This window comes from Streptococcus anginosus subsp. whileyi MAS624 (genome assembly GCF_000478925.1).
Lineage (GTDB): Bacteria > Bacillota > Bacilli > Lactobacillales > Streptococcaceae > Streptococcus > Streptococcus whileyi.
In genome coordinates, this window is sequence record NZ_AP013072.1 from 560,390 (window position 1) to 791,075 (window position 230,686).

Below are 230,686 nucleotides of genomic sequence, written 5' to 3' on the forward strand. Positions count from 1 at the left end.
GACTTTAATATAGATGAAATGGGAATTTCTGTTGAAGAATTATTGCAGATTATCCATAGGCATGCAGAGATTAAGGATATGAGTAAGCTTCGCAGAGAATTATCGACTTACATCATGGGTAATCAAGAAAAACAAGAACTAGGAGGATATGGTTTGGTAGATTTACTGGAAAGAAAATTAATAAGGCAGATAGAGTGTGTGCCTGATTGGAAGAAAGCGATTCAAGTGGCATCTGCTCCATTGCTGGAACAAGGTTATATCCACCAATCTTATGTGGAAGGGATGATTGATTCGGTGGAGCAAATGGGACCATATATTGTACTGGCACCAAGGGTTGCTGTTCCACATGCATCGCCTGAATACGGAGTTGATAAATTGGGAATTAGTTTATTGCAACTCAAACAACCTGTGGATTTTGATATAACAGATGAAGGAGATGAGGAAAAGCAAGTTCAACTAATTTTTGTCTTGGCTGCAGTTGATTCGACTTCTCATTTGAAGTCGTTACAGGAGCTGGCAATGATTTTGGATGATGAAGGAGTAGTAGGGAGCTTAATTAGGGCGGAAACAATTGATGAAATACTATGCATCATCACAGAAGCAATTGAGAAAGGAGAAAGCTATGATTAAAATTGTAACAGTTTGTGGAAATGGTATCGGCAGCAGTCTTTTGCTACGTTTAAAGGTGGAAGCAATAGCTAAAGATTTGGGTATCGAAGTGGAGGTAGAGTCTTGTGACTCAAATGCTGCAGTCGGAAAAGGTGCCGATCTTTACGTAACAGTTAAAGAATTTAAAGATATTTTTCCAGTAGAAACCAAAGTCTGTATTGTCAAAAGCTACACAAATCGTAAGAAGATTGAAGCAGATTTGGTTCCAGTTTTAGAAGAAATGAATCCTTAATAAGAATGGAGGTTTTATGATGAATGGAGTACTGACTTTTTTACAAAATATTTTGAGCGAACCTGCGTTTTTGATGGGCTTGATTGCCTTCGTTGGCTTAGTCGCTTTGCGCACTTCGAGTCACAAGGTGTTGACAGGAACATTAGGACCTATTCTAGGGTATTTGATGTTAGCTGCTGGAGCGACTGTTATCCAACAAAACCTAGCTCCTTTGGCTACTTTGATTGACCAAGGCTTTGGCATTACAGGGGTTGTACCAAATAATGAAGCTGTAACTTCGGTAGCTCAGAAGATTTTAGGTGTTGAAACCATGTCTATCTTGATTGTTGGCTTGGTTTTAAATATTTTGTTTGCACGTTTCACGCGATTCAAATATATCTTTTTAACAGGACACCATAGTTTCTTTATGGCTTGTCTTTTGTCTGCAGTATTAGGAGTGATTGGCTTTAAAGGAATGGCTTTAGTTGCGGTTGGCGGCTTTATTCTTGGGGCCTGGTCTGCAATTTCGCCAGCTATCGGGCAAAAGTATACTCTGAAAGTCACCGATGGAGATGAGATTGCTATGGGACATTTTGGTAGTCTGGGTTACTATCTGTCAGCTTGGATTGGTTCTAAAGTTGGCAAAAACAGTCCCAGTACGGAAGAATTGCATATCTCTGAGAAGTGGAGTTTTTTGAGAAATACAACCATTTCGACAGGCTTGGTAATGGTCGTATTTTACCTCATTGCAGTTGTAGCCTGTCTCATCAATAATCCTAAAACTGTAACAGAATTAGCAGCAGGAAAAAATCCGTTCATCTTTGCTATTGTAGGCGGTTTGACATTCGCAGTTGGTGTCGCTATCGTTTATGCTGGTGTTCGGATGATTTTGGCAGATTTGATTCCAGCTTTCCAAGGTATCGCAATGAAATTGATTCCGAATGCTGTTCCTGCTGTGGATTGTGCTGTATTCTTTCCTTATGCTCCGACGGCTGTTATTCTCGGTTTTGCTTTTAGTTTCCTTGGAGGTTTGCTTGGTATGTTCGTGTTAGGAGCAATTGGTGGTGTTTTGATTGTTCCTGGTATGGTGACTCACTTTTTCTGTGGAGCAACTGCTGGAATATTCGGAAATGCAACAGGGGGGCGACGTGGAGCTATTTTGGGATCTTTTGTAAATGGCTTGTTTCTAGCCTTTCTTCCTGCAACGCTCTTACCCGTTTTAGGAAAATTGGGTTTTGCAAATACAACGTTTGGCGATTTTGACTTTGGCGTATTTGGAATTTTGCTGGGTAATGTTGGAAATTCCATTGGACAAATCGGTGTTTATCTGATTGTAGCGGTTTTAGTCGTTGTTTTACTGTTACCATCCATCATTACAAAGGGAAATACAGCTTTAAATAATATTTCTGAAGAATAACATAAAGGAGAAAAATATGGTTAAAACATTATCTATTAAAGTTTACTCAGATGGTGCGGTATTGGATAAGATGTTAAAGGATTTAGAGTCTGGGTTAGTATCAGGTTTTACGACCAATCCTAGTCTAATGAAAAAAGCGGGCATTACAAGTTATGTAGAATTTGCCAAAGAAGTGTTGACAAAGATTACAGAATTTCCAGTGTCATTTGAGGTGTTTTCAGACGAGATGGAAATCATGGAGAAAGAAGCGGAATTCTTAGCTTCTCTCGGTGAAAATGTCTATGTGAAAATTCCGATCATCAATTCTCGAGGTGAATCAACTCTTCCTCTCATTGATCGATTAACATCTAAAGGAATTAAAGTTAATGTGACAGCGGTGTTTACTGTAGAACAAGTCAAGGAAATTGTGCCAGTTTTAAAGGCAGGACTGCCGTCAATCGTGTCTGTCTTTGCGGGGCGGATAGCTGATACAGGTGTGGATCCGATACCGATTATGAAAGAATCTTTGACTTTATGTCATCAAAAATCTAGTGTGGAATTGCTGTGGGCGAGTCCACGAGAAGCATACAATATTTATCAAGCAGACGAGTTAGGTGTAGATATTATCACTTGTACACCAGATTTGATTCAAAAATTATCTCTCAATGGCAAAGATCTATATGAGTATTCATTGGAAACTGTTCAGATGTTTCTCCGTGATAGCACTAGCTTAGGGTTTAAGATAATAGAAGAATGATGTGCAAATACTTCATCTTAAGTCTGATTTTTAGCACTCTTGCAAAAAGAGTGCTAATTTTTTGAGTTTTTGTCTTGACTTTGGTGTGGAAGAGTGTATAATAGAATCATGAGTTAGCACTCAAGTCGGTTGAGTGCTAATTGAGATTGGAATCTTGATTGGAGGTGATGCCGTGGTCACGGAGCGTCAAAATGAGATTTTGAATTTGATTATTGATATCTTTACCAAGACCCACGAGCCAGTCGGATCCAAAGCGCTACAAGAGTCAATCAAATCAAGCAGTGCGACGATTCGTAATGATATGGCTATTCTTGAAAAACAAGGTCTTTTAGAAAAAGCACACACATCAAGTGGACGTAAGCCTAGTGTTGCAGGTTTTCAATACTTTGTCAAACATTCACTTTCCTTTGATCGTCTCGCTGAAAATGAACTCTATGAAGTGATAAAGGCATTTGATCGTGAATTCTTCAAGTTAGAGGATGTTCTTCAACAGGCAGCAGATGTTCTTTCAATGTTGAGCGGATGTACAGTGGCAGCACTTGATGTAGAGCCAAGTCAACAACGCTTGACTGCTTTTGACATCGTGATTCTCAGCCAACATACAGCTTTAGCAGTTTTCACTTTAGATGAGTCCAATACGATTACCAGCCAGTTCGTGATCCCCCGTAATTTCCTACGAGGTGATTTGGTTCAGCTGAAAGAATTGATTCAAGATCGTTTTTTAGGACAAACAGTTCTTGATATTCACTATAAAATCCGAACAGAGATTCCTCAGATTATCCAGCGTTATTTTACAACGACCGACAATGTTCTGGATCTTTTTGAGCATATCTTTAGTGATATTTTCAAAGAAAATGTCATTGTGTCTGGGAAGGTAAGATTATTAGATTTTGCAGATTTAGAGAGTTATCAGTTCTTTGATCAGCCCCAAAAAGTAGCTTTTGAGCTTCGAGATAGTTTAGCTGAAGATCAAATGCAGACGGTGCGCGTGGCAGATAGCAGAGAAAGCAGTCTGGCTGATTTGACTCTAATTTCCAGCAAATTCCTGATTCCTTATCGAGGTTTTGGGGTGCTGGCAGTTGTTGGTCCGGTTAATCTTGATTACCAACGGCTGGTCAGCCAGATGAATGTTGTCAACCGTGTGCTGACCATGAAATTGACTGATTTTTATCGATATCTGAGTAGTAATCACTATGAAGTCCATTAATTATAGTATAAATATTCCTAAAAAGGAGGTGCCTTGTGGCAAAACATAAACAAGAAGAACATCCAGAAGATGTAGAAGTAAAAGAGGAAGCTGTAGAAACAGCTGAGCAGGTTGAATCAGTAAGTCCTGAAAAAACAGAATTAGAACTAGCCAATGAGCGTGCAGAAGATTTTGAAAACAAATATCTCCGTGCTCACGCTGAAATGCAAAATATTCAGCGCCGTGCTAATGAAGAACGCCAGCAGCTGCAAAGATACCGCAGTCAGGATCTGGCAAAAGCTATCTTGCCTTCGTTGGACAATTTAGAGCGAGCTCTGGCTGTCGAAGGGTTGACGGATGATGTCAAAAAAGGCTTAGAGATGGTGCAGGAAAGCTTGATTCATGCTCTCAAAGAAGAAGGAATTGAAGAAATCGCAGCGGACGGAACGTTTGATCATAACTATCACATGGCCATTCAAACAGTTCCAGCTGACGACGAGCACCCAGCTGATACCATTGCCCAAGTCTTCCAAAAAGGCTACAAACTCCATGACCGCATCTTAAGACCAGCAATGGTGGTTGTTTATAATTAGGCGGTAAGTCAGAAATCTGTGATTTCGTTGACGCACCCCCGCAAGGGTGATTAGGCTGGTCACGAGCGTTTGCGAAGTGAACTGCCAATCAGCTACTGCGTAAAGCTTGTCCGAAACGACAGTAAACTATGAAAGAAGATAAGAGGCAAGCCGGAGGCTTGCAAAACCGATATTTTCCGCCGTGGTGAAAGTTTCAGTAGCTTGTGCTACTGAAACAGGGGATTTTTGAGACTTTAGGCTCAAAAATAAGTGATGAAATCCCGTAGGGAGTTGCTCACGTCCCCACCACTTAAGGGAAATATCAAGAAGAAATTTTAAAAAGAGGAAATAAGAAAGGATTTGAACCCGAACGAAATGCTCGGAAAATAGATAAACCGCCTGGCATTCATCGAATGTTTCGTTGGTTCCCTAATTTTCAGTCGCATTGTCGGCGTTCTTGGTATCATTATTATGTCTAAAATTATCGGTATTGACTTAGGTACAACAAACTCAGCAGTTGCAGTTCTTGAAGGAACTGAAAGCAAAATTATCGCAAATCCAGAAGGAAATCGCACAACTCCGTCTGTCGTATCATTTAAAAATGGTGAAATCATCGTTGGTGATGCTGCAAAACGTCAAGCAGTGACAAACCCAGATACAGTGATTTCTATCAAATCAAAAATGGGAACTTCTGAAAAAGTTTCTGCTAACGGAAAAGAGTACACTCCACAAGAAATTTCAGCCATGATTCTGCAATACTTGAAAGGCTATGCTGAAGATTACCTTGGTGAAAAAGTAACCAAAGCAGTTATCACAGTTCCTGCTTACTTCAACGATGCGCAACGTCAAGCAACCAAAGACGCTGGTAAAATCGCTGGTCTTGAAGTAGAACGGATTGTCAACGAACCAACAGCAGCGGCCCTTGCTTATGGTTTGGACAAGACAGATAAAGAAGAAAAAATCTTGGTATTTGACCTTGGTGGTGGTACATTTGACGTGTCAATCCTTGAATTAGGCGACGGTGTCTTTGATGTATTAGCAACTGCAGGGGACAACAAACTCGGTGGTGACGACTTTGACCAAAAGATTATCGACCACTTGGTAGCTGAGTTCAAGAAAGAAAATGGTATTGACTTGTCAACTGACAAGATGGCTCTTCAACGTTTGAAAGATGCAGCTGAAAAAGCTAAGAAAGACCTTTCTGGTGTAACGTCTACTCAAATCAGCTTGCCATTCATCACTGCGGGAGAAGCTGGACCTCTCCACTTAGAAATGACCTTGACACGTGCGAAATTTGATGACTTGACTCGTGAGCTTGTGGATCGCACAAAAGAACCTGTTCGTCGTGCATTGTCTGACGCTGGTCTTAGCTTGTCAGAAATTGATGAAGTTATTCTTGTTGGTGGTTCAACACGTATCCCAGCCGTTGTGGAAGCAGTAAAAGCTGAAACTGGTAAAGAACCAAACAAATCTGTAAACCCTGACGAAGTGGTTGCTATGGGTGCTGCTATCCAAGGTGGTGTGATTACTGGTGATGTTAAAGACGTTGTCCTTTTGGACGTAACACCGTTGTCACTTGGTATCGAAACTATGGGTGGTGTATTTACAAAACTTATTGACCGCAACACAACGATTCCAACATCTAAATCACAAGTGTTCTCAACTGCTGCTGATAACCAACCAGCTGTGGATATCCATGTTCTTCAAGGTGAACGCCCAATGGCAGCAGATAACAAGACACTTGGACGTTTCCAATTGACAGACATTCCTGCTGCACCTCGTGGTATCCCTCAAATTGAAGTAACATTTGATATTGACAAAAATGGTATCGTGTCTGTTAAGGCTAAAGACCTTGGTACGCAAAAAGAACAACATATCGTTATCCAATCGAACTCAGGTTTGACAGATGAAGAAATTGACCGCATGATGAAAGATGCAGAAGCAAACGCCGAAGCAGATAAAAAACGTAAAGAAGAAGTAGATCTTCGTAACGAAGTGGATCAAGCTATCTTTGCAACTGAAAAGACTATCAAAGAAACAGAAGGCAAAGGCTTTGATGCAGAACGTGACGCTGCTCAAGCTGCTCTTGATGAATTGAAAAAAGCCCAAGAAAACAACAACTTGGATGACATGAAATCAAAACTTGAAACACTCAATGAAAAAGCGCAAGCTCTCGCTGTGAAACTTTACGAACAAGCGGCTGCAGCCCAACAAGCTCAAGCAGGAGCAGAAGGAACAAGCCAAGCAAATACAGGCGACAACAAAGGCGACGATGTCGTAGACGGTGAGTTTACGGAGAAGTAATTATGACTGAAAAAATCATTTTATCAGGTAGAACTGAACAAGAATTATATAAAGAATTTTGTAATTTAGCATGCAATGATTTAGAAGGTGCAAAATCTAAAATACAACAATTTTCTGATGATGAATTACGTATATATCAAGAAATAATCTTATCTGTAAGTGAATCAGCTAATGATTTGGAAACTAAACAGCTACCATTTTTATTGGCTCTTATGACCATTATAAATGTAATTCCAAACAATGTAGTGAAAGTGATACTTATGTTTCTTGTAGTAGGTATATGGGTAAAATTTCTTAAAACAACCATTTATAGTGGTACAAGAATTAAAATAAAAAGGCTTCTTCGCTTTTTAAAAGATCTATAATTTCAGAATGCAGAGGTTGCCTCCCAACCTCTGTTTTTCGGTAAGATGAGTTACATCTATAATTTTACAAGAAAGGAACTGAACCCGCCCTAAATGCTAGGTGAAAAAGATAAATTCTCTTGTGAGCGTCGCTCACGGCAAGAATTTCCTATTTTCACTGTGCATTTTACGGGCTTGGTATCTTATATGAACAATACTGAATTTTACGACCGTTTAGGCGTTTCTAAAAATGCATCTCAGGATGAGATTAAGAAAGCCTATCGGAAATTATCAAAAAAATATCATCCAGACATCAATAAAGAACCGGGTGCTGAAGAGAAATACAAAGAAGTCCAAGAGGCTTATGAAACCTTGAGTGATGAGCAAAAACGGGCAGCCTATGATCAATATGGTGCTGCGGGTGCTAATGGAGGCTTCGGCGGTGGAGCTGGCGGTTTCGGTGGCTTTGATGGTTCTAGCTTTGGTGGCTTTGAAGATATTTTCTCTAGCTTCTTTGGTGGGGGTGGTGCAAGTCGCAATCCCAATGCACCTCGTCAAGGAGATGACCTTCAATATCGGGTCAACCTTAAGTTTGAAGAAGCGATTTTTGGCACGGACAAAGAAATTAAATACAATCGTGAGGCAACCTGCCATACTTGTCACGGTTCGGGTGCGAAACCAGGAACTAGCCCAATAACTTGTAGTCGTTGTCACGGATCTGGTGTCATCAATGTGGACACGCAAACTCCACTTGGCATGATGCGCCGTCAGGTGACATGTGATGTCTGCCATGGACGCGGACAAGAAATCAAAGACCCTTGTCAAACCTGCCATGGGACAGGGCATGAAAAACAAGCCCATAGTGTTCATGTGAAAATCCCTGCAGGTGTTGAAACTGGTCAACAAGTTCGTTTGTCTGGTCAAGGTGAGGCTGGTTTCAATGGTGGACCGTACGGAGATCTATATGTTGTCGTTCAGGTGGAGTCAAGTGATAAATTTGAGCGGGATGGCTCGACCATTTATTACAAACTGAACCTCAACTTTGTTCAAGCAGCCTTAGGTGATAGCGTTGAAATTCCGACTGTTCACGGAGATGTGGAATTAACCATTCCAGAAGGAACGCAAACAGGCAAACGATTCCGTCTTCGTGGAAAAGGAGCGCCAAGCCTTCGTGGTGGTAGCATGGGAGACCAATATGTCACGGTCAACGTTGTGACACCGACAGGACTTAATGACAAACAAAAAGCAGCATTGAAAGATTTCGCTGCTGCCGGAAATATAACCGTCACTCCTAAAAAGAAAGGCTTCTTTGATAAAATGAAAGATGCCTTTGAAGGAGAATAAAATAAATGGGGATCAGTTTTTCTGTTCTCCATTTTTTGTAATGATATGCTGTGTCTTCATATCCAATTCGTTTAAAATTTGTGGAATGAAATTTGGAAATACCTGGTGGGCTTCTAATTCTTGGACAGGAATCCAGTGGACTCTTTCGATACCTATTTGGTTTTGGAATTGTTTTCCTTTTGGTTTCATAAGATAGTATAGGCAAATTTCATGGCAATCTAACCCTCTTAAGACACCGCTTGAATTTGAAAAGAAATTTTCATGAAGACAGACCAAGCGGTCAATTTCATACTGTTGTCCAGTTTCTTCCATAACCTCTCGAAGGACAGCTTCTTCAGTTGTTTCGCCAAATTGAACAGCTCCACCAACGGAGTAATGATAGTCTTCAGTAGGACTACTCATGAAGCAAATAGCTCCTTCTTCAATAATGATAGCGGCTGATCGATAGCGAAAGCGTTGATGCCCGTTTGAGTAACTAATATCTTCTGCCATTTGGTTCCTCCTTAGCTAATTAAGTGTATAGTCTTTTGTCGGTCTTGTCAAGTCCAATCTGTACCCGGACAGATTTGCTTTTACAGTCTTGCGAGGGGCTTTTTTTCTTGTTACAATAAACACATGACACGATATAAAGCGATTATTTCTTATGACGGTCATGATTTTGCTGGTTTTCAGCGGCAACCTCATGCTCGCAGCGTCCAAGAAGAGATTGAAAAGACTTTAACTAAAATCAACAGGGGAGAACTGGTAATCATTCATGGAGCTGGACGCACAGACAGCGGTGTTCATGCTTTGGGGCAGGTTATTCATTTTGATTTGCCACAAAAAAGAGATGAAGAAAAGCTACGCTTTGCGCTCGATACACAAACACCAGAAGATATTGATTTTATCAGCGTAGAAGAAGTAAATGAGGATTTTCATTCTAGATATTGGAAACATAGTAAGACCTATGAATTTATAGTAGATGTTGGACACCCTAAAAATCCTATGATGCGCCATTATGCAACCCGTTATCCCTATCCGCTTGATCTGAGTTTGATTGAAGCAGCTATTGCAAAGTTAGAAGGAACCCACGATTTTACAGGTTTCACAGCTTCAGGGACTAGTGTGGAAAATAAAGTTCGGACGATTACAGAAGCACGCTTAGACTTTGATGAGAAACGCAACTTTCTGATTTTTACTTTTTCTGGTAATGGATTTTTATATAAGCAAATTCGCAATATGGTCGGAACGTTGCTGAAGATCGGCAACGGTCGAATGCCAGTTGAGCAGATTGATAGAATTTTAACAGAGAAAAATCGTCATTTGGCTGGACCAACAGCAGCACCAAACGGACTTTATCTAAAGGAGATACGATATGAAGAATAACTTTATTTTAGCTATATCAGGGAATGATATTTTTAGTGGCGGCGGACTGCATGCTGATTTAGCAACCTACACGGTCAACCGACTGCATGGTTTTGTGGCGGTGACTTGCTTGACCGCTATGACAGAGCAAGGTTTTGAGGTTATTCCTGTAGACACGACCGTCTTTGCTCAGCAGCTCAATTCTCTCAAGGATGTACCTTTCTCAGCCATTAAATTGGGGCTTTTACCCAATGTAGAAGTGGCAGATTTGGCTTTAGATTTTGTGAAAGCTCATGCAGAGACTCCTGTTGTGTTAGACCCTGTCTTAGTTTGCAAGGAAACCCATGATGTGGAGGTTTCGGCACTTCGAGATGAGCTCATCAAGTTTTTTCCTTATACAAACATTATCACGCCTAATTTACCAGAAGCTGAACTCTTGGCTCAAAAAGAGTTGCGAACATTGGAGGATGTCAAAGAAGCGGCTAGACATCTCTATTCTTTGGGGGCTAAATCCGTTGTTATCAAAGGAGGAAATCGCTTAGATATTCAAAAAGCAATTGATGTTTACTATGACGGAAAACAATTTAAAATTTTGGAATCGCCTGTTTTAGACAAAAATAATACCGGAGCGGGTTGCACCTTTGCTTCTAGCATTGCCAGTCAGCTATTACTAGGAAAATCAACTTTTGAAGCTATTCAAATTTCTAAAAAATTTGTTTATCAAGCTATCCAACATTCAGATCAATATGGGGTTGTTCAATATGAAAAAAAATCAGACATATAAACTTGTTCTTTTGTCCATGATTGCTGCATTGACAGTTGTTTTGGGCTATTATTTGAAAATTCCAACACCAACGGGGATTTTAACTTTCCTTGATGCAGGAATTTTCTTTACTGCCTTTTATTTTGGTAGAAAAGAAGGAGCAATCGTCGGTGGTTTAGCTGGATTTCTTATTGATCTGATTTCTGGTTATCCTCAGTGGATGTTTTTTAGCTTGCTCTTTCATGGTCTACAAGGCTATTTTGCTGGTTTTAAAGGGAAAAGTCGCTATCTCGGTTTGGTGTTGGCTACGCTTGTTATGGTAGGAGGTTATGCTCTCGCTTCCACGATTATGCATGGTTGGGGATCAGCTTTTCCAGAAATATTTCCTAACTTTTGCCAGAATACCTTGGGAATGATTGTCGGAGCTATTTTGAATAAATTGTTGGCAGATGTTTTGAAAAAATAAAGTAAATGAGGGGCGTTGTGCCCTTTTTACTTTTAAGAATTTCAGTTTGTAAAAGCGATAAAAATCATTTATAATACAATTAAAACGAGGTGAAATCATGGATTTACAAGAATTGAAAAAACAAACACAAATCATTTTAACAGATGTTTTAGAAAAATCAGCTCTTTCTTCCGGTGATATTTTTGTACTGGGCTTGTCTTCCAGTGAGGTGATTGGAGGACATATTGGAAAAAATTCCAGTCAAGAAGTGGGAGAAGTTATTGTAAAAACTATGCTGGAGTTGTTATCCGAGCGTGGTCTTTATTTAGCTGTTCAAGGTTGCGAACATGTGAATCGCGCTTTGGTCGTGGAGAAAGAATTAGCGCAAAAACAAAACCTGGAAATTGTCAATGTCTTGCCAACTCTTCATGCTGGTGGAAGTGGTCAATTAGCAGCTTTTAAATATATGAACAGCCCAGTTGAAGTGGAATTTATTACGGCTCAAGCAGGGATGGACGTCGGAGATACGGCAATTGGTATGCATATTAAACACGTCCAAATTCCAGTACGACCAATTTTACGAGAACTAGGAGAAGCGCATGTGACTGCGCTTGCCAGTCGTCCAAAGCTAATCGGTGGAGCGCGAGCTGCTTACCAAAAAGATAAAATTCGGAAAGCATAAAGAGCAAAATCAGCAAATGGACGGAAAAATCGTTAAATTTTTCATTAGAAAATTTGTGAAATAACGTGTATTTATGGTATAATTGATTGTATTCAATAAATTTTAAGGAGAAATGACAGAATGTCTGTATCATTTGAAAACAAAGAAACAAATCGCGGAGTTTTGACATTTACAATCAGTCAAGAACAAATCAAGCCAGAATTGGATCGCGTGTTTAACTCAGTTAAGAAAACTCTGAATGTACCAGGTTTCCGTAAAGGTCATCTTCCTCGTCCGGTGTTTAACCAAAAATTTGGGGAAGAAGCTCTTTACCAAGACACACTGAACGCCCTTCTCCCAGCTGCTTATGAAGCTGCAGTTAAAGAAGCAGAAATTGAAGTTGTTGCCCAACCACAATTTGACGTAGCTTCTATGGAAAAAGGTCAAGATTGGACTATTACCGCTGAAGTGGTTACAAAACCTGAAGTAAAATTAGGTGAATATAAAAATCTAGAAGTGTCTGTTGATGTCTCTAAAGAAGTATCTGACGCAGATGTAGACGCAAAAATTGAACGCGAACGCAACAATTTAGCAGAGCTTGTATTAAAAGAAGACAAGGCTGCTAATGGCGACACAGTTGTGATTGACTTTGTTGGAACAGTTGACGGCGTTGAATTTGACGGCGGTAAAGGAGATAACTTCTCACTTGAACTCGGAAGCGGTCAATTCATTCCAGGTTTTGAGGATCAATTGGTTGGACATGCTGCTGGTGAAACAGTAGAAGTAAACGTGACATTCCCAGAAGACTATCAAGCAACAGACCTTGCAGGTAAAGATGCTAAGTTTGTTACAACCATTCATGAAGTCAAAGAAAAAGAAGTTCCAGAACTAGATGATGAACTAGCGAAAGACATTGATGAAGATGTTGAAACACTTGACGAATTAAAAGAAAAATACCGCAAAGAATTAGCTGAATCAAAAGAAATTGCTTTTGATGACGCAGTCGAATCTGCAGCGCTTGATCTTGCAGTAGAAAATGCAGAAATCGTTGAGTTGCCAGAAGAAATGGTTCACGAAGAAGTTCACCGCTCTGTAAATGAATTCCTTGGAAACATGCAACGTCAAGGTATTTCACCAGATATGTATTTCCAAATTACTGGTACAACGCAAGAAGATCTTCACAAGCAACATGAAGCTGATGCTGAAAAACGTGCTAAGACAAACCTTGTGATTGAAGCTGTTGCGAAAGCAGAAGGATTTGAAGCAAGTGATGAAGATATTGAAGCAGAAATTGCTTCTCTTGCCGCTGATTACAATATGGAAGTAGAACGCGTTCGTCAACTTCTTTCAGCAGATATGTTGAAACATGATATTGTGATTAAAAAAGCCGTTGAATTGATTACAAGTACTGCAAAAGTAAAATAATCGAGCGATAACATAAGGCAAGTTCAGTCAGAGAATTGGCTGGATTGCCTTTTTGCTTCTTTTTATATAAAAGCGGAAGTCATTTTGGTAAAAATGGTGATTTTCTTGAATAGAGGATAAAATTCTTTTGACGAAAGAAGATTTTTATCGTACAATAAAAAGTAGCGAAAAATTCAATAAATTAAATATTTGAGAGCCAACAGGGCAGAAACCCTCAGACTTAAAAGGAGATCGACTTTGGAATTAGAAGTATTTGCTGGACAAGAAAAAAGTGAACTTTCTATGATTGAAGTAGCGCGTGCTATCTTAGAAACGCGTGGTCGTCATCATGAAATGTATTTTAATGATCTTGTCAATGAAATTCAAAATTACCTTGAAAAATCAAATAGTGATATTCGTGAAGCCTTGCCACTTTTTTATACAGAGCTAAATGTAGACGGCAGTTTCATTCCTCTTGGAGATAACAAATGGGGCTTGCGTTCATGGTATGCGATTGACGAGGTGGATGAAGAAATTATCACACTTGAAGAAGATGATGAAGAAACTCCGAAGAAACGGAAGAAGAAACGTGTGAACGCCTTTATGGACGGAGATGAAGATGCCATTGATTACAATGACGATGATCCAGAAGATGAAGACTCATACGAAGCAGACCCTGCCCTTAATTATGACGAGGACAATCCGGACGACGAGAAGAGTGAAGTTGAAGCGTATGATGCTGAAATCAATGAAATTGCACCTGATGATTTAGGTGAAGAAGTCGAACTCAATGAAGAGGACGAAGATTATTCTGACGATGAAGTAGATGGAGAAGATGAAGAATAGTCAAATTTAATGATATATTCTTATTTTCTTATTTGACAAAAGTTTTATTCTGCGATATTATAATATCGGGCACTTCTTTTAAGAAGTCGAAGCTCCCTAGCTCTAGGGAGCTATTTTTGTTTTGCTATTCATGAACACGTCTTAAAAAGCAATGGACGTTGTATTTTAGATAAGGAGTATTTATGGCAACAAAATATATTTTTGTTACAGGTGGTGTAGTTAGTTCGATCGGTAAAGGGATTGTGGCAGCAAGTCTTGGTCGTCTTTTGAAAAACCGTGGTCTTAAGGTAACCATTCAAAAGTTTGACCCATATATCAATATCGACCCAGGAACGATGAGTCCTTACCAACATGGGGAAGTGTTTGTGACGGACGACGGTGCAGAGACAGACTTGGATCTGGGGCACTATGAACGCTTTATTGATATTAACCTAAATAAATATTCAAATGTCACAACGGGTAAGATTTATAGTGAAGTTCTTCGAAAAGAGCGCAAAGGTGAATATCTTGGAGCAACTGTTCAAGTCATTCCACACATTACAGATGCTTTAAAAGAAAAGATTAAACGCGCTGCAACGACAACCGACTCTGATGTGATTATCACAGAAGTGGGGGGGACTGTTGGAGATATTGAAAGTTTGCCATTCTTAGAAGCTCTTCGTCAAATGAAGGCAGATGTCGGTGCAGATAATGTAATGTATATTCACACGACATTGCTTCCTTATCTGAAAGCTGCTGGGGAAATGAAAACGAAGCCCACTCAGCATTCTGTAAAAGAATTGCGTGGTCTGGGTATTCAACCGAATATGCTGGTCATTCGCACTGAAAAGCCAGCAGGTCAAAATATTAAAAATAAATTGGCGCAATTTTGTGACGTAGCACCAGAAGCAGTGATTGAGTCGCTAGATGTGGAACATTTGTATCAAATTCCGCTGAATTTGCAAGCACAAAACATGGACCAAATCGTTTGTGATCACTTGAAGTTGGACGTGCCAGAAGCAGATATGACAGATTGGTCTGCTATGGTTGATAAAGTCATGAACTTGAAGAAACAAGTGAAAATTGCGCTTGTTGGGAAATATGTGGAACTACCAGATGCTTATATCTCTGTTGTAGAAGCTCTCAAGCACTCTGGTTATGCCAATGATGCAGAAATCAAGCTGAATTGGGTCAATGCGAATGATGTCACAACGGAAAATGTCGCCGAATTGTTGAAAGATGCAGACGGTATTATTGTGCCAGGTGGATTTGGTCATCGCGGAACCGAAGGAAAGATTGCGACCATTCAATATGCGCGTGAAAATGATGTGCCAATGCTTGGAATTTGCCTTGGTATGCAGTTGACTTGTGTTGAGTTTGCTCGCCATGTACTAGGATTTGAAGATGCTAATTCTTCAGAATTAAATCCTGATACGAAGTACCCTGTTATTGATTTGATGCGTGATCAGATTGATGTAGAAGACATGGGAGGTACGCTTCGCTTAGGACTGTATCCGTCTAAGTTGAAACGTGGTTCCAAAGCTGCTGCAGCTTATGACAATCAAGAAGTTGTTCAGCGTCGTCACCGCCACCGCTACGAATTTAACAATGAATTCCGTCAACAATTTGAAGACGCAGGATTTGTCTTCTCAGGAGTTTCACCTGATAATCGTCTGGTGGAAATTGTAGAAATTCCAGAAAATCAATTCTTTGTGGCGTGTCAATACCACCCAGAATTATCCAGCCGCCCTAATCGTCCAGAAGGACTTTATACGGCTTTTGTCACAGCTGCGGTTGAAAATAGTGAAAAATAATAGAATGGGACAGGCTTCCATGATTGGTATCACAATCTGGAGCCTATTCCAATCTTTTTAATATCTTTTATAAATAGAAAGTCTTATCAGTATAACAAATTGGTGCAAGATTTTAAATGAAATCTACAACTAGATTGTCATAAAAAGCAGTGGTTTAGTAATAAAATAAGACTTTTTGCAAAGGATTTAATAGTTAATTAATTCTCTAAATTATTATCCGGAGGTAGATCATGATGAAGTTTATACTTGATGAAAGTATCGTAGCGCTTGGAATTAAAAATGTGGTAATTGGCATTGCCAAAAATGTAGATCCACATGCGCCTTTATCCGCTTCATTTTTGAAAAAGCAAAAAGAGATGGAAAAGTGGGCATTGAATTGCGATATCGATGAGGTGTCTGATGCTCCAGTCATTCAAGGCTACAAAGATTTGTTGCAAAGTGTTGGACGTAGTGTCAAGAAGAATCCTCCTACCGTTTTGGCGCTTATTCGGAATATTCGACATCGTGGTTCTATTCCACATATTAACAGTATTATTGATATTTACAATGTCGAATCTTTGCATTCTTTACTAGCTATTGGTGGACATGATTTGGATAAAATAGAGGAGCAGATAGAGTTTACTGTTAGCCAAAATGAAGACGTTTTTCTGCCGATTTTATCTACGGAAAAACACGTTTCTCCCACGGATTACGTCTATCGTGACAAGAAAGGTATTCTAGCGTGGTTGGACGTTCGTGATGGAGAACATTATAAATTTGATGATGAGACAAAAAATGCCATTTTTATCATTCAAGGAAATGCTCATACATCTGTTGAAATGCGTTTAGAAGCACTCAATCGCATTGAGAACGATTTAGCAGAATGTATGCCGAATCTGGATTTTGAAACGTATGTCATTCACCCAGAGGGGAAATAACCTAAAAAGCAATGTATCCATCAATAAGATACGAGAAGCAAATCTGTTTTTTGAAGGCATTTGGAATACAATCACATTTTTTAGTAAAAGATTTGTTTGAAAATTCTTTACTTTTTAGTAAGATATAGTATAATTAGAATATATCATAGTTTTCGGAGGTACCTATGAAAAAAAGTAAAATTATTGCAGTAGCAGGGGTAGCCCTACTAACTGCTGGTTTTTTAACAGCTTGCTCGGGTTCGAAATCAAACTCGGCTGAAACAAAATTTGGTTATGTGTATTCTGGTGATCCAGAAACTTTGGATTATGTAACGTCAGGAAAAGCAACCACTAGCGATCTTGTGACAAATGGAGTTGACGGATTGTTAGAAAATGACAAATATGGAAATCTTGTACCATCAATGGCTAAGTCATGGACTGTATCAAAAGATGGTTTAACCTATACTTATAAACTTCGTAAGGGTGCCAAATGGTACACATCAGAAGGGGAAGAATACGCAGAAGTTAAAGCGCAAGACTTTGTAACTGGTTTGAAACATGCTGCCGATAAAAAATCTGAGGCGCTTTATTTGGTTCAAAACTCAATTAAAGGTTTAGATGCTTACGTGAATGGTCAAACAAAAGACTTTTCAACGGTAGGTGTGAAAGCAGTTGATGATTATACTGTTCAGTATACATTGAACAAGCCAGAACCATATTGGAATTCTAAGACAACCTCTGCCATTATGTGGCCAATCAATGCCGAATTTTTGAAATCTAAAGGAAATAAATTTGGTCAATCAACAGACCCTAACTCAATCCTTTATAATGGACCATTCTTGATGAAAGCTATCACAGCAAAATCTGCGGTAGAATATGTGAAAAACAAACATTATTGGGATAAAGATAAAGTAAAAGTTGATAGCATTAAACTTGCTTACTATGATGGTCAAGACCAAGACTCATTGGCTCGTAATTTCAAAGATGGGGCATACTCATACGCACGCCTCTTCCCAACAAGTTCAAACTTTGCAACTTTTGAAAAACAATTCAAGGACAATATCTATACAGCAGAAGCAGGCTCTGGAACGGCTGCTTTAGCCCTTAATATTGACCGTCAATCTTACAACCATACGGCTAAGAAAACAGATGAAGAAAAAAATTCAACGAAAAAGGCATTGTTGAACAAAGACTTCCGTCAAGCTTTGAACTTTGCACTTGACCGCGAATCTTATGCAGCACAAGTAAATGGTAAAGATGGTGCTGCCACAGCAATCCGTAACATGTTTGTACCATCAAATTTTGTTCAAGTTGGTGAAAAATCATTTAGTGATGTTGTAGAAGAAAAATTAGCAAGCTATGGCGATGACTGGAAGGGTGTCAAACTAGCTGATTCACAAAATGGCTTGTACAATCCAACAAAAGCAAAAGCAAAATTTGCAAAAGCAAAAGAAGCTTTGCAAGCTCAAGGTGTGAAATTCCCAATCCATTTAGATGTTCCTACTGTAGAAACTTCTAAGAACTATGTTGCTCGTATGCAATCTTTGAAACAGTCTGTTGAAAAAGTACTTGGTAAAGAAAATGTTGTCATGGACTTGAACATGATGTCAGAAGATGACTTTAACAACGTCACTTACTATGCTCCAAATGCAGCTGGCGAAGATTGGGATATCTCAGGCGCTGTTGGTTGGAGTCCCGACTATCAAGATCCATCTACTTATCTTGACATTTTGAAATCAACATCTTCTGATAATACGAAAACTTGGTTTGGATTTGACTCTGGTAGTGAAAATGCTGGTGCTAAAGCAGTTGGCTTGGACGAATATAATAAATTAGTCGATGAAGCAGGTGCAGAAACAACAGACATTGCAAAACGTTATGAAAAATATGCAGCAGCACAAGCTTGGTTAACAGACAGTTCACTTGTCTTACCAACAATGGCTTCAACTGGTGCAGGAACATTTGTGTCACGTCTTCAACCATTCTCAGGTGCGTTTGCACAAACAGGTAGCAAAGGTAGCTCAACCTACTATAAATACATTAAAGTCGGTAAAGATGCTGTTACGAAGAAAGACTATGAAGCAGCTAAGAAGAAATGGCAAAAAGAAAAAGTTGAATCTAACAAAAAAGCTCAAGACGAATTAGCTGATCATGTAAAATAATACAATGATAAAAGCAGGTAAAACTCACTAAAAGGTGAGGAAAACCTGCTTTTTTTATTTCTAAAGGTTAATAGATTAATATAAACCTTATTAAATCAGCTTTCAAAATATGTCATAAAATTTAGAAAATTCTATTTACTTTTTACTGTTTGTGTGCTAGAATGTATAAAAATAATGATTTTGGGAGGAATATTCATGAAGAAAAGTAAAATCATTACCCTTGCAGCGCTAGCCTTGCTTGCAACAGGAGCTCTAGCAGCTTGTTCTAGCTCTAAAACAAGCTCGGGGAACAAAACATTCTCATATATTTATGAGCAAGATCCAGATAACCTGAACTATTTGACAACTGGGAAAGCAGCTACTGCAAATCTTACCAGTAATGTCATTGACGGACTCTTGGAAAATGACCGTTACGGAAATCTAGTTCCTTCTGTAGCGAAGGATTGGACAGTCTCCAAGGATGGCTTGACTTATACTTATACACTTCGTAAGGGTGTGAAATGGTACACATCAGAGGGTGAAGAGTATGCAGAAGTTAAGGCACAAGACTTTGTGACAGGCTTAAAATATGCTACGGATAATAAATCTGATGCTATTTACTTGGTGCAAGATTCTGTTAAAGGCTTGGATGCTTACATGAAGGGTGAAAATAAAGATTTCTCTTCTGTCGGTATCAAAGCAGTTGATGATTACACGGTTCAATACACGCTTAATCGACCAGAAAGCTTTTGGAATTCTAAAACAACAATGGGCGTTCTAGCACCAGTTAATGCAGAATTTTTGAAATCAAAAGGCAATAAATTTGCACAAGCAACAGACCCATCTAGTCTTCTTTATAATGGTCCATACTTGCTGAAATCTATCACAGCGAAATCGTCTGTTGAATTTGCTAAAAATCCAAACTACTGGGATAAGAAAAATGTGCACATTGACAACATCAAGCTGTCTTACTATGATGGTCAAGACCAAGACAAACTTGCTAAAGGATTTAGTGATGGCTCATTTACCAATGCTAAAGTATTTCCAACTAGCCCAAGTTATGCTTCTGTCAGCAAGAAATACAAAAACAACATCGTTTATACTCCACAAGATGCAACAACTTACTTAGTAGCTACAAATATTGATCGTCAATCTTACAATCACACTTCAAAGACAACAGATGCTCAAAAAACTTCTACTAAGAAAGCTTTGCTAAACAAGGATTTCCGTCAAGCGATTACCTTTGCATTTGACCGCACTGCTTATGCATCACAGGTGAATGGTAAAGACGGTGCGACGAAGATGCTCCGTAATCTCTTTGTACCACCAACGTTTGTTCAAACAGATGACAAGAGCTTTGTAGAATTGGTCAAAGAAAAATTGATTGGCTACGATGAAAGTTGGAAAGATGTCAACTTAAATGATGCGCAAGATGGGCTTTATAATCCAACTAAAGCTAAAGAAAAATTAGCGAAAGCGAAAGCAGCGCTTCAAGCAGATGGCGTTCAATTCCCAATCCACATTGATATGCCAGTTGACCAAACAGCAACTAATAAAGTTCAACGTGTGCAATCATTGAAACAATCTATTGAAAAAAATCTTGGGAAAGAAAATGTTGTGATTGATATTCAACAAATGTCTAAAGACGACGTGAATAATATCACTTACTTTGCCGAATCCGCAGCGGCAGAAGATTGGGATCTTTCTGATAATGTTGGTTGGAGTCCAGACTTCCAAGACCCATCTACCTATCTTGATGTTATCAAACCTTCAAGCGGTGAAAGCACTAAGACCTATCTAGGATTTGATGCAGGCACGAACAACGCTGCTGCAGCACAAGTTGGTATGAACGAATATGAAAAGTTGTTGAATGAGGCTGAAAAAGAAACCAACAATACGAATGCACGCTATGAAAAATATGCTGCAGCCCAAGCTTGGTTGACTGATAATGCATTGGTCATTCCAACAACAACACTAACGGGTCGCCCAATTCTTTCTCGTACAGTACCATTTAGTAATGCCTTTGCTTGGTCAGGAAACAAGGGAAATAGTGAAACAATTCTCTATAAATACCTTGAAATCCAAGATGAGCCTGTGACTCAAAATCAATACAAGAAGGCAATGGAAAAATGGAATAAAAAGCGCACAGAGTCTAATAAAAAGGCTCAAGAAGAACTTGCAAATCATGTTAAATAATTGAAAAAAATTAGATAAAATTTAACAGAAAAACAAAAAAAGTTCAATTATGATAAAAATATTCTGACAATTGATTTTACAATTAACCAGAATTGTGATATAATTTTAAACAATCAGTTTAAAAATTGAAGGTATTCTAAAATTGAAAATAGGTATTTGTCGTGACGCGTGGCATTTCTCTATCAGTTCCTTCGGTCTTGGCTGACAGGTTATGTTTAATAACTTAACCATAGTTATTAAAGTGGAATATCTGATGTGACTCATGCTGAATCATTAAAATACAAAAAGAATTAGCAGATCATGTAAAATAAACTTCTCATCAGAACTTTCTCTAACAGGAGGGAAAGTTCTTTTGGGATTTTAAAGGAAACGGTAAATGAAGAAATATATTTTTATGCGTATCTTACGCTCTTTAGTATCTATTTTCATGGTAACAACGCTGACTTACACCATTATCTATACCATGGTGCCTAGGAAGTTGATTTTCAAACAGGATCCAAACTATAACAAAATAGCAACAACTCCTGATAAAAAGACCAATTACGAAAATACGATTTTTGAGCGCATGGGTTACATTGACTACTATGATACGAAGGAATTGCAAGAAAAAGCTAGTAAAGAGAATTCCTCTGTAACAGTAGAACCTACTAATGCAAATAAAAAAATCTATGAAGCTTACATCAAAAAGCTGGGACGCGGTTGGAAATTGCAGCAATTTAAAGAAAGCAAGCAATTTTATGCAACTCGTGAAGTTCCAGTCTATGAACGCGTTCTTGGTTTCTATGGTAATTTGATTCAAATTGACCATACAGGTGCTGTGAAAGATGCTTCTAATCCGAATTTGAAGCGTTATATTCGCATTGAAAATGATCCTGCTATTGGTTGGTCTGTTGTTGGTTCTGGAACGAAACATAAATATTTATTATATTTCAATAGTCAGTTTCCATTTATCCACCAAAATTTTGTAAGATTAAATCTAGGAACTTCTTATCCGACCTATGCTAATCTTCCTGTTTTACAGGTTATTTCACAAGGGCAAGGTCAAACGAAGACATCAGAAGTTCAATTTCCAACAGGAAAGAAAACATCATCTGTTAATATTTATACACGTACATATAAGTCTCCAAAGCAAGCCGATGCACGCGATGTTGCTAATTACGGAAAAGATGATCCTTATACGGCGACAGAGAGCAATTATCAATATCCATCTATGATTGTGAGCTCTTCTATTGTTGGGTTGATTGGTTTGGCCTTGTCATACTTAATCGCCGTTCCACTTGGATCTTATATGGCTCGCTTTAAGAATACATTGTTTGATAGTATTTCAACCGGTGCTTTGACTTTCTTAATGTCACTGCCAACTATTGCCTTGGTTTATATCATTCGCTTGATTGGTTCAGCGATTGGCTTACCTGATTCATTCCCTATTTTGGGAGCAGGTGATTGGCGCTCTTATGTGTTGCCGGCAGTTATTCTTGGACTCTTGAGTGCGCCTTGGACAGCAGTGTGGATTCGCCGTTATATGATTGACTTGCAATCACAAGATTTTGTTCGTTTTGCACGTGCAAAAGGTCTTTCTGAAAAAGAAATTTCTAATAAACATATTTTCAAAAATGCTATGGTGCCACTTGTATCCAGTATACCTGGTGCTATTATCGGAGTTATCACAGGTGCAACTTTGACTGAAACAGTCTTTGCTTTCCCTGGTATGGGTAAGATGTTGATTGACTCTGTTAAAGCTTCAAACAATTCTATGGTCGTTGGTCTTGTCTTTATCTTTACTTGTCTTTCTATCTTCGCTCTTCTATTGGGTGATATTCTGATGACAGTACTTGACCCACGTATTAAATTAACATCAAAAGGAGGTAAATAATGGCTACAATTGATAAGACTAAGTTCCAATTTGTCAAACGCGATGATTTTGCCTCTGAAACAATTGATGCTCCAGCCTATTCTTACTGGAAGTCAGTTATGCGTCAGTTCCTAAAAAAGAAATCAACAGTTATCATGTTGGGAATTTTGGTCGCTATTATTTTGATGAGTTTCATTTATCCGATTTTCTCAGATTTTGACTTTAACGATGTCAGCAAGGTGAATGATTTCGGTGCGCGTTATATTAAACCAAACGGTCAATATTGGTTTGGTACAGATAGCAACGGGAAATCTCTTTTTGACGGAGTATGGTTTGGAGCTCGTAACTCCATCCTCATTTCTGTCATTGCAACCGTGATTAACTTAGTTATTGGTATTGTGATTGGTGGTATCTGGGGAATTTCAAAAACCGTTGACCGTATCATGATGGAAGTGTACAATATCATTTCTAACATCCCATCTCTCTTGATTGTCATTGTCTTGACTTATTCAATTGGTGCTGGTTTCTGGAACTTGATTTTTGCTATGACCATCACAGGTTGGGTTGGGATTGCTTATACGATTCGTATCCAAATTCTACGTTATCGTGATTTAGAATACAACCTCGCCAGTCGTACATTGGGAACGCCAACGCTTAAAATTATTGTGAAAAATATTATGCCACAGTTGGTTTCTGTGATTGTTACAACTGCTTCACAATTACTTCCAAGTTTCATTTCATACGAAGCTTTTCTGTCTTTCTTTGGTTTGGGACTTCCTGTGACGGTGCCAAGTTTGGGACGGTTAATTTCAGATTATTCACAAAACGTGACAACAAATGCGTATCTTTTCTGGATTCCATTGACAACCTTGATTTTGGTTTCTCTTTCATTGTTCGTTGTCGGTCAAAACTTAGCGGACGCTAGTGATCCACGTACACATAGATAGGAGTAAATATGACACAAGAAAAAAATGTAATATTGACTGCTCGCGATATTGTCGTGGAATTTGACGTTCGTGATAAAGTCTTAACAGCCATTCGTGGTGTTTCGCTTGACCTTATCGAAGGTGAGGTTCTTGCACTTGTAGGAGAATCTGGTTCTGGTAAGTCTGTTTTGACAAAGACATTTACAGGAATGTTAGAGGAAAATGGTCGAGTTGCTCAAGGAACGATTGATTACCGTGGACAAGATTTGACAAAATTGAAGTCTAATAAAGATTGGGAACCTATACGCGGTGTTAAAATTGCAACAATCTTCCAAGATCCGATGACGAGTTTGGATCCTATTAACACAATTGGTAGCCAAATTACAGAAGTGATTATCAAGCATCAAAAGAAAACGCCAAAAGAAGCAAAAGAAATGGCTGTTGACTATATGAATAAGGTCGGCATTCCTGATGCTGAAAAGCGTTTTAATGAATACCCATTCCAATATTCAGGAGGAATGCGTCAACGGATTGTTATCGCTATTGCGCTTGCTTGTCGCCCTGATATCCTTATCTGTGATGAACCAACGACAGCGCTTGACGTTACGATTCAGGCACAAATCATTGATTTGTTGAAATCTTTGCAGCAAGAATATGAATTTACAACTATTTTTATCACCCACGACCTGGGAGTGGTAGCAAGTATTGCAGATAAGGTTGCGGTTATGTATGCTGGTGAAATCGTTGAATACGGAACAGTAGAAGAAGTCTTTTACGATCCACGTCATCCTTACACTTGGAGTTTGTTATCTAGTCTGCCTCAGTTGGCAGATGATAAGGGTGAGTTGTATTCAATTCCTGGAACGCCGCCATCTCTTTATTCACATTTACAAGGAGATGCATTTGCCTTGCGTTCAGATTATGCTATGGAAATTGATTTTGAAGAGAAGCCACCTCAAATATATGTAACGGATACCCACTGGGCAAAAACATGGTTGTTACATGAGAATGCTCCAAAAGTGAATAAGCCAGCTGTTATTGATGATTTACACGAAAAAATTAGCTCAAAAATGGGCTTTGCCCATTTAGACGCCTAGGAGGAAGGAAATGCCTGAAAAATTAGTAGAAGTTAAAGATTTGGAAATTTCTTTCGGTGAGGGAAGCAAGAAATTTGTTGCTGTTAAAAATGCTAATTTCTTTATCAATAAAGGAGAAACGTTTTCACTTGTAGGAGAATCTGGTTCTGGTAAAACGACAATTGGTCGTGCGATTATTGGTTTAAATGATACGAGTCATGGAGAGATTTTCTTTGAAGGGAAAAAAATCAATGGCAAAAAATCAAAAGAAGAAGAGTCAGAAATCATTCGTAAAATTCAAATGATTTTCCAAGACCCTGCTGCTAGTTTGAATGAACGTGCGACAGTTGATTATATCATTTCGGAAGGCTTGTATAATTTCCATTTATTTAAAGATGAAGAAGAACGCAAGAAAAAAGTGAAAGATATTATTCATGAAGTTGGATTGTTATCAGAGCATTTAACACGTTACCCGCATGAATTTTCTGGTGGTCAACGTCAGCGGATTGGGATTGCCCGTGCGCTTGTTATGGAACCAGATTTTGTCATTGCAGATGAGCCGATTTCAGCTTTGGACGTGTCTGTGCGCGCGCAAGTTTTGAATCTTCTTAAGAAATTCCAAAAAGATCTAGGTTTGACCTATCTTTTCATTGCCCATGATTTATCAGTTGTACGTTTTATCTCAGACCGTATTGCTGTTATTTATAAGGGTGTGATTGTAGAAGTGGCTGAAACAGAAGAACTCTTCAATAATCCAATCCATCCTTATACGCAGTCATTGCTATCTGCTGTCCCAATTCCAGACCCAATATTGGAGCGGAAGAAAGTATTGAAGGTTTATGATGCTGCTCAACATGATTATTCAGTAGATAAGCCAGAAATGGTTGAAATTCGTCCAGGACACTTTGTCTGGGCTAATAAAGCAGAAGTTGAAAAGTATAAAAAAGAATTGTAAATAGATCTTCAACTTTGTTGACAATTAAAGAGGTTAAATAAGAACTTAGTCTCTAGTTAAAATTAAGGAATGAACGACAATAAAAAAGCTTAAAACCAACGTTTTTGATAACATGGTTTTGAGCTTTTTTACTATTTTTGAGCTTTTATGCTATACTAATTTTAGTAGAAAAAAGGAGAAATGTTATGTATCAATTGATTGCGTTTGATATGGATGGAACACTTTTGACTAGTAACAAAACGATTGCCAAAAGCAGCGTTGAAGCGATTGGGAGAGCTCAAGATGCTGGTAAACAAGTTGTACTTTCAACAGGACGCTCTTTGTCAGAACTGCTTCCTTATGGAGATGATTTGCGCAGGATTCGCTATGCTATTCTTGCAAGTGGTGCATTGATTTATGATTTGGAGGCTAAATGCGTTTTAGCTAAGCAAACCTTGCCTGCTATAGCAGTGGATAAGGTGAAGGCGATAGCAGAAGCTCAAGATTTGATGCTGGTTTGTATGATTGACGGACAAGGCTATCTTCAAAAATCACATTTTGAGAATATTGCTAACTATTATATGGAAATTTATACTGAACTTTATGATAAAACAGCTATCTTGGTGGATAATATTTACGATTTGTTAGCTAAGGAGAGATAGCATTTTGACAAAATCAATATTTATCACTTTACGGCAAGGGATCGAGATCAATCGTATGAAACTTTATTGTCTGAAAAGATAACGATGATAAAAGCTGAAGTAAGTGGTCTTGAACTAACAGCGCAAGGAGTTGAAAAGGGGCAGGGTTTAGCTCACCTTGCTCAAAAATTAAATCTTCCTATGGAGCAAATCATTGCTGTTGGGGATGCTGACAATGATGAAAGCATGATTCGCGAAGCAGGTTTTGGTGTTGCTATGGGAAATGCCAATGAGAATATCAAAGGTTTGGCAGATATTATTGTGGCAGATAACGACCACGGTGGCTGTGCGCAGGCTATTGATGATGTGCTTCTGGCAGATAAAATATAGGAACAACTAATAAACACTAACCCCCACTTAAGATTTCTCAATACTTAAGTGGGGGGTAACTATCTCACAGTATTAAATACTCTTTCCTGAAGAGAGGTGGACGGGAAGAAAGTAGCCGGTTGTCACAACTTCTTCACCAGCAATTTTTCGAAGCAACAAATCTACCAGTAAACAAGCTATATCTTTCAATGGTTGCTGTATAGTGGCTAGTTGGGGATAGTAGTTTTCTACAAAATAAGTTCCGTCGTAACCGATGACTTTTAGATCCTCTGGAATTTTGATTTCCAATTCTTGAGCGACTTTCATGATTAAAATGGCTGTCAGATCATCTGAAGCAAAAATGGCATCAGGTTTTCTATGTTTTAAAATATTTTTGATTTCCATTTCTTTGCGAATAGGAGAGAAGTCACTTGATACATTGATAATTGGTGCATCAGGTAGAATGGAAGCAAAACCTGCATGGCGGAGACCTGTCGGGGAGTTTGAATTATCGTTTCCGGTAATCATAATGATATTTTGGGCACCGGATTTGACCAAGGTTTTTGCAGCCAAGACACCACCAGCATAGTTGTCTGAAGATACAACAGGAATGGAAGGGGATAAGTTGCGGTCAAAAGAGATAATGGGAGCTGTTACACGGTCATAATCAGAGATGCCTAAGTTGTGGCTGCCTGAGATAATGCCATCCACTTGATTGGCTTCTAGCATCTCCAGATACTCTTTTTCCTTGCTTGAATTGTGCTCGCTATTGCAGATGATTGTCTTGTAGCCTCTTTTGAATAACTCATGCTCTAATTTGTCAATGAGTTCGGCATAAAAAATGTGACTGATATTTGGGAAAATCAATCCAATCAGTTTAGCGGATTTTCCTTGTAAGCTACGAGCGAGATTATTGGGCTTGTATCCCAACTCGCGCATAGCCTCATTGACTTTTGTAATCGTTTTTTCTGAGAGGTAGCCTTTTTTGTTAATTACACGGGATACAGTGGTTGGGCTGACTCCAGCAATTTTTGCAACATCAGTTAACTTCGCGACCATAATCTAATTCATAGTAAGTTCCAGTTGGATTTCCCTCGCTGATAAAAATACCGTTTTGGTTTTCATGAGGGAAAATGCGACCTGAAAATACTTTTTCTCCTTTGTTAATAAAAATTTCAAAAACTGATTTATCAATGAAGATAGTAGCAGTTGTAGCTTGGTTTTCAATCGTACAACTACGAACGGTACCAAATTCAAGAGCGTATTGCTCACCGGCTTGACTACGGTCAACCGTTACTTGACCATTTTTGATGTCAAAGCGAATGCGTAGCCCTTTATGCTCTTGATCTGCAAAAAGGACGATTTCAGCTTGTGAATCAGCTGTAAATTCTAGTTCTAATTCATAGCAGTTCTTTGTTTGCGCTTGATTAGCAAATGTTTGGCTATTATCTGTGCGCAAGGATGTGATAGCTGGGACAGGGTATTGATAGAGTTTACCGTCTTTTAGGGTTAATTCTTTGACCAAAGAGAATGTTCCTTGGTGGTCGAAACGGTCGGATGGATAGGCAATATCTGGTAATCCTAGCCAGCTGACAGCTAAGGCACGTCCGTCAGGAGTATTGAAAGCTTGAGTGGCGTAGCATTCAAATCCATAATCTAAATTTTGCAGAGGACTAGGTTCAATAATTGTTGCTTTCTTTGTGTCAAACGATTGACCTATTTTATACATATTTGGATAAATATTGTCATAAGGAGTGACTTTTTTTGATAAACCTTGAGGACAGTAGAGCAAAATTGGCTTATCATCAATAAAGACAAGATTTGGACATTCCATCATGTAGGCGGTGTTGTCATTTTCAAAGTCTAAATTACCGACTTCCTCCCAGTTTGTATAATCGTTGTCAACCGCTTTATAAAGCTTGATATAGCCTTTTTTGTCAAGGTTTTGTTCCCCAACAATGGCGTAAAATTGTCCGTGGTAGTTAAAAATCTGAGGATCACGAAAATGATCTGTAGCGTCCTGAGGTTGTTCAATCAAGACTTTGTTTAGTTTTTGAATATGTCCGTCTTTGTCCAGCAAAGCGCCGATTTGGTAAGGGTGACGAACCCAATTCTCATCACGGACATTTCCAGTATAGAATAGGAAAAGTTTGTCGTCAAACTGCATAGCAGAGCCAGAGTAAGCACCGTGACTGTCTAATGGGGTGTCTGGCAGAACACGAACACCGGTTTCTGTGAAGTGTACGAGGTCATCACTTTCCAGTTGTACCCAAGACTTGAGCCCATGAGTTGCACCAAATGGAAAATTTTGATAGAAGACAATCCATTTTCCGTCAAAATAGGAAAAACCATTTGGGTCATTCAGCAGTCCCGTATCAGGCTCTACGTGGTAGGTAGCACGCCAAGGCGACGTAGCGATTTTATCTTTTATCTGTTGGATTTCATTTTCAGTCCATTGTTCATAGCGTTTGTAACGTTGTTTAGTAGTCCAAGCCAATCTTTTGTCCTCCGAGATAGTTTTCTTACTTATATAGTAAACGTTTTCTCTGAAAAAATCAACTTTTTAATAGAAAAAAATAAAATTTCTGCAAAACGCTTGACATATTTTAAAATCATGTTAAAATAATAGTCGTAGGAGCGATTAAATCGCTTTCATAAAAGTTAATTATTTTCAATAAGGAGATGCAAATGGAAAATAAGGACATTGCAAAAGCAGTCATTGCGGCCATTGGCGGATGTGACAATGTAAGTAGTGTTGCTCACTGTGCGACCCGTCTGCGTGTCATGGTCAAAGATGAAGCTAAGATTGATAAAGACAGAGTTGAGAATCTTGAAAAGGTTCAGGGAGCTTTCTTTAACTCAGGTCAATACCAAATTATCTTTGGTACTGGTACAGTGAATAAAATCTATGATGAAGTGGTAGCGCTTGGTTTGCCTACGTCTTCAACTGGTGAGCAAAAAGCAGAAGCAGCTAAAAAGGGAAATTGGTTCCAACGTGCCGTTCGTACATTTGGTGACGTATTTGTACCAATCCTGCCAGCAATCGTAGCAACAGGTCTTTTCATGGGGATTCGTGGTGCGATTAATAACGATACGATTCTTGGATTATTTGGAACAACTTCAAAAGCCTTTGCTGCGTCAGACTTCTATACTTACACAGTTGTGTTGACAGATACAGCATTTGCCTTCTTCCCAGCTTTGATTTCTTGGTCAGCTTTCCGTGTATTCGGTGGGAATCCAGTGATCGGTATTGTACTTGGTTTGATGTTGGTAAATACCGCTCTTCCAAATGCTTGGGATGTAGCTTCTGGTGCTGCAAAGCCAATCATGTTCTTTGGTTTCATTCCAGTAGTTGGTTATCAAAACTCAGTATTGCCAGCCTTCTTCATTGGACTACTTGGTGCGAAACTTGAAAAATGGTTGCATAAGAAAATTCCAGATGTGCTTGATTTGCTTGTTGTGCCATTCTTGACCTTCCTTGTGATGTCAGTTCTTGGACTCTTTGTCATTGGTCCAATCTTCCACTCACTTGAAAATGTCATTCTTGCTGCGACAAAAGCTATTCTTGCCTTACCGTTTGGCTTAGCTGGTCTCATCCTTGGTGGTGTGCATCAGCTTATCGTGGTAACTGGTGTTCACCATATCTTCAACTTACTAGAAGCACAATTGATTGCAAATGAAGGAAAAGATGCCTTTAATGCAATCATCACAGCTGCTATGACTGCCCAAGCGGGTGCAACTCTTGCAGTTGGTGTAAAAACAAAATCTAAAAAACTAAAAGCTCTTGCCTTCCCGGCTGCTCTCTCTGCAGGTCTTGGAATTACTGAACCAGCTATTTTCGGGGTAAACTTACGTTATGGTAAACCATTTGTACTTGGTCTTGTTGCCGGTGCTGCTGGTGGTTGGTTAGCTTCTATTCTTGGACTTGCTGGTACTGGATTTGGTATTACTATTATCCCAGGTACGCTTCTCTATCTGAATGGTCAAGTTCTTCAATATATCTTTATGGTACTTGTAACTACTGGTCTTGGATTTGGTTTGACTTACGCATTTGGTTACAAAGATGCTGAAGAAGAAGTGACTGAAGCAAAAGAAGTAGTAGAAGCTAATGAAGCAGCTGCGCCAGTCCTTTCTGATGAAACAATCGTTTCTCCAATCGTTGGTCAAATGGTTGACTTGAAAGATGTCAATGATCCAGTATTCTCTAGCGGTGCTATGGGACAAGGAGTTGCGGTGAAACCTAGTGAAGGTGTTGTGTATGCTCCTGCGGATGCAGAAGTGACAATCGCATTTGCAACTGGTCACGCTTACGGCTTGAAAACGGCAAAAGGTGCTGAAATCTTGATTCACGTAGGTATTGACACAGTTTCTATGAACGGTGACGGATTTGATCAAAAAGTTGCTCAAGGTGATAAGGTGAAAGCTGGCGATGTTCTTGGTACATTTGATGCTGCGAAAATTGCAGCCGCTGGTCTTGATGATACAACTATGGTGATTGTTACCAACACAGCTGATTATGCTTCTGTTACTCCTGTTGCAGAGGGTACAGTAGCGAAAGGCGATGCTGTGATTGAGCTAAAAGCCTAACCGTATAATGTGATAAGAGGCTGAGCAAAAAGGTTCAGCTTCTTCACTTTTGGTTAACAAAACACATTAACACAGCGGTTGATTGTTTTCTTTACTCCCTTCACGTCTCAAAGTTGTCAATCAACTGTGCAGGGGTGGGAAACGAACTCTTTCCAGTTCTTTCCCACTCCCTTTTCTTTGAAAAAGAGAAGAAAAAGTAAGATTTTTACTCAGAAGTCATACGATGATATGCTATAATGAATAGAGAAGAAAACAAAATAAAAAGAGGTTTTGAAATGACAAAATTGTATGGAAGCCTAGAAGCTGGTGGTACAAAATTTGTGTGTGCGGTTGGAGATGAAAACTTTGAAGTAATTGAAAAAACACAATTTCCAACGACCACACCGATTGAAACGTTGGATAAGACGATTGCATTTTTCTCTCGTTTTGAGAATTTAGCTGGTCTTGCGGTGGGTTCATTTGGTCCGATTGACATTGATCCTAATTCAAAAACGTATGGTTTTATTACAACGACACCTAAACCACACTGGGCAAATGTCGATATTGTCGGTGCTTTGCGACGTGCTTTAAATGTACCGATTTACTTTACGACAGATGTTAATAGCTCTGCTTATGGTGAAGTAGTGGCACGAAATAATGCAGGCGGACGCATTGAAAATCTAGTTTACTATACGATTGGAACGGGAATCGGTGCTGGTGCCATTCAGCGTGGAGAATTCATCAGTGGAACGGGTCATCCAGAAATGGGGCATTATTATGTTGCAAAACACCCAATGGATGTAGAAAAAGAATTTAATGGAGTGTGTCCATTCCATAATGGCTGTTTAGAGGGATTAGCTGCTGGACCTAGTTTAGAGGCCCGGACAGGCATTCGAGGTGAAAATATTGAACTAAACAGCTCTGTTTGGGATATTCAAGCCTATTATATTGCGCAAGCAGCAATTCAAGCGACAGTGACTTTTCGACCAGATGTGATTGTCTTTGGTGGAGGTGTTATGGCGCGACAGCACATGTTGGATCGCGTTCGTGAAAAGTTCACAGTTTTGTTGAATGGTTATTTGCCTGTTCCAGATGTACGTGATTACATTGTAACGCCAGCGGTTGCAGGAAATGGGTCAGCGACACTTGGAAACTTTGTCTTAGCTAAAAAAGTCAGCGAAAAAAACAAAGGATAATTGAGTAATTGAGAGCAAGTGAGTGAATATTGAATAAGCTTGCTCTTTTTTTGACATAAGGAAGAAAATGATTAAACCAATTGTAAAAGATATGTTGGTTTTGCAGCAGAAAGCACAACCAGCAAGCAAAGAAGATGTCGGAATTGGGCAAGATTTGTTCGATACCTTAAGAGCGAACCAAGATAAGTGTGTCGGAATGGCAGCCAATATGATTGGAGTTCAAAAACGCATCATTATATTGATGTACGACGTGATTCCTGTTATCATGTTCAATCCTATTTTGAAAAGGAAGTCATCTCCTTACCGAGCGGAAGAGTACTGTTTATCACTTGCGGGGAGTCGCTTGACAACTCGTTATAAGGAAATTACAGTTGAATATTTGGATCAACATTGGCAAAAACAAACGCTGACTTTGAAAGATTTTCCCGCACAAATCTGCCAGCATGAACTGGATCATTTGGAGGGGATTTTGATTTAATGACCTGAAAACTCAGCTTTTATAGTACTGGGTTTTTAATTGGTCAAAAAATAGTTCTCATAGGAACTTTTTTCTTGACATTCGTTTGAATTATAGTAAAATAGTTCTCATGAAAACTAATTGGTTCTCTAGCGAACTATTTGAAAGGAAATCAAATGGAAAAACCATTATTAGAATTCAAGCGATTTGGACGGAAGACACATCTGATGATTCAAAAAATTGCCAAAGAGCGAGGGATTGAATTTATGGCGGGTCCACAAGGGCAAGTATTGCATTTTGTGAATCACCGCGAAGACTGTGATAAGATGACCTTTATTAAAGATATTGAGCAGGAGTTGGGCATTACTAAGTCCGTTGCCAGTAATTTAATGAAGCGAATGGTGAAGAATGGCTTGATTTATCTGGAAGTGAGTGAAGCAGATAAACGCGCTAAGATTATTCGTTTAACGCCGGAATCAAAAGAGCGCATGAATAAAATTCGTGATTTTTTTGATGAAATGGATCGTTGCCTATTGACAGATATTTCAGAAGAAGATTTGGTTACTTTTTTTCAAGTGATGGGGAAATTTTACCAGAATATTGAAAAATTAGAAAAAGGAGAAGCGAATGTTTAAATTGTTTAAACGTTTAACTGTCAAAGAAGTAGGGATGATTGTCATCAGCATCTTGTTTACTTGTTTAACAGTTTATTTAGAATTAGAGGTTCCAACTTATATTTCAAAAATTACGGAACTCCTACATACGAAAGGAACGGTCGTTTCTGATTTGTGGAATCCGGGCTTGAAAATGATTGGATTGTCATTTGCTAGTTTTCTCAGTGCTGTGGTAGTTGGTTTTATTGCGGCTAGATTGGCAGCTAGCTTTACAACGAGCTTGCGCTCAGATATTTTCAATCGTGTACTGGATTATTCAAATGCTGAGATTAAGAGATTTTCTATTCCAAGTCTTTTAACGCGGACAACCAATGATCTTACGCAAATTCAGCTTATGATTACTATGGGCTTGCAAGTCGTGACTCGTGGGCCGATTATGGCGATTTGGGCGATTACAAAAATCATTGGGAAATCAGAATACTGGTTGTGGGCAGTTATTGTCGCAGTTATTGTGAATATTATCATGACAACAGTTCTGATGACGCTTGCCTTTCCAAAGCAATCCGTTATTCAACGGTTGACTGATAAGTTAAATAGTATTACGCGTGAAAGTCTAACAGGGATTCGTGTTGTTCGGGCTTATAACGCTGAAGACTATCAAGATGACAAGTTTGCAGGAGCTAATGATGAAGTGACTCGTTTGAATCTCTTTGTCAGTCGTCTCATGGCGATTTTAAATCCAATTATGATGGGGATTTCGAGCGGCTTGACTTTGGCGATTTATTGGATTGGGGCTTACTTGATTCAAGACGCAGCCTTACCAGAACGTTTGCCAATTTTTAGTGATATGGTCGTCTTTATGTCTTATGCCATGCAAGTGGTGATAGGCTTCATGCTTATGGGGGCTCTTTTTATCATTCTACCTCGTACCTTGGTGTCTGCCGGACGGATCAATGAAGTGCTTGATTTATATTCAACGATTGAGTCTCCAACAGAGCCAAAAATAGCGAAAGATGTCAAAGGTGAAGTGGTATTTGACAATGTATCTTTCCGCTATGCTAAAAATTCTGAGGCTGTTATCGAACATGTTAGCTTTACAGCTAAAGCAGGTGAAACCGTAGCTTTCATTGGATCAACTGGTTCTGGGAAATCCACTTTAATCAGCTTAATTCCTCGTTTCTATGATGTGACAGAAGGAAAAATTTTAGTGGATGGCGTAAACGTCAAAGATTATCAGCTGGAAGATTTGCATAATAAAGTTGGCTACATTCCACAAAAAGCTGTCCTCTTCTCTGGTGATATCAAGAGTAATTTAGACTTTGGGCAAAGCAATGAAAGCCCATTGGATGACGAAAAAATGTGGGCTGCATTGGACTTGGCACAGGCGAGATCATTTGTTGAAGAAAAAGAAGATGGTTTGCAATCTGAAGTTGTGCAAAGCGGTACCAATTTCTCTGGTGGGCAAAAGCAACGTTTGGCGATTGCGCGTGCACTTGCTCGCAAGCCTGAAATTTTGATTTTTGATGATTCATTTTCGGCGCTGGACTATAAGACAGACCGCATTTTGCGGGAAGAATTAGCGAAAAAAGTGAAGGATACAACTAGATTGATTGTGGCGCAACGGATTTCAACGATTATGGATGCCGATCAGATTTTGGTACTGGATAAAGGAAAAGTAGTCGGTCAGGGTACTCATAAAGAATTGCTGGCAACGACCGCAGTTTATCAAGAAATTGCTTACTCACAATTATCAAAGGAGGAATTGGAAAATGGAAAATAAAAAATCATCTTTATTTAGCCAAGTGGAACCCTATATCAAAGGATTCCAGTTTCCCTTGCTCGTTGCATTTGTGGGAGTAATACTATCTAGTGTTATCACGGTTTATGGTCCGGTCAAATTAAAAGAAATTACCAATCTCATCACAGAAGGAATGAGAAGTCGGATTGATCTGAAGGCTATCTCTAATATTGCTCTTTTCTTAGCAGTTTTATATGTGGTGGGTGCTGTATTAAATTATATGCAATCCTTTATTATTTCGTCCGTCGTTCAGCATTTTTCAAAACGTTTACGGACAGCCATTGCGGAGAAAATTAATAAATTACCCTTGCGGTATTTTGATAGTCATTCGCAAGGGGACACTCTTTCACGAGTCACTAATGACGTGGATACTGTTGGACAATCGCTGAACCAAAGTTTAGGAACAGTGATTTCATCAAGTTTGCTTCTCATTGCTGTTCTCTTTATGATGTTTTATAACAACGTGGTTCTATCCTTTGTAACGATTGGATCGGTTTTGATTGGTTTTGTCTTTGTTGCGTTGATTATGGGCAAATCACAACGGTTTTTCCGCACACAACAAGAGAATCTTGCTAGTGTCAATGGATATGTGGAAGAGATGTATTCTGGTCACAATGTCATTGTCAGCTACAATGCTGCAGAGGAATCTAAAGCAACCTTTCAAACGCTCAATACCAATCTTTACAACAGCATGTGGAAATCACAATTCATTTCAGGGATTATGATGCCGCTTATGATGTTTGTAGGGAACTTCGGTTACGTTATGGTTGTTTTGGTTGGGGCGAGCATGGCCTTGAATGGCGATGTCACTATGGGAACGATTGTTGCCTTTATGGTATATGTACGGATTTTCTCTCAACCGTTGTCACAAATTGCACAAGGGATTACTACTCTTCAACAAGCTAGCGCTGCTATGGGACGCGTATTTGAATTTTTAGCAGAGCCTGAAATGGAAAATGATGAGCACAAAGCGCAACAACTCACGACCCTAAAAGGAGATGTTACCTTTGATAAGGTATTCTTTGGTTATAATCCAGATCGAACGATTATTCATGATTTCTCTGCCAATGCAAAAGCAGGGCAAAAAATTGCCATTGTCGGTCCGACCGGTGCTGGGAAGACGACCATTGTCAACTTGCTCATGAAATTTTATGAGATTGATAAGGGGCGCATTACAATTGACGGTGTTGATACGAAGCAAATGAAACGTTCTGAGGTACACGATGCCTTCTCCATGGTTCTCCAAGACACTTGGTTATTTGAGGGAACGATTAAAGAAAATTTGATTTACAATCAGAAAAATATTTCTGACGAAGCAGTTGTGGCAGCTGCCAAAGCTGTTGGGGTTCATCACTTCATCAAGACTCTACCAAAAGGATACGATATGGTGCTGGACGATACAGTAAGTCTTTCTGTGGGGCAAAAGCAATTGCTGACCATTGCGCGTGCCCTTCTTAAAGATGCTCCGTTGCTTATCTTGGACGAAGCGACTTCATCTGTTGATACGCGGACAGAAGAATTGATTCAAAAAGCGATGGATAAACTAATGGAAGGACGAACTTCCTTTGTCATTGCTCACCGTTTGTCAACAATTCGTAATGCTGATTTGATTTTGGTCATGCGTAATGGTAATATCATTGAACAAGGAAATCACGATCAATTGATGGAAGAAAATGGCTTCTATGCTGATCTTTACAATAGTCAATTCGATGAAGACGCAGAGTATGCGTAAAGGAAATGACAAACGATAAATTACAATAGGGACTCTTTCTAGTCAAACTTTGACCGGAAAGAGTTTTTTGTTATTAAATTTTTGAAAAAGTATAATCTTTATATATAAAAGACTAGACATTTAATAAAAACTGTGCTATACTAATTTCAATGATAGGTAATTTGTTAATAAAAACTTACCTCATATACAAAATTTTAAGGAGAAATTTCATGACAAAAGCGTTAATTATCTGTGCAGCAGGGATGTCTTCTTCTCTCATGGCTAAAAAGACAACTGAATACCTTCAAGGTCAAGGACAAGATATTACTGTTGAAGCAATTGGAGCAACAGAAGGAAATAAAGTAATTGAATCTGCCACATTTGATCTTTATTTAATTAGTCCTCAAACAAGAATGTATTTCAAACAATTTGCTGACCTCGGAGAAAAAGTTGGACGTCCAGTTGTTCAAATTCCACTTCAAGCCTATGTTCCAATCCCAACAGGAGTCGCAGCTCTGGCTAAAGTAGTCACAGACAATCTATAAAGAGGATGTTATGAATACAGAAGAATTACAAGTAGTAGCATTTGAAATCATTCTTCATAGTGGAACTGCGCGTGCAACAGTACACGAAGCATTTGCAGCGATGCGACTTGGTCACTACGATGAAGCTTCTCAAAAATTGGAAGCCGCGAATACAGAATTGGTTGAAGCACATCACGCACAGACGAAATTGTTGCAAGATTACGCAAGTGGCGTTGAGATTAAGATTGAGATCATCATGGTTCATGCACAGGATCATTTGATGACAACAATGACATTACGTGAAGTGGCATTAGAGATGTTTGAATTATATAAAAAGTTAGAAGAAAAATAATTTATTTATAAACCTCCTAAGAATAAACTTATAGTGTTTGTGTGAATTAGTTACATGTTATAGGTTTATTTTTTATCTTTTATTTAGCATAAACTCCCCAAGGTATCGGAACCCTTGGGGAGTTTTGTCATATTTAATCTTCAAAACCGTTTTTGTCAGACAACTCTTTAAAGAAATAACCTGATTTTTTAATCGTTCGTTTTCCTTTCTTATCAAGGTCAACGGCAATGAGACCATAGCGATTTTTGTAGGCATTGCACCAGGACCAATTGTCCATACAAGTCCAAAGATGATAGCCGATGCAGTTAGCTCCTTCTTCAATGGCTTGGTGTAGGTAACGGAGGTGATCTTTGATGAAGTCAATACGGTAGTCGTCCTCAATTTGACCATTGGCGTTGATATAGCGCTCCTCACCTTCGACGCCCATGCCGTTTTCTGAGATATAGCAAGGAAGATTTCCATAGTTATCACGGACATTCATCATAATATCATAAATTCCTTTTTCATAGATTTCCCAACCGCGATAAGGGTTCATTTTTTTACCTGGCATATCGTAGTAGTCAAAGAAATCATCTGGCATAGGATTCTGCGGGTCTTTATCGGCAGGGTTTTCCTTTGCTTTAACTCGGCGTGGCTGGTAATAATTGACACCAAGCAAGTCAATGGTATTTTCTTTAATGGTCTGCAAATCTTCAGCTGTGTATTCTGGCATCATATCCAATTCTTTAATGATAGCAATCAAATCAGCAGTGTATTCGCCTTTGATGGCAGGATCTAAGAAAGAGCGATTAAAGAAAGCATCTGCAATTTGAGCAGCTTTGACGTCTTCAGGATTATTCTCATCACGCGGATAGCTTGGGGTTAAGTTGAGGATAATCCCAATTTTACCATCTTGCTTTTCGTGATAGGCTTTGACAGCTAAGCTGCTGGCGAGCATTTCGTGAAAAGCCACTTGTACAGCGTGTTTCATGTTGATTTCATTTGGATAGTGGAAATTGTAGAGGTAACCACCTTCGACGGGGACAATGGGTTCATTGTGAGTGAACCAATATTTGACGCGATTACCAAATAGGGCAAAGCAAGTTCTTGCAAAGTTTACATAAGCATCAACCGTTTCTCGATTAAGCCAACCGCCTTTTGCTTGTAGTGCCATTGGCATGTCAAAATGGTATAAGTTAATAAATGGTTCAATCCCATTTGTAATCAGTTCATCAATGAATGAATTGTAAAAATCTACAGCTTTTGGATTAACAGCACCAACGCCTTCTGGGATTAGACGACTCCATTGGATAGAAGTGCGGAAAGAATTGTGTCCAGTTGCTTTCATTAGTTGCACATCTTCTTTGTAATACTGATAATTATAGGAAGCTTTATCAGGTCCAATATGGTTGAAGAATTTTTCAGGTTCTTTGTTGTACCAATAGTCCCAGATATTCTCTCCTTTTCCATCGCCGTCAAATCGACCTTCTGTTTGCGGTCCACTGGAAGCAGTTCCCCAAAAGAAGCCTTTTGGAAATGTTAAAAATGTCATATATTTTCTCCTTTTTAAAAATAGTCTACAATATAATACTATACTTTTTTAAAAAAAGTCAATCTTTTATATAAAAAGTATAGACATTTTAAAAAAAGTATAGTATAGTTAGAGTATCAAAAAAGAAAAAGAGGGAAGATTGATGAACAAGTTTCTAGATCAAATCGGTGATAAGTTGTTGCCATTGGCAAACAAACTCGCTTCCAATCGTTATTTGGCTGTTTTACGAGATGCCTTTATGCTCTCCTTTCCATTAACGATGTTTGGCTCAATTGTAGTCGTATTTAACAATTTGCCGTTTTTCAATGATGCAACGAAAGCTACTTTGTCTAATCTATTTGGCAGTGGACAAAATGCAACGATGGCAATTATGACAGTTTTTGTAACGTTTGGTATTGGCTATTATTTGTCTAAGAGTTATGAAGTTGAAGGGATTTTTGGTGGAGCTATTTCCTTTTCTAGTTTCCTTCTTTTGACACCGTTTTACACGATGACGGATAGAGGAGCAAAAATTTCAGGGGTTCTTAGTTTAGATCGTTTAGGAGCCAAAGGGATGTTTCTCGGGATGCTTGTTGCATTCTTAGCAGCAGAAATCTATTGCTGGGCGACGAAAAAAGGTTGGCAGATTAAAATGCCAGATAGCGTTCCGCCTGCAGTAGCCAAATCATTTGCGGCTTTAGTTCCTGCCATGTTAACTCTAGTGGTGTTCCTGTTTATCAATGCTGGTTTGACAGGATTTTTCAATGCAAATCTTCATGACATTATTTACAAGGTTATTCAAATACCATTGGTTGGATTGGGTCGCAGTATCTGGGCAACTTTGCTTGCAATCTTCTTTGTGCAATTTTTATGGTTCTTTGGGCTTCATGGACAAACTCTTGTCAATTCTGTCATGGATCCCATTTGGAATACCTTGATGTTGGACAATTTGGAAGCTTATCAAGCCGGCAAGCATTTACCGCATATCATTTCAAAATCGTTTATGGAAACATTTACTGTAGGACTTGGTGGTTCAGGTATGACCTTAGCAGTTGTCATCATTATGGCTTTTGTTCTGAAAAAGAAAATGTATAAGGACGTGGGTCGCTTGGCATTAGGTGCTGGAATTTTCAATGTTAACGAACCAGTTATCTTTGGTTTGCCAATCGTGTTGAATGCGACTATTTTGATTCCATGGGTCTTGGCACCAATTATTGTTACTGCATTTAACTATATTGTGATGGCCTTGGGGATTGTTCCGGCTCCAACAGGAGTGGCAGTTCCTTGGACAGTGCCCATATTCTTTAGCGGAATACTAGCAACCAATTCTATTTTAGGAGGTATTCTTCAATTGGTGGATATGGTCATTGTAGGTCTTATCTGGTATCCATTCCTTCGTACGCTGGACAAACAACCTGATTCTGTATTATAATGAGATGAATGACAGATTTGCAGGAGCTATCATATGCCTAAATACGAAGAAATAGCAAATATACTTCGAGATAGAATCGCAAATGGAGTCTACCCAGTAGACTCCATGTTGCCTATTCAGTCTGAATTATCAAAAGAGTTCGGTGTTAGCCGAATGACTATAAAAAAAGCTGTTGAGATTCTAACCATTGAGGGATTGATTTTTTCCAAACAAGGAAATGGAACAAGAGTGTTAAATTCCTCTTTTTGGGATAAAGAAGATTCAAAATTTCGCTTGAATAATTACAATGGCTTGAGTCAAGATTTCAAAAATGATGACCGAAAATTAACGAGCCAGATTATTCAGTTTGCAGTTGAATTCCCAGAAGCCGAGATTGCAGAGCGCCTGCAAGTGGAAGTGACGACGCCAGTTTATAAAATCATACGTTTGCGTTTGATTGATGAGAAGCCCTATGTGTTGGAACACACTTATATGCCGTGTGATTTGGTGCCAGGATTGGATGAGAGTATTTTACTTCAGTCTGTCTATGCTTATTTATGGGATGAATTAAACTTAAAATTTGCCGGAAGTTATCGCCATATCACAGCTGAAAAGCCAGATGAATATGATAAAATGTACCTGGACTGTCAAAATGACGATCCACTTTTGCAGGTTGAACAAGTTGTTTATCTCGAAAATGGGCGTCCGATTGAGTACTCGAGAAGCCGCAATCGCTTTGACACGAGAGGGTATTCGCTTTTAGATGTTAAAAATATTTAAGTCATTTGTGCAATATTAAAGGAGGAAATGATGTCAGAACCATTATTTTTACAATCTGTTATGCAGGAAAAAATCTGGGGCGGAACGAAGCTGCGAGATGAATTTGGCTATAAAATTCCCAGTGATAAAGTAGGCGAATACTGGGCGATTTCGGCTCACCCGCATGGCGTATCAACGATTAAAAACGGTCGCTTTGCTGGTATGGGCTTGGATCAGCTCTATGCAGAACACCGAGAGTTATTTGGTAACAGCAGCGAGCCTGTTTTTCCGCTTTTAACCAAAATTTTGGATGCCAATGATTGGCTTAGTGTTCAGGTTCACCCAGATGATCATTATGCTATGGAGCACGAAGGGGAGTTGGGAAAAACAGAGTGCTGGTATGTGATCGCTGCAGATGAAGGAGCAGAAATCATCTATGGGCACAATGCCAAGTCACGAGAAGAGTTGCGCCAGCAGATTGAAAAGAAAGAATGGGACAAACTATTAACCAAGGTGCCAGTCAAGGCTGAGGATTTCTTCTATGTTCCAAGCGGTACTATGCACGCCATTGGATCAGGTATTTTGATTTTAGAAACGCAACAGTCTAGCGACACTACCTATCGTGTCTACGACTTTGACCGAAAAGATGATGAAGGCAATCTGCGTGAGCTGCATTTTGAAAAATCCATTGATGTGCTCAATATCGGTGCGCCGGCCAATAGCCGACCAGTTACTGTGAAAGCAGATGATTTGCAATCAACCCTTTTGGTTGCCAGTGATTTCTTTGCCGTTTACAAATGGGAAGTGTCAGGGAAAGTGGATATCGAGAAAACAGCTGCTTATTTGCTAGTAAGTGTGCTAGCAGGGCGAGGTGTGCTGACCGTAGATGGAGAAACGTATCCAATCGCAAAAGGAGACCATTTTATCCTACCAAGCGATGTGGAAGAGTGGACTTTCGAGGGGAAAAACCTTGAAATGATTGTTAGTCATCCGTAATAGCTTTTATAGAACATCAGAGGTTGAGGAAATTCCTTGACCTCTTTTATCATAAGACAAAGCATTATGGCATAGTTCTCTACTGTTCTACAGATTTTTAAAGCTATCTATGAAACAATTCTAACTGTATAATCCTTATATTTTTGCAGAAATTATCAGTTATATTAAAAAATGATGTCATTTTCAGAAAACGTTGATAGTATTTCAAAAAAGCGTTATAATGGCTGATATTGAAAAATTTAGGAGAAAAAGATGTTTTCCAAGTTGAAGAATATTTTTATTGGTCGACCTTTGAAATCAAGCGATGAGGGAGAAGAAGGGAACTTATTAACAAAACTGCAAGCTCTGGCTATGTTGTCAAGCGATGCTCTATCTTCGATTGCCTATGGTCCTGAACAAGTTGTTTTGGTTTTGGTATCCGTATCTGCTGGCGCGATTTGGTGGTCGTTACCAATTGGTATTGTGGTGCTGATTTTGCTGGCCAGTTTAACCATTTCATATCGTCAGGTGATTCATGCTTACCCACAAGGCGGTGGGGCTTATATGGTTACAACGGAAAATCTTTCACCAAAAGCTGGTCTAGTTTCAGGTGGTAGTTTGCTAGTTGATTATATGTTGACAGTAGCGGTATCTGTTTCGTCTGGGGCGGATGCGATTACGTCAGCAATTCCTGCTTTGCATCCGTACAATTTGCACATTTCGATTATTTTAGTGTTGGTTTTAATGCTAATGAACTTACGCGGACTGCGAGAATCTGCGGTTTCTCTGATGATACCAGTCTACTTGTTTATTGCAAGTACTGTTTTCTTGATTGGCTTTGGTTTATTGCAATTATTACTGGGGAACTTATCCTACCATGCAACAGCTCCTATCGGAAAATCTATTTCAGGTGTCAGCTTAGTGCTCCTGCTACGCGCTTTCACGAGTGGTTCGGCTTCTCTGACAGGTGTGGAAGCTATTTCAAATTCTGTACCATTTTTCAAAACACCCAAAGCTGAAAATGCAGCGAAAACCTTGGCAATTATGGCAGCCATTTTAGGTTTCATGTTTGCTGGCATTACCTTTTTGAATTACTGGATTGGAATCGTTCCGGTAAAAGGTGTTACAACGCTCGCTCAAATGGCGCAAGCTATTTTGGGAAATTCACCTGTTGGACGACTTCTATTTTATATATTCCAACTGTCAACAGCGCTTATCCTTGCTGTAGCGGCTAATACAGGTTTTTCGGCCTTTCCCATGTTATCCTACAATATGGCAAAAAATAAATATATGCCACACATGTATATGGAAAAAGGAGCACGCCTTGGTTATTCAAATGGGATTCTGACTTTAGCTATCGGTGCTATTCTTCTTTTGCTAATTTTTAATGGGAATACTGAACGGCTCATTCCACTTTATACCATTGGTGTATTTGTGCCTTTTGCTCTTTCTCAAACGGGAATGGTCGTGCATTGGCGCAAGCAGTATGGAAAACATTTCTTGAAATATTCAGTAGCAAATATTTTAGGCGCTGGGATTTGTTACACCATTGTAGCGATTTTGCTACTTTTTCGTTTGCGAGATATTTGGCCATTCTTTCCGATTATCATCGTTTTATTATGGATTTTCTTGAGTATTAAAAATCATTACAATAAAGTGGCGAAACAGCTGCGTTTGAATGAAGAAATTGAACGCGTAGACTATGCAGGAAATCTGGTTTTGGTGCTTGTTGGAAATGTCACGCGTGTTAGTGTCGGTGCGATGAATTATGCGCGTAGCATTGGTGATGAGGTGATTGCCATGCATGTATCTACCAAAGAAACACAAGAAAAAGATGAAGAAGTAGCCAGTGAATTTAAACAATATTTTCCGGATATTCAATTTGTAAATGTGGAAACAAGCTACCGTAATATCATCAGACCAACCGTACAGTATGTGACAAAAATCGCTCGTGGTGCGCAGAAGAAAGGTTATACCGTAACAGTGCTAGTACCACAATTCATTCCAAATCATAGTTGGCAAAACATGCTACACAATCAAATGAGCTTGAAATTGAAATATTTCCTCAGATGGCATGAAAATGTCGTTGTAGCCAGCTATTCTTATCACTTAAAAGAGTAAGAACATAAAACGGCAGTTTTGAATGGAACTGCCGTTTTATCCTTTTATTTTCTTGAAAGATACAGTGAAAAATGCTATAATGAAAAGAACATTTTAAAATAAGAATTATTACAAGTAAGGAAAGAAATGGCAAATATTTTAAGAACAATTATCGAAAATGATAAAGGTGAATTAAGAAGATTAGAAAAAATGGCAAAGAAAGTCATGGCGTATGAAGATGAAATGGCTGCTTTGTCAGATGAAGCTTTGAAAGCAAAGACGGATGAATTTAAGCAACGGTATCAAAATGGCGAGTCATTAGATGACTTGCTTTATGAAGCTTTTGCGGTTGTTCGTGAAGGGGCAAAGCGCGTGTTGGGCCTCTTCCCATACCCCGTACAGATTATGGGAGGGATTGTCTTGCACCATGGAGATGTACCAGAAATGCGTACTGGAGAAGGAAAAACTTTGACAGCGACCATGCCGGTTTATCTGAATGCATTATCTGGTGAAGGTGTCCATGTTGTTACAGTCAATGAATACTTGACAGAACGTGACGCAACTGAAATGGGTGAATTGTACTCTTGGTTGGGACTTTCTGTTGGTATTAACCTTGCTGCAAAGTCATCAGCAGAAAAGAAAGAAGCCTATGCTTGCGATATTACCTATTCAACGAATGCAGAGATTGGGTTTGATTATTTGCGCGACAATATGGTAGTGCGTGCTGAAAATATGGTGCAACGCCCACTTAACTATGCTTTGGTTGATGAAGTGGACTCTATTTTGATTGATGAAGCTCGTACACCTTTAATTGTGTCCGGACCAACTTCGTCTGATACAAATCAGCTTTATCATATGGCGGATAGCTTTGTAAAATCATTAAATAAAGATGATTATATTATTGATGTTCAGTCTAAAACTATTGGACTTTCTGATTCGGGGATTGATAAGGCAGAAAGTTATTTCAAACTAGAAAACCTGTATGACATTGAAAATGTAGCACTGACTCATTTTGTTGACAATGCTCTTCGTGCAAATTATATTATGCTGTTGGACATTGACTATGTGGTTAGTGAAGAACAGGAAATTTTGATTGTTGACCAATTTACAGGTCGGACAATGGAAGGTCGCCGCTATTCTGATGGACTCCACCAAGCAATTGAAGCAAAAGAAGGTGTGCCAATTCAGGATGAAACGAAGACTTCGGCTTCTATCACTTACCAAAATCTATTCCGTATGTACAAGAAATTGTCAGGAATGACAGGGACAGCTAAGACAGAAGAGGAAGAATTCCGCGAAACTTATAACATTCGAGTAATTCCAATTCCTACCAACCGTCCGGTGGCTCGTATTGATCACCCAGACCTTCTTTATCCAAGTATTGAATCAAAATTTAAAGCAGTTGTCCAAGATGTGAAAGCTCGTCATGAAAAAGGACAACCTGTACTTGTTGGGACAGTTGCTGTTGAAACGAGTGATTATATTTCTAAAAAATTAGTCGAAGCTGGAGTTCCTCATGAAGTATTGAATGCGAAAAATCACTATAAAGAAGCGCAAATCATCATGAATGCCGGGCAACGTGGTGCGGTAACGATTGCAACCAATATGGCTGGTCGTGGTACAGATATTAAGCTTGGTGAAGGGGTTCGTGAACTTGGTGGACTTTGTGTTATTGGTACAGAACGACATGAAAGCCGTCGTATTGATAATCAGCTTCGTGGTCGTTCAGGTCGTCAAGGAGATCCTGGTGAATCACAATTCTACCTATCACTTGAAGATGAGCTTATGCGTCGCTTTGGATCGGAACGGATTAAAGCTGTTTTGGATCGCATGAACCTTAGCGAAGAAGAGTCTGTCATCAAATCTCGTATGCTGACGCGCCAAGTAGAAGGAGCTCAAAAGCGTGTTGAAGGGAACAACTATGATACACGTAAACAAGTCCTTCAATATGATGATGTTATGCGTGAGCAACGTGAAATTATCTATGCGCAGCGCTATGATGTCATTACGGCTGATCGTGATTTGGCACCGGAAATTCATGCCATGATGAAGCGAACAATCAACCGTTTTGTGGATGGCAACAGTCGTGCAGAACAAGATGAAAAATTAGAAGCAATTGTTAATTTTGCAAAATACAATCTTGTTCCAGAAGAATCTATTGAAATCGCAGATTTAGAAGGCTTGTCTGATGAAGATATCAAGGCTGATTTATACAAACGTGCCTTGGAGGTTTACGATAGTCAAGTGGCGAAACTTCGCGATGAGGATTCCGTCAGAGAATTCCAAAAAGTTCTGATTTTGCGCGTCGTGGATAGCAAATGGACTGATCACATTGATGCTTTGGATCAACTTCGGAATGCAGTTGGACTTCGTGGTTATGCTCAAAATAACCCAGTCGTTGAATACCAAGCTGAAAGTTTCCGTATGTTTAATGATATGATTGGTTCGATCGAATTTGATGTGACGCGTTTGATGATGAAGGCTCAAATTCACGAGCAAGAACGTCCACGTACGGAGCATCATATCAGCACAACAGCGACACGCAATATTTCAGCACAAAAATCAGGCTTACCGAGCGATATTGATTTGACAAAAGTGAAGCGCAATGACTTGTGTCCATGTGGTTCTGGTAAGAAATTTAAAAATTGTCATGGACGCCACAGATAAGTAGTGTAAAGAGGGGAAGATTATGACATTTAAGGCAACTAGCGAGCCAATTGATGTAGCAAAGGTTCGTAATTTATCAAAGTTAGAAGGAGAGGCTTTAGCTAAAAAAAAGGCACGAGATCGTGAGTTAAATGCCATTATCCGTGGAGAAGATGACCGCATTCTGTTGGTCATTGGTCCGTGTTCTTCTGATAATGAAGCGGCTGTCCTAGAATATGCAAAGCGCCTATCTGCCCTCCAAGAAGAGGTGAAAGACCGTATTTTCATGGTTATGCGCGTGTATACAGCTAAGCCTCGCACCAATGGCGATGGTTATAAAGGATTGATTCATCAACCGAATGCTAAGGCTGCTCCAAGCTTAATTAATGGGATTAAGGCTGTCCGGAATTTGCATTATCGTGTTATTACGGAGACGGGAATGACGACAGCTGATGAAATGCTCTATCCAGAAAATCTTCCTTTGGTAGATGAGTTGATTTCATATATGGCAGTTGGAGCTCGTTCTGTGGAAGATCAGCAACACCGTTTTGTCGCTAGTGGGGCTGATGTTGCGACCGGTTTGAAAAATCCTACGTCTGGCAATCTCAATGTCATGTTTAACGGGATTTACGCAGCGCAAAACAAGCAAAGTTTCTTGTTTGCTGGTAAGGAAGTAGAAACTTCAGGAAATCCTTTGGCACACGCTATTCTGCGTGGTGGGCTTGATGAGTATGGAAAAAACATTCCAAACTATTACTATGATAATTTGCTGGATACGATTGACCAATATGAAAAAATGGGTTTGGAAAATCCTTTCATCATCATCGATACCAATCATGATAACTCTGGTAAGCAGTATTTAGAGCAGGTGCGGATTGTCCGTCAAACCTTAATCAATCGTGACTGGAATGAGAAAATCAAAAAAGTTGTACGCGGCTTTATGATTGAGTCTTACTTAGAAGACGGCCGTCAAAACGAGCCTGAGGTGTTTGGAAAATCCATCACAGACCCCTGTTTGGGTTGGGATAATACAGTCAGATTAGTCAAGGAAATTTACACTACCCTATCTAAAAATGAAAAATAAAAAGGATGGAGTTGAGACTAGTCTCAACTCTTTTTAAAAAGATGATTAAAGGACATGGTATTGATATAGAGGAAATTTCTTCTATTCAAAAAGTTTATGAAAAAAATGCTCGCTTTGCTAAGAAAGTTTTGACAGCCGCAGAATTTGACCGATTTGAAAAACTGACTGGTAAGCGAAAAATGGAATATTTGGCGGGGCGTTGGTCTGCTAAAGAGGCTTTTTCTAAAGCGTGGGGGACTGGTATCGGCTGTGTCACTTTTCAGGATTTAGAAATTTTAAACGATGAAAAGGGAGCGCCTATTTTTAGCAAATCACCTTTTTCTGGCAAGGTCTGGGTGTCACTCAGCCACACAGATAATGTCGTCACAGCTAGTGTTATTTTGGAGGAACATCATGAAAACGAGTAATCATCGGCCTACTAAGGCTATTGTTGATTTGGCTGCTATTCAATTTAATATTAAACAAATTGCAGCGCATATTCCAGACAATGTAGAAAAATGGGCTGTTGTCAAGGCAGACGCCTATGGTCACGGTGCAGTTGCTGTTACGCAATCTATTGAGCCAATTGTGGATGGCTTTTGTGTTTCCAATATTGATGAAGCAGTAGAGCTGAGAGAAGCTGGTATTTCAAAAAAAATTCTGGTTCTGGGAGTATCAACTATCCAGTCTGTTCCGTTGGCAATTAAATACAAGATTACTAATACGGTGGCTAGTTTAGAATGGATTGATTTGCTTTTGAAGTCAGACATAGACCTAACTGGACTGGTTGTTCATATAAAAATTGATTCTGGAATGGGGCGGATTGGTTTTCGAAATAGCCAAGACGCTCAAGAAGCGATTCATCGTTTGGAAAAGGCAGGTGCTCAGGTCGAAGGAATTTTCACCCATTTTGCGACAGCTGATGAAGCAGATACGCAAAAATTTGAGGCACAGTTAGCACGTTTTAAAGAAATTTTAGGGCAATTAGAAACTATTCCACCGATTGTTCACGCTAGTAATTCGGCAACGACTCTGTGGCATAGTGAGACGATTATGAATGCAGTCCGTTTGGGCGATGTCATTTATGGGCTTAATCCAAGTGGAACCGTTTTGGAGCTGCCTTATGACATCAAACCAGCTCTTTCATTGGTTTCAGAATTGGTTCATGTCAAGCAATTAGAAGTAGGGGCAGATGTAGGGTACGGAGCTACTTATACAAGTGATAGTCTACAGTTTATTGGAACGATTCCGCTGGGCTATGCTGATGGCTGGACGCGAGATATGCAAGGCTTTAATGTTTTAGTTGACGGGAATCCTTGTCCCATTGTTGGACGCGTATCTATGGATCAGATTACTGTTCGTTTACCTCAGTTTTATCCTATTGGAACGTCAGTTGTCCTTATCGGTGAAAGTGGTAAAGAAGCTATTTCTGCAACAGATGTGGCAGAAAAACGGGAAACCATCAATTACGAGGTGGTTTGTTTGATCAGCGACCGCGTCCCTAGAGTTTACAAAGAATGAGTTGAAATCTAAAAGTAGTCGGAAACAATCCAAAGAGCTATTGGAGGGTGTCTGTTTTAGCCTGCTTTTATAAATTCTTAAGAAACAGAACTGAAAGAGGAATTATGAATTTACACCAACCTTTAACGGTTCTGCCGGGTGTAGGACCGAAATCTGCTAAAAAGTTTACTAGGCTGGGAATTGAAAACCTACAGGATTTACTACTCTATTTTCCATTTCGCTATGAAGATTTTAAAAGTAAGAATGTGTTAGAACTGGAAGATGGTGAAAAGGCGGTTATCTCAGGACTTGTCGTTACGCCAGCTAACGTGCAGTATTATGGCTATAAACGTAATCGTCTACGTTTTACTATAAAACAAGGCGAAGTGGTGCTTGCAGTCAATTTTTTTAACCAACCCTATCTGGTAGACAAAGTGGAGGTTGGTTCAACCATTTCTATTTTCGGGAAATGGGATAAAGCAAAAGCGAGTCTGACAGGTATGAAAATCTTAGCACAAGTGGAGGATGACTTACAGCCTGTCTATCGAGTGGCACAAGGGATTAGTCAAGCTAGTTTGGTGAAAGTCATTAAGACAGCTTTTGACCAAGGCTTAGAACTTCTGTTGGAAGAAAATCTGCCTCAAATTCTGCTGGAGCGCTATCAGTTAGTGGAACGCAGTCAGGCCGTACGAGCAATGCATTTTCCAAAAGACTTAACAGAATACAAACAAGCCTTGCGTCGGGTCAAGTTTGAAGAGCTTTTTTACTTTCAAATGCAGTTACAGGTCCTAAAGAGCGAAAGCAAGAATGCGAGTCAAGGGTTAGCTATTCCTTGGCGAGATGATTTATTAGAAAAAAAGCTGACACTGCTACCTTTTGAATTGACAGCTGCCCAGAAGCGGAGTCTTGATGAAATTCTACAAGATATGCAAGCACCAACCCACATGAACCGGCTTTTGCAAGGAGATGTCGGTAGTGGAAAGACGGTGGTTGCAGGTTTAGCCATGTATGCTACCTATACGGCTGGTTTTCAGTCTGCTCTTATGGTACCGACTGAAATTTTGGCAGAGCAGCATTTTGATAGCTTGAGCCAACTTTTTCCTGAACTACGGATAATTCTGTTGACAGGAGGAATGAAGCCGACAGAACGCAGACAAGCACTAGAAGCGATTGAGGCTGGTCAGGTAGATATGATTGTCGGTACTCATGCTTTGATTCAAGAAAGTGTGACATATCATCAGCTTGGTCTGGTGATTATTGATGAACAGCACCGCTTTGGAGTGGGACAGAGACGAATTTTGAGGGAAAAAGGAAATAATCCTGATGTGCTCATGATGACTGCAACGCCCATTCCTAGGACGCTTGCTATTACTGCTTTTGGTGATATGGATGTGTCAATTATTGACCAAATGCCAGCTGGGCGTAAGCCGATTATCACTCGTTGGGTCAAGCATGAGCAGCTGGAAGTAGTTCTGGATTGGTTGAGGAAAGAGCTGCAACGAGGTGCTCAGGTCTATGTCATCTCTCCTTTGATTGAGGAGTCGGAAGCTCTGGATCTGAAAAATGCTATTGCTTTGGAAGAGGAATTAAAGGCTTATTTCGGTGACAAAGCACAAGTAGCTCTGCTACATGGTAAAATGAAGAGCGAAGAAAAAGATACCATTATGCAGGATTTTAAGAAAGGAAAAATTGACATTCTGGTTTCCACGACTGTTATTGAAGTCGGTGTCAATGTCCCCAATGCTACGGTCATGCTAATCATGGATGCGGATCGATTTGGGCTCAGTCAGCTCCACCAGTTACGTGGTCGGGTAGGACGTGGAGACAAGCAATCTTATGCGGTTCTCGTGGCTAATCCTAAGACAGAATCCGGCAAGAAACGCATGAAAATCATGACGGAAACGACTAACGGTTTCGTCTTGGCTGAGGAAGATTTGAAAATGCGTGGCTCTGGTGAAATCTTCGGCACGCGTCAATCAGGGATTCCAGAGTTTCAAGTGGCGGATATTGTAGAGGATTATCCAATTTTAGAGGAGGCCAGAAAAGTCGCCAGTCAAATTGTGTCCACTCCTGATTGGCGAACGAATGCAGATTGGCATATTGTAGCGCTTCATTTGGACAAGCAGGACTACTTGGATTGATTTTAGTTTATCATCATATATAAACCAAAAAACTTCACCATTTGGATGAAGTTTTTTAAATTAAGTTTTCTGAAAGAAATCTATAAGCCTGCTTTAAGTTTTTCGGGCTATACTAAATTCATCAAAAAGAAAGAGGTAAGTCCAATGACAGTAAACATTAAAGTACATTATAACAAAACATTCAAAAAATCAGGAAAGGAATCAGAAATATATGGCAAATAACTAAAAACAAAAGAGCTAAAAACTTTTTTTCATAAATCTCCTAAACATAAAATATCCTAAGAAGCTTCGAAATATCGAAGCTTCTTATCTATGTAAAATTAACCTTCAATATAGTTTCTTAAGGCTTGTCCTCGCAGCCCAGCATTCAGAGCAATCAAGAGTTTGATACGAGCTTTAGGAGCATTGAGTTCTTTCACAAACATGATTCCTGATTCGTGTAACTTCACGCCGCCCCCTTCATAAGCGTAAACTGGCTCTGCAATGCCGTTAAAGCAACGAGATACAAGTGCAATTGGCAGTCCAGAATTCGCAAGTTGGCTGAGCTTTTGGGCAACTTCTTGTGGCAGATTTCCAGCACCAAAGGCTTCAACGATGAGACCGTTTATCTTTTCCAAGTCTAGCATATCAAGCAGTTCAGTTTTCATTCCAGCATAGGCTGGGATAATCGGTACTAACCCAGAAATTTTATCTAAATGAAAACGAACGCGTGGTTCAGCTGTTTTGAAATAGAGGATTTCTTGCTTCATAATCAGTCCGAGTGGTCCATGAGTTGGCGTTTGAAAAGTGCTGACATTGGTTGTATGCGTTTTGGTCACGTATTTGGCAGCATGGATTTCATCATTCATAACCACCAGAACGCCTTTTCCGCGTGCTTTGTCATCACTTGCTACACGAAGTGCAGATAAGTAATTGTAGACTCCGTCACTTCCCAGTTCATTAGAGCTTCGCATAGCACCAGTTAAGACGACAGGAATATCTGGAAGTTCCATGGTATCCAAAAAATAAGCTGTTTCTTCCAGAGTGTCCGTTCCATGAGTAATGACAACCCCGTCAAAATGCTTCCCATCTGTCTTGATTTTTTGATACAATTGCAGCATGTGCTGTGGTGTTATGTGAGGGCTAGGAATATTGAAAACATCAAGAGCCGTCACTTGAATGCCTTCTAAAGGAACTGCAACATGGTTCATGGGATTGTGTTCGTTTGTGATGACTTTTCCAGTAGTGTCCGCCTGCATGGAAATAGTACCGCCAGTATGTAAAACTAAAATTCTTTTGGTCATAAGTGAGCTTCTCCTGAATCTATGCTATAATTATTGTATCATAAAAGAAAGAGATGAGAAATGAATGGAAATCAAAGCAGTCTTTTTTGATATTGATGGGACGTTAGTAAATGATAGTCGGACGGTCTTGAAATCCACAAAACAAGCGATTCATAGTTTAAAACAGCAAGGTATTTTAGTTGGTTTAGCGACAGGAAGAGGTCCATTTTTTGTCCAATCTTTTATGGAGCAGTTGGATTTGGACTTTGCAGTAACCTATAATGGACAATATATTTTTTCAAAAGAGAAAGTCATTTCTGCCAAGCCAATTGATAAAACCAGTTTGCGTCACCTGATTCAGTATGCTCGCCAGCATAAAATAGAAATCTCGTTTGGAACAAAATCAGGAGTGATTGGCTCAAAAATCATGAGTTTTGGCATGAGCAAGTTTTCTCAATGGACCAGTCGTTTTGTTCCGAAAAAGATGACACACTTGGTCAATAAAAGTTTCAACAATGTGGTTAGCAAGGCACTTCCTCAACGGCAGGATGATTTATTGAAATCCATTCAAGAGCCGATTTATCAAGTACTGATGCTGGCAACACCAAAAGAAACACAAGCTATCGAAGCGGATTTTCCAGATTTAAAGTTTACTCGTAGCAGTCCTTTCGCAGCTGATATCGTCAATCAAGGAATGTCAAAGTTAGAAGGAATTAAGCTGGTCGGAAAAGAATACGGTTTTGACATCAATCAAGTCATGGCTTTTGGTGATTCTGATAATGATGTTGAGATGTTAGCGGGCGTTGGCATGTCTATTGCCATGGGAAATGGAACCAGTCGAGTGAAAGAAGTTGCAAAACACACAACCAGTAGCAATAGTCAGGATGGGATTCATAAAGCTTTGGAACACTTTGGCATTTTAGCGAGTGAAAAAGTCTTTATCAGTAGCGACCACCACTTTAATAAGGTCAAAGAATTTCATGGGATAATGGATGAATGCACGCAGGAAGAGCCCATCCTGTGGACAACAGAGGGTGCTCGTCATCGTGCAGGCTTCAAGGTAGAAGAATTAGTGGAATTTTTGCGGGCAGCTAGTCCTTCTGAAGAGGTCTTTGAACAGTCTGTTCAATCTTTGCACGAAGCTGTGGACAAAGCTGCTGAAAAAGTCAAAAAGAAGAGCAAAGCAGAGATGTCCTTAGTTGGGCAAGTAGATGCGTTGATTGATATGTTATATTTTACCTATGGCAGTTTTGTGTTAATGGGAGTGGATCCGGAATACTTGTTTGAGATTGTCCACCGAGCCAATATGGGTAAACTCTTCCCAGATGGCAAAGCGCACTTTGACCCAGTTACTCATAAAATTTTAAAACCAGATGATTGGGAAAAAAATTATGCACCGGAACCTGCTATCAAAAAAGAGCTTGAACGTCAAATTCAAGCCTATCAACGAAATTGTGAAAAAAATGAAGAATAAAAAAGAGGAGAGACTGGTTTATGCCAATCTCTCTTTATCTTTGTATTATAATGTTTTTTCCTTATCACGAACAACAAGCAAGTCAACTTTTGCGTGACGCAAGATGTATTCAGATGAAGAGCCAACTAGTAACCGTTCAAAGGCGTTGAGCCCAGTAGCACCAACCATGATGAGGTCAACTTTTTGTTCTTCTGGAATATCTGTTGCAAGAAGGGTTTTCGGATTTCCCATTTCAACAACTGTGACAACATTTCCCACACCAGCTTCTTTGGCTTTTTCAGCATATTGATCCATGAGTTTTTTTGCGTCTTCTTGTAATTCTTCATAGACTTCTGCATCAAATGTAGAAACGCTTTGCAAGGCACGTGTATCAATTACATGGGCAATCGTTAGGCGTGAATTATTTCTCAGCGCCACATTTACGCCCTTTTCAAAAGCAAGCTCAGCTTCGTGAGAACCGTCAACAGCGACCATAATGTTTTGATATCTTTGTAGCATAGGAATACCTCCATTCTTTCTTTAGTTATATTGTAACCCTTTACATGAAAAAAGTAAAGCATTTTCATGCAGACTTTACAAGAAGTTTTTTAGATTTTTTAGAAAAATTGCGTTATAATAAATTGACTCTTTTGAAATGAGGAAAAATTCGATGAAAGAATTTAATAAATCAACAAAATTAGAACATGTGGCTTATGATATTCGTGGTCCCGTCTTAGAAGAAGCTATGCGGATGCGTGCAAACGGTGAGAAAATCCTTCGGTTGAACACAGGAAACCCAGCTGAGTTTGGTTTTACAGCGCCAGATGAGGTGATTCATGACTTGATTATGAATGCGCGTGATAGTGAGGGATATTCTGACTCGAAAGGGATTTTTTCTGCTCGGAAAGCTATTATGCAATATTGTCAATTGAAAAATATTCCTAATGTTGATATTGAAGATGTTTACCTTGGAAATGGGGTTAGCGAGCTGATTGTCATGTCTATGCAAGGTTTGTTAGATAATGGCGATGAGGTATTGGTTCCGATGCCGGATTATCCACTCTGGACCGCAGCGGTCAGTTTAGCAGGAGGAAATGCAGTTCATTATCTTTGTGATGAAGCGGCAGATTGGTATCCAGATATTGATGACATCAAATCAAAAATTACCTCTAATACAAAGGCTATTGTCGTTATCAACCCAAACAATCCGACAGGAGCCTTGTATCCTAAGGCAGTGTTAGAAGAACTTGTTGAAGTTGCGCGGCAAAACAACTTGATTATTTTTGCGGATGAGATTTATGACCGTTTAGTGATGGATGGTGAGAAACATACGGCTATCGCAAGTTTGGCTCCTGACCTTTTTTGTGTCAGCATGAATGGCTTGTCTAAATCGCACCGTATCGCGGGTTTTCGTGTAGGGTGGATGGTGCTATCTGGACCAAAATATCATGTAAAAGATTATATTGAAGGGCTGAATATGCTATCCAATATGCGGTTGTGTTCAAATGTCTTATCTCAGCATGTGGTACAAACGTCACTCGGCGGTTATCAATCAGTCGATGAATTGTTGCTTCCTGGTGGTCGTATTTATGAGCAACGGAATTTTATTTACAAGGCTATCAATGAAATTCCGGGTTTGTCGGCAACCAAACCTAAAGCGGGGCTTTATATTTTTCCCAAAATTGATAGAGAAATGTATCGAGTAGATGACGATGAGCAATTCGTGCTGGATTTCTTAAAGCAAGAAAAGATTTTACTGGTGCATGGACGGGGCTTTAATTGGAAAGATCCTGATCATTTCCGGATTGTTTATCTGCCTCGTGTAGATGAGTTAGCACAAATCCAAGAGAAGATGACTCGTTTCTTAAAACAATATCGACGATGATAAATGGCAGCCATTTGGCTGCTTTTTGTATCAGGCGTAGGTATCTCCGTTTTTATAGAAGTAACAAAGCATAATTGTACTTCAATAAACAATTTTCAGATAATTGTTGAAGATTAAAGCGCTTTATGGTATAATCAATAAGATTATATGCGAGGTAAATTATGGCAAACTTATTAGCAAAAACAAGAAAAATAACATCTATTTTGCGTCGTTCAGATGAGCGATTGCAGGATGAACTACCTTATAATGCAATTACCCAACAATTAGCTGAAATTATGGATTGCAATGCTTGTATTGTAAATAGCAAGGGTCGTCTTTTGGGGTATTTCATGCGCTACAAGACAAACAATGATCGTGTGGAAGCATTTTATCAAACGAAAATCTTCCCAGAAGAGTATGTTCGCACCGCAAATTTGATGTATGATACTGAGGCCAATCTTCCAGTCAATCATGATTTATCTATTTTTCCTATTGAGACAAAAGATGAATTTCCAGATGGCTTGACGACAATTTCACCAATTCATGTTTCTGGGATTCGTTTAGGGACATTGATTGTTTGGCGCAATGATAAAGAATTTGACGATGATGATTTGATCTTGGTTGAAATTGCAAGTACAGTGGTTGGTATTCAGCTACTCAACTTCCAACGAGAAGAAGATGAAAAAAATATTCGACGTCGAACAGCCGTAACTATGGCTGTAAATACTTTGTCTTATTCAGAACTACGAGCTGTTTCTGCTATTTTAGGTGAATTAAGTGGCAATGAAGGACAGCTAACAGCTTCAGTGATTGCAGATCGTATTGGCATTACGCGCTCAGTGATTGTCAATGCTCTACGTAAACTAGAAAGTGCAGGCATTATCGAAAGTCGTTCTCTAGGAATGAAAGGAACCTATCTTAAAGTTCTTATCCCCGATATCTTTGAAGAGATTAAAAAGCGAGATTACTGATGACAAAAGCATTGATTTCGATTGATTATACGGTGGATTTTGTGGCAGATGATGGCAAGTTGACAGCTGGAGCTCCAGCTCAGGCAATTTCTGAAGCTATTGCCCAAGTGACCGAGGCAGCTTTTGAGCGAGGAGATTATATCTTTTTTGCCATTGATGCCCATGACGAAGGAGATACTTTCCACCCGGAAAGTAAACTCTTTCCACCACATAACATCAAAGGCACTAGTGGACGTAACCTTTATGGACCGTTGGCGGATTTTTATCAGGAGCATAAAGCAGATTCTCGCGTCTTTTGGATGGATAAACGGCATTATTCAGCTTTTTCAGGAACAGATTTGGATATTCGTCTGCGAGAAAGAAAAGTTGACACGGTGATTTTGACTGGTGTTCTGACGGATATTTGCGTTCTCCACACAGCTATTGATGCCTATAATTTAGGGTATCAAATTGAGGTGGTAGAGTCTGCTGTAGCTTCTCTTTCGGAGGAAAATCATAAATTTGCACTAAACCACTTGCAAAATGTTTTAGGTTCGACTATAATAGATAACAATTTAAAAGTAAAAAAGCAGTAGAGTAGGTTTGTTGACTTGAACAGAGAGTGCTGAAAGCTGAGAGTAGCACCAAGGAAGCAAAATCCGAAGAACATACTGTCAATGATATAATGGTTTTTTCTATGCTATTTATGGTAAAGGATGATATTGTTTAAAACTATTATATCGTTGCAAGAAATTTGTGTGAATCAAAGCGCAAACGTCTGCTCACGTTACGAGCTAGAGGTTGCAATGCAACGAATAACAGTGGTACCACGGCTTTCGTCTGTTTTACAGGCGGAAGCCGTTTTTCTATAGCTCTGAATGTTTTAGCGTTTAGAGCTAAGGTATGCTCAAAGCTGTTGTCAAGAAAACTCATGGTTTGGAACTGACAGAAGCTTTTCCAACTATCAGTTATGAAGAAGCCATGAACCGCTTTGGTACAGATAAGCCAGATACGCGATTTGGTTTGGAATTAAAAAATCTGACCAATCTCTGTCAGGATAATCCCTCTATTTTGCTCAAACAGGCTTTTGCTCGTCATGAAGAATTATGGGGCATTTGTGTTCCAAATGCTGCGGATTCTTTCACGAAGAAGCAGCTCAGTCATTTCTATCAAGAAATGAAAGAATTTGGAGCTAGTAGGTTTACTAGTCTTAAGGTGGAAGCAGGTGAACTTCAAGGGGATTTGGCTTCGACTTTTGAGGCAGAAGCAGCTGCTTTCATAGACCGATTTGAAGCGCAAGACGGTGATTTGCTCTTACTGGTCATCGCCAAGAGAAGACAAGCTCAAGAAGCCTTGGAGCACTTGCGATTGGAGATTGCCAAACAATTAGACTTAATCGATCAGAGTCGACTGGACTTCCTTTGGGTGCTGGATTGGCCTTTGCTAGAGTGGAATGAGGAGCAAGAACGCTATCAAGCCATGCACCACCCATTCACCCAAGGAATTTTTGAAAATGAGCAAGAAGATTTAACTTCAATCAAAAGCCATGCCTATGATATTGTCCTTAATGGCTATGAAATTGGGGGCGGTAGTTTACGGATTCATGATCGAAAGAGTCAGGAAGCCATGTTTGAACTCTTGGGCATGGAAAAAGAAGATTACGAGCGTGACTTTGGCTTTTTCTTAGAAGCGCTTGATTATGGTTTTCCGCCGCATGGTGGCCTAGCGTTGGGCTTGGATCGACTGGTCATGATTTTAGCTGGTGAAGAAAATATTCGTCAGGTCATTGCCTTTCCTAAAAATGGAACTGGTTTTGATCCTATGCTAGAAAGTCCTAGCCAAGTAGATGCGAGTCAAGTGAAAGAACTTCATTTGGAATTGAAGAACTAAGCCTATTTGTGATAAAATAAGAAGATGATTGTTTTTCGGCTATGCTGAAAAATAAAAGAAGAGAAAGGAAACAGAGATGAAAATTACTCAAGAGGAAGTAACGCATGTTGCCCACTTGTCAAAACTAGCTTTTTCACCTGAAGAAACGGCAGAATTTGCGACAACTTTGTCAAAAATTGTGGACATGGTGGAGTTGTTAAATGAAGTTGATACGACTGGTGTGCCTTTTACATCAAATGTTGCAGAAAATGTTAACTATATGCGTGAAGATGTAGCAGTTGCAGGTTGGAATCGAGAAGAACTTTTCCAAAATGTTCCTGAAAAGGAGCGAGGCTATATCAAAGTGCCTGCTATTCTAGATGACGGAGGAGATGCCTAATGACTTTAAACCAAAAAACAATTGAAGAATTGCATGATCTCCTTGTCAAAAAGGAACTTTCAGCAGTTGAGCTGACGAAAGCTACTCTGGAAGATATTAAGAGTCGAGAAAGTTCCGTTGATAGCTTTATTACGATTAGTGAAGAAGAAGCATTGGCACAGGCAGCAGCAGTAGACGCGAAGGGAATTGATGCAGATAATTTTATGAGCGGGATTCCACTGGCTGTTAAGGACAATATTTCTACTAAGGGGATTTTAACGACAGCTGCGTCAAAAATTCTTTACAATTATAAACCAATTTTTGATGCAACCAGTGTAGAAAAACTCCATGAGAAAGATATGATTGTCATTGGTAAGACCAATATGGATGAATTTGCCATGGGCGGCTCCAGTGAAAATTCTTATTTTAAGACTACGAAAAATGCTTGGGACGCTACAAAAGTTCCCGGTGGTTCATCTGGTGGTTCAGCGACAGCAGTTGCTTCTGGTCAAGTTCGCCTGTCTCTAGGTTCTGATACCGGTGGTTCGATCCGTCAGCCAGCTTCCTTTAATGGAGTGGTCGGACTGAAGCCAACTTATGGGCGTGTTTCTCGTTTTGGACTCATTGCTTTTGGGAGCTCGTTGGATCAAATTGGACCTTTTTCTCGGACGGTTAAAGAAAATGCTCAGCTTTTGGGCGTAATTGCAGGAAATGATAAAAAAGACTCAACCTCTTCTCAACGAACTGTTCCTGATTTCACTAGTAAGATTGGTCAAGATATTAAAGGATTGAAAATTGCTCTTCCGAAAGAATATATGGGCGACGGGATTGATGAAAAAGTCAAGGAACGCATTTTAGCGGCTGCCAAGCATCTGGAAAGTTTGGGAGCGATTGTTGAAGAAGTTAGCCTGCCCCACAGCAAATACGGGGTAGCAGTCTATTATATCATCGCTTCTTCTGAAGCCAGCTCTAACTTGCAACGTTTTGACGGGATTCGTTATGGCTATCGGGCAGATGAGATTGAAAACTTAGAAGATGTTTATGTCAAGTCTCGTAGCCAAGGTTTCGGTGAGGAAGTGAAGCGCCGGATTATGCTCGGAACGTTTAGTCTATCTTCTGGTTATTACGATGCTTATTTCAAGAAAGCAGGTCAAGTTCGGACGCTCATTATGCAGGATTTTGCCAAGGTCTTTGAAAAGTATGACTTGATTTTGGGACCAACTGCGCCGACGGTTGCTTACGATTTAGGAACTCAAAGTCACGATCCAGTAGCTATGTATTTGGCTGACCTTTTGACCATTCCGGTCAATTTAGCAGGGCTTCCTGGCATTTCCATTCCAGCAGGCTTTGCGGATGGTCTGCCGGTTGGGCTGCAATTGATTGGAAATCATTTTGATGAAGAGACGATTTACCAAGTAGCAGCTGCTTTTGAAGCAACGACAGACTACCACAAGCAAAAACCAGTCATTTTTGGAGGTGAAAAATAATGAACTTTGAAACGATTATTGGACTAGAAGTCCACGTTGAATTAAAAACAAATTCAAAAATTTTCTCACCAGCACCAGCTCATTTCGGAGAAGATCCAAATACCAACACCAATATCATTGACTGGTCTTTCCCAGGTGTCCTGCCAGTGATGAACAAGGGAGTTATTGATTACGGTATCAAAGCTGCTCTGGCGCTCAATATGGATATTCATCAAAAAATGCACTTTGACCGCAAGAATTATTTTTATCCAGATAATCCTAAAGCCTATCAAATTTCTCAATTTGATGAGCCGATTGGCTACAATGGCTGGATTGAGATTGAACTAGAAGACGGTACGACTAAGAAAATTCGCATTGAGCGGGCTCATTTGGAAGAGGACGCTGGCAAGAACACTCATGGCAGCGATGGTTATTCTTATGTTGACCTTAATCGTCAAGGGGTGCCTTTGATTGAGATTGTTTCAGAAGCTGATATGCGCAGTCCAGAAGAAGCTTACGCTTACTTAACGGCGCTCAAAGAAATTATCCAGTATACGGGTATTTCTGACGTCAAAATGGAAGAAGGCTCCATGCGCGTGGATGCCAATATTTCTATCCGTCCTTATGGCCAAGAAGAGTTTGGAACCAAGACAGAATTGAAAAATCTTAATTCCTTCAATTTTGTTCGCAAGGGCTTGGTTTTTGAGGAAAAACGTCAGGCTGAGATTTTGCGTAGCGGTGGTCAGATTCGTCAAGAAACTCGCCGTTACGATGAAGCAACAGGTGAAACTCTTTTGATGCGGGTCAAGGAAGGTTCAGCTGATTATCGTTATTTCCCAGAGCCAGATTTACCAAACTTTGAGATTGATGACAGCTGGATTGAGGCGGTGCGTTCAGATTTACCAGCCTTTCCAAAAGAACGTCGGGCTAAGTACAAGGCAGATTTTGGATTGTCAGACTATGATGCCAAGCAATTAACAGCAACGAAGAACATCTCAGATTTCTTTGAAGCTGCAGTGACAGCGGGCGGAGACGCAAAATCTGTGTCAAACTGGCTCCAAGGTGAGGTCGCTCAGTACCTCAATGTGGAAGGTAAAACCATTGAAGAAATCGATTTGACACCAGTCAACTTGACTGAAATGTTGAGTTTGGTGGCAGACGGTACGATTTCCTCTAAAATTGCCAAAAAAGTCTTTGTTCATTTGGCGAAAAATGGTGGTTCAGCCAAGGAATACGTTGAAAAAGCTGGCTTGGTGCAGATTTCTGATCCAGCGCAGCTATTTCCAATCATTCAGGACGTTTTTGCTAACAATGAAAAAGCCATCAACGACTACAAGGGTGGTAACAAAAATGCAGCCAAATCCCTGATTGGTCAGCTCATGAAAGCTACCAAAGGTCAAGCCAATCCACAAGTAGCTCAAAAGCTGCTTAATGAGGAATTGGCGAAGTTGTAAAATCTAAAAAATCAGTCGTTTTGGCTGATTTTTTGTGATATAATCATAAAATGGAAAAGTTTAGGGGTAAGATATGTCAAAAATAACCAAAGGAACCATTTTAACGTTAATAGCGGGAATTGCATGGGGCTTGTCTGGGACGAGTGGTCAATACTTGATGGCGCATGGATTTCCGGTTTTAGTTTTAACAAATGTCCGACTTCTAATCGCAGGGGCTTTGTTGGTATTGTATATGGTGCTAGCTAATCGTAGAAAATTGATTGAAATGATAAAAGACCGAAAAGCAATAATGTCTTTAGCACTGTTTGCTTTGTTAGGATTGTTGCTCAATCAATTTTCTTATTTGAAGTCTATTTACGAAAGCAATGCAGGAACGGCTACTGTTTTACAATATGTCTGTCCGGTTGGAATCCTTGCTTACACTTGTCTCAAAGACCGTGTTGCACCTACTGTGACAGAAGTATTGTCTATGATATTAGCGGTTGGTGGTACTTTTTTGATTGCCACTCATGGACAACTCAATCACTTATCTGTCACGCCTGCAGGACTGTTCTGGGGACTGTTTGCGGCATTCACTTACGCTTTGTATATTCTTATTCCGATTCAGTTGATAAAGACATGGGGCAGTATTCCGGTGATTGGAGTGGGGATGATGTTCGCAGGCCTTGTTCTGACACCATTCAGCGGTATCTTGCATTTTCATTGGCGATTATCCATGGAAGTGTATCTAGCTTTAGCTGGGATTATTTTAGTGGGGACAATTCTCGCCTATACACTATTTCTCAAAGGAACCAGTTTAGTCGGACCTGTAAAATCAAGCCTTCTAGCGGCTGTTGAGCCTATATCGGCTGTATTTTTTGCCTTTCTCATTATGCACGAGCAATTTTATCTCGTAGATTTTGCTGGTATGTTTATGATTTTATCAGCAGTTGCCTTGATTTCTATAAAAGATTTGATATTAGAAAAAAGGAAAGGAATCTTATAAAAGGCAGAGCGAATCGCATTGCTCTGTCTTTCATTTTGAAAATAATTGCCAAAAGAAGTCGATGATGTATGTCAAACCGTAAGTATAGATGACAAGCGTGATGGGTTTGCACAAGACAATAATAATCATATATTTTTTAAAAGTCATTTTCGTAAGAGCAGCCAGCATACAGAGGAAGTCTGCTGGACTGATAGGCCAAATCATCATAAAGATGAAAAAACGTTCAAAACGATTGTCCTCGTCCAGCCAACCGATATACCTGTCGTAGGTGTGTTTGCTGACGACCGATTGGACAAAAGCGGGTCCGTAGGTACGTGCTAGGTAAAAAATAATAGCACAGCCGATGACAATTCCAACATAATTATAAATGGTTCCAATGATATGACCATAAATAAAAACACCAGCAACCGAAGTCAAAGCTCCAGGAATAATAGGAACAACTGTCTGTAGGATTTGCAGGAAAATAAAAAGTGGTGGTCCCCAAAATCCAGCCTGCTTAATAAAGGCGGACAGGGTTTCTTTAGATTGTAAAATGCCAGTATAATAGGCCCAGATACAGAAAATTACTGTTCCAACTGCTCCAACAATAGAAGCCCAGTTGATAAATTTTTGTAAAAGAGGGGAGACGGCAGTCATTTTCTTACTCGTATTTGCCATAAGTTCCTCCGTGTTAAATTCTCTATTCTTACTATAACATTTTTAAACATTTTTTGGCAAATTGTACATAAAATCGATGAAAAGATCTAGGGTGCGAAAACCTTTTTTTTATGTTAAAATAGGTAGAAGTATAATGTTTGGAGAGAAATGTGGCAATTGAAAACTACATGCCTGATTTTGCGATTGAGGCAGTTTATGATTTGACAGTTGAAAGTTTAAGAAAACACGGTATCAAGGCTGTTTTGGTGGATTTAGATAATACTCTTATCGCATGGAACAATCCCGATGGAACACCAGAAATGAAGCAGTGGCTTCACGATGTGCGAGATGCAGGGATTCGAATCATTGTGGTATCTAATAATACCAAAAAACGAGTGAAGCGAGCAGTTGAAAAATTTGGAATTGATTATGTTTGTTGGTCTATGAAGCCTTTTACTTGGGGGATTAATCGTGCGTTAAAGGAATTCCATTTTGAGAAAAACGAAGTGGTCATGGTAGGCGATCAGCTTATGACAGATATTCGAGCTGCTCACAGGGCTGGAATTCGTTCGATTTTGGTCAAGCCGCTGGTTGAGCATGATTCAATAAAAACTCAGATTAATCGGGCGCGTGAGCGGAGAGTTTTGAAAAAAATCACTAAAAAATATGGAATGATTGAATACAAAAAAGGAATTTAAACATGGAAGATATTCTCTGTATTGGGTGTGGAGCACCGATTCAGACAAAACACAAGGACAAGATGGGCTATACTCCTCAGTCCGCTTTGGAAAAGGGACTGGAGACAGGCGAACTGTACTGCCAGCGCTGTTTTCGTCTCCGTCACTACAACGAAATTACTGATGTGCAGCTGACAGACGATGATTTTCTTAGACTTCTCCACGAAGTGGGTGACAGTAATGCTCTCGTAGTCAATGTAGTAGATATTTTTGATTTTAATGGTTCGGTCATTCCAGGTTTACCACGCTTTGTGGCTGGTAATGATGTGCTGTTAGTTGGGAATAAAAAAGATATTCTTCCCAAGTCTGTTAAGACTAGCAAAGTGACCCAATGGTTGACAGAGAGGGCTCACGAGGAGGGTCTGCGTCCTGTTGATGTGGTTCTGACTTCAGCTCAAAACAAGCAAGCCATTAAAGAACTAATTGAAAAGATTGAGCAATATCGGAAAGGCCGAGATGTCTATGTGGTCGGTGTAACTAATGTTGGTAAGTCAACGCTAATCAATGCTATTATTCAGGAAATCACTGGGGATAAGGACATTATCACCACTTCCCGTTTTCCTGGCACTACTTTGGATAAGATTGAGATTCCTCTGGTTGATGGTAGTCATATCTACGACACACCTGGAATTATCCACCGCCACCAAATGGCTCATTATTTATCTGCTAAAAATCTCAAATATGTCAGCCCGAAAAAGGAAATCAAGCCCAAAACTTACCAACTCAATCCTGAACAAACCCTCTTTTTAGGAGGCTTGGGACGCTTTGATTTTGTGTCGGGTAACAAACAAGGTTTTACTGCTTATTTTGACAATGAACTCCAATTGCACCGCACCAAACTTGCGGGAGCGGGAGAATTTTATGAAAAGCATGTTGGTTCTTTGCTAACACCGCCCTCTAAAAAAGAAGTGGCAGATTTTCCGCAGCTAGTCAAGCATGAGTTGAAAATTGAAACCAAAACAGATGTAGTCTTTTCAGGTTTGGGCTGGATTCGTGTGATAGGACCAGCACAGATTGCAGTTTGGGCGCCAGAGGAAGTAGCAGTGGTGACCCGCAAAGCCATTATCTAAGAAGAAATGGCTGTTAGAAAAATAAAGAGAAGACAAACGAAATAAGAAACAAAAGAGGAATCTATGTCATTAACATCTAAACAGCGAGCTTTTTTAAATAGTCAAGCTCACAGTCTCAAACCAATCATTCAGATTGGCAAAAACGGCCTCAACGACCAGATTAAAACAAGTGTCCGTCAAGCTCTAGATGCTAGAGAATTGATTAAAGTGACTCTTCTGCAAAATACAGATGAGAATATTCATGAAGTAGCAGAAATTCTCGAAGAAGAAATCGGCGTGGACACTGTTCAAAAAATTGGTCGTATTTTGATTTTGTACAAGCAGTCTAGCAAAAAGGAAAACCGCAAAATTTCAGTAAAGGTAAAAGAAATTTAGAGGAAGTAGCCTATGGCAATTGAATTACTGACTCCTTTCACCAAGGTGAAGTTGGAACCAGAAGTAAAAGCAAAAAAAAGAAAGCAAGTTGGGATTTTAGGTGGAAATTTCAATCCAGTTCACAATGCCCATTTGGTCGTAGCTGATCAAGTTCGTCAGCAATTATGTTTAGATCAGGTCTTGCTGATGCCTGAGTATGAGCCACCACATGTTGATAAAAAATCAACGATTGATGAGAAGCACCGACTGAAAATGCTGGAGTTGGCAATTGAAGGCATTGAAGGTCTGGGAATTGAAACCATTGAGCTGGAGAGAAAAGGGATTAGTTACACCTATGATACGATGAAATTTTTGACGGAAAAACATCCAGATACAGATTATTATTTCATCATCGGAGCGGATATGGTAGATTACCTTCCCAAGTGGCATCGGATTGACGAATTAGTCGATTTGGTTCAATTTGTTGGGGTTCAGCGCCCCCGCTATAAAGCAGGAACATCTTATCCAGTTATCTGGGTAGATGTGCCGTTGATGGATATTTCTTCGAGTATGGTTCGAGCTTTTCTGGCTCAAGGTCGGACGCCGAATTTTCTCCTACCCAAGCCAGTTTTAGACTATATTGAGAAAGAAGGGCTTTACAATGGGATATGAAACTTATGTGGGAATTTCTCGTGAGCAACTTTTAGTCAAAATGCAGCAGCTTTTACCAGAGAAACGTTTTAAACATTGTCTGGGAGTGGAACAAGCAGCGATTGACTTGGCAGAGCGCTTCGGAGTAGATGTAGAAAAAGCTGGTTTGGCAGGTCTGCTCCATGATTATGCGAAAAAGCTCTCTGACGAAGAATTTCTGGCGCTGATTGATAAGTATGCTCTGAATCCAGCGTTGAAAGATTGGGGAAATAATGTCTGGCATGGCATGGTCGGCATTTATAAAATTCAGGAAGATTTAGGGTTGACAGATCCAGAAATTTTACGAGCTATTGAGATTCATACTGTAGGTTCTGCTCAGATGTCGGATTTGGACAAGGTCGTTTATGTTGCGGATTATATCGAGCCTAATCGGAACTTTCCAGGAGTGGAGCGGGCGCGTGAAATTGCTCACGTTTCGCTCAATCAAGCTGTGGCTTATGAAACGGCACATACAGTGGAACACTTGGCACACAAGGGCTTGCCTATCTTCCCACAAACTATTGAGACTTATAATGCGTATGTTGGCTTTATGAAAGATGATAAATGAAAACAGCTCTGTTAGTGATTGATATTCAAACAGCCTTGATAGAGGCTAAACTGTATGCTGTTGATAACTGCTTGTCTGTCTGGCAAAAAGCAATCGCCACTTGTCGTGAGAAAAACATTGAGGTGATTTACGTCCGCCACAATGACGACGAATTACTGACAGGAAGCCATGGCTGGGAAATTTACGGAGCTATTGCTCCAGAAGCTGACGAGAAAATCTTTGATAAGCATTATAATAGTGCTTTTAAAGAAACTCATTTACAGACTTATCTGGATAGCCAAGCTATTGAGCGGCTGATTATCATTGGCATGGCAACGAATTATTGCATTGATACGACTGTTAAGGTGGCGTTTGAATTTGGCTATAATTTGGCAGTTGTTAAAAATGGCACGACCACCTTTGCTGAAAGAGAAATTACAGCAGAACAATTAATGCAGCACTATGAAAACACTTGGAATGGACGTTTTGCCCAAGTGGCGGACTTAGAAGAAATTTTAAAAGAGGATTAAATGGATAAAAAAGAATTACTAGAATTGGTTGTCAAGGCAGCTGATGAAAAACGAGCAGAAGACATTACTGTGCTAGATTTGCAAGGATTGACGACGATGACAGACTATTTTGTCATTGCCAGCTCTATGAATAGCCGTCAACTAGAAGCGATTGCTGATAATATTCGTGAAAAAGTCACAGAAGCAGGGCAATCAGCTAGCCATGTAGAAGGAGACTCTGCTGGAGGCTGGGTGCTTTTGGATCTAGGCGAGGTGGTTGTTCATATTTTTTCTGAGGAAATGCGGAATCACTACAACCTTGAAAAACTTTGGCATGAAGCAACAGGTGTTGATGTTGCTGCTTTGTTGGAAACAAATAAAGGGTAAGGCTGGGGAAATTCCTCGGCCTTTCAATGACTAGAAAGGACAAGTGCCGTTTCGGTGCGATTTAATGTATGACAACTTATGAAACCTTCGCATCAGTCTATGATGCTATTATGGATGATAATCTTTATGATAAATGGACCGATTTTTCGCTCCGCCATTTTCCAAAAAATAAGAAAAAGCTCTTAGAATTAGCTTGTGGAACAGGAATTCAATCCGTACGCTTTGCCAAAGCTGGCTTTGATGTGGCAGGACTTGATTTGAGTGACGAGATGCTTGAAATCGCTCGTAAACGTGCCAAAGAAGCAGGTGAAGCCATGGAATTCAAACAGGGGAACATGCTTGATTTATCGCATGCTGGGAAATACGACTTGGTGACTTGTTACTCTGATTCAATTTGCTACATGGCCGATGAAGTTGAAGTCGGTGATGTCTTTCAGCAAGTTTACAACTGCTTGAATGAAGGTGGCGTTTTCATTTTTGATGTGCACTCAACTTACCAAACTGATACCGTTTTTCCTGGTTATTCTTACCATGAAAATGCTGATGAATTTGCCATGGTTTGGGATACATACGCCGATGAGGCGCCCCATTCAGTTGTGCATGAGTTGACCTTCTTCTTGCAAGACGAAGACGGGCGCTTCACACGTTACGACGAAGTCCACGAAGAACGCACGTACGAAATTCTGACCTATGATATTTTACTAGAACAAGCTGGATTTAAAACTGTTAAGGTCTATGCAGATTTTGAAGACCAAGCACCAATAGAAACAAGCAAGCGTTGGTTCTTTGTGTGTGAGAAGTAGGGGGAAAGAAAGCTTCTCGAAAATGGTGGGCTTTTTCTTTTGTGGTTAGTTTGCTGTGGTATAATAGAAGTATTAAGTTGAAGTAGGTATTCTCTGAATTAATTTCTATAATTATTAGCGAATTGTTGGTTGTGCACGAGTGAAAGGAATCTAGCGATGCAAGAATTAAGAATAGATAGACACGAAGCTCAATATAGATACTATATTAATAGTCTCTTAGAGTTAGACCCAACTGATAAGGAGGTTAAACTGATTTATGATATCAAATTTTTAACTCCTTTTGTAGGAGCACTAGTTGCATCCTTTTTGAATAGCCAAGAGTATCATGTGATAAGTGAAATTAATGATGAGGGAAAGCAATCAGCTAGTTATGCGAAGAATAATAATTTCTTCCATTTTGCTGAAAGTGACAAAAACATTGATAATAGAAACAAGGATTTTTCAGGTTCTTTCACTCCTATTATGAAGACACCATTGGATACTTATTATCGAGCTGAGGATAATATAGTTGAAAATGTCTCTAAAAAAATTTCTAATGTATTATCTGCTGGTAATGATAAGGTATATAGAATTTTAGAGTATATTATTTCTGAATTATTCAGAAATATTCCGGAACATTCCCAATGTCTTGAGGGGTGGCACTGCTCACAGCATTGGGTACATGATGATTATATTGAAGCCGAGATTGCTTTAATTGATTATGGAAGAGGTTTTCGAGAAAGTTTAAACTCTACAAGTAAATTTCAAGTATTAGACGATGTTGAAGCGATACGACTAGCTTTAGAACCTGGTATAACTGCTGGTATCGTAGATAAGTCACATCTACGCGAAGGTGAAAAAACGGAATACCTTAATTCAGGTTATGGGCTATATGCTATTACAGAACTCTGTAAAGTTTTAAAAGGTCAATATGTTATTGTGTCCAGGGGGGCTATAGCAACTAAAAATGGTATTGAATATTTACGGGGAAATCTAGTCTTTCCAGGTACAGCTATTAAAATTAAATTAAGAATTCCCAATAAACTTAGCTATGATACTTTCAATTCAATATTACAAGGAATTATAAAAAAAGGTCAACATAGCTCTAAGTCAATAAAGGGAGCAATAAATATTGCTTCACCTAAGTCGAGAAGCATGGGAAATTATTAATTGATAATATTGCTTCTTTTATGCGGATACATTTATATATATACTAAGGTATATGGATACTTTTTCAGTTTTTGGTACCCTGAGCGCTTTACTTAAGCAACAAAATTATTTTAGAATTGATGATATTGATATCTTTGACGGAAAAGTAGTAATTTTAGCCATTTTTTGAATTAATAAAAGAATCTTGTATGAATTTGTAAAGGAATGTTTTATGGTTAGTACCAAAGAGTTAAAATGTTATTTTTATCAATTAAATTCAAATTTTGAAATTAGACAAAAGATAAATAGCTATTTTTCAAAGTTAGCAAATCAAAAAAAAATTAAAACAGAAACAATTTCTGATTTTAGCTACTATATCAAACATGATATTGTCAAAAAGGAGGAATACGTCTTATTTACAATCGCTAAAGTTGATACTCTTGAGGAAGTTAAATTAGATGATGTTGAAACTCAGGAAAGAAGTATTATTGATAAAGAAGAGACACAAGGATTAGCTAAAGATGCTCAATTTCTTTATAATTTTAAATCTGGAATATTAGTGCAGAAACGAGGTCAAGGACAAATAAATATAAAAGATTTTCAAATATTTATTTCTCAAAAACTTAATATTGACGATAGTGCATTCAAATTTTCACTTATTAAAGATGAAAATGGTTTAAAAAAACTTGATAGTCTTAATCAAATTCACGACTTTGTTTTAAATGTTTCGATTCCAAAACAATTATCTCTTTTTGCAGATGATGTTGACGGCATCAATTCTGGTATAGAGTTAGCTAAAAAAATGCAAGGAGACAGTGTAGATATTGCTATACATGGTGAAAGTTTATGTAAGCGAACTATAATTGATTCTGTTAAATTAGTAGGAGAATATCGTAAAAATCAAAATATGAAAGTAACCTCTCTTTCAATATATGGTGATAATGAAGTTATTGATTTGGTAAAATATAAGTTACAATATTACAAGAAATATTGTATAGATGAATTTTCGACAGAAGATATATATTCTTTTTTAGAAGAAGCATATGCCAATAAAAAAGATTATTTGAATTATTATGAAAATGAAGATAGTTAAAAGAAATATTCTAAAAATTGGTTACATAATAGTAGTTTTCTTTTTATGGAATGCCAAAGTGTATATAACTGATGTAAATAATATAAAAGAAATTTCAGCAGCTTTTCAAGAAATTTTTATTTTCTTGTCAGGATCATTTTTAGCAATAGTTGGTGTAAACTCTTTTTTTCCTGAAAATAGGTTTATTAGGTCTTTGAGACAATTGAATGTAGATTTACATTTACTTAAGAAATTTATTAATTTAACATTTTTTTCCATTGTTTTAGTTTTTTTGCCTTCTTTTTTGTTATTTTTTGATAAAAAAGATAATTCAATTTTAGGAAGAATACTGATAATTTTTGAAATAGTGGTATTTCTAATATTTTGTGTTGAATTAATTAAATTAGCAGTTCAAGTCAGAAAAATATTTAAACAAACGATTGAAGCTGAAATTACTGAAAGAAAAAAATAGTTGTAAAAGGAGCACCACATGACCATCACAGGCATTATCGCAGAATTTAATCCCTTCCACAATGGTCACAAATACTTGCTAGAGCAGGCTAAAGGTTTGAAAATTGTTGCCATGAGTGGCAATTTTGTCCAACGTGGTGAGCCTGCGATTGTGGATAAGTGGACACGCGCGGAAATGGCTCTGCGAAATGGCGCTGATTTGGTGGTTGAATTACCATTTTTGGTGGCTGTTCAGTCAGCTGACTACTTTGCACAAGGAGCAGTAGATATTTTAGAACGCCTTAGTGTGAATAAGTTGACCTTTGGCACGGAAGAGGTCTTAGATTATCAATACTTTTCACAGATTTATGGGGATAATCGACAGAAAATGGTGGACTACATACAAGATTTGCCAGATGATTTGTCTTATCCACAGAAAACGCAGAAAATGTGGGAAAAGTTTGCTGGTGTGAAATTCACAGGCAATACACCCAATCATATTTTAGGGCTTTCTTATGCCAAAGCTTGCGCGAATAAGGCTATCGAGCTTCTCCCAATCAAACGTCAGGGAGCTGGTTATCATTCACAAGAAGAAAATTTAAAATACGCCTCTGCTACGGCTCTTAGAGAGCGTCTTAATTGTCCAGATTTTTTGGAGAAATTTACCCCGGCTCATGAACTGCTGATTCAGTCTCCCAAAGTGACCTGGTCAGCACTCTATCCTTTGCTGCGTTACCAGATTATCAGTCATCCCGATTTGACGAGTTTTTATCAGGTTAATCAAGAACTTGCGGTGCGCTTGCAGGAAGCAGTGAAAACCAGTTATAGCGTAGAGGAGTTGGTCGAACAAGTCGCAACCAAGCGATATACGAAAGCACGAATCAGACGAATTCTGACTTATATTTTGGTCGGTGCAAGAAATGATCAGTTGCCTAGCGGTATTCATATCTTGGGCTTTACTCAAGCAGGTCGAGAACATCTTAAAAAGATGAAAGGGAAAACAGACTTCATCAGTCGCATCGGTCAAGAACCATGGGATTCCTTAACCCAGCGAGCTGATTGTATTTATCAGCTAGGGAACGCCCAACTAGAGGAGCAGAATTTTGGGAAAATCCCGATAATAGTAGATTGATACAAAATTATTTTATAGAGCTAGACATTGTCAATAATTTGCTAGTGAAATTCAACCTGACTTGTGATATAATAAGAAAGATTGAAAAAGTGAAAATCTAAAGGAGAATATCCAATGGGACGTAAATGGGCCAATATTGTGGCAAAAAAGACTGCCAAAGATGGTGCAAACTCAAAGGTTTATGCTAAATTTGGTGTTGAAATCTATGTAGCAGCTAAAAAAGGAGAGCCAGATCCAGAATCGAACTCAGCTTTGAAATTTGTTATTGAACGTGCGAAACAAGCGCAAGTGCCAAAGCATGTCATTGACAAAGCACTGGATAAGGCAAAAGGAAACACAGACGAAACCTTTACAGAGGGGCGTTATGAAGGGTTTGGACCAAATGGTTCTATGCTCATCGTTGATACACTAACTTCAAATGTCAACCGTACGGCAGCCAATGTTCGCTCTGCCTTTGGTAAAAACGGTGGAAATATGGGAGCAAGTGGCTCAGTTTCTTATATGTTTGATAATAAAGGTGTGATTGTGTTTGCAGGAGACGATGCAGACAGTGTTTTTGAACAACTGTTAGAAGCAGATGTAGACGTAGATGATGTAGAAGCAGAAGATGGAAGCATTACAGTTTATACAGCACCAACAGACCTGCACAAGGCTTTGACGGCTCTCCGTGAATCTGGTGTAGAAGAATTCCAAGTCACCGAATTGGAAATGATTCCGCAATCTGATGTGACCTTATCAGGTGAAGACTTAGAAACATTTGAAAAATTGTATGCTGTTTTGGAAGATGACGAAGATGTCCAAAAGATTTATACAAATGTAGAAGGATTTTAATAGTGAAGAAAGAGGTGGTAGGACAGAAGTAAATATTTTTAATTTTTACTTCTGTCCTACCACCGCAAGGTTGCTTAGATACTCTTCTGAGCTTAAAAAGCAAATGAAGAGTCCGACAGCTACTGCGTCAAGAGTTTTTTACTAATACAGATTGAGACTGAGATAATTTTGTCCCAGTCTCTTTTTTTGTTACTTACTAATCTCTCAGTGTTTTTTAAGAAATTTAGTTATAAGACCGTATGTATGTTTAGCTAGTATCTTCTTTACTTTGATAGAGTAGACATGGAGTTTGGTAGAAAAGGTGGCTAGCTAATAATATGTAGTTGAAGAGTGAGGTTGGTTTCCAAGACTGCTTGTTGTAGCTTAGTTTATTCTAAAAATTCAAATAAGGAGCGTAAAAAGCAGACAAACCAGTGATAAACTATAAGTTGAGAGAAGTAAACTATTGGTCGATTGAGTTTGTAAGAAAAGGTGCTACAATATAATTAGCAAATGGAGGGAGGAAAAATCTGATGAAAAAACAAACACTAGGTATGATGATTTCATCATTAAGGAAAGCAAAAGGGATGACACAATTAGAACTGGCTGAAAAGATGGGGGTCACTGATAAGGCTGTTTCAAAATGGGAAAGAGATTTATCCTATCCAGATATTAATACCATTCCTAAATTAGCAGACCTGTTTGATACATCGGTAGATGAGCTGATGCAAGGACAGACAGTGATGAAAGAAAACAAGAAAAATAGAAAATCTGATATTGTTGACACCGTGTTGAGAGGACTTGGAGTATCCATGGGGATTGTTGTAGTGGTTTTATCTGCTTTAGGAAAAGTGGACACTAAGGCTGCACTGACAATGCTTGGACTTGGTTTAGCCAGCCTTTCTATTTCCTCACTAAAGGATAGAAACGAATGAGAATAATTGTTAAAGGCGTTGGTGAAATAACTATCGCCTTTTCTGGTAAGTTTTCATATTCAGGTCATCTAGAGATTTTACATGGGGTTATATTACAATGGTAATAAGATTCTCGCAAGTGTCTGGGAACAGGGAAAAAGAGGAGGGGAAAATGGACGCTTTTAAGCATATCAATCCTAAGTTTTTAGTATGGTAAAGAATTATTCGGGTGCACAATTTGTCAAAGACCTTGTAGCTAGATTATCGTGGCAATTATTGCCTTACCATTGTCAATTGCTTTAGCGATTGCTTCGAGGGTCAATCCAGAGCAAGATGTTTATACAGCTGTTGTAGTTGGTTTTTTCATTCCCTTTTTTAGGTGGGAGTCGTGTTCAGATTGGTGAGCCAACAGCCGCTTTGGTTGTTATCATTTATGGAATTATTGCGCAGTATGGTCTATCTGGTCTGACAGTGGCTACTTTCTTAGCTAGCCTTATGCTCATTGGCATAGGTTTGTTGCATTTTGGTGATCTGATTAAATTTATTTCAAAGACCATCACTGTTGGATTTACCCTTGGAATCATCGTTGGACAAATCAAGGACTTCTTTTGTCTGAACAAGGTAAAAATGTCTTAATTCTTCGTATGCGCAGTGTGTCTGCAATGGATATTTCGGGGTTGGATGCTCTTGAAGAGATCCTTGGCAAATGTCAACGAACAACCTTACCATATCATGGAAAAAGCAAGCTTTATTGATAGAGTTGGTGCAGACAACTTTTGTGCTAATATTGATGTCGCTTTAACGCGCGCAGCTAGTTTAGAAAAGTAATTGAGTTTTCCACTATTCGTCAAATGTATCAATGTTTGGTAAAAATCTGATTTCGCTTAGCGTTCCTTGATAAAGAAAAACTATCACTTTGATAAAAATCAAATAATAGTCAAGAAGGAAAATATTTGATATGATAAGACTTATCTTAATGAAAGAGGTTATTATAGGAATATGAAAAAAGTGTTGAAATATTCTTCTTTAGCAGCCCTTGGTTTTTTGACAATAGGAGCTTTAGCAGCGTGCTCCAATTCAAAATCAACGACTTCATCTGGAAAAACAGAAATTAAAGTCGCAACGAATGCTTCACCCAAACCATTTAACTATGAAGAAAATGGTAAATTAACAGGTTATGAAATCGAAGTAGTTCGTGCAATCTTCAAAGATTCTGACAAATACAAGGTAAAATTTGAAACAACAGAGTGGTCAGGTATTTTCGCAGGTCTGGATAGTGATCGCTACCAAATGGCGGTCAACAATATCAGCTATACAAAAGAACGTGCAAGAAAGTATTTGTATGCAGCTCCAACTGCTAAAAATCCAAACGTTTTAGTGATAAAAAAATCTGATAAAAGCATTCAATCGCTGGATGATATTGGTGGCAAGACAACAGAAGTTGTACAAGGGACAACGACTGCAGCACAATTAGAAAAATACAATCAAGAACATGTTAGCAATCCAACGAAAATTAGCTATACAAAAGCAGATTTTCAACAGATTATGAGTCATTTAAACGACGGTAAGTTTGATTATAAGATTTTTGATAAAATTGGTGTTGAAACAGTCATTAAAAATCAAAAACTGGACAACTTGAAAGTGATTGATTTACCAAGTGATCAACAACCTTATGTTTATCCGCTTTTAGCAAAAGGACAAGATGAGTTGAAAACATTTGTTAATAAGCGCATTCAAGAGTTGTATAAAGACGGAACTTTGGAAAAATTATCCCAAAAATTCTTTGGCGGTAGTTACTTGCCAGCGGAAGCAGATGTGAAATAAGAGAATGTAAAGCCAGCTAGTTTCAAAGTTTCAGCTGGTTTTCTTACACAAAGGGTATAGTTATAGTTTATAACTATACCCTTTGTTATGAAATAACAATTTGTCAATCAGGTAAATATGTGCGATACTATTTTCATAAGATTTTTAAAGGAGACAGAAAATGAAATTGAAAAAATGGTTTGGAATAACGGCTCTAGCAGCTGCAGCAGTGATTGGCTTAGCAGCTTGTGGTTCAGGAAATAAAAGTGATAACGCCAAAACGGTTAAGATTGGTGTGATGACAAAGAGCGACTCAGAAGAAAAACGCTGGGACAAGATCCAAGAATTGTTGAAAAAAGACAATATTAAATTGGAATTTACAGAATTTACGGACTACTCGCAACCAAATAAAGCGGTTGCTGATGGTGCAGTGGATATCAATGCTTTCCAACATTACTATTTCTTGAACAATTGGAACAAGGAAAACAAGCAAGACTTAGTCGCAGCTGCTGAAACTTATATCTCACCCATTCGTCTCTACTCTGGTACCAAAAATGGAAAAAATAAATATACAAAAGTAGACCAAATTCCAAATGGTGCAGAAATTGCGGTTCCAAATGATGCGACAAATGAAAGTCGGGCGCTTAATTTATTACAATCTGCAGGATTGATTAAATTAGACAAGTCTGGAAATGAATTGGCAACTGTGGCAAATATCAAAGAAAATCCGAAAAAATTGAAAATTACAGAATTGGATGCTAGTCAAACAGCTCGCTCATTGACTTCAGTAGATGCAGCCGTTGTAAACAATACATTTGTAACAGAAGCAAAATTGGACTATAAAAAAGCCTTGTTCATTGAACCGAAAGATAAAAATTCAAAACAATGGTTTAACATCATTGCAGCTAAAAAAGATTGGGAAAAATCTCCAAAAGCAGATGCCATTAAGAAACTCATTAAAGCTTATCATTCAGATGAAGTGAAAAAAGTGGTTGAAGAAACATCAGATGGTTTAGACCAACCGGTTTGGTAATCTTTATTTCATTAGCTGTATTTCAGTCTAAAAACTCAGTTGGAATTACCGACTGAGTTTTGTCGCCATTCTATAAGGAGAAAATATGACATTTTCAAGTGAAGAAGAGCAAATTAAAAAATTTGAACAAGATATAGTAACACAAGAATATATCGCCATTTTACGAACTTTGATTGCTAAAAAATCAATCTTCGCTCAACAAGTCGGTTTACAAGAAGTGGCTGCTTATCTAAAAGAAATCTTTACAAGAGCTGGTGCGGAGGTGGAATTAGATGATAGCTATACAGCGCCATTTGTGATAGCGAAGTTTAAAAGTTCAAACCCTACAGCTAAGACAATTATTTTTTATAATCACTACGACACGGTTCCGGCAGATAGCGATCAGATTTGGACAGATGACCCATTTACCTTATCTATTCGAGACGGTGGCATGTATGGTCGCGGAGTAGATGATGACAAAGGACATATTATCGCGCGTTTGACGGCTATGCAAAAATATTTACAAAAGCATAAAACGTTACCTGTCAATGTCATTTTTATGATGGAAGGAGCAGAAGAGTCTGCTTCTGTTGATTTAGAAAAATACCTAGCCAAACACAAGGTGCTTCTGCAAGGGGCAGATCTTCTCGTTTGGGAACAAGGAATTAAAAATTCTTTGGGTCAACTAGAAATTTCTGGTGGGAACAAGGGAATTGTGACCTTTGATATGAAGGTCAAAAGTGCGGAAGTGGATATTCATTCTAGCTTTGGTGGTGTGATTGATTCGGCTTCTTGGTACTTGTTGAACGCCCTTGCTAGCTTGAGAGATAAGGATGGATGTATTCAGGTAGAAGGGCTTTATGATCAAGTAATCACACCTAATCAACGAGAGTTAGCTTTAGTGGAACAATACGCTCAGCGCAGTCCAGAAGAAGTAGAAACTATTTATGGTTTGGAATTACCTTTATTACAAGAAGAGAAAAAATCTTTTTTAAATCGAATTTTCTTTGAACCATCTTTGAACATTGAAGGAATTACTTCTGGTTACCAAGGTCAAGGAGTGAAGACGATTCTTCCGTCAGAAGCTTCGGCAAAAGTAGAGGTTCGCTTAGTGCCAGGACTGGAACCACATGGAGTATTGGAACTGATTCGCAAACAACTCGACAAAAATGGTTTTGATAAGGTAGAATTAGTTTATACTTTGGGAGAAATGAGCTATCGTAGTGATATGAGTGCGTTGCCGATTTTAAATGTCATTGAATTAGCTAAGAAATTCTATCAAAAAGGAGTTTCTGTCTTACCAACCACAGCAGGTACAGGACCGATGCACACGGTATTTGAAGCACTTGAGGTACCAATGGTCGCCTTTGGACTTGGAAATGCGAATAGTCGAGACCATGGCGGTGATGAGAATGTACGCATTTCAGATTATTACACCCATATTGAATTAGTAGAGGAGCTGATTGTAAGTTATGAGTAAAGAAATGATTCAATTCGAGCATATTGACGTAACTTTTCAACAAAAGAAACGTCAGATTCAAGCAGTTAAAGATGTGACACTTCATATTCAAGAAGGAGATATTTATGGAATTGTTGGCTATTCTGGAGCTGGGAAATCAACCTTGGTGCGTGTGATTAACCTTTTGCAGGTACCCACAAGTGGAAAAATTATTGTAGATGGGGATGTTCTTTTTGACAAGAAAGTAACCTTAACAGCCGAACAGCTGCGCCGCAAACGTCAAGACATCGGCATGATTTTTCAACATTTTAATCTGATGAGTCAATTAACAGCAGAAGAAAATGTCGCTTTTGCATTGAAACATTCTGGCTTATCAAAAGAAGAAAAGAAAGAAAAAGTGCGTACACTGTTGGAGTTGGTCGGCTTAGCCGATCGTGCTGAAAATTATCCTTCTCAGCTTTCTGGAGGGCAAAAACAGCGGGTTGCAATCGCGCGTGCCTTGGCAAATGACCCCAAAATCTTGATTTCTGATGAATCAACCTCTGCCTTAGATCCAAAAACAACTAAACAAATTTTAGCTCTTTTACAAGATTTAAATCAAAAGCTAGGATTAACAATTGTTTTAATCACCCATGAAATGCAAATTGTTAAAGACATTGCCAACCGTGTCGCAGTTATGCAGGACGGTCAATTGATTGAAGAAGGTTCTGTCTTGGATATTTTCTCTAATCCTCAGCAAGACTTAACCAAAGACTTCATCTCGACTGCAACAGGAATTGATGAAGCTATGGGCAAGATTGAGCAACAAGAAATTGTCAAACATTTGGCGAAAAATAGTCTCTTGGCGCAAATGAAGTACGCAGGAACCTCTACAGATGAACCTTTGCTGAATGAAATTTACAAACATCATCAAGTTACTGCCAATATACTTTATGGGAACATTGAAATTTTAGGTGGAACGCCTGTCGGGGAACTGGTCGTTGTTTTATCTGGTGAAAAGGAAAATCTAGCAGCAGCTAAAACAGCTATTCGTGAAGCTGGTGTTCAATTGACAGTATTGAAGGGAGAAGCATAGATGGAAAATTTTATTCAAACATACTTGCCGAATGTTTATCGAATGGGTTGGAGCGGTCAAGCTGGCTGGGGAACGGCTATTTACTTGACATTGTATATGACAGTCATTTCTTTTATTATTGGCGGATTGTTAGGCTTAATTGCAGGGCTTTTTCTTGTTTTGACTGCTCCAGGTGGTGTCTTGGAAAATAAAATAGTTTTTTGGATTTTAGACAAAATCACGTCTATCTTCCGCGCCATCCCATTTATTCTTTTGTTAGCTGTGCTTTCACCTTTTTCGCACTTGATTGTGGGGACTAGTATTGGACCGAACGCAGCCATTGTACCTCTTTCTTTTGCAGTATTTGCTTTCTTTGCTCGCCAAGTTCAAGTTGTACTCGCTGAGTTAGACGGCGGTGTTATCGAAGCTGCTCAGGCAAGCGGAGCGACTTTCGGTGACCTAGTTGGTGCCTATCTGCGTGAAGGTTTGCCAGATTTGATTCGTGTGACAACAGTCACTCTTATTTCTCTCGTTGGCGAGACTGCAATGGCTGGTGCTGTCGGTGCTGGAGGAATCGGGAATGTTGCGATTGCTTATGGCTTCAATCGCTATAATAACGATGTAACTATTTTAGCAACGGTTATTATCATTGTACTTATCTTTGCTATTCAGTTTGCTGGTGATTTTTTGACTAGAAAATTAAGCCATAAATAAGATAGCTGAGATGATTGTTAGAGATAAACAATAAATATATAGAAAAATGATATAAAAGTTCTATGATAATAGGTCATAGAATTTTTAGTTTATACATATTTTATCTTTCGTATGACTAGCGCAAGTATTTAGCAGTTTACAGGAGATAAGAAAGAGGAGGAAGGAAAAATTGAAAGAAAAAGGTTAAGAAAATAAAAAAAGATGAAAAAAGGTATTGACAAGAAGAGGAGGAGGTGATATACTAAGATAGTTGTCGCTTGAGGGGCGACAAAGACCTTTGAAAACTGAACAAGACGAACCAATGTGCAGGCGACTGTTTAAGAAGACAGTCCGTCAAACATTAAGAAGAAACAATAAATCTGTCAGTGACAGAAATGAGTGAGAGCTCAAACTTTATATGAGAGTTTGATCCTGGCTCAGGACGAACGCTGGCGGCGTGCCTAATACATGCAAGTAGGACGCACAGTTTATACCGTAGCTTGCTACACCATAGACTGTGAGTTGCGAACGGGTGAGTAACGCGTAGGTAACCTGCCTATTAGAGGGGGATAACTATTGGAAACGATAGCTAATACCGCATAACAGTATGTAACACATGTTAGATGCTTAAAAGATGCAATTGCATCGCTAGTAGATGGACCTGCGTTGTATTAGCTAGTAGGTAGGGTAAAGGCCTACCTAGGCAACGATACATAGCCGACCTGAGAGGGTGATCGGCCACACTGGGACTGAGACACGGCCCAGACTCCTACGGGAGGCAGCAGTAGGGAATCTTCGGCAATGGGGGGAACCCTGACCGAGCAACGCCGCGTGAGTGAAGAAGGTTTTCGGATCGTAAAGCTCTGTTGTTAAGGAAGAACGAGTGTGAGAATGGAAAGTTCATGCTGTGACGGTACTTAACCAGAAAGGGACGGCTAACTACGTGCCAGCAGCCGCGGTAATACGTAGGTCCCGAGCGTTGTCCGGATTTATTGGGCGTAAAGCGAGCGCAGGCGGTTAGAAAAGTCTGAAGTGAAAGGCAGTGGCTCAACCATTGTAGGCTTTGGAAACTGTTTAACTTGAGTGCAGAAGGGGAGAGTGGAATTCCATGTGTAGCGGTGAAATGCGTAGATATATGGAGGAACACCGGTGGCGAAAGCGGCTCTCTGGTCTGTAACTGACGCTGAGGCTCGAAAGCGTGGGGAGCGAACAGGATTAGATACCCTGGTAGTCCACGCCGTAAACGATGAGTGCTAGGTGTTAGGTCCTTTCCGGGACTTAGTGCCGCAGCTAACGCATTAAGCACTCCGCCTGGGGAGTACGACCGCAAGGTTGAAACTCAAAGGAATTGACGGGGGCCCGCACAAGCGGTGGAGCATGTGGTTTAATTCGAAGCAACGCGAAGAACCTTACCAGGTCTTGACATCCCGATGCTATTTCTAGAGATAGGAAGTTTCTTCGGAACATCGGTGACAGGTGGTGCATGGTTGTCGTCAGCTCGTGTCGTGAGATGTTGGGTTAAGTCCCGCAACGAGCGCAACCCTTATTGTTAGTTGCCATCATTGAGTTGGGCACTCTAGCGAGACTGCCGGTAATAAACCGGAGGAAGGTGGGGATGACGTCAAATCATCATGCCCCTTATGACCTGGGCTACACACGTGCTACAATGGCTGGTACAACGAGTCGCAAGCCGGTGACGGCAAGCTAATCTCTGAAAGCCAGTCTCAGTTCGGATTGTAGGCTGCAACTCGCCTACATGAAGTCGGAATCGCTAGTAATCGCGGATCAGCACGCCGCGGTGAATACGTTCCCGGGCCTTGTACACACCGCCCGTCACACCACGAGAGTTTGTAACACCCGAAGTCGGTGAGGTAACCGTAAGGAGCCAGCCGCCTAAGGTGGGATAGATGATTGGGGTGAAGTCGTAACAAGGTAGCCGTATCGGAAGGTGCGGCTGGATCACCTCCTTTCTAAGGAAAACGGAAGCCATTGAGTTTGTCTTGTTTAGTTTTGAGAGGTCTTGTGGGGCCTTAGCTCAGCTAAGGAGAACGCCAGTTCGCCTTTGTCGAAGCGTTAGCGCACGACAGGGACCAGCGGTAACTTAACAATAGAGTATCGCGAAAAAATAAAATAGAGTACAACTATGTATTGTACGGGGCCTTAGCTCAGCTGGGAGAGCGCCTGCTTTGCACGCAGGAGGTCAGCGGTTCGATCCCGCTAGGCTCCATTAGGATAGAATCCTACTGAACTTAATAAAGAAGTGAAGTTGAATACGAGACTAACTTCTTAGGAAAAAAGATAAACTTCCTTGTGTTCATGGAACACAGCGTCAGTTTCCTATTTTTCTACAGAAGTTTTCGCAAGCGAACCGTCTCTGAATATCCTAAATTTAGCACATTGAAAATTGAATAACGATATCAAATAGTAACAAGAAAATAAACCGAAACGCTGTGAATATTAATGAGTATATGACTGAGAGGTCAAAAATAAGGTTAAGTTAGTAAGGGCGCACGGTGGATGCCTTGGCACTAGGAGCCGAAGAAGGACGTGACAAACGACGAAATGCCTTGGGGAGCTGTAAGTAAGCGTAGATCCAGGGATGTCCGAATGGGGGAACCCAACAGGTAGATGCCTGTTACCCGTATCTGTTAAGGATATGAGGAGGAAGACGCAGTGAACTGAAACATCTAAGTAGCTGCAGGAAGAGAAAGCAAAAGCGATTGCCTGAGTAGCGGCGAGCGAAAGGGCAAGAGGGCAAACCGAGAAGTTTACTTCTCGGGGTTGTAGGACTGCGATGTGGACTTAAAGATTATAGAAGAAGACCTTGGGAAGGGTTGCCAGAGAGAGTAAGAGCCTCGTATTTTAAATAATCTTTATACCTAGCAGGATCCTGAGTACGGCGGGACACGAGGAATCCCGTCGGAAGCTGGGAGGACCATCTCCCAACCCTAAATACTCCCTAGTGACCGATAGTGAACCAGTACCGTGAGGGAAAGGTGAAAAGCACCCCGGGAGGGGAGTGAAAGAGAACCTGAAACCGTGTGCCTACAACAAGTTCGAGCCCGTTAATGGGTGAGAGCGTGCCTTTTGTAGAATGAACCGGCGAGTTACGTTATGATGCGAGGTTAAGTTGAAGAGACGGAGCCGTAGGGAAACCGAGTCTGAAGAGGGCGCCATAGTATCATGATGTAGACCCGAAACCATGTGACCTACCCATGAGCAGGTTGAAGGTGAGGTAAAACTCACTGGAGGACCGCACCAGGGCACGTTGAAAAGTGCTTGGATGACTTGTGGGTAGCGGAGAAATTCCAAACGAACTTGGAGATAGCTGGTTCTCTCCGAAATAGCTTTAGGGCTAGCGTCGACAGAAAGATTCTTGGAGGTAGAGCACTGTTTGGGTGAGGGGTCCATCCCGGATTACCAATCTCAGATAAACTCCGAATGCCAATGAATTATGGTCGGCAGTCAGACTGCGAGTGCTAAGATCCGTAGTCGAAAGGGAAACAGCCCAGACCACCAGCTAAGGTCCCAAAATAATTGTTAAGTGGAAAAGGATGTGGGGTTGCACAGACAACTAGGATGTTAGCTTAGAAGCAGCTATTCATTCAAAGAGTGCGTAATAGCTCACTAGTCGAGTGACCCTGCGCCGAAAATGTACCGGGGCTAAAACAATTTACCGAAGCTGTGGATCCTTTAGGGGATGGTAGGAGAGCGTTCTATGTGTGGTGAAGGTGTACCGTGAGGAGCGCTGGAACGCATAGAAGTGAGAATGCCGGTATGAGTAGCGCAAGACAGGTGAGAATCCTGTCCACCGTAAGACTAAGGTTTCCAGGGGAAGGCTCGTCCGCCCTGGGTTAGTCGGGACCTAAGGAGAGACCGAAAGGTGTATCCGATGGCCAACAGGTAGAGATTCCTGTACTAGAGTATAGAGTGAAGGAGGGACGCAGTAGGCTAACTCAAGCGTGCGAATGGAAGAGCATGTCTAAGCAGTGAGGTGTGATAGGAGTCAAATGCTTCTATCTGTAACATTGAGCTGTGATGGGGAGCGAAGTTTAGTAGCGAAGTGAGTGATGTCACACTGCCAAGAAAAGCTTCTAGCGTTAATTTATACTCTACCCGTACCGCAAACCGACACAGGTAGTCGAGGCGAGTAGCCTCAGGTGATCGAGAGAACTCTCGTTAAGGAACTCGGCAAAATGACCCCGTAACTTCGGGAGAAGGGGTGCTGGCTTAAAGTCAGCCGCAGTGAATAGGCCCAAGCAACTGTTTATCAAAAACACAGCTCTCTGCTAAATCGTAAGATGATGTATAGGGGGTGACGCCTGCCCGGTGCTGGAAGGTTAAGAGGAGTGCTTAGACGTAAGTCGAAGGTATGAATTGAAGCCCCAGTAAACGGCGGCCGTAACTATAACGGTCCTAAGGTAGCGAAATTCCTTGTCGGGTAAGTTCCGACCCGCACGAAAGGCGTAATGATTTGGGCACTGTCTCAACGAGAGACTCGGTGAAATTTTAGTACCTGTGAAGATGCAGGTTACCCGCGACAGGACGGAAAGACCCCATGGAGCTTTACTGCAGTTTGATATTGAGTGTCTGTGCCACATGTACAGGATAGGTAGGAGCCAAAGAGATCGGGACGCCAGTTTCGATGGAGGCGATGTTGGGATACTACCCTTGTGTTATGGCCACTCTAACCCGGATAGGTGATCCCTATCGGAGACAGTGTCTGACGGGCAGTTTGACTGGGGCGGTCGCCTCCTAAAAGGTAACGGAGGCGCCCAAAGGTTCCCTCAGATTGGTTGGAAATCAATCGCAGAGTGTAAAGGTATAAGGGAGCTTGACTGCGAGAGCAACAACTCGAGCAGGGACGAAAGTCGGGCTTAGTGATCCGGTGGTTCCGTATGGAAGGGCCATCGCTCAACGGATAAAAGCTACCCTGGGGATAACAGGCTTATCTCCCCCAAGAGTTCACATCGACGGGGAGGTTTGGCACCTCGATGTCGGCTCGTCGCATCCTGGGGCTGTAGTCGGTCCCAAGGGTTGGGCTGTTCGCCCATTAAAGCGGCACGCGAGCTGGGTTCAGAACGTCGTGAGACAGTTCGGTCCCTATCCGTCGCGGGCGAAGGAAATTTGAGAGGATCTGCTCCTAGTACGAGAGGACCAGAGTGGACTTACCGCTGGTGTACCAGTTGTTCTGCCAAGAGCATCGCTGGGTAGCTATGTAGGGAAGGGATAAACGCTGAAAGCATCTAAGTGTGAAACCCACCTCAAGATGAGATTTCCCATAACGTTATGTTAGTAAGAGCCCTGAGAGAAGATCAGGTAGATAGGTTAGGAGTGGAAGTTGTGTGAGCAATGGAGCGGACTAATACTAATAGCTCGAGGACTTATCCGAGAAATAAATTCATTGAGAAGCAGCGCAAGGTTTAGCCTGTAGCATTTGAGGCGTTATTCAATTTTGAGTGTGTTAGATACTCAGCAGTTAAGTGACGATAGCCTAGGAGATACACCTGTACCCATGCCGAACACAGAAGTTAAGCCCTAGAACGCCGGAAGTAGTTGGGGGTTGCCCCCTGTGAGATATGGTAGTCGCTTAGCAAGGATAGGAAGTAGAGATACTTCCTTTTTGGGAGTTTAGCTCAGCTGGGAGAGCATCTGCCTTACAAGCAGAGGGTCAGCGGTTCGATCCCGTTAACTCCCATTTCTTTAAGCGGAAAAGCTTAATAGGTCCCGTAGTGTAGCGGTTATCACGTCGCCCTGTCACGGCGAAGATCGCGGGTTCGATTCCCGTCGGGACCGTTTTAGTGTATAGAGATACATTAGAGAGACTCGTTAGCTCAGTTGGTAGAGCATTTGACTTTTAATCAAAGGGTCACTGGTTCGAGCCCAGTACGGGTCATAGTCACAGGCGGGTGTGGCGGAATTGGCAGACGCACCAGATTTAGGATCTGGCGCTTAACGGCGTGGGGGTTCAAGTCCCTTCACCCGCATAGGAGATAAGCCGGCTTAGCTCAGTTGGTAGAGCATCTGATTTGTAATCAGAGGGTCGCGTGTTCAAGTCATGTAGCCGGCATTAAAGGAAAGAAGCGAATGCGAACGTAGTTCAGTGGTAGAACATCACCTTGCCAAGGTGGGGGTCGCGGGTTCGAACCCCGTCGTTCGCTTGAGGAAGCCGGGGTGGCGGAACTGGCAGACGCACAGGACTTAAAATCCTGCGATTGGAAACAATCGTACCGGTTCGATTCCGGTCCTCGGCATAGGAAAGAGCACCTTTAGCTCAACTGGATAGAGTACCTGACTACGAATCAGGCGGTTAGAGGTTCGACTCCTCTAGGGTGCATAGAGATGAAGTCTGAAGGCTTCGGTTTTTCTGTCTATACGGGAAGTAGCTCAGCTTGGTAGAGTACTTGGTTTGGGACCAAGGTGTCGCAGGTTCGAATCCTGTCTTCCCGATTAATTGATTGATGTATGTTTTAAATAAATATTAGTTTTTAGTATCTGGTGGGATTCGTCTCTCCTTTTTTCTTTTTTCATCGATATTAATTGTGTAGCGGGTTAGTCTAATTTAATATCAAGAGAGGATATCTTCGTTCTCTTTTTTCATATATCCAAAACAGTGAAGGTTTTATATCCCCTCTAAAGGGATTGTTATTTCTAGTGAAAGTTGGAAGATGGATTAAATCTGTCTTAAATTGGAATTCATTGCTCTTCCAATGAAGAACTTAGTCGTGTTTTTCTATTAAAATCATATACAAAAAGCTCTATAGTATCTCCGAAGTAGGGTTACCTTACTAGAGATATTATGGAGCCTTTCTTTGTTTTAAAAGTCTGAATTATTATTTACCAAATAAATGGGAAAAGACGATATCTAACCTTTTGGCAGTAGTCCTTATAGGTTTCTCCAAAATGCTGATTGAGAACCCTTTCTTCTGTTCGAATACGGATAGCGTAGGCAATGCTCAAAATAATAAGAGTAATGAGAATACTTAAGATATTTAATGTTACAAAAGATAAGCCTAAAATGGAAAGAATGCTTCCAGTATAAGCAGGGTTGCGAACGAGACTATAGGGTCCACTGCTAATTAATTTTTGAGTATCAGTGGTCTGAACATTTAGTGTAAATGCTTTGCCAAGATAATGAATAGCATATAATCTAAAAATAATACCGAAAATCATCAGAAAAATACCTAGGTAAATCCCCCATTCAGGAAGTAGGTAAGGTTTAATAGGATTATTCAGCATGGCTATGGATAACACAACACTGGCAATAATAATGTATCTTGTCCCCTGATCCTTAGAATGATTTGAGGTGTTTTTGCTGGTCTTGTTTTTAATAAAAAGTTCTGTTAACCCCCATAGAACGAGTAAACAATAAATGATGGTGCTTTGATAGTGAAACATTATAAACCTCTTTTCGTTATTTCAGCTCTAACCAAGAGTCCTATAAAAGACATCAATCTCATATTTAGTTAGAAGTGATTTTCTGAGAAATGAACTGATATATATCATCTTGAGGTGGCTAAAAGAACTTTCACAGAAAATAAAAATGGCCACTCAATTGGTTGTTAGACAATTCTAGGTTTACCTCCGTAGTGTCAGCTAAAATAATTAGTTCATTTGTGGGTGATATTCAAGTGAGAAGAATGTAGACGATTTTTAAATGACTCATTTACATTATTACCGCCAAACCTCATTACTTGCAATATCCACTTGCATAATAGTTGGATTCCAAATGAGATGACAATTATCGAAAGGTTACAATGTTAACGTAGTACATTTTAGCCAAAACTATTATTTTTCAATGGTAATGCTATGACAACAAGAATTTCTGAAAATAAGTCTTTCTTTACCGTAGTGCCAAGTATTTGTTGCCATTTTTGAAACGAATTCATTAGTATATCAATAAAAAGTATAAATTGAATCTGTTGCTGTTATGATAGTTTTCTGTTTATTTACCAATTAGAAATTTAAAAACCTATCATTTCAGAGGAGTATTGATATTCCCTACAATCTTTAATGAAAATGTGGCCTATAATTGAGGTGGATTTGAGGTATTCGGGGACAACAGTTAAAGTATCAATTGCAAATGCTCTTGCGGCACAATATGTATGTAGGTGAGACAGCAATCATTGGAATACATGCCCATAAAACAGAACGTTGAATCTAATTCCACTTGCATTGAACGACTTTTAGATAGAGCAGGTAGTGGGTATTGGAGCAAATCAAGCTTGCTTACAATCTCAGAAGCTGTAACTGGTGTCAAGGGAAATATAGATAGATTTATTGATGTGGTCAAAAATAGATATAGATAAGAAATTTAATTTATGTTATGATATAAGTGTAATAAAGGAGAGAAAATGCAGAATAACTTACTGGTATTACAGTCAGATTTTGGTTTGGTAGATGGGGCTGTATCGGCAATGGTCGGCGTGGCCTTAGAGGAATCTCCAACGTTAAAAATACATCATTTGACCCATGATATTACACCTTATAATATTTTTGAGGGAAGTTATCGTTTGTTTCAAACGGTGAATTATTGGCCAGAAGGGACAACGTTTGTCTCTGTTGTGGATCCAGGCGTTGGTTCGAAGCGTAAAAGCGTGGTTGCCAAAACTGTGCAAAATCAGTACATAGTCACGCCAAATAATGGGACACTTTCTTTTATCAAGAAACATGTGGGAATTGTTGCAATTCGTGAGATTTCGGAAGTGGAAAATCGACGAAAGAATACGGAACATTCTTACACGTTTCATGGTCGTGATGTTTATGCTTATACTGGTGCGAAGTTAGCAAGCGGACACATTACTTTTGAAGAAGTGGGCCCAGAATTGAGTATAGATGAAATTGTAGAAATTCCTGTTGTGGAAACGACAATTGGGAATGATTTTGTTAGTGGGGCTATTGATATTTTAGATGTTCGTTTTGGTTCGCTATGGACGTCTATTACACGTGAGGAATTTTATACTCTTAGTCCTGAATTTGGTAATCGGTTTGAGGTCACGATTTATAATAACGATATGCTGGTCTATCAGAACCAGGTGACTTATGGGAAATCTTTTGCGGATGTACGGATTGGTCAGCCGATTTTGTATATCAATTCTCTTTATCGTGTTGGTCTGGCGATCAATCAGGGGTCTTTTGCGAAGGCCTATAATGTAGGAGTCGGAGCGCAATGGAGTATTGAAATCAAGCGGATTGAAAAATAAATAATAAAGGAGATTATTATGAAAAATAATTCAATAAGAAGTGTTGTCGCAACGGGTATTGGAGCAGCCCTCTTCGTCGTTATTGGAATGATTAGCATTCCAACTCCTGTGCCAAATACCAGCATTCAATTGCAGTATGCTTTGCAGGCCTTGTTTAGCGTGATTTTTGGTCCGGTTGTTGGATTTTTAACGGGCTTCATCGGGCATGCCTTAAAGGACTCTTTGCAATATGGAAATCCTTGGTGGTCATGGGTGATTGCCAGCGGTTTGTTTGGTTTGATTATTGGGCTGTTTCAGAAAAGAATCCGTGTTACGCAAGGAATTTTTGAAGCAAAAGATATTGTATCGTTCAATGTGATTCAACTGTTGGCCAATGCTGTGGTATGGATTGTCATCGCGCCGCTAGGTGATATTTTGATTTACAATGAGCCTGTAAACAAGGTGTTTGTCCAAGGTGTTGTTGCAACGATTTCTAACGGTTTGACCGTTGCTATTGCAGGGACAGTGCTTTTGCTGGCTTATGCCCGCACGCAAACCAAATCAGGAAGTTTGAAAAAAGATTAGTGACAGGAAGCGGGAGTGAGACGGAGCGAAGGTGTGAAAATGTTTCTTCCTATTCTCACCACTGCGTTGTTGGTTTATTCACAGTATGCTTTGAAGCTGGAGATGTTTGTACTGCCCCCAAAAAGTTAGACAAAAAATATTAGTGAAAGGACTTAGTTCTGTACTGCACAGGACTAAGTCCTTTTAGTTTAGTTTTGCTCCGTTTATTGTTGTAATAAACAATATAAGTTGCAATAGCTTTCTCCAGCTCCTCAAGCGATTGATAACTCTTCTCATAACCGTAGAACATCTCCGATTTGAGGATGCCAAAGAAGGACTCCATCATCCCATTGTCTGGACTATTGCCCTTGCGAGACATAGATGGGACAATTCCTTTCGCTTCTAAGAATTGATGATAAGACTGGTGCTGATACTGCCAGCCTTGGTCACTGTGGAGAATGGTTCCCTTGTAGGTTTCAGCAGGAAAAGCCTTGGCTAACATTGTTCTGACCTGGTTCAAGTCAGGTGAACGTGACAAGGTAAAGGCAATGATTTCACTATTATACCCATCTAAAATAGGAGACAGGTAGAGCTTTCCATTGACGTTTGGTAAGGCAAATTCGGTTACATCTGTATAGCACTTCTCATAAGGCTTAGAAGCTTGAAATTGACGCTGAATGAGATTCTCAGCTTTCTTACCAATCTCCCCCTTGTAAGAAGAATACTTCCGTTGACGACGAATTCGAGCTTGTAGTCCCATCACTTGCATCAATCGCTGAACTTTCTTATGATTAACGTGAAAGCCACGATTTTTCAGTTCAAGATGAATCCGACGATAACCATAGTTTCCCTTGTGCTCATCATAAATCAATTGAATTTCAGCTTTTAACTCTTGATTCTTGTCTGGTTTGTCCAGCTGTTTTAGCTGGTAATAGTAAGTTGCACGAGAGAGTTTAGCTATGGCTAGTAGGAAACTTAATCGGAATCCTCCCTTGACCATCTCTCTAATTGTCTCTGCTTTTCGTGCTGTAAGGTTTTGTCCCTTAAGCGTAACTCCCTCAACTTTTTTAGATAGGCATTCTCCGTTCTAAGACGCTCGTTCTCTTCTTGAAGTCGCTCTAGTTCCGTCATTTCTTCCCAAGTTTTCTTTTTCTTACGTCCCATCTTTGGTGGTCTCCCTCTTTGTTTCTCAACAATAGTATAGCCGTTTTTCTTATATTGTGCCAGCCAATTTGGGAGAGTCCCCCTGTTAGGAAGGGCAAAATCGAGAGAGACTGACAATTGAGAACGCCCTTCAAGAAGAACTTGATGAAGGATTTTTTGCTTTAGTTCAGGAGAATAATAAGTCTTCTTACCTCTCTTGACAATGCCTACTCCATGCCTATCAATCAGCCGAATCAGATATTCGATCCCTGACTGATTGAAGTTAAACTGTTTTGATAATGACTTGAGAGTTGCGCCGCTTTTTCGCAAGTAATAGATTTGAACCTTGTCTTCATAACTTAATTTCATAAAAATAACACCCTAAAAGTTAGAGTTTTCTTGTCTAACTTTTGGGGTGCAGTTCAGTTTGTTCCAGCTTTTTTATTTTTAATTTCAATAAAATATCACACAAAATGTAATTTATATATTGCATTTTATATAATATAGTGTATAATAGTAGTGAAGAAAGAGAGTGGATCATGAAAATCATTCAAAAAGCAAGAGATTTTTATTTTCAGGGGTCTCAGTTTTAGTTGCTTAACCCATGATTTCACTCTGCACGTTACAAAGAAAAATGGTTCTGACTCAGAGGATAAAGAGAATGGCAAAAAATCTTAAACTAAAAATAGCTCGGGTCGAGCATGATTTGACCCAGGGAGATTTGGCAGATGCGATTGGTGTCACGCGACAAACGATTGGTTTGATTGAAGCGGGGAAATACAATCCTAGTCTCGGTCTCTGTATTGCAATTTGTAAACGATTGGATAAAACATTAGATCAATTATTTTGGGAGGAGTAATCATGAACTTCATTAAACGTCAGATTTTAGATGAGCGAGAAGAGCAACTGACCAATAAAGCAGGAATGGAAGCTTTTAGTTTTCTGATGACTAGTAATCTTATCTTTTATATTGGAAGTATTTTTATCCATTCGGGGAAGGTCTATACGCAACTATTCCTGTTCTCAAGTCTCATTGCATTCCTATACTTTTTGGAGCGCTGCCGGCGGCTAGGAGCCAATTATTTCAATAGTTTTACCTTCACTATTTGGGGTGTTATGGCAATGACGGCTTTGGTAACGGTTGTGATTTTGGTGCAGAATTTTCAAGTCAATCATGCTATTTATCAGAATAATCCATTGCATGCCAAGTTTTTAGTTGTGATTCCGATTACGTTTCTGATTTACCTTCCGATTATGATAGTGTTCAATCTGATACTAGAAGTTGTTGGAAAATGGCAGAAGGTGCGATTTGAGAAATATTTAGCGGACTTAGAAGATGAATCCTGAAAGGAGATGTATCATGAGCAAAATAAAGGATTATTTTGGTGGCGAAAAGGACGAGCGTATTCGGCAAGGGACATACAAGGCTGAAGCCTATGCGTTTCGATTTTTACTTGTATTTTTGATAATTGCAATCAGTATCAAATTTTTCTTTCTGAATTCTCCAATAGAAGGTTATGTTGATGAATTAGCAGCGGTTTTGATTGCTGGGAGTATTTGTTACTTTGTATTGTGGAGAGAAAGAATTGTTGAAAAGAGCTTGGGAATTTTGACGACATTATTCCAATCATTCTTGCTGACAATTCTCAGTGGGTATTATCATTACCATTTTGGTGAATTGCATTATAAAAATCGTCCGACGAGTGATTTTATCCTATTTCTATTTGGAAGTTTTATAACCTATCTGTTAGTGCTGGGTGTGTTCAATTGGTTTTTAAATAAATACAATCAACACCGACGAGATAAGATTGATATGGAAATGGAAGATTCTGAATAAAAGAGGACGGAACTCCTTTAGGAGAGAAACAGTTCATTATTAGGATACAGAGGCAGGGAGCATATTGTCCCTGCCTTGCTTTATAATCGCAAAATGCCCTATGATTGAGCTTTTCATTTGCTTTTTAGGTTTAAGAAAGCACTTAATGAGAAAAATATTGTCTGGGTAAGCTGTCCGAGGGTCAGACAGAGTAAGTGAGTTTTAGTTCATGTCATCCGAGGTTCAGACGGAGCAAACTGGTTTTGGTGCATGTCATCCGAGGCTCGGACGAAGCAAACTGATTTTGGTTCATATCGTCTGAGGGTCGGACAGAGCAAACTGGTATTGCTTCATGTCATCCGAGGTTCAGACGGAGCAAATTGATTTTGGTTCATGTCATCCGAGGTTCAGACGGAGCAAACTGATTTTGGTTCATATCGTCTGAGGGTCGGACAGAAGAAACGAGCTTGGGTTTGCTCCGTCGACCGGGTCGACTATTTTAACCATTGCCGCACTTTCTCAGTAACCGTGTAGGGTCGGCAAGAAGCTGAACGCTTCTTGTTTGGTCAGATTTTTTCACGTTCAAGGTTTAATTTTGCGACAGTGTTCGCGGACTTCAAAATTGATTTTCATCTTATTTTCTTTTGTGCTACAATAGAATGAGTAAGTACACGAGGAGAAGTGGATGATTTTAGAGGAATTTGATGAAAATCGTCAGGCGATTATCAATCCAGAAGATTTGGTGGAGGCGCTACCGAATTTTCCAGAAACAGTGGTGTCTTGCTTTGCCCGTGAGACCTTTAAGCGCATGCTGGCTGATTTTCAGCATGAGCTATTGACCTCCACTTCCATGGCAAATATTGAAATTCCCATTTACAAGGTTATTATAAAAGGTAAGGCAATCGCCGTGTTCAATTCACCGGTCGGGGCGGCTGCCTGTATCGCTATTTTGGAAGATTTGATTGTCTTTGGAATGAAGAAGCTGGTTCTTTTTGGAACATGTGGCGTTTTAGATGAAACGATTAGGGAAACGTCTATCATTGTTCCTCATGCGGCTATTCGTGATGAAGGAACTAGTTACCATTATCTGCCAGCTTCTGATGAGATAGAGGTGAATGTTGGCCTGCACGATTTTTTAACATCATTTTTGACTGACAAGGGAATTTCTCATACAGTTGGAAAAGTTTGGACGACAGACGGCATTTATCGGGAAACGGCTGCGAAACTCCGTAAGCGAAAAGAAATGGGTGCTGTTTGTGTAGACATGGAATGTTCAGCAGTTGCAGCTTTGGCAGCTTTTCGTGAGATTTCCGTTTGCCATTTCTTTTATGCGGCGGATCACTTGTCAGAAGAAGCCTGGGATATGCGCAATTTAGCCAATCATGCAGACCTAGATGAAAAAGACAAAGTGGCTAACTTGGCAATGCAAATTGCCCTTGCTTTATAGAGAACATGCTATGAAAAAACCAATTATTCAATTTGAAAACTTTAGTTTTCAGTATCAAGCACAGACAGAACCAACCTTGAAAAATGTTGATTTGACGATTTATGAGGGCGAAAAGGTCTTGATAGTCGGCCCTTCTGGTTCGGGAAAGTCCACTCTTGGACAATGCTTAAATGGCATTATTCCAACTATTTATCATGGAGAAATGACTGGGAAACTGTGGATTCAAGGGAAGTCTGCGTTTGGCAGCAGTATTTATGACCTGTCCAACCTTGTCAGTACCGTCTTGCAAGATACAGACGGTCAATTTATCGGGCTGAGTGTCGCGGAAGATCTGGCTTTTGCTTTGGAAAATGACATGGTTAATTTGCCAACGATGAGAGAAAAGGTTCATTTGTGGGCAGAGAAATTGGATTTGTTATCGCTGTTACACCAGCGTCCCCAAGACTTATCTGGTGGGCAGAAGCAGCGGGTCAGTTTGGCTGGGGTGCTGATTGACGAAAGTCCGATTTTGCTCTTTGATGAGCCTTTGGCAAATTTAGATCCGAAGTCGGGACAGGATACGATTGAGCTGATCGATCAGATCCATGCGGAAGCAGGAACGACAACGATTGTTATCGAGCACCGTCTGGAAGATGTGCTGTATCGGTCTATTGATCGGATTCTCCTCATCAATGACGGACAAATTCTCTTTAACGGCAGTCCTGATAATCTGCTGCATACGCAGTTATTAGCCGAGAATGGAATTCGAGAGCCGCTTTATCTGACCACCTTGTGTCAGCTTGGTTTTCAGCTGGAAAATTCTGCACAGTTGGCAAATTTAGCACAGATAGATGTCTCTACTGTTCAGTTTTCGGGTGAAAAATTTTCTATTCAAAAACCACAAGTACAGGATGATTTGCTGGAGTTGAAAAATGTCCACTTTGCTTACGGTGAGAAAAAGGTTTTACAAGATATTGATTTTACAATCTCTAAAGGCGAAAAAATTGCTATTGTCGGGAAAAACGGTGCTGGAAAATCCACGTTAGCCAAAGCGCTCTGCCAGTTTATCGCAACAGAAGGAAGCTATACTTGGCAGGGAAGAGACATCAAAGGCGACTCCATTAAGGAGCGGGCAGAACGGATTGGTTACGTTTTGCAAAATCCAAATCAAATGATTTCCACGACTATGATTTTTGATGAGGTTGCCTTGGGCTTGAAGTTGCGTGGGATTGCAGAAGATGAGATAAAAGAGCGTGTATTGGCTGTGCTGAAAACCTGTGGTTTATATGAATTTCGGCATTGGCCCATTTCTGCTCTGTCTTTTGGGCAAAAGAAGCGGGTGACCATTGCTTCGATTTTAGTGTTAAATCCAGAGATTATCCTTTTAGATGAGCCAACGGCTGGCCAAGATCAACGCAATTATACAGAAATCATGAATTTCTTAGATGAGTTGAACCAAAAAGGGCATACGATTATCATGATTACGCATGATATGCAGCTGATGTTGGATTATTCTGACCGAGCGGTTGTGATGTTGGATGGTAAGATTCTGGCGGACAAATCACCGGCTGAAGTTTTGACAGATAAGACTTTGATTCATGCAGCGAACCTCAAGGAAACGTCTATCTTTTCCTTGGCTGAGAAATTAAACGTTGATCCACTCGCTTTAACAGAATTTTATATGCAAGAAAGGGAGGAAAGCCATGCTTAATCAGCAAAAACTTATTGGTTACCATGCGGGAACGACCTTTTTGCATCGCCTATCCGGAGCGAGTAAGTTACTGTTTTTCATTTTGGTATCAACTGCAGCGATGATTAGTTACGATACTCGCTTGCTGTTGGTCATTGCGATTGGCTCACTCTTTCTTTTTAGAGTTTCGAACACTCATTTTAAAGATGTATCGTTTGTTTTGGCTTTTGCAGGTATTTTTGCCGCTTTGAATCTTATCATGGTTTATCTGTTTGCTCCTCAGTACGGAGTGGAGATTTATGGCCAACAGACGGTCTGGTTCAGCGGATTAGGCAGTTATACCGTAACTGCGCAGGAAATCTTTTATTTGTTTAATCTGTTCTTGAAATATCTCTGTACAATTCCTTTGGCAGTTATTTTTCTAATGACCACTCACCCTAGTCAGTTTGCGTCCAGTATGAATCAAATCGGAATTCCTTATAAAATTGCCTATTCTGTCAGTTTGACGCTGCGCTATATTCCTGACCTGCAGGAGGAATTTTACCTGATCAGAATGTCGCAAGAGGCACGTGGCCTGGAATTGTCCAAAAAAGCAAAATTAAGCCAGCGCATCAAAGGGAACCTGCGAATCATTATTCCATTGATTTTTAGCTCACTGGAGCGGATTGATACGATTGCAACAGCCATGGAATTGCGCCGTTTTGGTAAAAATAAGAAGCGGACTTGGTACACTTATCAGGCTTTTCAGAGATTGGATATTGAAGTGATTTTGCTGGCTATTTTATTTTTACTACTCAGTTTTTTACTCTTTTTTGTTAATCACGGTCGCTTTTACAATCCTTGGCTATAAACGAAAATTGAAATGTACATAGGAGGAAGAAAATGATTGCATTGGTAACAGGAGCTTCAGCTGGTTTTGGTGAAGCTATTTGTCGTCGCTTGGTGGCAGAAGGTCACCGAGTGATTGGAGCAGCGAGAAGATTGGAAAAGCTGACACAACTTCAAGAGGAGTTGGGTTTTGAAAATTTTTATCCGCTTCAAATGGATGTGTCGGATACAAAAAGTGTGGATCAGACTTTAGAAAGTTTGCCGGAGGATTGGCGAACGATTGATATTTTGATCAACAATGCAGGTCTGGCATTGGGCTTAGACAAGTCCTATGAGGCAGATATGCACGATTGGCTAACGATGATTCAGACCAATATTATTGGTTTGGTTTATCTAACACGTCAGATCCTACCGCAAATGGTAGAGCGAGATAGCGGATTAATTATCAATCTAGGTTCGACTGCTGGAACGGTTCCTTATCCAGGTGCCAACGTCTATGGAGCTAGTAAAGCTTTCGTGAAGCAATTTTCTTTGAATTTACGTGCTGATTTGGCAGGGCACCATATTCGTGTTACTAACATTGAACCCGGTCTTTGTGAGGGAACAGAATTTTCAACTGTTCGATTTAAAGGGGACGATCAACGAGCTGGAAAATTGTATGAGGGAGCTCATGCTATTCAGCCAGTTGATATTGCCAATACTGTTGCTTGGATTGTTGGACAGCCTCCTCATGTTAATATTAACCGGATTGAAATCATGCCTGTTTCACAAACGTTTGGAGTGCAGCCTGTTTTTCGAGAAGAATAGATGAGATAGAATGGGGAGAATATGACAGAAATAAACCTTTTGTTTTCAATCGATGATCGCTATGTCGAGCAATTTAAAACAACCTTGTATTCCGTTTACCTAAATTCACCGTCAGCTTTGCTGCATTTGTTTGTTTTGCAAAAAAAATTGTTAAAAAGGAATGTGGAGATTGAGGAATTTTGTGAGGCACTAGGGATCATCTATGAACCAGTCGTGATTGGGGAAAAAGCATTTGAGGACGCCCCCAGCACTGATCGGTATCCAGAAACAATCTACTATCGCTTGCTGGCACATGAATACCTTCCTAAAAACTTAGACAGAATTCTTTACCTAGACGCAGATATTTTATGTCTGAATGATATTTGTCCTCTTTACAAACTAGAGATGGGGAATGCCTTATACGCTGCGGCTAGTCATGGATCAGATGCCAATATGACAGATTTAGTCAATAAGATGCGTTTACAGAATTTTGAGGCAGAAAGTTACTATAATTCAGGAGTTTTACTTATGAATTTGACCAGCATTCGGAAAGAAGTGAAGCGTGAAGCTATTTTAGATTACATTGCTCAAAACAGTTTTAAACTCTTTTTACCGGATCAAGATGTGCTGAATGCTTTGTATGGACATTTGACAATTCAGATTCCAGATGAATTGTATAACTATGATGCACGCTACAATGTGCTATATTATGCTCGGAGTAAAGGAGAGTGGGACTTGGATTGGGTGATTGAGAACACCGTTTTTCTTCACTTTTGCGGTCGAGATAAGCCTTGGCTGAAAGAATACCACGGACGCTATGCCGCGCTTTACAAGCATTACCAACATCGCAGCCGAAAAGTTGGCAGATAAAAACGAAACCAACCAATTAAAATGGTTGGTTTTTCTTTTTATAACGGCCGTTTATTAGGAATTCCTGCTTTGCGTGGGTATTTATTGGGAGTTTCTTTTTTCTTGCCAACAACCGTGATATACCGCGGGTCGCCATTGGGGAGTTGGTAATGAATGTTTTTTTCGACTTTGCTGAAAAGAAGGCTAAGCGCGGTTTTTGCTTCTGTTAATTCCTCAGGAGCATTGCTAGCTTTGAGCGCTAAAAGACGCCCGCCAACTTTAAGAAAGGGAATGGTCAGCTCGGCTAAGATCTGCATACGAGCAACAGCGCGTGCAGTTACAATATCAAACTGGGCGCGGAAGTCTTTATCTTGAGCAAAATCTTCTGCCCGACCATGATAAAAATGAACGTTTTCCAAACCTAACTCGTCAGCCAAGTGATTTAAAAACAGAATACGCTTGTTTAGAGAATCAATAATCGTCACATCTAGTGCTGGATAAAGGATTTTCATAGGGAGACTCGGAAAACCTGCCCCTGCTCCAATATCCAATAGTTTGATATTTTGGTTTTTAATCCGTCCCTGCAAAATTGGCGCAATGGAATCATAGAAATGCTTGAGATAGACTTCTTTTTTGTCAGTAATAGCTGTCAGATTGATTTTTTCATTCCATTCAACGAGAAGTTCAAAATAGTGTTCAAATTGCATTTTTTGTTGGTCTGTAAGTTCAATCTGCTGCTGTTTTAAGAGTTCATAAAATTCTTCGGGTATCATCATTTGTCCTTATTTGTATTTCTTGCTTCTATTATACCAGATAATCAGAAGAGAATCTGTAAAATTTCTCTTTTGAAGAAGTCTAAATTTTTATTCTTTTCATTTTTCTGGTATAATGTCTATAATAAATTTAAAGGAGAATGACTATGTGGATAATTATTTTAGCTATTGTAGTGGTACTAGTGCTGTTTGTAATTGCTAGTTACAATGGTCTTGTCAAAAGTCGTATGCAAACCAAAGAAGCATGGAGTCAGATTGATGTTCAATTGAAACGTCGAAATGACTTGCTACCAAACTTGATTGAAACGGTCAAAGGGTATGCCAAATATGAAGCATCAACGTTTGAAAAAGTAACAGAACTGCGTCGGCAGGTAGCTGCTGCAACAACTCCAGCAGAAGCTATGAAAGCAAGTGATGCCTTGACGCGTCAGATTTCAGGAATTTTTGCTGTTGCAGAAAATTACCCAGAATTGCAAGCAAGTACAAATTTTCTAAAATTGCAAGAAGAATTAACTAATACTGAAAATAAAATTTCGTATTCTCGTCAACTTTATAATAGCGTAACAAGCAATTATAATGTGAAGTTAGAAACATTTCCAAGTAATATTATTGCTGGAATGTTCAGTTTTAAGCCAGCAGATTTCTTGGCTGTTCCAGAGGAAGAAAAATCCGTACCAAAAGTTGATTTTAGCGGTTTAGGTGACTAATATGCTCTTTGATCAAATTGCTAGTAATAAAAGACGAACGTGGGTTCTCTTGATTGCATTTTTTGCTCTCTTAGCGATTATTGGTGCTGCAGTTGGCTATTTGTGGTTCGATTCGATTCTTGGCGGAGTGCTGATTGCCTTTATCATTGGAGGGATTTATGCTTTTAGCATGATTTTTCAGTCTACTGAGGTTGTCATGTCCATGAATGGTGCTCGACAAGTCACGGAAGCTGAGGCTCCTGATCTTTATCATGTGGTAGAAGATATGGCGATGGTAGCCCAAGTTCCTATGCCACGAGTGTATATTGTTGAAGACTCATCACCCAATGCTTTTGCAACAGGCTCAAAACCTGAAAATGCGGCAGTAGCAGCGACAACAGGTCTGTTGAATATGATGAATCGTGAAGAATTGGAAGCTGTTATTGGACACGAAGTGAGTCACATTCGTAATTATGATATTCGAATTTCAACGATTGCAGTAGCGCTTGCTAGTGCGGTAACGATGTTATCGAGCTTGGCAGGGCGTATGATGTGGTTTGGTGGAAGTGGTCGCAGACGTGATAGCCGAGATAATGATAATGGTTTGGGCGTTCTAATGTTGATTTTATCGCTCGTTGCGATTATATTAGCTCCTTTAGCAGCAACGTTGGTTCAATTAGCCATTTTTCGTCAGCGTGAATTTTTAGCGGATGCTTCAAGTGTAGAATTAACTCGCAATCCACAAGGGATGATTAATGCTCTCTTGAAATTAGAAAATAGCGATCCTATGCATCATAAAGTTGATGATGCTAGTGCAGCTCTCTATATTAACGATCCGAAAAAAGAAGGTGGCTTGCAAAAATTATTTTACACCCACCCACCGATTTCTGAACGGGTTGATCGTTTAAGAAAAATGTAAAAAGATTGAGATAGATTCCTATGATTGTGTTGCAATCATGACTGTCTATCCCGATCTTTTTTGCTGTTTTACAATATAAGTGAAAGCAATCTAGCTTTATTCCTATCTTTTCTTAATGAGAGTAGGAGAGATATGATACCGCATCCTGTAAACACCATCCAGGTGATTTTCATATTCCAAATAGCTAGACTGGTAAAAATCATCGTTCCTAGTGGAATAGAGAACGAAAAGAGCAAACTAAGAAAACTAGAAGTTTGAGCTAAAACATCTGAAGGTAGTTTGCTGAGAAGCAGGCTGTTAATTTTAGGATTGACCTTCCCTGCAATATACATCATAAAGAAAATAACAAGTAATCCTAGAAAAACAGGTAGATGATAGAAATTGATAACCCCTAAAATAGGAATTGTTAGAGAAGCCCAAAGAGCTAATTTATTGATCGATAATTTGCTAAAATAATCATTTGGGGTAAGACTAGCAGAAATAACTCCTAAAATAAACGTCGTTTCAAAGATTAGTAAAGATTGGCTGAAAGAGAGACCAAATAAAGGATGATCCAATAAATACAAATTATAAAGAGCCATAATAGAGCCACCTAGCGCATTAAGGATGAGCACCTGTAATAGTAATTTGAAAAAATTAGTAGAACTATCTTGCTCAAAAATTAATTTAGAACTTTGATACATCTGTTTGAATTGCTGCTTTAGCGGAGTCATCTTTCCTTGTTCACGTTGAACGATTTCGTGGATCAAACGGTGACGGACAAAGTAGAGTGTTGTAGAAGATAGTAGAAAAGACAGGGCATTGATAAGAGCGACTAGAGTGAAGTTTTGATTGCTAACAGTTAATAGCCAAACACCAAGAGCTTGTCCAGCAAGATTGCATAGATAGGTGAGGAGTTGTGTGAAAGAAAAAGCTTCCATCATATCTACATCAGCAATATTCTTTTTCAAAATAGGCATTTGTAGTCCACTACGATAGTCGCTGATAATATCTGAAAGGATATTGATGAGACAAACGGTTGAAAAGGCAATATAGGTACTAGACTTTGTCAAAATAGCTACCGCAGTAAAGACGAAAGCTTGTACATACCCCATATGAATGAGCCAGCGAGCTTTCTGAATTGTTTTATCCGCTTGCATACCGATAAATATCGTAAAAAATGTTGGAACAAGAACGATAAAGTTTGCAATTCCTACAGCAAACTTTGGATGTGGCAGACTAGAAGCAAAAACAACAAAAACAATATTATAAATGGAAGAACCTAGAATATTGAACATGCGTGACAAGCTGATAAAAGCGAATACTTTATTTTTGAAGATGAGTTTCATCCTAATCTCCTTTTTATTTGTTGCAATGATTATAGCAGGAACGAGCCTGATTTCAAGGCATTTTCTGTAAGTGGTAATAAAGTATAAGTAAGTGAATGGTATAGTAAAGTAACTTGCAAGTGAACTTTATGTCTTTTTTCAAAAATGGTATAATAAAACTAGAAATCTAAATACAAACGAGGAAATCATGTTACATATTCAAGAAATTCGTAAAAATCCAGATGGTCTTACTTTTGAGCAAGGTTTTGATTTGACACAAGAATTACAAATGCGCAATCCAGAAATTTTGAATGTCGCAGATATTGTTGCAAGTGGAAAGGTGCAGTATGAAGATGGCCTTTACTTTTTAGATTATGATTTGTCTTATACCATTACACTAGCGTCCAGTCGTAGCATGGAACCGGTAGATCAAAAAGAAAACTACTTGGTGAATGAGGTTTTCTCTGATGCACATAGTGGGAAAATGGATCAAGATTTGATAGCTGATGATTTGGTGTTGCCGATTGAAAATGAAGTAATCAATCTAGCCGAAAGTGTGGCAGATAATATTTTATTGCATATTCCACTTAAAGTGTTGACGTCCGAGGAGAAAGCGAGTGACTGCATGCCTTCAGGAAATGATTGGCAGGTCATGACTGAAGAAGAGTATCAAAAAAGTAAACAAGCGCAAAAAGAGAAGAATAGTCCGTTCGCCAGTTTGCAAGGCTTATTTGATGAAGAGTGAACCCCTCTTTAACATTGGTTTTTAGCAACAAATCCTTTATTTTCACGCATAAAAATGATAAAATAAAACAAACTAAAAAGAGGAGTACAAAATGACAAAAGCGAATTTTGGTGTTGTTGGTATGGCCGTCATGGGTCGTAACCTTGCCCTTAATATTGAATCTCGTGGCTATACAGTAGCAATTTACAACCGTTCAGCGAATAAAACAGAAGATGTGATTGCATCTCACCCTGAAAAAAACTTTGTTCCAAGTTATGATGTGGAAAGTTTTGTAAATTCTATTGAAAAACCACGTCGTATCATGCTCATGGTCAAAGCTGGTCCAGGAACTGATGCAACGATTCAGGCACTTTTACCTTTCCTTGATAAGGGAGATATCTTGATTGACGGTGGAAATACTTTTTATAAAGACACCATTCGTCGTTCAGAAGAATTGGCGAATTCAGGAATCAATTTCATCGGAACAGGTGTATCCGGTGGTGAAAAAGGTGCGCTTGAAGGACCGTCTATCATGCCTGGTGGGCAAAAAGAAGCTTATGAATTAGTAGCAGACGTGTTGGAAGAAATTTCAGCCAAAGCACCAGAAGACGGTGCGCCATGTGTGACTTACATCGGTCCAAACGGTGCAGGTCATTATGTAAAAATGGTTCACAATGGGATTGAATATGGTGATATGCAATTGATTGCGGAAAGCTATGATTTAATGCAACACTTGCTTGGATTTTCAGCAGCAGAAATGGCTGACATCTTTACAGAATGGAATAAAGGTGAGTTGGATAGCTATCTGATTGAAATCACTGCTGATATTTTGACTCGTAAAGATGATGAAGGTCAAGATGGACCAATCGTTGATTACATTTTGGATGCGGCTGGAAATAAAGGAACTGGTAAATGGACGAGCCAATCAGCTCTTGACTTTGGTGTGCCGCTTCCGCTCATTACAGAGTCTGTCTTTGCACGCTATATTTCTGCTTATAAAGATGAACGTGTGGCTGCAAGCAAGGTTCTTCCAAAACCAGCTGCATTTAAATTTGAAGGAGACAAAGCTGAATTGATTGAAAAAATTCGTCAAGCCCTCTACTTCTCAAAAATTATGTCTTATGCACAAGGTTTCTCACAATTGCGTGTAGCATCTAAAGAGCAGGATTGGAATCTTCCGTTTGGTGAAATTGCTTCTATTTGGCGTGCTGGTTGTATCATTCGTGCTCGTTTCTTGCAAAAAATTACAGATGCATACGGACATAATCCAGATCTTGCAAACTTACTGCTTGACGAATATTTTATGGACGTCACTGCCAAATACCAACAAGCTGTTCGTGATGTAGTGGCGTTGGCTGTTCAAGCAGGTGTGCCGGTACCAACGTTCTCTAGTGCGATTGCTTACTTTGATAGCTATCGTGCAGAAAACTTGCCAGCCAATTTAATTCAAGCGCAACGCGATTACTTTGGTGCGCATACGTATGAACGCAAGGACAAAGAAGGAATTTACCACTATTCTTGGTATGATGAAAAATAGGATAGGCTATGGCGAAGCGGATTTTATTAGTTGAGAAAGAAAAAAAATTAGCGCAATTTATTGGCTTAGAATTACAAAAAGAAGGTTATCGGGTTGATCTTTTCGAAACGGGAAAAGATGCTTTGGCGTCTGCGAGAGCTAATCAATACGATTTATTCCTGTTGAATTTTACGCTTGACGATATGACAGGAACAGAATTTGCCGCACAATTAAGTGTGATAAAGCCTGCTTCGGTCATCATTGTATTGGATAATCGTGATAATATTCTTCAATATACTGAGGAAATCCAACGCTTTGCTGTTGCTTACATGGTAGAACCATTCATTGTGACGGACTTAGTTGAAAAAATTTCTGCCATTTTTCGTGGGCGTGATTTTATTGACCAGCATTGTAGTCAGATGAAAGTTCCAACATCTTATCGGAATCTTCGGATTGATGTGCAAAATCATACAGTTTATCGAGGTGAAGAAGTGATTGCTTTGACTCGAAGAGAGTATGATTTATTAGCAACATTGATGGGAAGTCATCAGGCTTTAAGCCGTGAACAGTTGTTAGAACGCGTGTGGAAATACGAAGGAGCTGTTGAAACAAATGTTGTCGATGTTTATATTCGCTATCTTCGTAGTAAAATTGATATAGCGGGGCAAAAAAGTTATATAAAAACCGTGCGTGGTGTTGGTTATGCTATGCAAGAATAACTCTGAGGTGCAGGAAATATCGTTTTTCTGCACTTTTCTAATGGGCGTATTTCCCTAGTCTATTACAATTTGTAAGCAAGAAATAGGAAAAATTTTTAAAATATTATATAAAAACGCTTTACAAAATAGAAATATATGATATAATTAAAGAGTCAAATAAATGCAAACGTTTGCGGAAAGCGCTTGCGGAAAATTTTATAAGGAGATATGAATGATGAAAGAGACATTCAAAAACATATTCAGTTTCGAATTTTGGCAAAAATTCGGAAAAGCTCTGATGGTCGTTATCGCAGTAATGCCCGCGGCTGGTTTGATGATCAGTATTGGTAAGTCAATTCCAATGATCAATCCAAACGTAGCTGCTCTTGTTACAACAGGCGGTATTCTTGAGCAAATTGGTTGGGGAGTTATCGGAAACCTTCACATTTTGTTTGCATTAGCTATTGGAGGTAGCTGGGCAAAGGAACGTGCTGGTGGTGCATTTGCAGCTGGTCTGTCCTTTATCTTGATTAACCGTATTACTGGGGTTATGTTTGGTGTGACTTCAGATTTATTGGCAAAAGATGGTGCAACTGTTCGTACTTTGTTTGGCACTTCAATCAAAGTAGCTGATTATTTTGTAAGTGTACTGGAAGCCCCAGCTCTTAACATGGGTGTTTTCGTTGGTATTATTGCCGGTTTTGTGGGAGCAACAGCTTACAACAAATATTATAATTTCCGCAAATTACCAGATGCACTCTCATTCTTCAATGGGAAACGTTTTGTACCATTTGTCGTTATTTGGCGCTCAGCTGTTGTAGCGATTATTCTTTCAGCTGTTTGGCCAGTTATTCAAACAGGTATTAACTCATTTGGTATCTGGATTGCCAACTCACAAGATACAGCGCCATTCTTGGCACCATTCTTGTATGGTACTTTAGAACGTCTCTTGCTTCCATTTGGTTTGCACCACATGTTGACGATTCCAATGAACTACACTTCAATTGGTGGTACGTATGAAGTATTGACTGGTGCAGCGAAGGGAACACAAGTATTTGGTCAAGACCCACTTTGGTTAGCTTGGGTGACAGACCTTGTAAACTTGAAAGGTTCAGATGCGTCTCAATATCAACATCTTTTAAACAGCGTGACTCCAGCTCGTTTTAAAGTTGGACAAATGATTGGTTCATTTGGTATTTTGATGGGTGTTGTATTTGCTATCTATCGTAATGTTGATGCAGATAAAAAGCATAAATACAGAGGGATGATGACTGCAACAGCACTTGCAACATTCTTGACAGGTGTGACAGAACCAATTGAATATATGTTCATGTTTGTTGCAATGCCTCTTTACTTAGTGTATGCAGTTGTGCAAGGGTTAGCCTTTGCAATGGCTGACGTTGTTCACTTGCGTGTTCACTCATTTGGTTCTATCGAATTCTTAACTCGTACCCCACTTGCAATCAACGCTGGTTTGGGTATGGATATTGTGAACTTTATTTGGGTAACAATTCTCTTTGCAGTGATAATGTACTTCATTGCAAACTTCATGATTAAGAAATTTAACTACGCAACTCCAGGACGTAATGGTAACTATGAAACAGCTGATGGAGAAGATGGTGATTCATCTGCTCAAGCTGGTGGCAAAGTAGCTGAAGCTTCTCAAGCAGTAAATATTATCAACCTTCTTGGCGGACGCGCAAATATCGTTGATGTAGATGCCTGTATGACACGTCTCCGTGTGACTGTCAAAGATGCTGAAAAAGTTGGTACAGAAGAACAATGGAAAGCTGAAGGAGCAATGGGCTTGGTGATGAAAGGCCAAGGTGTTCAAGCCATTTATGGTCCGAAAGCGGACGTTCTGAAATCTGATATTCAAGACTTACTTGACTCAGGTGAAGTGATTCCCGAAACTCTTCCGAGTCAAATGACAGCTTCACAAGCAGCAGAAGTGAGCTACAAAGGTGTAACAGAAGAAATTGAAACGGTTGCTGATGGTGAAGTTATTGCTATCTCTGATGTCAAAGATCCTGTCTTTTCACAAAAAATGATGGGTGACGGATTTGCTGTTGAACCTGAAAATGGAAATATCTACTCACCAGTAGCAGGTACGATTACAAGCATTTTCCCTACAAAACATGCTCTTGGTCTCTTGACTGATAGTGGTCTTGAAGTGCTTGTTCATATCGGACTTGATACGGTCAGTCTTGAAGGTAAACCATTTGAAGTGCATGTTGCAGAAGGGCAAAAAGTTGCAGCAGGTGATCTTCTTGTGACAGCTGATTTAGAAGCTATCAAAGCAGCAGGTCGTGAAACTTCAACAGTTGTTGTCTTCACAAATGCACAAGCTATTAAATCTGTAACTGTTGAAACATTCGGCAAAGTAGCAGTGAAAACAGTTGTTGCTAAAGTAGAATTGTAAATAGAAAAGAGAAATCATGGCAAAATTCCTGACTTTAAATACTCATAGTTGGATGGAAGATGAGCAAGGAAAAAAGCTAGATCAACTAGCTGAGCGGATTCTTCAAGAAAAATATGATGTCATTTGCCTGCAGGAAGTCAATCAAGAAATGGAGTCTGAACAGGTTGTTCAGGCTCCATTTTATTATGCGGTAGATGGCGCCATTGCGATTCATAAGGACCATTTTGCGTGTTGTTTAGTTGAAAAATTAGCTAAGAGAGGTCTCATTTATCATTGGTCCTGGGCTTATAATCATATTGGTTTTGATCGGTTTCATGAGGGAGTCGCTATTTTATCCTTAAAGCCGTTGAAACCAAGTGAGTTATTGGTTTCAGATGCCAACGATCCAACGGATTATCACACTAGAAAAGTACTTTTGGTGGAAACAGAAGTAGATGGACGGCTTGTAACGGTGGCTTCCTGTCATTTTTCTTGGTGGGACAAAGGCTTCCAAGAAGAATGGGTACAAGTAGAAAAAGAATTGTTGCAGCGCGATATGCCTCTAGTATTGATGGGAGATTTTAACAATCCCGTCGGTTATGAGGGTTATCGGCACATTCTAAAAAGTCCGCTTGCTCTGCAAGACAGTCATGTTGTTGCGGCTACAGTCATTGGTACAGCAACAGTTGAAGGCGATATTGCCGGCTGGGCTGAAAACAAGGATGCTCTAAAAATTGATTATATCTTTACGAGTAAAGATTTTAACGTTAAAAAATCTGCTGTTGTTTTTGACGGCAAAGCAACACCTGTCGTTAGTGACCATTTTGGGTTAGAAGCAGAAGTTGCATTTTAACAATCAAAAACGGGAAGTTCAAGATAAAACTTCCCGTTTTTGATTGTCATTCTTTAGAGGTGTGGCGTTTTCCAGCATTGATAGCATCGGCTTCAGTCATGGTGACTACTCTGTCAAACCGTGTATTGCGTGGCATATTATCTATACTGTACCAATAAACCTCAGCAGTTCCGTTACGAGCTACATAAACGGTTCGTTCCTGCTGTTGAGCTTCTTGTACTGCAGCGGCCTCTTGTTGTCGCTGCGCTTGAGCAGCCGCAGCTTCTTCTTGTTTTCGTTTTTCTTCCGCTTGTTTAGCTATTTCTTGTTCTTTTGCTGCTTTTTCCGCTTCCTTTTTCTTCTCTTCCTCAGAGGCTTTCTCCTTCTTTGCCTGTTTCTCTTTTTTACCTAGAGCAATATATTGCTCGTTTTCTTTTTTGTAGGAGTCAAACTCATTTTTTAATGCTTTGTAATCTTTAGCGGCTTTTTCATTGCTTTTTGTTAATTTTTGAATCTGTACTTTATATTCTTCTCTATTTTCGCGCTGGTTTCCTTTGGTAGAAAAGGAAACCAACAAAAGAACAATTAAAGCTAGAATAGCAATATTCTTTTTGTCTTTAAAAAAGGCAACAGAAAAAAATCTTTTCATCATAATTCTCCTTAAAATGATAACGTTTACAATTTATTATATAAAATTTTTTGAGAGAAGTAAATAGGATAACGGATTATTATATGTTTTCGTGAGGAAGTTCCTATCTTTTGTTATTTCTTAAAACATGGTATAATGAAGTATTAAGAATTCAGGAGGGAAGCAGATGCGTTGTCCTAAGTGTGGTGGTAGTAAATCAAGTGTTATTGACAGTCGACAAGCAGAAGATGGCAACACAATCCGTCGTCGGCGTGAGTGTGATGAATGTCAGTATCGCTTTACGACTTATGAACGTGTAGAAGAACGGACGCTCGTTGTCGTTAAAAAGGATGGCACGCGGGAACAATTTTCAAGAGATAAGATCTTTAATGGAATCATTCGTTCGGCGCAAAAACGTCCTGTTTCTAGTGATGAGATTGAAGCAATTGTTAGCCGAATTGAGCAAAAAGTGCGCAGTAGTAATGAAAATGAGATCGCAAGCGAGTATATCGGTGGTTTGGTTATGGAAGAGTTGGCGGATTTAGATGAAATTACTTATGTTCGTTTTGCTAGTGTTTATCGTAGCTTTAAAGATGTGAGCGAGCTGGAAAGCCTCTTGAAACAGATTACAAAAACAGCGAAAAAGAAAAAGGAACAATAGATGAAACCGAATGATCAATTTTCTTTTGTGAAGAATAATCTGATTAGTCAGGACAGCACCAATTTGATTCGTCTGTATTTGCCAATTTTAGGGTTTCATGCAACCTCTATCTATCAGTATTTTCTTGCTTTTTGGGATAATGGAAAATCATCTTATACTTTTGGGCACATTTTGAATCATCTCAATCTGGGGATGAATGCCTTGCAAAAAAGTTTAGAAATGTTGTCCGCTATGCAGTTAGTAGAGCTTTATCATACGGAGAATCATTTTCAGGTCTATTTGCAGCCCACATTAGCGTCTGGTGAATTTTTAAGCAATCCCGTTTATAGACGCCTGCTAGAAAAGAAGATTGGTGAAGCTGCAGTAGAAGCTTTGTTGCCTAGTCACCCAAGTGGTGAGAAGCAAGATGTGAAGCTGTCAGAGATTTTTCAAGTGGAAGATGCAAAGGTAGAGCCGCAATCAAAACAGAATCATTTTGACTTGGATTACTTTAAACAATTGATGGCGCGAGAAAACTTGCGTTTTGAAAACGAAAAAGAAGATTTGCTGGTACTCTTTGCTATTTCAGAGCAACAAAATTGGACTTGGTATGAGACCTATTTGTTGGCTAAGGAAACGGCTGTCGGTCATGTGATTTCAACCAAGCGAATGAAGCAAAAATTAAATCAAAAGCCTGCTGCAAGTGGATTTTCTAATGCTGAACAAACGATTATTCGAGAGGCTAAGAGTAGGTCAGCCATGCAGTTTTTGGCAGAAATCAAAAAAACAAAGCATGCGACAATCACACGAGGAGAACGTCAGTGTTTGCAAGAATTGGCAAATTTGGGACTGTTAGATGAAGTGATCAATGTGATTTTGCTATTGACTTTTAACAAAGTGGATTCGGCTAATCTCAATGAAAAATACGCTTTGAAAGTAGCAAATGACTTTTCATATCAAGAAGTGTCATCGGCAGAAGAAGCAGTTTTGCGGATTCGTGAACGAAATCAACAACCAAGCAAAAAAGCAAATCAAACGGCTACTTCAAAGAGCAATGTTCCCGACTGGAGCAATCCTGACTATAAGAATGAAACAAGTGCTGAAAAGCAGGCTGAGCTAGAGGAGCAAAAGAGAAAACTTTTAGCGAAATTAGACCAAGGAGGTGACTAGATGGAGAGTGTTGGACAAACGATGGCGCATAGGAAACAAGCTCGTCAATTTGACTATGAAGAGTTGGTGAAACAAATCGTTGCCGATCCAGATGTGGCGGCTTTTATCCAGTCTGAGCGATTGACACCTGCTGAAATCAAACGAAGCATTTCTAAGTTTAATCAGTATATTTCGGAGCGAAACCGTTTCTTGCTAGGTGATAAAGCGTATATTGCCAAAGGCTATAAGCCGATATTGGTGAAGAATGAGGGGTATGCAGACGTTTCTTATGAAGAAACTCCAGAACTAGTCGAAGCGCAGAAACAAGCAACTATCAATGCACGGTTAAATTTAATTAGTCTTCCGGCTAGTCTCAAGGAAGCTAGTTTGGCAAAAGTGGATTTGGACGATGTTGGTCGTTATAAGGCTTTTGAGTTGCTGACGAATTTTGTGGCAGATTATCCAAACTACAAAAAAGCGATTTACCTTTATGGTGATTTTGGTGTGGGAAAAAGTTACATGATGGCAGCCTTAGCACATGATTTGTCGGAAAAACGCAGTGTTTCCACGACCTTGCTTCATTATCCTAGTTTTGTTTTGGATGTAAAGAATGCTATTTCTTCTGGTCTGGTTAAGGAAAAGATTGATGAAGTAAAAGTAGCGCAAGTATTGATTTTGGATGATATCGGTGCGGAGCAATCAAGTCCGTGGATGCGAGATGAGATTTTGCAGGTTATTTTACAGCACCGGATGCAGGAAAATTTGCCAACTTTCTTTACATCGAATTTTAATTTTGTGGATTTGGAACGGCATTTTGCGACATCCAAAAACGGAGATGAAACTTGGCAGGCTCGTCGGGTCATGGAAAGAATAAAATTCTTAGCAGAGGAAGTTCGTCTGGAAGGAGAAAATCGCCGATGAATGAAACGATTGATTTGATGAAAAAGCATACTTCTGTTCGTCGTTTTACAGAGGAGCAAATTTCAGATGAAGATTTGAAAGCGATTATTGACGCTGGTCGAGCAGCCTCCAGCTGGAAGAACTTCCAGTCTTATTCGATTATTGTTGTTCGCAGTCAGAAAAAGAAAGCAGCCTTGTTTGATTTGGTGCCTCAGGATGCTATTCGTCAGTCGTCTGTTTTTCTTCTTTTTATCGGAGACCTCAATCGAGCTGAGAAAGGTGTGCGACTTCACACAGATGCCTTTTACCCACAAGGAGTGGAGAATCTTCTGATTAGTTCTGTTGATGCTAGTCTGGTCGCGCAGAATACTCTTTTGGCGGCTGAAAGCTTGGGATACGGCGGGGTCATTATTGGCTTGATTCGCTATGCTTCTAGGGAAATAGCAGAGCTGTTTAACTTACCAGATTATACGTACCCTATTTTTGGAATGGCTTTGGGAAAGCCGGATCAGCACCATGCTGTTAAACCACGCCTGCCGTATGAAACAGTCGTTTTTGAAGAAAACTATCAAGAACAGGACACGTCTGTTATTCAGGCTTATGATCAGGTTCAGGCAGACTATGCTGGGAAGCGTGCAACAGATACGTGGAGCGAACGGTTGACGAATCAATTTGCTCAAAAGCCCAATCCTGCTAGTCAGAATCTATTACAAGACAAGAAATTATTGTAAAATAAAGGGAGTGAGACAAAAATCGCTCATTTCGAAACAATTCGATTTTGTTGGCTCACCCTGCACAGCTCGAAAGGTTTGGGAAACCTTCCGAGGTTGGAAATAAACTCAAGTAAAGCTTGACATCAAAAGGGTGTAAAAGTTGATTTATCAGCGTATTAGACCCCACTTAGCAGTGTTTTGTTGGCACTAATTGCTTAAAATCAATAGAGTTTCTCCAAACCGCTGCGCCCTGTAATTATAACTACATAAACAAGCGAAGCTGAGCATTTTGTCCCAGCTTCTTGGAACAGAAAGAGGAACACTATGGCTTTACCAACCATTGCCATTGTCGGCCGTCCTAATGTCGGCAAATCAACGCTTTTTAATCGGATTGCCGGGGAGCGGATTTCGATTGTTGAGGATGTTGAAGGAGTAACCAGAGACCGTATTTATGCAACGGCTGAGTGGCTGAATCGCAAGTTTAGCATGATTGATACAGGCGGGATTGATGACGTAGATGCACCTTTTATGGAGCAAATCAAGCACCAAGCAGAGATTGCTATGGAGGAAGCGGATGTCATCGTTTTTGTGGTGTCTGGAAAAGAAGGTATTACAGATGCGGATGAATATGTGGCTCGTATGCTCTACAAGACCCACAAGCCGATTATTCTAGCGGTTAATAAAGTAGATAACCCAGAGATGCGTAGTGAAATTTTTGATTTTTATGCGCTTGGTTTGGGTGACCCTTATCCCGTTTCTTCTGTTCATGGGATTGGCACGGGGGATATCTTAGATGCCATTGTGGAAAATCTCCCCAATGAAGAAGCAGCTGAAAATCCAGACATGATTAAATTCAGCCTCATCGGTCGTCCCAATGTCGGCAAGTCTAGCCTAATCAATGCGATTTTAGGAGAAGACCGTGTGATTGCTAGTCCTGTGGCTGGAACTACTCGTGATGCGATTGATACGGTCTTTACGGACAATGAGGGACAAGAATTTACCATGATTGATACAGCGGGTATGCGTAAGTCAGGTAAGGTCTATGAAAATACAGAGAAGTATTCTGTTATGCGAGCTATGCGAGCCATTGACCGTTCCGATGTTGTGCTCATGGTGCTCAATGCTGAAGAGGGGATTCGCGAGTATGATAAGCGGATTGCTGGTTTTGCTCATGAAGCAGGTAAAGGAATTATTATCGTTGTTAACAAGTGGGATACGCTGGAAAAAGATAACAAGACCATGCAAAATTGGGAAGCCGATATTCGCGACCAATTTCAGTATCTCTCTTATGCACCGATTGTCTTTGTATCAGCTCTGACTAAGCAACGTTTGCATCAATTGCCAGGCATGATTAAGAGAATTAGTCAAAGTCAAAATACTCGCATTCCGTCAGCTGTTCTCAACGACGTCATCATGGATGCCATTGCGATTAATCCGACACCGACCGACAAAGGCAAACGGCTGAAAATCTTCTATGCGACACAAGTTGCGACCAAACCGCCAACCTTTGTTATTTTCGTCAATGAAGAAGAGCTCATGCACTTTTCTTATATGCGCTTCCTAGAAAATCAAATCCGCAAAGCTTTCGTATTTGAAGGGACACCAATTCATCTCATTGCCAGAAAGCGGAAGTAGGGCGGAACTAACTAAACAAGGCTGAACATAAAAATAGTAGAAGTGGTACAGTAGATAACTAGTCTAACGTACTTATGTGAGAAAGAAATATAAATTGGATAAATATTGCTAAAGTGGTGCTCATTGGAATTGCAAGTGCAGCTTATGTGAATATTCATTATGATGATAGAAAGTACAAACCGTTTGGTTTTCGCTATTGGTTATCACTTTTTAGTTTGATAGTTGTAGGAATTGCACATCTTTTCTTGGCTGCTATAACATTGGGCATCATTTGGTTGATGATAACAAAATTCTCTCTACTTTTACTGGGAATTTGGCTCCTTTTAGTATTCTTAGTAATAGGAAATACAATATTGCTAGTCGGTTTTATGAAAGTGTTGATTGCACGCACTAAATGCTATAAAAAGCTCAACGAGGACATTTTCTAAAAGAAAGCGAGGAGAACCTTGCTTTTTTTCTTTATGCTGAAAATATGGTATAATGAATAGATAAAATAAAGGTGGTACTTATGGCAAAATTGATTCCTGGGAAGATTCGGACGGAAGGAATTGCCCTTTACGAAGCAGGGAAAATTGAAATTCTCAAAGTGAAAGATCAGATGATTTACAGCCGAGTGGAAAGTCACAATCTGCGATATAGCTTGGACGACGAAGCCATTTTTTGTGCCTGTGATTTTTTTCAAAAAAAGAAATATTGTGCTCATCTTGCAGGATTAGAATATTTTCTAAAAAATGATCCTGAAGGGAAAGTCGTTTTGGCAAATCTGGAAGAAGAACAGACAACTTCAGAAGAAACTCAAACGAAGGTCTCTTTTGGCAGTCTCTTCTTGGATAAAATCCTCCAGACAGAAGAAGTAGCCGTTCACTATGAACTGTCTGCGGTCGGGCAAGAAGATGATTATACAGGACAATTTTTGTGGACCTTGCGCATCAGTCGTTTACCAGATGAGCGCTCCTATGTTATCCGGGATATTCGTGCTTTTTTAAAGATTGTTGAAAAAGGCGATTATTATCAAATCGGCAAGCACTATTATGAAAAAATGCAATTGGCTGCTTTTGATGAAGCTAGTCAAGAGGTGATCCAGTTTTTACGAGGACTTGTTTCTTATCAGCAAGATCAAGATGCTTCTTTTATCTTTCCAAATGCAGCTAGACATCTTTATTTTCCGTCTAGTCTGTTTGAAGAAGGCGTAAATCGACTCATGAATTTACCACATTTTCGCTTAGAATACAGTCTTTATGACTATGACAAAATCTTTTTCCAAGATTTGCATGCTGAAGTAGGCATCTATGATTTTACAGTAGAGGAAAATTTGGATTATTTTGAACTCACCATTACAGAGCAAAATTATAAAATCTTGTATGGTGGTGACTTTATTTTTTATGGGGATCATTTCTATCAACTGACGGAGCAACAAAAGCGGATGATTCAGGTGATTCGAGAATTGCCTGTGGATACCGATCGCAAAAAACGCCTTCAATTTGATACAAGCGATCAAGCAAAACTAGCTTCAGGACTATTAGAATTTGGCAAAGTCGGCTCTATTCACGCACCGGAAAGTCTGGTGATTCATACGTTCACTCCGCTGTTTGATTTCGAGTTATTGGATACTCAGGAAATTCGTCTCAAAATCCAGTTTGATTATGGAAATCGTGTTGTGGATACTCGTTTTATGTTGGAAGAATTGCCATTTGCCAGCGATTTTCAGTTAGAACAAAGGGTTTTTCAACAAGCTCTATCTGCTGGTTTTGAAGCAGATTTCACAAGCACTCGTCCGCCATTGCAACCACAAGAAATCTACTCCTTTTTCACGGCGACTCTGCCTCATTTTAGGCGCTTGGGAAAGGTATTTGTGGCAGAAAACCTGACAGCCTTGTACCAAGTGGAAAGACCAGCAGTTTCTGTTCAGACAAATGGTGGATTGTTGGATATCGGGTTTGACTTTACAAGTATTGACCAGACAGAAGTAGACGATGCGTTAGAAGCTCTTTTTTCGGCTAATGATTATTTCATTAGTCGCTCTGGCAAGGTGCTCGTTTTTGATGAAGAAACAAAAAGAGTCAGCAAAACCTTACAGGATTTACGAGCTAAAAAAGGAAAAGGGGGTATTTTTCGGACGCAGCGAATTGCTGCTTATCAGCTATCTGAATTGTTTAAAGATCAAGAAAAAGTTAGCTTTTCGGAGGAATTTCGCCATTTAGCCTTTGATTTGACGCATCCAGAGGAATTTGCGCTACCGACGTTAAAAGTGGCAGCAACTTTGCGTGACTACCAAGAGACTGGCGTTAAATGGATGTCTATGCTTTATCGTTACGGATTTGGCGGTATTTTAGCAGATGATATGGGGTTGGGAAAAACCCTTCAAACTATTGCCTTTTTAAGTAGTCAGCTAAAAAAAGAGACCAATGTTTTGATTTTGGCTCCGTCTAGTTTGATTTACAATTGGCTGGATGAGTTTGCGAAATTTGCACCAGAAATGGATGTAGCAGTCATTTATGGATTAAAGCCAGTCAGAGATAACTTGATTGCAGAAGGTCATCAGGTGATGATTACAAGCTATGCTTCTTTCCGTCAAGATGTTGAAGAATATAGTCAATTGAACTTTGATTATCTCTTTTTAGATGAAGCGCAGGTCATGAAAAATGCACAGACCAAGATTGCTCATCATCTACGAAATTTTGAGGTCAAAAATACCTTTGCTCTTTCTGGAACACCGATTGAAAATAACCTCGGCGAATTATGGTCTATTTTTCAAATTGTTTTGCCAGGATTACTACCTAGCAAAAAGAACTTTTTGAAACTGCCTGCAGAAACTGTCGCTCGTTTTATCAAACCATTTGTCATGCGGCGGAAGAAAGAAGATGTCTTGCAAGAATTGCCAGATCTCATCGAAGTGTCTTATCGCAATGAACTGGCAGATAGTCAAAAGGCTATCTACCTAGCGCAGTTAAAACAAATGCAGGAGCGCGTGCTTGCTTCTACAGAGGAAGAACTCAATCGCAGCAAAATGGAAATTTTATCCGGCTTGATGCGTTTGCGCCAAATCTGTGATACCCCAGCGCTCTTTATGGAAGATTATCATGGAGAGAGTGGTAAACTAGAAAGCCTGCTAGAGCTGCTAGAACAGATTCAGACGGGAAACCACCGTGTGCTCATCTTTTCTCAATTCCGAGGCATGCTCGACATTATCGAAAAAGAATTGAAAAAGATGAAAATGGAGATGTTTAAAATTACAGGCTCTACCCCAGCAAAAGATCGCCAAGAGATGACAAATGCTTTCAACAATGGGGAAGGAGACGCTTTTCTAATCTCCCTAAAAGCTGGTGGTGTTGGCTTAAACCTGACAGGTGCAGATACCGTTATTCTAGTTGACCTTTGGTGGAATCCAGCAGTAGAGTCTCAGGCAATTGGTCGAGCTCACCGTATGGGTCAAGAAAGAAATGTAGAAGTCTATCGCCTGATTACGCGAGGTACAATCGAAGAAAAAATTCAAGAGTTGCAGGAAAGCAAGCGCCATCTCGTATCAACTATCCTAGATGGAACAGAATCCCGTAGCAGCCTAACCGTTGCTGAAATACGAGAAATTCTAGGAATTTCTACAGAAACACTTGAAAAATAGCACCAATAGGTTATAATGAGGTGTTGAAAGGAAATGTGCTAATGAAAGAAAAAACTTTTCCATTGATTTCTGATGATGAGATTATGCTATCAGAAATGCCGCGTATGAATCTTTACGATGAAAGCGATCTTATCAGTAATATAAATGGTGACTATGTTGATAAAAATTATTTAGAATGGGAACCAATTGTAAAGAAAATTGCAGACAGTCAAGTAAAAGAAGGAAAAGCTTACCAAGCAACTTCAGCTATTCCGTCTGATGAAGTCGCCAAACCTGCCCCAAAAAGTTATGCAGAATTGGCTAGAGAAGAAGCCAGAGCGGATTTGAAAAAGAAACGTTCAGCAGCTTATTTGACATCGGATTTTACTGCTAAAAAGCGCTCTTATCCTGCTGTTACGAATAGTAACACAGCTATTTCACATCAACCAACAGCATTTTTCCAAAAGGAAAATGGTAGTGAACTGGCAAAATACAGTCGGAATTTGAAACAGGACCAATATATTTTGGCAGATATCAAGACGGTGCCTTCTGTACATCAACCAAATGAATTACCCAAAAAAGCTAAAAATAATTATGACTTTTTAAAAACAAGTCAAATTTACAATAAAAAAGAATTGCAAAGCCAAAGAGAGCGCCGGATAGCGCAAGAGCTAAATTTAACACGGCTGGAAGAAAAATAATCGAACGTTGACAAGAGCAATTATTTTTGTGTGAACTTGGTTTCACTAAATTTAACGCTCTTAGTATTTAAGGAGAAATTATGACAAAAACCTATCATTTTATCGGGATTAAAGGCTCTGGAATGAGTGCCTTAGCATTGATGCTGCATCAAATGGGACATCACGTTCAGGGAAGTGATGTGGAAAAATATTATTTTACACAACGTGGCTTAGAACAAGCAGGGATTAAAATCCTGCCTTTTGACGAAAAAAATCTTCAAGCAGATGTAGAAGTCATTGCAGGAAATGCTTTCCGTCCGAATAATAATATTGAAATTGCCTACGCTGATGCAAATGGAATTTCTTATAAGCGCTACCATGAATTCCTTGGAACCTTCATGCGTGATTTTGTCAGCATGGGAGTGGCAGGTGCACACGGAAAGACATCAACGACGGGTATGTTGGCACACGTTTTGTCAAACATTACGGATACCAGTTATCTGATTGGTGACGGGACGGGGCGCGGCTCTGCAAATGCGAAATACTTTGCATTTGAAGCAGATGAATACGAACGTCATTTTATGCCTTATCATCCCGAATATTCAATTATCACGAATATTGACTTCGACCACCCAGATTATTTCACCAGCTTAGAAGATGTTTTCAATGCTTTTAATGATTATGCTAAGCAAGTTAGCAAAGGGTTATTTGTTTACGGTGAAGACAAAGAATTGCGCCGGGTCACAGCTAACGCTCCTATTTATTACTATGGCTTTAAGGAGGGTAATGACTTTATCGCTCATGATTTACTTCGTTCTACAACGGGTTCTAGCTTTAAAGTCTCTTTCCGTGGCGAAGAATTAGGAGAATTTAAGATTCCTAGCTTTGGTCGTCATAATATTATGAATGCAACAGCAGTTATTGGTTTGTTATACACCGCTGGATTTGATTTGAATTTAGTTCGGGAGCATTTAGTCACTTTTGGTGGTGTGAAACGTCGCTTCACTGAAAAAGTGGTCAATGGGACGACGATTATTGATGATTTTGCGCATCATCCAACTGAAATTATTGCGACTTTGGATGCAGCTCGCCAGAAATATCCAAGTAAAGAAATTGTTGCGATTTTCCAACCACATACTTTTACCAGAACCATTGCACTTTTGGACGAATTTGCCGAAGCCTTGAACCAAGCCGATGCTGTTTATTTGGCGCAAATCTATGGTTCTGCGCGTGAGGTGGATCACGGAGATGTCAAAGTAGAAGATTTAGCTGAAAAAATTATCAAAAAGGCAGAAATTATTACTGTTGACAATGTTTCGCCATTGTTAGAACACCCAAATGCTGTTTATGTTTTCATGGGAGCTGGGGATATTCAGACTTATGAATATTCTTTTGAACGTTTGCTATCCAATTTGACAAGCAATGTCCAGTAATCTAATACCACAAGTCACCCTTCGAGAAGCTTCTTTGGAAGATTGGAAGGCAATCGTTGCGATTGAGGAGGCGAATTTTTCCACAGAAGCAGCTGGTGCAGAAACAATCCAAAAATGGATTGAACAGGGTCAAACGAACTTTTTAATAGCGGAATTAAATGAGAAAATAGCTAGCTACCTTGTAGGGTCAGCCGTTTTTTCACGTCATTTGACAAAGGAAATGATAGACAATTCGTCAAAGTGGCAGCAAGATTCTGATTTTATGACGATTCAGCGCTTATCCAGTCATCCAGATTTTAAAGAGCAGGGACTGGGAACTTTGCTTTTAGCTGCTTGCAAAGAAATAGCTGTTGCACAAAATCAGAAAGGCCTTCAGCTGGTTTGTTCAGATGATTTGATTTCTTACTACGAAATGAATGCTTTCATAAATGAAGGAATTTCTGAAAGGGGAGATAGCCATGCTATTTTACATGAATTCGTTTGGGAAAATCCATATTTTAAGGAGGGAAAATGAAGATTAGACAGGCAAATTTATCAGATTTGGATGCTATTACGACTATTGAATGGGAAAACTTTGGACCAGAAGAAGCTCTGAGTCGAGATATTTTAGAAGCCCATATCCAAAAACTAACAACCAGTTTCTTAGTAGCTGAACGAGACGGTCAGATTTTAGGATACCTTGAAGGACCTGTTCGTCCAGAACGCCATTTAGTAGATCAATCCTTTACTTCTGAGGTAGAAGATTATAGTCATTTGACAGACCATTATATTTCGTTGACCAGTTTATCTATTGCTAAAAATGCTCAAAATATGGGGTTAGGTAGAAGTTTGTTGAATGCAATGAAGGATATTGCTGTTCGCGACCAGCGTTTGGGAATCAACTTAACCTGTCATGATTACTTGGTCACTTACTATGAAAAACATGGTTTTATCAACGAGGGTGTATCCCAATCTACTTATGCAGGTGAAGTTTGGTATGATATGCTTTGGAAAACTCCCAAATAGTGGAGAAAAGAATTGATTATTCTGTAGGATGCTTGAAAGAAAGGCATTCTCTTATTGCTTTTCTTTACCTTTTAAGATATAATAGTAGGGATATTGAACAAGGAGGTCAACTATTTGGCTGAAGATTCACAAGAAAAAGAAGGGCTGAGTTTTAAAGAACAGATTCTGCGCGACTTGGCTAAAGCAAAGGGAACTGAACAACCAAAACCTGTAGAAGAATCTAATGACTTGCAGGAAAAGTTAGGTTTGGGTCAATCTGTGCTTCCTTCTGCACAAGAAGAAGAGAAAGCAACCGCTTCTGAAACGGATATACCAAAAGTTCAAAAAGAAGAAAGTGGCGAACCAGAGCCAGCTCCTTTAGAAAGTCCTCTTCCAACCGTTGAACAAATAGAAGCCGAAGCAGTAGCTAGGGAAGAAGAAAAAGAGTTTAATACTCATACGACGAAAGTCCCTGTTTCTTACCCAACCAATCAAGCGGTTGAAGAAAGTAAAGCTCCGGAAGAATTGGTTCGACCTGTAGTTTACGGAACGGAGCAAGACACAAAGAAACTTTCCCGTTCAAATCGGACTGCTCAAACGATTAACACGAAGAAGCGTCAAAACAAAATCGCCGGAAAAATCGTCAAAACGGTCTTAATTTTACTGCTTTTAGGGATTGGTTTAACTGGTTTCTTTGCTTATCACTATGTTACCTCAGCTTTACAACCAGTTGATGCGAAAAATACAAAGTATGTGACGGTTAAGATTCCGACTGGGTCTAGCACCAAAGCAATTGGAACGGTCTTGGAAAAAGCTGGTTTGATCAAAAATGCTCAGATTTTTAGCTATTATGCTAAGTTTAATAACTATGCAGATTTCCAATCGGGTTATTACAATCTGCAAAAGAGCATGAGTTTGGATACGATTGCTAAAAAGCTACAGCAAGGTGGAACGGATACTCCGCAGGATCCCTCAATTGGAAAATTGACCATTCCAGAAGGATATACGATTGACCAAATTGCAAAAACGATTGCGAAGTTGAAGAAAAATAAATTGTCTTCGGATACGTTCTTAAAGAAAGTGCAAGATGATAATTTTATCACTCAGGAAGCTACAAAATATCCAAACTTATTAGGCAATTTAGCTAAAAAAGAGAGCGGTGTTAAGTATCGCTTAGAAGGCTATCTTTTCCCTGCTACTTACAATGTGACCGACAGCACAACTGCTGAAACGCTCATTGACCAAATGTTAGCAGCAATGGATAAAACCATGTCGCAATATTATGATGTTTTAGCTTCAAAGAACTTGACTGTGCACGATGTTTTGACAATTGCGTCCTTGGTTGAAAAAGAAGGTTCAACAGATCAAGATCGAAAAAACATCGCAAGTGTCTTTTACAATCGTTTAAATCAAAATATGCCTTTGCAAAGCAATATTGCAATTTTGTATGCTCAAGGAAAGCTTGGTCAAAAGACAACCTTAGCAGAAGACGCTGCGATTGATACTAATATTGATTCGCCTTACAATGTTTATAAAAATACCGGTTTAATGCCTGGTCCTGTAGACAATCCTAGTCTTTCTGCTATTGAAGCGACTGTCAATCCAGCCAAAACGGATTATCTTTACTTCGTAGCTAATACAGAAACAGGAAATGTTTATTTCGCAAATACCTATGAAGAACATGAAAAAAATGTTCAAGAACATGTTAATAGTAAATTGACACAATCAAGTAGTTCAAATTAAAAAAGCGGGACAAAATCGTAACTTTTAAAACTTGATTTTGTTCTACTTCTGATCAATGATGTATAAGTCTAAAAAGATTGCTACAAGTGTATTTTAGACTAGATGAAGAATGCACCTTGCAAAGCAAGCGAATATTAAAAAGAAGCTGGGACGAAAGTCTCCAGCTTCAAAGTATAAAGTATATAGTTATAATAAACCAACGGCGCAGCTACTGATTGCTCAAAGCATTGCTTTGAGGTGGCGGATAGAACTTGTAAAGCAAATCTCAAAGTTGTTTGCTTTTGAAGCTCGGAAGAACACTTTTGACAAAAACTTTGTTTTCTTTATCCACCACCTCAACAGTCTCCCAGACTGTTGAGCAACCCTGCGGGGGTGAGACTAGGAACTAAAATTTTCAAGATGAGTTCTGTCCCACTCCCTCTTTATTTTAAAAATAGAAAGAAGAAAAAACAATGGCAGAAAAAACTTATCCCATGACCCTTGAAGAAAAGGAAAAACTTGAAAAAGAATTAGAAGAATTAAAACTAGTTCGCCGTCCAGAAGTGGTAGAACGTATTAAAATAGCTCGTTCTTATGGTGACTTATCAGAAAATAGTGAGTATGAAGCAGCCAAAGATGAGCAGGCTTTTGTTGAAGGACAAATCTCAAGTCTGGAAACTAAGATTCGTTACGCTGAAATTGTAAATAGCGATGCAGTGGCACAAGATGAAATTGCTATCGGTAAGACCGTTACGATTCAAGAAGTTGGTGAAACGGATGAAGAAGTCTATATGATTGTGGGTGCAGCAGGAGCAGATGCTTTTGCTGGAAAGGTTTCTAATGAAAGTCCTATTGGACAAGCTCTAATTGGCAAGAAAACAGGCGATACTGCTACAGTTGAAACACCTGTGGGCAGTTATGATGTAAAAATCCTAAAAGTCGAAAAAACAGCTTAAAAAATAAAGGATTGGGATAGGTTGATGGCTGCGATAGCAACTATGAAACCTGTCCCAAATTCTTATCTATTTGATACAAAGTTTAGAGGAGAAAAATATGTCCCGTAAATCTCAAGTAATTTTAACTAATATGTGTCTGATTGAAGACGATCAGAATCGCATTGTCATGCAGATTCGTGACCCCAAGATGTATTCTTGGTCAGGAGCAGCTTTACCTGGTGGACATATAGAAGAAAAGGAGAGCCTCCACCAAGCAGTTGTGCGTGAAATTTATGAAGAAACGGGACTAACAATCCATCATCCTAGACTGGTTGGTATGAAACATTGGTACACGGCAGAAGGCATTCGTTATCTGGTCTTTCTTTATCGCACAAATGAATTTTCAGGACATCTCCGCTCATCAGAAGAAGGTGAAGTTAAGTGGGTGGCGCGTGAAGAGTTGGACACTCTCGAATTGGCTTATGATTTAAAAAATTTGCTACGTATTTTTGATGATAAATCGTTGTCAGAATTGTTTTATAGTGAACGCTTAGAAAATGATTTTGTTCGTGAATTTTGGTAAGTTTATTTTGAAATGAGAATATTCTGTCGTTCAAGTTGATATTTGAAGTTTACTGTTTTATCGGAACACGAAATATTCCTACATGTAATTATTTGAATCATTTTATAAATTTTTTTGCCCTAATCGTTGATTTGTAGTAGTAATATTAGCAAATCTTGTCCTTTATCAGTCAGAGAATACTGGGTGTGGAGCGGCCATGTTTTAAAGTCTTCTCTAGCGATAAGCTTGTGTTGCATTAGGTCGTCTAAAGAGCGAATTAGCATAGTTTTTGTGATGCCTTCTACTTCACGTTGTAATTGGTTAAAACGTATCGGTTCGTGCTTCGAGATGCTCCAAAAGATCTGGAGTTTCCATTTTCCTGAAAGAGCATCCATGACGCTAGTTAAACCGCAGTTCCAATTTGGTTTTGTTTGCACAGTCTTTCTCCTTTTAAGTAGGTCACAAAAAAGTGCCTACTGTTTTTTTCTCGTTAACTCTATTATAATAAAGCTATCTTAATAAAACAAGGAGGCTTATAATGAATAACTATTTACACTTTTTAGATGAGCGTGTATCCGTTCGGCAGTTTGATCCTGATGCCATTTTATCAAACGATCTTATCAAGGAAATGCTAAAGCATGCTAGCTATGCTCCATCCAGCAACAATTTCCAACCTTGGCGCGTTGTGGTTGTTAAAAACAAGAAAAAGCAAAAAGAGCTAAAGAGACTATCAGCTCACCAACCACAAGTTGAGACAGCTTCAGCGGTATTTCTTCTGTTTGGGGATAAAGAGTCCTATAATTTAGAGAGATGGCAGGCTTTTCATTTGAAAAAAGGAGTCATTACAGAGGATAATGCGGCTGAACGCACTAATAGAATTCGTCAGTATTTTGCTCTTCACCCTGAAGACAAGGAGATTGAGGGATTGCGATTGGATGTTGGTCTATTTGCTATGAATCTCATGCAGGTGGTGCGAGCTTTTGGCTATGATAGCGTACCTATGTGGGGTGTTGATTTTGAGGCAATAAAAACTTATCTCAAAGTACCGAATGATTGGGAACCAATTTTGATGCTGCCAGTGGGAAAGGCCTTGCAGGCGGGTTATCCACATGTGAGAAAGTCTGTTGAAGAATTTGCCGAAATCATTGAATAGAATAATGTTGTGAGTAATAAAAACATAATATACTATTCAAAGATGACTAACTCAAATATGTGTAAGGCTAGCTTTTGGATTTGTCCAGTCGCTTTATAGATGATAATGCTACAAGATTATTTAATTTCATTATCTTGCAATAATAAATAGATAAAGAGATATGATATCGATAATTGAGAGTATAGGTAATTTAGTTAAGAGTGAAAAAATATTTAGCAAGTTCGACCTATTTACGATAACCTTACAAATTTATTCCATTGAATTAATAAAATGAAATTCCAATACTTCTAATTTATTTCTTTCAATATAGAGACAAATTACTTTTTCAAGTAATCAAGCTTGCTCAATGTTTAAAAATAGCAACGGAACTCTAACTAAAGTATTCATTATTATTGTAAAAAGAAAAACTGAAGAAAAGTCCCTGAAACAGACTTTTCTTCAGTTTAAGCTGGAATGATTGTTCCAGCTCTTTTGTTTATCTTGAACGTTGTTTTCCAGCGTTACGATTTTTCTTTTTATTTTGTTTTCTATTTTCAATAACGGCCTGTGCTTGAGGTATCACATCTTTTTTACGACCAGAATTTTTAATGGCTTTAGGTGGATTATTTTTGTATTCTTCAGCTACGCGTTTTCTGAGCTGAGGACGGATGTAATGATTGATAATCAATTGTTGGATAATCATGATGAAACCACCGACTACCCAGTAAAGTGTAACACCTGCTGGAGCTGTGAACGAGAAGATGACAATCATGAGCGGACTCATATACATCATTTTCTTCATTTGCTCTTTTTGAACCTCATCAACGCCGACAAGGGTCAAAGCAGATTGAATGAAATACAGAATTCCGACGATAATGGTGAGAAGAATGCTGGCTTTTCCGAGTGGAATTCCTAGGAATACACTCTTAGCTACTCCTTCAGTATATTGAGCAGAGAAGTAAAGGGCAGAGAAAAATGGCAATTGAATCAGGAGAGGAAGACATCCGATACCTCCGAGCATATTGACACCATTTTCTTTTTGAGCAGCCATGAGTGCTTGCTGAGCAGCCAGTTTTTCTTCTTGTGTTTCCGCATTCTTCATGCGTTCTTGGATAGGCTCAAAAATAGGCTTCAAGTAATTCATCTTTTCTGATTGATAAGTTGATTTCCAAGACTGATAGAGTCCAAGTGGAAGGATAATCAGGCGCACAATCAAGGTAACGATGATAATGGCCATACCAAAACCAAGTCCCATATTATTAGCAAAATACTGAATGGCAAGGCTCATTGGTCTTCCGATAATATCCCAGACAAATCCAGCAGGCTTACCATCTTTTACTTGCACACATCCTGAGAGGAGCAGAAGCATAGATAACCCTAATCCTGAGAATAAGATACGATTTAATTTTTTCACGTGTTTGTTTCCTTTTTCTAAAAAATAATACCTTTCTATTCTACTGTTTTTTTCCTAAATATACAATAGTTCTTGGGACCTAATTTGCAATTTTAAAATCTGAATAGGAATCAAAATTAGCCATTGTGACATCTAAATAGCTGACTTTTGAAAATGGCGTTGGTCCTTTGCGGATTTCTTGGATAAATTTTGCCATGAGTGCAGGATTCTTCGCTTGTGCTAAAATCTCTACAGTTCCGTCTTCATTATTCCAAACGCGCCCTGTGATACCGCCGATTTCTGTGGCAAGTGTGTAAACACCCCAACGAAAGCCGACACCTTGCACGCGACCTTGTGCGATCATTCTTACTTTTTGCATGTGAGCCTCCTTTTTGTGATATAATAGTTCTATGAATATTATAACCTCAAAAGCTAATAATGTGGTAAAAAATACTAAAAAATTACTTCAAAAAAAATATCGGAAAGACTCATACTTAATTGAGGGCTGGCATTTATTTGAAGAAGCAGTCAATGCACAAGCTAACATTCAGCATATTTTTGTTTTAGAAGAATTTGTCGACAGAGTGCAGGATTTTCCTCAAGTTCATGTAGTGACAGCAGAAATTTTGGCGGATTTGGCTGATTCCAAAACACCGCAGGGCATCGTGGCAGAAATTGCTTTTGAAAAACAGATGCTTCCTTCCGTTCTCAAAGGGAAATATCTTTTTTTAGAAGATGTGCAAGATCCGGGGAATGTGGGCACGATTATCCGAACAGCTGATGCGGCTGGTTATGACGGGGTGTTTATTTCGCAGCATTCAGCAGATATTTACAATCTGAAAACTCTACGCTCCATGCAAGGCAGTCACTTTCATTTGCCTATTTACCGAGTAAAAACAGCAGATTTTCTTGACCTTGCTAAACAGGCACAATTGCCGATATTGGCAACAACGCTTTCAAAAGATTCGATGGATTATCGGAAGTTAGCACCACTGTCGAATTTTGCTCTTGTGTTGGGAAATGAAGGACAGGGCATTAGTTCTGAAATGGCAGAAGCAGCTGATTACCTCATTCATATTTCGATGAAAGGACAAGCTGAGAGTTTAAATGTCGCCGTGGCAGCAGGTATTCTCATCTTTGCTTTAAGCTAAAATTTAGAAATATATTTATAATTAGAAGCACATGGAGGTGGTTCTATGCTTTATAAAGAAGACAAAGAGTATATGGAGCATGTTGGACAATTGATTGCTCAACCACGCGTCCAGAAATTAAAAACCATAACACACCATATTTATTCCAATCGCTTGGAGCATTCGATTCATGTTAGTTATACGAGCTATAAAATTGCTAAAAAATTAGGTTGGGATGCAAAAAGTACCGCGCGTGGTGGTCTTCTGCACGATATGTTTTACTACGATTGGCGGGAAACGAAATTTAATAAAAGCCATGCTTGGGTACACCCTCGTTTAGCAGTACGAAATGCACGGAAAGTAACCAATTTAAATAAAGTAGAAGAAGACATCATTATCAAACACATGTGGGGTGCAACAGTAGCACCACCACGGTATAAAGAAGGCTATATTGTCACTATGGTGGATAAATACTGGGCAATCAAGGAAGCCATGGCGCCAGTTCGGAAAAGAATGGCTAAAAGAAGACTTTTCCATCGAAAAATGTTAAAATCGTAACATATCATAATAAAGGAGAGAGCTTATGAACAATACAGTTATTCAAGAAAATAGTGGTATCAATAGTTTTTATGCAAAAGTATACTCTTTAGTTGGAATGGGGATTGGTATTTCTGCTCTTGTATCAGCACTAATGCTGACCATCTTTCAAGATGTGATTTTGTCTGTCATGACAGGAAATACTTGGATTTTTTACTTAGCAATTTTTGCTGAGCTGATCCTTGTCTGGGTAGCTTCGGGCATGTCTGCTAAAAACAATCCAGCTGCATTGCCAACTTTTCTAGTTTATTCGGCTTTAAATGGTTTTACGATTAGTTTAGTGTTGGCTCTTTACACACAAGCAACAGTTTTAGCAGCCTTTGTTACTTCTTCTGCAATGTTTTTTGCGATGGCACTGATTGGCAAATTTACTAAGAAGGATTTGTCTGGTCTAGGCAGAGCTTTTATTGCAGGGTTAATTGGAATTATCATCGCTAGTTTGGTGAATATTTTCCTTAAAAATTCTGGACTGGATTTCATCATTAGTATTATTAGTGTGATTATCTTTTCTGGTTTGATTGCTTGGGATAATCAACGAATCCGCTATGTCTATGAGCAATCGGGAGGAAATGTAGCAGCTGGTTGGGCAGTTTCATTGGCCTTGAGCTTGTATCTTGATTTTATCAATTTATTCCTAAGTATTCTTCGTATTTTTGGAAGAGATAATTAAACGTAAGAATATCAGAAGTTGGACTGGTTCCAGCTTCTTTTTTTATGGCTATGGCTTCTTCTTTTATGATATAATAAAGCAAATGAAAAGAAAGTATGAGACTTGCTATGAAAGAACCATTTCTTAGTCGCGAAAAGTTAGCTGAAATCACTGCTCAATTTCCAACTCCATTTCATTTGTATGATGAGAAAGGAATTAGTGAGACAGCTCGTGCGCTTCAGAAAGCCTTTTCTTGGAATCAAGGATTTAAAGAGTATTTTGCAGTGAAGGCAACTCCGAATCCAACTATTTTGAAAATCTTGAAAGAAGAAGGCTGTGGAGTAGATTGTGCCAGCTATGTAGAACTTTTGATGAGCCAAAAAGTAGGTTTTTCAGGAAATGACATGATGTTTTCGTCCAATGACACGCCTGCAAAAGAAATGCAATTTGCGCGTGAATTGGGAGCTACTATCAATCTTGATGCTTATGAAGATGTTGCATTTTTACAGGAAGTGGCGAGCATTCCAGAAATCATTTCTTGCCGCTATAACCCAGGCGGTGTATTTGAGTTGGGAACAGATATTATGGATTCTCCAGAAGAAGCCAAATTCGGGATGACCAAAGAACAACTCATCCAAGCATTTAAAGATTTAAAAAATTTGGGCGTTAAAAAATTTGGGATTCATGCCTTATTAGCTTCTAATACTGTTATGAATCATTATTATCCTGAATTAGCCCATCAGCTATTTGAATTAGCCGTTGAGGTCGTAGCTGAGACCAATGTGGATCTGGATTTTATCAATCTTTCAGGCGGAGTAGGCGTTCCTTATCGTCCAGAAGAAAAAGCAAATGACATTTTAGCGATTGGACAAGGAGTTCGTCGAGTTTATGAGGAAATTTTAACACCTGCAGGCTTAGGAAAGGTTAAAATTTTTACGGAACTGGGACGTTTTATGCTGGCCCCTCATGGATTGTTGGTGACGAAAGTATTGCATAAAAAGAAAACTTATCGCACTTACATTGGTGTAGATGCTTCAGCAGTAAACCTGCTGCGCCCTGCTATGTATGGCGCTTATCACCATATTACAAATATAGACCATCCAGACGGACAGACAGAAATAGTAGATGTGGTCGGCAGTCTTTGCGAAAACAATGATAAATTTGCCATTCAGCGCGAACTGCCGATTACCAATATTGGAGATACCTTGGTGATTCACGATACAGGAGCACATGGTTTTTCAATGGGCTATCAGTACAATGCTAAACTTCGTTCAGCTGAAATTTTACTGGAAGAAGACGGCGGTGTACGAATGATTCGGCGTGCTGAAATACCAGAGGATTACTTCGCAACTTTGTATGGCTTTGATTTTGAAAAATAGACAATTTTTGATATAATAAGAAAATGTAAAAAGGGAAAAGAGGATTACATATTTATGAATTTACTATTAGCTATTTTGTTGATTATTGTGGCTTTTTTTGGTGGCATGCTCGCTGGAATGTATCTAGTTCGCAAACAAATTGAAAAAGAATTTGCAGACAATCCACGTTTGAATATTGATGCGGTTCGTACAATGCTATCTGCAAATGGACAAAAACCAAATGAAGCAAAGGTACAACAAGTGTATCGTCAAATTAAAAATCAACAAAAAGCAGCACTTGAAAATGCTAAAAAGAAAAAATAAGCTGTTAAAACAGTATAAAATTTGATTTTTAAAGAGATAAATGAATGGGGATTTGGGACTTGCACCCAGTCCCTTCTTTAGAAAGAAGAACTTATGGATAATCGACCAATTGGTTTTTTAGACTCAGGAGTGGGCGGTTTGACAGTTGTTCGTGAATTGATGCGGCAGCTTCCACATGAGGAAGTGATTTATATCGGTGATTCTGCACGTGCGCCTTATGGACCAAGACCAGCAGATCAGATTCGCGAATATACATGGCAATTAGTGCAATTTCTTTTAACTAAAAATGTCAAAATGATTGTTCTTGCCTGCAATACAGCTACTGCTGTGGTTTGGGAAGAAATCAAAGAAAAATTGGATATTCCAGTTTTGGGAGTGATTTTACCGGGAGCTAGTGCAGCAATTAAAGCCTCTCAACATGGGACGATTGGCATTATTGGAACGCCAATGACGATTCAATCAGATATTTATCGGCAAAAAATCGAACGTCTCTTACCGGAAGTGGAGGTGACAAGTCTTTCTTGTCCCAAGTTTGTCCCACTGGTAGAGTCTAACGAGCTGTCGTCTAGCATTACGAAAAAAGTGGTCTATGAGAGTTTGATGCCGTTAAAAGGTAAGGTAGATACTTTAGTGCTAGGCTGTACGCATTATCCTTTGCTAAAACCAATCATTCAAAATGTAATGGGACCAACAGTGAAACTGATTGATAGTGGAGCAGAATGCGTGCGGGACATTTCTGTTTTGCTCAATTATTTTGAAATCAATCACAGCAGAGAAGGAGAACTTCCTCAACACCGCTTTTTTACAACAGCAAATGCGAAAAGTTTTGCTGAAATTGCAGAAACGTGGTTAAATAAAGAAATAAATGTGGAGCATGTGACCTTATGAGTAGCAAAATTTATGAGTATAAAGATACCCAAGATTGGTATGTTGGAGAATGGTCTCCCTATGGTGGTGGATTCTATTTTAAAGATGTCGTTTCAGAAGAATTGAGTCGCATGGAAGAAGGGCTCCGTCAATTAGTAGTTGAAGAGCAGTCTTTTTCTGTTGCAGTGATTCAATATAATTCCATAATGTCTTTTGTTCAATTTGTCCTGCAAATGATTAATGAAAATCAAGATTCACAGTTTCAGGCACAATTTCACAAGGGCGCTATTCTGATTACGGAAAAGGGACAGTTAGTTTTAGTGCATTTGCCTAAAAATGGGATTCAGCTGAATGATTTCTTTTCTCAGAAAAACTTGTCAGGTTTGACAGTCGGAGATACGATTTTAGTCGCTACTCGCAATGAAGGAAAAACTGCTGAATTTCGTAAAATATTTGAAAAATTAGGCTACAAAATTGAAAACCTGAATGACTACCCTGATTTGCCAGAGGTAGCAGAAACTGGGATGACTTTTGAAGAAAATGCTCGTTTGAAAGCAGAGACCATTTCTAAGCTGACTGGCAAAATGGTATTGGCGGATGACTCAGGCTTAAAAGTGGATGCACTAGGTGGTCTTCCTGGAGTTTGGTCTGCTCGCTTTGCTGGAAATGATGCAACAGACTTAGAAAACAATGCAAAATTGCTACATGAATTAGCAATGGTTTTCGACTTGAAAGATCGCTCTGCGCAGTTTCATACCACTCTGGTAGTGGCAAGTCCTGACAAAGAAAGTCTGGTCGTAGAGGCTGACTGGCCAGGCTATATCAATTTTGAGCCGAAAGGTGAAAATGGATTTGGCTATGATCCTTTATTTTTAGTAGGTGAAACAGGCAAAACATCTGCAGAATTAACAATGGAAGAAAAAAACGCTCAATCACATCGAGCTCAAGCAGTTCAAAAATTAGTGGAGGTATTTCCAACATGGCAAAACAAACCATCATCGTAATGAGTGATTCTCATGGAGATCGTGCTATTGTAGAAGAGATAAAGACCTATTATCTAGGAAAAGTAGATGCTATTTTTCATAATGGTGATTCTGAGCTGCCAAGTGATGACGAAGTGTGGCAAGGAATTTACGTTGTAGCAGGGAACATGGATTTCTATGGTGGGTATCCAGACCGTTTAGTGACAGACTTAAACGGCACCATTATTGCGCAAACTCACGGACATCTTCAACAGATCAATTTTGGTTTTCAAAAATTGGATCTCTGGGCACAAGAGGTAAATGCAGATATTTGTTTGTATGGGCATTTACATATTCCAGATGCGTGGATGGAAGGAAAAACACTCTTTTTAAATCCAGGTTCTATCAGCCGACCGCGCGGTGTTATCAATGAGCGACTTTATGCTAAGGTAGAGATTAGTGATGATGCATTTCAAGTGGACTATTATACGCGTCAACACGAACTGTATTCTCGCCTATCAAAGGAGTTTACTCGATGATTGCCAAAGAATTTGAAAATTTTCTCTTACAGCAAGAAGATACTTTTTTAACACCGGCAGAAAACTTGGCTGTTTTAATTGATACTCACAATGCTGATCATGCTATTTTGTTGTTGAGTCAGATGACCTATTCGCGAGTACCCGTTGTGACAGATCAGAAAAAGTTTGTTGGAACTATTTCGCTGACAGATATCTTGTCTTACCAAATGCAGCATGAAATCCCTGATGAGGAATTTATGACAACGGATATTGTTCACATGGCGAAAAAAGATGACCTGACAGTCGATCCGGATTTTACATTGACAGAAGTGCTGCATAAGTTAGTAGACGAGTCCTTCTTGCCAGTTGTTGATCGGGACAATACATTTCAAGGAATTATTACACGCAAATCTATCCTAAAAGCAGTTAATGCTCTTTTGCATAGTTTTGCGAATGAATACGAGATTCATCCAAAATGAAAGAAGAAATAACAACCTTTTTAGAAGGAAAAAATTTATCTGATAATTCAAAAACAGCTTATTTTTATGATTTGGAGCAATTCGTAGATGTGACCCATGCAAAAATTACAGAGACCAATCTGCGGATTTACCAAGCTTCTATCGCTGACTTCAAACCTTCTGTTCAAAAACGAAAATTATCTGCTGTCAATCAATTTTTGCATTATTTATATAAGCAACGATTGATTTCAGACTTTTATCGTTTGGAGTTGCCAAAAGTGGGAATCCCGAAAGAACATGATGCGGAAATTTTGGATTTGTCTGATTTTTATGCAGATACAAATCAATACAACGGTCGTTTAATTGCCTTACTTATTCTAGAAATGGGGCTTTTACCAAACGAAATTTTGCAGTTGAAGGTAGCAGATGTCAATCTGGATTTTCAGATTATTCGCATTGAGAAAGCAGGTCAAAAGCGCATTGTGCCCATTCCAGACCAGTTGATTGGAGAACTGGAAACAACTCTGGAAGGAACTTATTTGTTAGAAAAGAATGGGAAAAGCTATTCGCGGCAATGGGGCTTTCGTCAATTAGAAGCTTTTTTGATTGAAAAAAAACAAGCTGCTTTATCAGCTCAGAGTTTGCGGGAGCAATATATTTTACGTCAGCGAGAAAAAGGTGTAGAAATATATGAAATTGCGCGCAATTTAGGCTTGAAAACAATGATGACATTGGAAAAATATAGATAATGGACATAAAAATTAAAGATTTTGAAGGCCCATTGGACTTATTGCTTCATTTGGTGTCAAGATACCAAATGGATATCTATGATGTGCCGATTACAGAGGTCATTGAGCAATATCTGGCTTACGTAGCGACGCTTCAAGCTATGAAGTTAGAAGTGACGGGTGAATACATGGTAATGGCAAGTCAGCTCATGTTGATTAAAAGCCGAAAACTCTTACCCAAAGTAGCTGATAGCTTAGAAACTGAAGAAGATTTGGAGCAAGATTTGCTTTCTCAAATTGAGGAATATCGGAAATTCAAATTGTTAGGTGAGAAAATGGCGGAGCAACATGAAGAACGAGCTCTTTATTATTCCAAACCTAAAATTGAATTGGTGTATGAAGATGCAACATTGCTCCATGATAAGACAACGATTGATTTGTTTTTGGCTTTTTCTAAATTGATGACGCAAAAAAGAGAAGAATTTGCTCAAAGTCATACAACGATTGTCAAAGATGAATATAAAATCGAAGACATGATGGATGTGATACGTGAGCGCTGTTATTCTCAAGAAAAACTTGCTCTGCAAGCCATTTTTTCAGAAACAAAAGATATGAACGAAGTGATTACCTTATTTTTAGCGACATTGGAATTAGTAAAAGTTCAGGAAATTCAAGTGATACAAGAAGAAAATTTTGGGAATATTTATCTAATAGGAAAAAGAAATGAGTAAGTTAGCAGAGATTGAAGCCCTGCTCTTTGTAGCGGGCGAGGACGGCTTGCGTGTCCGTCAACTGGCAGAGCTCCTCTCTATGCCTCCTACGGGAGTGACACAGAGTTTGGAGAAATTGGCAGAAAAGTATCAAAAAGATGAAGATTCAAGTCTTGCCTTGTTAGAGACGTCGAATACTTATAAAATTGTTACCAAGCAAGATTTTGCTGAATTGTTGCGGGAATATTCAAAAGCCCCTATCAATCAAAGTTTATCAAGAGCTGCCTTGGAAACTTTGTCCATTATTGCTTATAAGCAGCCTATTACGAGAATGGAAGTGGATGAGATTCGTGGGGTCAATTCTAGTGGTGCGATTTCAAAGTTGCAGATGTTTGACTTGATTCGTGAAAATGGAAAAAAAGAAGTGCTAGGGCGCCCAAATCTTTATGTGACAACGGATTATTTTTTGGATTATATGGGAATCAATAGCTTAGAAGAATTGCCAATAGTAGAAGAGACAGAGTTAATAGCAGAAGAAAGTCAGCTATTTACTGAAAGGATAGAGGATGAGAATCAATAAATATATTGCCCATGCTGGGATTGCGAGCCGTAGAAAGGCAGAAGAGTTGATAAAACAAGGGCTTGTCACTGTGAATGGACAAGTTGTTCGTGAGTTGGCGACGACGATTAAGTTAGGTGATCGTGTTGAGGTCAGTGGTCAGCCGATTTACAGTGAAGAAAAAGTGTACTACCTCTTAAATAAGCCACGGGGTGTTATTTCAAGCGTGACAGATGACAAAGGTCGTCAAACAGTAGTTGATTTGTTACCAAATGTCACAGAGAGAATCTATCCAGTTGGTCGACTTGATTGGGATACGTCAGGTGCTTTGATTTTGACAAATGATGGCGATTTTACAGATGAGATGATTCATCCGCGAAATGAAATTGATAAGGTCTATGTAGCTCGTGTCAAGGGGGTGGCTGATAAAGAAGTTCTCCGTCCCTTGACCAAAGGTGTGGAAGTTGATGGCAAAAAAACCAAACCAGCGGTTTACGAAATTCTGAAAGTAGACCCGGTTAAGAATCGTTCGGTTGTTCAGTTGACCATTCATGAAGGACGAAATCACCAAGTGAAAAAGATGTTTGAAGCTGTTGGCTTGCAAGTAGATAAACTTTCTCGTACGCAATTTGGTCATTTGAATTTAACTGGTCTTCGTCCGGGTGAAGCTCGCCGTCTCAATAAAAAAGAGGTCAGCCAGTTACATAACCTAGCTGTGACGAAGAAAAAATGATGAAAAAAATCTTTATCGCACCAGTGCGTTTTTATCAAAAGTTTATCTCGCCAGCCTTTCCACCTTCTTGTCGCTATCAGCCGACTTGCTCAAATTACATGATTCAAGCGATTGAAAAGCACGGTGCTAAAGGTGTCTTAATGGGAATTGCACGTATTTTGCGTTGTCATCCTTGGGCAGAAGGAGGAGATGATCCTGTACCAGATGTTTTTAGTTTGAAGCGCAATTATGCAGAAGACAAAGAAAAAGGTTGAGACGCATCCTCTATAAAGAGGTCAACCAGAGATTCTTTATAAAATACTATAACTTAATAGTACAAATAAGAAAAACGAATAATTTTGACATTCTAACTAACAGAAAATCAAAGTTGCTCGTTTTTTGTATTTCTCGCTGGCCTTTTGTTGCTGGTTCATCTCATACTCAATGAAAATTGAAAAGTTTTAAAGGCATTCGCTGTGTGAAATCTAACTATCTTTTCTATAAAGTCAGCTTAGACGAACGATTAAACTATCTTGAATCTACTTCGTATTTACTCTTCATTTAAAGATTGATATAATAATCATGAAAGCGCTTGTAAATTTAATTTTAAAAAGGAGAACAAATGGTTTTGGAAACAAGAAATATTGCTATTCAAGGTACTTATGGTGAGCGATTCCAGCATTGTTGGGGATGCGGTCCTAAGAATGAGTCAGGCTTACATTTAAAAACTTATCCTAGTCTAAACGGAACTAGCTGCATTAGTAAGATAACACCAGCTCAACAGTATACCGGTGGTGTTCCAGCTAATCTATTCGGCGGTATGATTGCCATGATTTTTGACTGTCATGGTACCGCTTCAGCAGCCTGGTTTGCTCATCAAAATAAGGGCTTAGATTTGACAGAAGAAACGGTCATTGGACGATTTATCACAGCTCGCTTGGAAATAGATTATAAAAGTCCAACGCCCATTGATGAGGAAATTACGGTTATCTCTCGACTTGAAAAACTAGGCCAAAGAAAAGCCATTGTGGCAATGGAGATGACAGTAGCGGGTCAGGTGCGTGCCAAAGCTAGAATGGTAGCAGTCGCAGTGAAAGATAACATGTAGTATGTTTCGAAGATGAGACTACGCACTAAATTGTGGTTTCATTTAGTTCCTATACGGTAAACTTTAAAATAGTGCAAAAATGCTTTCTCTATAATATAATCAGAGTGAAAAATTATGGAATGTTAATTTGTCTCTAACATTCTTTTTTGTGTTTAAATAGAATCATCATAGCTTATCTGATAAGAAGTAGATAGTAAACCAATCTCAGCTGAGAATGAGTAAGAGTTATTGTTGCTTTTTGAGATGAACACAATAAATTGCTAATCACAAAGATCTCACTAGGATTACACACCTAATGAAGATTTTATATTGGTTTGCATGGTTTTTTAAGCAAGTGTAGCAAAACCATGGAAGGTATTTTAGGATTTATCTATTTAAAATTTTTTTAATTATCTGAATAGTTATATGTTTAAACTGGGAAGGATAATATCTAAAAGTTCCCATTTTTCTCAGGACATAACCATTGAAATTTTGTTTAAAACGAAGTACACTGTCAGAACCATCAAAATGACCAGTAATACCCAAAAGGTTGTAACAGGGAATACCTCGCTTGATTGATTCTCGCATTACATAATCTTGCAAAAGAGCGGGTGCGTAGAATTTGTTAAATTCAGGATAGGATTCAGAAAAGAGATAGACCGTTTCTTGGGGAGTGTATACAAAAAGACTGCCAGCTAATATTGTACTTTTGTCTCCATACTTTTTTAATAGTTGGTATGCTTCGTTTTTTCATATTTCAAACGTTTCAAATTGACTAGATAGTTCTCGAAATTGATTCAGTTTTTTTTTCAGAGGAATGGTTGTTTTCTTCAAGATAATCTTGTAGTAATTTAATCTTTTTAGATAATTCATTCTGATTATTTTGTAAATGCTCCAGATAATTTTTGAAATTTATGCTCGCTATAATAAATTCTGCATTGCTTCCAAAGCTATCATAAAATTTTTCATAATAATCTAAAGTCTTATCATTATAGTTGCGACGTTCAGAAGTTGATGAAGTAATCTGCTTAAATTTATAAAGCTCATTACGTTTAAGTTTATGCAGTTCTATACCAAATGTTTTAGCCTTTTTGACTAATGATTTTCCTTGTTTAGTAAAAGACTTTAGTAATGTTTCTTCTGTTAAGTCATCTAGGTCTTTTACAAAATGCCAATCACCTTCACCTCCAGGATAGTCCTTTTGCAAGCCATCAAATTGGTAATTCAGGTTGGTGAGCATAGATACAAGTTCCTTCTTTTCTGTACTAATGGGATCGCCTTTACTATTGAAGACTTGATAAATATCATAGGGTTTCACAACCAGCTCTATAGCATTTAATTGTTTTGCATAGATTTTTAACTCTTCATAGAATTTAGGCAAGAGCTCATAATTAGTGACAACAGGCCCAGAATTGATTTCTAGGTATAGACCACCTGTCATTTTTGTACTAAATAATAATGCTGATACTTGTAATTGATTGTTATCAAAGAAGCCAATGAACTCAACATTATATCCTCTTTTTTTCAATAGAATAGACATTTCTACGGATTGGATAAAGGATTTTCGTTTCGCTTTTTGATAATGTTGCTTAAATGCTTCTTTAGTAATTATTTCTAAAGGCATTGTTCTGTACTCCTTAATCATTTGTAGGTTAATAAACAGAGCTGGTGAAGCTACAGAATAAAATTATTTCTTATTTGAAAACGTTTTTATTTTGAACCATTTTATCACCCAGAATTTAACCTTGTCAAAATATTTGCTCTTGAATTTTAATATTGTGAGACTGTTGACTTACAAAATTTTGTATTTACAAAAGAATAGACAAACGAAGCCATAGGAAATTCAGGTTTCTTACGGCTTTTATTTATGACTTAGTTGATAAAAGAAAATAAAATAACAATCCAAAGGAGCATTTCCTCTAGAAAACAAAAGACAAACCTACCAAAATGGTGGTTTGTCTACAGTCTGAGATATTAGTTTTATGACCAGCGTTTAGGCGATATGCTATCGTTTGGACCATGTCTGTGGCATAAAGAGCAGGATCATTGGGTAAATCTCTAAACGCCCTGCAATCATGGCAAGAGAGAGTAAGAGTTTGGAAATAGGACCAAAGATGGCAAAGCTATCAGTTGTTCCTAACATTGGCCCAATGTTGTTGAAACAGCTAAGAACGGCACTGACGACTGTCATTAAGTTATTATTATCTAAACTAACGATGAAAATGAGAAAGATGATAATCATCGTATACAAAACGAGATATTTTAAAATTTTATGCTGAGTGTCTTTGTCAATGACACTATGATTGACGTGCAGAGTCAATACACGCTTTGGTGAGAGGGTGGACAATACTTGATTTTTAGCAATGCGAACTAGCATTAAGCAACGAACTACCTTTAAACCGCCGGCGGTTGAACCAGCAGAACCTCCTATGCACATGAGAATGAGGAGGATGAACTGAGAAAAGAGTGGCCAAGCCGTGATGTCTCCAAAACCAAAGCCGGTTGTAGTAATAATATTAGAGACTTGAAAAAATGAAATCTCCAAAGTTTGAGAGAGGTCTTGATAGATATGAAAGACATTAAGGCAGATGAAAATCGTTGCAGATGCTACAATAATGAGATAAGTTCGCAATTCTTCATCGCCAAAGGATGCTTTAAATTTCCTCAATAGTAAAAAGTAATAGAGATTGAAATTCACTCCAAAGATAAGTACTCCAAAACTGACTAGATACGTAATGAGAGAGCTGTTATAGTGAGCAATACCATCATTGTAAACTGCGAAACCTCCTGTTCCCGCTGTTCCCATGGCAATGATAAAACTATCAAATAAAGGCATTCCTGCCAGATAATAAATCACTACAAAAATAGCGAAAAGTGCTAAGTACAGCAAATAGAGAATTTGTGCAGTGTCCTTTAATTTAGAGACGACTTTACCAAAGACAGGACCGGGAACTTCCGCTCGCATCACCTCCAAATGGCTATTTTTATTATTTTCCATAATAGCAAGAGCAAAGACGAGTACTCCCCATACCTCCGATTAAGTGGGTAAAACTACGCCAAAAGAGTAAGGAATGTGACAAAACAGAGACGTCTGGTAAGATAGAAGCTCCAGTTGTTGTAAAGCCTGAACTGATCTCAAAGAAAGCGTCGATGAGATGAGGAATTTGTCCTGAAAAAACAAAAGGAAGCGCCCCAAAGAAGGACCAAAGTATCCAGCATAAGGCGACAATTAAAACCCCTTCCTTGGCATAAATGTGATGATTTTTAGGCTTAACAGCACTACCTAAAAGTCCAACTGCCAAGAGAATGCCAATTGTAGCGCTAATTGAGAGCAGGTTTTGATTGGGTTCATGATAGATAAATGCTACAATGAGGGGAATCAGTAGCAGTCCTGCTTCAATGATTAACAATTTTGAGAGGAGGAAACGAATCATACTTCTATTCATGGCTTACCTCTCTAACAAATCATATATTTGCGTGATATTTTGGATTAGTGTCGTGACGATGATTTGGTCGCCTATTTGAATGTGGTCTTCCCCCGTTGGGAAAATAGGTTTTCCATTTCGGATAATGGCAGCAATCAAGACACCTTTTTTCAGTTTGAGGCTGGAAAGTGGTCTTCCAGTCATTTTATTTTCTTCCTTTATTTGAAATTGCAGGGTTTCGATTTGTCCATTGGCAAGGTGGTGCATGGCTTGTAAATCAGAATATTGGGCATTCACACGTCCGCGGACAAAGTGCATAATCGTGTCGACAGCGATTCTCTTTGGTGTTACAATGCTTGAAAATTCCTGACTGTCAATGATTTCAAGCAAGCTAGTTCGATTGACTTTCGTGATATTTTTTTGCACGCCCATGCTTTCAAGGAACATCGATGAAATGATATTTTCCTCATCGACACCAGTCAAAGTGGCAACAGCATCATAGTGTTGCGCACTTTCTTCTAGCAGAATGTTTTTTGCAGTACCGTCACCTTGAACGATATGTAAATGTGGAAATTCTTGGCTAAACCATTCAGCATGCTTTGGATTGATTTCAATCACTTTCAGTTTGATTTTGCTATTTTTTAGAATATTGAGTAGGTAATAAGCAATCTTCCCTGCTCCAATGAGCATCAAACTTTTTATAACTTTTGGTCGAACGAAATTATGGAAAAGAATAACATCCACCCGATTTCCAGTGACATAGATTATATCATTCTGCAAAATGGTAATTTCACCATCTGGAATGAGCAATTGTCCATTGCGGTTAATGGCACAAATCAAGACATTGCCAAATTTTTTGCGAAATTGAGACATGGTCATCTGACAGAGGTCACTATTTTGCTTAACTTTAAATTCCATTAAGCTGACGCGTCCATTGGCAAATCGCTCAACAGAAAGCGCATTTGGAAATTCAATGATATTTGCAATATAGCGTGCTGCTAGCAATTCAGGGTTGACTATGAGAGAGAAACCAAGGATATTTTTTTCTTTAAAATAAGAATTTGAATACTCTGGGTTGCGAACGCGAACAATCGTTTCTTTTGCTCCCATTCTTTTAGCCAACACAGCTGATACCATATTGACTTCGTCATGCTCTGTCATGGCAATAAAAATATCGCAATGCGCTACATCAGCTTGCTCTAAAATTTTAAAATTGGCACCGTTACCAACAATGCCCATAATATCATAACGCTTGGTGATGCGATTCAGTACGGCTTCGTTTTGCTCAATGAGAATCACATCGTGTTTTTCAGCCACAAGTGAACGACAAAGTGCAGAGCCTACTTTACCGCCACCAACGACAATAATTTTCATGTTATACCTCCCAAGTATCCTATCCTATCATACTTTTTTTTACTAAAATTTCATCACTTTGAAGAAAGAAAAATGCATATTTTGTTTAAATAAGGTATTCTGATGAAACCGAGAAGATAAATTTTAAAAAATTACCAAATAATTAGGTTTTTTTATTGACATGTACAAAGAAAGTGATATACTAAAAAAGTACCTTCATTGATTTACCTCAAACCTGTTGTGATGTAAGTTAATGATGTCTTAACCACGCTGTCTGCTGAGCTTGACTCCGGGCAGTGTGGCTATTTTTTTGCTTGATAGCAATCATAGTTCACTAAGATAGATGAGAAGGCTATAACATATGACAACATTTCAAAATCACATTGTTCTTTTTGAACCACAAATTCCTCAAAATACAGGAAATATCGCACGGACTTGTGCGGCAACCAATTCACCTCTTCATATCATTTTACCAATGGGATTTCCGATTGATGACCGTAAGATGAAACGAGCTGGCTTGGATTATTGGGATAAGCTGGACATTACTTATTATGACAATTTAGAAGAGTTCATGAGTAAAATGGATGGACAATTGTATTTGATTTCTAAGTTTGCGGAGAAGGTTTATGCGGAAGAAAATTTTGCAACTGCTGGAAATCACTATTTCATGTTTGGGCGTGAGGATAAGGGATTGCCAGAAGATTTTATGCGTGATCATTCTGAAAAAGCCCTGCGTATTCCTATGAATGATGAACATGTCAGAAGTCTGAATTTGTCAAATACAGTTTGTATGATGGTGTATGAAGCCCTGCGCCAGCAAGATTTTACAGGATTAGATCTAGTACATCACTATGCACATGACAAATTAAAATAGGATTTCTTAAAAGAATGGACGACATCGGATAAAATGCTTGCTCTAGCAGGCTTTTTTTGTTATGATTAAAGGGTCTTCAGGGCAGGGTGAAATTCCCGACCGGCGGTAATTTGCAGCTGTTGACAATCTTTTGTTTTTATATAGCGTTGTAGTTTCTTTGTGTACCTTTGAAACGCCACTTCATTTAAAAACAAAATCTTTGCCAACTGGATAGCTGTTTTAAGTCCGCGAGCGTAAGCTGATGTGGTGCAATTCCACAACCGACAGTACAGTCTGGATGGGAGAAGACGAAAGGCAATGAAGAAGGTCTAAAAGTACAGCTTTTAAATTTTATTTAAGGAAATTTTCTTATACTATTTCAAAGGTTCCGTTGATTTAGAGAAATCGTTCTTCAGCAAGCCTTCCAGCTTCTCTAATTTTTATAAATTGGAGGAACCTGTTATGACACATACACGCAAAATGGCTGTTGTTGCCATTCTTTCAGCAATTTCATTTTTGCTGATGTTCTTTGATTTCCCGATTTTACCGGGGGCTAGCTTTTTAAAGCTAGATTTCAGTATTTTACCAATCTTACTGGGATTAGTGGTGCTGGATTTAGGTGGTGCTTTGAGCATTTTATTGGTTCGTTCGGCGCTCAAACTGCTGCTGAACAATCAAGGCGTCAATACTTATATTGGCTTGCCGATGAATATCATTGCGGTTGCTGTTTTCGTAATTGCTTTTGCTTTGATTTGGAAAAAAGAGCAGACAACCGTTCGTTTTCTAATCGCTTCTGTGGTGGGGACGCTCGGATTGACCTTGGCAATGCTGATTCTCAACTATGCCTATGCTATTCCACTCTATGCAACATTTGCTAATTTTGATATTTCAAAGATTCTGGGCGTGGCAAACTATCTATTTGCAATGGTCATTCCATTTAATCTATTAGAAGGTGTGGTTTTTGCAGTTGCTTTCTGGCTGATTTATCTGCTTTTGAAACCAATTTTAATCAAGTATGAAAAATAAACAAACGTTTTTAACCAAGGGCTCTTTTGCCCTTTTACTTTTTGTGATTTTAGGATATGTTGTCAAGTTTCATCCTAATTATTTAAAAGGCTTTGATTGGCCAATTCAGACAATTTTGCGTGGGGATTTACCAGATTCTTTGACATTTTTCTTTTCTAACGTGACAAGTCTAATCAACATACCCGTTATTATAACTTGGGTTGTAGTTTTAGTTGGTCTTTTCCTTTATAAAAAATGGTGGAGTGAGGCGATTCTTTTGGCTGGAAATCTTGCTTTGACGGGAATTTTAGTGGCTCTTTTGAAAAATGTCTATCAACGTCCTCGTCCTACGATCCAACATTTAGTAGAAGAAGGTGGATTTTCTTTTCCGAGTGGACATGCCTTGGCTTCGACATTAGTTGTTGGGGCGTTAGTGATTATTGTGAGCCAGCGCGTGAAAAATCGTCATCTCAGACATTTGCTGCAAGTGTTACTCATGGTATTCATTCTTACAATCATGACATCTCGCGTTTATCTAGGAGTTCATTATCCAACAGATGTTTTAGGAAGTCTTTTCTTAGGTTTAGGGATGTTGCATATTGAATTTCCTTATTATGATAAGTTGCGCTTCCAATGGCGTTTTATAAGAAAACAAAATTAGGTTGTCACAAGGGAAATGCTGATGAATAAAGTATTGAATGAAAAATTAATAAATCAAATTTTATCAGTTGTAGCCTGCATTCCTGTGGGAAAAGTGGCTACCTATGGACAAATTGCGCAGTTGATAGGGCGAGAAAGAAATGCTCGTTTAGTGGGGCGCGTGCTGTCTCAAGCAGAACTTTATGGGAAATTTCCTTGCCATCGTGTGGTTAATTCCGCAGGACGCTTAGCGCCAGCGTGGGAGGAGCAGAGACATCTCCTTTGGGCCGAAGGAGTGACTTTTAAAACGAATGGCTGTGTGGATTTGAAAAAGCACCAATGGAAGCCAACGGACATTAGTAAAGTGTAAATGGAACTCCGAACGCGAGTTCTGTTTTATTTTGTGGTACAATGAAAGTTATGAAACCATATAATTCGTTAAATGCTTATTATCGAAAACTATTTGGAGAGAAGACCTTTAAAGTTCCGATTGATGCTGGCTTTGATTGCCCTAATCGAGACGGAACGGTAGCTCATGGTGGCTGTACTTTTTGTACGGTATCTGGGTCAGGTGATGCCATTGTAGCACCAGAAGCACCGATTCGTGAGCAATTTTACAAGGAAATTGATTTTATGCATCGAAAGTGGCCTGAAGTCAAGAAATATCTAGTTTATTTTCAAAATTTCACCAATACCCATGATAAGGTGGAGGTCATTCGTGAGCGATATGAGCAAGCCATCAATGAGCCAGGAGTTGTAGGTATTAACATTGGAACCAGACCAGACTGCCTGCCTGATGAGACGATTGCTTATCTAGCAGAATTATCTGAACGCATGCATGTGACGGTAGAGCTGGGCTTGCAGACGACTTATGAAGCTACTTCGCAATTGATTAACCGCGCACATTCCTATGAATTATATGTTGAAACGGTTCAACGTCTGCGGAAATTTCCAAAAATCGAGATTGTCTCCCACTTAATCAATGGCTTGCCTGGTGAAACTCATGAAATGATGATAGAAAATGTTCGCCGCTGTGTGACAGACAATGACATTCAAGGGATTAAATTACATCTTTTGCATTTAATGACCAACACACGCATGCAACGAGATTATCATGAAGGACGCTTGCAGCTGCTTAGCCAAGATGAGTATGTTTCTATTGTCTGTGATCAATTAGAAATAATCCCTAAACATATCGTCATTCATCGAATTACAGGGGATGCGCCACGAGATATGTTAATTGGCCCTATGTGGAGTCTCAATAAATGGGAAGTGCTAAATGCGATTGAGCAAGAAATGAACCGTCGTGGCAGTGTTCAAGGATGTAAGGCAAAGGAGCAGCGATTTATATGTTAAGACCATTGCAAATGGCACATGCCTTTTTATCAGAAGTCATAACCAAAGAAGATATAGTCGTAGATGCTACTATGGGAAATGGATATGATACTCTTTTCTTGGCACAATTAGCTAAAAAAGTCTATGCTTTTGATATTCAAGAGCAAGCTATTGAGCAAACCACCAAGCGCTTGGCAGAAGCTAAATTGGACAATGTTGAACTGCTTTTGACAGGTCACGAAAATGTGGCTCAATATGTTGAAAGTATTAAAGCAGCTATTTTTAATCTAGGCTATCTTCCGTCGGCAGATAAAACAGTGATTACGCAGCCACATACAACTATTCAGGCTTTGGAAAAATTATGTCAGCGTTTAGTAGCTGGCGGTCGGATTGCAATCATGATTTACTATGGGCATGCAGGTGGCGATGTGGAGCGAGATGCAGTTTTAGACTTTGTTAGTCAATTGCCGCAGCAGGAATTTACTGTCGCCCTTTATAAAACAATCAACCAAATCAATCAGCCCCCCTTTTTAGTGATGATTGAGAAATTGAAAATGACCTAAGTGGAGAGAAAAATGGATAAGCAATATCTACATGAAAAATTGAGCTGCTTGCGCAGTCAATATCTAGATTCAACCAATGGAGAAATCTTAGCAAAGCAAGTAAATGATGCGCAGATGAGCAAAAAAATGCTTCGGATTAAAAAAAAATTAGTCAATCTTGAAATGGAGCGCTGTCAAAAAATGATTGAGCATCGCGATTTATCGAAAATAGAGCAAAAAATCTCCGAGCAGAAGATGCTTTTTGAAAAATGCTGTAGGCAAAAATAAAGGAGGAAAAGGTGGACTTACTCCTTTATATTATTATCTTTTTATCTGTTCTGATTGTTTCAAATGCCACCAACAAGCTATTTCCAAGCTTGCCAACGCCACTCATACAAATTCTATTAGGGATTGGCTTGGGATTTTTCATTCCAGTTGGAACGTTTCATTTAGAGACGGAGCTGTTTCTAGCTTTAATCATTGGACCGCTACTGTTTCGAGAAGCAGAAGAAAGCGATATTACCAGTATTCTTAAGCATTGGAAGATTGTTATTTATCTGATTTTTCCAGTTATTTTTCTATCAACTTTTAGTCTTGGCTTTTTGTCACATTGGCTATGGGTGTCCCTTCCTCTTGCAGCTTGTATCGCAGTTGGAGCCGCCTTGGGTCCGACTGATTTAGTAGCTTTTGCGTCCTTATCTGAGCGCTTTACCTTTCCAAGACGTGTAGAAAATATTTTGAAAGGGGAGGGCTTGCTAAATGATGCGAGTGGTTTAGTTGCCTTTCAATTTGCCCTGACGGCTTGGACAACAGGGAAATTTTCAGCTCAGGAAGCCAGCACCTCACTTATCCTTTCAATCATTGGCGGTTTTATTGTGGGTGGTCTAACTGCTTTTTTAAATCGTCAGTTGCAAAAGCTGCTGTATACGGTGCGAGCTTCAGACACAGCAGGAGAGTTGTTGTTAGAATTAAGTTTACCGTTGCTGACATTCTTTTTGGCCGAAGAACTCCATGTATCAGGAATTATTGCAGTGGTTGTGGCAGGGATTTTTAAGGCTAGTCGTTTTAAAAGGATTACTTTATTAGAAGCTCAAGTTGATACCGTGACAGATACGATTTGGAAAACTGTCACATTTATGCTGAATGGAGCGGTCTTTGTCATTTTAGGAATTGAGTTAGAAACGATAGCTGAACCCATTTTGAAAAGTCCGGTTTATGATAATCTTCGACTCCTTCTGACAATTCTTTTACTGACGATTGTGCTATTTGCCATTCGTTTTGTCATGATTTATGGCTTTTATTTCTGGAGAAGTCTGCGTTTGAAAAAGAGAATGTCGAAATATTGGAGAGACATTGCTCTGTTAACTTTTTCAGGCGTGAAAGGAACGGTGTCTATTGCGACCATTCTCTTGATTCCAACAGCGTTAGAACAAAAGTATCCTCTCTTGCTTTTCTTGGTGGCTGGGGTTACGTTGCTTAGTTTTTTGACAGGGCTTGTAATATTACCTCGTTTATCAGAAAACAAAGAAGAATCATCCGACTACCTCATGCATATTGCTATTTTAAATGATGTTGTCCAAGAATTGGAAGAAGATTTGAAACATACCAAAGTTAAGGCTCCGCTTTACGCGGCTATTGATAATTATCATGGACGAATCGAGCATCTTATCCTAGAGCAGGAAGGAAAATCTGTTCAAAAAGATTTGACAGATTTGCAATTGCTGATGCTGAGTATTGAAAGTGACGGCTTGGAACAAGCCTACGAAGAAAGAAAAATAAGCAACCGTGCCTATTCCATTTACCAACGTTATTTATGGAATATGGAGCAAAGAATCAACCGCAACCTTGCTTCGCGCTTCACTTATTTTTTGATCAGCTTTTTCAGAATGACTCGCTTATTGCTGCATGAGATTGTTACATTTGGCTCTACTTTCCGTAATTGGCTCAATCAAGATAGAGCAAAGCCTAGTAAGGCTGAAAGAGAAGAGATTGCCGAACTGTATCTAGCCAATACAGAAGTAATTATCGGGAGTTTAGAAAATCTGAAGGGTGTTTATAATACTGCGCTTATCAATTTCTTGCAAGATTCGCGCATTCGTGAGACAGCAATTATTGAAAGCAGTGCTTTTATTGAACGGGTTATCACGCGTATCAAACCGAATAATATCAAGGAAATGCTACGAGGCTATTATTTGGAGCGGAAGATTATTTTTGAATATGAACACGAAAAGCTGATTTCAGCTAGTTATGCAAAATTTCTCCGTCAAAATGTCAATAATTTAGAAAATTATTCTCTCAAAGAAACCGCCAATACATTACCATACGACATGATGAACTATGTCAGACAGAAATAAAACGGGAGTGGATTGAGCACTTAGTTGCGAATTCACTCTTTTTTAAACAAAAAAATAAGCCTTGACAGGCTTATTTAGTTGGGATGGATATTTCAATGAGGTTTGTTGAATAGAGTGTCTTAATTCGAGAAGCATCAATCGATTTTGTATCAATTTTTCGTTTCAAAAAAAATTCTCGAATTTTTTCAACTTCTTGTTCGCGAATGGCGCGGTGTTTATTTGAAATCAGAATTTCATAATGAAAAGGTGCTTGCGTAAAGACGACGTCTGTATTTCCAGCGGAAAAAGTCTCAACTAGTGTAGCATCTGTACTTTCTAATTGACTTTGTACAAGGCTTGCATGGCTGTTTGTCGTGTTAATAAGCTTCATCTGACTTCCTCCTATATTCTATTCCTATTATAGCACTTTTTCATAAAAAATGTGAACAATTTCTCATACTTTATGATTCTTTTTTCACATTTCAATTCCCCATTTATGACTGCCACGTTTTAGTTTGGAAATAGCTTCTTCGATTGGAAACCAGGCGAGCTGATTAAAATCTTCTAAAGGTGCCTGCGATTGCTCATACTGGCTTACTTCATAAATGTAAGCAGGGTTATAAAAATAGGTATCGCGGTGGCGAGAATAAAAATATTCATCTGCTTGTCCGTAATATTGACCGATTTGAGCAGTAAAACCAAGCTCTTCAATCAGTTCACGTTTTAAGGCAGTTAAGCGATCCTCATCTTGCTCAATCTCGCCTCCGGGCAAGAACCAAGCGCCGTTGGGGGCTTGCACTAAAATTATCTTTTCTTGCTTTTCATCTGGAATAACTGCATAAACGCCATAGCGATTCACATATTGAACGTCTTCTTGCTTTTCTCCAAAAGTTGCGACTGTCATATCGTTTCCACTCTTTCTTATATGCTACTAATATCATAATGCAGAAATCAAGTGCTGTCAAGGCTTTCAAGCATTTTAAGGTTCAAATTTGAAAATATCTGCTGTGTATAAATTGAGCACTTTTTCAAAGAGAAGACGGAAAAGAATGGCAACGACTGTTGGGATGACAAGCCAAGCTAAGATTGCCAGTCCCATGGAAAGTCCGCCTGTAACAGAAGCGAAGAGTCCAGTCAGACCAACTAATCCAAAACCTGCTGATGCAGGCGTCCCGGTAATGGTGAAGAGGGGAACCAATAGTCCAGTTACAACAGAAGTTGCAATGATAGGAACATAAGAGATTGGATGTTCAAAGACATTGGTCATCATCATTTTCATTGAACCAAGGGCGACAGCAGCAGTTACACCAGGTTTATTGACGAAGAATGAATGAACAACAAGTACGATACAAGTTGTTCCGACCCCCATAGCAGAAGCACCGGCAGCGAGTCCATTTAGTCCAATGGCAAGACCGATTGCAACTGTTGAGATTGGAGCCACGATTAAGATAGCAAAAGTAACACAGATGAGAACACTCATTAAGTAAGGCTGAAGATCCGTAAAGTAGATAATTCCCTGCCCGATTAAGCTAGAAATCATTTTGACATAAGGAAGTGTAAATAGCCCCACAGTCGCAAGAAGCGATCCAACGATTGGCAGAAGAACGAAATTAAAGGATTCAAATTTTCCTTCTAGCCAGAGCAATACGAGAACGCTAAGGGCACAAATTAGCATGACATTGATAATGTCCCCTGTACCGGTCGTGTAGAATCCAGTAACCATTTTGTTTGCAGTTGCGGTAATTTCAGCAGGGGCTTTTTGCTTTTGGAGATATCCTAATAACTCTGTAGCACCCGCTAATTTACTAGAAGCACCAGAACTAACAAAAGCAATGGCTGTCAGAAGCGCAGCTTTCATTCCTTTGAAATTAAATTCCAAGGCAACCAGCGTTCCAATTACGGCAGATAAAGTGGCTTGGAAAAGAACGTTAGCCACATTCCAAGTTGCAAAGAAAGCATTATTTTTGAAAAAGTCTAAAGAGAAAATAATGGCAAAGATACAGTTAGGAAGCAAGGCTACGATAACACCAATTGCGGTTCCGTTTAGAACTTTATGCAAAAATGATTTAGGGGTAAGTGATGCGGTTGTGTTTTCTTTTGTCATAAAAAACTCCTTTATTTTTGAAAAATAAAATCCGCCCAATCCCAAATGAGAATAAGGCGGAGTCATGTAAAAATGGAGATGATTATCCCATTTTAAAACGGTAGCTACGCCTTGATAAGATACTATAAATAATGATAATAATATCTATAATCAACATAACGTAACTCCTTTTTTATTTTTCTTGTTGTCTATTATAACATCTTATTCCAAAAAAACAATAGAAAAATTGAAATTTTCTGATTATTTTGAAAAAACAGAATATCTATTATAAAAAAATATGGGAAAACAGAAGAAAAATCTTCAAACAAATTTTGCTTTTATATAAAAGTTGACACCAGGCGACAAGTTTCTTCTGACGATGAACCACAAACCTTCGCGAAAATGGATGCTTTCTGTCAAGAAAATGGGTTAAAACGCTGCACAGCATATCATCGTGAAATTTATTTGAACAATAAAAATCGCACTGCTCCAGAGAAACTAAAGACAATTTTGAGATATAGTGTTCAGTAACTAAAAAATCACTCCCTAGATTTCTAAGGAGTGACTTTCATGCTTAATTAGCATTGTTATCTGCTGGTTTTTGGATTTCTTTGTCGGCTTCATTTTCAGCTTTTTTAGACGATTTGATGACAATTTTACCGTTGCTTGTCATGACAGCCTTGAGTTCTTTTTCACTTGGGTGTTCAAGGTAGTAGTCAGTAATGGCGTCTTCGATGTGATCTTGGATTGTCCGACGCAGAGGACGAGCTCCCATTTTCGGATCGTAACCCAAGTCAACTAATTTTTCCTTGACTTTGTCTGTCACGTCTAGGTGAATGTCATTTGTTGCAAGTCGTTCATTGACATCTTTTAGCATCAAGTCTACGATTTTTAAGAGATTTTCCTTATCAAGGGACTTAAATTCGATAATACCGTCAAAGCGGTTCATAAATTCTGGACTGAAGAAGTTGCCCAATTCACCAAGAACAGAGTTAGTCCGTCCTTCACGCGCTGCACCAAATCCGACGTTTGCTTCAACTTTTCCAGTACCGGCGTTGGAAGTCATAATGATAATCGTATCTTTGAAACTGACTGTCCGACCTTGTCCATCTGTCAGACGTCCGTCATCCAGTACCTGCAAGAACATGTGCATGACATCTGGGTGAGCTTTTTCTATTTCATCAAGTAAAATGAGAGAATAAGGATTACGACGTACACGTTCTGTTAATTGTCCAGCTTCTTCGTAGCCAACGTAACCTGGAGGCGCTCCGACGAGTTTTGCTACGCTATGTTTTTCCATATACTCACTCATATCAAAACGAATCATGCTGTCAGCTGAACCAAAGAGCTCAATCGCTAGTTGTTTAGAAAGTTCTGTTTTGCCGACACCGGTTGGCCCAACAAAAAGGAAAGAACCAATTGGTCGGTCTGGTGTACCTAGTCCAACTCGATTACGGCGAATGGCCTTCGCAATTTTATCAACAGCATCATCTTGACCAATGACATGAGCTTTCAAATCATCGGCTAGACTAATCAGTTGCGATTGTTCCTTTTCTTTTAAGTCACCAACTGGGATATTTGTTTTTTGCTCAATGATATACTCAATGGTTTTTTCACTGATGATAGGCGTGTCTTGGTTTACCATTTTATTTTGCTGCATTTCTTTGTATTTAGCAATTTGGTCACGGAAATAAGCAGCTTTTTCAAAATCCTCATCACGAGTAGCTTGTGCCTTGAGGTTTTCAGCTTCTACCAATCGTTGATCAATGACTTTTGGATCTACAAAGTTAAGTGTCAGATTCATCTTAGAGCCTGCTTCGTCTAGCAAGTCAATGGCCTTATCAGGCAAGAAGCGATCTTGGATATAACGATTGGACAAGACAGCTGCTGCTTCAATGGCATCGTCTGTGTATCTGACGTGGTGATAGTCTTCGTATTTCTTTTGAATACCTTTGAGGATAGTGATCGTTTCTTCAACTGTTGGTTCATCAACTTTTACAGGCTGCATACGGCGTTCCAGTGCAGCATCTTTTTCGATAATCCGGTATTCATTGAGAGTTGTGGCACCGACTAATTGGAGTTCACCGCGAGCAAGTGCTGGTTTTAGGATATTTCCAGCATCCATATTTCCATCGCCAGCAGAACCAGCTCCAACGATTTCATGGATTTCATCAATGAATAGAATCACATCCTGACGAGAACGGATTTCCTCCATGAGTTTTTGCATTCGTTCTTCAAATTGACCACGGATACCAGTTCCTTGCACTAGGCTGACTACATCTAAACGGATGACTTCTTTTCCTTGGAGTTTATGTGGAACATCACCGTCCACAATCTTCTGGGCCAAGCCTTCTACAACAGCTGTTTTACCGACACCGGGTTCTCCTATGAGGACTGGATTGTTCTTTGTTCGACGGTTGAGAATTTCAATGACGCGGACGATTTCCTCATCACGACCGATGACAGGGTCAATTTCACCGCGCCGAGCAAATTCGGTTACATTGATACCAAATTCTTCTAGGAGGCCTTTAGGCTGTTGCGGAGCTTGCTGGCGTGCACCTCCACCTTGATTGGAACCGTAACCTCCATTGCCGTAACCGCCTCCAGATTGAGTCGGAGGGGTTTGTGGTTCTTGATGATTTTGGAAATTTCCAAGATTATTAAAGAAATCATCAAACGGGTCTAAGTTGTTTTGATTATTCATATTGGTCATTCCACGAAACAGAGCATTATTGGGGTCTGTTTTCATGATTTGATAACAATTTTGACAGAGGTCAACTTGGTGTTGTTTTCCATTCACATTTGTGTAAAGGTGAATGGTTGATTCATTTATTTTACAATTTTGACAAAGCATGTGCTACCTCTTTCTTTTAAAATTTGTTTGGCTGACGCTAATTGGTCAATAATAGTCAAAGTTCTCAGTTTTATTATAGCAGTATTCTAAAACATTGCAAGAATAAAGTGTTAAAAGACAGATTTTTGTACTGAAGCGTTTTATTTTGTGTTAAATTTATCAAAAACAGGGCTTTTACTGGTATTTCATCTTTCATTTGTGGTAAAATAGTAACGTATAAATGAATAGGAGAAGGAAAATGGAATCACATTTAGTAAGAATTATCAATCGTTTAGATGCTATGACAAAAGATGGCGGCAATTTGAAACGCAATTTTGAGCGTGACGGAGTTGTTGTAGCAGAAGTAGCTTATAGCTATGACGAAGAAAATGGCTCAGTATTCACTCTTCGTGATGTAGCAGCGCGTGAAACTTATACATTTGACAGTATTGATTTGATTGCTATGGAAATTTATGAATTGTTGTATTAATTTGCTAGTCTCTAATAAGATATCCTCTAGGCACCTGCTTAGGGGGTATTTAATTTACAATAATTTTTATTTATCTATCTTAGAATTGTCAGAAATTCTTAGAAAAAAGTGGTATACTAATAATGATAGTAAGCATATGTCTTGACAAACAGAAAAGGAGAGAGTATGGATTTATCTCAAATGAAATTAGTAACAGAATATGAAATGTCGGAATTGATTTAGAGGAAGCGAGCGTCCGTCATTTAGCAGATTTAGGGATTAAGATAGGAAGTTTTATTCAAATCATTTCAAAAACAAACGACACAGCTATTCTCTTAGTTCGAGCTGCGAGGATTGCCTTGGATAATTCTATTTTGAAAAAGCTGGATGTTGTGCCAAAGGGCAGTAGCAAATCTTCTTTTCCTTTATCTGAGTTGGCTGTTGGAGATGTGGCATACATTGAAGCAATTCATGCGGATGGTGCTTTAAAACGGAGGCTGATGGATATGGGTTTGACGAAAAACACAAAAGTTCAGTTGCAGAAAGTCGCACCATTAGGTGATCCATTAGAAATTAAGTTGAGAGGTTACGATTTGACGTTGAGAAAGTCAGAAGCGAGTCTGGTTAGTGTTGTGAAAAGCGAAAAGGGAGCAAAAGGATGAAAGAATTAGCGCTTGCGGGAAATCCGAATAGTGGAAAGACCAGTTTATTTAACATTCTAACCGGTAGTAGCCAGCATGTGGGAAATTGGCCTGGTGTCACTGTCGAGAAGAAAAGTGGTCTGTTTCGTAAAAATAAAGATATTATTATTCAAGATCTACCGGGAATTTACTCGTTGTCGCCTTATACTTCTGAAGAAGTGATTAGTAGAAATTATCTTTTAAGCGGTAATGCAGACGGGATTTTGGATGTAGTTGACGCAACCAATTTGGAACGAAATCTATACTTGAGCTTGCAATTGATTGAGACGGGGATTCTGGTTGTGCTGGCTTTAAATATGAGCGATGTCGTTGTCGTTGAAAAACAAGGGAAATGGATCGATACGACTAAATTAAGTTATCAGCTAGGTGTACCAGTCGTTGCGACTAGTGCTTTGAAAAAAACAGGGATTGACCAAGTTATGCGGCAGGCCTTGCGAGAAATAGAGCGCACGGATGAAACGATCTATCCTATTTACGATAGTCATTTTGAAGCGGCTTTGTCAGAAATTATCCGTATTTTAGGAAATGCAGTGCCTCAAAAACAAGCTCGTTTTTATGCCATTAAGCTTTTTGAACGCGATAAAGAATTATCTGAACAGCTGGTATTGTCTGATTTTCAAAAAACAGAGATTGAAGATGCGATTCGGATTACGGAGGAAATCTACACTGAAGACGCAGAAACCATTGTTGTTAATGCGCGCTATGAGTTTATTGAGTCAGCAGTCAAAATGGCGCTGCAAGCTGATGTCAATCAATTGAGTTTGTCGGATAAGATTGACCGTATTGTGACCAATCGTTATTTAGCCTTGCCAATTTTTGCAGTTGTTATGTGGCTGGTCTATTTTCTCTCCATTCAAACGATTGGAACGATGGGAACGGATTGGACAAACGACATCCTCTTTGGAGAATGGATTCCAAATGGTGTTAAATCATTGCTAGAGCAATTAGCTGTAGCCGACTGGCTTCAATCTTTAATCATTGATAGGATTATCGCAGGCTGCGGAGCTGTGCTAGGCTTTGTGCCTCAGATTTTTGTCTTATTTATCTGTTTGGGTATCTTGGAAGACATCGGCTATATGAGCCGGATTGCCTTTGTGATGGATCGAATCTTTCGGCGGTTTGGTTTATCTGGGAAATCTTTTATCCCTATGTTGATTTCGACGGGGTGTGGCGTTCCTGGTGTCATGGCGAGTAGAACCATTGAAAATGAACGTGACCGTAGAATTACCATTATGACAACAACCTTTATGCCTTGTTCTGCCAAGTTGCCGATTATTTCCTTGATTGCAGGGGCATTTTTTCCTAGCAATATTTGGATTGCACCAAGCGCTTATTTCGTCGGAATGGGAGCCATTGTCTTATCAGGGATTGCTTTGAAAAAGACGGCAATTCTGTACTGCCCCCAAAAAGTTAGACAAAAAATATTAGTGAAAGGATTTAGTTCTGTACTGCACAGGACTAAGTCCTTTTAGTTTAGTTTTGCTCCGTTTATTGTTGTAATAAACAATATAAGTTGCAATAGCTTTCTCCAGCTCCTCAAGCGATTGATAACTCTTCTCATAACCGTAGAACATCTCCGATTTGAGGATGCCAAAGAAGGACTCCATCATCCCATTGTCTGGACTATTGCCCTTGCGAGACATAGATGGGACAATTCCTTTCGCTTCTAAGAATTGATGATAAGACTGGTGCTGATACTGCCAGCCTTGGTCACTGTGGAGAATGGTTCCCTTGTAGGTTTCAGCAGGAAAAGCCTTGGCTAACATTGTTCTGACCTGGTTCAAGTCAGGTGAACGTGACAAGGTAAAGGCAATGATTTCACTATTATACCCATCTAAAATAGGAGACAGGTAGAGCTTTCCATTGACGTTTGGTAAGGCAAATTCGGTTACATCTGTATAGCACTTCTCATAAGGCTTAGAAGCTTGAAATTGACGCTGAATGAGATTCTCAGCTTTCTTACCAATCTCCCCCTTGTAAGAAGAATACTTCCGTTGACGACGAATTCGAGCTTGTAGTCCCATCACTTGCATCAATCGCTGAACTTTCTTATGATTAACGTGAAAGCCACGATTTTTCAGTTCAAGATGAATCCGACGATAACCATAGTTTCCCTTGTGCTCATCATAAATCAATTGAATTTCAGCTTTTAACTCTTGATTCTTGTCTGGTTTGTCCAGCTGTTTTAGCTGGTAATAGTAAGTTGCACGAGAGAGTTTAGCTATGGCTAGTAGGAAACTTAATCGGAATCCTCCCTTGACCATCTCTCTAATTGTCTCTGCTTTTCGTGCTGTAAGGTTTTGTCCCTTAAGCGTAACTCCCTCAACTTTTTTAGATAGGCATTCTCCGTTCTAAGACGCTCGTTCTCTTCTTGAAGTCGCTCTAGTTCCGTCATTTCTTCCCAAGTTTTCTTTTTCTTACGTCCCATCTTTGGTGGTCTCCCTCTTTGTTTCTCAACAATAGTATAGCCGTTTTTCTTATATTGTGCCAGCCAATTTGGGAGAGTCCCCCTGTTAGGAAGGGCAAAATCGAGAGAGACTGACAATTGAGAACGCCCTTCAAGAAGAACTTGATGAAGGATTTTTTGCTTTAGTTCAGGAGAATAATAAGTCTTCTTACCTCTCTTGACAATGCCTACTCCATGCCTATCAATCAGCCGAATCAGATATTCGATCCCTGACTGATTGAAGTTAAACTGTTTTGATAATGACTTGAGAGTTGCGCCGCTTTTTCGCAAGTAATAGATTTGAACCTTGTCTTCATAACTTAATTTCATAAAAATAACACCCCAAAAGTTAGAGTTTTCTTGTCTAACTTTTGGGGTGCAGTTCATTCTCGGTGGTGTTGTGGCACCTTTTATCATGGAGTTGCCGAGTTACCACCTGCCACAAGTCAAAACGGTTTTGCGCTATGCTGGTCAAAAGGCTTTGAGTTTCATCAAACGAGCTGGAACGATTATCTTTGTGACTAATATTTTCATCTGGTTTGCTAGTTCCTATAACTTTAGCTTACAGGCGGTCGAAACAGAAAATAGTATTCTAGCTACCTTAGGAAAAGGATTAGCTTGGATCTTTACTCCTCTTGGATTTGGTAATTGGCGAGCAACTGTAGCAGCTATTACCGGCTTATTAGCTAAAGAGACGGTGATTTCGACTTTTGGAATTTTGTATAAAGTGACTGATGCGACAGAGACTACGAAAGAACTATGGAACAATCTCCAACAGCATTATACGGCACTTTCCGCCTATTCATTTCTTGTCTTTAACTTGCTTTGTGCCCCTTGTTTTGCAGCGATTGGTGCGATTCATCGCGAAATGGGCAATGCGAAGTGGACGTGGATTGCTCTATCTTTCCAAACATTACTGGCTTATAATGTCAGTCTTGTGATTTATCAGTTTGGTCAAGCGTTGCTATATGGAAAAGGAATATCTTCTGGAACTATTTTTGCTCTATTCGTTGTAGTAGTTGGTCTCTATTTCATCTTTAGAAAACCACGTAAAGAAAAAATAGAAGTTATCACTTTAGATAATCTGACACATCAAACAGTATAGGAGAAATCATGTCCACGATTATTGTATTTATCATTATTTTAGTTTTAGCTGGTGCAGCGCTGCACCACATCATTAAGGGGAAGGGCAACTGTGGCGATTGTGACTGTCAATGTGAAATCAAAGAAAAAATGAGACAAAAATAAAGAGAAAACTAAAAATATGACAGAGGTTGTCAGGTCATTTGTTATATGATTTATTAAAAAAGGAGAACACAACATGGTAAGACCTACTAGCAAGACTGAGTTGATTAGTGCAGCAACACAGCAATATGCAAAGCTACAGTCATTGATTTCCCGATTAACAGAAGAAGAGTTGAATACCACATTTGATTTTTCAAAAGATGAGAAACGGAAAGAAGCTCATTGGAAGAGAGATAAAAATCTTAGAGATGTTCTCATTCATCTTTATGAGTGGCAACAATTACTTCTCAATTGGGTGTATTCCAATCAAAATGGTGTCGAAAAATCGTTTTTGCCAGCACCTTATAATTGGAGAAGCTATGGTGAGATGAATGTGGCATTTTGGCAAAAACATCAACAGACACCGCTAGAAAAAGCAATCAAGTTGCTTCATCAATCACAGGAAAAAGTGCTAACCCTGGCTGAAACCTTTACAAATGAAGAGCTGTTTTCAAAGAGCGTTTATAAATGGGTTGGTGGGAGTACTCTTGGCTCCTACTTTGTCAGCTGCACATCCAGTCACTACGACTGGGCTATGAAGAAGCTGAAAGCACATCAAAAGAACTGTAAAAATCAGTAAACAATCAGTATGGTTGGGAGCAAAAATACAAACAACAATGCTCAAGCGAGCCAAATCCACAGTAGCTCATCTCGTCCGCTGGGCTGACGGAGCCAATCAAAACAGTCTCATCCTGTTCGCCGGGCTGACGGAGCAAACCAAAAGTAGTTCATCTCGTCCGCTGGGCTGACGGAGCAAACCAAAAGTAGTTCATCTCGTCCGCTGGGCTGACGGAGCAAACCAAAAGTAGTTCATCTCGTCCGCCGGGTTGACGTGGTAAACTAAAAGTAGTTCATCTCGTCCGCCGGGCTGATGGAGTAAACCAAAAGTAGTTCATCTCGTCCGCCGGGTCGACGTGGTAAACTAAAAGTCATTTATCTTTTCGACTAGGTCGACAGATCCAATCCAAAGCGGTTTATTTTATCGACCAAGTCGACAAAGCGAACCTCACGTCATTTCATCCGAGAGTCAGTCCAGCTGTCTATAAAATAAATCAGTCCGTCAACTTAGCTGACGGACCGATTTTGTCTGAATTCATTGATATCTTATTTGCTGTTATCTCCCATTAGTAAGTCTTTTGGTTGCTTACTAAGGAGCGTGATTGAAGCAATGAGGACGGAAACGATGATGATGGCAAGTCCAAAGATGACCACCTTGGTCATATCATCAGGAGATACATGTACATTGAGGCTAGTGAGGGTCTTGTTAAAGCCATCCACTTCAGCCCCGCCTCCAAGATTGGCGCTCTTACCTTCTCGAGCTAGTTTTTCAGTAATACCACTGGTAACTTGTTTTAAAATGCTATTTCCCATCACCTTGCTGACAGCACTACCTGCAAAGTAAGCACCAATGAAGCTAAATATACTTACAAAGAGAACTTCTGTGATAAATTGGAAGAAAATCTTTGTTTTGCTAATTCCCATTGAAAGCATGATTCCCATTTCTTTTCTACGACCATTGATCCATAAGAACAAGACTAGCGTAAGAACAATCGCTCCAAAGATTAGAGTTCCGATTAAGAGGTTTCCAGTAACGCCGTAAATACCGTTAATAGAAGATTGAAGTGCTGGGAAGTTGCTTGTGCTCTTAACAAGGGTGTAGGCTTCCCAATCAATAGATGATATTTCTTTTACTTTCGCCATTACTTTATCAATATCTTGGCTACCGTTTACAAAGAAAGTAGCATCTTGATAAATAGCGTTTTTATCCGTTGAACCTTGTAAAGTTTTAGTCGTTTCTAAGTCTGTGATAAAGGTATTTTCATACAATTCTTGAGGACTAGAAACGCCTCCTTTATTTTTCCCGTCAAAAATTCCGATAACTGTCACTTTAGTCGTTTTATTAGCTTTGCGAACGTTATCATAGTCATAAGTATTCGATTTTATATTAATCGTATCGCCGACTTTAAGTTTGTTCTTTTCTGCAAAATCTTTATGAATTAAAGCAACATTTTTGTCATTTTTGTTGATATGTCTACCTTCAACTAGTTTGAAGGTTTCCGCAGTAAATTTATCATCTTTAGATGAATCGTTGATACCTGTTGCCATAATGGCACGGCCGAATTTTTGTTTTCTATCTTCGCTTTCAAAGTCGGTTTCTCCAGATTCAACCAATTGGTGATCAATTAAGTCAGCGACAACATTCATTCGTTTGATGTAGCCAGAGATACCTTTAACTTTTTCCACAGCTTCGATATCTTCGCCTTTAAGATTTCCTGCTCCGCGAGGGGTACCTTGGTTCACTTCGCGGTTAATCTGCATTGAGAAACTGCTAGTGATATTTTTGAAAGTCTCTTTTGAAGCAGCGTCTGTTGCATTTTTAACAGCAATGCTGCCTAAGGTTAAGGTAGAGATGGCTAGCAGGATGAAAAAGATAATCAAGCTTTTGATTTTCTTGCGCCAGACATAAGCCAAAGCGTTTTTTATTGGTAACATATCATTTCTTCTCCTTGGGGTATCATTTCGCTTTCTTAGTGACTTCCACTAAGTTTTTATTTTTTAATTCGAGGACAACATCTGCTTGATCAGCCAGCTCTTTGCTGTGTGTCACCACAATGACACATTTATTCTTCTCTTTGGCAGAGGTGATAAGAATGTCAATAATGTCCATGGCAGTAGCAGCGTCTAGATTCCCTGTTGGTTCATCGGCTAAGATAATAGGGGCTTCTGATGCCAAAGCACGTGCAATAGCCACCCGTTGCTGCTGACCGCCAGAGAGGCGCATGACATTGCGGTGAATCTCTTTCTCGCTCAAGCCTAACCGTAACAAGATTTCTTTATCTGCATGTGGATTGACCAAACGGACATTTTCAAGAGGTGTCAGGTAGTCAATTAGATTATAATTTTGAAAGACCAAAGAGATTTGTTTACTTCTGTGGTGATTGTAGCCTTTCTCAGCAATGTCTTGATTTTCAAAGAGGATTTTTCCTTTTGTGGGAGTGTCAAGTCCTGCTAAAAGGGAAAGTAAAGTGGACTTTCCAGCACCAGATTTCCCGATGATGGCGTAAAATTTCCCTTTTTCAAATGAAGTTGTGATTTGTTGCAATACATTTTCTTGTAAAGTGTTGTACTGATAACTAACAGTATCTATTTTTAAAATCGTCATTTTTTGTCTCCTTAACTAATATCGGTTAAAATTTCCTTCGGTTTTTTATGTAAAATAATAGAGGACGAGCTCACTACGGCAAATAAGATGATGATGAGCAAAATGCCGTAGGTCACACCAATTGTTGCAAAATCTAGGTGTGGTACCACGTTTTCAAAGAGTGCCGCTGAATCAGCTCCGTCTTGTCCTTTCTTGATAAAACCTTTAAAGACCATGGTAGCCAGATAAGAACCGCTAATCGTGGATAGAACCATGCTAAACACAGAGATGATGACAAGTTCTAGCACAAATTGGGACATAATCATTGTCTTTGAAATACCAAGCGATAGGAGCACCCCGATTTCATAAACTCTCTCTCGCAACCAAAACATAAGAATCAGGGCCAGAATGATGATACTGCCGATGATGATACTAAATGTTAAGACACGAACAATCTGTTTAAAACTCGTGATAGAAGAAGAGATAGTCTCAAATGCTTTCGTATTTTTAACAAGATCTAACTTGCTCCAATCAATAGGCGCTTTCTTAACGGCGGTCACCACTTGGTCAATGTTCTTTGGATTGGCAACATAGTAAACTGCTGATGTGACCTGATAGTCAGTTGCTTTGTAGCCTGCTAAGCGTTGACTGGTTTCATAATCCAAATAAAGAGTATTTTCCGTTGCATCAGAACTCAATCCAGTTTGTTTTTCTTCTTTTTTACCAGAGAAAACCCCTGCAACTTCAACTTCTATTTCATTGCCTTTTTTAGCGTTACCATCTCGTAATGATATGCCTTGCAGTTTGAATTTGTCACCTACTTTGAGATGGTTTTGTGCTGCTAATTTTTCATGAATCAACACCTTGGAGCGGTCACTTTTTTGAAGATGTTTTCCTTTTTCCAACTTAAAGACACCGCTGACAAAGGTCGTTTCCAACTGAGAATCACTTGTTCCTAATGCTGCAACGAGATTGTTGAGAATAGGATTTTGATTGTCCCGCGTCACTCCTTGTCTCTTCTTGACAACTGTTTTATTTGTCAAGGTTGCCAGTGCATCGTATTTTAAGTTATGTTTTGAGATTTCTTTATTCTCTAACAATTTCTCTGCTGTTCTTAATGAAATGGGATTTTCAATATTCTTACTGGTGATAGCAAAGCCAGTATTTGAAGCATCATAAATCCTTTTTTCGATATTATCTGTCGTTTTCATAATCGAAAAACTACTGGATAAAGCAGTGGAAATAAATGTTAGTATCAGGAAAATCAGAACCGTTTTAACTTTTTTTCTACTGATGTAATTCAAAGCCTGTTTGGCTATTTGCATAATTTTCTTCCCTTCTTTAAATTTTTAAACTAAATTGGTACCGTGTTCTATGATAAGAAAGTTACCTTAAACTAATTTTAAGGTTTAAGATAACTTTAAGTTTTTTGACTGATTTTTTTCTGTTTTTTGTGTAAATTTTCATAAAATAGTAGAAAAAGGTGGAAAGACAAGGTTGGTTTCGCTCTATAACTTTCTATAAAAAGTCTATAGGGCAAATGAATGAATTTTTGCTATAATAGTAATGAAGAAAATAGAAATGAGGGTTATATGGCAAAGATAATCGACGGAAAAGCTTTGGCAGAAAAATTACAAGCACAACTAGCAGAGAAAGTTCGTAAACTAAAAGACCAAACAGGCTTAGTTCCTGGACTTGTAGTCATCTTGGTCGGCAATAACCCAGCTAGTCAAATCTATGTGAGAAATAAAGAACGGTCAGCTTTGGCTGCAGGACTTCGAAGCGAAGTGGTGCGTCTGCCAGAAACAACTAGTCAAGAAGAATTGCTTGCTCTGATAGACCAATACAATCAAGATTCAGCTTGGCACGGGATTTTAGTTCAGTTGCCACTGCCAAAGCATATTGATGAAGAGGCAGTGTTGTTAGCAATTGACCCTGATAAAGATGTGGACGGCTTTCATCCAATGAATATGGGACGCCTTTGGAGTGGTCATCCTGTCATGATTCCCTCCACACCTGCTGGAATTATGGAAATGTTTCATGAGTACGGTGTAGAATTAGAAGGTAAACGTGCTGTTGTCATTGGACGGAGTAACATTGTCGGAAAGCCCATGGCACAGCTTTTACTTGCTAAAAATGCAACAGTAACTCTGACGCATTCACGGACACATCACTTGTCAGAGATTACAAAAGAAGCTGATATTTTAGTTGTAGCTATTGGTCGCGGACATTTTGTGACTAAAGATTTTGTCAAAGAAGGCGCAGTCGTGATTGATGTTGGTATGAATCGTGATAAAAATGGTAAATTGATTGGCGATGTGAAATTTGATGAAGTATCTGAAATCGCAAGTCTCATTACTCCTGTACCAAAAGGGGTTGGTCCGATGACCATTACCATGCTCATGGAGCAAACCTATCGAGCGTGTAAACGGAGTTTGAAAAAATAAGAATGTCACGGGAGTGGGACAGACAGCCATGATTACTACGAACTCCCCCACAGAAAGAGTGTAATCGTGAAAATTACGTATAAAAATGGTATTTCGTAAGAAATCAAATTTGTTGCCCCACCCTGCAAGGTTGAGTAGGTTTGTAAAAGCTGATATCATCAGCGTAATAAAGGCCACTCAATTGCGTATTGAGTTTTATTCTAGAAAGTAAACGAGTCTGAGACAAAAATGTCCTAGACAGGTCTTTTTACCCTTATATAAAATAGAGGTAGACAAGGGAAATCGCAGTATGCAAAAGGAGAAAATAATGGAAGTGGTCAATTGTACATTATTGGAAAAGGTCGTTCAGCCACGTGCACTCCATAGTCACAAGGGAGATTACGGTCGCTTGTTGTTAATTGGCGGGACATATCCTTTTGGTGGAGCGATTATCATGGCAACCTTAGCTGCAGTTCATAGCGGAGCTGGTCTAGTGACGGTGGCGACGGATAGGGAAAATATCGCAGCTCTCCACGCTCATTTACCAGAAGCAATGGCTTTTGATGTACAAGATAAAAAGCTATTGACCGAGCAAGTCCAAAAAGCAGATGTAGTATTGATTGGATCAGGTTTAGCTGAAAGTAAACTTGAAAAAGCCGTTTTGCAGCTGGTAGTGGAACTTGTCAGTGAACATCAAATCTTCATCATGGACGGTGGAGCTATTTCACTTTACAGCAAAGAAACTCTGCCATTTCCAAAAGCACAGACAATTTTTACCCCGCATCAAAAAGAATGGGAGCGGTTGAGCGGACTAAAGATAGCTGAGCAAACGGTTGAAAAAAGCCAAGAAGCTGTTAATTCCTTCCCTGCTGGAACTATCGTTGTTCAAAAGAAGCACGGAACGACTATTTTTCAAAGTGGAAATGGAAACCATTTTCAACTGACTATTGGTGGTCCTTATCAAGCAACGGGTGGCATGGGAGATACTCTGGCAGGCATGATTGCGGGTTTTGCAGGGCAGTTCAAGACTAGTTCTTTACTGGAACGTGTAGCAGCAGCAGTCTATCTGCATTCAGCCATTGCAGAGGAGTTAAGCAAAGAAAACTATGTAGTCTTGCCAACAGAAATCAGTAAAGAAATCCCTAAGTGGATGAAGAAGCTAGCTAAAAAAGAAAATATGTTATAATGAAAAAGCCTGCAAAAGCATTTAAAAAATTGGAAAGTTTAACTTTTATTAGCTATTTATAAAAGTAATATTTAGCTCATGAGGCTTAGTACAAGTTGAAAGGGAGAATAAACTTTTTCAATATCCACTATCTTATGAAAATTCATTGCATCTAATGAGGTTGAGATTTTTTATCTTGACCTTATTTTTTCTGTCTTATAAAAATATCACTTTTCTTTCCGAAAATGTAAGTTTATGTAATGGAAAGAGCGGGAAATTTTCGGTAAGATTATGCTTGCTGAAAAAATGAAATGGAGAATTTATGATGTTACAATCTTTAAAGAAAATATCGAATGCAACGAACTTGAAAATTTTAGCTATTTTACTTATGTTTTTAGATCATATCTACGAAATGTTTGGTGCTTTTGGCGCCCCGATGTGGCTAACAATGCTCGGGCGCATCGTTTTTCCTCTTTTTATGTTTCTGGTAGCTGATAGTTTTTATTATACGCATAATCGAAAAGCTTATTTGAAACGGTTGCTCTTTATGACATGGTTTATGATTATTGGGGACATGATTGTCAGTTACTTTTTCACTAATGGTCAAGTTGGGCTGGCGAATAATGCTTTTGGCGCCTTTTTCTTAGTGGGCATATCTATCTGTGCTTGGGATTTGATGGTTGAGGGTATGAAAGAAAAGAAACTTTATTCATTCTGGAAAGGATTGGGCCTTTTTCATTTACCGATTCTTCTGGCTCTGCCAGCTTTGTTTCTATCGGGTTATCTAGCTAGTGAAAATATATCACCTCTTATGGTTCAAATTATTGCTTTTTTTATCATGGCTATTCCGAACATTCTCGTGGTTGAAGGAGGGGATGTCATGGTTTACCTTGGTCTTCTCTTTTATCTCTTCCGCAGACACCGCATAGCATAAATGGCGGTATTAACACTAGTCTCTTTATTCGTGTATCCAACAGATCCAACGTCTGTACAATGGATGATGGTTTTTGCGGTTATTCCAATGTATTTTTACAATGGTGAAAAGGGTCGTGGTATGAAGTTGTTTTTCTACATTTTCTATCCTGCGCATATCTATCTTTTGTATATTTTGGCAAGTTTGTTGGGCTAGGCTCTGCTTAAGATATGGGAAACTAGTCTTTCCTTTTTCGTTGAGGGCTGGAAATGATTTTTTATAGATTGTTTGGTATAATAAAAATTATGAATAAAGAAGCATTACAGGAAATGAAAGGAGAGGAATGACTGAGTATTTACCCGTGTCAACCTTGACCAAATACTTAAAATTAAAGTTTGATAAAGATCCTTATTTAGAACGAGTTTATCTGACGGGGCAAGTTTCTAATTTTCGTAGGCGACCTAATCACCAATATTTCTCTCTCAAAGATGAAAAAGCAGTCATTCAGGCGACAATCTGGGGTGGTGTTTATAAGAAGTTAGGTTTTGACTTGGAAGAGGGCATGAAGATTAATGTCATCGGTCGTGTTCAACTCTATGAACCGAGTGGATCTTATTCCATTATCATTGAAAAAGCGGAGCCAGACGGTATCGGAGCTTTGGCGATTCAGTTTGAGCAGCTCAAGAAAAAGCTAGGCGAGGAAGGGCTTTTTGAGGAGCGCTTTAAGCAAGCTTTACCGCAATTTCCAAAGAAAATTGGAGTAGTGACCAGTCCTAGTGGAGCAGTGATTCGCGATATTATCACAACTGTTAGTCGTCGTTTTCCGGGAGTTGAGATAATTCTTTATCCGACGAAGGTGCAAGGCGAAGGAGCGTCTGCTGAAGTAGCTGAAAATATTCGTCGTGCTAATGAGCGAAATGATTTAGATGTCCTTATTATCGGTCGAGGTGGTGGCTCAATTGAAGATCTCTGGGCGTTTAATGAGGAAGTGGTTGTCCGTGCAATTTTTGAATCGCACATTCCGATCATTTCGAGTGTAGGGCATGAAACGGATACGACCTTGGCAGATTTTGTTGCAGATAGACGCGCTGCAACGCCGACGGCGGCTGCTGAATTAGCAACACCTGTAACAAAGCTGGATCTCCTAGCACACTTGCAGCAGCAACAAAATCGGTTAGCAGCTGCCATGTCTAATCGTCTTACTTACAATCGTGAGCGATTAGCTAAGCTGAGTCAGTCTGTCATTTTTCGACAACCAGAACGACTATATGATAGCTACCTGCAAAAATTAGATCAACTTAATTTACGGCTCAAGCAAAAAATTCGCGAATATTATAACGAGAAAGTGCAGCGAGCAAGGCTTTTACAACATCGTTTAGAGGCTCTAGCTCCCTTAAGGCAGGTTCAGATTTATCAAGAGCGTGTAGCTCAGTTGGAACGGCTTCTACGCAGCAATATGGCAGTTGTTTATGACCATAAAGTGGCTGAAGTCAAGCGTCTGTCTGACGCTTTGCTCATGCTGGATACTAGCCGAATTGTGGCTCGGGGTTATGCTATTGTCAAAAAAGATGAACAGGTGTTAGAATCTATTGAGAAAGTCAATAAGAAAGATCAATTAACCATTTTGATGCGAGATGGTCAAATAGAAGTTGAGGTAAAAGATGTCGAAAGAAAAGAAATTTGAAGAAAATTTAGCAGACTTAGAAGTTATCGTACAGAAGTTAGAAAACGGAGATGTGGCTTTGGAAGAAGCGATTTCTGAGTTCCAAAAGGGTATGCAGCTTTCAAAAGAACTTCAAACAACCTTGGACAAAGCAGAAAAAATGCTGGTAAAGGTTATGCAGGCTGATGGCACAGAAACGGAAATGGAATGAAACAAGACGAAAAATTAGCTAGAATTGGACAGACTATCGAGGGATTTTATGCTCAAAAAGTGGTGTCTGCTGATTTGATAGAAGCAATCCTCTATTCTGTTAATGCAGGCGGTAAGCGAATTCGTCCTCTTTTACTTTTAGAATTATTAGAAGGTCTAGGACTTGAACTGACAGAAGCACATTTCCAAGTGGCAGCAGCGCTTGAAATGATTCATACAGGCAGCTTGATTCATGATGATTTGCCGGCTATGGACGATGATGATTATCGTCGTGGTCGCTTGACCAGCCACAAGAAATTTGGCGAAGCAATGGCTATTTTAGCAGGAGATTCTCTCTTTTTGGATTCTTATGCCTTGATAGCAGAAGCGGCACTGCCTAGTCAAATCAAGGCAAACTTAATCGCAGAATTGTCGTTAGCGGCTGGAACTTTTGGTATGGTCGGAGGTCAAGTGCTTGATATGCAGGGCGAAGGAAAGGACATCAGTTTAGCAGAGCTGCAGACCATTCATGCCAATAAGACTGGCAAACTCCTGACCTATCCCTTTATTGCTGCGGGTTTGATTGCTGAAGTAGGAGAATCACAGCAGGAAAAATTGAAAGTAATAGGTCAGCTGCTGGGACTAGCTTTTCAGGTGCGAGATGATATTTTAGATATCACAGCGAACTTTGAAGACTTGGGGAAGACACCGCAGAAAGATGTGGCAGCAGAAAAGGCCACCTATCCAGCTATTTTGGGCTTGGATGGAGCAAAGCGATTCTTTGAAGAACAGCTAGAAGCAACAGAGCATTTATTGGCAGAAGTAGAAGCAGAGCTTGCTTTTTCAGGCGCGGCTATCAGAAAGATAATAGAAAGTTTAAAACTCAATGACGAAAGAAAGAGTAGATGTTCTAGCTTATAAGCAAGGGCTTTTTGAAACAAGAGAACAGGCCAAGCGCGGTGTGATGGCGGGCTTAGTCGTTGCTGTTGCGAATGGTGAGCGTTTTGATAAACCTGGCGAAAAAATTGATGAAGGCATTGAGTTAAAACTCAAAGGTGAAAAGCTCAAATATGTTAGTCGTGGTGGTTTAAAATTAGAAAAGGCTTTGCAGATTTTTGAAATTTCAGTTGAAAATCAGGTCACGTTGGACATTGGGGCATCAACGGGCGGTTTTACGGACGTCATGCTGCAAAACGGGGCACGACAGGTCTATGCGGTAGATGTCGGCACCAATCAATTGGCTTGGAAATTGCGCCAAGATGAACGCGTCATCAGCATGGAGCAATTCAATTTTCGCTATGCAGAGGCGGCTGATTTTGAGGAGACACCTCGCTTTGCCTCCATTGATGTCAGCTTTATCTCGCTGCGACTCATTTTGCCAGCTCTGTATAAGATTTTGGCTGAAAATGGGAACGCTGTGGCACTCATCAAACCTCAGTTTGAAGCAGGTAGAGAGCAGATTGGTAAAAATGGGATTGTGAAAGATAAAAAAGTGCATCAAGCAGTTTTAGAAAAAGTAACGGACTTTATGGTTGAAGCAGGATTTTCTGTCCAAGATCTGGATTTCTCCCCTATTCAAGGTGGGCATGGGAATGTGGAATTTTTAGCCTATTTGGAAAAAAATCCTCATCCTGAAAACCTAGTAAAAGCAATGATTACAACGGTCGTAGAGACAGCACATAAGGAATTTAAAGATGAATAAAAAGGAAAGATTAGAAAAAATTAGACATTTTGTGTCGGACTATGAAGTTGGGACACAAGAAGCAATTGTAGAATATCTGAAGAAATCAGGAATTACAGCAACACAGGCAACTGTTTCGCGTGATATTAAAGAATTGGGCATTGTCAAAATTCCGCTGAAAAATAACACTTATATTTATGAACTGCCGAAATCAGCTAGCACGAGTTTGAAGTTAGCAGACAATAATATCTTAAAGTTTGAGCTATTTGGAAATATGATCAATCTCAATCTTGTCCCTGGAAGCACAGCTTTTGTGAAGCGACAAATTGTAGAAGATTTCTCTAATGACATTTTTAGTATTTTAGCGGATGATGACACAATCCTCCTTATTTTCCGTAGTGAAGAAATGGCTCATCAGGTATTGGAAGAGATAAAAAATTGGTAGGTAGCCTATGTTACTTGAAATTTCCATTAAAAATTTTGCAATTATTGAAGAGATTTCCCTCAATTTTGAGCAAGGCATGACCGTTTTGACAGGTGAAACAGGGGCCGGAAAGTCTATTATCATTGATGCTATGAACATGATGCTAGGAAGCCGCGCAACAACAGATGTGATTCGTCACGGTGCATCAAAAGCAGAGATTGAAGGGCTTTTTGCAATTGAGCAGAGTAAGGCTTTGGTTGAAATCTTTGAGCAGCAAGGACTTGATATGACAGAGGAGCTGATTATTCGGCGGGAAATTTTTCAAAATGGGCGTAGTGTCAGTCGTATTAATGGTCAAATGGTTAATTTGTCTGTCTTGCGAGCTGTTGGACAGCATTTGGTGGATATTCACGGTCAACACGATCAAGAAGAACTCATGCGACCGCAGCTGCATATTGCCATGTTGGACGAGTTTGGAGCTGACGCATTTTTCAAGCTCAAAGCTGATTATCAACAGACTTTTGACCAGTATCGTCAGTTGCGTAAGCAGGTCTTAACAATTCAAAAGAATCAAGAAGAAAATAAAGCGCGGATTGACATGCTGGAATATCAAATTGCAGAGATTGAAGCAGCTAATTTAAAAGCAGGTGAAGATTTAGCTTTAAATCAAGAACGTGATAAGTTGCTCAATCATAAGCAGATTGCGGACACTTTGACCAATGCTTATGCCATGCTGGATGATGAAGAATTTTCTAGTTTAGCGAATGTTCGTTCTGCCATGAATGACATGGAAGCTATTGAAGACTATGACGCCACTTACAAAGAAATTGCGACCAACCTTTCTGAATCTTACTATGTGTTGGAAGATGTGACAAAGCGTTTGGAGGATATTCTAGAAGACTTGGATTTTGATGGTGGCCGTCTCTTAGAAGTAGAAAGTCGCCTAGATTTAATCTATAGTATTACTCGCAAATACGGTGGTCAAGTAGATGATGTCCTAGCTTACTTTGAGCAGATTTCTAAAGAATATGCTCTACTTACTGGGAAAAATCTTTCATCAGATGATTTGGACAAAGAGCTGAAAAAGCTGGAAAAAAGCTTGGTTTCTCTAGCAAGCAGTCTTAGTCAGGCTCGGCACGAATTAGCCCAGCAGTTAGAAGCAGAGATTCAGCAAGAACTGCAAGACCTCTATATGGAAAAGGCGAATTTTCAAGTTCAATTTACCAAGGGAAAATTTAGTCGTGAAGGAAATGAACACGTTGAATTTTATATTTCGACCAATCCCGGTGAAGATTACAAACCGCTCGTTAAGGTTGCTTCAGGTGGTGAATTGTCTCGTTTGATGTTGGCAATCAAGTCCGCTTTTTCTCGTAAGGAAGGCAAGACCAGCATTGTCTTTGATGAGGTGGATACGGGCGTATCGGGACGTGTTGCGCAAGCTATTGCCCAAAAGATTCATAAGATTGGCTCAAACGGACAGGTCCTTGCCATCTCGCACTTACCTCAAGTGATTGCAATCGCGGATTATCAATTTTTCATTGAAAAAATATCTGATGAGCATTCGACCGTTTCAACTGTTCGCTTGTTATCAGATGAGGAGCGTGTCGAAGAAATTGCCAAAATGTTGGCGGGCGAAAATGTGACCCAAGCAGCCCTCACGCAGGCTAGAGAGCTCTTGAAAAAATGAAATACTCTTTGGCTTGTGCTAAATGGGTTGTTATCAGGAGGTAATCATGACGAATTATTTTGTAATTGGTGACGTACATGGAAAAGCAAAAATGCTAAAAGAATTACTCAAAAAATGGGATGGAGAAAGTCAGCTCATCTTTTTGGGAGATTTGATTGACCGTGGCGAGGACAGCCGAGCGGTTTTAGAGTGTGTGAAAAGTCTTGTCGACAAGCAAGGAGCGATTTGTATTTCTGGGAATCACGAATACATGTTTTTAACTTGGCTGGACAATCCTGAGAGCGGCTATGCTCATTATCGTTGCAATGGCGGTGACACAACAATCAATTCCATTTTGGGGCGACCTTTAGATACTCCTGTTGATGGAGTTGAAGACGCGAAGCGCGTGTCGGAAGAGGCGCCAGACCTCGTGTCTTTTATTCGTCAGATGCCTTTCTTTGTTGAAACAGATAACTATATTTTTGTACATGCTGGAGTTGATTTAACTTTAAAAGATTGGCATGAAACAAGCGATTATCAAAAAGTTTGGATACGTGAGCCCTTTCATCAAGGTCTTAATCAAACAGGAAAGATAATTGTATTTGGGCATACTCCGACTTTTTATCTTTTTTCTGAGATGCCTGGGACAAGTCGCCTTTGGCAAACGCAGGATCAAAAAATTGGCATGGATGGCGGTGCTGTCTATGGCGGTGTTCTCCACGGAGTTTTATTTGGAAATGAGGGAATTTTAGAACATCATTTCATCACAAATGATGGTTTCGCGGTAGAGGATAATTAGAAGTTGGGGACGATAAAAGAGCTGAAGGAAATTCATTTAAGGTTTTCTTCAGCTCTTTTATATTATTTCCCAGCTACATTTTTTACATCTTCAATCATCAATTTTGTTGATTCGAGTCCGCCTCCGCTGAGGTACCAAAGGTCAGATGTCAAGTTTACAATAGTTTTATTTTTAGCTGCATTTGTTTCTTGGATCAGTGAATTATTCAGTAAGTCTTTATTGGCCGAATTGTCCCCACCGATAGCAAGAGTGCGGTTCAGAACAAAGATAATGTCTGGATTGATTTGTTTGATACTTTCAAAGCTGACTTCTTGTCCATGTCTTGATTCCTTAATTTTAGCATCTGTTGGTTTGAACTTCAAAGTGCTGTAAAGAAGAGAAAAACGTGATTTAGCTCCGAAAGCAGACATTGCACCTTCATTTAACATCATCGTCAGAGCCTTTTTATTTGATTTTTCATTGGCAGCAGCAACAGTTTGAATTTCTTTGTCTAATTTAGCTAATTCACTTTTAGCTTTTTTGGTTCCGTATTCCCCAAAGATACTTGCTAAAGAAAGGATGTTTTTCTTAGTAGAACCCCAGTAATCTTTGTTGTCTGTTTGGAATAATACAGTAGGGGCAATCTCCTTGAGTTTCTTGACATATTGAGCTGTACGACCAGAAGCAATAATCAAGTCTGGTTTTAAAGCTGCGATAGCTTCCATATCTGGTTCTTTCATGTTACCTACATTTTTAATGCTACTTGGTAAATTTTTTAAGTAAGTAGGAAGAGTTTTCTTTGGCATACCGACAATGCTGCTTTCTTTACCTAAAGCACGAATGGTATCAGCTGCACCTAAATCTAGTGTTACAATTTTTTTAGGGTTGGTAGGGACTTTCACATCTCCATTTGCTGTTTTGACAGTGACTTCACTAGAAGCAGATGAAGAATTTGTCGTTTTTGAATTGGTCTGTTTATTGGCTCCGCAAGCAGCGAGTAGCACAACTGCAATAGCTGTGAAGAGAGATAGAAGTAGTGTTTTTGTATTCTTTTTCATTAGAAATCCTCCAAAATTAATATTATAGATAAATACAAACTTTTTTACCATTGATTTCACTAAGGGTAATGTCCATTTCATACAATGGATCTAAAATTTCTTTTCTCATGACCTGATTGGTTGTGCCTTGGTAAAAGACTTTTCCGTCTTTAAAGGCGACAATTTCATCAACATACTGACTGGCAATATTGATGTCATGAATGACAATGATAATCGTTTTTCCTAAGTCATCAACGAGAGAACGCAAGATTTTCATCATAGAAATACTTTGCTTAATATCTAGATTGTTTAGTGGCTCGTCCAAAAGGATAAAATCAGTGTCTTGAGTGAGCACCATAGCGATAAAAACGCGCTGCAATTGACCTCCGGAGAGTGTATCAATAAAACGGTTTCTTAAATCAAGAATGTCCAGATATTCAAGTGCTTGCTCTACTTTTTTGAAATCTTCTTTTGTCAAACGATCCTGACTATAAGGAAAGCGACCGAAGGAAACCAATTCTTCAACCGTTAATTTAGATTGATAATTGATTTTCTGTTTTAAAATGGTTAATTCTTTGGCGAGCTCTTTTGAGTTCCAAGCTTCAATTTCTTTTCCCTTGATACTGAGAAAACCGTGATCTTTCTTGAGCAAACGGCTCATAATGGAAAGCAGCGTTGATTTTCCAGCACCATTTGGTCCAATAAAGGCGGTGAATTTGCTCGGTGAAATATTCAGTTGAATATCTTCTAAAATTGCTTGATTTCCAAATGATTTGCCAACGTTTTTTAATTGCATTCTAGCGTTTTGCCTCCTTAGCTAAAAGATAAAAGAAGAATAACCCTCCGACAAGCTCAATGACCATGCTGACATTGATTTGGAGCTGAAAGACACGCTCTACCAGCATTTGCCCAGTAGTTAGAGAAAGAAAACCGAGTAAAATTGCTACTGAGAATAACCATTTGTGTTGGTATTCTTTGATTAACAGATAGGCTAAATTGGACATCATAAAGCCGAAGAACATCATAGGTCCAACGAGAGCAGTTGTCGTTGAAGTCAGCAAAACAATTGCCCATAGTATCTTTTTTTGCTCTTTTTCAACTTCTACACCTAAAATAGTTGTTGTCTTTTTATCCAAATGAAAGACATTCAAAATAGCGTTCTTCTTTAACAAATACAAACCTGCTAGTCCAATGATAATTGCAGCGACAGATAGAATATCCATATTTATTCGTTGAAAGGAAGGAAATAGTTTTGTTTGCAGTTTATCATATTCATTAGGATCCATTAGTACCTGCAAGAATGTACTGGCGCTTCTAAAGAGCGTCCCTAGTGCCATGCAAATCAATAAAATAAATACAAATCCTTGCTGAAGTAACTTTTTTAATGCAGGTTGCAGGCAGAAAAAGAAGCCACACTGTATGAGTAAGACTAAGATAAACTCAAGCAAAGGATGACCAGTATTGCCGATGAATTTGCTAGCAAAGAAAAGATAAATCGTCTGCATAAAGACATAGAGAGATTCCATTCCAAGAATGCTTGGTGTTAAAAAACGATTCTCTGTGATTGTTTGAAAGCTGATTGTAGCAAGACCTCCAGCTATGGCGACTAAGAGATAGGCTAGTAACTTTTGCGAGCGCAATTTCATAATAAAACCTAGTAAAGGATAGTCCATTGGCATGAGATATAACAAGCCACTCAAGCTAGCTACCAAAAGCAATAAAAGTAAGCGATTTCTTGTTTGACTCTTCATTTTATTCATGAGCAGCACCTTGCCATAAAAGATATACGAAAGCCAAACTACCTAAAATTCCTAAAATCAAGCTGACGGAAACTTCGTAAGGGCGAATGACTAGACGAGCTACAATATCACAGACCAAGATGAGACAGGAACCAGTTAATGCGGTCAGCCCCTTAATGCGTGTGATATGGTCACCATAAAATTTCCGAATGATGTTTGGAACAATGACTCCGATAAATGGAAGAGAGCCGACTGTAATCATCGTCACACTTGTCGTCAATGCAATGAGAAACAACGTCATTCCCTCCATTTGGTAAAAGGAAATGCCTAGATTATGACTAGCGTCTTCCCCTAGATTCATAATGGTAAACGTGGCTGATAGCTTCCATACTGCAATCAAGATAATCAAACTTAAAAATAACCATTCATATTGATGTTTCTGAATCATGGAAAAAGAGCCTTGTGTCCATGAAGTCATGCTTTGGACAAGCTCAAAACGATAGGCAATGATTTCTCCTGCTGCACTAATCACTCCACTGTAAACAATCCCGACAAGTGGTAACAACCATTTTTCTTTAAATGAGAATTTTCTGATAAATCTAATAAAAATAATCGTAAAAAAAATAGCAGATACAAAAGCAAATAGCATTTTTTGCGCTAATGTGGCTGACGGAAAGAAAAATAAACTAAGCAACATACCAAATTTCGCAGCCTCGACCGTTCCAACTGTACTAGGAGCAGCAAAATGATTTTGTGTAACAGTCTGCATAAGAAGCCCGGCAATGCTCATGCTAGAGCCCGCTAGGAGAATGCTAATTGTCCTTGGCAAGCGTGACTCCCAAAATAGCAGCCCGGTCTGCTTATCTCCATGTAGCAGCTGCCACCACGAAAAGTGACTAGAACCAACTGTAATTGAAATCATAACCAGAGCGAGACAAAGAATTCCTAAAAATTTTGTCTGTTTCATTTATCAACCCTTTCTTCAAAGCAACAGCTTCAATAAGATACATCACTAGGCTAACAAAAAAATAAAAGAGTGTCAATTATTTTCTGAAAATTTAATAATTCTGTTTATTTAGAAAAATAGAAAGCTCTACACACCTTTTACACATTTTATCCAGAAAAATTATTCCACAAAAAGTTATTTTTTTGATATAATAAATTAAATAGATAAAATTTATAAAAGTAGGAAAACCATGACAAAAATCAAAATTGTAACGGATTCATCTATTACGATTGAACCGCAAATTGTAGAGGATTTAGAGATTACAATCGTCCCTTTGTCTGTAATGGTAGATGGTGTTGTTTATTCCGATGCTGATCTGAAAGAAGGAGAATTTCTTCGCTTGATGCAGTCCAGTAAAAATCTTCCTAAAACAAGTCAACCGCCCGTCGGCGTCTTTGCAGAGGTTTTTGAACGATTGGGTGAACATGCTGATAAAATCATTTCAATTCATATGTCCCATGCTTTATCTGGAACAGTTGAAGCCGCCCGTCAAGGTGCCACTTTATCAAACGTCGATGTCACAGTCATTGATAGCTCTTTTACAGATCAAGCTTTGAAGTTTCAAGTGGTAGAAGCTGCCAAATTAGCCAAGGCAGGTGCTGATTTAGAAGATATTTTGGCAAAAATTGAAGAAGTGCGTGAAAAAACGGAACTTTATATCGGTGTATCAACTCTTGAAAATCTTGTAAAAGGAGGTCGCATTGGTCGTGTCACAGGACTTCTCAGCTCGCTTCTGAATATTCGAGTGGTGATGCAGATGAAACAGCATGAACTACAACCAATTGTAAAGGGGCGGGGCGTAAAAACTTTTAAAAAATGGGTCAATGATTTGGCTGTAAGTCTGAAGGATAAAAAAGTAGCAGAGATTGGAATTTCGTATGCAGGAACTGCCGAATTGGCGAACGAAATGAAACAGATTTTGCAACCGTGTGTGGAAAAAACGATTTCTGTTTTGGAGACTGGTTCTATTATTCAAACACATACAGGTGAAAATGCGTGGGCAATCCTCGTTCGCTATGAATAAGTTTGATATTTTTGGAAAAATTGAAAAAAGTTCGTTTTGTGCTTGACCTCATAACATTTTTTAGATATGATAATACTTGTTAGAGTTAGTGACTACTAATTCATAAAATATTTTGGAGGATTTGTTAAATGGCTAACAAACAAGATTTGATTGCAAAAGTAGCAGAAGCTACAGAATTGACTAAGAAAGATTCAGCAGCAGCAGTTGATGCGGTATTTGCAGCAGTAACTGAATTCCTTTCAGCTGGTGAAAAAGTTCAATTGATCGGTTTTGGTAACTTTGAAGTTCGTGAACGTGCAGCTCGTAAAGGTCGTAACCCACAAACTGGTAAAGAAATCACAATCGCAGCTTCTAAAGTGCCAGCATTCAAAGCAGGTAAAGCTCTTAAAGATGCTGTTAAATAATTCAACGACAAAAAGCCTATTGTATCAACGTTTCGGCGTTGTTCAATAGGCTTTTCTTGTGTTTTGAAAGACAAAAGCTGATCATTGCATTTATTTACAATCATTCTAAATACGTATTCTCTTAATTTCATGATATAATAAGAAAAAACAATTATGAGTAGGTAGGCATGAATTTACATCCTTATTTAGAAATTAAAGATCAAAGTGATTATGAAAATGTTATTCAACGGTTAAAAGTGAAAGGTGTGCGTATTACAGAGACTCGAAAGGCGGTTATTGCCTATATGATTTGGACGCATGCGCATCCTAGTGCAGAAAAGATTTATCAAGATTTGAGGCCTGAGTTTCCTAACATGAGCCTAGCAACGGTCTATAATAATCTGAAAGTATTGATTGAAGAGGGTTTTGTGGAAGAAATCAAGATAAAGAATGACAATACGACCTATTTTGATTTTATGGGGCATGAACATCTGAATATTGTCTGCGAAAAATGTGGACGAATTGCAGACTTTGAAGATGTGGACCTACCTGATCTGAGACGTGAAGCTGAAAAGCAGACAGGTTATAAGATCACAAAAACCAAAGTGCTGATATATGGAATTTGTGCTGATTGTTTAGGAGATAGCTGAGTAAATAGATACACTGTTTGAATAAAGAAAACAGTAAAAATCAAATATTCTCCTATTGCTACTAGATTTTTTATGAAAAATTTTGTAAAATATAAAATGACTGTAAGACAGTTTTCAAAAATCAAAGGAGATATCTAATGGTAAAATTAGTTTTTGCTCGCCATGGTGAGTCTGAATGGAATAAAGCTAACCTCTTTACTGGTTGGGCTGATGTTGATTTGTCTGAAAAAGGGACGCAACAAGCGATTGATGCTGGTAAATTGATTAAAGAAGCTGGTATTGAGTTTGACCAAGCTTACACATCTGTTTTGACACGTGCTATCAAAACAACAAATCTTGCTCTTGAAGCTGCAGGTCAACTTTGGGTGCCAGTTGAAAAATCATGGCGCTTGAATGAACGTCATTATGGCGGTTTGACAGGTCAAAATAAAGCTGAAGCAGCTGAAAAATGGGGTGACGAACAAGTTCATATTTGGCGTCGTTCTTATGATGTATTGCCACCAGCTATGGCAAAAGATGATCAATATTCAGCACATACTGACCGTCGCTATGCAAACCTTGATGATTCAGTGATTCCAGATGCGGAAAACTTGAAAGTTACTTTGGAACGTGCTCTTCCATTCTGGGAAGATAAAATTGCTCCAGCTTTGAAAGATGGTAAAAATGTGTTTGTAGGTGCGCATGGTAACTCAATCCGCGCTCTTGTAAAACATATCAAACAATTATCAGATGATGAAATCATGAATGTGGAAATTCCTAATTTCCCACCGCTTGTATTTGAATTTGATGATAAATTGAATCTTGTAAAAGAATACTATCTTGGAAAATAAGCCCAATAAAATATTAAGAAGCTCTGCGTAAACAGAGCTTTTTGATATTGTGCAAAATTCTAATTGGTTTAGCTGTGTTTTTTATCAGTGTTTCCATTTTACTTGACTTCATTTTCTTGGATTTGTGGTACAATAAAAGGTAGCATTTTGACTAGAATGAGAGAAAACATGTTTAAGAAAAAAAGAAAATTTGATAGTCATTCCATTCCTAGACGGCTCAATTTGTTATTTGGGATTGTGATTTTATTGTTTATGAGTTTGATTGTTCGTTTGGGCTATATGCAAGTTGTGCATAGGGAATTTTATACAAAAAAATTGGCGACTGCCAGCAAAACCAAAGTAACAACTAGCTCTGTTCGTGGGCAAATTTATGATGCAAGTGGAAAACCTTTGGTGGAAAATACAACCAAGCAAGTCGTTTCCTTTACGCGTAGCAATAAAATGAGAGCTGAAACGATTAAAGAAATTGCTCAAAAATTACTGCCGTTAGTTTCCATTTCCAATGCAGACGTTACTGAGCGACAACAGGTCGATTATTATTTGGCAGATAGCGAGGTTTATAAGAAGGTCGTCAATCAACTGCCTAAAAATAAAAAGTATAGTGCAGATGGAAATCGTTTGACAGAGTCGAAGATTTATAGTAATGCCGTTAAAAGTGTTGATGTGGTCAAATTAAACTACTCAAATGAAGATAAAAAAGTTATTTATTTGTTTAGTCAAATGAATGCTATTGCAAATTTTGAGACGGGAAATATCCGAACAGACGATTTGTCTCCTGACCAAATTGCGACAATTGCTTCTAGCTCAAAAGAATTGTCTGGTATCAGTATTACCACCAGCTGGGATAGAAAAGTGTTAGACACATCTTTAGCTTCTATCATTGGAAGTGTCTCAAGTGAGAAGGCAGGACTACCTGCAGAGGAAGTTGATGCTTATTTGAAAAAAGGCTATTCACTTAATGACCGTGTTGGAACAAGCTATTTAGAAAAGCAATACGAATCTACTCTTCAAGGGAAACGCGCAATCAAAGAAATCAATCTTGACAAAAATGGAAATATGGAGAGCGTGAAAAATATTTCCAATGGTAGTAAGGGAAATAATCTGAAATTAACGATGGATTTGACTTTCCAAAATGGTGTGGAAGATATTTTGAGAAGGTATTTCAGTGCAGAATTAGCAAACGGTCATGCGACATATTCTGAGGGTGTTTATGCTGTTGCTATGAATCCAAAAACGGGTGCTATTCTAGCAATGGCAGGTTTAAAACATAATATTGATACTGGAGAATTGACAGCCGATTCACTTGGTACCATTATGAATAACTTTGTGCCTGGTTCGGTTGTTAAGGGTGCGACTTTGACAGCAGGTTGGGGAAGTGGAGCTATCACAGGTAACCAAGTTCTGACAGATCAACCGATTTCTTTTGGAGGTTCCTCTGCTATCACTTCTTGGTTTACTCAGTATGGCCCTCGACAAATTACAGCTTTAGAGGCATTAGAATATTCATCCAATACTTATATGGTTCAACTAGCGTTGAATATGATGGGAACCCCTTATTCGCCTAATATGACGATTGATTTGAAAAATTTGAATTCCTCTATGGACAAATTGCGTAAAACTTTTGCGCAATATGGATTAGGAGCATCTACAGGAATTGATTTACCAAGTGAGTCCGAAGGCTATACTCCTAAAAAATATACGTTTGCAAACTATTTAACCAATGCTTTTGGCCAGTTTGATAACTATACACCGATGCAATTAGCTCAGTATGCTGCAACGGTAGCTAATGGTGGTACTCGTATCGCACCACACTTAGTGGAAGGAATTTATGACAATAATGAAAAAGGTGGTCTTGGAAAATTAATTGAAGGAAAAGCCACCAAAGAGTTAAATAAAGTGGATATTTCAAAAGACAACATGGATTTGATTCGTCGAGGTTTTTACCAAGTAGTACATGGAACAAGCGGCTTTACAACAGGGCGTACTTTATTTCAAGGTGAAGCAGTGCCAATCAGTGCGAAAACAGGGACAGCTGAAACGTTTGTCAATAATGGAAAACAGGAAGCCATCAATACAAACGTTGTTGCTTATGCACCAAGTAACAATCCGCAAATTGCAGTTGCAGTTGTTTTTCCACATAATACAGACTTATCTTCAACCGTTAGCCATAGTATAACTCGTGATATTATTAACTTGTATCATCAACAGCATCCAATGAATTAGAAAGGATACTATGCTTTATCCAACACCGATTGCAAAATTGATTGATAGCTTTTCAAAATTACCAGGAATTGGCATAAAAACAGCAACACGTTTGGCGTTTTATACCATTGGTATGAGTGATGATGATGTCAATGAATTTGCTAAAAATTTGCTTGCAGCGAAACGTGAGCTGACCTATTGTTCTATTTGTGGCAATTTAACAGATGATGACCCTTGTACTATCTGCACCGATGAGACACGGGATCAATCTACTATTTTGGTTGTAGAAGATAGCCGAGATGTTTCTGCTATGGAAAATATTCAAGAATACCATGGCTTGTACCATGTTTTGCAGGGATTGATTTCTCCTATGAATGGTATTGGACCAGACGACATCAATCTGAAAAGTCTCATTACACGGTTGATGAATAGTGAGGTAACAGAGGTAATTGTGGCAACCAATGCGACAGCGGACGGGGAAGCAACTTCCATGTATATCTCACGGGTGTTAAAACCAGCTGGTATCAAGGTAACGCGCCTGGCTCGTGGATTAGCAGTTGGTTCTGATATTGAATATGCAGACGAAGTGACGCTGCTTCGGGCTATTGAGAATCGCACAGAATTGTAAAAAAGAAAATAGAGCTTTCCTTTAAAAGAAAATGGAAGCTCTTTTTCTATTCAAAAACAATCTAAAATATGATATACTAAAAAGCGATTAAATTTGTAGATTTCTTTTAAGATAAGAAGGTTAGGTATAAAAATGGCAAAACAACAAATTATTCTCCTTTATGGTGGTCGCAGTGCCGAACGAAAGGTCTCTGTCTTATCAGCGGAGAGTGTCATGCGTGCGATTGACTATGATAAATTCTTTGTGAAGACTTATTTCATCACACAAGCAGGTGATTTCATCAAGACGCAAGAATTTTCAAGCAAACCTGCTGACAATGAAAAATTAATGACAAACGATAGTATTGTTGAAAGTCAAAAAATTAAACCAAGTGATATTTACGAAGAAGGGGCAGTTGTGTTCCCCGTTCTTCATGGTCCAATGGGAGAAGACGGGTCTATCCAAGGATTTCTTGAAGTGTTGAAAATGCCTTATGTGGGTTGCAATATCCTTTCTTCTAGTGTGGCTATGGACAAAATCACGACAAAACGAGTGTTAGCTTCTGCTGGCATTCCGCAAGTTCCCTATGTAGCAGTGATTGAAGGGGAAAATATAGACGAAAAGATTGCAGCAGTAGAAGCCAATCTAACTTATCCAGTTTTTACAAAACCGTCAAATATGGGCTCTAGTGTCGGCATTTCTAAGTCTGAAAATCAAGATGAATTGCGCTCTGCTCTTGAATTGGCTTTCAAATATGATAGCCGTGTCTTGATTGAGCAAGGTGTCAATGCGCGTGAAATTGAAGTTGGCTTACTTGAGAATGAAGGAGTCAAAAGCAGTTTGCCAGGTGAGGTAGTGAAAGATGTTGCTTTCTATGATTACGAAGCCAAGTACATTGACAACAAAATCACCATGGATATTCCTGCAAAACTCTCTGAAGATGTCATTGCCACTATGCGGCAATATGCAGAAAAAGCTTTCCATGCTATTGGCGGTGTTGGTTTAGCTCGCTGCGATTTCTTTTATACTGATAAGGGCGAGATTTTCCTTAATGAGTTAAACACGATGCCAGGTTTCACTCAATGGTCGATGTATCCGCTGCTTTGGGAAAATATGGGCATTTCTTATACAGATTTGATTGAGAAATTAGTTCTCTTAGCGCAAGAAACATTTACAAAACATGAAGAGCATTTGTTGTAAGACAAGATTGAAAGAGCCGAAAGGTTCTTTTTTCTATTGTTTTAGTATGTCTTTGGCGAGTGTGTGTAAAAGTAGGTTATTCTGTGGTATAATGAGAGAGTTAGAGAAATTTAAGACATATAGGTGAAAAAATGCAATTAACGTTCTATGAAGTAGCTTCTGTATTGAAAGCAAAAAATGATGTTCATCAATTTCCAGATTGTACATTTGGAAAGGCAGAATTTGACAGTCGATTGATTGGAGAGGGAGACTTGTTTTTTCCTCTTAAAGGAGCACGTGACGGGCACGATTTTATTGTGACGGCATTTGAAAATGGTGCTGCGGCAACCTTGTCAGAAAAAGAATTGGACGACTATCCTTATATTTTAGTTGATGATGTATTGGCAGCGTTGCAGCGTTTGGCACAGTATTATCTGGAAAAAATGAAGGTAGATGTCTTTGCAGTTACGGGTTCTAACGGTAAGACGACGACCAAAGATATGCTGGCTCACCTCTTGTCAACAACTTACAAGACTTATAAAACGCAAGGAAACTACAATAATGAAATTGGTCTTCCTTATACGGTTTTATACATGCCAGATGATACGGAAAAACTCGTTTTGGAAATGGGACAAGATCACATGGGGGATATTCACCTTCTGTCCACAATTGCGCAGCCAAAAGTAGGTATTGTGACGCTGATTGGCGAAGCGCATTTAGAATTCTTTAAAAGTCGTCATGAAATTGCAAAAGGAAAAATGCAAATTGCCGACGGCATGAAAGACGGGACTCTTTTGGTTGTTCCAGCGGACAAGATTATCAATGATTTTCTACCGAGCCAGCAAAATGTAGTCCGTTTTGGTCCAGATGAAGATATTTTCCTAACGAAATTAGAAGAACGAAAAGATAGTTTGACTTTTGAAACCAATTTCTTAGATAACGCCATTGACCTTCCAGTAACTGGGAAATACAATGCAACAAATGCCATGATTGCAGCTTATGTGGCATTGAAAGAAGGAGTAACACAAGATAAGATCCAAAAAGCATTTGCAACGCTTGAATTAACACGAAATCGCACCGAGTGGAAGAAAGCTAAAAATGGTGCGGATATCCTTTCAGATGTTTACAATGCCAATCCAACCGCTATGCGATTGATTTTAGAGACATTTTCAACGATTCCGTTTAATGAAAAAGGTCGGAAACTGGCAGTTTTAGCTGATATGAAAGAATTGGGGGCTGATTCTAAACAAATGCACGGTGCCATGATAACCAGCCTAAATCCAGAAATTCTTTCAGAAATTTTCCTTTATGGAGAGGACATGGCTGCTCTATTTGCCTATGCTAAGGAAATTTTCTCGCCTGGAAAAGCCCATTATTTTGTAAAAAATGCTGAAAAAGATCAATTTTCTGACTTAGTAAAGGCTGTTAAAGAAGCACTCAAACCAACGGATCGATTACTAATAAAAGGAAGTAACTCTATGAACTTAGCTAGTTTAGTGGAGGAATTGGAGAATGAAGGGTAACAATAAAGTACAGTATCTTGCCCTCCTTCGTGGTGTGATGCCAACAGGACCAAATCGGATCCCTAAGATGAGTGATTTGGTTCAAATGTTGGAACAATCTTGTTTAGATAATGTTTCAAGTTATATTCAATCAGGCAATGTGATTTGCGAAACAAGCCTACCAGCTGAAGAATTAGCACAACACATGCATCAGGTGATATTGGAAAGCATTGGTGCAAATTTATCCATTATCGTAAAAGAAAAGTCCGATTTAGAAAGGGCTATTTTAGGAAATCCCTTTTCTGAGGAGTTGGATTCGTCACGGATTCATCTCGTTTTTACAAACAATTACATTTCAACGGAGCAATTGGCAGAACTGCAAGTAATGAACTTTATGGACGAAATGTTTGCAGTTGGAACTGCTTGCCTTTATATGTATTTACCAAGAGATGCCAAAAAAAAGAAGTTAAATAATAATTTTCTTGAAAAGAAGTTAGGTATTGTCGCCACAACAAGAAAGCTGAGTGTTATCAAAGAATTAAGTAATAGGATGGTTGAGTAGGAGATGAATCTACAAGAATTTTTTACAAGTCATAAAACGGAGGCCCCTCAATTAACTCCATTTTGGTATGGAATGATGTTTTTAGGAATCATTTATGTCATGTATAGTGCTGTAAAATATCATAAAAACAGGCGCTATCAGAACTTTTTGAAAGCTGTACAAGGTTTACAAATTTTAGTGCTTTATGGCTGGTATGTTGTGACCTTGTCACCAATTTCTGAATCACTTCCTTTTTATCATTGCAGATTGGCGATGTTTGCTGTTTTGCTACTGCCTGATTCTTCAACCTATAAACAGTATTTTGCGCTTTTAGGAGTGTTTGGACCTATTTGTGCATTGGTCTATCCTTTATTTGACCCATTTGCTTTTCCTCACATCACTTTAGTCTCCTATTTGATTGGTCACTATGCTCTTTTGGGAAATTCTCTCACCTATTTGCTGAATCATTATGATAGCGAGTTATTGAGTTTACGGCGAATTGGAGAGATTAGCTTTAGTATGAATCTTTTATTACTATTTGTAAATCTGGTGAGTGGTGGAAATTATGGATTTTTGAAAGTACCACCTTTAGTTGGAAGTCATGGAATGATTGCTAACTATATTTTTGTTTCATTGATCTTGATTTTAGCAATTTTCGTGGTTTCTCTGATTTTTAAACAAATTAGACGAGAACAAGGAGAAACAGTAAGACAGGAAAATTAAGCTATGCTGAATAATTTTTTAACGACTCAAAAGACAACAGCACCGCCTCCCATTTCTGCTATGGGCTATGTGACGATGATAGGAATTCTCTTGTTCCTCATTTACACTTCAGTTCGTTGTGCGCAAACCCCACTGTATCAAAAAACTTTTAAATATTTACAAGCTTTTCAATTAGTTATACTTTATTCTTGGTATTTTGGTTTCCATATTTCATTTGCAAATAATCTGCCTTTTTATCATTGCCGCTTAGCCATGTTTGCCATGTTGCTGCTGCCAGATAAATGTCGAAGCAAGCAGTATTTTGCTCTTTTAGGTGTCAGCGGGGCGATTTTTGCAATTGGTTACCCAGTTTTTGACCCTTATGATTTTCCGCATCTCACCAGCTTTTCATTTCTTCTGGGGCATTACTGCCTGCTGGTTAATTCGCTGGTTTATCTTATCAACCACTATGACAAGCAGCTGTTGAAGAAGTATGAGATTGTGGGCTACACATTTGCTTTGGATTTGTTTTTAGTTGGTGTCAATGCCGTAACTGGTGGAAATTATGGATTGATGACTCATCCCCCGCTTATAAAGGGAGACCGGATCTGGGTGAATTACGTACTTGTCTCACTGGTTCTGGCCACCGCTTTACTCCTTTTTGATGAATATTTTAAAAGGCGATGGAAAAAGCAATCAAAATTAGTTTAAAGCTTTAAGTATTACATCCTCTGTCAAATTTATTTGGCAGGATTTTTTATTGTTTTTTCTCAATGTAAAAAAATTTTGCTAGATTTCATAAACGAAAATAGTAAAATAAAAGTAGAAAGATAGGAGTGGGATAATGGAAATTGGGAAAAAATTAAAAGAAGCACATCAGATGAGTGGCTTGACACAGGAAAATGTCGCAGAAAAATTAAATGTATCTAGACAGACTGTTTCAAATTTGGAAACAGAAAAATTTTATCCGGATATTTTGTATGTTTTGCAGTTAAGTGATTTGTATCAGGTTAGTTTGGATGAATTGTTGAAAGGAGATGAGCATATGATTCAGCACTTAGAAAATTCTACTAACACTGTCAAGAGCAATCGAAAGATTTTACTAGCCTTTATATGTAATATTTGTTTATTATTCCTTTTCTTTATTTTTATCATTCCAATCTCCAAGAGTTATCTGCTGACCCTGTTGGCAGTAGCTCTGGTGGTTGGCACCACAGGTTATATATTAGTACAAATTATTCGTAAAATATAGGAGGTTCTATCATGACTTGGTATCTATTGACCTTGATTGGCTTACTCGTCGTAACAAATGGGCTGTTTGTGTATCAATTGTTTAAACTAGTCGAATTAGATGCTGCGGTTCGTGGGATGAAACATCCTAAGTTCTGGGGAGTTTTGGCAGCTGGCGGTCAACGGGGAGAAGGCTTGATTTTATACTTATTAAACCGAAACAAGGCTGTTTTTTCCATGACGGCAGAAGAAAAAGAAGAACTTCAAATGAGGAAACAACGGATTATCTATTTACTGGTTTTAATCATGATATTAGTAATTTTTCTCTTTGCTAGTGTGATTGTGAGATTCTAAAATGTAGTCTCTTATATCAAGAAACTGCGTCTTATAATTATGACTATACAAACAAAGGAAGCTGAGTCTTTTGCCCCAGCTTCTTTATATGTTCTAAGCAATTGAAAAAATCCTTTAAATCCGCTATAATAGGTAGGTTGAAACGAGTTAGGAGCAGTCCAATGTAATAAGAGTTTTCACAGAAATCGAAAGAAAAAGTATAAAAAAGAAAAAGAGGACATAATGACGATTCAAGATGAAATAAAAAAACGCCGAACTTTTGCGATTATCTCTCACCCAGATGCCGGTAAGACAACTATCACAGAGCAATTGCTCTACTTTGGAGGCGAGATTCGTGAAGCGGGTACGGTCAAGGGTAAGAAGACCGGGAACTTTGCCAAATCTGACTGGATGGATATTGAGAAGCAGCGGGGGATTTCAGTGACCTCTTCTGTCATGCAGTTTGACTATGCCGGAAAACGGGTCAATATTCTTGATACACCAGGGCACGAAGATTTTTCAGAAGATACCTACCGCACCCTCATGGCTGTGGATGCAGCAGTCATGGTGGTGGACTCTGCCAAAGGGATTGAAGCCCAGACTAAAAAACTATTTGAAGTGGTCAAACATCGCAATATCCCAGTCTTTACGTTTATCAATAAACTGGACCGCGACGGGCGTGACCCCCTTGATTTGCTGGAAGAACTAGAAGAAGTGCTTGGCATTGCCAGCTATCCGATGAATTGGCCAATTGGGATGGGGAAATCCTTTGAAGGTCTCTATGATTTGCACAATCAGCGACTGGAGCTCTGTAAAGGTGATGAGCGCTTTGCCAGCATCGAAGAAGGAGAAAAAATATTTGGCAACAATCCATTTTATGCTCAGGTTTTAGAGGATATTGAACTCCTACAGGAAGCGGGAAATGAATTTTCACAGGAAGCTATTTTTAATGGGGAATTAACCCCTGTCTTCTTTGGTTCAGCCCTAACTAACTTTGGAGTGCAGACTTTTCTTGACACTTTCTTGGAGTTTGCACCAGAGCCTCATGGACACAAAACCACAGATAATCAGGAAATCAGCCCGCTGGATAAGGATTTTTCAGGATTTGTCTTTAAAATCCAAGCCAATATGGATCCAAGACACCGTGATCGCATTGCTTTTGTCCGCATCGTATCGGGCGAATTTGAGCGCGGTATGAGTGTAAATCTGACCCGTATCAAAAAAGCTGTCAAACTCTCAAATGTCACCCAGTTTATGGCAGAATCACGTGAAAATGTAGAAAATGCGGTGGCCGGTGATATCATTGGGGTTTACGATACAGGGACTTATCAAGTTGGTGATACTTTGACAGTTGTTAAAAATAAGTTTGAGTTTGAACCCCTGCCAACTTTTACCCCAGAAATTTTCATGAAGGTTGCGGCTAAAAATGTCATGAAGCAAAAATCCTTCCACAAGGGAATTGAGCAGCTGGTCCAAGAAGGAGCCATTCAGCTCTACACCAACTACCAGACTGGTGAGTACATGTTGGGAGCTGTCGGTCAGCTTCAGTTTGAAGTCTTCAAGCACCGCATGGAAAATGAATACAATGCCGAAGTAGTCATGACACCCATGGGCAAAAAGACGGTCCGCTGGATCTCACCAGATGATCTGGATGAGCGTATGTCCTCCAGCCGAAATATTTTAGCCAAGGATCGCTTTGACCAGCCTGTCTTTCTCTTTGAAAATGACTTTGCCTTGCGCTGGTTTGCCGATAAATATCCAGATGTCAAGTTGGAAGAGAAAATGTGAGAGCGTTAAAAATCCAACAGAAAATTAGAAAATCTGACGAAGAAGCGATTGCTTCTAGGAGGATTTAGCTCGAACTCAGTTAGAGAAAATGTAAGACGTTGCCAATGACTAGTAACTGAAGTTACTGTCATTGGACGGCAGCCACTATGTGCGGTCTGCCTAAACGGCTTACTAACTGTGTCGAATAAGTAAAATCGAATTGTTCGACTCCGTGTCGTAACGCTAGAAAAATAGGAAGCTTTATCTATCTTCATAGGATTTAGCTCGAACTCAGTTAAAGAAAATGTGAGACTTGCCACGGCATATTAACGAAGTAATTCACTTAAAAACTATGCTATTGTTGGAGTTTTATCATAATGATTTTTGAAACAGAACTGGGTTAAGTGAGTTCGTTTGTTAGCATATCAAGCATTAGATAAAGAAGTGCAATAACGATTGATGAAGGATTGAGCGTTTTTCTCAATCCTTTAGATTATTTAAAGTCAAGAAAGGAGAAAAGGGTGTTTATTGAAAAAGAGTTGAAAAATGGAATGTCTTGGATAAACTTAGATGCAGATATTTTAAGTCAACATCCAGATTCTTATAAGGAATACAATATTGATGAAGAAACGATTGAGTACGCGTTAGATAAAAATGAACGAGCGCACATGGATTACAATCGTGAAACAGGAACAGTCGTTTTTATTTTCAACGTATTAAACTTAAAAAGGGATAAGGACTATTATGAAACTATTCCTATGACCTTTATTGTACAGAAAGATAAACTCTTAACAGTCAGCAATCGAGCAAATACTTATGTTGTAGATATGATGAAAAACTATATTGAACATCATGAACTTGTGACGGTGTACAAATTTCTATTTGCTAGTTTAGAATTGGTGTGCAATTCTTATTATCCCATTATTGAAAAAATGGATGAGACAAAGGATCATATCAATCGGTTATTGCACAAAACGACCACCAAGAAAAATCTCTTTGCTTTAGCAGACTTAGAAACTTCCATAGTCTATTTGGTAGCAGCTGCAAAGCAAAATCGTATGCTGTTAGAGCACATTAAAGGACATGCAATTTATCGTCATTTGGATGAGATTGAAAAAGAGCAGTTTGACGATGTCATGATTGAAGCTCGTCAGTTAGTAGCAATGACAGACTTGATTTCTCAAGTTCTCAGTCAACTATCTGGTTCCTACAATAACATTTTGAACAATAATCTAAATGATAGTTTAACCGTTTTAACAATCATTTCAGTCCTTTTAGCAGTCCTTGCAGTTATTACGGGATTCTTTGGCATGAATGTGCCACTTCCATTGTCTAATGATAAAAATGCTTGGATTTATATTGTTGTTATTAGTCTCGTTCTGTGGGTTGTATTGACCAAAGCTTTAAAATGGCTAGCCAATAAAAAGTAAAACACGCCAAGTGCATGAAGAAATTATCGTTTTCAATTAGCGTGTTTTCACGATAAATATCATTTTTTAAGTATAATTCATTCAAAATGAATGTATTTAGTTTTAATTGGTAAATCTGTTTGAAAATTTTTTTGAAAAATGCATGTATTCCGGAAAAAAAGGGTTACATGCATTTTCCTCATGCGTACGGCGTGGAAGTAAAAAATAAAACCTATCTTTTTATCATTCTTTGTGTTATACTAGATAGGTTGCAAATAACTATGTTTTATAAGGTAGCTTCGCACTGCCTTTTTAGAAAGAAGAAAAAATTGAAATTTAATGAATTACATTTATCTGCTGAATTGTTAGCAGAAATTGACAAAGCGGGCTTTGTGGAAGCCAGCCCAATCCAAGAACAAACAATCCCGCTGGCTATGGCAGGAAAAGATGTGATTGGACAAGCTCAGACTGGTACAGGAAAGACAGCCGCTTTTGGTTTTCCGACTCTTGAAAAAATTAACACAGAAAATCCTGTTGTTCAGGCTTTAGTCATTGCACCAACTCGTGAATTGGCTGTTCAAAGTCAAGAGGAACTCTTCCGCTTTGGTCGAAGCAAAGGTGTGAAAGTCCGTTCTGTTTATGGCGGATCCAGCATTGAAAAGCAAATCAAGGCTCTCCGTTCAGGCGCGCACATTGTTGTTGGAACTCCAGGACGTTTATTAGACCTCATTAAGCGCAAAGCACTGAAACTCAATCATGTAGAAACGCTTATTTTAGACGAAGCGGATGAAATGCTCAATATGGGTTTCTTAGAAGACATTGAAGCAATCATCTCACGTGTGCCGGAAGAGCGTCAGACCCTTCTCTTTTCAGCTACTATGCCAGATGCTATCAAGCAGATTGGCGTGAAGTTTATGAAAGAGCCAACACATGTCAAAATTGCAGCAAAAGAATTGACAACGGAGTTGGTGGATCAATATTATATCCGTGTAAAAGAAAATGAAAAATTTGATACCATGACACGTCTCATGGATGTGGAACAACCAGAACTTTCTATCGTTTTTGGGCGTACCAAACGCCGAGTTGATGAATTGACTCGTGGACTTAAAATCCGTGGTTTCCGTGCAGAGGGGATTCATGGCGATTTAGACCAAGGAAAACGTCTCCGTGTTCTTCGCGACTTTAAAAACGGAAATTTAGATGTTCTTGTTGCGACGGACGTTGCTGCGCGTGGTTTGGATATTTCTGGTGTTACACATGTTTACAATTATGACATTCCACAAGACCCAGAAAGTTATGTACACCGTATTGGGCGGACAGGTCGTGCTGGAAAATCTGGTCAGTCCATTACATTTGTTGCACCAAATGAAATGGGTTATCTTCAAATCATTGAAAGTTTGACCAAAAAACGTATGAAAGGCATGAAACCAGCCACTGCAGAAGAAGCCTTTCAAGCTAAGAAAAAAGTTGCACTTAAAAAGATTGAGCGAGATTTTGCGGATGAAAACATTCGCAACCAATTTGAAAAGTTTGGCAAAGACGCTCGCAAGTTGGCAACTGAATTTACACCAGAAGAATTGGCTTTATATATATTGACCTTAACCGTACAAGATCCAGACACTCTACCAGAAGTAGAAATCGCGCGTGAAAAGCCATTACCATTTAAGTATGTTTCGGGAGCTAATAAAGGCAATCGTAATAGCAAAAATGGGCGTCGTAGTAATGATCGTCGTGACCGTACTAATGGGCGTGACAATTACAAAAAGAGTGGTCGCCACGATCGCTTTGACAAAGAAAAGCGTTACCGCAAAGATCACAAAAAACCTCGCAATACTTCAAGTGAGAAGAAAACAGGATTTGTCATCCGTAATAAAGGTGATAAGTAATTATAAAAACATAAAAAGGCGAATAGCAATTCGTCTTTTTATGTTTTTATAAGGAGATACAAAGTTATTTAAATACAATAGGCGTAGCAGTCTCTTGGAGAACTGCATCTAATTCAACAATATTTTGTTTACCTATTGTTTCAAGCCATTTAATTGTAGCAGCTTCGCCACCTTCTTGATAGGCTTTGGTAGCACCAGTCCAAGTTGCACGGCCACAAAGGACACCGTTGAAAGTTGAGCCAGATTCCTTAGCAAAGTGAAGTGTATCTTGAAACAGCTGTGCGGATACTCCAGCAGATAAGAAAATAAATGGAAGAGAAGTTGCATCACTTTGTTCTTTGTAGAAGGCAGCAGCTTCTTCTTTGGTGTAAAGAACTTCATTTTCTGCGAATCCTTCAACATATTTCATATTGACTGGAACTTCAACTTTGAGAACATCTACGCCAAATCGTTCTTGTGAGTAAAGCTTCATTGCTTCAATGACTTTGCGAGGTTTGAGTTTGGCATATTCCTTTTCATCTGTCACCTTGGCATCATAAGAAACCAACTCAAGGAAAAATGGCATGTCTTCTGCTTTACATTCAGAAGCAATCCGTTCGATAAAGGCTTCTTTGACGTCATTGACTGCTCTACCTTCGTCAATATCTATATAGAGTAAGACTTTCACAGCATCAGCACCGTTTGCTTTGAGACGTTGGACGGAGACATTTTCGACGAGGTCAGGATAGCGACCGGGAACAGTTTTGTCATAACCTGTTTTTTCATAGGCAACTAATAATCCAGCGTTTTTATCACGAGCTTCCGCCGCTTTCCAACCTAACTCTGGATCAAGAAGGATAGAAGAAGCGTATTTTGTTAAGTATTTCGAAACTAGCACTTTAAAGGTTTCCAATTGTTCAACTGGAGTATCTTCACCAAGCATACGACGCAAAGCCCCTCGTTGGTCAATAGCCAAAGCGCCGATAATTCCGTTTTTATCACATAAACGTTTTAATTTTTCTTGTTTTGTTGTCATCTTTAGACTCCTTTTGTTTTGTATAGTTTAATTATAGAACACAAACAAAACAAAGTCAAACAATATTTTACAAAAATCAAAAAAATATTGTTTTTAATTTTTCAAAATGAATAAATTGTTGTATAATATATTTGAGGAATAAAATTATATAAAACTAGAAAGGAGATAAAATGAAAGAAGGACGGCATAGAGTGATTCTCCAAGAATTGGATCAGCAAGGAGTGGTTTCTGTCAAGAAATTAAAAGAGTTACTAGATGTAACAGATATGACGATACGTCGTGATTTGATTGATTTGGAAAAGCAAGGCTTGTTGACTCGTGTTCATGGAGGAGCTCACAAAAAAGTAAAAAATGGCTTGAATGAAGCCTCCCATACTGAAAAAACGATGTTAAATATTGAAGAAAAACGAATAATTGCTCAAAAATGTGCCAATTTGATTTTTTCTGGTGATACAGTTTTTATCGGTTCGGGAACAACGACGGATTTTATCGGAGATTATTTGGCTGATAAAAGTGTGAGTATTGTGACAAATTCGCTTCCTATTTTTGAAAAATTAAAAGATAATCCCAATTGTGATATTATTCTGATTGGCGGTCGTTATCGGGTGAAGACACAAACGTTTGTCGGACAATTTGCTAATAAATTATTGAAAGAAATCAAAGTTTCTAAAGCATTTATTGGTGTCAATGGAATTGACGGTCATAATGTCACGACTGCCAATGAAGAAGAAGGAAATGGCAATGCCATTATCTTGAACAATGCGATTGAAAAGTATATTGTGGCAGATAATAGCAAATTTGACAGCTATTCTTTCTATTGTTTCTATCAGTTGGATGATTTGGATGCAGTAATCACAGATGATCATATCTCACCAAAGGTCAAGGAAAAGTATAAATCATATACAAATGTTTTATAGTTAATATTTGTATCACCTGTTCATATAGGAGCAGGTGATTTTTGTTTTGTATCTTTCGTGCGGTATTGATACATCTTATTAAAAAACAGGCCTCATCCATATTAGACTGAGCCTGTTTTTCTGAGTATTGAGTTTTTAGTCGTGGTATTCACCGCGAGCCCATTTAGCATTTTCTTCATCGAAAATATGGTCATTTTTAGCGATTTCAGGGCTAACTTCAATGCTATTATCGATTTTTTCAATCAATCGTTTGTTGGCTTCTGTTGGTTCGTACTCTGTTTCAAGAAAGACATCAACGATATTATGAATAAGATTTTGACCAAGAATACGTCCACCAAAAGCGATGATATTTGCATTGAGTTCTTTCTTTGCATAGCGTGCGGTTAGAACGTCACCAACAAGAGCTACACGAGTACCAGGAACTTTGTCAGCAGAAGCAGAGATACCGACTCCTGTACCACAAAGGGCAATTCCAAGATCAGCTTTTCCTGAAACAACATTTTCTGCAATCAGACGACCAAAGATTGGGTAATGAGTCCGGTGAAAGTCATAGGTTCCGACATCAATGACTTCATGACCGAGGTCTTTTAAATGTTCAGAAATTTTCATTTTTGTATCTGTTACGATATGGTCACAGCCAAGAGCGATTTTCATAATTTTTCCTCCTACCCTTTAACATAATTTATTAAGCATGTCAATGCGAACTTGGTGGCGTCCAGCATCATAGTCAGCTTTTAAATAAGCTTCTGCACAGGCATTTGCTAATTCTTCACCGATAATAGCTCCACCGAGAGTTATAATGCGTGTAGAATTGTGGCGAATGGTCATCATGGCAGAATGCTCATCTGAAACAGCAGCACAAATGATGCCACGGTGTTTATTCGCAACCATATAAGAACCAACTGCAAAACGATCAAACAAAATACCACGAGCAGTATCATCTTTTCGTAATTCTTCAACAAGAGCATCTGTCGAGTCGACAAAATCAGCAGCACCTTCTTGTTCGTTGAGATCTTTAATGTCATAACCAAGTTGGAGTAAATGAGTTTTTACTTTATTTTTTAACTCAAAACCATCACGGTCTGTACCTAGTATAACTTTCATTGTTATACCTCCTTTTTTTATTTCACAACAACATCATAACATCTCACGCAAATATTGTCAAACAAAAAATAACATAAAAAAACAAAACAAACTATTGACACTGTTTACATATAATGATATACTTTGATTATAAACAAAATAGAACAAAATAGAAGGAGGATATGATGGAACTTTATCAGTTGTTCGATAAAGATTTAGTCTTTTGTCTGCATGCTGACAGTCAAGAAGAGCTTTTCAATCAGGTTGCAAATCTCCTTGAGGAGAGGCACATTGTAACGTCTTCTTATAAAGACGCCTTGATTGAGCGAGAGAAGTTCTTTCCTACGGGGCTGGACATGGAATTTTTAGGGAAAGATTTGCCGAATGTAGCAATTCCGCATACGGATATTGTCCATAATTTAGCAGAAAAGGTGGTTGTAGTCCGCTTAGATCAGCCGGTGACTTTTCATAATATGATTGTTCCGTCAAATGAAGTACAAGTATCGCTTTTGTTCTTCATTATCAATAATTCTAATGCCAGTCAAACGAATATCTTGGCTCAATTGATGGATTTCTTTACTGCTGACGGCAACCTAGAGTCCTTATCCGAGCTGGATGAGGCAGATAAACTATTTCATTATATATCGGAAACAATAAATCATTAAAAATAAAAATGGAGGATGTTACAATGATTAAAATTTTAGCAGCTTGCGGAGCAGGAGTAAACTCAAGCCACCAAATCAAAAATGCTCTTGAAGAAGAACTTTCAAATCGTGGCTATGATGTCCAATGCGATGCGGTAATGGTCAAAGATGTGAATGAAGACTTGATAAAAGGTTATGATATTTTCACCCCAATAGCAGCCACGGATTTGGGATTTGAACCGGGGATTCCTGTTATTGAAGCAGGACCAATTTTATTCCGTATTCCAGCCATGAGTGCACCAGTATATGACAATATTGAAGCAGCTATTAAGGAATATGGACTTAGTTAAAGTAATTCATTAGAAAAAAACAAGAAAATGAAAAATTGAAATGCTAGATAAAAACAATTTTTATCTACTGAAATAGTTATTTCACTTTTTGTTCACTATCATTCAAAAAATAAAATCGGGAGGATTTTTTATGAATGTCATTATTGACTTAGCGAATCGCTTCTTTAAACCCATTTTGGATATGGGTGCACCAATTATCATGTTGATAGTCTTGACGGTGCTTGCTTTATGCTTTGGAGTGAAGTTTTCCAAAGCCTTGGAAGGTGGTATTAAACTTGCCATAGCTCTTACGGGTATTGGTGCCATTATCGGTATGTTAAATGGTGCTTTCTCGGCTTCACTTGCGAAATTCGTTGAAAATACAGGAATTCAACTCAATATTACAGACGTTGGTTGGGCACCATTGGCGACGATTACATGGGGTTCTGCTTGGACGCTTTACTTCTTACTCATTATGCTCATCGTCAATGTTGTGATGTTAATTACGAAAAAAACGGATACCTTAGATGTTGATATTTTTGATATTTGGCATTTATCAATTACAGGTCTATTGATTAAATGGTATGCGGATAATAATGGTGTTAGCCAAGGAGTGTCGCTCTTTGTAGCAACGCTTGCAGTCGTACTTGTCGGAGTAATGAAAATTATTAACTCTGACTTAATGAAACCAACATTTGATGACTTGCTCAATGCGCCTAGCTCATCACCAATGACCTCTACTCACATGAACTACATGATGAATCCAGTTATCATGGTTTTGGATAAGATTTTTGATAAATTCTTCCCTTGGTTGGATAAATATGACTTTGACGCTGCAAAATTGAATAAGAAAATTGGTTTCTGGGGCTCTAAATTCTTCATTGGATTTATCCTTGGGATTGTAATTGGGATTATGGGAACGCCGCATCCAGTATCTGGCGTTGCCGAAGCAGCAAAATGGTCACTTGTTATCAAAGGTTGGTTATCTCTTGGTTTGACAGCTGGTGTCTGCTTGGAATTGTTCTCACTTATTGGTTCTTGGTTCATCGCAGCAGTAGAACCTCTTTCACAAGGAATTACAAATGTTGCAACAAAACATCTTCAAGGACGTAAATTCAATATTGGACTTGACTGGCCATTTATCGCAGGTCGTGCAGAAATCTGGGCATGTGCCAATGTTTTAGCACCAATTATGCTAGTAGAAGCAGTCCTTCTTTCTAAAGTCGGAAATGGTATTTTGCCACTTGCTGGGATTATTGCAATGGGTGTTACTCCGGCACTTCTGGTTGTTACACGCGGTAAGCTTATCCGAATGATTGTATTTGGAACTCTATTGCTTCCGCTCTTCCTTCTTTCTGGAACCCTTATTGCGCCATTTGTTACGGACTTAGCGAAAGGCGTAGATGCATTTCCTAAAGGGGTAGCTAGCACACAATTGATTACCCACTCTACTCTTGAAGGCCCAATTGAAAAATTACTTGGTTGGACAATCGGAAATGCTACAACAGGCGATATCAAAGCTATCTTTGGTGTTATTGTCTTTCTAGTGTTCTATATTGGTATCTTTGCTTGGTATAGAAAACAAATGATTAAGCGAAATGAAGAATACGCTACAAATGCAAAATAGAATAATAAGATAACAATAAGCTAGACTATTCCTTTTGAAATAGTCTGGCTTTTGATTGAAAAAAAGAAAGGAAGAAACATGATTCATTTAGTTTGTCCAAATCCAGCTTTGGATCGGACAGTTTTACTTAGTCAGTTTAAAGAAGATGTGGTCAACCGACCAAGTCAAGTTCACGAGAATGCTGGTGGGAAAAGTTTTAATGTTGCTTATGTCCTGAATTGCGAGAAAGGCGAAGAGCAAGGAAATTTTTGTATTCATACGATGCTGGGTGGCAAAATGGGGGAATACATTGAGCAGTTAAATAAAGAAAACTCCATTCCGCTTGTTGTGACCAGAGTAGTGAAAAATACCCGTACTTGCACGATTACGATTGATACTGAAACTGGAAAGACTTATCTAGTTTATGAAAAAGGTTTTGATTTAGATGAAAAACTGCTGGATACATTTACAGCGAATCTTTTAAAATCTATCAAACCTGGTGACAATGTTGTCTTTTCAGGTTCTTTAATGAAAGGGATGCCAGATGATTATATTGCACAAATTGGTCGTCTTTTGCCAGAGGATGTGAATTTAGTAGTAGACACAAGCGGTGCCGCACTAAAAGCAGCTTTTTCAGTACAACCTGACATTGTAAAAATCAATGATGAAGAATTGACAGAATTAACAGGATGTCCAGTTGAAATTGCAGAAGAAGCAGCAAAACTTCTCAAAGAATATACTAAAATTCCCTATTTTATTGTGACAATGGGAGGAAAAGGAGTCGTAGCACGCCTGAAAGATGATGTTTTCCAACTGACGTTTCCAACAATTCATGTTAAAAATCCTATTGCGTCAGGCGACTTTTTCCTTGGAAGTCTCTGCCATGCTTTAGAAAGTAGGGGGAGAGTTGATAGAGAAGCTGTCATTTGTGCCTGTGCTTATGCAACAGCTAACTGCCTGCAATGGACTCCAAAAGTAGATAAGGAGGATGTAAAACATATTATACAAGAGATTCAATTGAGATCTTTATAACATTGATAATTTGCTTGTTTTATGGAATTTTCTAAATGATAGCATTCCATCTTTATAGAAATCTTAAATATAGGAGGATTCATTTAGAGTAGAGTAAGCAAAAGAGCATTTTGGTGTTACAACTGGTTAACAATTCAATGAAAGGAAAATATATGAAGAGAGGACAATGTTTAAAAAAGTGTCGGTGTAGCTCAATCCGAAAGCTCATACTGAGTTTTGGTTTCATCGTTTCTAGTATGTTTTTATATAGTGTATTTTCAGTAGATGGTGATAATTTGTTATCAAATAAAGTTGATGCTGCAACCTATACACAAGCAGCACTTTATAAACAGAAGGAAAAAAATACTGTGAATTCAACTGGGTTAAAAAACGGAGAGGATAAGACAGAACCAACTAAAAAGTTGTTGACAAATCAATCTGAAAAAAACAGTCAAAAAATTTCACTACCTCTCCAGAACAATGGTACAAAGTAAATCGTTACCTTAAAACTGATAAAACGGTTAATTTTGATTCTGCGTGGAAATTTGCGATGGGGGAACTTCCAGGAGCATCAGAAAGGAATTATGATGATTCTAGTTGGAAGACTTTAAATTTACCGCATGATTTTAGTTTAAAACAAGACTACACCCAAAGTGGTGAAGCAGAGAGTGGTTATAAATTAGGCGGAATTGGCTGGTATCGTAAAACGTTTTCTGTGAATGCAACAATCGCAAAAGGACGTGTCTACCTTAAGTTTGATGGCTCTTATATGGAAACGGAAGTTTTCGTAAATGGCCATTCATTAGGAGTTCATCCAAATGGTTATACATCATTTACCTTTGATGTAACAAAATATTTAAAAGTTGGGGAAGAGAATACCATAGCTATTAAAGTGACGAATAAAATACCAAGTTCGCGCTGGTATTCTGGTAGTGGTATTTATCGTTCGCTTCAATTAGTATTTACACCTGCAGTCCATTTGGCGGACAATGGAATTGTGATGAAAACGCCAGATTTATCACAGACAGCTCAGTCAGGAACTGGAAGTCAAGTGCATGTTACTGCTAAGGTTTACAATCAATCAGGGAATGCTTCGCAGATTCGTGTAAAATCAATATTGTACGAGCGGAAAGAAGACGGTAGTTTGGGTCAAAAAGCTGCTGAATCAGAATTATCACAACCAGTTGATGTCAAATCAGGTGAGAAAGTACCTGTCAATCAACAGTTTTCAATCGTCAAGCCGAAGTTATGGTCGTCTGACAATCCTACTTTATATGTGTTGAGAACAGAACTGTACCAAAATGGCCAAAAGATTCAGACTGTCGATCAAGAAACTGGTTTTAGATATACATCTTTTAATAGTGAGACGGGCTTTTCACTCAATGGACAAACGATGAAATTGAAAGGTGTCAGTATGCACCATGACCAAGGTGCTTTAGGTTCAGCTGCTTATTACAATGCTATTGAAAGACAAGTCAGCATTCTAAAACGTATGGGTGTGAATGCTATTCGTGTTACTCATAACCCAGCTTCTCGTGCCCTGAAAGACATTGCGAATCGCATGGGAATGTTACTGATTGATGAGGCTTTTGATGGCTGGCGAGACTATAAAAATGGTAACACTTATGATTATACACGTTTTTTTGATAAAAAAATCGGAAACTCAGTAGAAGGGTTATCAAATGTAGAGTCACCTGATCAGACATGGGCAGAGTACCATATTAAACAAATGGTTCGGAGCGGGATTAATGATCCATCCATTATTATGTGGTCAACAGGAAATGAAGTAACAGAAGGAACTTCAAAAGCTTCTGCAGGCACTTATCCTCAACTGATAGCACAATTAATTAATTGGATTGACCAAGTAGATGGAACTCGTCCGGCTACTTTAGGTGACAACTATTTAAAGAATCGTGATACTACTTCTGTTGGAATGGCAAACGCCTTGACTAACAATAAACTTCAAGGTGTTGTTGGTTATAACTATGCAAATGGAAGTCAATATGATGAGGGACATAAGTTGAACCCAAATTGGTTCATCTATGGATCTGAAACAGCTTCTTCTATTAACAGTCGTGGTGTTTATAATGTTAAGAATCAAGAACAACGATTAGATAAGCAATTAAGTTCTTACGATCAAAGCAAAGTTGGCTGGGGACATCTTGCGAGCGAAGCTTGGTATGATGTGATTAAGCGCGATTTTGTAGCAGGTGAATTTGTATGGACGGGATTTGATTATCTTGGTGAGCCTACTCCATGGAATGGAATTGGATCTGGTTCTGTAGGGACATGGCCTGCTCCAAAGAGTTCTTATTTCGGAATTGTTGATACAGCTGGTTTCCCTAAAGATAGCTACTATTTCTACCAAAGCCAATGGAATCAAAAAGTTAAAACGCTTCATGTTTTGCCAGGGACTTGGAATGAGTCTCTCATTAAAAAAGAGGGTGGCAAAGTAGAAGTTGCGGTTTATTCCAATGCAGCCAAAGTAAAATTAGTTCATGTTAGCGATAAAGGTGTTGAAACTGATCTAGGTACAAAGGCATTTACAAAAGTTACTACCAAAGCAGGACATAGTTATCAAATCTATAAAGGAAATGATAAGCAAGCAGCAGAGCATAAAAATTTATATTTGACTTGGAAGGTACCATACAAAAAGGTTATCTTAAAGCTATAGCTTATGACGAAAATGGTAAAGTCATTAACAAGACAGAAGGTCGAAAAGAAGTGAAGATGGCTGGGAAAGCGACTAAATTAGCAGCCAAACTAGAAAGTAAAGTCGATTCTAAAGTAACCGATCACTCACTTGCCTATGTAGGAGTTGATGTGCAAGATGCGAAAGGCAATTTGGTAACTGATGCTAACAATAAGGTTGAATTTTCGGTTTCAGGGCCAGCTAAGTTGGTAGGTATTGACAATGGAAATGCCGTTGACCATCAATCTTATCAAGATACAAATCGCAAAGCTTTTTCAGGGAAAGTTCTAGCCATTGTGAAGATGACTGGTAAGTCTGGGACAGTAACCGTTACAGCTAAGTCTAAAGGTTTGACAACAAGTACTGTTACATTTAAAGTGCAAGCAGGTAAAAAAGAAGTTGTAGATATTGATCAATATAAACTAGCTAAAACAATTTATTTGAAAAAAGGAGCAACGCCTCAGTTACCAAAAACAATCACTGTTAAAAATAGTGAAAATGTCGAATCAAAAGAATCATTAACTTTTGACAAAGAGCAATTAGCAAAAGGCTTGGCTTCAGGAAAAGATTTCACATTGCTTGGAAAGATTGGAAATACGGGTATAACAGTAGAAATTTTGATTTCTATTGTTGGAGATGTAGCTGCTATGAAAAATATCAGTACAGCTGTAGAAAAAGGCAGAGTACCAGACCTTCCAAAATATGTGCAAGCTTATGTGAAAAGTGGTAATCTATTGTCTGCACAATTTCCTGTTACATGGAAGATACCGACCAGTAGTATTTTTGATAAAGTTGGTACCGTAACGATAAAAGGAGTTGCAGATGTACTAGGAGATAAATTCCCGGTAACAATAACTGTTCGAGTTGCAGAGAAAGGTGTTCAGCTCGGAACGAATGTTGCGCCGTTGACGACAGACTTATCTGCTACTACAACATCGGATACTTTGTCGGCAGTTAATGATGGCAAACGCCAGATGGTACCGAACACAACTTCTGGACCAAACTCTACGAGATGGTCAAATTACGACGAGGCACAAAAAGGCAATCCAAACGCAACGTTGACCTTTAATTATGCTACCGCCCAAAATATTAAATTGGTGAATATTGTTTATAACAAAGATAATTGGTCGTTGCGCATTCCAGAAAAAGGAAAAGAACTTGAAGCAGCTAACTTTACTTGGAGTCGTTTAAAAGGTGGAAAACCAGAGAATATTAAAGCCAAAGTTGTTGGTAGAAAAGAGTTGGATGGTAACAATGTATTAGTCACTTATGAACTAGAAAAAGCTGTACCGGCAGTTGAGTTTAAAATCAATGTGAAGAGTACGAATATTGATTTGGGAAATAGAAAATCGTCTCTTGGTATTTCAGAAATTGAATTGATGACAGCGATTGAAACTTTTGATTTGTATAATGAAGCTAAATTAAGTGAAATTCGAGTTGGTGATAAAGTTATTATTAAAGGGAAACAATTAACAAAGGACATTGTCACGCAAGCTTCAGGAAAAATTACGGCTTCTAATCCTTCTAAAAACGTAGCTGTTACAGTTGTGCAGACGAAGGAAGATGAAACCAAAATCTTTACAGAGTCAGAAGATAAATCGCAGCATGAAACCTATACACTACGTTTGCTTCCAGAAAATCCGAAAGCAAGTGCTAAAGATAAATATGTTCCGAGAAAAGATATTACATTGTCAGCAGGATCTGTTCAGCCGGGTGCAGAGAATGCGGTTGAAAATGCGAATGACTTTAATGTGGATAGCATGTGGCATTCTGATTGGGCAGGCACTTCTGCAAGAAATCTTTGGGCAACTTTTGATACTGGAAAAATAAGAACAATCAATGGTTTAGCTTATCTTGAGCGGATGGATAAAATCCAAAATGGTAAGATTATTGATTATGAAATTTATGCTAGCAAAAATAATAAAGATTGGTTTAAAGTCGCAAAAGGTCGCTTTGCAGATGTTGAAAAATGGCAGGAAGCCTCATTTGCTCCTGTAAAAGCCCGCTATCTCAAATTGGTCGGTGTAAAAACTCTGAGTGATAATTCTAAGAAGTTCATATCGGCTAGTGAACTGCGAGTTCGAGAAACGACTCAAAAAGCTTCTGATGAAATACTATTGACAGATAAAAATGTGACCTTAAAAGAAGATAAAATAGCTTATACAGGACAAGCCCTTACGCCAAAACCAGTTGTGAAAGTGGGAAATGAAGTATTAACTGAGGGTCAAGATTATAAGTTGACTTATGAAAATAATATCGGTAAAGCAGATAAAGATACTGTGGCCACAGTTACAGTAACGGGTATGGGCAAGTATACAGGTACTGTCAAGAAAACCTTTATCATTTCTGCCAATCCAAATCAAAAAGAGCCTGAAAATCCAGAACAAAAATTGGCATTAATGAAAGCTATTTCATTAGATGCAGGGCGCAAATACTTCTCTGCTGCTCAAATCAAAGAAATTATTGATGAAGCAAGCAAGAGAGGTTATACACATCTGCATCTTCTGTTAGGAAATGATGCTTTGAGATTCTTGTTAAATGACATGACTCTGAAAGTGAATGGAAAAACGTATAGCAGTGATGAAGTAAAAGCAGCAATTGTACATGGAACGGACGCTTATTATAAAGATCCACATGGCAATCATTTGACACAAGCTGAGATGAATGACATTCTTCAATATGCGAAAACAAAGAATATTGCTCTGATTCCAGCGATTAATAGTCCGGGGCATATGGATGCTATTCTAGATGCAATGGAGCAACTCGGTATTAAAGATGCTCGATTTAGTTACAATGGTAAAAAATCAAAACGAACGATTGATTTGAATAATTCGGATGCGGTTCGTTTTACAAAAGCACTCATTAAGAAATACGCTGAATATTTCTCAAATAAGGTCGAAATCTTTAATATTGGTCTTGATGAATATGCCAATGATGTCAGCAAGGAAAGCAGCTTTGGTCTTTTGCAACGAACGGGAAATTATCCTAAATTTATCAATTATGTAAATGAATTAGCAAAAATTGTTAAAGATCTGCATTTGAAACCAATGGCATTTAATGATGGGTTCTACTATAATAACGATAGGAGTTCAGGTACTTTTGATTCCGACATTATTATTTCTTATTGGACAGCTGGTTGGAACGGATATACTGTAGCTTCCTCCAAGTATCTATCAGAAAAAGGACATAAAATTCTAAATACGAATGATGCGTGGTACTATGTTTTAGGACGTGAAACGAAACATAGTGGCTGGTATAATCTTGAACAAGGCTTAAATGGAATGGATAAAACACCGTTAGATTCTGTACCAAAATCTGAAGGTGCAAAAATTCCAATTTTAGGTAGTATGATTGCTGCTTGGGCAGATGAGCCACGTCGAGCGTTTAATAAAGAGAATTTCATTCGTTGGATAGATCGCTTTGTAGAACGCAATCCTTCTTACTTCCGAGCCAACTATAAACAGGTAGATTCTGAGTTAAGTAAAGTTCCTAAAAACTTAGAAGATTATACTTCTGAAAGTGTTGCGAAATTAAAGCAAGTGATGGATTCTATCAATCGAGATTTAAGTCGTGCAGATCAAGCAAAAGTTGATGCTTATGCAAACGCACTAAAGACAGCACGTGAAGGTTTAGTTGCCATTGAGCGAAAAGATTATACGTTAAAAATAATGGAAAATGGAGTACTTGCGAAATCTCAAGTCTTTAAACAATTAAAATTGACAGATTTTAAGAAAAAAATAGATGATGAAATTGCACAACGCAAAGCAGCTGGTTGGATTTTAGAATCACAAGAGAACGAGGGAAATACCTATATCTTAAAATTTAAAAAGGACAAAGCGACCCCAGATCCAAAAGATAAAGATAAAGAGGGTAAGAGTCCTGACGGGTCAACATCTGAAAAACCGGCTCCTGGTGATAGTTCTCATCCGAAGAATCCAAATGTGCAAGATGGATCCACACCTCCATCTACCAATTCTTATTCGGCAGAAACTAATCAGCCTTCTAACGATGCGGAGGAAACAAGAGGAAATTCATTACCTAAAGCAAATACGATAAATTCAAATCTTACATTCGTTGGTTTTGCAATCTTAGCTTCAGTTGCTGTTTTGAGATTTTTTGTCAAGAAAAATCGAAAGAAAAAATAACGATATTCTAAAGAGTTTGAATACCATAAAAAGTTTAGTAGCAGTTTACTTCATAAAAAATGTTTTAAAAACAACACGTAAGGGTTTACAAAACAACTTATTTATGTTATAATAAATATACAATTAAATAGGGTGAGCGTTACTAAGCTTCATTAGGCGTAACCACAGATAAATGTGAAAAATTTATTCTAATTTTCCATTTGTTTGTGGTTACTTTTTATTTTATGAAAACTCAGTATACAGTAAGGAGGATAATATGTACCGAATCGTACATCCTATGAATAATAATGTTGCTTTAGCTAAAAATGAACATCATGAAGAAGTGATGCTGATTGGTAGCGGCATAGCATTTAATAAAAGGAAAGGGGATGTTGTTCTTGAAAGTAAGATCGAGAAAATCTTTCATTTGAGAACTGAGGAATCAAAAGAGAATTTTGTTGCGCTTCTAAAAGACGTTCCTTTGGACTTTATCACAATTACTTATGATATCATTGAAAGTCTGTCTAAAAAGTACAATTATCCAGTACAAGAGTATATCTACATCACATTAGCAGATCATATTTATTGTGCCTATCAAGCTGTTATACAGGGAAACTATAAAGAAAGTGATTTACCAGATGCGTCTGATAAGTATCCGATTCCCTATCAGATTTCTAAAGAAGCGGTTGATATATATCGAGAACGAATATTGGATAGTTTTCCGGATGATGAAATTAGTCGGATTGCCTTTCATTTTATCAATGCAGAAGGAACGACAAGCACAGTTGGACAACAGCATCTAGATCAGCGTAAAGAATTATTAATTTTGGTTGAAGCAGAATTGAGACGAAATGAAATTAGAAGAACAAAAGAGAATAGTAACTTTTATGATCGTTTCATGATTCATCTGAATTATTTCTTGGATTCTTTGGATAGAAGTCGGGATGATAATCGATCTTTGAGGGAAATGGAAACTCAAATCAGACTTACCTATCCTAAGGCATATAAAATTGCGATAGGGATTTATGATATTATCTCTCGTGAGACAGGAGTTGATTTGTATCAAAGTGAGCGTGTATATTTAGTTTTACATATTCAAAGATTGCTATAACATAAATCTATTAAACATAGGAAAGGAAATATACGAATGAATAGGGAAGAAATAACATTACTTGGCTTTGAAATCGTAGCTTATGCAGGCGATGCTCGTTCAAAATTATTAGAAGCTTTAAATGCTGCTCAGAAGGGTGAATTTGAACAGGCAGAAAAGTTAGTAAAAGAAGCAGATATATGCATTGCAGACGCGCATCGTGCACAGACTGATTTACTGACAAAAGAAGCGGCTGGAGAAGATTTGGCTTATAGTGTTACCATGATGCATGGACAAGATCATTTAATGACAACATTATTATTGAAAGACTTAATGAAACATTTCATTGAACTATACAAAAAGGAGGCAAGAAGATGAATACTTTAATTGCACAGATTGAAAAAGCAAAACCTTTATTTGAGAAGATTTCTCGAAATATCTATTTGCAAGCGATACGTGATGGTTTTATAGCCAGCATGCCAGCGGTTTTGTTTTCCAGTATTTTCTTGCTGATTGCTGCTGTACCAAATATATTTGGTTTTAAATGGGCGCCTGCACATCTAGCACTCATTATGAAACCTTATAATTATACGATGGGATTTTTGGCAGTTTTAGTTGCAGGAACAACTGCTAAATCTTTAACGGATTCAGTCAATCGTAAATTGGAAAAGACCAATCAAATTAACTTTCTTTCAACGATGTTAGCTGCAGTCTGCGGTCTGTTGCTGTTGGCGGCGGATCCAATTAAGAATGGTATTGCAAATGGTCTTCTTGGGACTAGAGGTTTGCTGACTGCTTTTCTAGCTGCTTTTATCACAGTTAATATCTACAAGGTATGTATAAAAAATAATGTCACTATTCGTCTTCCGGAAGAAGTACCACCAAATATTGCACAGGTATTTAAAGATGTGATTCCATTTGCTTTATCTATTCTGTCTCTTTATGGACTTGATTTAATTGTTCGGCAAACATTGGGAACTAATGTTGCAGAATCTGTTGGTAAAATCTTAGCACCACTGTTTTCTGCTACAGATGGCTATATCGGCTTGGCGATTGTGTTTGGTGCCTATGCTTTCTTTTGGTTTGTTGGAATTCACGGGCCTTCAGTAGTTGAACCTTTGATAGTAGCAATCAGTTATGCAAATATTGAAGCAAATGTTAAGCTTGTACAAGCGGGTATGCATGCAGATAAAATTTTGAATCCAGTAACACAGACTTTTATAGTTACTATGGGTGGTACAGGTGCCACACTGGTTGTTCCGTTTATGTTCATGTGGTTATGTAAATCAAAACGCAACAAGGTGATTGGACGTGCGTCTGTTGTGCCAACGTTCTTTGGTGTAAATGAGCCAATCTTATTTGGGGCTCCAATCGTTTTGAACCCAATTTTCTTTATTCCATTTGTTTCTGCACCAATTATCAATGTTTGGATTATGAAGTTCTTTGTAGATGTTTTGCGGATGAACAGCTTCAGTATTATCCTACCTTGGACAACGCCAGCACCAATTGGTATTGTCATGGGAACAGCACTCGCACCGTTGTCATTTGTTTTAGCGATTACTCTCATTCTTGTCGATATTGCTATCTATTATCCATTTGTTAAAGTTTATGACAATCAAATTTTAGAAGAAGAACTCAATGACAAAGTTTCTGATGATTTAAAAGAAAAGGTTTCTGAAAAATTTGATACGAGAAAAGCAGATGCGATTTTGGAAAAGAGTTTTGACAAGCAAGCAAAATCTAATATTTCAAAACAAACCAATGTTCTCGTTTTATGTGCTGGTGGTGGAACGAGCGGTCTTTTAGCAAATGCCTTGACAAAAGCAGCGAAAGAATACAATGCCCCTGTGACAGCAGCGGCAGGAAGTTATGGTTCTCACCGCGATATTTTACCAGAATATCAATTAGTCATTCTTGCTCCTCAAGTTGCTTCTAATTACGAGGATATTAAAATTGAAACTGATAAATTAGGAATTAAACTTGCTAAGACAGAGGGTGGTCAGTACATCAAATTGACCCGTGATGGAAAAGGTGCATTAGCCTTTGTCCAAGAACAGTTTGAGCAAAAAGGAGAATAGCATGACGAAAACATTGCCTAGAGATTTTATATTTGGTGGTGCTACGGCTGCTTATCAGGCAGAAGGTGCAACACACACCGATGGGAAAGGCCCAGTTGCGTGGGATAAGTATCTAGAAGACAACTACTGGTACACAGCAGAACCTGCCAGTGACTTTTATCATAAATATCCTGTTGATTTAAAGTTGGCAGAAGAGTTCGGTGTAAATGGGATTCGTATTTCAATTGCTTGGTCTCGTATTTTTCCAGCTGGGTATGGTGAAGTCAATCCAAAAGGTGTTGAATTTTATCATCGGTTGTTTGCGGAGTGCCATAAACGACATGTTGAACCATTTGTTACCTTGCACCATTTTGATACACCAGAGGCGCTTCATGCAAATGGTGATTTTCTCAACCGTGACAATATCAAATATTTTGTAGATTATGCAGCATTTTGCTTTGAGGAATTTTCTGAAGTTAATTTCTGGACAACTTTCAATGAAATTGGTCCGATTGGAGAAGGACAATACATGGTAGGGAAATTTCCTCCAGGCATTACTTATGATTTTGCTAAAGTTTTCCAATCTCATCACAATATGATGGTGGCGCATGCTCAGGCAATCAAGATATATAAAGATAAACAGTATAAGGGAGAAATTGGTATTGTACATGCCTTGCCAACAAAATATCCTTATAATCCGGAAAATCCTGGCGATGTACGAGCAGCAGAATTGGAAGACATCATTCATAATAAATTTATTTTGGATGCCACTTATCTTGGTCACTATTCAGCAAAAACAATTGAAGGTGTCAATCATATTCTTGCTGTCAATGGTGGAGAACTGGATTTGCGTGATGAAGATTTTACTGCTCTTGAAGCAGCTAAGGATTTGAATGATTTTCTGGGAATTAACTATTATATGAGCGATTGGATGCGTGAATTTGATGGAGAAACTGAAATTAGTCATAATTCTAAAGGAGATAAAGGTGGCTCAAAATATCAGTTAAAAGGTGTTGGTCGTCGTGAATTTGACGTAGATGTTCCTCGTACAGATTGGGATTGGATGATTTATCCACAAGGTTTATATGACCAAATTATGCGAATTAAGCGAGATTATCCAAATTATAAGAAAATTTACATCACAGAAAATGGTTTAGGCTATAAAGATGAGTTTGTAGATAATACGGTTTATGATGATGCTCGGATTGACTATGTTAAAAAACATTTGGAAGTTTTAGCTGATGCTATTGCGGACGGCGCCAATGTAAAAGGCTACTTCTTATGGTCGCTGATGGATGTATTTTCTTGGTCAAATGGCTATGAGAAACGTTATGGTCTCTTCTATGTTGACTTTGAAACACAGGAGCGCTACCCTAAAAAGAGTGCTTACTGGTATAAAGAACTATCGCAAACGCGAGAAATTCGTTAATGAAGTTGAATGGCAGTATTGATACTTATCAGTCAAACTGCCATTTCTTATTGTCGCATATTACTTTATATATTTTTTGTAACAATTTCCTACGGTCTGTGTGATATTTTTGGAATCTATTGACTTGAAAAATTCCTCTTTATATAATGGAATAGAACATTTTTATAAGGAGGTCATATGACTTTATCAGGACTCATTGTTTTGGTGGTATTTATATTTCGGTTGGTATTTTTGAAACGATCTATTAAAAACGAAAAGGCGATTCTGGCAAATGGTGGCCGCGAATATGGCGTTCAAAATACCAAATATATCACCATCCTTCATATTTTATTTTACCTTTCTTGCTTTGCAGAAGCCACAATACGTCAAGTTCATTTTGATACGCTCGGTGTTATGGGGCTAGGGCTCTTAATATTTGCGATGTTTATGCTCTATGTTGTGACAAAACTTTTAGGGGAAATTTGGACTGTAAAGCTGATGCTGGTTAAGAATCATCAATTTGTTGACCATTGGCTTTTCCGTTATGTCAAACATCCAAATTACTTCTTGAATATCATTCCGGAGTTGATTGGTTTAGCACTTCTTTGCCACGCTCTCCTTTCATTTTGCATTTTGTTTCCGTTCTACATTATTGTTCTATACAATCGTATCAAGGAAGAAGAACAGCTCCTTCGAGAAGTCATTATTCCAAATGGAATTGTTGAAAAATAATATTGGAATAACTGCTATTGTTTAAATAGCTGGAAATATAAATGATTCAACCTACAAATAGATAGTATAAAAAGAGGCGAGGCTAGGACGAAAGTCTTTAGTTTAAAAGTGTGCAGTTTAATAAAGCACAGAAGCTCTCTCCAATTGCTCAAAGCTATGCTTTGAGCAATTGGAGAGAGCTTCTTTAAATTTCAAGGTTATCGCTTTTCAGGTTCGGAAGAATACTTTTGATGAAAACTTCGTTTCCTTTAATTGGGCACTTCAACAGCCTATCAAACTGTCGAATAAGCTTGTAGGGGTGAGACTATGAACTCAAAAATTTTCTATCTTGAGCATAATCTCACCCCTTTTTCTTATGCTCGTTGATATATTCTAATTTTTGTTGTCGTGTTTTTCTTTTAAAGAGGGCCTCGGCTGACATGGCAGAAGGTTTGTCGGGAAATTCTTCTTGATACAAAAGAGTAACGGGTAATCGTGTACGCGTGTATTTGGCGCCTTTTCCGGTATTATGCGTATGAAGTCGTTTTTTGACATCGGTCGTGTAACCTGTGTAGAGAGAACCGTCAGCACATTCAAGGACATACATAAAGGCTTTATTTTCCATAATAAATTTCGTGAATTTCTGGAGTATAACTGCCATCTTGATTGTGAATGAAAAGCGGTGGCAGGATTTTTAGCCCGTCGCGAGAGCTGTCTTTGATAGCTTCAATGAGAAGCATATTGGCTTTTCGATTTGCCTTTGGGTAGACAAATTGAATGCGTTTTGGTGCTAAATTGTGAGCAGTCATAGTGTCAACAATATCAAGGAATCGTTCGGGACGATGAACTATTGCTAAGCGTCCGTTGGATTTCAAGACCCGTTGGGAAATTTGACAGATTTCTTCCAGATTGGTCGCAATTTCATGCCGTGCAAGCAGATAGTGCCGACTTGCATTGAGATTAGAATGTTCATCCACTTTAAAATAAGGCGGATTGCATAAAATCATGTCCACTTTACTACCGTCGATATAGTGGGTGAGATATTTCAAATCATCCTGAATGACCTGCATTTGGTGGGTTAAGCCATTTAGCTCAATAGAACGCTCTGCCATATCTGCGAGACGTTCTTGAATCTCAACAGCAATGATTTGGGCTTTCGTGCGCGTGCTTGCAAAAAGTCCAACAGCACCATTTCCGGCACAGAGATCCACGATAAGACCACGTTTAGGTAAATTTGGAAAGCGAGAGAGGAGCACGCTATCTACTGAGTAGCTAAAGACCTCTCGATTTTGGATAATTTTGACGTCAGTAGAAAAGAGCTGATTGATTCGCTCACCGTCTTTTAAAAGAATTTCTGCCATATACCCTTATTATATCATGATGTAGAGGAAAAGAAGCAATAAAAATAAGCAGTAAGACAAAAATGTACGGTTTTTCTTACTGCTATAGGTTAAATTTTACAAATTCTGTTCCCGTTCATTCTGTCTGTGTGTCACAACAATAAAAGTAATTGTAAAGAGGAGCATCAGAATGAAATAGATTGGCAAACTGTTGCTGGTTAAGGTAGTGATTTCAATGTACTTTTGCAGGATAATGGCTGTTCCGAAGAAGCCAATGAGCGACCAGAGGATCAGCAGAATTCGCCAGAGATTGAGTGGAAGGCAGGCACGGACAACAGATAGAAAGCCGATGGAACCTAATAAATAATAAAGCAGAGTTGAGATTTCTATTTGTGACCAGCCATGTAGTCCACCGAAAATATTGACAAATAAAACACTAAAGACGACCATTAGCCCGCTAGGTAGAGCTTTGAAAATAGCTTTTTTCAGAAAGTCGGGTTCGACTGGTTTGATATTGCGCTCAAAGGTGAGGACAAAAGGTGGTAAACCTTCAACAAATTGGTCAATTAAGGTGATTTGAATGGGGATAAATGGAAAGACCAAGAGCCATTCTGCTCGTCCCAGTAAGATACTAGAAATACAAATGATTGTCAAAATGAACGAATAGGTTGTTTTAATGAGGAAAATTGGTGCAATGCGGGCGATGTTATTAACAACACGGCGTCCTTCAAAGAGAATTTCAGGGACATCGTTAAAGTCAGAATTGAGCAAAACGAGATTGGCAACTTGTCGGGTTGCAGGATCCCCTTCAGCCATGGCAATGGAGCAGTCTGCTTCCCGTAAGGCTAGAATATCATTGACTCCGTCACCAGTCATTGCTGTGGTATGTCCTGCTTTTTTCAGGGTTTGAATGATAAGTTTCTTTTGATGAGGAGAAACGCGGCCAAAGATAGCAGTTGTTTCTGCTAGCTCAATCAACTCTTGAACCGTTACTTTTGAACAGTCAACATAACTTTGGTAATTTGCAAAGCCTGCTTTTGCAGCAATGTTTGATACAGTAATTGGATTGTCACCTGAGATGATTTTTAAGCCCACTTCTTGTGAGCGTAAGTATTCCAAAGTATCAGCTGCTCCGTCACGAATCGGATCTGTGATTTCTAAAATGGCAATGGGTTGAATGCTACTTGGTAAGTGAATGTGTTTATGGTCAATGCGTTCAGGACTAATAGCTAAAGCGAGCACACGCGAACCACGCTTTTGAGCTTCCTGTGCTAGCTCAATTTCTTCATGAAAGAGCATTTCAGGCGCACCGAGAAAGACAGTACCTAAGTCCGACATTTCCATAGCTCCCCATTTACGGTCACTCGAAAATGGAATCATATTACTTGTTTGATAGTCAGTCGGAGTAGTAAATTGCTTGCGAATGGCTTGGGCAGTTGGATTATTGTCATCGCTTGCAGTGATATAAGCACTAAGAATGTCAGAGATGGCTTGTTCTGAAAAATCTTCTGTGAGTGGGCTGAAGGTTTCAACGTGCATTTTCCCTTGTGTAATGGTACCTGTCTTATCAAGACAGAGCATATCAACACGGGCCAATGTTTCAACGGAGTACATTTCTTGTACGAGGACTTTTCGTAAGCCCAGCTTGATGACAGCTGTTAAAAGAGAAGTAATCGTTAAAAGAGCAATTCCTTTTGGTAGCATTCCCAGAAGAGCCGTTGAGGTATTGACAACTGAGTCTTTGACAGGTAAATGTTTTACAAAGAGAGCTTCTAGAAAGAGCGCAATTCCGAAAGGGATAATGATTTTTCCTGTAAAACCTGCAATCCTGTCCATGGATTTCATGATACGAGAATTGATTGGTTTGACAGTCTTAGCCTCTAGCATCAGTTTAGAAGCATAATTATCAGAGCCTACATGAGTGATTTTGGCAATAACACGCCCGCTGGCAAGAAAACTTCCTGAGAGCAATTGCTCCCCAATCTCCTTTTGAACAAGGTCACTTTCACCTGTCAACATGGCTTCGTTCACTTCTGCAAAACCGTCTAAAACAGTTGCGTCACTTGGAATCTGCTCACCTGCGCTCAAACGAATCACATCACCTAGAACTAACTCTTCTGGATTGATAGATGTGGTTTGCCCGATACGGATAACACTAATCTTTTCTTTATTTAAGAGATTGAGTTTATCAACCATGTGCTTGGCACGTAACTCTGTGACAATACCAGAGAAAGCATTGAAGCAGATAACAGCAAAGAAAACCAAGTTGCTCCATGCTTGCACAGCAACAAGCGCCAGGGCAATTGCAAAATTTAGTGCATTAAATAGCGTAAAAACATTGCGCTTGATGATTTGCCAGGTGCTGGTACTTGTATTGGCTGTAAAATCATTGGTAAGTCCTTGAGCAATTTTTTCTTGGACTTGTTGGTGGGTTAATCCCGTAAATTCTTTCATGTTCATGAGAATAATCATACCATTTTTTTAATAAAATTTCTAATAGAATCCATTCAGCTGTAACAGTTTTAAAGCAAAAAAAGTTTGCGAGTGGGCATTGGATAAGGTATAATGAAAAGGATAAGAAGGGAGAGCCTATGTTTTATAGATATTTGAGAAGATTGGTGATGTTGATTTTATGGGCTATAAATGGTAATGCTCATTTACATCATCTGGAGAATATTCCTGACCAAGAGGAAAATTATATTTTGGTAGCACCGCACCGTACCTGGTGGGATCCTGTTTATATGGCTTTCGCTACAAGACCCAAGCAATTTATTTTTATGGCAAAAAAAGAATTATTCACGAATCGCGTTTTTGGTTGGTGGATTCGGATGTGTGGTGCTTTTCCGATTGACCGTGAAAATCCTGGAGCATCCGCTATCAAATACCCTGTAAAAATGCTGAAATCAAGCAACCGCTCGTTGATTATGTTTCCAAGTGGCAGCCGTCATTCTAAGGATGTTAAAGGAGGAGTAGCTTTGATTGCCAAAATGGCAAAGGTACGGATTCTTCCGGCCGTTTATGTCGGACCGATGAGCCTGAAAGGTTTAGCAAAAGGTGAGCGTGTGGACATGGATTTTGGCCAGCCGATTGATATTTCAGACATCAAAAAGATGAATGATGAAGGCCTAGAAGAAGTCGCCCGTCGTATTCAGACAGAATTTGATCGTTTAGATGCAGAAGTAGCAGCTCTTGAAGTGAAAAAAAGTCCGAATATATTATTGCTGTTGCCACGTTTGATTGCCCTCTTACTATCCCTTGTTGTTGGCTTGTTGACATTTGTTTTTAGTTTTATCGCAAGCTTTGTTTGGGATCCTGAAAAGCATAGAAAATCAAATCTCTTATAAAGGATGATAACTATACGCCTATCTGGATAGCAGCAATCGTACAGAATGAAATGGAATTTGTATATCTGGCAAAGCAAGTGTAGCAAACATTTGATCTATGTTTCTAAAAGGAGCCTCTATGAAAATAGCAGTTTTACTGTATCCAGCGTGCTCATTGCAGGAAATCACAACTTTGACATCCATTCTTTGTCTTTCTTTTGGGCAGTCTTTGGACTATCTTGCTTCAGAAAAGAAAATTTATACAAGTGAAGAAGGATTACAAGTTATTCCGGATTTTACTTTTAAAGAAGTTCAAGGTGTAGTGTATGATTGTATCATATTGCCAGGTACACAGGAGCCTTTTGTTAGTCTCTATGATTCTAGACTCATCTCTTTTTTGAAAAATGTAGATATCAAGCGAACAATAGTAGCTGCCATTTCTTCGTCACCTATGTTTTTGGGAAAAGCTGGTTTATTGAGAAATCGATATTATACAGGCGGTTTATATATGGAGTTAGTAGACTATTTTTCTTTTTTGGAAAAAGAAAATATGCTCCATCAGCCAGTTGTAAAAGATAAGAATGTTATCACAGCTATTGGATTTGCCTATACAATATTTTCTCAGACTGTTTTGGATACTTTAGGATTAGAATTACCGAGCGATTTCTTTTTGAGAAAAAATTTCTACAGCCCAGAGGAATTAACTTATCATTTAGAAGCAAGTGATTACCAAAAAATACTGCAAAAGATTTCACAATATGAACGATGTACCCAGGAATGATTTTCTGGTTTTTTATTGTAAATGTTAGGACAAAAAGAATAATCAATACATAAATTATACATGAAAGCGCTTGCTAAAATAGATTTAAAATAGTATACTAAATTTAAGGTATACGGTTTTAAAAAGGTGATAAGAGTGTGCATTGCTCTTATTTATAAAAAGTTGATGTATTCAACATGCAATGATAAAAGGAGAAATATATGAAAAAATTGATTTTTCGTTTAACAATTTTATTATCTGCTCTCATTCTCTTTCCTTTCCAAGCAGTTGAAGCTTGTACAGGTTTTATTGTTGGGAAGAACTTGACAGCAGATGGTTCGACTTTGTATGGTCGTACAGAGGATTTGGAGCCTCATCATAATAAAGTCTATAAAGTCCATCCAGCTAAGGACAATAAAGCAGGTGCAAAGCTGATTGATGAAGCCAATGGTTTTGAATGGCAGTTACCTGCTCGGAGTTATAAATACACTTCGGTTTCAGACGTCACGCCAAAAGAAGGTATTTTTGACGAAGTAGGCTTCAATGAACATGGAGTATCTATATCAGCCACTGTTTCTGCAAAAGCAAATAAAGCTATTCAAAAAGTTGATCCTTATGTTGAAAAAGGCTTAGCAGAGTCTATTATGACTACAGTCGTTTTACCACATGTAAAAACGGCTCGTGAAGGTGTGGAACTCATCGCGGAGATTGTCAAAAAGCAAGGTGCTGCTGAAGGCAATATCGTGACAATTGCGGATAAGACGGGTGTTTGGTACATGGAAATCCTCTCTGGCCACCAATATGTTGCCATTAAATATCCCGATGATAAATATAGTGTTTTCCCTAATACTTTCTTCTTAGGAAGTGTTGATTTTAATGACAAGGAAAATGTCATTGCTTCAGAAAATGTGGAAAAAGTAGCGCGTGATGCTAATTCTTACAAGGAGATTGATGGTAAATTCCATATTTCCCAATCTTATAATCCACCAATGTCAGAGGCAGATCGTTCGCGTGCTTGGGCAGGTATTAAGGCTTTGAATCCAGACGCACCAGTCAATTATGATGATAAATATTTTGATTTGTTGCAATCTAGCAATAAGAAAATCAGTGTTGCAGATGTGATGCGGATGCAGCGGAATCGTTTTGAAGGAACGCAATTCAAACCACTAGACCAAATGGAATTAGACGGTAAAGGCATTCCTCAACGTGGAAAAGTAGATCCAGTCTATAAATATCCGCTTGGCAACCCAAACGTAATGGAAGCACACATTTTCCAATTGAAAGATAATATCCCTGCTAGCATGGGTGGTGGCACAATGTGGCTTTCTGTCGGTAGTCCTCGATTTGCACCATACTTGCCATACTATGGAAATATCAACAATACTTATGCTGCTTATCAAGTTGATACAACGAAATATGACAAAGATTCTTGGTACTGGGTTGCGTCACACATTTACGATATGGCGGCCAAATACCAAAAATTATTTGGCAATAGTGTACAGGAAAAATGGAAAGCTTTGGAAGCACGATTGATTGAAGAACAAGCCAAATTAGATGAACAATACGCAGCTGCAGGTGGAGCTTCGTCAGAAGAAGTGACTGCGTCTAGTATGGCGCGTGCAGAGGAAGTCTTCAAAGAAATGAAAGCTCTAGAAGCTGAAATGGAAGAAAAGATTAAAAATGAGCAAACGCCACCAAGCTCTAGCTTAGAACCATCTTCAAGTACAAGTGAGTCATCTTCAACCACATCTTCCACTTCGTCTACATCTCAATCTTCGTCAAGTACAAATGAAACGTCTACATCTAGTTCATCAGATACTGAAAAACCTAAACCAAGCGAAACTTCTGATACCTTAGTGGATACAGCCACAGGGGTTCGCTTGCAAAATGCAGATTTGGTGAAAGCTAATCTCAAATTAGCAGTTAAAAAGACGATTGAAGAAAACGCAGATAGCTATGACATTACCTTGACCAATCCAAAAGGCGAAGCAGTGTCACAAGTCAGTTCAACAGTAGTGACAGTACCAGTGAAGCAAGGTGCTACGGTGGATTCTGTTTATGCTATGAAAGACGGCAAGCAAGCGGAAAAATTTGATTTTGTTCTCAACAAAGATCAAACGATTAGCTTTAAAACAACACACTTCTCTACTTACAAAGTAAATTACAAAGTTGTCAAAGAAACGCCAAAACAAAATAAACGTGGCTTCCTTCCGTCAACTGGTGAAAAAGTAACCTTCCTCGGTTTGGTAGGAATTGTCATTTTAGGAGTTGTCATCTTCATCTTAGCAAAACGTTCAAAAAAGAATAATGACTAGTTGAAGCAAGAAAATCAACATCATGTTGAAGAATTCCCTCAAAGTTGGATACAAAACTAACTTTGGGGGATTTTTATATGAATTGGATAAATTTCTACATTAAATTGACAATGATAATATTATTTTTGACAATAATAGTTGTCAAAGTGACATGAATGAGTTACAATAGAGATGAAAGGAGAGGAGCATATGAAGTTGAGAAATCGGCTCAAGGAACTTCGAGCAAGAGATAGGATCAATCAAACAGAACTAGCCAGAAAAGCAGGAGTTTCTCGACAAACCGTCAGTTTGATTGAGCGGGGAGAGTATGCTCCGTCTGTTATCATTGCCTTGAAGATTGCACATATTTTTGGCGAAAACGCAGAAAATGTATTTTATCTAAAGGAGAATAGCGATGAAAAAATGGATGAAAATTAGCGTTTTACTAGTAGTGAGTGTTTTGCTAGGAATTTTTGTAGCAAGTAGTTGGCTAGGAAATTTCCATTTTCCAACTTTTTTAAATAGCATACTTTGGGGTTGGATGATTCGTGTGCTCAATCTGCTTTTATTCTGCATGACAATTTATTTACTACAGTCTAGTCGGACAATTCAAAGGCAGTCATATTCTATATGGACAATATTGTCTCCAAAAGACAATTGAGCAGGTTCGGCATTTTAAATTGCCAATCGTTACATTTCCTGAAGATGTTTTAGCCTTGATGAAGACCTATGATGAAGCAGAAAGAGAAGCACATTATGAGCAGAGCTTTAAGATTCTTTTTCAGTTAAATCAGTTCATTTTGCCAGCGTTCTACATCCTCCTGTTTACTATTTCGCTTCTATTACGTGAAGTTCAATACCTTCCTATTGCAATCGTGGTCTTTATCCACCTCTACATCAATGTAGTAAATATTTCTATGATAAAGAAATACTTTAAATAAGGCTGGTCAAAAAGTATCTCTGACTCTATCTCATTTAGTGATAAGCGAATAGCACAGTAGGTGATTGCTCAAAGCATTGCTTTGAGGTGGCGGATAGGGCTTGCGAAGCAAGTCTCAAACCTGTTCGCTTTTCAAGCTAGAAAGAACACTTTTGACGAAAACTCTGTTTTCTTTATCCACCGCCTCAACAGTCAGGGAGACTGTTGAGCAGTCTTGCATGTAGGGAACTACGAACTTAAATTTTTCAAGATAAGTTCTGTCCCAATCTTATGAAACATAACTAGTTATACGAGGAGCATTTTAATGAAAAAAATAGCCCATCTTGGACTTGGAATTTTAAAATTATTGGGACTGATTGTGTTAGTCATGGCTATCAATGGCATTCCTATGTTGTTTCTAGCTAGAGGGCAAGATTTGCCCGTGTATATAGAAATTTTACTGGTGTTAGCCTACCTTGTGCTCGTGTTTTTTGCTATCCGCACTTTATGGAGAAGATACCAAACACACATCTCAAAAGACGTCAAAGTTCTGTCGTTTTCTTGGGGAGATTTTGGAAAAGCCTTGTTATTCTTTTTAGCGGCAAGAATAGTAGCAGTAGTTGGAACTTATCTAAATATCCTTTTAACAGGGCAAAGTACGACCAGTAATGATAGTGCTTTACAAAGTCTAGGAAAAATTATGTCTGTTAATCATATCTTTTTTGCTCTGTTATATGTAGTAACTGTTGCAATAATAGCTCCGGTGATTGAAGAATTAGTATTCCGTGGTTTTGCGACAATCTTTTTCTTTGAGAAAGATCAAAAAATATCAGCAGCCATCATAACATCTATCATTTTTGCACTTCCTCATATTTCAAAATGGACAGAGTTTCCACTTTATTTTGCCATGGGATTAGTGCTTTATGCTGCCTTTGCACGTCGAGGAAATCTCAAGGATTCAATAGCTGTGCATATTTTAAACAACACACCAGCAGCTCTCGTTATGCTGCTTACGATGTTTCAATAGTGGTTTAAAAATGGCAAATCATTCATAATTTAAAATCAAAAACACGAAAGGAGTAGTACCACTTATTGTTGGTATGTCCCATTCGTGTTTTTGTGTTATTAGATGTTATTTTTGTTAATTGATATTTTATAACCCGTAATTATAATCATCATCTTGCATGGCTTCAACTTCACCAAGAAGATAACCGTTTCCGACTTGAGAAAAGAAGTCATGGTTAGAGGTTCCAGTTGAAATACCATTCATGACAATCGGATTGACGTCATCAGCTGTATCAGGGAAAAGTGGGTCTTGACCAAGATTCATCAGAGCTTTATTAGCATTATACCGAAGGAAAGTTTTGACTTCTTCCGTCCATCCGACGCCGTCATACAAAGTTTCTGTATAGCCTTCTTCGTTTTCATAGAGGGTGTAGAGCAGGTCGTACATCCACTCTCGGAAAGTTTCTTGTTCTTCTTCTGGCAATTCGTTAAAGCCTAATTGGAATTTATAACCGATATACGTTCCGTGGACAGATTCATCACGGATAATCAATTTGATGATTTCAGCTACATTGGCCAACTTGTTATTTCCAAGATAGTAGAGCGGAGTAAAGAAACCAGAGTAGAAGAGGAAGGTTTCCAGAAAGACACTGGCAACCTTCTTTTCAAGAACATTTCCATTGAGGTAAATCTCATTGATAATTTCAGCTTTCTTTTGCAAATAAGGGTTTGTATTCGTCCATTCAAAAATTTCGTCAATTTCTGATTTCGTGTTAAGGGTTGAGAAAATAGATGAATACGATTTGGCATGAACAGACTCCATGAATTGGATGTTATTCAACACAGCCTCTTCATGAGGTGTACGAATATCCCCTCGGATAGCTTCAACACCTGATTGGGATTGCATCGTATCCAATAATGTTAATCCGCCAAAGACCTTACCAACAAGGTCTTTTTCTTCAGGTGATAATTTTCTCCAGTCATCCAAATCGTTGGAGAGGGGGATTCGTGTATCGAGCCAGAATTGCTCGGTCAGTTTTTCCCAAGTAGATTTATCAATGACATCTTCAATGGCATTCCAATTTATGGCTTTGTAATAGGTTTTCATGTTGATTACTTTCTTTTATTCCAGTTGATTTTTATCGTTTACAGATAGTTTAAAATTGTTCTGAAAGGCTTTTAGAAACTTTATATAGTACAGAAAAATCTCGCTTCATAGCAGTTGTTGTACTAATATAATATTAAATCACGCAGCTCTCACACTGATTCGCTCCAACTTCGCCGCCATCATCTGTAAAGGTGCGGACATAGTAGATTGATTTAATGCCCTTGTTAAAGGCATAGTTGCGCAGGATAGACAGGTCGCGCGTGGTTTGTTTGCTTTCAGTTTTCCATTCGTAGAGTCCCTGTGGAATGTCGCTACGCATAAAGAGGGTCAGAGATAATCCTTGATCCACGTGCTCAGTCGCTGCTGCATAGACATCAATGACCTTGCGCATGTCCATATCATAAGCGCTGGTGTAGTAAGGAATCGTCTCAGTTGATAGACCAGCTGCTGGATAGTAGATTTTTCCAATTTTCTTTTCTTGGCGTTCTTCGATGCGTTGCGTAATAGGGTGGATAGAAGCAGATACATCATTGATATAGCTGATAGAGCCATTCGGTGCAACAGCTAAGCGATTTTGGTGATAAAGACCGTCTGTCATGACTTTTTCGCGTAGCTCAGTCCAATCTTTAGCAGAAGGGATAAAGATATTTTCAAAGAGTTTTTTAACTCGGTCAGATTTCGGTACAAATTCACCAGTCACATATTTGTCGAAGTATAAACCATTTGCATAATCAGACTTTTCAAAGTTGTGGAAGGTCATACCACGCTCGCGGGCAATATTATTGGATTCAACAAGGGTCCAATAATTCATGAGCATAAAGTAAATACTAGTAAACTCAACAGATTCAGCTGAACCATATTCAATCAACTGTTGAGCCAGATAACTGTGTAAGCCCATGGCTCCTAGCCCAAAAGTATGAGCTAAGCTATTGCCATGATCAATAGTCGGAACGGCTTTGATGTGAGAGCTATCTGTAACAAACGTTAGCGCCCGCGTCATGGTACGGATAGACTTACCGAAATCTGGTGAAGTCATCATATTGACTACATTGGTCGACCCAAGATTGCAAGAAACATCCGTTCCTAAACGAACGAATTCTTGAGCGTCATTCAAGAGACTTGGTTCTTGGACTTGCAGGATTTCGGAGCAGAGATTGCTCATGATAATCTTGCCGTCTACTGGATTAGCACGATTAGCAGTATCGATATTAACTACATAAGGATAGCCAGATTCCTGCTGCAACTTGGAAATCTCAGTTTCTAAATCACGAGCTTTAATCTTTGTTTTGTTAATCTTAGGATTGGCAACCAATTCGTCGTATTTTTCAGTAATATCAATATAGGCAAATGGAACGCCATATTCCCGTTCGATAGAGTAAGGGCTAAAGAGATACATATCTTCGTTCTTTCGAGCCAATTCATAAAATTTATCTGGAATGACAACGCCCAAAGAAAGGGTTTTTACCCGTACTTTTTCATCAGCATTCTCTTTCTTAGTTGAAAGAAAAGCGATAATATCTGGGTGAAAGACATTAAGATAAACAACACCAGCTCCCTGACGTTGGCCTAATTGATTAGAGTACGAAAAACTGTCTTCAAAGAGCTTCATAACTGGTACCACACCAGAAGCAGCTCCTTCATAACCTTTGATAGGGGCACCCGCTTCCCGCAGGTTACTGAGGGAAATTCCAACGCCACCGCCAATCCGAGATAGCTGCAGAGCAGAGTTAATGGAGCGGCCGATAGAGTTCATATCATCTGTTACTTGGATGAGGAAGCAAGAAACTAGTTCACCGCGACGGGCACGTCCTGCATTGAGGAAGCTTGGTGTAGCCGGTTGATAGCGCTGGTGAATAATTTCATTGGCAATATCCTTGGCGATTGCTTCATTACCGTTGGCAAAATAGAGCGCGTTAAATAGAACACGATCTTCCATGCTTTCAAGGTAATACTCGCCGTCATTTGTTTTGAGAGCGTATTGATTGTAGAATTTATAAGCTGCCATGAAAGATTTAAAGTGGAAATCTTGCTCATGAATGAAGGAAGCTAGCTCTTCGATGTATTCAGGTGAATAAAGCTGGATGAATTCTTTTTCTAAATAGTTTTCTTGAATTAAATAGTGAATTTTTTCTGTGATAGAAGAGAATTTTTTCGTATTTGGTTCAACATTTTCTTTAAAGAATGCTTCCAAGGCTTCCTTATCTTTGTGAAGCATAATCTGTCCGTTGATTGGACGGTTGATTTCGTTATTCAGACGGAAATACGTCACGTCTTCGAGTTGTTTAAGTCCCATATTGTTCCTTTTCTAAATGTTAGGCTTGATATTTGGCAAAAGAAAGAGGGGTGGGCAAGAACTAAAAATTGAAAATTTTAGTTCGTAGTCTCACCCCACAAAATTACTCAACAGTTTTGAAAGTTGTTGAGGTGGTGAACGAAGAAAATAAAGTTTTCATCAAAGGTACTCTTCCGAGTATAAAAAGTGAACGGAGAAGGTCTTGTCTAGTTATCGCAGTTTTAACCATTTCTCCCATTAGGTACATGTCATAAATTATGATAATTTTTTCAATTTACCTGGTTGAAAACCGGAAAATGCTTCCGTTGGAGTTTGAACGACTGGAGCAGCATTAAAGCCTAAGCTTTTCACATGATCGATGTATTCAGGCTGTTCGTCCAAATTGATTTCACGATATTCTACATGGTTAGTGTCTAAGAAGCGTTTTGTCATTTTACATTGAACACAATTATTTTTTGAGTAAATAGTTACCATAATGAACTCCTAATTTCTTTAAATTCAGTATGGAATTAGTATATCCAAAGCAGGGAATTTTGTCAACTATTATGTTCTAAATATTGTGTTTTGTTTTGGGGTTTTAAATACCATGATACTAGATATAGTGTTTTCTTGGAAAAAGAAAAAGATAGAATGAACTCCTGTTTTGGGCTTCGTTAGACTAAGCTTTCCTTAGGGAACAATGGATTAAAAATGTGTCAATCAATTGGACAGTGAAAATCTCGTTTTAATGAAATTTCAGTAATTCTCATAAAAAAGACTTGCTGAATACACATAAAATTCTTGAAAAAATTTTACAAAGATGTTATAATCTAGAATTGTAAGGGTTATCACATGAGACCCCAAAAAGATTACATTAAAGGAGAGTCAAACTATGGCTTCTAAAGATTTCCACATTGTGGCAGAAACAGGTATTCACGCACGTCCAGCAACTTTGTTAGTTCAAACTGCTAGCAAATTTGCTTCAGATATTACTCTTGAATACAAAGGTAAATCAGTAAACCTCAAATCAATCATGGGTGTTATGAGCCTTGGTGTTGGTCAAGGGGCTGATGTAACAATTACTGCAGAAGGTGCAGACGCTGATGATGCAATTGTAGCAATCGCAGAAACAATGACAAAAGAAGGATTGGCTTAACATGACAGAAATGCTAAAAGGAATTGCAGCATCTGATGGTGTTGCTGTTGCTAAGGCATATCTACTTGTTCAACCGGATTTATCATTTGAGACTGCTTCAGTCGAAGATACAAATGCAGAAGAGGCTCGTTTGGATGTAGCTCTTGAAGCTTCACAGAACGAGCTTTCTGTTATCCGTGAGAAAGCAGTAGAAAGCCTTGGAGAAGAAGCAGCTCAAGTATTTGATGCTCACTTAATGGTACTTTCTGACCCAGAAATGATTGGTCAGATTAAAGAAACAATTCGTGCAAAAAAAGTGAATGCTGAAGCAGGTCTGAAAGAAGTAACAGACATGTTCATCACTCTCTTTGAAAATATGGAAGATAATCCATACATGCAAGAACGTGCGGCAGATATTCGCGACGTGACCAAACGTGTGTTGGCTCACTTGCTTGGTGTACGCTTGCCAAACCCTGCTATGATCAATGAAGAAGTGGTTGTGATTGCCCATGACTTGACTCCTTCTGATACCGCTCAATTAGATAAAAACTTTGTTAAAGCTTTTGTAACCAATATTGGTGGACGTACAAGTCACTCAGCTATTATGGCTCGTACTCTTGAAATTGCTGCGGTTCTTGGAACAAATAACATTACCGAATTAGTAAAAGACGGTGATACAGTTGCTGTGAATGGAATTACTGGTGAGGTTATTATCAATCCAACAGAAGAACAAGTTGCAACCTTTAAAGCAGCGGGTGAAGCCTATGCAAAACAAAAAGCTGAATGGGATTTGCTGAAAGATGCTGAAACAGTAACAGCTGACGGAAAACATTTTGAACTGGCTGCAAACATCGGTACACCAAAAGATGTTGAAGGTGTCAACGCTAATGGCGCTGAAGCTGTCGGACTTTACCGTACTGAGTTTCTTTATATGGATTCGCAAGATTTCCCAACAGAAGATGAGCAATATGAAGCTTACAAAGCTGTCTTGGAAGGAATGAATGGCAAACCAGTTGTTGTCCGTACAATGGACATCGGTGGCGACAAAGAACTTCCTTACTTTGATTTACCAAAAGAAATGAATCCATTCCTTGGATTCCGTGCTCTTCGTATTTCTATTTCTGAAACAGGCAATGCAATGTTCCGCACACAATTACGTGCACTGTTGCGTGCATCTGTGCATGGACAATTGCGTATCATGTTCCCAATGGTTGCTTTGTTGACTGAATTCCGTGCAGCAAAGGGCATTTTAGAAGAAGAAAAAGCTAAATTGCTTGCAGAAGGTGTGGCAGTTGCGGACAATATTCAAGTTGGTATCATGATTGAAATTCCAGCGGCAGCAATGCTCGCTGACCAATTTGCAAAAGAAGTTGACTTCTTCTCAATTGGTACCAATGACTTGATTCAATACACAATGGCTGCTGACCGTATGAATGAACAAGTATCCTATCTTTACCAACCATACAATCCTTCTATCCTTCGCTTAGTGGATCGAGTGGTCAAAGCTGCTCACGCTGAAGGTAAGTGGGCTGGTATGTGTGGTGAAATGGCAGGCGATCAAACTGCTGTTCCACTTCTAGTTGGTATCGGTTTGGATGAGTTCTCAATGAGTGCAACATCTGTTCTTCGTACACGTAGCTTGATGAAGAAATTGGATACGAAGAAGATGCAAGAACTCGCTCAACGTGCTCTTACAGAATGTGCAACGATGGAAGAAGTTCTTGAACTTGAAAAAGAATATCTTGATTTTGAATAATATCGAAACGGAAACCATTGTCAATTAAGACAATTGGAATTTCAGTTATTGAAAGAGGGCGTTGTTGTCCTCTTTTTTACATTGCAGATAATTTAGGTTTTCCATGCTCCTTTTTACTTCCTTTTAGCTAATTTTGCTATAATAATAATTATGAATAACTTGATTCAATCAAAATTAGAATTGCTGCCGACTAGTCCCGGTTGCTATATTCATAAAGATAAAAATGGTACCATTATTTACGTAGGTAAGGCTAAGAATTTGCGCAATCGGGTGCGCTCTTATTTTCGTGGGAGTCATGATACTAAGACTGAAGCGCTGGTGTCTGAGATTGAGGATTTTGAGTTTATTGTCACGGAGTCTAATATTGAAGCCCTGTTGCTTGAAATCAATCTGATTAAGGAAAATCAGCCTAAGTACAACATCATGCTCAAGGATGATAAGTCCTACCCTTTTATCAAAATTACCAATGAGAAATATCCACGTCTAATTATTACGCGTCAGGTCAAGAAAGACGGTGGCTTGTATTTTGGTCCTTATCCTGATGTAGGTGCTGCCAATGAAATTAAGCGTCTGCTGGATCGAATTTTCCCTTTTCGCAAGTGTACCAATCCGCCTGAGAAGGTTTGTTTCTACTACCACATCGGACAGTGCCGAGCTCACACTATTTGCCATAATGAGCAGCATTTTTTTCAAAATATGGCTCAGGAAGTAGCAGATTTCCTCAAAGGTCATGATAATAAGATTATTGATGAATTGAAAGGAAAAATGACTAGTGCTGCTGAAAAGATGGAATTTGAAAAAGCGGCTGAATACCGAGATTTGCTTCAAAGTATTGCGACACTTCGCACCAAGCAACGAGTGATGGCGAAGGATTTGCAGAATCGGGATGTCTTTGGCTATTATGTGGACAAAGGATGGATGTGCGTACAGGTTTTCTTTGTCCGTCAAGGAAAACTCATTGAGCGAGACGTGAATATGTTTCCTTATTACAATGATCCCGATGAGGATTTTCTGACCTATATTGGTCAATTTTATCAGAATAAATCTCATCTGGTGCCCAATGAAATTTTGATTCCGTCTGATATTGATGAGGAATCAGTACGGGCTGTGGTGGATACAAAAATTCTTAAGCCTCAACGAGGAGAAAAGAAACAGCTGGTCAATCTAGCAATTAAGAATGCTCAAGTTAGTTTACAGCAGAAGTTTGACTTATTAGAGAAATCTGTTGAAAAAACGCAAGGAGCAATTGAAAATCTAGGCCGGCTCCTCAATATTCCCACTCCAGTTCGGATTGAGTCGTTTGATAATTCCAATATTATGGGAACTAGTCCTGTTTCAGCTATGGTGGTTTTTATCAATGGCAAACCCAGCAAAAAAGATTATCGCAAGTATAAGATTAAGACAGTTGTCGGTCCTGATGACTATGCTAGTATGCGAGAAGTGATTAAGCGCCGTTACAGTCGGGTTATGCGAGATGGTTTAATACCGCCTGATCTTATTGTCATTGATGGTGGTCAGGGGCAAGTCAATATTGCTAAAGACGTTATTCAAAATCAATTAGGGTTAGATATTCCTATCGCTGGTTTGCAAAAGAACGACAAGCACCAGACGCATGAATTACTCTTTGGCGATCCTTTGAAAGTAGTTGAGTTATCTCGCAATTCGCAGGAATTTTTCCTCCTCCAACGTATTCAGGATGAAGTTCACCGCTTTGCCATTACCTTCCATCGCCAGCTTCGCTCAAAAAACTCCTTTTCATCGCAATTGGATGGTATTGAGGGGCTAGGACTCAAGCGCAAGCAAAATCTGATGCGACACTTTAAATCATTGACCAACATCAAAAAAGCCAGCGTGGATGAAATTGTCGAAGTGGGTGTCCCGAGAAAAGTAGCGGAGGCTGTGCAGAGAAAACTCAATCCTGCAGAATCTCAGGCAGAGTTAAAAGACTGAGGGTGAATTCACTACCAATGCAAGGTCGCGTTAGCGACCTTTTGTGGTATAATTGGGAGACTAGTGGAAAATAATGAGGTGCTTGTTGTGATACCAATAGAAAAATCGAATCCAGTTGCTGTTGAAAAGATTTGCTTGGAATTATATAAGAAAATGAATTTTTCTAAGTACAAAGATTTTAAGAGGGATTTGAAAGAATGGGTACAGAAAAATATTCCCGAACTTGGAAGTGAAGATGATGTATTTATAAAGATTATGACTGCAGATTATCACCTTTTACAAAAGTATAAAGATATTGGTAAGTCAGAAAATTTCTCAAAAAAAGAAGAAAAAATATCAAAGTATTTGATACAATCGTACGGTAAAATTGATTCTGAGTTCCGTAAAAAAATCATTGATTTAAAGAATATTACGGTATGTCCATATTGTAACCGTAATTATATAAATTCGATTTATAAAAGTATTCATTGTAGCCAATGTAATCAAAATTTCTTTATCCTTGATGAAGCTGATAAAAAATGTCC

Annotated in this window: 214 protein-coding genes, 10 tRNA genes, 3 rRNA genes, 9 pseudogenes and 1 riboswitch (2 of these 237 cut by a window edge); of the genes and pseudogenes, 197 read left to right on the forward strand and 39 right to left on the reverse strand. The window is 38.9% G+C overall.

Translation table 11 applies throughout. The features are described from left to right. From ANG_RS02870 to dnaJ, 9 genes are all read left to right on the forward strand, one after another. A protein-coding gene (locus ANG_RS02870; protein ID WP_003035577.1) for a BglG family transcription antiterminator crosses the window boundary here: on the forward strand, window positions 1–630 show its final stretch. It extends 1,428 nt beyond the left edge of the window; 630 of the gene's 2,058 nt are visible here — the last part of the coding sequence; its start codon lies beyond the left edge, outside the window; the stop codon is at window positions 628–630. Further along, a complete protein-coding gene (locus ANG_RS02875; RefSeq protein ID WP_003035564.1) occupies window positions 623–901 on the forward strand; it encodes a PTS sugar transporter subunit IIB in 279 nt (92 codons plus the stop codon). The genes ANG_RS02870 and ANG_RS02875 overlap by 8 nt, the downstream gene beginning before the upstream one ends. A 19-nt stretch (window positions 902–920) precedes the next feature. Beyond that, a complete protein-coding gene (locus ANG_RS02880; protein WP_025271644.1) occupies window positions 921–2,297 on the forward strand; it encodes a PTS ascorbate transporter subunit IIC in 1,377 nt (458 codons plus the stop codon). Window positions 2,298–2,313: 16 nt separating this feature from the next. Beyond that, entirely contained in the window at window positions 2,314–3,033 is a 720-nt protein-coding gene (locus tag ANG_RS02885; protein ID WP_003035517.1) for a transaldolase, read from the forward strand. A gap of 172 nt (window positions 3,034–3,205) precedes the next feature. Further along, a complete protein-coding gene (gene hrcA / locus ANG_RS02890; protein WP_003035511.1) occupies window positions 3,206–4,240 on the forward strand; it encodes a heat-inducible transcriptional repressor HrcA in 1,035 nt (344 codons plus the stop codon). 35 nt (window positions 4,241–4,275) lie between these two features. After that, window positions 4,276–4,812 carry a nucleotide exchange factor GrpE gene (gene grpE, locus ANG_RS02895; RefSeq protein ID WP_003035543.1) on the forward strand — a complete coding sequence of 179 codons (537 nt, stop codon included), beginning with the start codon at window positions 4,276–4,278 and terminating at the stop codon, window positions 4,810–4,812. 450 nt (window positions 4,813–5,262) lie between these two features. Then, window positions 5,263–7,095, forward strand: coding sequence for a molecular chaperone DnaK (gene dnaK, locus ANG_RS02900; RefSeq protein ID WP_003035588.1), 1,833 nt, complete (start codon window positions 5,263–5,265; stop codon window positions 7,093–7,095). A gap of 2 nt (window positions 7,096–7,097) precedes the next feature. Continuing rightward, a complete protein-coding gene (locus tag ANG_RS02905; RefSeq protein WP_003035423.1) occupies window positions 7,098–7,460 on the forward strand; it encodes a hypothetical protein in 363 nt (120 codons plus the stop codon). 186 nt (window positions 7,461–7,646) lie between these two features. Next, on the forward strand, window positions 7,647–8,783 hold the full coding sequence (gene dnaJ, locus ANG_RS02910; protein ID WP_003026199.1) for a molecular chaperone DnaJ: 1,137 nt from the start codon (window positions 7,647–7,649) through the stop codon (window positions 8,781–8,783). 12 nt (window positions 8,784–8,795) lie between these two features. On the opposite strand, the gene ANG_RS02915 is transcribed toward dnaJ, so the two are convergent. After that, window positions 8,796–9,275, reverse strand: a complete 480-nt coding sequence (locus ANG_RS02915) for an NUDIX hydrolase (protein WP_003035515.1) — start codon at window positions 9,273–9,275, stop codon at window positions 8,796–8,798. Window positions 9,276–9,398: 123 nt separating this feature from the next. Here ANG_RS02915 and truA point away from each other — a divergent pair, with 123 nt between their 5' ends. From truA to ANG_RS02990, 15 genes and pseudogenes are all read left to right on the forward strand, one after another. Then, a complete protein-coding gene (gene truA / locus ANG_RS02920; RefSeq protein ID WP_003035575.1) occupies window positions 9,399–10,148 on the forward strand; it encodes a tRNA pseudouridine(38-40) synthase TruA in 750 nt (249 codons plus the stop codon). Then, complete coding sequence (locus ANG_RS02925) at window positions 10,138–10,911, forward strand: bifunctional hydroxymethylpyrimidine kinase/phosphomethylpyrimidine kinase (protein ID WP_003035524.1); 774 nt, start codon at window positions 10,138–10,140, stop codon at window positions 10,909–10,911. Before truA ends, ANG_RS02925 begins: the two co-directional genes overlap by 11 nt. Then, on the forward strand, window positions 10,889–11,356 hold the full coding sequence (locus ANG_RS02930) for an ECF transporter S component (protein ID WP_003035534.1): 468 nt from the start codon (window positions 10,889–10,891) through the stop codon (window positions 11,354–11,356). The genes ANG_RS02925 and ANG_RS02930 overlap by 23 nt, the downstream gene beginning before the upstream one ends. 97 nt (window positions 11,357–11,453) lie before the next feature. Beyond that, window positions 11,454–12,017: a TIGR01440 family protein gene (locus ANG_RS02935; protein ID WP_003035446.1), complete on the forward strand. Its 564-nt coding sequence runs from the start codon at window positions 11,454–11,456 to the stop codon at window positions 12,015–12,017. 120 nt (window positions 12,018–12,137) lie between these two features. Then, entirely contained in the window at window positions 12,138–13,421 is a 1,284-nt protein-coding gene (gene tig, locus ANG_RS02940) for a trigger factor (RefSeq protein ID WP_025271645.1), read from the forward strand. Between the two features lie 237 nt (window positions 13,422–13,658). Beyond that, the gene (gene rpoE, locus ANG_RS02945; RefSeq protein ID WP_003035581.1) at window positions 13,659–14,246 is read left to right on the forward strand and encodes a DNA-directed RNA polymerase subunit delta; all 588 of its coding nucleotides are present in this window, start codon (window positions 13,659–13,661) and stop codon (window positions 14,244–14,246) included. 182 nt (window positions 14,247–14,428) lie between these two features. After that, window positions 14,429–16,039, forward strand: coding sequence for a CTP synthase (locus tag ANG_RS02950; protein WP_025271646.1), 1,611 nt, complete (start codon window positions 14,429–14,431; stop codon window positions 16,037–16,039). A gap of 233 nt (window positions 16,040–16,272) precedes the next feature. Continuing rightward, window positions 16,273–16,956 (forward strand): B3/B4 domain-containing protein, encoded by a 684-nt coding sequence (locus ANG_RS02955; RefSeq protein WP_025271647.1) that lies wholly within the window; start codon window positions 16,273–16,275, stop codon window positions 16,954–16,956. 164 nt (window positions 16,957–17,120) lie between these two features. Next, complete coding sequence (locus tag ANG_RS02960) at window positions 17,121–19,097, forward strand: peptide ABC transporter substrate-binding protein (RefSeq protein ID WP_003035484.1); 1,977 nt, start codon at window positions 17,121–17,123, stop codon at window positions 19,095–19,097. A gap of 195 nt (window positions 19,098–19,292) precedes the next feature. Further along, entirely contained in the window at window positions 19,293–21,272 is a 1,980-nt protein-coding gene (locus ANG_RS02965; protein ID WP_025271648.1) for a peptide ABC transporter substrate-binding protein, read from the forward strand. 376 nt (window positions 21,273–21,648) lie between these two features. Next, complete coding sequence (locus ANG_RS02970) at window positions 21,649–23,145, forward strand: ABC transporter permease (RefSeq protein ID WP_003035572.1); 1,497 nt, start codon at window positions 21,649–21,651, stop codon at window positions 23,143–23,145. Continuing rightward, window positions 23,145–24,071 (forward strand): oligopeptide ABC transporter permease OppC, encoded by a 927-nt coding sequence (oppC, locus tag ANG_RS02975; protein WP_003035531.1) that lies wholly within the window; start codon window positions 23,145–23,147, stop codon window positions 24,069–24,071. Before ANG_RS02970 ends, oppC begins: the two co-directional genes overlap by 1 nt. 8 nt (window positions 24,072–24,079) lie before the next feature. Then, entirely contained in the window at window positions 24,080–25,147 is a 1,068-nt protein-coding gene (locus tag ANG_RS02980) for an ABC transporter ATP-binding protein (RefSeq protein ID WP_020999798.1), read from the forward strand. Between the two features lie 10 nt (window positions 25,148–25,157). Beyond that, a complete protein-coding gene (locus ANG_RS02985; protein WP_003031730.1) occupies window positions 25,158–26,081 on the forward strand; it encodes an ATP-binding cassette domain-containing protein in 924 nt (307 codons plus the stop codon). Between the two features lie 185 nt (window positions 26,082–26,266). After that, window positions 26,267–27,091, forward strand: a pseudogene (locus ANG_RS02990) (Cof-type HAD-IIB family hydrolase). 72 nt (window positions 27,092–27,163) lie between these two features. On the opposite strand, the gene ANG_RS02995 reads toward ANG_RS02990, so the two are convergent. Next, window positions 27,164–28,129, reverse strand: a complete 966-nt coding sequence (locus ANG_RS02995) for a LacI family DNA-binding transcriptional regulator (protein ID WP_003035453.1) — start codon at window positions 28,127–28,129, stop codon at window positions 27,164–27,166. Beyond that, window positions 28,110–29,567: a sucrose-6-phosphate hydrolase gene (locus ANG_RS03000; RefSeq protein WP_025271649.1), complete on the reverse strand. Its 1,458-nt coding sequence runs from the start codon at window positions 29,565–29,567 to the stop codon at window positions 28,110–28,112. The genes ANG_RS02995 and ANG_RS03000 overlap by 20 nt, the downstream gene beginning before the upstream one ends. Before the next feature lie 191 nt (window positions 29,568–29,758). Between ANG_RS03000 and ANG_RS03005 the strand changes: the two genes are divergently transcribed. From ANG_RS03005 to ANG_RS03040, 8 genes are all read left to right on the forward strand, one after another. After that, the gene (locus tag ANG_RS03005; RefSeq protein ID WP_025271650.1) at window positions 29,759–31,657 is read left to right on the forward strand and encodes a sucrose-specific PTS transporter subunit IIBC; all 1,899 of its coding nucleotides are present in this window, start codon (window positions 29,759–29,761) and stop codon (window positions 31,655–31,657) included. A 275-nt stretch (window positions 31,658–31,932) separates the two neighbouring features. Beyond that, window positions 31,933–32,832 (forward strand): fructokinase ScrK, encoded by a 900-nt coding sequence (gene scrK, locus ANG_RS03010; RefSeq protein ID WP_020999796.1) that lies wholly within the window; start codon window positions 31,933–31,935, stop codon window positions 32,830–32,832. A 67-nt stretch (window positions 32,833–32,899) separates the two neighbouring features. Next, window positions 32,900–33,310: a peptide deformylase gene (locus tag ANG_RS03015; RefSeq protein ID WP_003035443.1), complete on the forward strand. Its 411-nt coding sequence runs from the start codon at window positions 32,900–32,902 to the stop codon at window positions 33,308–33,310. A 155-nt stretch (window positions 33,311–33,465) separates the two neighbouring features. Continuing rightward, window positions 33,466–33,924: a MarR family winged helix-turn-helix transcriptional regulator gene (locus ANG_RS03020; protein WP_003035559.1), complete on the forward strand. Its 459-nt coding sequence runs from the start codon at window positions 33,466–33,468 to the stop codon at window positions 33,922–33,924. Then, window positions 33,917–35,683: an ABC transporter ATP-binding protein gene (locus ANG_RS03025; RefSeq protein WP_025271651.1), complete on the forward strand. Its 1,767-nt coding sequence runs from the start codon at window positions 33,917–33,919 to the stop codon at window positions 35,681–35,683. Before ANG_RS03020 ends, ANG_RS03025 begins: the two co-directional genes overlap by 8 nt. Next, window positions 35,673–37,433: an ABC transporter ATP-binding protein gene (locus ANG_RS03030; protein WP_003035495.1), complete on the forward strand. Its 1,761-nt coding sequence runs from the start codon at window positions 35,673–35,675 to the stop codon at window positions 37,431–37,433. The genes ANG_RS03025 and ANG_RS03030 overlap by 11 nt, the downstream gene beginning before the upstream one ends. Window positions 37,434–37,642: 209 nt before the next feature. After that, window positions 37,643–37,957 carry a PTS cellobiose transporter subunit IIB gene (locus tag ANG_RS03035; protein ID WP_025271652.1) on the forward strand — a complete coding sequence of 105 codons (315 nt, stop codon included), beginning with the start codon at window positions 37,643–37,645 and terminating at the stop codon, window positions 37,955–37,957. 10 nt (window positions 37,958–37,967) lie between these two features. Continuing rightward, on the forward strand, window positions 37,968–38,288 hold the full coding sequence (locus ANG_RS03040; RefSeq protein ID WP_003035457.1) for a PTS cellobiose transporter subunit IIA: 321 nt from the start codon (window positions 37,968–37,970) through the stop codon (window positions 38,286–38,288). Between the two features lie 133 nt (window positions 38,289–38,421). Here the strand turns inward: ANG_RS03040 and ANG_RS03045 are convergent, their stop codons facing one another. Continuing rightward, window positions 38,422–39,819 (reverse strand): glycoside hydrolase family 1 protein, encoded by a 1,398-nt coding sequence (locus ANG_RS03045; RefSeq protein ID WP_020999793.1) that lies wholly within the window; start codon window positions 39,817–39,819, stop codon window positions 38,422–38,424. 142 nt (window positions 39,820–39,961) lie between these two features. Between ANG_RS03045 and celB the strand changes: the two genes are divergently transcribed. The 9 genes from celB to recG all read left to right on the forward strand — a co-directional run bounded on the left by celB (window position 39,962) and on the right by recG (window position 52,393). Further along, window positions 39,962–41,230, forward strand: coding sequence for a PTS cellobiose transporter subunit IIC (gene celB / locus ANG_RS03050; RefSeq protein ID WP_020999792.1), 1,269 nt, complete (start codon window positions 39,962–39,964; stop codon window positions 41,228–41,230). A gap of 33 nt (window positions 41,231–41,263) precedes the next feature. Next, on the forward strand, window positions 41,264–41,989 hold the full coding sequence (locus ANG_RS03055; RefSeq protein ID WP_025271653.1) for a GntR family transcriptional regulator: 726 nt from the start codon (window positions 41,264–41,266) through the stop codon (window positions 41,987–41,989). Window positions 41,990–42,019: 30 nt separating this feature from the next. Next, entirely contained in the window at window positions 42,020–42,964 is a 945-nt protein-coding gene (manA, locus tag ANG_RS03060) for a mannose-6-phosphate isomerase, class I (protein ID WP_003035489.1), read from the forward strand. 252 nt (window positions 42,965–43,216) lie between these two features. After that, entirely contained in the window at window positions 43,217–45,064 is a 1,848-nt protein-coding gene (locus ANG_RS03065; RefSeq protein WP_003035537.1) for an APC family permease, read from the forward strand. A gap of 126 nt (window positions 45,065–45,190) precedes the next feature. Next, window positions 45,191–47,710 (forward strand): preprotein translocase subunit SecA, encoded by a 2,520-nt coding sequence (gene secA / locus ANG_RS03070; protein WP_003035498.1) that lies wholly within the window; start codon window positions 45,191–45,193, stop codon window positions 47,708–47,710. Between the two features lie 22 nt (window positions 47,711–47,732). After that, entirely contained in the window at window positions 47,733–48,773 is a 1,041-nt protein-coding gene (locus tag ANG_RS03075; RefSeq protein WP_025271654.1) for a 3-deoxy-7-phosphoheptulonate synthase, read from the forward strand. A 41-nt stretch (window positions 48,774–48,814) separates the two neighbouring features. Next, the gene (acpS, locus tag ANG_RS03080) at window positions 48,815–49,180 is read left to right on the forward strand and encodes a holo-ACP synthase (protein ID WP_025271655.1); all 366 of its coding nucleotides are present in this window, start codon (window positions 48,815–48,817) and stop codon (window positions 49,178–49,180) included. After that, window positions 49,167–50,273 (forward strand): alanine racemase, encoded by a 1,107-nt coding sequence (gene alr / locus ANG_RS03085; RefSeq protein ID WP_003035546.1) that lies wholly within the window; start codon window positions 49,167–49,169, stop codon window positions 50,271–50,273. Before acpS ends, alr begins: the two co-directional genes overlap by 14 nt. A gap of 104 nt (window positions 50,274–50,377) precedes the next feature. Continuing rightward, window positions 50,378–52,393, forward strand: a complete 2,016-nt coding sequence (recG, locus tag ANG_RS03090; protein ID WP_003035488.1) for an ATP-dependent DNA helicase RecG — start codon at window positions 50,378–50,380, stop codon at window positions 52,391–52,393. A gap of 320 nt (window positions 52,394–52,713) precedes the next feature. Here the strand turns inward: recG and ANG_RS03095 are convergent, their stop codons facing one another. After that, entirely contained in the window at window positions 52,714–53,676 is a 963-nt protein-coding gene (locus tag ANG_RS03095; protein ID WP_003035568.1) for an asparaginase, read from the reverse strand. 64 nt (window positions 53,677–53,740) lie between these two features. Between ANG_RS03095 and ANG_RS03100 the strand changes: the two genes are divergently transcribed. Beyond that, entirely contained in the window at window positions 53,741–55,129 is a 1,389-nt protein-coding gene (locus ANG_RS03100; RefSeq protein WP_003035466.1) for a Cof-type HAD-IIB family hydrolase, read from the forward strand. A gap of 45 nt (window positions 55,130–55,174) precedes the next feature. Here the strand turns inward: ANG_RS03100 and ANG_RS03105 are convergent, their stop codons facing one another. Next, a complete protein-coding gene (locus tag ANG_RS03105) occupies window positions 55,175–55,627 on the reverse strand; it encodes a universal stress protein (protein ID WP_003028799.1) in 453 nt (150 codons plus the stop codon). A gap of 151 nt (window positions 55,628–55,778) precedes the next feature. Here ANG_RS03105 and ANG_RS03110 point away from each other — a divergent pair, with 151 nt between their 5' ends. The 8 genes and pseudogenes from ANG_RS03110 (at window position 55,779) to ANG_RS03145 (ending at window position 64,075) form a co-directional block, all read left to right on the forward strand. Continuing rightward, window positions 55,779–56,993 carry a pyridoxal phosphate-dependent aminotransferase gene (locus ANG_RS03110; protein WP_003035582.1) on the forward strand — a complete coding sequence of 405 codons (1,215 nt, stop codon included), beginning with the start codon at window positions 55,779–55,781 and terminating at the stop codon, window positions 56,991–56,993. A 161-nt stretch (window positions 56,994–57,154) separates the two neighbouring features. Beyond that, window positions 57,155–57,943, forward strand: a complete 789-nt coding sequence (gene codY, locus ANG_RS03115; RefSeq protein WP_003035535.1) for a GTP-sensing pleiotropic transcriptional regulator CodY — start codon at window positions 57,155–57,157, stop codon at window positions 57,941–57,943. After that, window positions 57,943–58,518 (forward strand): cysteine hydrolase family protein, encoded by a 576-nt coding sequence (locus ANG_RS03120; RefSeq protein WP_022527097.1) that lies wholly within the window; start codon window positions 57,943–57,945, stop codon window positions 58,516–58,518. Before codY ends, ANG_RS03120 begins: the two co-directional genes overlap by 1 nt. Window positions 58,519–58,822: 304 nt before the next feature. Further along, window positions 58,823–59,812: pseudogene (locus ANG_RS03125) on the forward strand (amino acid--tRNA ligase-related protein); the annotation flags it as partial. A gap of 76 nt (window positions 59,813–59,888) precedes the next feature. Further along, a complete protein-coding gene (gatC, locus tag ANG_RS03130) occupies window positions 59,889–60,191 on the forward strand; it encodes an Asp-tRNA(Asn)/Glu-tRNA(Gln) amidotransferase subunit GatC (protein ID WP_003026120.1) in 303 nt (100 codons plus the stop codon). After that, window positions 60,191–61,657: an Asp-tRNA(Asn)/Glu-tRNA(Gln) amidotransferase subunit GatA gene (gene gatA / locus ANG_RS03135; RefSeq protein WP_003035492.1), complete on the forward strand. Its 1,467-nt coding sequence runs from the start codon at window positions 60,191–60,193 to the stop codon at window positions 61,655–61,657. The genes gatC and gatA overlap by 1 nt, the downstream gene beginning before the upstream one ends. After that, window positions 61,657–63,090 (forward strand): Asp-tRNA(Asn)/Glu-tRNA(Gln) amidotransferase subunit GatB, encoded by a 1,434-nt coding sequence (gene gatB, locus ANG_RS03140; RefSeq protein ID WP_025271657.1) that lies wholly within the window; start codon window positions 61,657–61,659, stop codon window positions 63,088–63,090. The genes gatA and gatB overlap by 1 nt, the downstream gene beginning before the upstream one ends. A 73-nt stretch (window positions 63,091–63,163) precedes the next feature. Next, the gene (locus ANG_RS03145; RefSeq protein WP_020999783.1) at window positions 63,164–64,075 is read left to right on the forward strand and encodes a DMT family transporter; all 912 of its coding nucleotides are present in this window, start codon (window positions 63,164–63,166) and stop codon (window positions 64,073–64,075) included. 30 nt (window positions 64,076–64,105) lie between these two features. On the opposite strand, the gene ANG_RS03150 is transcribed toward ANG_RS03145, so the two are convergent. Continuing rightward, entirely contained in the window at window positions 64,106–64,732 is a 627-nt protein-coding gene (locus ANG_RS03150; RefSeq protein ID WP_006268538.1) for a TVP38/TMEM64 family protein, read from the reverse strand. 149 nt (window positions 64,733–64,881) lie between these two features. Here ANG_RS03150 and ANG_RS03155 point away from each other — a divergent pair, with 149 nt between their 5' ends. The 34 genes and pseudogenes from ANG_RS03155 (at window position 64,882) to ANG_RS03315 (ending at window position 87,785) form a co-directional block, all read left to right on the forward strand. Then, window positions 64,882–65,409 (forward strand): YqeG family HAD IIIA-type phosphatase, encoded by a 528-nt coding sequence (locus tag ANG_RS03155; protein WP_006268360.1) that lies wholly within the window; start codon window positions 64,882–64,884, stop codon window positions 65,407–65,409. Between the two features lie 2 nt (window positions 65,410–65,411). Beyond that, window positions 65,412–66,518 (forward strand): ribosome biogenesis GTPase YqeH, encoded by a 1,107-nt coding sequence (gene yqeH, locus ANG_RS03160; protein ID WP_020999404.1) that lies wholly within the window; start codon window positions 65,412–65,414, stop codon window positions 66,516–66,518. A gap of 63 nt (window positions 66,519–66,581) precedes the next feature. Beyond that, window positions 66,582–66,893, forward strand: a complete 312-nt coding sequence (yhbY, locus tag ANG_RS03165) for a ribosome assembly RNA-binding protein YhbY (protein ID WP_003039538.1) — start codon at window positions 66,582–66,584, stop codon at window positions 66,891–66,893. A gap of 12 nt (window positions 66,894–66,905) precedes the next feature. Then, complete coding sequence (locus tag ANG_RS03170; RefSeq protein ID WP_003035578.1) at window positions 66,906–67,544, forward strand: nicotinate-nucleotide adenylyltransferase; 639 nt, start codon at window positions 66,906–66,908, stop codon at window positions 67,542–67,544. Then, window positions 67,534–68,130 (forward strand): bis(5'-nucleosyl)-tetraphosphatase (symmetrical) YqeK, encoded by a 597-nt coding sequence (gene yqeK / locus ANG_RS03175; protein WP_003035490.1) that lies wholly within the window; start codon window positions 67,534–67,536, stop codon window positions 68,128–68,130. Before ANG_RS03170 ends, yqeK begins: the two co-directional genes overlap by 11 nt. After that, entirely contained in the window at window positions 68,127–68,639 is a 513-nt protein-coding gene (locus ANG_RS03180) for a cysteine hydrolase family protein (protein ID WP_003035540.1), read from the forward strand. Before yqeK ends, ANG_RS03180 begins: the two co-directional genes overlap by 4 nt. Continuing rightward, window positions 68,640–69,005 (forward strand): ribosome silencing factor, encoded by a 366-nt coding sequence (rsfS, locus tag ANG_RS03185; protein ID WP_003035447.1) that lies wholly within the window; start codon window positions 68,640–68,642, stop codon window positions 69,003–69,005. It abuts the gene before it with no gap. Between the two features lie 68 nt (window positions 69,006–69,073). Continuing rightward, complete coding sequence (locus ANG_RS03190; RefSeq protein ID WP_003035486.1) at window positions 69,074–69,808, forward strand: class I SAM-dependent DNA methyltransferase; 735 nt, start codon at window positions 69,074–69,076, stop codon at window positions 69,806–69,808. Between the two features lie 156 nt (window positions 69,809–69,964). After that, entirely contained in the window at window positions 69,965–70,957 is a 993-nt protein-coding gene (locus ANG_RS03195; RefSeq protein ID WP_020999781.1) for a hypothetical protein, read from the forward strand. Window positions 70,958–71,168: 211 nt separating this feature from the next. Continuing rightward, window positions 71,169–72,029, forward strand: coding sequence for a hypothetical protein (locus ANG_RS03200; RefSeq protein ID WP_003035585.1), 861 nt, complete (start codon window positions 71,169–71,171; stop codon window positions 72,027–72,029). Next, a complete protein-coding gene (locus ANG_RS03205; RefSeq protein ID WP_126467531.1) occupies window positions 72,016–72,480 on the forward strand; it encodes a hypothetical protein in 465 nt (154 codons plus the stop codon). The genes ANG_RS03200 and ANG_RS03205 overlap by 14 nt, the downstream gene beginning before the upstream one ends. An 18-nt stretch (window positions 72,481–72,498) precedes the next feature. Next, window positions 72,499–73,590 carry a nucleotidyltransferase gene (locus ANG_RS03210; RefSeq protein WP_003035566.1) on the forward strand — a complete coding sequence of 364 codons (1,092 nt, stop codon included), beginning with the start codon at window positions 72,499–72,501 and terminating at the stop codon, window positions 73,588–73,590. Between the two features lie 114 nt (window positions 73,591–73,704). Continuing rightward, a complete protein-coding gene (locus tag ANG_RS03215; protein WP_003026093.1) occupies window positions 73,705–74,421 on the forward strand; it encodes a YebC/PmpR family DNA-binding transcriptional regulator in 717 nt (238 codons plus the stop codon). 512 nt (window positions 74,422–74,933) lie between these two features. Next, the gene (locus ANG_RS03220; RefSeq protein WP_003035580.1) at window positions 74,934–75,335 is read left to right on the forward strand and encodes a helix-turn-helix domain-containing protein; all 402 of its coding nucleotides are present in this window, start codon (window positions 74,934–74,936) and stop codon (window positions 75,333–75,335) included. 151 nt (window positions 75,336–75,486) lie between these two features. After that, window positions 75,487–75,932, forward strand: a pseudogene (locus ANG_RS11610) (SulP family inorganic anion transporter); the annotation flags it as partial. Window positions 75,933–75,976: 44 nt separating this feature from the next. Further along, the gene (locus tag ANG_RS11645) at window positions 75,977–76,069 is read left to right on the forward strand and encodes a hypothetical protein (protein ID WP_368400214.1); all 93 of its coding nucleotides are present in this window, start codon (window positions 75,977–75,979) and stop codon (window positions 76,067–76,069) included. 244 nt (window positions 76,070–76,313) lie between these two features. Then, window positions 76,314–77,138, forward strand: a complete 825-nt coding sequence (locus ANG_RS03230; RefSeq protein ID WP_003035476.1) for an amino acid ABC transporter substrate-binding protein — start codon at window positions 76,314–76,316, stop codon at window positions 77,136–77,138. A 160-nt stretch (window positions 77,139–77,298) separates the two neighbouring features. Next, on the forward strand, window positions 77,299–78,150 hold the full coding sequence (locus ANG_RS03235; RefSeq protein ID WP_003035554.1) for a MetQ/NlpA family ABC transporter substrate-binding protein: 852 nt from the start codon (window positions 77,299–77,301) through the stop codon (window positions 78,148–78,150). A gap of 85 nt (window positions 78,151–78,235) precedes the next feature. Beyond that, window positions 78,236–79,609, forward strand: a complete 1,374-nt coding sequence (locus ANG_RS03240) for a M20/M25/M40 family metallo-hydrolase (RefSeq protein WP_003035464.1) — start codon at window positions 78,236–78,238, stop codon at window positions 79,607–79,609. Beyond that, on the forward strand, window positions 79,602–80,663 hold the full coding sequence (locus ANG_RS03245) for a methionine ABC transporter ATP-binding protein (RefSeq protein WP_003035425.1): 1,062 nt from the start codon (window positions 79,602–79,604) through the stop codon (window positions 80,661–80,663). The genes ANG_RS03240 and ANG_RS03245 overlap by 8 nt, the downstream gene beginning before the upstream one ends. Beyond that, window positions 80,664–81,356 carry a methionine ABC transporter permease gene (locus ANG_RS03250; protein ID WP_025271659.1) on the forward strand — a complete coding sequence of 231 codons (693 nt, stop codon included), beginning with the start codon at window positions 80,664–80,666 and terminating at the stop codon, window positions 81,354–81,356. Window positions 81,357–81,749: 393 nt separating this feature from the next. Beyond that, a 16S ribosomal RNA gene (locus ANG_RS03255) occupies window positions 81,750–83,305 on the forward strand. 184 nt (window positions 83,306–83,489) lie between these two features. After that, window positions 83,490–83,562: transfer RNA gene (locus tag ANG_RS03260), tRNA-Ala, on the forward strand. Between the two features lie 263 nt (window positions 83,563–83,825). After that, window positions 83,826–86,727, forward strand: a 23S ribosomal RNA gene (locus ANG_RS03265). Window positions 86,728–86,814: 87 nt separating this feature from the next. Next, window positions 86,815–86,930: ribosomal RNA gene (gene rrf / locus ANG_RS03270) — 5S ribosomal RNA — on the forward strand. The 16S, 23S and 5S rRNA genes sit together here with 10 tRNA genes alongside, the layout of an rRNA operon. 30 nt (window positions 86,931–86,960) lie before the next feature. Next, window positions 86,961–87,033: transfer RNA gene (locus ANG_RS03275), tRNA-Val, on the forward strand. Between the two features lie 25 nt (window positions 87,034–87,058). Next, window positions 87,059–87,131, forward strand: a tRNA-Asp gene (locus ANG_RS03280). Between the two features lie 27 nt (window positions 87,132–87,158). Further along, window positions 87,159–87,231: transfer RNA gene (locus ANG_RS03285), tRNA-Lys, on the forward strand. A gap of 9 nt (window positions 87,232–87,240) precedes the next feature. Continuing rightward, window positions 87,241–87,322: transfer RNA gene (locus ANG_RS03290), tRNA-Leu, on the forward strand. A gap of 10 nt (window positions 87,323–87,332) precedes the next feature. Then, window positions 87,333–87,405 (forward strand) — tRNA-Thr (locus ANG_RS03295). A 19-nt stretch (window positions 87,406–87,424) separates the two neighbouring features. Beyond that, window positions 87,425–87,496, forward strand: a tRNA-Gly gene (locus tag ANG_RS03300). Between the two features lie 7 nt (window positions 87,497–87,503). Continuing rightward, window positions 87,504–87,589 (forward strand) — tRNA-Leu (locus ANG_RS03305). A 9-nt stretch (window positions 87,590–87,598) separates the two neighbouring features. Next, a tRNA-Arg gene (locus tag ANG_RS03310) sits at window positions 87,599–87,672 on the forward strand. 39 nt (window positions 87,673–87,711) lie between these two features. Further along, window positions 87,712–87,785: transfer RNA gene (locus ANG_RS03315), tRNA-Pro, on the forward strand. A 387-nt stretch (window positions 87,786–88,172) separates the two neighbouring features. On the opposite strand, the gene ANG_RS03320 is transcribed toward ANG_RS03315, so the two are convergent. Next, window positions 88,173–88,733 carry a methyltransferase family protein gene (locus ANG_RS03320; RefSeq protein WP_003038836.1) on the reverse strand — a complete coding sequence of 187 codons (561 nt, stop codon included), beginning with the start codon at window positions 88,731–88,733 and terminating at the stop codon, window positions 88,173–88,175. Between the two features lie 956 nt (window positions 88,734–89,689). Between ANG_RS03320 and ANG_RS03325 the strand changes: the two genes are divergently transcribed. Together ANG_RS03325 and ANG_RS03330 are read left to right on the forward strand one after the other, a co-directional pair. Next, on the forward strand, window positions 89,690–90,538 hold the full coding sequence (locus ANG_RS03325) for an SAM hydrolase/SAM-dependent halogenase family protein (protein ID WP_003038830.1): 849 nt from the start codon (window positions 89,690–89,692) through the stop codon (window positions 90,536–90,538). An 18-nt stretch (window positions 90,539–90,556) separates the two neighbouring features. Continuing rightward, complete coding sequence (locus ANG_RS03330; protein ID WP_003032164.1) at window positions 90,557–91,102, forward strand: ECF-type riboflavin transporter substrate-binding protein; 546 nt, start codon at window positions 90,557–90,559, stop codon at window positions 91,100–91,102. Between the two features lie 139 nt (window positions 91,103–91,241). Here the strand turns inward: ANG_RS03330 and ANG_RS10870 are convergent. Further along, window positions 91,242–92,593, reverse strand: a protein-coding gene (locus ANG_RS10870; protein WP_148290573.1) for an IS3 family transposase whose coding sequence is annotated in 2 segments (ribosomal slippage) — window positions 91,242–92,131 and window positions 92,131–92,593 — 1,353 coding nt in all. Because the reading frame shifts where the segments join, the coding sequence is not laid out codon by codon here. 292 nt (window positions 92,594–92,885) lie between these two features. Here ANG_RS10870 and ANG_RS03345 point away from each other — a divergent pair. From ANG_RS03345 to ANG_RS03380, 8 genes are all read left to right on the forward strand, one after another. Beyond that, window positions 92,886–93,083 carry a helix-turn-helix transcriptional regulator gene (locus ANG_RS03345; protein ID WP_003032159.1) on the forward strand — a complete coding sequence of 66 codons (198 nt, stop codon included), beginning with the start codon at window positions 92,886–92,888 and terminating at the stop codon, window positions 93,081–93,083. 2 nt (window positions 93,084–93,085) lie between these two features. After that, window positions 93,086–93,571, forward strand: coding sequence for a DUF6773 family protein (locus ANG_RS03350; RefSeq protein WP_020999780.1), 486 nt, complete (start codon window positions 93,086–93,088; stop codon window positions 93,569–93,571). Window positions 93,572–93,584: 13 nt separating this feature from the next. Next, window positions 93,585–94,061 (forward strand): DUF6773 family protein, encoded by a 477-nt coding sequence (locus ANG_RS03355; RefSeq protein WP_003038531.1) that lies wholly within the window; start codon window positions 93,585–93,587, stop codon window positions 94,059–94,061. A 664-nt stretch (window positions 94,062–94,725) separates the two neighbouring features. Continuing rightward, the gene (locus ANG_RS03360) at window positions 94,726–95,487 is read left to right on the forward strand and encodes a nucleoside phosphorylase (RefSeq protein WP_003038576.1); all 762 of its coding nucleotides are present in this window, start codon (window positions 94,726–94,728) and stop codon (window positions 95,485–95,487) included. Between the two features lie 10 nt (window positions 95,488–95,497). Further along, entirely contained in the window at window positions 95,498–97,177 is a 1,680-nt protein-coding gene (locus ANG_RS03365) for an ABC transporter ATP-binding protein (RefSeq protein WP_003038604.1), read from the forward strand. Then, on the forward strand, window positions 97,170–98,006 hold the full coding sequence (locus tag ANG_RS03370; protein WP_003038611.1) for an energy-coupling factor transporter transmembrane component T family protein: 837 nt from the start codon (window positions 97,170–97,172) through the stop codon (window positions 98,004–98,006). Before ANG_RS03365 ends, ANG_RS03370 begins: the two co-directional genes overlap by 8 nt. A 32-nt stretch (window positions 98,007–98,038) precedes the next feature. Beyond that, window positions 98,039–98,791, forward strand: coding sequence for an SDR family oxidoreductase (locus ANG_RS03375; RefSeq protein WP_003038578.1), 753 nt, complete (start codon window positions 98,039–98,041; stop codon window positions 98,789–98,791). A 21-nt stretch (window positions 98,792–98,812) separates the two neighbouring features. Beyond that, window positions 98,813–99,640, forward strand: coding sequence for a glycosyltransferase family 8 protein (locus ANG_RS03380; protein ID WP_003038591.1), 828 nt, complete (start codon window positions 98,813–98,815; stop codon window positions 99,638–99,640). 38 nt (window positions 99,641–99,678) lie between these two features. On the opposite strand, the gene rsmG is transcribed toward ANG_RS03380, so the two are convergent. After that, on the reverse strand, window positions 99,679–100,392 hold the full coding sequence (gene rsmG / locus ANG_RS03385; protein WP_003038629.1) for a 16S rRNA (guanine(527)-N(7))-methyltransferase RsmG: 714 nt from the start codon (window positions 100,390–100,392) through the stop codon (window positions 99,679–99,681). A 146-nt stretch (window positions 100,393–100,538) separates the two neighbouring features. Here rsmG and ANG_RS03390 point away from each other — a divergent pair, with 146 nt between their 5' ends. Together ANG_RS03390 and htpX are read left to right on the forward strand one after the other, a co-directional pair. Beyond that, window positions 100,539–101,099, forward strand: coding sequence for a LemA family protein (locus ANG_RS03390; RefSeq protein ID WP_009569223.1), 561 nt, complete (start codon window positions 100,539–100,541; stop codon window positions 101,097–101,099). A 1-nt stretch (window position 101,100) separates the two neighbouring features. Beyond that, window positions 101,101–101,997 carry a zinc metalloprotease HtpX gene (gene htpX / locus ANG_RS03395; protein ID WP_003038595.1) on the forward strand — a complete coding sequence of 299 codons (897 nt, stop codon included), beginning with the start codon at window positions 101,101–101,103 and terminating at the stop codon, window positions 101,995–101,997. Between the two features lie 68 nt (window positions 101,998–102,065). Here htpX and ANG_RS03400 read toward each other — a convergent pair whose 3' ends face one another. Then, entirely contained in the window at window positions 102,066–103,325 is a 1,260-nt protein-coding gene (locus ANG_RS03400) for an MFS transporter (RefSeq protein WP_003038598.1), read from the reverse strand. 187 nt (window positions 103,326–103,512) lie between these two features. Here ANG_RS03400 and ANG_RS03405 point away from each other — a divergent pair, with 187 nt between their 5' ends. The 5 genes from ANG_RS03405 (at window position 103,513) to ANG_RS03425 (ending at window position 109,496) form a co-directional block, all read left to right on the forward strand. Beyond that, entirely contained in the window at window positions 103,513–104,049 is a 537-nt protein-coding gene (locus ANG_RS03405) for a YceD family protein (RefSeq protein WP_003038571.1), read from the forward strand. A gap of 91 nt (window positions 104,050–104,140) precedes the next feature. Beyond that, window positions 104,141–105,565 (forward strand): NADP-dependent phosphogluconate dehydrogenase, encoded by a 1,425-nt coding sequence (gene gndA / locus ANG_RS03410; RefSeq protein ID WP_003038563.1) that lies wholly within the window; start codon window positions 104,141–104,143, stop codon window positions 105,563–105,565. Window positions 105,566–105,573: 8 nt separating this feature from the next. Beyond that, a complete protein-coding gene (locus tag ANG_RS03415; RefSeq protein ID WP_025271661.1) occupies window positions 105,574–106,263 on the forward strand; it encodes a response regulator transcription factor in 690 nt (229 codons plus the stop codon). A gap of 211 nt (window positions 106,264–106,474) precedes the next feature. Continuing rightward, complete coding sequence (locus ANG_RS03420; RefSeq protein WP_025271662.1) at window positions 106,475–108,664, forward strand: PTS transporter subunit IIBC; 2,190 nt, start codon at window positions 106,475–106,477, stop codon at window positions 108,662–108,664. A 16-nt stretch (window positions 108,665–108,680) separates the two neighbouring features. After that, window positions 108,681–109,496, forward strand: coding sequence for an endonuclease/exonuclease/phosphatase family protein (locus tag ANG_RS03425; protein ID WP_025271663.1), 816 nt, complete (start codon window positions 108,681–108,683; stop codon window positions 109,494–109,496). A gap of 46 nt (window positions 109,497–109,542) precedes the next feature. On the opposite strand, the gene ANG_RS03430 is transcribed toward ANG_RS03425, so the two are convergent. Continuing rightward, window positions 109,543–110,124 carry a hypothetical protein gene (locus ANG_RS03430; RefSeq protein ID WP_025271664.1) on the reverse strand — a complete coding sequence of 194 codons (582 nt, stop codon included), beginning with the start codon at window positions 110,122–110,124 and terminating at the stop codon, window positions 109,543–109,545. Between the two features lie 166 nt (window positions 110,125–110,290). Between ANG_RS03430 and nrdR the strand changes: the two genes are divergently transcribed. From nrdR to ANG_RS03505, 14 genes are all read left to right on the forward strand, one after another. Then, window positions 110,291–110,764, forward strand: a complete 474-nt coding sequence (nrdR, locus tag ANG_RS03435; RefSeq protein ID WP_003023591.1) for a transcriptional regulator NrdR — start codon at window positions 110,291–110,293, stop codon at window positions 110,762–110,764. After that, window positions 110,765–111,913, forward strand: a complete 1,149-nt coding sequence (locus ANG_RS03440; RefSeq protein ID WP_025271665.1) for a DNA helicase — start codon at window positions 110,765–110,767, stop codon at window positions 111,911–111,913. Next, window positions 111,914–112,813, forward strand: a complete 900-nt coding sequence (gene dnaI / locus ANG_RS03445; RefSeq protein WP_003038648.1) for a primosomal protein DnaI — start codon at window positions 111,914–111,916, stop codon at window positions 112,811–112,813. Next, on the forward strand, window positions 112,810–113,523 hold the full coding sequence (locus ANG_RS03450; protein WP_003038523.1) for an NADPH-dependent oxidoreductase: 714 nt from the start codon (window positions 112,810–112,812) through the stop codon (window positions 113,521–113,523). The genes dnaI and ANG_RS03450 overlap by 4 nt, the downstream gene beginning before the upstream one ends. Window positions 113,524–113,829: 306 nt before the next feature. Further along, on the forward strand, window positions 113,830–115,140 hold the full coding sequence (der, locus tag ANG_RS03455; protein WP_003038644.1) for a ribosome biogenesis GTPase Der: 1,311 nt from the start codon (window positions 113,830–113,832) through the stop codon (window positions 115,138–115,140). A 113-nt stretch (window positions 115,141–115,253) separates the two neighbouring features. After that, window positions 115,254–115,568 (forward strand): hypothetical protein, encoded by a 315-nt coding sequence (locus tag ANG_RS03460; RefSeq protein ID WP_025271666.1) that lies wholly within the window; start codon window positions 115,254–115,256, stop codon window positions 115,566–115,568. Between the two features lie 80 nt (window positions 115,569–115,648). Then, window positions 115,649–118,759: a DEAD/DEAH box helicase gene (locus tag ANG_RS03465; RefSeq protein ID WP_025271667.1), complete on the forward strand. Its 3,111-nt coding sequence runs from the start codon at window positions 115,649–115,651 to the stop codon at window positions 118,757–118,759. Window positions 118,760–118,800: 41 nt separating this feature from the next. Further along, the gene (locus ANG_RS03470; protein WP_003038521.1) at window positions 118,801–119,439 is read left to right on the forward strand and encodes a hypothetical protein; all 639 of its coding nucleotides are present in this window, start codon (window positions 118,801–118,803) and stop codon (window positions 119,437–119,439) included. Window positions 119,440–119,519: 80 nt separating this feature from the next. Beyond that, on the forward strand, window positions 119,520–120,851 hold the full coding sequence (murC, locus tag ANG_RS03475) for a UDP-N-acetylmuramate--L-alanine ligase (RefSeq protein WP_003038593.1): 1,332 nt from the start codon (window positions 119,520–119,522) through the stop codon (window positions 120,849–120,851). Further along, complete coding sequence (locus ANG_RS03480; protein ID WP_025271668.1) at window positions 120,841–121,365, forward strand: GNAT family N-acetyltransferase; 525 nt, start codon at window positions 120,841–120,843, stop codon at window positions 121,363–121,365. Before murC ends, ANG_RS03480 begins: the two co-directional genes overlap by 11 nt. Then, window positions 121,362–121,856 carry a GNAT family N-acetyltransferase gene (locus ANG_RS03485; protein WP_003038540.1) on the forward strand — a complete coding sequence of 165 codons (495 nt, stop codon included), beginning with the start codon at window positions 121,362–121,364 and terminating at the stop codon, window positions 121,854–121,856. Before ANG_RS03480 ends, ANG_RS03485 begins: the two co-directional genes overlap by 4 nt. 114 nt (window positions 121,857–121,970) lie before the next feature. After that, window positions 121,971–123,578: an endolytic transglycosylase MltG gene (gene mltG, locus ANG_RS03490; protein WP_003038555.1), complete on the forward strand. Its 1,608-nt coding sequence runs from the start codon at window positions 121,971–121,973 to the stop codon at window positions 123,576–123,578. Window positions 123,579–124,030: 452 nt separating this feature from the next. Continuing rightward, window positions 124,031–124,513, forward strand: a complete 483-nt coding sequence (greA, locus tag ANG_RS03500) for a transcription elongation factor GreA (protein ID WP_025271669.1) — start codon at window positions 124,031–124,033, stop codon at window positions 124,511–124,513. A gap of 97 nt (window positions 124,514–124,610) precedes the next feature. Then, window positions 124,611–125,075 carry an 8-oxo-dGTP diphosphatase gene (locus ANG_RS03505; RefSeq protein WP_003038620.1) on the forward strand — a complete coding sequence of 155 codons (465 nt, stop codon included), beginning with the start codon at window positions 124,611–124,613 and terminating at the stop codon, window positions 125,073–125,075. Window positions 125,076–125,194: 119 nt separating this feature from the next. Here ANG_RS03505 and ANG_RS03510 read toward each other — a convergent pair whose 3' ends face one another. Beyond that, window positions 125,195–125,491: a winged helix-turn-helix transcriptional regulator gene (locus ANG_RS03510; RefSeq protein WP_038677218.1), complete on the reverse strand. Its 297-nt coding sequence runs from the start codon at window positions 125,489–125,491 to the stop codon at window positions 125,195–125,197. Between the two features lie 101 nt (window positions 125,492–125,592). On the opposite strand from ANG_RS03510, the gene ANG_RS03515 reads away from it, so the two are divergent. Next, a complete protein-coding gene (locus ANG_RS03515) occupies window positions 125,593–126,207 on the forward strand; it encodes a nitroreductase family protein (protein ID WP_038677219.1) in 615 nt (204 codons plus the stop codon). A 475-nt stretch (window positions 126,208–126,682) separates the two neighbouring features. On the opposite strand, the gene yidC is transcribed toward ANG_RS03515, so the two are convergent. Next, on the reverse strand, window positions 126,683–127,600 hold the full coding sequence (gene yidC / locus ANG_RS03520; protein ID WP_003038573.1) for a membrane protein insertase YidC: 918 nt from the start codon (window positions 127,598–127,600) through the stop codon (window positions 126,683–126,685). A gap of 79 nt (window positions 127,601–127,679) precedes the next feature. Continuing rightward, the gene (locus ANG_RS03525; protein ID WP_003038610.1) at window positions 127,680–127,958 is read right to left on the reverse strand and encodes an acylphosphatase; all 279 of its coding nucleotides are present in this window, start codon (window positions 127,956–127,958) and stop codon (window positions 127,680–127,682) included. A gap of 31 nt (window positions 127,959–127,989) precedes the next feature. Here ANG_RS03525 and ANG_RS03530 point away from each other — a divergent pair, with 31 nt between their 5' ends. The 15 genes from ANG_RS03530 to ANG_RS03600 all read left to right on the forward strand — a co-directional run bounded on the left by ANG_RS03530 (window position 127,990) and on the right by ANG_RS03600 (window position 138,259). Beyond that, window positions 127,990–128,730: a TrmH family RNA methyltransferase gene (locus ANG_RS03530; RefSeq protein WP_003038623.1), complete on the forward strand. Its 741-nt coding sequence runs from the start codon at window positions 127,990–127,992 to the stop codon at window positions 128,728–128,730. 45 nt (window positions 128,731–128,775) lie between these two features. Beyond that, complete coding sequence (locus ANG_RS03535) at window positions 128,776–129,267, forward strand: HDIG domain-containing metalloprotein (protein ID WP_003031612.1); 492 nt, start codon at window positions 128,776–128,778, stop codon at window positions 129,265–129,267. A 25-nt stretch (window positions 129,268–129,292) separates the two neighbouring features. Beyond that, window positions 129,293–129,976: a Bax inhibitor-1/YccA family protein gene (locus ANG_RS03540; RefSeq protein WP_025271671.1), complete on the forward strand. Its 684-nt coding sequence runs from the start codon at window positions 129,293–129,295 to the stop codon at window positions 129,974–129,976. A gap of 107 nt (window positions 129,977–130,083) precedes the next feature. Next, window positions 130,084–131,334, forward strand: coding sequence for a diaminopimelate decarboxylase (locus ANG_RS03545; RefSeq protein WP_025271672.1), 1,251 nt, complete (start codon window positions 130,084–130,086; stop codon window positions 131,332–131,334). A 54-nt stretch (window positions 131,335–131,388) separates the two neighbouring features. Further along, window positions 131,389–131,637 (forward strand): YneF family protein, encoded by a 249-nt coding sequence (locus tag ANG_RS03550; RefSeq protein ID WP_003031614.1) that lies wholly within the window; start codon window positions 131,389–131,391, stop codon window positions 131,635–131,637. Between the two features lie 93 nt (window positions 131,638–131,730). Further along, window positions 131,731–132,525 carry a glutamate racemase gene (gene racE, locus ANG_RS03555; RefSeq protein WP_003038626.1) on the forward strand — a complete coding sequence of 265 codons (795 nt, stop codon included), beginning with the start codon at window positions 131,731–131,733 and terminating at the stop codon, window positions 132,523–132,525. Continuing rightward, on the forward strand, window positions 132,522–133,508 hold the full coding sequence (locus tag ANG_RS03560) for a nucleoside-triphosphate diphosphatase (protein WP_003038538.1): 987 nt from the start codon (window positions 132,522–132,524) through the stop codon (window positions 133,506–133,508). Before racE ends, ANG_RS03560 begins: the two co-directional genes overlap by 4 nt. Further along, window positions 133,484–134,005 carry a metallophosphoesterase gene (locus ANG_RS03565; protein ID WP_003038560.1) on the forward strand — a complete coding sequence of 174 codons (522 nt, stop codon included), beginning with the start codon at window positions 133,484–133,486 and terminating at the stop codon, window positions 134,003–134,005. Before ANG_RS03560 ends, ANG_RS03565 begins: the two co-directional genes overlap by 25 nt. Further along, on the forward strand, window positions 134,002–134,463 hold the full coding sequence (gene cbpB, locus ANG_RS03570; RefSeq protein ID WP_003038545.1) for a cyclic-di-AMP-binding protein CbpB: 462 nt from the start codon (window positions 134,002–134,004) through the stop codon (window positions 134,461–134,463). The genes ANG_RS03565 and cbpB overlap by 4 nt, the downstream gene beginning before the upstream one ends. Continuing rightward, window positions 134,460–135,191, forward strand: a complete 732-nt coding sequence (xerD, locus tag ANG_RS03575; protein ID WP_003038552.1) for a site-specific tyrosine recombinase XerD — start codon at window positions 134,460–134,462, stop codon at window positions 135,189–135,191. The genes cbpB and xerD overlap by 4 nt, the downstream gene beginning before the upstream one ends. After that, window positions 135,191–135,901, forward strand: coding sequence for a segregation/condensation protein A (locus ANG_RS03580; RefSeq protein WP_003038518.1), 711 nt, complete (start codon window positions 135,191–135,193; stop codon window positions 135,899–135,901). Before xerD ends, ANG_RS03580 begins: the two co-directional genes overlap by 1 nt. Next, entirely contained in the window at window positions 135,894–136,460 is a 567-nt protein-coding gene (gene scpB / locus ANG_RS03585) for an SMC-Scp complex subunit ScpB (protein ID WP_003031630.1), read from the forward strand. Before ANG_RS03580 ends, scpB begins: the two co-directional genes overlap by 8 nt. After that, window positions 136,447–137,172, forward strand: coding sequence for a pseudouridine synthase (locus ANG_RS03590; protein WP_003038616.1), 726 nt, complete (start codon window positions 136,447–136,449; stop codon window positions 137,170–137,172). Before scpB ends, ANG_RS03590 begins: the two co-directional genes overlap by 14 nt. Continuing rightward, window positions 137,172–137,426 carry a membrane protein insertion efficiency factor YidD gene (gene yidD, locus ANG_RS03595; protein WP_003038614.1) on the forward strand — a complete coding sequence of 85 codons (255 nt, stop codon included), beginning with the start codon at window positions 137,172–137,174 and terminating at the stop codon, window positions 137,424–137,426. Before ANG_RS03590 ends, yidD begins: the two co-directional genes overlap by 1 nt. A 347-nt stretch (window positions 137,427–137,773) precedes the next feature. Continuing rightward, window positions 137,774–138,259, forward strand: coding sequence for an acyl-CoA thioesterase (locus ANG_RS03600; protein WP_003038557.1), 486 nt, complete (start codon window positions 137,774–137,776; stop codon window positions 138,257–138,259). A gap of 366 nt (window positions 138,260–138,625) precedes the next feature. On the opposite strand, the pseudogene ANG_RS03605 reads toward ANG_RS03600, so the two are convergent. From ANG_RS03605 to trkA, 3 genes and pseudogenes are all read right to left on the reverse strand, one after another. Continuing rightward, a pseudogene (locus ANG_RS03605) lies at window positions 138,626–139,862 on the reverse strand (aminoacyltransferase). 381 nt (window positions 139,863–140,243) lie between these two features. Then, window positions 140,244–141,684: pseudogene (locus ANG_RS03610) on the reverse strand (TrkH family potassium uptake protein). Between the two features lie 3 nt (window positions 141,685–141,687). Next, window positions 141,688–143,037 carry a Trk system potassium transporter TrkA gene (gene trkA, locus ANG_RS03615; RefSeq protein WP_003038605.1) on the reverse strand — a complete coding sequence of 450 codons (1,350 nt, stop codon included), beginning with the start codon at window positions 143,035–143,037 and terminating at the stop codon, window positions 141,688–141,690. 340 nt (window positions 143,038–143,377) lie between these two features. On the opposite strand from trkA, the gene ANG_RS03620 reads away from it, so the two are divergent. The 8 genes from ANG_RS03620 to ANG_RS03655 all read left to right on the forward strand — a co-directional run bounded on the left by ANG_RS03620 (window position 143,378) and on the right by ANG_RS03655 (window position 149,744). Beyond that, the gene (locus tag ANG_RS03620) at window positions 143,378–143,890 is read left to right on the forward strand and encodes a tRNA (cytidine(34)-2'-O)-methyltransferase (RefSeq protein WP_003038561.1); all 513 of its coding nucleotides are present in this window, start codon (window positions 143,378–143,380) and stop codon (window positions 143,888–143,890) included. A 68-nt stretch (window positions 143,891–143,958) separates the two neighbouring features. Beyond that, a riboswitch (FMN riboswitch) is annotated at window positions 143,959–144,183 on the forward strand. Between the two features lie 148 nt (window positions 144,184–144,331). After that, a complete protein-coding gene (locus tag ANG_RS03625; RefSeq protein ID WP_003031637.1) occupies window positions 144,332–144,895 on the forward strand; it encodes an ECF transporter S component in 564 nt (187 codons plus the stop codon). Further along, entirely contained in the window at window positions 144,885–145,535 is a 651-nt protein-coding gene (locus tag ANG_RS03630) for a phosphatase PAP2 family protein (protein ID WP_025271673.1), read from the forward strand. The genes ANG_RS03625 and ANG_RS03630 overlap by 11 nt, the downstream gene beginning before the upstream one ends. A gap of 21 nt (window positions 145,536–145,556) precedes the next feature. Then, window positions 145,557–145,883: an MGMT family protein gene (locus tag ANG_RS03635; protein ID WP_003038632.1), complete on the forward strand. Its 327-nt coding sequence runs from the start codon at window positions 145,557–145,559 to the stop codon at window positions 145,881–145,883. 41 nt (window positions 145,884–145,924) lie between these two features. Further along, window positions 145,925–146,869: a tRNA modification radical SAM protein MnmL/YtqA gene (gene mnmL / locus ANG_RS03640; RefSeq protein WP_003023668.1), complete on the forward strand. Its 945-nt coding sequence runs from the start codon at window positions 145,925–145,927 to the stop codon at window positions 146,867–146,869. Continuing rightward, the gene (gene mnmM, locus ANG_RS03645; protein WP_003038596.1) at window positions 146,863–147,411 is read left to right on the forward strand and encodes a tRNA 5-(aminomethyl)-2-thiouridylate-methyltransferase MnmM; all 549 of its coding nucleotides are present in this window, start codon (window positions 146,863–146,865) and stop codon (window positions 147,409–147,411) included. The genes mnmL and mnmM overlap by 7 nt, the downstream gene beginning before the upstream one ends. Before the next feature lie 12 nt (window positions 147,412–147,423). After that, window positions 147,424–147,678, forward strand: a complete 255-nt coding sequence (locus tag ANG_RS03650) for a hypothetical protein (protein WP_003038587.1) — start codon at window positions 147,424–147,426, stop codon at window positions 147,676–147,678. 11 nt (window positions 147,679–147,689) lie between these two features. Beyond that, window positions 147,690–149,744: a cation:proton antiporter gene (locus ANG_RS03655; protein WP_003038639.1), complete on the forward strand. Its 2,055-nt coding sequence runs from the start codon at window positions 147,690–147,692 to the stop codon at window positions 149,742–149,744. A gap of 70 nt (window positions 149,745–149,814) precedes the next feature. Here the strand turns inward: ANG_RS03655 and ANG_RS03660 are convergent, their stop codons facing one another. The 3 genes from ANG_RS03660 to ANG_RS03670 all read right to left on the reverse strand — a co-directional run bounded on the left by ANG_RS03660 (window position 149,815) and on the right by ANG_RS03670 (window position 151,827). After that, window positions 149,815–150,114 (reverse strand): DUF1827 family protein, encoded by a 300-nt coding sequence (locus ANG_RS03660; RefSeq protein ID WP_003038529.1) that lies wholly within the window; start codon window positions 150,112–150,114, stop codon window positions 149,815–149,817. A gap of 84 nt (window positions 150,115–150,198) precedes the next feature. Then, window positions 150,199–150,627: an NUDIX hydrolase gene (locus ANG_RS03665; protein WP_038677223.1), complete on the reverse strand. Its 429-nt coding sequence runs from the start codon at window positions 150,625–150,627 to the stop codon at window positions 150,199–150,201. 75 nt (window positions 150,628–150,702) lie between these two features. Then, on the reverse strand, window positions 150,703–151,827 hold the full coding sequence (locus tag ANG_RS03670; protein WP_003031278.1) for a PTS sugar transporter subunit IIC: 1,125 nt from the start codon (window positions 151,825–151,827) through the stop codon (window positions 150,703–150,705). Window positions 151,828–152,175: 348 nt separating this feature from the next. Between ANG_RS03670 and ANG_RS11095 the strand changes: the two are divergent. Then, window positions 152,176–152,337, forward strand: a pseudogene (locus tag ANG_RS11095) (GyrI-like domain-containing protein); the annotation flags it as partial. Between the two features lie 43 nt (window positions 152,338–152,380). Here the strand turns inward: ANG_RS11095 and ANG_RS03675 are convergent. After that, window positions 152,381–154,660: an ATP-dependent Clp protease ATP-binding subunit gene (locus ANG_RS03675; RefSeq protein WP_003038586.1), complete on the reverse strand. Its 2,280-nt coding sequence runs from the start codon at window positions 154,658–154,660 to the stop codon at window positions 152,381–152,383. A gap of 238 nt (window positions 154,661–154,898) precedes the next feature. Between ANG_RS03675 and ANG_RS03680 the strand changes: the two genes are divergently transcribed. The 3 genes and pseudogenes from ANG_RS03680 to feoB form a co-directional block, all read left to right on the forward strand. Next, entirely contained in the window at window positions 154,899–155,129 is a 231-nt protein-coding gene (locus ANG_RS03680; RefSeq protein ID WP_003023686.1) for a DUF1797 family protein, read from the forward strand. Between the two features lie 165 nt (window positions 155,130–155,294). Next, window positions 155,295–155,770: pseudogene (locus ANG_RS03685) on the forward strand (FeoA family protein). After that, window positions 155,767–157,203: pseudogene (feoB, locus tag ANG_RS03690) on the forward strand (ferrous iron transport protein B); the annotation flags it as partial. The pseudogenes ANG_RS03685 and feoB, both read left to right, overlap by 4 nt. Window positions 157,204–157,233: 30 nt before the next feature. Here the strand turns inward: feoB and ANG_RS10880 are convergent. After that, a protein-coding gene (locus tag ANG_RS10880) for an IS3 family transposase (protein ID WP_148290573.1) occupies window positions 157,234–158,585 on the reverse strand; the annotation gives its coding sequence in 2 pieces (ribosomal slippage) (window positions 157,234–158,123 and window positions 158,123–158,585; 1,353 coding nt in all). A gap of 58 nt (window positions 158,586–158,643) precedes the next feature. On the opposite strand from ANG_RS10880, the pseudogene ANG_RS03705 reads away from it, so the two are divergent. The 3 genes and pseudogenes from ANG_RS03705 to ANG_RS03710 form a co-directional block, all read left to right on the forward strand. Continuing rightward, window positions 158,644–159,360: pseudogene (locus ANG_RS03705) on the forward strand (nucleoside recognition domain-containing protein); the annotation flags it as partial. A gap of 8 nt (window positions 159,361–159,368) precedes the next feature. Beyond that, window positions 159,369–159,503, forward strand: a complete 135-nt coding sequence (locus ANG_RS10885; RefSeq protein WP_003031275.1) for a FeoB-associated Cys-rich membrane protein — start codon at window positions 159,369–159,371, stop codon at window positions 159,501–159,503. 73 nt (window positions 159,504–159,576) lie between these two features. Continuing rightward, on the forward strand, window positions 159,577–160,119 hold the full coding sequence (locus tag ANG_RS03710; protein ID WP_003036027.1) for a ClbS/DfsB family four-helix bundle protein: 543 nt from the start codon (window positions 159,577–159,579) through the stop codon (window positions 160,117–160,119). Window positions 160,120–160,643: 524 nt separating this feature from the next. Here ANG_RS03710 and ANG_RS03715 read toward each other — a convergent pair. The 3 genes from ANG_RS03715 to ANG_RS03725 are packed head-to-tail and all read right to left on the reverse strand — an operon-like array spanning window position 160,644 to window position 164,006. Next, window positions 160,644–162,032 carry an ABC transporter permease gene (locus ANG_RS03715; protein ID WP_003036216.1) on the reverse strand — a complete coding sequence of 463 codons (1,389 nt, stop codon included), beginning with the start codon at window positions 162,030–162,032 and terminating at the stop codon, window positions 160,644–160,646. A 22-nt stretch (window positions 162,033–162,054) separates the two neighbouring features. Continuing rightward, entirely contained in the window at window positions 162,055–162,702 is a 648-nt protein-coding gene (locus ANG_RS03720; protein ID WP_003023699.1) for an ABC transporter ATP-binding protein, read from the reverse strand. A gap of 11 nt (window positions 162,703–162,713) precedes the next feature. Continuing rightward, entirely contained in the window at window positions 162,714–164,006 is a 1,293-nt protein-coding gene (locus tag ANG_RS03725; RefSeq protein ID WP_003036265.1) for an ABC transporter permease, read from the reverse strand. A gap of 267 nt (window positions 164,007–164,273) precedes the next feature. On the opposite strand from ANG_RS03725, the gene ANG_RS03730 reads away from it, so the two are divergent. The 11 genes from ANG_RS03730 to ANG_RS03780 all read left to right on the forward strand — a co-directional run bounded on the left by ANG_RS03730 (window position 164,274) and on the right by ANG_RS03780 (window position 173,607). Further along, window positions 164,274–165,128 carry a bifunctional methylenetetrahydrofolate dehydrogenase/methenyltetrahydrofolate cyclohydrolase gene (locus ANG_RS03730; RefSeq protein WP_003036179.1) on the forward strand — a complete coding sequence of 285 codons (855 nt, stop codon included), beginning with the start codon at window positions 164,274–164,276 and terminating at the stop codon, window positions 165,126–165,128. A 307-nt stretch (window positions 165,129–165,435) separates the two neighbouring features. Next, window positions 165,436–166,293 (forward strand): NAD(P)H-hydrate dehydratase, encoded by an 858-nt coding sequence (locus ANG_RS03735; RefSeq protein ID WP_003036234.1) that lies wholly within the window; start codon window positions 165,436–165,438, stop codon window positions 166,291–166,293. A 301-nt stretch (window positions 166,294–166,594) separates the two neighbouring features. Further along, entirely contained in the window at window positions 166,595–167,206 is a 612-nt protein-coding gene (locus ANG_RS03740; RefSeq protein ID WP_003035977.1) for a TraX family protein, read from the forward strand. Further along, window positions 167,207–167,401 carry a TraX family protein gene (locus ANG_RS03745; protein ID WP_025271676.1) on the forward strand — a complete coding sequence of 65 codons (195 nt, stop codon included), beginning with the start codon at window positions 167,207–167,209 and terminating at the stop codon, window positions 167,399–167,401. Between the two features lie 127 nt (window positions 167,402–167,528). Further along, the gene (gene xseA, locus ANG_RS03750; RefSeq protein WP_003036002.1) at window positions 167,529–168,869 is read left to right on the forward strand and encodes an exodeoxyribonuclease VII large subunit; all 1,341 of its coding nucleotides are present in this window, start codon (window positions 167,529–167,531) and stop codon (window positions 168,867–168,869) included. After that, a complete protein-coding gene (locus ANG_RS03755) occupies window positions 168,847–169,059 on the forward strand; it encodes an exodeoxyribonuclease VII small subunit (RefSeq protein WP_003036121.1) in 213 nt (70 codons plus the stop codon). The genes xseA and ANG_RS03755 overlap by 23 nt, the downstream gene beginning before the upstream one ends. Continuing rightward, window positions 169,056–169,958, forward strand: a complete 903-nt coding sequence (locus ANG_RS03760; RefSeq protein ID WP_003035941.1) for a polyprenyl synthetase family protein — start codon at window positions 169,056–169,058, stop codon at window positions 169,956–169,958. The genes ANG_RS03755 and ANG_RS03760 overlap by 4 nt, the downstream gene beginning before the upstream one ends. After that, the gene (locus ANG_RS03765) at window positions 169,924–170,739 is read left to right on the forward strand and encodes a TlyA family RNA methyltransferase (protein WP_003036049.1); all 816 of its coding nucleotides are present in this window, start codon (window positions 169,924–169,926) and stop codon (window positions 170,737–170,739) included. Before ANG_RS03760 ends, ANG_RS03765 begins: the two co-directional genes overlap by 35 nt. Then, on the forward strand, window positions 170,732–171,163 hold the full coding sequence (locus ANG_RS03770; RefSeq protein ID WP_003036184.1) for an arginine repressor: 432 nt from the start codon (window positions 170,732–170,734) through the stop codon (window positions 171,161–171,163). Before ANG_RS03765 ends, ANG_RS03770 begins: the two co-directional genes overlap by 8 nt. Window positions 171,164–171,170: 7 nt before the next feature. Beyond that, on the forward strand, window positions 171,171–172,829 hold the full coding sequence (gene recN, locus ANG_RS03775; protein WP_020999768.1) for a DNA repair protein RecN: 1,659 nt from the start codon (window positions 171,171–171,173) through the stop codon (window positions 172,827–172,829). Between the two features lie 46 nt (window positions 172,830–172,875). Then, window positions 172,876–173,607 carry a metallophosphoesterase gene (locus ANG_RS03780; protein ID WP_003036167.1) on the forward strand — a complete coding sequence of 244 codons (732 nt, stop codon included), beginning with the start codon at window positions 172,876–172,878 and terminating at the stop codon, window positions 173,605–173,607. Window positions 173,608–173,669: 62 nt separating this feature from the next. Here the strand turns inward: ANG_RS03780 and ANG_RS03785 are convergent, their stop codons facing one another. Genes ANG_RS03785 through ANG_RS03800 form a run of 4 tightly spaced genes read right to left on the reverse strand, consistent with a single transcriptional unit; the run spans window position 173,670 to window position 177,329 of the window. Next, window positions 173,670–174,644, reverse strand: a complete 975-nt coding sequence (locus ANG_RS03785; protein ID WP_003036100.1) for a siderophore ABC transporter substrate-binding protein — start codon at window positions 174,642–174,644, stop codon at window positions 173,670–173,672. Between the two features lie 22 nt (window positions 174,645–174,666). Further along, window positions 174,667–175,419 (reverse strand): iron ABC transporter ATP-binding protein, encoded by a 753-nt coding sequence (locus ANG_RS03790; protein WP_003036288.1) that lies wholly within the window; start codon window positions 175,417–175,419, stop codon window positions 174,667–174,669. Window position 175,420: 1 nt separating this feature from the next. Further along, complete coding sequence (locus ANG_RS03795) at window positions 175,421–176,383, reverse strand: iron chelate uptake ABC transporter family permease subunit (RefSeq protein WP_003036017.1); 963 nt, start codon at window positions 176,381–176,383, stop codon at window positions 175,421–175,423. Further along, entirely contained in the window at window positions 176,376–177,329 is a 954-nt protein-coding gene (locus ANG_RS03800; protein ID WP_003035980.1) for an ABC transporter permease, read from the reverse strand. Before ANG_RS03800 ends, ANG_RS03795 begins: the two co-directional genes overlap by 8 nt. A 229-nt stretch (window positions 177,330–177,558) precedes the next feature. On the opposite strand from ANG_RS03800, the gene ANG_RS03805 reads away from it, so the two are divergent. The 16 genes from ANG_RS03805 to ANG_RS03880 all read left to right on the forward strand — a co-directional run bounded on the left by ANG_RS03805 (window position 177,559) and on the right by ANG_RS03880 (window position 193,613). Further along, on the forward strand, window positions 177,559–178,392 hold the full coding sequence (locus ANG_RS03805; RefSeq protein ID WP_006269763.1) for a DegV family protein: 834 nt from the start codon (window positions 177,559–177,561) through the stop codon (window positions 178,390–178,392). 128 nt (window positions 178,393–178,520) lie between these two features. After that, window positions 178,521–178,796 carry an HU family DNA-binding protein gene (locus ANG_RS03810; RefSeq protein WP_003036014.1) on the forward strand — a complete coding sequence of 92 codons (276 nt, stop codon included), beginning with the start codon at window positions 178,521–178,523 and terminating at the stop codon, window positions 178,794–178,796. Between the two features lie 167 nt (window positions 178,797–178,963). Next, the gene (locus ANG_RS03815) at window positions 178,964–179,425 is read left to right on the forward strand and encodes a Fur family transcriptional regulator (protein WP_003035860.1); all 462 of its coding nucleotides are present in this window, start codon (window positions 178,964–178,966) and stop codon (window positions 179,423–179,425) included. 137 nt (window positions 179,426–179,562) lie between these two features. Further along, complete coding sequence (locus tag ANG_RS03820) at window positions 179,563–180,255, forward strand: phosphoglycerate mutase (RefSeq protein WP_003036126.1); 693 nt, start codon at window positions 179,563–179,565, stop codon at window positions 180,253–180,255. A 156-nt stretch (window positions 180,256–180,411) separates the two neighbouring features. Next, window positions 180,412–182,478, forward strand: a complete 2,067-nt coding sequence (pbp2b, locus tag ANG_RS03825) for a penicillin-binding protein PBP2B (RefSeq protein ID WP_020999767.1) — start codon at window positions 180,412–180,414, stop codon at window positions 182,476–182,478. Window positions 182,479–182,488: 10 nt separating this feature from the next. Then, the gene (gene recR, locus ANG_RS03830) at window positions 182,489–183,085 is read left to right on the forward strand and encodes a recombination mediator RecR (RefSeq protein WP_003031408.1); all 597 of its coding nucleotides are present in this window, start codon (window positions 182,489–182,491) and stop codon (window positions 183,083–183,085) included. Window positions 183,086–183,217: 132 nt separating this feature from the next. Further along, the gene (locus ANG_RS03835; RefSeq protein ID WP_003035935.1) at window positions 183,218–184,264 is read left to right on the forward strand and encodes a D-alanine--D-alanine ligase; all 1,047 of its coding nucleotides are present in this window, start codon (window positions 183,218–183,220) and stop codon (window positions 184,262–184,264) included. Between the two features lie 131 nt (window positions 184,265–184,395). Continuing rightward, window positions 184,396–185,766 (forward strand): UDP-N-acetylmuramoyl-tripeptide--D-alanyl-D-alanine ligase, encoded by a 1,371-nt coding sequence (locus ANG_RS03840; protein ID WP_025271677.1) that lies wholly within the window; start codon window positions 184,396–184,398, stop codon window positions 185,764–185,766. Beyond that, window positions 185,756–186,307 (forward strand): DUF1697 domain-containing protein, encoded by a 552-nt coding sequence (locus tag ANG_RS03845; RefSeq protein ID WP_025271678.1) that lies wholly within the window; start codon window positions 185,756–185,758, stop codon window positions 186,305–186,307. The genes ANG_RS03840 and ANG_RS03845 overlap by 11 nt, the downstream gene beginning before the upstream one ends. A 3-nt stretch (window positions 186,308–186,310) precedes the next feature. After that, window positions 186,311–187,009: a YwaF family protein gene (locus ANG_RS03850; RefSeq protein WP_003036069.1), complete on the forward strand. Its 699-nt coding sequence runs from the start codon at window positions 186,311–186,313 to the stop codon at window positions 187,007–187,009. 3 nt (window positions 187,010–187,012) lie between these two features. Beyond that, window positions 187,013–187,699 (forward strand): YwaF family protein, encoded by a 687-nt coding sequence (locus tag ANG_RS03855; RefSeq protein ID WP_020999766.1) that lies wholly within the window; start codon window positions 187,013–187,015, stop codon window positions 187,697–187,699. Between the two features lie 133 nt (window positions 187,700–187,832). Continuing rightward, window positions 187,833–188,240, forward strand: coding sequence for a helix-turn-helix transcriptional regulator (locus tag ANG_RS03860; RefSeq protein WP_003036085.1), 408 nt, complete (start codon window positions 187,833–187,835; stop codon window positions 188,238–188,240). An 11-nt stretch (window positions 188,241–188,251) separates the two neighbouring features. Beyond that, window positions 188,252–188,572, forward strand: a complete 321-nt coding sequence (locus ANG_RS03865; protein WP_003036181.1) for a hypothetical protein — start codon at window positions 188,252–188,254, stop codon at window positions 188,570–188,572. A 222-nt stretch (window positions 188,573–188,794) separates the two neighbouring features. Then, window positions 188,795–190,339, forward strand: a complete 1,545-nt coding sequence (locus tag ANG_RS03870; protein ID WP_003035967.1) for a peptide chain release factor 3 — start codon at window positions 188,795–188,797, stop codon at window positions 190,337–190,339. A 500-nt stretch (window positions 190,340–190,839) separates the two neighbouring features. Then, window positions 190,840–191,748 carry a magnesium transporter CorA family protein gene (locus ANG_RS03875; RefSeq protein WP_003036020.1) on the forward strand — a complete coding sequence of 303 codons (909 nt, stop codon included), beginning with the start codon at window positions 190,840–190,842 and terminating at the stop codon, window positions 191,746–191,748. Between the two features lie 308 nt (window positions 191,749–192,056). Continuing rightward, window positions 192,057–193,613, forward strand: a complete 1,557-nt coding sequence (locus ANG_RS03880; protein ID WP_025271680.1) for a DEAD/DEAH box helicase — start codon at window positions 192,057–192,059, stop codon at window positions 193,611–193,613. 64 nt (window positions 193,614–193,677) lie between these two features. On the opposite strand, the gene lacD is transcribed toward ANG_RS03880, so the two are convergent. After that, window positions 193,678–194,628 carry a tagatose-bisphosphate aldolase gene (gene lacD / locus ANG_RS03885; protein ID WP_003036090.1) on the reverse strand — a complete coding sequence of 317 codons (951 nt, stop codon included), beginning with the start codon at window positions 194,626–194,628 and terminating at the stop codon, window positions 193,678–193,680. Between the two features lie 170 nt (window positions 194,629–194,798). Here lacD and ANG_RS03890 point away from each other — a divergent pair, with 170 nt between their 5' ends. After that, window positions 194,799–195,545 carry a DeoR/GlpR family DNA-binding transcription regulator gene (locus tag ANG_RS03890; RefSeq protein ID WP_003036175.1) on the forward strand — a complete coding sequence of 249 codons (747 nt, stop codon included), beginning with the start codon at window positions 194,799–194,801 and terminating at the stop codon, window positions 195,543–195,545. A 135-nt stretch (window positions 195,546–195,680) separates the two neighbouring features. Here ANG_RS03890 and lacB read toward each other — a convergent pair whose 3' ends face one another. Further along, window positions 195,681–196,199 (reverse strand): galactose-6-phosphate isomerase subunit LacB, encoded by a 519-nt coding sequence (gene lacB / locus ANG_RS03895; RefSeq protein ID WP_003035857.1) that lies wholly within the window; start codon window positions 196,197–196,199, stop codon window positions 195,681–195,683. A gap of 18 nt (window positions 196,200–196,217) precedes the next feature. After that, window positions 196,218–196,649, reverse strand: coding sequence for a galactose-6-phosphate isomerase subunit LacA (gene lacA / locus ANG_RS03900; RefSeq protein WP_003036173.1), 432 nt, complete (start codon window positions 196,647–196,649; stop codon window positions 196,218–196,220). A 164-nt stretch (window positions 196,650–196,813) separates the two neighbouring features. Between lacA and ANG_RS03905 the strand changes: the two genes are divergently transcribed. The 12 genes from ANG_RS03905 (at window position 196,814) to ANG_RS03960 (ending at window position 212,321) form a co-directional block, all read left to right on the forward strand. Then, window positions 196,814–197,293, forward strand: coding sequence for a PTS sugar transporter subunit IIA (locus ANG_RS03905; protein WP_025271681.1), 480 nt, complete (start codon window positions 196,814–196,816; stop codon window positions 197,291–197,293). A 23-nt stretch (window positions 197,294–197,316) separates the two neighbouring features. Further along, window positions 197,317–197,622 (forward strand): PTS sugar transporter subunit IIB, encoded by a 306-nt coding sequence (locus ANG_RS03910; RefSeq protein WP_003036155.1) that lies wholly within the window; start codon window positions 197,317–197,319, stop codon window positions 197,620–197,622. Window positions 197,623–197,752: 130 nt separating this feature from the next. After that, window positions 197,753–199,228, forward strand: a complete 1,476-nt coding sequence (locus ANG_RS03915) for a PTS galactitol transporter subunit IIC (protein ID WP_003036213.1) — start codon at window positions 197,753–197,755, stop codon at window positions 199,226–199,228. Between the two features lie 78 nt (window positions 199,229–199,306). Further along, a complete protein-coding gene (locus ANG_RS03920; RefSeq protein WP_003036149.1) occupies window positions 199,307–200,239 on the forward strand; it encodes a 1-phosphofructokinase family hexose kinase in 933 nt (310 codons plus the stop codon). Between the two features lie 152 nt (window positions 200,240–200,391). Beyond that, entirely contained in the window at window positions 200,392–200,712 is a 321-nt protein-coding gene (locus ANG_RS11350; protein ID WP_003035963.1) for a hypothetical protein, read from the forward strand. Between the two features lie 56 nt (window positions 200,713–200,768). After that, a complete protein-coding gene (locus ANG_RS11355) occupies window positions 200,769–202,892 on the forward strand; it encodes a sugar-binding domain-containing protein (RefSeq protein WP_231847308.1) in 2,124 nt (707 codons plus the stop codon). After that, a complete protein-coding gene (locus tag ANG_RS11560) occupies window positions 202,853–207,055 on the forward strand; it encodes a family 20 glycosylhydrolase (protein ID WP_269446322.1) in 4,203 nt (1,400 codons plus the stop codon). The genes ANG_RS11355 and ANG_RS11560 overlap by 40 nt, the downstream gene beginning before the upstream one ends. A gap of 256 nt (window positions 207,056–207,311) precedes the next feature. Further along, window positions 207,312–208,145 (forward strand): PRD domain-containing protein, encoded by an 834-nt coding sequence (locus tag ANG_RS03940; RefSeq protein WP_003035884.1) that lies wholly within the window; start codon window positions 207,312–207,314, stop codon window positions 208,143–208,145. A gap of 36 nt (window positions 208,146–208,181) precedes the next feature. Next, the gene (locus tag ANG_RS03945) at window positions 208,182–208,502 is read left to right on the forward strand and encodes a PTS lactose/cellobiose transporter subunit IIA (RefSeq protein ID WP_003036161.1); all 321 of its coding nucleotides are present in this window, start codon (window positions 208,182–208,184) and stop codon (window positions 208,500–208,502) included. Then, window positions 208,499–210,202, forward strand: coding sequence for a lactose-specific PTS transporter subunit EIIC (locus tag ANG_RS03950; RefSeq protein ID WP_020999765.1), 1,704 nt, complete (start codon window positions 208,499–208,501; stop codon window positions 210,200–210,202). Before ANG_RS03945 ends, ANG_RS03950 begins: the two co-directional genes overlap by 4 nt. A 1-nt stretch (window position 210,203) precedes the next feature. Next, on the forward strand, window positions 210,204–211,610 hold the full coding sequence (gene lacG, locus ANG_RS03955) for a 6-phospho-beta-galactosidase (RefSeq protein ID WP_003036088.1): 1,407 nt from the start codon (window positions 210,204–210,206) through the stop codon (window positions 211,608–211,610). Window positions 211,611–211,787: 177 nt separating this feature from the next. Then, window positions 211,788–212,321, forward strand: a complete 534-nt coding sequence (locus ANG_RS03960) for an isoprenylcysteine carboxyl methyltransferase family protein (protein ID WP_003036204.1) — start codon at window positions 211,788–211,790, stop codon at window positions 212,319–212,321. A 340-nt stretch (window positions 212,322–212,661) separates the two neighbouring features. Here the strand turns inward: ANG_RS03960 and ANG_RS03965 are convergent, their stop codons facing one another. From ANG_RS03965 to ANG_RS03975, 3 genes are all read right to left on the reverse strand, one after another. Beyond that, on the reverse strand, window positions 212,662–212,925 hold the full coding sequence (locus tag ANG_RS03965) for a GIY-YIG nuclease family protein (protein ID WP_025271682.1): 264 nt from the start codon (window positions 212,923–212,925) through the stop codon (window positions 212,662–212,664). Beyond that, the gene (locus ANG_RS03970) at window positions 212,915–213,661 is read right to left on the reverse strand and encodes a tRNA1(Val) (adenine(37)-N6)-methyltransferase (RefSeq protein WP_003035946.1); all 747 of its coding nucleotides are present in this window, start codon (window positions 213,659–213,661) and stop codon (window positions 212,915–212,917) included. Before ANG_RS03970 ends, ANG_RS03965 begins: the two co-directional genes overlap by 11 nt. 96 nt (window positions 213,662–213,757) lie before the next feature. Next, entirely contained in the window at window positions 213,758–216,112 is a 2,355-nt protein-coding gene (locus tag ANG_RS03975) for a cation-translocating P-type ATPase (protein ID WP_020999764.1), read from the reverse strand. Window positions 216,113–216,231: 119 nt separating this feature from the next. Here ANG_RS03975 and ANG_RS03980 point away from each other — a divergent pair, with 119 nt between their 5' ends. The 7 genes from ANG_RS03980 (at window position 216,232) to ANG_RS04010 (ending at window position 221,963) form a co-directional block, all read left to right on the forward strand. Continuing rightward, window positions 216,232–216,984 carry a lysophospholipid acyltransferase family protein gene (locus ANG_RS03980; protein ID WP_003036023.1) on the forward strand — a complete coding sequence of 251 codons (753 nt, stop codon included), beginning with the start codon at window positions 216,232–216,234 and terminating at the stop codon, window positions 216,982–216,984. 118 nt (window positions 216,985–217,102) lie between these two features. Continuing rightward, window positions 217,103–217,744: a DJ-1/PfpI family protein gene (locus tag ANG_RS03985; protein WP_003036193.1), complete on the forward strand. Its 642-nt coding sequence runs from the start codon at window positions 217,103–217,105 to the stop codon at window positions 217,742–217,744. A gap of 200 nt (window positions 217,745–217,944) precedes the next feature. Next, entirely contained in the window at window positions 217,945–220,038 is a 2,094-nt protein-coding gene (locus ANG_RS03990; protein ID WP_003036139.1) for a C69 family dipeptidase, read from the forward strand. Window positions 220,039–220,227: 189 nt separating this feature from the next. After that, on the forward strand, window positions 220,228–220,455 hold the full coding sequence (locus tag ANG_RS03995) for a helix-turn-helix transcriptional regulator (RefSeq protein ID WP_003035899.1): 228 nt from the start codon (window positions 220,228–220,230) through the stop codon (window positions 220,453–220,455). Then, entirely contained in the window at window positions 220,433–220,678 is a 246-nt protein-coding gene (locus ANG_RS11370) for a hypothetical protein (RefSeq protein WP_003036190.1), read from the forward strand. The genes ANG_RS03995 and ANG_RS11370 overlap by 23 nt, the downstream gene beginning before the upstream one ends. Window positions 220,679–220,697: 19 nt before the next feature. Beyond that, the gene (locus tag ANG_RS11375) at window positions 220,698–220,958 is read left to right on the forward strand and encodes a DUF3169 family protein (RefSeq protein ID WP_003031914.1); all 261 of its coding nucleotides are present in this window, start codon (window positions 220,698–220,700) and stop codon (window positions 220,956–220,958) included. A 303-nt stretch (window positions 220,959–221,261) separates the two neighbouring features. After that, window positions 221,262–221,963 carry a CPBP family intramembrane glutamic endopeptidase gene (locus tag ANG_RS04010; RefSeq protein WP_003036245.1) on the forward strand — a complete coding sequence of 234 codons (702 nt, stop codon included), beginning with the start codon at window positions 221,262–221,264 and terminating at the stop codon, window positions 221,961–221,963. A 126-nt stretch (window positions 221,964–222,089) separates the two neighbouring features. Here ANG_RS04010 and nrdF read toward each other — a convergent pair whose 3' ends face one another. The 3 genes from nrdF to nrdH all read right to left on the reverse strand — a co-directional run bounded on the left by nrdF (window position 222,090) and on the right by nrdH (window position 225,816). Then, window positions 222,090–223,049 carry a class 1b ribonucleoside-diphosphate reductase subunit beta gene (gene nrdF, locus ANG_RS04015; RefSeq protein ID WP_020999760.1) on the reverse strand — a complete coding sequence of 320 codons (960 nt, stop codon included), beginning with the start codon at window positions 223,047–223,049 and terminating at the stop codon, window positions 222,090–222,092. Window positions 223,050–223,182: 133 nt separating this feature from the next. Then, on the reverse strand, window positions 223,183–225,342 hold the full coding sequence (gene nrdE / locus ANG_RS04020; protein WP_003036220.1) for a class 1b ribonucleoside-diphosphate reductase subunit alpha: 2,160 nt from the start codon (window positions 225,340–225,342) through the stop codon (window positions 223,183–223,185). Between the two features lie 255 nt (window positions 225,343–225,597). Further along, entirely contained in the window at window positions 225,598–225,816 is a 219-nt protein-coding gene (gene nrdH / locus ANG_RS04025) for a glutaredoxin-like protein NrdH (RefSeq protein WP_003023812.1), read from the reverse strand. 397 nt (window positions 225,817–226,213) lie between these two features. Here nrdH and ANG_RS04030 point away from each other — a divergent pair, with 397 nt between their 5' ends. The 4 genes from ANG_RS04030 to ANG_RS04045 form a co-directional block, all read left to right on the forward strand. Beyond that, window positions 226,214–226,477 (forward strand): phosphocarrier protein HPr, encoded by a 264-nt coding sequence (locus ANG_RS04030; protein ID WP_003023815.1) that lies wholly within the window; start codon window positions 226,214–226,216, stop codon window positions 226,475–226,477. A gap of 1 nt (window position 226,478) precedes the next feature. Continuing rightward, entirely contained in the window at window positions 226,479–228,212 is a 1,734-nt protein-coding gene (gene ptsP, locus ANG_RS04035; RefSeq protein WP_003036105.1) for a phosphoenolpyruvate--protein phosphotransferase, read from the forward strand. A 150-nt stretch (window positions 228,213–228,362) separates the two neighbouring features. After that, complete coding sequence (gene uvrC / locus ANG_RS04040) at window positions 228,363–230,162, forward strand: excinuclease ABC subunit UvrC (protein WP_003035989.1); 1,800 nt, start codon at window positions 228,363–228,365, stop codon at window positions 230,160–230,162. Between the two features lie 63 nt (window positions 230,163–230,225). Then, window positions 230,226–230,686, forward strand: the 5' portion of a protein-coding gene (locus ANG_RS04045; protein WP_003036079.1) for a hypothetical protein. Its footprint extends 547 nt past the window's final position; 461 of the gene's 1,008 nt are visible here — the first part of the coding sequence; it begins with the start codon at window positions 230,226–230,228; its stop codon lies off the right edge, out of view.

Excerpts from the sequence above, each read along its gene's own strand:
- ANG_RS02875 (WP_003035564.1), top strand. The coding sequence starts at position 623 with ATGATTAAAATTGTAACAGTTTGTGGAAATGGTATCGGCAGCAGTCTT.
- ANG_RS02880 (WP_025271644.1), top strand. The coding sequence starts at position 921 with ATGAATGGAGTACTGACTTTTTTACAAAATATTTTGAGCGAACCTGCG.
- ANG_RS02885 (WP_003035517.1), top strand. The coding sequence starts at position 2,314 with ATGGTTAAAACATTATCTATTAAAGTTTACTCAGATGGTGCGGTATTG.
- dnaK (WP_003035588.1), top strand. The coding sequence starts at position 5,263 with ATGTCTAAAATTATCGGTATTGACTTAGGTACAACAAACTCAGCAGTT.
- ANG_RS02905 (WP_003035423.1), top strand. The coding sequence starts at position 7,098 with ATGACTGAAAAAATCATTTTATCAGGTAGAACTGAACAAGAATTATAT.
- dnaJ (WP_003026199.1), top strand. The coding sequence starts at position 7,647 with ATGAACAATACTGAATTTTACGACCGTTTAGGCGTTTCTAAAAATGCA.
- ANG_RS02915 (WP_003035515.1), bottom strand. The coding sequence starts at position 9,275 with ATGGCAGAAGATATTAGTTACTCAAACGGGCATCAACGCTTTCGCTAT.
- truA (WP_003035575.1), top strand. The coding sequence starts at position 9,399 with ATGACACGATATAAAGCGATTATTTCTTATGACGGTCATGATTTTGCT.
- ANG_RS02925 (WP_003035524.1), top strand. The coding sequence starts at position 10,138 with ATGAAGAATAACTTTATTTTAGCTATATCAGGGAATGATATTTTTAGT.
- ANG_RS02930 (WP_003035534.1), top strand. The coding sequence starts at position 10,889 with ATGAAAAAAAATCAGACATATAAACTTGTTCTTTTGTCCATGATTGCT.
- ANG_RS02935 (WP_003035446.1), top strand. The coding sequence starts at position 11,454 with ATGGATTTACAAGAATTGAAAAAACAAACACAAATCATTTTAACAGAT.
- tig (WP_025271645.1), top strand. The coding sequence starts at position 12,138 with ATGTCTGTATCATTTGAAAACAAAGAAACAAATCGCGGAGTTTTGACA.
- ANG_RS02950 (WP_025271646.1), top strand. The coding sequence starts at position 14,429 with ATGGCAACAAAATATATTTTTGTTACAGGTGGTGTAGTTAGTTCGATC.
- ANG_RS02955 (WP_025271647.1), top strand. The coding sequence starts at position 16,273 with ATGAAGTTTATACTTGATGAAAGTATCGTAGCGCTTGGAATTAAAAAT.
- ANG_RS02960 (WP_003035484.1), top strand. The coding sequence starts at position 17,121 with ATGAAAAAAAGTAAAATTATTGCAGTAGCAGGGGTAGCCCTACTAACT.
- ANG_RS02965 (WP_025271648.1), top strand. The coding sequence starts at position 19,293 with ATGAAGAAAAGTAAAATCATTACCCTTGCAGCGCTAGCCTTGCTTGCA.
- ANG_RS02970 (WP_003035572.1), top strand. The coding sequence starts at position 21,649 with ATGAAGAAATATATTTTTATGCGTATCTTACGCTCTTTAGTATCTATT.
- oppC (WP_003035531.1), top strand. The coding sequence starts at position 23,145 with ATGGCTACAATTGATAAGACTAAGTTCCAATTTGTCAAACGCGATGAT.
- ANG_RS02980 (WP_020999798.1), top strand. The coding sequence starts at position 24,080 with ATGACACAAGAAAAAAATGTAATATTGACTGCTCGCGATATTGTCGTG.
- ANG_RS02985 (WP_003031730.1), top strand. The coding sequence starts at position 25,158 with ATGCCTGAAAAATTAGTAGAAGTTAAAGATTTGGAAATTTCTTTCGGT.
- ANG_RS02995 (WP_003035453.1), bottom strand. The coding sequence starts at position 28,129 with ATGGTCGCGAAGTTAACTGATGTTGCAAAAATTGCTGGAGTCAGCCCA.
- ANG_RS03005 (WP_025271650.1), top strand. The coding sequence starts at position 29,759 with ATGGAAAATAAGGACATTGCAAAAGCAGTCATTGCGGCCATTGGCGGA.
- scrK (WP_020999796.1), top strand. The coding sequence starts at position 31,933 with ATGACAAAATTGTATGGAAGCCTAGAAGCTGGTGGTACAAAATTTGTG.
- ANG_RS03015 (WP_003035443.1), top strand. The coding sequence starts at position 32,900 with ATGATTAAACCAATTGTAAAAGATATGTTGGTTTTGCAGCAGAAAGCA.
- ANG_RS03020 (WP_003035559.1), top strand. The coding sequence starts at position 33,466 with ATGGAAAAACCATTATTAGAATTCAAGCGATTTGGACGGAAGACACAT.
- ANG_RS03025 (WP_025271651.1), top strand. The coding sequence starts at position 33,917 with ATGTTTAAATTGTTTAAACGTTTAACTGTCAAAGAAGTAGGGATGATT.
- ANG_RS03030 (WP_003035495.1), top strand. The coding sequence starts at position 35,673 with ATGGAAAATAAAAAATCATCTTTATTTAGCCAAGTGGAACCCTATATC.
- ANG_RS03035 (WP_025271652.1), top strand. The coding sequence starts at position 37,643 with ATGACAAAAGCGTTAATTATCTGTGCAGCAGGGATGTCTTCTTCTCTC.
- ANG_RS03040 (WP_003035457.1), top strand. The coding sequence starts at position 37,968 with ATGAATACAGAAGAATTACAAGTAGTAGCATTTGAAATCATTCTTCAT.
- ANG_RS03045 (WP_020999793.1), bottom strand. The coding sequence starts at position 39,819 with ATGACATTTTTAACATTTCCAAAAGGCTTCTTTTGGGGAACTGCTTCC.
- celB (WP_020999792.1), top strand. The coding sequence starts at position 39,962 with ATGAACAAGTTTCTAGATCAAATCGGTGATAAGTTGTTGCCATTGGCA.
- ANG_RS03055 (WP_025271653.1), top strand. The coding sequence starts at position 41,264 with ATGCCTAAATACGAAGAAATAGCAAATATACTTCGAGATAGAATCGCA.
- manA (WP_003035489.1), top strand. The coding sequence starts at position 42,020 with ATGTCAGAACCATTATTTTTACAATCTGTTATGCAGGAAAAAATCTGG.
- ANG_RS03065 (WP_003035537.1), top strand. The coding sequence starts at position 43,217 with ATGTTTTCCAAGTTGAAGAATATTTTTATTGGTCGACCTTTGAAATCA.
- secA (WP_003035498.1), top strand. The coding sequence starts at position 45,191 with ATGGCAAATATTTTAAGAACAATTATCGAAAATGATAAAGGTGAATTA.
- ANG_RS03075 (WP_025271654.1), top strand. The coding sequence starts at position 47,733 with ATGACATTTAAGGCAACTAGCGAGCCAATTGATGTAGCAAAGGTTCGT.
- acpS (WP_025271655.1), top strand. The coding sequence starts at position 48,815 with ATGATTAAAGGACATGGTATTGATATAGAGGAAATTTCTTCTATTCAA.
- alr (WP_003035546.1), top strand. The coding sequence starts at position 49,167 with ATGAAAACGAGTAATCATCGGCCTACTAAGGCTATTGTTGATTTGGCT.
- recG (WP_003035488.1), top strand. The coding sequence starts at position 50,378 with ATGAATTTACACCAACCTTTAACGGTTCTGCCGGGTGTAGGACCGAAA.
- ANG_RS03095 (WP_003035568.1), bottom strand. The coding sequence starts at position 53,676 with ATGACCAAAAGAATTTTAGTTTTACATACTGGCGGTACTATTTCCATG.
- ANG_RS03100 (WP_003035466.1), top strand. The coding sequence starts at position 53,741 with ATGGAAATCAAAGCAGTCTTTTTTGATATTGATGGGACGTTAGTAAAT.
- ANG_RS03105 (WP_003028799.1), bottom strand. The coding sequence starts at position 55,627 with ATGCTACAAAGATATCAAAACATTATGGTCGCTGTTGACGGTTCTCAC.
- ANG_RS03110 (WP_003035582.1), top strand. The coding sequence starts at position 55,779 with ATGAAAGAATTTAATAAATCAACAAAATTAGAACATGTGGCTTATGAT.
- codY (WP_003035535.1), top strand. The coding sequence starts at position 57,155 with ATGGCAAACTTATTAGCAAAAACAAGAAAAATAACATCTATTTTGCGT.
- ANG_RS03120 (WP_022527097.1), top strand. The coding sequence starts at position 57,943 with ATGACAAAAGCATTGATTTCGATTGATTATACGGTGGATTTTGTGGCA.
- gatC (WP_003026120.1), top strand. The coding sequence starts at position 59,889 with ATGAAAATTACTCAAGAGGAAGTAACGCATGTTGCCCACTTGTCAAAA.
- gatA (WP_003035492.1), top strand. The coding sequence starts at position 60,191 with ATGACTTTAAACCAAAAAACAATTGAAGAATTGCATGATCTCCTTGTC.
- gatB (WP_025271657.1), top strand. The coding sequence starts at position 61,657 with ATGAACTTTGAAACGATTATTGGACTAGAAGTCCACGTTGAATTAAAA.
- ANG_RS03145 (WP_020999783.1), top strand. The coding sequence starts at position 63,164 with ATGTCAAAAATAACCAAAGGAACCATTTTAACGTTAATAGCGGGAATT.
- ANG_RS03150 (WP_006268538.1), bottom strand. The coding sequence starts at position 64,732 with ATGGCAAATACGAGTAAGAAAATGACTGCCGTCTCCCCTCTTTTACAA.
- yqeH (WP_020999404.1), top strand. The coding sequence starts at position 65,412 with ATGGAAGATATTCTCTGTATTGGGTGTGGAGCACCGATTCAGACAAAA.
- yhbY (WP_003039538.1), top strand. The coding sequence starts at position 66,582 with ATGTCATTAACATCTAAACAGCGAGCTTTTTTAAATAGTCAAGCTCAC.
- ANG_RS03170 (WP_003035578.1), top strand. The coding sequence starts at position 66,906 with ATGGCAATTGAATTACTGACTCCTTTCACCAAGGTGAAGTTGGAACCA.
- yqeK (WP_003035490.1), top strand. The coding sequence starts at position 67,534 with ATGGGATATGAAACTTATGTGGGAATTTCTCGTGAGCAACTTTTAGTC.
- ANG_RS03180 (WP_003035540.1), top strand. The coding sequence starts at position 68,127 with ATGAAAACAGCTCTGTTAGTGATTGATATTCAAACAGCCTTGATAGAG.
- rsfS (WP_003035447.1), top strand. The coding sequence starts at position 68,640 with ATGGATAAAAAAGAATTACTAGAATTGGTTGTCAAGGCAGCTGATGAA.
- ANG_RS03190 (WP_003035486.1), top strand. The coding sequence starts at position 69,074 with ATGACAACTTATGAAACCTTCGCATCAGTCTATGATGCTATTATGGAT.
- ANG_RS03195 (WP_020999781.1), top strand. The coding sequence starts at position 69,965 with ATGCAAGAATTAAGAATAGATAGACACGAAGCTCAATATAGATACTAT.
- ANG_RS03200 (WP_003035585.1), top strand. The coding sequence starts at position 71,169 with ATGGTTAGTACCAAAGAGTTAAAATGTTATTTTTATCAATTAAATTCA.
- ANG_RS03205 (WP_126467531.1), top strand. The coding sequence starts at position 72,016 with ATGAAGATAGTTAAAAGAAATATTCTAAAAATTGGTTACATAATAGTA.
- ANG_RS03210 (WP_003035566.1), top strand. The coding sequence starts at position 72,499 with ATGACCATCACAGGCATTATCGCAGAATTTAATCCCTTCCACAATGGT.
- ANG_RS03215 (WP_003026093.1), top strand. The coding sequence starts at position 73,705 with ATGGGACGTAAATGGGCCAATATTGTGGCAAAAAAGACTGCCAAAGAT.
- ANG_RS03220 (WP_003035580.1), top strand. The coding sequence starts at position 74,934 with ATGAAAAAACAAACACTAGGTATGATGATTTCATCATTAAGGAAAGCA.
- ANG_RS11645 (WP_368400214.1), top strand. The coding sequence starts at position 75,977 with ATGGATATTTCGGGGTTGGATGCTCTTGAAGAGATCCTTGGCAAATGT.
- ANG_RS03230 (WP_003035476.1), top strand. The coding sequence starts at position 76,314 with ATGAAAAAAGTGTTGAAATATTCTTCTTTAGCAGCCCTTGGTTTTTTG.
- ANG_RS03235 (WP_003035554.1), top strand. The coding sequence starts at position 77,299 with ATGAAATTGAAAAAATGGTTTGGAATAACGGCTCTAGCAGCTGCAGCA.
- ANG_RS03240 (WP_003035464.1), top strand. The coding sequence starts at position 78,236 with ATGACATTTTCAAGTGAAGAAGAGCAAATTAAAAAATTTGAACAAGAT.
- ANG_RS03245 (WP_003035425.1), top strand. The coding sequence starts at position 79,602 with ATGAGTAAAGAAATGATTCAATTCGAGCATATTGACGTAACTTTTCAA.
- ANG_RS03250 (WP_025271659.1), top strand. The coding sequence starts at position 80,664 with ATGGAAAATTTTATTCAAACATACTTGCCGAATGTTTATCGAATGGGT.
- ANG_RS03320 (WP_003038836.1), bottom strand. The coding sequence starts at position 88,733 with ATGTTTCACTATCAAAGCACCATCATTTATTGTTTACTCGTTCTATGG.
- ANG_RS03325 (WP_003038830.1), top strand. The coding sequence starts at position 89,690 with ATGCAGAATAACTTACTGGTATTACAGTCAGATTTTGGTTTGGTAGAT.
- ANG_RS03330 (WP_003032164.1), top strand. The coding sequence starts at position 90,557 with ATGAAAAATAATTCAATAAGAAGTGTTGTCGCAACGGGTATTGGAGCA.
- ANG_RS03345 (WP_003032159.1), top strand. The coding sequence starts at position 92,886 with ATGGCAAAAAATCTTAAACTAAAAATAGCTCGGGTCGAGCATGATTTG.
- ANG_RS03350 (WP_020999780.1), top strand. The coding sequence starts at position 93,086 with ATGAACTTCATTAAACGTCAGATTTTAGATGAGCGAGAAGAGCAACTG.
- ANG_RS03355 (WP_003038531.1), top strand. The coding sequence starts at position 93,585 with ATGAGCAAAATAAAGGATTATTTTGGTGGCGAAAAGGACGAGCGTATT.
- ANG_RS03360 (WP_003038576.1), top strand. The coding sequence starts at position 94,726 with ATGATTTTAGAGGAATTTGATGAAAATCGTCAGGCGATTATCAATCCA.
- ANG_RS03365 (WP_003038604.1), top strand. The coding sequence starts at position 95,498 with ATGAAAAAACCAATTATTCAATTTGAAAACTTTAGTTTTCAGTATCAA.
- ANG_RS03370 (WP_003038611.1), top strand. The coding sequence starts at position 97,170 with ATGCTTAATCAGCAAAAACTTATTGGTTACCATGCGGGAACGACCTTT.
- ANG_RS03375 (WP_003038578.1), top strand. The coding sequence starts at position 98,039 with ATGATTGCATTGGTAACAGGAGCTTCAGCTGGTTTTGGTGAAGCTATT.
- ANG_RS03380 (WP_003038591.1), top strand. The coding sequence starts at position 98,813 with ATGACAGAAATAAACCTTTTGTTTTCAATCGATGATCGCTATGTCGAG.
- rsmG (WP_003038629.1), bottom strand. The coding sequence starts at position 100,392 with ATGATACCCGAAGAATTTTATGAACTCTTAAAACAGCAGCAGATTGAA.
- ANG_RS03390 (WP_009569223.1), top strand. The coding sequence starts at position 100,539 with ATGTGGATAATTATTTTAGCTATTGTAGTGGTACTAGTGCTGTTTGTA.
- htpX (WP_003038595.1), top strand. The coding sequence starts at position 101,101 with ATGCTCTTTGATCAAATTGCTAGTAATAAAAGACGAACGTGGGTTCTC.
- ANG_RS03400 (WP_003038598.1), bottom strand. The coding sequence starts at position 103,325 with ATGAAACTCATCTTCAAAAATAAAGTATTCGCTTTTATCAGCTTGTCA.
- ANG_RS03405 (WP_003038571.1), top strand. The coding sequence starts at position 103,513 with ATGTTACATATTCAAGAAATTCGTAAAAATCCAGATGGTCTTACTTTT.
- gndA (WP_003038563.1), top strand. The coding sequence starts at position 104,141 with ATGACAAAAGCGAATTTTGGTGTTGTTGGTATGGCCGTCATGGGTCGT.
- ANG_RS03415 (WP_025271661.1), top strand. The coding sequence starts at position 105,574 with ATGGCGAAGCGGATTTTATTAGTTGAGAAAGAAAAAAAATTAGCGCAA.
- ANG_RS03420 (WP_025271662.1), top strand. The coding sequence starts at position 106,475 with ATGATGAAAGAGACATTCAAAAACATATTCAGTTTCGAATTTTGGCAA.
- ANG_RS03425 (WP_025271663.1), top strand. The coding sequence starts at position 108,681 with ATGGCAAAATTCCTGACTTTAAATACTCATAGTTGGATGGAAGATGAG.
- ANG_RS03430 (WP_025271664.1), bottom strand. The coding sequence starts at position 110,124 with ATGAAAAGATTTTTTTCTGTTGCCTTTTTTAAAGACAAAAAGAATATT.
- nrdR (WP_003023591.1), top strand. The coding sequence starts at position 110,291 with ATGCGTTGTCCTAAGTGTGGTGGTAGTAAATCAAGTGTTATTGACAGT.
- ANG_RS03440 (WP_025271665.1), top strand. The coding sequence starts at position 110,765 with ATGAAACCGAATGATCAATTTTCTTTTGTGAAGAATAATCTGATTAGT.
- dnaI (WP_003038648.1), top strand. The coding sequence starts at position 111,914 with ATGGAGAGTGTTGGACAAACGATGGCGCATAGGAAACAAGCTCGTCAA.
- ANG_RS03450 (WP_003038523.1), top strand. The coding sequence starts at position 112,810 with ATGAATGAAACGATTGATTTGATGAAAAAGCATACTTCTGTTCGTCGT.
- der (WP_003038644.1), top strand. The coding sequence starts at position 113,830 with ATGGCTTTACCAACCATTGCCATTGTCGGCCGTCCTAATGTCGGCAAA.
- ANG_RS03465 (WP_025271667.1), top strand. The coding sequence starts at position 115,649 with ATGGCAAAATTGATTCCTGGGAAGATTCGGACGGAAGGAATTGCCCTT.
- ANG_RS03470 (WP_003038521.1), top strand. The coding sequence starts at position 118,801 with ATGAAAGAAAAAACTTTTCCATTGATTTCTGATGATGAGATTATGCTA.
- murC (WP_003038593.1), top strand. The coding sequence starts at position 119,520 with ATGACAAAAACCTATCATTTTATCGGGATTAAAGGCTCTGGAATGAGT.
- ANG_RS03480 (WP_025271668.1), top strand. The coding sequence starts at position 120,841 with ATGTCCAGTAATCTAATACCACAAGTCACCCTTCGAGAAGCTTCTTTG.
- ANG_RS03485 (WP_003038540.1), top strand. The coding sequence starts at position 121,362 with ATGAAGATTAGACAGGCAAATTTATCAGATTTGGATGCTATTACGACT.
- greA (WP_025271669.1), top strand. The coding sequence starts at position 124,031 with ATGGCAGAAAAAACTTATCCCATGACCCTTGAAGAAAAGGAAAAACTT.
- ANG_RS03505 (WP_003038620.1), top strand. The coding sequence starts at position 124,611 with ATGTCCCGTAAATCTCAAGTAATTTTAACTAATATGTGTCTGATTGAA.
- ANG_RS03515 (WP_038677219.1), top strand. The coding sequence starts at position 125,593 with ATGAATAACTATTTACACTTTTTAGATGAGCGTGTATCCGTTCGGCAG.
- ANG_RS03525 (WP_003038610.1), bottom strand. The coding sequence starts at position 127,958 with ATGCAAAAAGTAAGAATGATCGCACAAGGTCGCGTGCAAGGTGTCGGC.
- ANG_RS03530 (WP_003038623.1), top strand. The coding sequence starts at position 127,990 with ATGAATATTATAACCTCAAAAGCTAATAATGTGGTAAAAAATACTAAA.
- ANG_RS03535 (WP_003031612.1), top strand. The coding sequence starts at position 128,776 with ATGCTTTATAAAGAAGACAAAGAGTATATGGAGCATGTTGGACAATTG.
- ANG_RS03540 (WP_025271671.1), top strand. The coding sequence starts at position 129,293 with ATGAACAATACAGTTATTCAAGAAAATAGTGGTATCAATAGTTTTTAT.
- ANG_RS03545 (WP_025271672.1), top strand. The coding sequence starts at position 130,084 with ATGAAAGAACCATTTCTTAGTCGCGAAAAGTTAGCTGAAATCACTGCT.
- ANG_RS03550 (WP_003031614.1), top strand. The coding sequence starts at position 131,389 with ATGAATTTACTATTAGCTATTTTGTTGATTATTGTGGCTTTTTTTGGT.
- racE (WP_003038626.1), top strand. The coding sequence starts at position 131,731 with ATGGATAATCGACCAATTGGTTTTTTAGACTCAGGAGTGGGCGGTTTG.
- ANG_RS03560 (WP_003038538.1), top strand. The coding sequence starts at position 132,522 with ATGAGTAGCAAAATTTATGAGTATAAAGATACCCAAGATTGGTATGTT.
- ANG_RS03565 (WP_003038560.1), top strand. The coding sequence starts at position 133,484 with ATGGCAAAACAAACCATCATCGTAATGAGTGATTCTCATGGAGATCGT.
- cbpB (WP_003038545.1), top strand. The coding sequence starts at position 134,002 with ATGATTGCCAAAGAATTTGAAAATTTTCTCTTACAGCAAGAAGATACT.
- xerD (WP_003038552.1), top strand. The coding sequence starts at position 134,460 with ATGAAAGAAGAAATAACAACCTTTTTAGAAGGAAAAAATTTATCTGAT.
- ANG_RS03580 (WP_003038518.1), top strand. The coding sequence starts at position 135,191 with ATGGACATAAAAATTAAAGATTTTGAAGGCCCATTGGACTTATTGCTT.
- scpB (WP_003031630.1), top strand. The coding sequence starts at position 135,894 with ATGAGTAAGTTAGCAGAGATTGAAGCCCTGCTCTTTGTAGCGGGCGAG.
- ANG_RS03590 (WP_003038616.1), top strand. The coding sequence starts at position 136,447 with ATGAGAATCAATAAATATATTGCCCATGCTGGGATTGCGAGCCGTAGA.
- yidD (WP_003038614.1), top strand. The coding sequence starts at position 137,172 with ATGAAAAAAATCTTTATCGCACCAGTGCGTTTTTATCAAAAGTTTATC.
- ANG_RS03600 (WP_003038557.1), top strand. The coding sequence starts at position 137,774 with ATGGTTTTGGAAACAAGAAATATTGCTATTCAAGGTACTTATGGTGAG.
- trkA (WP_003038605.1), bottom strand. The coding sequence starts at position 143,037 with ATGAAAATTATTGTCGTTGGTGGCGGTAAAGTAGGCTCTGCACTTTGT.
- ANG_RS03620 (WP_003038561.1), top strand. The coding sequence starts at position 143,378 with ATGACAACATTTCAAAATCACATTGTTCTTTTTGAACCACAAATTCCT.
- ANG_RS03625 (WP_003031637.1), top strand. The coding sequence starts at position 144,332 with ATGACACATACACGCAAAATGGCTGTTGTTGCCATTCTTTCAGCAATT.
- ANG_RS03630 (WP_025271673.1), top strand. The coding sequence starts at position 144,885 with ATGAAAAATAAACAAACGTTTTTAACCAAGGGCTCTTTTGCCCTTTTA.
- ANG_RS03635 (WP_003038632.1), top strand. The coding sequence starts at position 145,557 with ATGAATAAAGTATTGAATGAAAAATTAATAAATCAAATTTTATCAGTT.
- mnmL (WP_003023668.1), top strand. The coding sequence starts at position 145,925 with ATGAAAGTTATGAAACCATATAATTCGTTAAATGCTTATTATCGAAAA.
- mnmM (WP_003038596.1), top strand. The coding sequence starts at position 146,863 with ATGTTAAGACCATTGCAAATGGCACATGCCTTTTTATCAGAAGTCATA.
- ANG_RS03650 (WP_003038587.1), top strand. The coding sequence starts at position 147,424 with ATGGATAAGCAATATCTACATGAAAAATTGAGCTGCTTGCGCAGTCAA.
- ANG_RS03660 (WP_003038529.1), bottom strand. The coding sequence starts at position 150,114 with ATGAAGCTTATTAACACGACAAACAGCCATGCAAGCCTTGTACAAAGT.
- ANG_RS03665 (WP_038677223.1), bottom strand. The coding sequence starts at position 150,627 with ATGACAGTCGCAACTTTTGGAGAAAAGCAAGAAGACGTTCAATATGTG.
- ANG_RS03670 (WP_003031278.1), bottom strand. The coding sequence starts at position 151,827 with ATGACAAAAGAAAACACAACCGCATCACTTACCCCTAAATCATTTTTG.
- ANG_RS03675 (WP_003038586.1), bottom strand. The coding sequence starts at position 154,660 with ATGCTTTGTCAAAATTGTAAAATAAATGAATCAACCATTCACCTTTAC.
- ANG_RS03680 (WP_003023686.1), top strand. The coding sequence starts at position 154,899 with ATGGAATCACATTTAGTAAGAATTATCAATCGTTTAGATGCTATGACA.
- ANG_RS10885 (WP_003031275.1), top strand. The coding sequence starts at position 159,369 with ATGTCCACGATTATTGTATTTATCATTATTTTAGTTTTAGCTGGTGCA.
- ANG_RS03710 (WP_003036027.1), top strand. The coding sequence starts at position 159,577 with ATGGTAAGACCTACTAGCAAGACTGAGTTGATTAGTGCAGCAACACAG.
- ANG_RS03715 (WP_003036216.1), bottom strand. The coding sequence starts at position 162,032 with ATGTTACCAATAAAAAACGCTTTGGCTTATGTCTGGCGCAAGAAAATC.
- ANG_RS03720 (WP_003023699.1), bottom strand. The coding sequence starts at position 162,702 with ATGACGATTTTAAAAATAGATACTGTTAGTTATCAGTACAACACTTTA.
- ANG_RS03725 (WP_003036265.1), bottom strand. The coding sequence starts at position 164,006 with ATGCAAATAGCCAAACAGGCTTTGAATTACATCAGTAGAAAAAAAGTT.
- ANG_RS03730 (WP_003036179.1), top strand. The coding sequence starts at position 164,274 with ATGGCAAAGATAATCGACGGAAAAGCTTTGGCAGAAAAATTACAAGCA.
- ANG_RS03735 (WP_003036234.1), top strand. The coding sequence starts at position 165,436 with ATGGAAGTGGTCAATTGTACATTATTGGAAAAGGTCGTTCAGCCACGT.
- ANG_RS03740 (WP_003035977.1), top strand. The coding sequence starts at position 166,595 with ATGATGTTACAATCTTTAAAGAAAATATCGAATGCAACGAACTTGAAA.
- ANG_RS03745 (WP_025271676.1), top strand. The coding sequence starts at position 167,207 with ATGGCGGTATTAACACTAGTCTCTTTATTCGTGTATCCAACAGATCCA.
- xseA (WP_003036002.1), top strand. The coding sequence starts at position 167,529 with ATGACTGAGTATTTACCCGTGTCAACCTTGACCAAATACTTAAAATTA.
- ANG_RS03755 (WP_003036121.1), top strand. The coding sequence starts at position 168,847 with ATGTCGAAAGAAAAGAAATTTGAAGAAAATTTAGCAGACTTAGAAGTT.
- ANG_RS03760 (WP_003035941.1), top strand. The coding sequence starts at position 169,056 with ATGAAACAAGACGAAAAATTAGCTAGAATTGGACAGACTATCGAGGGA.
- ANG_RS03765 (WP_003036049.1), top strand. The coding sequence starts at position 169,924 with ATGACGAAAGAAAGAGTAGATGTTCTAGCTTATAAGCAAGGGCTTTTT.
- ANG_RS03770 (WP_003036184.1), top strand. The coding sequence starts at position 170,732 with ATGAATAAAAAGGAAAGATTAGAAAAAATTAGACATTTTGTGTCGGAC.
- recN (WP_020999768.1), top strand. The coding sequence starts at position 171,171 with ATGTTACTTGAAATTTCCATTAAAAATTTTGCAATTATTGAAGAGATT.
- ANG_RS03780 (WP_003036167.1), top strand. The coding sequence starts at position 172,876 with ATGACGAATTATTTTGTAATTGGTGACGTACATGGAAAAGCAAAAATG.
- ANG_RS03785 (WP_003036100.1), bottom strand. The coding sequence starts at position 174,644 with ATGAAAAAGAATACAAAAACACTACTTCTATCTCTCTTCACAGCTATT.
- ANG_RS03790 (WP_003036288.1), bottom strand. The coding sequence starts at position 175,419 with ATGCAATTAAAAAACGTTGGCAAATCATTTGGAAATCAAGCAATTTTA.
- ANG_RS03795 (WP_003036017.1), bottom strand. The coding sequence starts at position 176,383 with ATGAATAAAATGAAGAGTCAAACAAGAAATCGCTTACTTTTATTGCTT.
- ANG_RS03800 (WP_003035980.1), bottom strand. The coding sequence starts at position 177,329 with ATGAAACAGACAAAATTTTTAGGAATTCTTTGTCTCGCTCTGGTTATG.
- ANG_RS03805 (WP_006269763.1), top strand. The coding sequence starts at position 177,559 with ATGACAAAAATCAAAATTGTAACGGATTCATCTATTACGATTGAACCG.
- ANG_RS03810 (WP_003036014.1), top strand. The coding sequence starts at position 178,521 with ATGGCTAACAAACAAGATTTGATTGCAAAAGTAGCAGAAGCTACAGAA.
- ANG_RS03815 (WP_003035860.1), top strand. The coding sequence starts at position 178,964 with ATGAATTTACATCCTTATTTAGAAATTAAAGATCAAAGTGATTATGAA.
- ANG_RS03820 (WP_003036126.1), top strand. The coding sequence starts at position 179,563 with ATGGTAAAATTAGTTTTTGCTCGCCATGGTGAGTCTGAATGGAATAAA.
- pbp2b (WP_020999767.1), top strand. The coding sequence starts at position 180,412 with ATGAGAGAAAACATGTTTAAGAAAAAAAGAAAATTTGATAGTCATTCC.
- recR (WP_003031408.1), top strand. The coding sequence starts at position 182,489 with ATGCTTTATCCAACACCGATTGCAAAATTGATTGATAGCTTTTCAAAA.
- ANG_RS03835 (WP_003035935.1), top strand. The coding sequence starts at position 183,218 with ATGGCAAAACAACAAATTATTCTCCTTTATGGTGGTCGCAGTGCCGAA.
- ANG_RS03840 (WP_025271677.1), top strand. The coding sequence starts at position 184,396 with ATGCAATTAACGTTCTATGAAGTAGCTTCTGTATTGAAAGCAAAAAAT.
- ANG_RS03845 (WP_025271678.1), top strand. The coding sequence starts at position 185,756 with ATGAAGGGTAACAATAAAGTACAGTATCTTGCCCTCCTTCGTGGTGTG.
- ANG_RS03850 (WP_003036069.1), top strand. The coding sequence starts at position 186,311 with ATGAATCTACAAGAATTTTTTACAAGTCATAAAACGGAGGCCCCTCAA.
- ANG_RS03855 (WP_020999766.1), top strand. The coding sequence starts at position 187,013 with ATGCTGAATAATTTTTTAACGACTCAAAAGACAACAGCACCGCCTCCC.
- ANG_RS03860 (WP_003036085.1), top strand. The coding sequence starts at position 187,833 with ATGGAAATTGGGAAAAAATTAAAAGAAGCACATCAGATGAGTGGCTTG.
- ANG_RS03865 (WP_003036181.1), top strand. The coding sequence starts at position 188,252 with ATGACTTGGTATCTATTGACCTTGATTGGCTTACTCGTCGTAACAAAT.
- ANG_RS03870 (WP_003035967.1), top strand. The coding sequence starts at position 188,795 with ATGACGATTCAAGATGAAATAAAAAAACGCCGAACTTTTGCGATTATC.
- lacD (WP_003036090.1), bottom strand. The coding sequence starts at position 194,628 with ATGACAACAAAACAAGAAAAATTAAAACGTTTATGTGATAAAAACGGA.
- ANG_RS03890 (WP_003036175.1), top strand. The coding sequence starts at position 194,799 with ATGAAAGAAGGACGGCATAGAGTGATTCTCCAAGAATTGGATCAGCAA.
- lacB (WP_003035857.1), bottom strand. The coding sequence starts at position 196,199 with ATGAAAATCGCTCTTGGCTGTGACCATATCGTAACAGATACAAAAATG.
- lacA (WP_003036173.1), bottom strand. The coding sequence starts at position 196,649 with ATGAAAGTTATACTAGGTACAGACCGTGATGGTTTTGAGTTAAAAAAT.
- ANG_RS03905 (WP_025271681.1), top strand. The coding sequence starts at position 196,814 with ATGGAACTTTATCAGTTGTTCGATAAAGATTTAGTCTTTTGTCTGCAT.
- ANG_RS03910 (WP_003036155.1), top strand. The coding sequence starts at position 197,317 with ATGATTAAAATTTTAGCAGCTTGCGGAGCAGGAGTAAACTCAAGCCAC.
- ANG_RS03915 (WP_003036213.1), top strand. The coding sequence starts at position 197,753 with ATGAATGTCATTATTGACTTAGCGAATCGCTTCTTTAAACCCATTTTG.
- ANG_RS03920 (WP_003036149.1), top strand. The coding sequence starts at position 199,307 with ATGATTCATTTAGTTTGTCCAAATCCAGCTTTGGATCGGACAGTTTTA.
- ANG_RS11350 (WP_003035963.1), top strand. The coding sequence starts at position 200,392 with ATGAAGAGAGGACAATGTTTAAAAAAGTGTCGGTGTAGCTCAATCCGA.
- ANG_RS11355 (WP_231847308.1), top strand. The coding sequence starts at position 200,769 with ATGGGGGAACTTCCAGGAGCATCAGAAAGGAATTATGATGATTCTAGT.
- ANG_RS03940 (WP_003035884.1), top strand. The coding sequence starts at position 207,312 with ATGTACCGAATCGTACATCCTATGAATAATAATGTTGCTTTAGCTAAA.
- ANG_RS03945 (WP_003036161.1), top strand. The coding sequence starts at position 208,182 with ATGAATAGGGAAGAAATAACATTACTTGGCTTTGAAATCGTAGCTTAT.
- ANG_RS03950 (WP_020999765.1), top strand. The coding sequence starts at position 208,499 with ATGAATACTTTAATTGCACAGATTGAAAAAGCAAAACCTTTATTTGAG.
- lacG (WP_003036088.1), top strand. The coding sequence starts at position 210,204 with ATGACGAAAACATTGCCTAGAGATTTTATATTTGGTGGTGCTACGGCT.
- ANG_RS03960 (WP_003036204.1), top strand. The coding sequence starts at position 211,788 with ATGACTTTATCAGGACTCATTGTTTTGGTGGTATTTATATTTCGGTTG.
- ANG_RS03965 (WP_025271682.1), bottom strand. The coding sequence starts at position 212,925 with ATGGAAAATAAAGCCTTTATGTATGTCCTTGAATGTGCTGACGGTTCT.
- ANG_RS03970 (WP_003035946.1), bottom strand. The coding sequence starts at position 213,661 with ATGGCAGAAATTCTTTTAAAAGACGGTGAGCGAATCAATCAGCTCTTT.
- ANG_RS03975 (WP_020999764.1), bottom strand. The coding sequence starts at position 216,112 with ATGATTATTCTCATGAACATGAAAGAATTTACGGGATTAACCCACCAA.
- ANG_RS03980 (WP_003036023.1), top strand. The coding sequence starts at position 216,232 with ATGTTTTATAGATATTTGAGAAGATTGGTGATGTTGATTTTATGGGCT.
- ANG_RS03985 (WP_003036193.1), top strand. The coding sequence starts at position 217,103 with ATGAAAATAGCAGTTTTACTGTATCCAGCGTGCTCATTGCAGGAAATC.
- ANG_RS03990 (WP_003036139.1), top strand. The coding sequence starts at position 217,945 with ATGAAAAAATTGATTTTTCGTTTAACAATTTTATTATCTGCTCTCATT.
- ANG_RS03995 (WP_003035899.1), top strand. The coding sequence starts at position 220,228 with ATGAAGTTGAGAAATCGGCTCAAGGAACTTCGAGCAAGAGATAGGATC.
- ANG_RS11370 (WP_003036190.1), top strand. The coding sequence starts at position 220,433 with ATGAAAAAATGGATGAAAATTAGCGTTTTACTAGTAGTGAGTGTTTTG.
- ANG_RS04010 (WP_003036245.1), top strand. The coding sequence starts at position 221,262 with ATGAAAAAAATAGCCCATCTTGGACTTGGAATTTTAAAATTATTGGGA.
- nrdF (WP_020999760.1), bottom strand. The coding sequence starts at position 223,049 with ATGAAAACCTATTACAAAGCCATAAATTGGAATGCCATTGAAGATGTC.
- nrdE (WP_003036220.1), bottom strand. The coding sequence starts at position 225,342 with ATGGGACTTAAACAACTCGAAGACGTGACGTATTTCCGTCTGAATAAC.
- nrdH (WP_003023812.1), bottom strand. The coding sequence starts at position 225,816 with ATGGTAACTATTTACTCAAAAAATAATTGTGTTCAATGTAAAATGACA.
- ANG_RS04030 (WP_003023815.1), top strand. The coding sequence starts at position 226,214 with ATGGCTTCTAAAGATTTCCACATTGTGGCAGAAACAGGTATTCACGCA.
- ptsP (WP_003036105.1), top strand. The coding sequence starts at position 226,479 with ATGACAGAAATGCTAAAAGGAATTGCAGCATCTGATGGTGTTGCTGTT.
- uvrC (WP_003035989.1), top strand. The coding sequence starts at position 228,363 with ATGAATAACTTGATTCAATCAAAATTAGAATTGCTGCCGACTAGTCCC.